This window comes from Cytobacillus solani (assembly GCF_001420595.1).
GTDB lineage: Bacteria > Bacillota > Bacilli > Bacillales > Cytobacillaceae > Cytobacillus > Cytobacillus solani.
On the sequence record NZ_LJIX01000003.1, the window covers coordinates 61,205 to 291,890 of the forward strand.

General features: G+C 37.9%; 213 protein-coding genes, 22 tRNA genes, 7 rRNA genes, 3 pseudogenes and 6 other annotated features (1 of these 251 only partly in view). Of the genes and pseudogenes, 199 read left to right on the forward strand and 46 right to left on the reverse strand.

Translation table 11 applies throughout. The features are described 5' to 3' along the window. Positions 1–86 precede the first annotated feature (86 nt). The 69 genes from rrf (AN957_RS00305) (at position 87) to AN957_RS00640 (ending at position 54,440) form a co-directional block, all read left to right on the forward strand. Positions 87–203: ribosomal RNA gene (rrf, locus tag AN957_RS00305) — 5S ribosomal RNA — on the forward strand. A gap of 181 nt (positions 204–384) precedes the next feature. Further along, on the forward strand, positions 385–846 hold the full coding sequence (locus AN957_RS00310; RefSeq protein ID WP_056681711.1) for a CtsR family transcriptional regulator: 462 nt from the start codon (positions 385–387) through the stop codon (positions 844–846). Positions 847–871: 25 nt separating this feature from the next. Further along, complete coding sequence (gene mcsA, locus AN957_RS00315; RefSeq protein WP_056681714.1) at positions 872–1,420, forward strand: protein-arginine kinase activator protein McsA; 549 nt, start codon at positions 872–874, stop codon at positions 1,418–1,420. 1 nt (position 1,421) lies between these two features. Continuing rightward, positions 1,422–2,489 (forward strand): protein-arginine kinase McsB, encoded by a 1,068-nt coding sequence (gene mcsB / locus AN957_RS00320; RefSeq protein ID WP_056681715.1) that lies wholly within the window; start codon positions 1,422–1,424, stop codon positions 2,487–2,489. A 16-nt stretch (positions 2,490–2,505) separates the two neighbouring features. Then, a complete protein-coding gene (clpC, locus tag AN957_RS00325; RefSeq protein WP_056681720.1) occupies positions 2,506–4,956 on the forward strand; it encodes an ATP-dependent protease ATP-binding subunit ClpC in 2,451 nt (816 codons plus the stop codon). A gap of 156 nt (positions 4,957–5,112) precedes the next feature. After that, entirely contained in the window at positions 5,113–6,492 is a 1,380-nt protein-coding gene (gene radA, locus AN957_RS00330; protein WP_053478289.1) for a DNA repair protein RadA, read from the forward strand. A 3-nt stretch (positions 6,493–6,495) separates the two neighbouring features. Then, positions 6,496–7,569, forward strand: coding sequence for a DNA integrity scanning diadenylate cyclase DisA (gene disA / locus AN957_RS00335; protein ID WP_053478288.1), 1,074 nt, complete (start codon positions 6,496–6,498; stop codon positions 7,567–7,569). Between the two features lie 214 nt (positions 7,570–7,783). Beyond that, positions 7,784–8,866, forward strand: coding sequence for a PIN/TRAM domain-containing protein (locus AN957_RS00340; protein ID WP_053478287.1), 1,083 nt, complete (start codon positions 7,784–7,786; stop codon positions 8,864–8,866). A 21-nt stretch (positions 8,867–8,887) separates the two neighbouring features. Next, the gene (gene ispD / locus AN957_RS00345; RefSeq protein WP_056681723.1) at positions 8,888–9,577 is read left to right on the forward strand and encodes a 2-C-methyl-D-erythritol 4-phosphate cytidylyltransferase; all 690 of its coding nucleotides are present in this window, start codon (positions 8,888–8,890) and stop codon (positions 9,575–9,577) included. Between the two features lie 25 nt (positions 9,578–9,602). Beyond that, positions 9,603–10,082, forward strand: coding sequence for a 2-C-methyl-D-erythritol 2,4-cyclodiphosphate synthase (gene ispF / locus AN957_RS00350; RefSeq protein ID WP_056681726.1), 480 nt, complete (start codon positions 9,603–9,605; stop codon positions 10,080–10,082). 99 nt (positions 10,083–10,181) lie between these two features. Beyond that, positions 10,182–11,639 (forward strand): glutamate--tRNA ligase, encoded by a 1,458-nt coding sequence (gene gltX, locus AN957_RS00355; RefSeq protein ID WP_056681729.1) that lies wholly within the window; start codon positions 10,182–10,184, stop codon positions 11,637–11,639. A gap of 42 nt (positions 11,640–11,681) precedes the next feature. Beyond that, positions 11,682–11,937 (forward strand) — a binding site (T-box leader). Between the two features lie 307 nt (positions 11,938–12,244). Beyond that, positions 12,245–12,913 carry a serine O-acetyltransferase gene (gene cysE / locus AN957_RS00360; protein WP_053478283.1) on the forward strand — a complete coding sequence of 223 codons (669 nt, stop codon included), beginning with the start codon at positions 12,245–12,247 and terminating at the stop codon, positions 12,911–12,913. Beyond that, positions 12,894–14,297 (forward strand): cysteine--tRNA ligase, encoded by a 1,404-nt coding sequence (gene cysS / locus AN957_RS00365; protein WP_056681730.1) that lies wholly within the window; start codon positions 12,894–12,896, stop codon positions 14,295–14,297. Before cysE ends, cysS begins: the two co-directional genes overlap by 20 nt. Positions 14,298–14,300: 3 nt before the next feature. Continuing rightward, positions 14,301–14,723, forward strand: coding sequence for a Mini-ribonuclease 3 (locus AN957_RS00370; RefSeq protein ID WP_053478281.1), 423 nt, complete (start codon positions 14,301–14,303; stop codon positions 14,721–14,723). Further along, on the forward strand, positions 14,723–15,466 hold the full coding sequence (gene rlmB, locus AN957_RS00375) for a 23S rRNA (guanosine(2251)-2'-O)-methyltransferase RlmB (RefSeq protein ID WP_053478280.1): 744 nt from the start codon (positions 14,723–14,725) through the stop codon (positions 15,464–15,466). Before AN957_RS00370 ends, rlmB begins: the two co-directional genes overlap by 1 nt. A 2-nt stretch (positions 15,467–15,468) precedes the next feature. Beyond that, positions 15,469–15,978 (forward strand): NYN domain-containing protein, encoded by a 510-nt coding sequence (locus tag AN957_RS00380; RefSeq protein WP_053478279.1) that lies wholly within the window; start codon positions 15,469–15,471, stop codon positions 15,976–15,978. 70 nt (positions 15,979–16,048) lie between these two features. Then, positions 16,049–16,705, forward strand: a complete 657-nt coding sequence (gene sigH / locus AN957_RS00385; RefSeq protein ID WP_172797594.1) for an RNA polymerase sporulation sigma factor SigH — start codon at positions 16,049–16,051, stop codon at positions 16,703–16,705. Positions 16,706–16,816: 111 nt separating this feature from the next. Beyond that, complete coding sequence (gene rpmG, locus AN957_RS26540) at positions 16,817–16,960, forward strand: 50S ribosomal protein L33 (RefSeq protein WP_053478278.1); 144 nt, start codon at positions 16,817–16,819, stop codon at positions 16,958–16,960. Between the two features lie 53 nt (positions 16,961–17,013). Then, a complete protein-coding gene (secE, locus tag AN957_RS00390; protein WP_053478277.1) occupies positions 17,014–17,196 on the forward strand; it encodes a preprotein translocase subunit SecE in 183 nt (60 codons plus the stop codon). Between the two features lie 147 nt (positions 17,197–17,343). Then, positions 17,344–17,877, forward strand: coding sequence for a transcription termination/antitermination protein NusG (nusG, locus tag AN957_RS00395; RefSeq protein ID WP_053478276.1), 534 nt, complete (start codon positions 17,344–17,346; stop codon positions 17,875–17,877). Between the two features lie 242 nt (positions 17,878–18,119). Then, positions 18,120–18,545 (forward strand): 50S ribosomal protein L11, encoded by a 426-nt coding sequence (rplK, locus tag AN957_RS00400; protein ID WP_009336545.1) that lies wholly within the window; start codon positions 18,120–18,122, stop codon positions 18,543–18,545. Between the two features lie 157 nt (positions 18,546–18,702). Further along, positions 18,703–19,401: a 50S ribosomal protein L1 gene (gene rplA / locus AN957_RS00405; protein WP_056681733.1), complete on the forward strand. Its 699-nt coding sequence runs from the start codon at positions 18,703–18,705 to the stop codon at positions 19,399–19,401. Between the two features lie 50 nt (positions 19,402–19,451). Beyond that, positions 19,452–19,594, forward strand: a sequence feature (ribosomal protein L10 leader region). A gap of 32 nt (positions 19,595–19,626) precedes the next feature. Next, entirely contained in the window at positions 19,627–20,127 is a 501-nt protein-coding gene (gene rplJ, locus AN957_RS00410) for a 50S ribosomal protein L10 (protein WP_053478274.1), read from the forward strand. 57 nt (positions 20,128–20,184) lie between these two features. Next, positions 20,185–20,547 carry a 50S ribosomal protein L7/L12 gene (gene rplL, locus AN957_RS00415; RefSeq protein ID WP_053478273.1) on the forward strand — a complete coding sequence of 121 codons (363 nt, stop codon included), beginning with the start codon at positions 20,185–20,187 and terminating at the stop codon, positions 20,545–20,547. 133 nt (positions 20,548–20,680) lie between these two features. Further along, positions 20,681–21,283 carry a class I SAM-dependent methyltransferase gene (locus AN957_RS00420; protein WP_053478272.1) on the forward strand — a complete coding sequence of 201 codons (603 nt, stop codon included), beginning with the start codon at positions 20,681–20,683 and terminating at the stop codon, positions 21,281–21,283. A 357-nt stretch (positions 21,284–21,640) separates the two neighbouring features. Next, on the forward strand, positions 21,641–25,201 hold the full coding sequence (rpoB, locus tag AN957_RS00425) for a DNA-directed RNA polymerase subunit beta (RefSeq protein ID WP_056681734.1): 3,561 nt from the start codon (positions 21,641–21,643) through the stop codon (positions 25,199–25,201). A gap of 152 nt (positions 25,202–25,353) precedes the next feature. Next, positions 25,354–28,953 carry a DNA-directed RNA polymerase subunit beta' gene (rpoC, locus tag AN957_RS00430; protein ID WP_053478270.1) on the forward strand — a complete coding sequence of 1,200 codons (3,600 nt, stop codon included), beginning with the start codon at positions 25,354–25,356 and terminating at the stop codon, positions 28,951–28,953. Positions 28,954–29,109: 156 nt separating this feature from the next. After that, positions 29,110–29,358 carry a 50S ribosomal protein L7ae-like protein gene (locus tag AN957_RS00435; protein WP_053478269.1) on the forward strand — a complete coding sequence of 83 codons (249 nt, stop codon included), beginning with the start codon at positions 29,110–29,112 and terminating at the stop codon, positions 29,356–29,358. 102 nt (positions 29,359–29,460) lie between these two features. Beyond that, the gene (rpsL, locus tag AN957_RS00440) at positions 29,461–29,883 is read left to right on the forward strand and encodes a 30S ribosomal protein S12 (protein WP_053478268.1); all 423 of its coding nucleotides are present in this window, start codon (positions 29,461–29,463) and stop codon (positions 29,881–29,883) included. A 46-nt stretch (positions 29,884–29,929) separates the two neighbouring features. Continuing rightward, positions 29,930–30,400, forward strand: coding sequence for a 30S ribosomal protein S7 (gene rpsG, locus AN957_RS00445; RefSeq protein WP_009336565.1), 471 nt, complete (start codon positions 29,930–29,932; stop codon positions 30,398–30,400). Positions 30,401–30,451: 51 nt separating this feature from the next. Then, positions 30,452–32,530 (forward strand): elongation factor G, encoded by a 2,079-nt coding sequence (gene fusA, locus AN957_RS00450; protein ID WP_053478267.1) that lies wholly within the window; start codon positions 30,452–30,454, stop codon positions 32,528–32,530. A gap of 121 nt (positions 32,531–32,651) precedes the next feature. Further along, positions 32,652–33,839, forward strand: a complete 1,188-nt coding sequence (gene tuf / locus AN957_RS00455; protein ID WP_053478266.1) for an elongation factor Tu — start codon at positions 32,652–32,654, stop codon at positions 33,837–33,839. A 396-nt stretch (positions 33,840–34,235) separates the two neighbouring features. Then, the gene (rpsJ, locus tag AN957_RS00460; protein WP_009791329.1) at positions 34,236–34,544 is read left to right on the forward strand and encodes a 30S ribosomal protein S10; all 309 of its coding nucleotides are present in this window, start codon (positions 34,236–34,238) and stop codon (positions 34,542–34,544) included. 39 nt (positions 34,545–34,583) lie between these two features. After that, entirely contained in the window at positions 34,584–35,210 is a 627-nt protein-coding gene (gene rplC, locus AN957_RS00465; RefSeq protein WP_053478265.1) for a 50S ribosomal protein L3, read from the forward strand. Positions 35,211–35,237: 27 nt separating this feature from the next. Then, complete coding sequence (gene rplD, locus AN957_RS00470; protein WP_053478264.1) at positions 35,238–35,861, forward strand: 50S ribosomal protein L4; 624 nt, start codon at positions 35,238–35,240, stop codon at positions 35,859–35,861. Beyond that, positions 35,861–36,145: a 50S ribosomal protein L23 gene (gene rplW / locus AN957_RS00475; protein WP_053478263.1), complete on the forward strand. Its 285-nt coding sequence runs from the start codon at positions 35,861–35,863 to the stop codon at positions 36,143–36,145. Before rplD ends, rplW begins: the two co-directional genes overlap by 1 nt. A gap of 29 nt (positions 36,146–36,174) precedes the next feature. Beyond that, positions 36,175–37,005, forward strand: a complete 831-nt coding sequence (gene rplB, locus AN957_RS00480) for a 50S ribosomal protein L2 (protein ID WP_053478262.1) — start codon at positions 36,175–36,177, stop codon at positions 37,003–37,005. Between the two features lie 60 nt (positions 37,006–37,065). Further along, positions 37,066–37,344 carry a 30S ribosomal protein S19 gene (gene rpsS, locus AN957_RS00485; RefSeq protein ID WP_049635903.1) on the forward strand — a complete coding sequence of 93 codons (279 nt, stop codon included), beginning with the start codon at positions 37,066–37,068 and terminating at the stop codon, positions 37,342–37,344. Positions 37,345–37,362: 18 nt separating this feature from the next. Next, positions 37,363–37,704, forward strand: coding sequence for a 50S ribosomal protein L22 (gene rplV, locus AN957_RS00490; protein WP_053478261.1), 342 nt, complete (start codon positions 37,363–37,365; stop codon positions 37,702–37,704). A 3-nt stretch (positions 37,705–37,707) separates the two neighbouring features. Beyond that, positions 37,708–38,364, forward strand: coding sequence for a 30S ribosomal protein S3 (gene rpsC, locus AN957_RS00495; protein ID WP_053478260.1), 657 nt, complete (start codon positions 37,708–37,710; stop codon positions 38,362–38,364). 1 nt (position 38,365) lies between these two features. Continuing rightward, complete coding sequence (gene rplP, locus AN957_RS00500; protein WP_053478259.1) at positions 38,366–38,800, forward strand: 50S ribosomal protein L16; 435 nt, start codon at positions 38,366–38,368, stop codon at positions 38,798–38,800. Continuing rightward, positions 38,790–38,990 carry a 50S ribosomal protein L29 gene (gene rpmC / locus AN957_RS00505; protein ID WP_053478258.1) on the forward strand — a complete coding sequence of 67 codons (201 nt, stop codon included), beginning with the start codon at positions 38,790–38,792 and terminating at the stop codon, positions 38,988–38,990. The genes rplP and rpmC overlap by 11 nt, the downstream gene beginning before the upstream one ends. Before the next feature lie 21 nt (positions 38,991–39,011). Then, positions 39,012–39,275: a 30S ribosomal protein S17 gene (gene rpsQ / locus AN957_RS00510; protein ID WP_053478257.1), complete on the forward strand. Its 264-nt coding sequence runs from the start codon at positions 39,012–39,014 to the stop codon at positions 39,273–39,275. A gap of 40 nt (positions 39,276–39,315) precedes the next feature. Further along, the gene (gene rplN, locus AN957_RS00515) at positions 39,316–39,684 is read left to right on the forward strand and encodes a 50S ribosomal protein L14 (RefSeq protein ID WP_053478256.1); all 369 of its coding nucleotides are present in this window, start codon (positions 39,316–39,318) and stop codon (positions 39,682–39,684) included. Between the two features lie 35 nt (positions 39,685–39,719). Further along, complete coding sequence (gene rplX, locus AN957_RS00520) at positions 39,720–40,031, forward strand: 50S ribosomal protein L24 (RefSeq protein WP_053478255.1); 312 nt, start codon at positions 39,720–39,722, stop codon at positions 40,029–40,031. Positions 40,032–40,057: 26 nt separating this feature from the next. After that, positions 40,058–40,597 (forward strand): 50S ribosomal protein L5, encoded by a 540-nt coding sequence (gene rplE / locus AN957_RS00525; RefSeq protein WP_053478254.1) that lies wholly within the window; start codon positions 40,058–40,060, stop codon positions 40,595–40,597. Positions 40,598–40,622: 25 nt separating this feature from the next. Then, positions 40,623–40,808: a 30S ribosomal protein S14 gene (rpsN, locus tag AN957_RS00530; protein WP_009336593.1), complete on the forward strand. Its 186-nt coding sequence runs from the start codon at positions 40,623–40,625 to the stop codon at positions 40,806–40,808. A gap of 30 nt (positions 40,809–40,838) precedes the next feature. Next, the gene (rpsH, locus tag AN957_RS00535) at positions 40,839–41,237 is read left to right on the forward strand and encodes a 30S ribosomal protein S8 (RefSeq protein ID WP_053478253.1); all 399 of its coding nucleotides are present in this window, start codon (positions 40,839–40,841) and stop codon (positions 41,235–41,237) included. A 31-nt stretch (positions 41,238–41,268) separates the two neighbouring features. After that, positions 41,269–41,805, forward strand: coding sequence for a 50S ribosomal protein L6 (rplF, locus tag AN957_RS00540; protein ID WP_053478252.1), 537 nt, complete (start codon positions 41,269–41,271; stop codon positions 41,803–41,805). 32 nt (positions 41,806–41,837) lie between these two features. Then, positions 41,838–42,200, forward strand: a complete 363-nt coding sequence (gene rplR, locus AN957_RS00545) for a 50S ribosomal protein L18 (protein ID WP_053478251.1) — start codon at positions 41,838–41,840, stop codon at positions 42,198–42,200. A gap of 24 nt (positions 42,201–42,224) precedes the next feature. Beyond that, the gene (rpsE, locus tag AN957_RS00550; protein ID WP_053478250.1) at positions 42,225–42,725 is read left to right on the forward strand and encodes a 30S ribosomal protein S5; all 501 of its coding nucleotides are present in this window, start codon (positions 42,225–42,227) and stop codon (positions 42,723–42,725) included. Positions 42,726–42,738: 13 nt separating this feature from the next. Beyond that, complete coding sequence (gene rpmD / locus AN957_RS00555; protein ID WP_053478249.1) at positions 42,739–42,921, forward strand: 50S ribosomal protein L30; 183 nt, start codon at positions 42,739–42,741, stop codon at positions 42,919–42,921. Positions 42,922–42,955: 34 nt separating this feature from the next. Continuing rightward, the gene (gene rplO, locus AN957_RS00560; RefSeq protein ID WP_053478248.1) at positions 42,956–43,396 is read left to right on the forward strand and encodes a 50S ribosomal protein L15; all 441 of its coding nucleotides are present in this window, start codon (positions 42,956–42,958) and stop codon (positions 43,394–43,396) included. Beyond that, complete coding sequence (gene secY, locus AN957_RS00565; protein WP_053478247.1) at positions 43,396–44,691, forward strand: preprotein translocase subunit SecY; 1,296 nt, start codon at positions 43,396–43,398, stop codon at positions 44,689–44,691. The genes rplO and secY overlap by 1 nt, the downstream gene beginning before the upstream one ends. A 63-nt stretch (positions 44,692–44,754) precedes the next feature. After that, a complete protein-coding gene (locus AN957_RS00570; protein ID WP_053478246.1) occupies positions 44,755–45,408 on the forward strand; it encodes an adenylate kinase in 654 nt (217 codons plus the stop codon). Further along, positions 45,405–46,151, forward strand: a complete 747-nt coding sequence (gene map / locus AN957_RS00575; protein WP_053478245.1) for a type I methionyl aminopeptidase — start codon at positions 45,405–45,407, stop codon at positions 46,149–46,151. The genes AN957_RS00570 and map overlap by 4 nt, the downstream gene beginning before the upstream one ends. 173 nt (positions 46,152–46,324) lie before the next feature. Continuing rightward, complete coding sequence (gene infA, locus AN957_RS00580) at positions 46,325–46,543, forward strand: translation initiation factor IF-1 (RefSeq protein ID WP_009336604.1); 219 nt, start codon at positions 46,325–46,327, stop codon at positions 46,541–46,543. Between the two features lie 35 nt (positions 46,544–46,578). Continuing rightward, positions 46,579–46,692, forward strand: coding sequence for a 50S ribosomal protein L36 (gene rpmJ / locus AN957_RS00585; protein WP_000868344.1), 114 nt, complete (start codon positions 46,579–46,581; stop codon positions 46,690–46,692). Positions 46,693–46,714: 22 nt separating this feature from the next. Continuing rightward, entirely contained in the window at positions 46,715–47,080 is a 366-nt protein-coding gene (rpsM, locus tag AN957_RS00590) for a 30S ribosomal protein S13 (protein WP_053478244.1), read from the forward strand. 21 nt (positions 47,081–47,101) lie between these two features. After that, on the forward strand, positions 47,102–47,491 hold the full coding sequence (gene rpsK, locus AN957_RS00595) for a 30S ribosomal protein S11 (RefSeq protein WP_053478243.1): 390 nt from the start codon (positions 47,102–47,104) through the stop codon (positions 47,489–47,491). A gap of 173 nt (positions 47,492–47,664) precedes the next feature. Continuing rightward, on the forward strand, positions 47,665–48,609 hold the full coding sequence (locus tag AN957_RS00600) for a DNA-directed RNA polymerase subunit alpha (RefSeq protein WP_053478242.1): 945 nt from the start codon (positions 47,665–47,667) through the stop codon (positions 48,607–48,609). Positions 48,610–48,689: 80 nt separating this feature from the next. Beyond that, a complete protein-coding gene (gene rplQ, locus AN957_RS00605) occupies positions 48,690–49,052 on the forward strand; it encodes a 50S ribosomal protein L17 (protein ID WP_053478241.1) in 363 nt (120 codons plus the stop codon). Between the two features lie 506 nt (positions 49,053–49,558). After that, on the forward strand, positions 49,559–50,401 hold the full coding sequence (locus AN957_RS00610) for an energy-coupling factor ABC transporter ATP-binding protein (protein ID WP_056681738.1): 843 nt from the start codon (positions 49,559–49,561) through the stop codon (positions 50,399–50,401). Continuing rightward, on the forward strand, positions 50,377–51,246 hold the full coding sequence (locus tag AN957_RS00615; protein ID WP_056681740.1) for an energy-coupling factor ABC transporter ATP-binding protein: 870 nt from the start codon (positions 50,377–50,379) through the stop codon (positions 51,244–51,246). Before AN957_RS00610 ends, AN957_RS00615 begins: the two co-directional genes overlap by 25 nt. After that, on the forward strand, positions 51,243–52,040 hold the full coding sequence (locus AN957_RS00620; RefSeq protein WP_053478238.1) for an energy-coupling factor transporter transmembrane component T family protein: 798 nt from the start codon (positions 51,243–51,245) through the stop codon (positions 52,038–52,040). The genes AN957_RS00615 and AN957_RS00620 overlap by 4 nt, the downstream gene beginning before the upstream one ends. A gap of 12 nt (positions 52,041–52,052) precedes the next feature. Continuing rightward, entirely contained in the window at positions 52,053–52,790 is a 738-nt protein-coding gene (truA, locus tag AN957_RS00625) for a tRNA pseudouridine(38-40) synthase TruA (protein ID WP_053478237.1), read from the forward strand. Between the two features lie 195 nt (positions 52,791–52,985). Further along, the gene (gene rplM / locus AN957_RS00630; protein ID WP_053478236.1) at positions 52,986–53,423 is read left to right on the forward strand and encodes a 50S ribosomal protein L13; all 438 of its coding nucleotides are present in this window, start codon (positions 52,986–52,988) and stop codon (positions 53,421–53,423) included. 21 nt (positions 53,424–53,444) lie between these two features. Beyond that, positions 53,445–53,837 carry a 30S ribosomal protein S9 gene (rpsI, locus tag AN957_RS00635; RefSeq protein WP_053478235.1) on the forward strand — a complete coding sequence of 131 codons (393 nt, stop codon included), beginning with the start codon at positions 53,445–53,447 and terminating at the stop codon, positions 53,835–53,837. Between the two features lie 210 nt (positions 53,838–54,047). Then, on the forward strand, positions 54,048–54,440 hold the full coding sequence (locus AN957_RS00640; RefSeq protein WP_053478234.1) for a hypothetical protein: 393 nt from the start codon (positions 54,048–54,050) through the stop codon (positions 54,438–54,440). Between the two features lie 93 nt (positions 54,441–54,533). Here the strand turns inward: AN957_RS00640 and AN957_RS26545 are convergent, their stop codons facing one another. Further along, on the reverse strand, positions 54,534–54,632 hold the full coding sequence (locus AN957_RS26545) for a YjcZ family sporulation protein (RefSeq protein WP_075209061.1): 99 nt from the start codon (positions 54,630–54,632) through the stop codon (positions 54,534–54,536). A gap of 240 nt (positions 54,633–54,872) precedes the next feature. Between AN957_RS26545 and AN957_RS00645 the strand changes: the two genes are divergently transcribed. The 3 genes from AN957_RS00645 to AN957_RS00655 all read left to right on the forward strand — a co-directional run bounded on the left by AN957_RS00645 (position 54,873) and on the right by AN957_RS00655 (position 57,353). Beyond that, positions 54,873–55,316 (forward strand): YbaK family protein, encoded by a 444-nt coding sequence (locus tag AN957_RS00645; RefSeq protein ID WP_053478233.1) that lies wholly within the window; start codon positions 54,873–54,875, stop codon positions 55,314–55,316. A 91-nt stretch (positions 55,317–55,407) separates the two neighbouring features. Then, entirely contained in the window at positions 55,408–56,124 is a 717-nt protein-coding gene (gene cwlD / locus AN957_RS00650; protein WP_053478232.1) for an N-acetylmuramoyl-L-alanine amidase CwlD, read from the forward strand. Positions 56,125–56,294: 170 nt separating this feature from the next. Then, complete coding sequence (locus AN957_RS00655; protein ID WP_053478294.1) at positions 56,295–57,353, forward strand: Mrp/NBP35 family ATP-binding protein; 1,059 nt, start codon at positions 56,295–56,297, stop codon at positions 57,351–57,353. 44 nt (positions 57,354–57,397) lie between these two features. On the opposite strand, the gene gerD is transcribed toward AN957_RS00655, so the two are convergent. After that, positions 57,398–58,036 (reverse strand): spore germination lipoprotein GerD, encoded by a 639-nt coding sequence (gene gerD, locus AN957_RS00660; RefSeq protein WP_053478231.1) that lies wholly within the window; start codon positions 58,034–58,036, stop codon positions 57,398–57,400. A gap of 146 nt (positions 58,037–58,182) precedes the next feature. Here gerD and AN957_RS00665 point away from each other — a divergent pair, with 146 nt between their 5' ends. Continuing rightward, positions 58,183–58,821: a KinB-signaling pathway activation protein gene (locus tag AN957_RS00665; protein WP_053478230.1), complete on the forward strand. Its 639-nt coding sequence runs from the start codon at positions 58,183–58,185 to the stop codon at positions 58,819–58,821. 35 nt (positions 58,822–58,856) lie between these two features. Here the strand turns inward: AN957_RS00665 and pdaB are convergent, their stop codons facing one another. Further along, on the reverse strand, positions 58,857–59,609 hold the full coding sequence (pdaB, locus tag AN957_RS00670) for a polysaccharide deacetylase family sporulation protein PdaB (protein ID WP_053478229.1): 753 nt from the start codon (positions 59,607–59,609) through the stop codon (positions 58,857–58,859). A gap of 139 nt (positions 59,610–59,748) precedes the next feature. Here pdaB and AN957_RS00675 point away from each other — a divergent pair, with 139 nt between their 5' ends. The 19 genes from AN957_RS00675 to glmS all read left to right on the forward strand — a co-directional run bounded on the left by AN957_RS00675 (position 59,749) and on the right by glmS (position 74,808). Next, the gene (locus AN957_RS00675; protein ID WP_053478228.1) at positions 59,749–59,979 is read left to right on the forward strand and encodes a hypothetical protein; all 231 of its coding nucleotides are present in this window, start codon (positions 59,749–59,751) and stop codon (positions 59,977–59,979) included. Positions 59,980–60,217: 238 nt separating this feature from the next. After that, positions 60,218–61,768, forward strand: a 16S ribosomal RNA gene (locus AN957_RS00680). Positions 61,769–62,188: 420 nt separating this feature from the next. After that, a 23S ribosomal RNA gene (locus AN957_RS00685) occupies positions 62,189–65,121 on the forward strand. A 190-nt stretch (positions 65,122–65,311) separates the two neighbouring features. After that, positions 65,312–65,428, forward strand: a 5S ribosomal RNA gene (gene rrf, locus AN957_RS00690). The 16S, 23S and 5S rRNA genes sit together here with 8 tRNA genes alongside, the layout of an rRNA operon. Positions 65,429–65,437: 9 nt before the next feature. Then, positions 65,438–65,512, forward strand: a tRNA-Asn gene (locus tag AN957_RS00695). A gap of 37 nt (positions 65,513–65,549) precedes the next feature. Continuing rightward, positions 65,550–65,622 (forward strand) — tRNA-Thr (locus tag AN957_RS00700). A gap of 18 nt (positions 65,623–65,640) precedes the next feature. After that, positions 65,641–65,715 (forward strand) — tRNA-Glu (locus AN957_RS00705). Positions 65,716–65,720: 5 nt separating this feature from the next. Next, positions 65,721–65,796: transfer RNA gene (locus AN957_RS00710), tRNA-Val, on the forward strand. A 13-nt stretch (positions 65,797–65,809) separates the two neighbouring features. Next, positions 65,810–65,882: transfer RNA gene (locus tag AN957_RS00715), tRNA-Thr, on the forward strand. 15 nt (positions 65,883–65,897) lie between these two features. Beyond that, positions 65,898–65,981, forward strand: a tRNA-Tyr gene (locus AN957_RS00720). Positions 65,982–66,081: 100 nt separating this feature from the next. After that, positions 66,082–66,156 (forward strand) — tRNA-Gln (locus tag AN957_RS00725). A gap of 8 nt (positions 66,157–66,164) precedes the next feature. Then, positions 66,165–66,237 (forward strand) — tRNA-Lys (locus tag AN957_RS00730). A 258-nt stretch (positions 66,238–66,495) separates the two neighbouring features. Continuing rightward, positions 66,496–67,392, forward strand: a complete 897-nt coding sequence (gene rocF, locus AN957_RS00735) for an arginase (protein ID WP_053477962.1) — start codon at positions 66,496–66,498, stop codon at positions 67,390–67,392. A 218-nt stretch (positions 67,393–67,610) separates the two neighbouring features. Then, positions 67,611–68,174 (forward strand): RNA polymerase sigma factor SigW, encoded by a 564-nt coding sequence (gene sigW, locus AN957_RS00740; RefSeq protein ID WP_053477963.1) that lies wholly within the window; start codon positions 67,611–67,613, stop codon positions 68,172–68,174. A gap of 18 nt (positions 68,175–68,192) precedes the next feature. Continuing rightward, positions 68,193–68,828, forward strand: a complete 636-nt coding sequence (locus tag AN957_RS00745; RefSeq protein ID WP_053477964.1) for an anti-sigma factor family protein — start codon at positions 68,193–68,195, stop codon at positions 68,826–68,828. Positions 68,829–69,036: 208 nt separating this feature from the next. Next, positions 69,037–69,867 (forward strand): diadenylate cyclase CdaA, encoded by an 831-nt coding sequence (gene cdaA, locus AN957_RS00750; RefSeq protein WP_053477965.1) that lies wholly within the window; start codon positions 69,037–69,039, stop codon positions 69,865–69,867. Further along, a complete protein-coding gene (locus tag AN957_RS00755) occupies positions 69,860–71,134 on the forward strand; it encodes a CdaR family protein (RefSeq protein ID WP_056681743.1) in 1,275 nt (424 codons plus the stop codon). Before cdaA ends, AN957_RS00755 begins: the two co-directional genes overlap by 8 nt. 33 nt (positions 71,135–71,167) lie before the next feature. Further along, positions 71,168–72,520, forward strand: coding sequence for a phosphoglucosamine mutase (glmM, locus tag AN957_RS00760; protein WP_053477967.1), 1,353 nt, complete (start codon positions 71,168–71,170; stop codon positions 72,518–72,520). 485 nt (positions 72,521–73,005) lie between these two features. Continuing rightward, positions 73,006–74,808: a glutamine--fructose-6-phosphate transaminase (isomerizing) gene (gene glmS / locus AN957_RS00765; protein ID WP_053477968.1), complete on the forward strand. Its 1,803-nt coding sequence runs from the start codon at positions 73,006–73,008 to the stop codon at positions 74,806–74,808. Between the two features lie 253 nt (positions 74,809–75,061). Here the strand turns inward: glmS and AN957_RS00770 are convergent, their stop codons facing one another. The 6 genes from AN957_RS00770 to AN957_RS00795 all read right to left on the reverse strand — a co-directional run bounded on the left by AN957_RS00770 (position 75,062) and on the right by AN957_RS00795 (position 82,864). Beyond that, a complete protein-coding gene (locus AN957_RS00770) occupies positions 75,062–75,550 on the reverse strand; it encodes a hypothetical protein (RefSeq protein ID WP_056681746.1) in 489 nt (162 codons plus the stop codon). 222 nt (positions 75,551–75,772) lie between these two features. After that, positions 75,773–76,978 (reverse strand): ABC transporter permease, encoded by a 1,206-nt coding sequence (locus tag AN957_RS29050; protein WP_082446464.1) that lies wholly within the window; start codon positions 76,976–76,978, stop codon positions 75,773–75,775. A gap of 1,003 nt (positions 76,979–77,981) precedes the next feature. Next, on the reverse strand, positions 77,982–78,266 hold the full coding sequence (locus AN957_RS00780) for a hypothetical protein (protein ID WP_056681753.1): 285 nt from the start codon (positions 78,264–78,266) through the stop codon (positions 77,982–77,984). Between the two features lie 118 nt (positions 78,267–78,384). Then, complete coding sequence (locus AN957_RS00785; protein ID WP_056681756.1) at positions 78,385–80,757, reverse strand: AAA family ATPase; 2,373 nt, start codon at positions 80,755–80,757, stop codon at positions 78,385–78,387. Then, positions 80,750–81,466, reverse strand: a complete 717-nt coding sequence (locus tag AN957_RS00790) for an ABC-three component system middle component 1 (protein WP_056681759.1) — start codon at positions 81,464–81,466, stop codon at positions 80,750–80,752. The genes AN957_RS00785 and AN957_RS00790 overlap by 8 nt, the downstream gene beginning before the upstream one ends. Positions 81,467–81,469: 3 nt before the next feature. Next, entirely contained in the window at positions 81,470–82,864 is a 1,395-nt protein-coding gene (locus AN957_RS00795) for an ABC-three component system protein (protein ID WP_056681762.1), read from the reverse strand. Between the two features lie 362 nt (positions 82,865–83,226). On the opposite strand from AN957_RS00795, the gene AN957_RS00800 reads away from it, so the two are divergent. The 13 genes from AN957_RS00800 (at position 83,227) to AN957_RS00860 (ending at position 99,726) form a co-directional block, all read left to right on the forward strand. Then, positions 83,227–84,075, forward strand: coding sequence for a heteromeric transposase endonuclease subunit TnsA (locus tag AN957_RS00800; RefSeq protein WP_056681765.1), 849 nt, complete (start codon positions 83,227–83,229; stop codon positions 84,073–84,075). Further along, entirely contained in the window at positions 84,056–86,221 is a 2,166-nt protein-coding gene (locus AN957_RS00805; protein WP_056681768.1) for a Mu transposase C-terminal domain-containing protein, read from the forward strand. Before AN957_RS00800 ends, AN957_RS00805 begins: the two co-directional genes overlap by 20 nt. Beyond that, entirely contained in the window at positions 86,221–87,855 is a 1,635-nt protein-coding gene (locus tag AN957_RS00810; protein WP_056681771.1) for an ATP-binding protein, read from the forward strand. Before AN957_RS00805 ends, AN957_RS00810 begins: the two co-directional genes overlap by 1 nt. Positions 87,856–87,867: 12 nt before the next feature. Continuing rightward, positions 87,868–89,610, forward strand: coding sequence for a TnsD family Tn7-like transposition protein (locus AN957_RS00815; protein WP_056681774.1), 1,743 nt, complete (start codon positions 87,868–87,870; stop codon positions 89,608–89,610). A gap of 16 nt (positions 89,611–89,626) precedes the next feature. Further along, entirely contained in the window at positions 89,627–91,288 is a 1,662-nt protein-coding gene (locus AN957_RS00820; RefSeq protein WP_056681777.1) for a TnsD family Tn7-like transposition protein, read from the forward strand. Between the two features lie 224 nt (positions 91,289–91,512). Then, positions 91,513–92,319 (forward strand): restriction endonuclease, encoded by an 807-nt coding sequence (locus tag AN957_RS00825; protein WP_056681780.1) that lies wholly within the window; start codon positions 91,513–91,515, stop codon positions 92,317–92,319. 228 nt (positions 92,320–92,547) lie between these two features. Next, positions 92,548–93,360: a hypothetical protein gene (locus AN957_RS00830; protein ID WP_056681936.1), complete on the forward strand. Its 813-nt coding sequence runs from the start codon at positions 92,548–92,550 to the stop codon at positions 93,358–93,360. 57 nt (positions 93,361–93,417) lie between these two features. Beyond that, entirely contained in the window at positions 93,418–94,698 is a 1,281-nt protein-coding gene (locus AN957_RS00835; protein WP_056681782.1) for a hypothetical protein, read from the forward strand. A 388-nt stretch (positions 94,699–95,086) separates the two neighbouring features. Then, positions 95,087–95,308: a hypothetical protein gene (locus AN957_RS00840; protein ID WP_056681785.1), complete on the forward strand. Its 222-nt coding sequence runs from the start codon at positions 95,087–95,089 to the stop codon at positions 95,306–95,308. Positions 95,309–95,552: 244 nt separating this feature from the next. After that, entirely contained in the window at positions 95,553–96,314 is a 762-nt protein-coding gene (locus tag AN957_RS00845) for a class I SAM-dependent methyltransferase (RefSeq protein WP_053477972.1), read from the forward strand. Between the two features lie 404 nt (positions 96,315–96,718). Next, positions 96,719–97,555 (forward strand): alpha/beta fold hydrolase, encoded by an 837-nt coding sequence (locus AN957_RS00850; RefSeq protein ID WP_053477973.1) that lies wholly within the window; start codon positions 96,719–96,721, stop codon positions 97,553–97,555. Between the two features lie 500 nt (positions 97,556–98,055). Continuing rightward, the gene (locus AN957_RS00855; RefSeq protein ID WP_056681788.1) at positions 98,056–99,018 is read left to right on the forward strand and encodes a helix-turn-helix transcriptional regulator; all 963 of its coding nucleotides are present in this window, start codon (positions 98,056–98,058) and stop codon (positions 99,016–99,018) included. A 75-nt stretch (positions 99,019–99,093) separates the two neighbouring features. Further along, positions 99,094–99,726: a type 1 glutamine amidotransferase family protein gene (locus AN957_RS00860; protein ID WP_053477975.1), complete on the forward strand. Its 633-nt coding sequence runs from the start codon at positions 99,094–99,096 to the stop codon at positions 99,724–99,726. 335 nt (positions 99,727–100,061) lie between these two features. Here the strand turns inward: AN957_RS00860 and AN957_RS00865 are convergent, their stop codons facing one another. From AN957_RS00865 to AN957_RS29055, 6 genes are all read right to left on the reverse strand, one after another. Beyond that, positions 100,062–101,534 carry a HAMP domain-containing sensor histidine kinase gene (locus tag AN957_RS00865; protein WP_056681791.1) on the reverse strand — a complete coding sequence of 491 codons (1,473 nt, stop codon included), beginning with the start codon at positions 101,532–101,534 and terminating at the stop codon, positions 100,062–100,064. After that, positions 101,522–102,199 (reverse strand): response regulator transcription factor, encoded by a 678-nt coding sequence (locus tag AN957_RS00870; protein WP_053477977.1) that lies wholly within the window; start codon positions 102,197–102,199, stop codon positions 101,522–101,524. Before AN957_RS00870 ends, AN957_RS00865 begins: the two co-directional genes overlap by 13 nt. A 172-nt stretch (positions 102,200–102,371) precedes the next feature. Beyond that, entirely contained in the window at positions 102,372–103,154 is a 783-nt protein-coding gene (locus AN957_RS00875) for an ABC transporter permease (RefSeq protein WP_053477978.1), read from the reverse strand. Positions 103,155–103,168: 14 nt separating this feature from the next. Beyond that, positions 103,169–103,996 carry an ABC transporter permease gene (locus tag AN957_RS00880; protein WP_053477979.1) on the reverse strand — a complete coding sequence of 276 codons (828 nt, stop codon included), beginning with the start codon at positions 103,994–103,996 and terminating at the stop codon, positions 103,169–103,171. A gap of 73 nt (positions 103,997–104,069) precedes the next feature. Then, a complete protein-coding gene (locus AN957_RS00885) occupies positions 104,070–104,795 on the reverse strand; it encodes an ABC transporter ATP-binding protein (RefSeq protein ID WP_056681792.1) in 726 nt (241 codons plus the stop codon). Between the two features lie 366 nt (positions 104,796–105,161). Continuing rightward, entirely contained in the window at positions 105,162–105,311 is a 150-nt protein-coding gene (locus AN957_RS29055) for a hypothetical protein (RefSeq protein ID WP_379999449.1), read from the reverse strand. A gap of 832 nt (positions 105,312–106,143) precedes the next feature. On the opposite strand from AN957_RS29055, the gene AN957_RS00890 reads away from it, so the two are divergent. Then, positions 106,144–106,677: a dihydrofolate reductase family protein gene (locus tag AN957_RS00890; RefSeq protein ID WP_056681795.1), complete on the forward strand. Its 534-nt coding sequence runs from the start codon at positions 106,144–106,146 to the stop codon at positions 106,675–106,677. Between the two features lie 82 nt (positions 106,678–106,759). On the opposite strand, the gene AN957_RS00895 is transcribed toward AN957_RS00890, so the two are convergent. The 3 genes from AN957_RS00895 to AN957_RS00905 all read right to left on the reverse strand — a co-directional run bounded on the left by AN957_RS00895 (position 106,760) and on the right by AN957_RS00905 (position 112,829). Then, entirely contained in the window at positions 106,760–108,649 is a 1,890-nt protein-coding gene (locus AN957_RS00895) for a serine hydrolase domain-containing protein (protein WP_056681798.1), read from the reverse strand. A 735-nt stretch (positions 108,650–109,384) separates the two neighbouring features. Next, a complete protein-coding gene (locus tag AN957_RS00900; RefSeq protein ID WP_056681939.1) occupies positions 109,385–110,812 on the reverse strand; it encodes a serine hydrolase domain-containing protein in 1,428 nt (475 codons plus the stop codon). 745 nt (positions 110,813–111,557) lie between these two features. Further along, the gene (locus tag AN957_RS00905) at positions 111,558–112,829 is read right to left on the reverse strand and encodes an IS110 family RNA-guided transposase (RefSeq protein ID WP_056681801.1); all 1,272 of its coding nucleotides are present in this window, start codon (positions 112,827–112,829) and stop codon (positions 111,558–111,560) included. A 186-nt stretch (positions 112,830–113,015) separates the two neighbouring features. Here AN957_RS00905 and AN957_RS27290 point away from each other — a divergent pair. The 3 genes and pseudogenes from AN957_RS27290 (at position 113,016) to AN957_RS00925 (ending at position 117,144) form a co-directional block, all read left to right on the forward strand. Then, positions 113,016–114,143 (forward strand): annotated as a pseudogene (locus tag AN957_RS27290) (IS3 family transposase). 475 nt (positions 114,144–114,618) lie between these two features. After that, positions 114,619–114,808: a binding site (T-box leader), on the forward strand. Between the two features lie 51 nt (positions 114,809–114,859). Next, the gene (gene nhaC, locus AN957_RS00920) at positions 114,860–116,281 is read left to right on the forward strand and encodes a Na+/H+ antiporter NhaC (protein WP_056681805.1); all 1,422 of its coding nucleotides are present in this window, start codon (positions 114,860–114,862) and stop codon (positions 116,279–116,281) included. After that, positions 116,278–117,144: an MBL fold metallo-hydrolase gene (locus tag AN957_RS00925; RefSeq protein WP_053477985.1), complete on the forward strand. Its 867-nt coding sequence runs from the start codon at positions 116,278–116,280 to the stop codon at positions 117,142–117,144. The genes nhaC and AN957_RS00925 overlap by 4 nt, the downstream gene beginning before the upstream one ends. 457 nt (positions 117,145–117,601) lie before the next feature. Here AN957_RS00925 and AN957_RS00935 read toward each other — a convergent pair whose 3' ends face one another. Next, positions 117,602–117,790: a hypothetical protein gene (locus tag AN957_RS00935; protein ID WP_053477987.1), complete on the reverse strand. Its 189-nt coding sequence runs from the start codon at positions 117,788–117,790 to the stop codon at positions 117,602–117,604. Positions 117,791–118,103: 313 nt separating this feature from the next. On the opposite strand from AN957_RS00935, the gene AN957_RS00940 reads away from it, so the two are divergent. The 4 genes from AN957_RS00940 to AN957_RS00950 all read left to right on the forward strand — a co-directional run bounded on the left by AN957_RS00940 (position 118,104) and on the right by AN957_RS00950 (position 121,898). Next, a complete protein-coding gene (locus AN957_RS00940; protein ID WP_053477988.1) occupies positions 118,104–118,568 on the forward strand; it encodes an OsmC family protein in 465 nt (154 codons plus the stop codon). Positions 118,569–119,203: 635 nt separating this feature from the next. Continuing rightward, entirely contained in the window at positions 119,204–119,284 is an 81-nt protein-coding gene (locus AN957_RS28320; protein WP_231690160.1) for a hypothetical protein, read from the forward strand. 786 nt (positions 119,285–120,070) lie between these two features. Further along, positions 120,071–121,042, forward strand: coding sequence for a class II fructose-bisphosphatase (gene glpX / locus AN957_RS00945; protein ID WP_053477989.1), 972 nt, complete (start codon positions 120,071–120,073; stop codon positions 121,040–121,042). Between the two features lie 430 nt (positions 121,043–121,472). Then, complete coding sequence (locus AN957_RS00950) at positions 121,473–121,898, forward strand: SRPBCC family protein (RefSeq protein WP_172797595.1); 426 nt, start codon at positions 121,473–121,475, stop codon at positions 121,896–121,898. Positions 121,899–122,136: 238 nt separating this feature from the next. Here AN957_RS00950 and AN957_RS00955 read toward each other — a convergent pair whose 3' ends face one another. Further along, entirely contained in the window at positions 122,137–122,676 is a 540-nt protein-coding gene (locus AN957_RS00955) for a cysteine hydrolase family protein (protein ID WP_053477990.1), read from the reverse strand. Between the two features lie 147 nt (positions 122,677–122,823). Further along, positions 122,824–124,458 (reverse strand): PucR family transcriptional regulator, encoded by a 1,635-nt coding sequence (locus AN957_RS00960; protein ID WP_053477991.1) that lies wholly within the window; start codon positions 124,456–124,458, stop codon positions 122,824–122,826. A 192-nt stretch (positions 124,459–124,650) separates the two neighbouring features. On the opposite strand from AN957_RS00960, the gene allD reads away from it, so the two are divergent. The 6 genes from allD to ileS all read left to right on the forward strand — a co-directional run bounded on the left by allD (position 124,651) and on the right by ileS (position 132,753). Then, positions 124,651–125,700, forward strand: coding sequence for an ureidoglycolate dehydrogenase (gene allD / locus AN957_RS00965; RefSeq protein ID WP_053477992.1), 1,050 nt, complete (start codon positions 124,651–124,653; stop codon positions 125,698–125,700). A 150-nt stretch (positions 125,701–125,850) separates the two neighbouring features. Continuing rightward, positions 125,851–126,765, forward strand: a complete 915-nt coding sequence (locus tag AN957_RS00970; protein WP_056681811.1) for a tetratricopeptide repeat protein — start codon at positions 125,851–125,853, stop codon at positions 126,763–126,765. Positions 126,766–126,840: 75 nt separating this feature from the next. After that, a complete protein-coding gene (locus AN957_RS00975) occupies positions 126,841–127,431 on the forward strand; it encodes a hypothetical protein (protein WP_053477994.1) in 591 nt (196 codons plus the stop codon). A 76-nt stretch (positions 127,432–127,507) separates the two neighbouring features. Continuing rightward, positions 127,508–127,765 carry a hypothetical protein gene (locus AN957_RS00980; protein WP_056681815.1) on the forward strand — a complete coding sequence of 86 codons (258 nt, stop codon included), beginning with the start codon at positions 127,508–127,510 and terminating at the stop codon, positions 127,763–127,765. A gap of 331 nt (positions 127,766–128,096) precedes the next feature. Further along, on the forward strand, positions 128,097–129,173 hold the full coding sequence (locus AN957_RS00985; RefSeq protein ID WP_056681820.1) for an AI-2E family transporter: 1,077 nt from the start codon (positions 128,097–128,099) through the stop codon (positions 129,171–129,173). Positions 129,174–129,690: 517 nt separating this feature from the next. Further along, positions 129,691–132,753, forward strand: coding sequence for an isoleucine--tRNA ligase (gene ileS, locus AN957_RS00990; RefSeq protein ID WP_142109005.1), 3,063 nt, complete (start codon positions 129,691–129,693; stop codon positions 132,751–132,753). Between the two features lie 80 nt (positions 132,754–132,833). On the opposite strand, the gene AN957_RS00995 is transcribed toward ileS, so the two are convergent. Continuing rightward, positions 132,834–133,856 carry a serine hydrolase domain-containing protein gene (locus AN957_RS00995; RefSeq protein ID WP_053477998.1) on the reverse strand — a complete coding sequence of 341 codons (1,023 nt, stop codon included), beginning with the start codon at positions 133,854–133,856 and terminating at the stop codon, positions 132,834–132,836. After that, positions 133,853–134,731 (reverse strand): MerR family transcriptional regulator, encoded by an 879-nt coding sequence (locus AN957_RS01000; RefSeq protein ID WP_053477999.1) that lies wholly within the window; start codon positions 134,729–134,731, stop codon positions 133,853–133,855. The genes AN957_RS00995 and AN957_RS01000 overlap by 4 nt, the downstream gene beginning before the upstream one ends. A gap of 205 nt (positions 134,732–134,936) precedes the next feature. On the opposite strand from AN957_RS01000, the gene AN957_RS01005 reads away from it, so the two are divergent. The 4 genes from AN957_RS01005 (at position 134,937) to AN957_RS01020 (ending at position 138,009) form a co-directional block, all read left to right on the forward strand. Beyond that, entirely contained in the window at positions 134,937–135,251 is a 315-nt protein-coding gene (locus tag AN957_RS01005) for a thioredoxin family protein (RefSeq protein ID WP_053478000.1), read from the forward strand. Positions 135,252–135,328: 77 nt separating this feature from the next. Next, positions 135,329–135,940, forward strand: a complete 612-nt coding sequence (locus AN957_RS01010; protein ID WP_053478001.1) for an NAD(P)/FAD-dependent oxidoreductase — start codon at positions 135,329–135,331, stop codon at positions 135,938–135,940. 254 nt (positions 135,941–136,194) lie between these two features. Next, entirely contained in the window at positions 136,195–137,778 is a 1,584-nt protein-coding gene (locus tag AN957_RS01015) for an acetolactate synthase large subunit (protein WP_053478070.1), read from the forward strand. Between the two features lie 21 nt (positions 137,779–137,799). Beyond that, positions 137,800–138,009, forward strand: coding sequence for a hypothetical protein (locus tag AN957_RS01020; RefSeq protein ID WP_053478002.1), 210 nt, complete (start codon positions 137,800–137,802; stop codon positions 138,007–138,009). Between the two features lie 121 nt (positions 138,010–138,130). Here the strand turns inward: AN957_RS01020 and AN957_RS01025 are convergent, their stop codons facing one another. Beyond that, positions 138,131–138,712 (reverse strand): hypothetical protein, encoded by a 582-nt coding sequence (locus AN957_RS01025; protein ID WP_053478003.1) that lies wholly within the window; start codon positions 138,710–138,712, stop codon positions 138,131–138,133. A 150-nt stretch (positions 138,713–138,862) separates the two neighbouring features. On the opposite strand from AN957_RS01025, the gene AN957_RS01030 reads away from it, so the two are divergent. From AN957_RS01030 to phoU, 7 genes are all read left to right on the forward strand, one after another. After that, positions 138,863–139,468 (forward strand): TetR/AcrR family transcriptional regulator, encoded by a 606-nt coding sequence (locus tag AN957_RS01030; protein ID WP_053478004.1) that lies wholly within the window; start codon positions 138,863–138,865, stop codon positions 139,466–139,468. Between the two features lie 18 nt (positions 139,469–139,486). Next, complete coding sequence (locus AN957_RS01035; protein ID WP_053478005.1) at positions 139,487–140,506, forward strand: 2,3-butanediol dehydrogenase; 1,020 nt, start codon at positions 139,487–139,489, stop codon at positions 140,504–140,506. Between the two features lie 274 nt (positions 140,507–140,780). Further along, positions 140,781–141,626: a phosphate ABC transporter substrate-binding protein gene (locus tag AN957_RS01040; RefSeq protein ID WP_053478006.1), complete on the forward strand. Its 846-nt coding sequence runs from the start codon at positions 140,781–140,783 to the stop codon at positions 141,624–141,626. A gap of 64 nt (positions 141,627–141,690) precedes the next feature. Next, positions 141,691–142,605, forward strand: coding sequence for a phosphate ABC transporter permease subunit PstC (pstC, locus tag AN957_RS01045; RefSeq protein ID WP_053478007.1), 915 nt, complete (start codon positions 141,691–141,693; stop codon positions 142,603–142,605). Between the two features lies 1 nt (position 142,606). Beyond that, a complete protein-coding gene (pstA, locus tag AN957_RS01050; RefSeq protein WP_056681826.1) occupies positions 142,607–143,431 on the forward strand; it encodes a phosphate ABC transporter permease PstA in 825 nt (274 codons plus the stop codon). A gap of 14 nt (positions 143,432–143,445) precedes the next feature. After that, entirely contained in the window at positions 143,446–144,255 is an 810-nt protein-coding gene (gene pstB / locus AN957_RS01055) for a phosphate ABC transporter ATP-binding protein PstB (protein WP_082446467.1), read from the forward strand. An 18-nt stretch (positions 144,256–144,273) separates the two neighbouring features. Further along, positions 144,274–144,933, forward strand: coding sequence for a phosphate signaling complex protein PhoU (gene phoU, locus AN957_RS01060; protein WP_053478009.1), 660 nt, complete (start codon positions 144,274–144,276; stop codon positions 144,931–144,933). Positions 144,934–145,026: 93 nt separating this feature from the next. Here phoU and AN957_RS01065 read toward each other — a convergent pair whose 3' ends face one another. Continuing rightward, the gene (locus AN957_RS01065) at positions 145,027–145,566 is read right to left on the reverse strand and encodes a flavodoxin family protein (RefSeq protein WP_053478010.1); all 540 of its coding nucleotides are present in this window, start codon (positions 145,564–145,566) and stop codon (positions 145,027–145,029) included. A gap of 142 nt (positions 145,567–145,708) precedes the next feature. Here AN957_RS01065 and AN957_RS01070 point away from each other — a divergent pair, with 142 nt between their 5' ends. From AN957_RS01070 to AN957_RS01080, 3 genes are all read left to right on the forward strand, one after another. Further along, a complete protein-coding gene (locus AN957_RS01070; RefSeq protein ID WP_053478011.1) occupies positions 145,709–146,593 on the forward strand; it encodes a LysR family transcriptional regulator in 885 nt (294 codons plus the stop codon). 130 nt (positions 146,594–146,723) lie between these two features. Next, positions 146,724–147,161, forward strand: coding sequence for a GNAT family N-acetyltransferase (locus AN957_RS01075; RefSeq protein ID WP_053478012.1), 438 nt, complete (start codon positions 146,724–146,726; stop codon positions 147,159–147,161). A 274-nt stretch (positions 147,162–147,435) separates the two neighbouring features. Further along, positions 147,436–148,347 carry a class I SAM-dependent methyltransferase gene (locus AN957_RS01080; RefSeq protein WP_053478013.1) on the forward strand — a complete coding sequence of 304 codons (912 nt, stop codon included), beginning with the start codon at positions 147,436–147,438 and terminating at the stop codon, positions 148,345–148,347. A 71-nt stretch (positions 148,348–148,418) separates the two neighbouring features. Here the strand turns inward: AN957_RS01080 and arsC are convergent. The 3 genes and pseudogenes from arsC to AN957_RS01095 all read right to left on the reverse strand — a co-directional run bounded on the left by arsC (position 148,419) and on the right by AN957_RS01095 (position 150,513). After that, positions 148,419–148,832, reverse strand: a pseudogene (gene arsC, locus AN957_RS01085) (arsenate reductase (thioredoxin)). A 22-nt stretch (positions 148,833–148,854) separates the two neighbouring features. Continuing rightward, positions 148,855–150,153 carry an arsenic transporter gene (locus tag AN957_RS01090; protein ID WP_053478015.1) on the reverse strand — a complete coding sequence of 433 codons (1,299 nt, stop codon included), beginning with the start codon at positions 150,151–150,153 and terminating at the stop codon, positions 148,855–148,857. A gap of 18 nt (positions 150,154–150,171) precedes the next feature. Next, entirely contained in the window at positions 150,172–150,513 is a 342-nt protein-coding gene (locus AN957_RS01095; RefSeq protein WP_053478016.1) for an ArsR/SmtB family transcription factor, read from the reverse strand. Between the two features lie 325 nt (positions 150,514–150,838). Here AN957_RS01095 and AN957_RS01100 point away from each other — a divergent pair, with 325 nt between their 5' ends. The 8 genes from AN957_RS01100 to AN957_RS01135 all read left to right on the forward strand — a co-directional run bounded on the left by AN957_RS01100 (position 150,839) and on the right by AN957_RS01135 (position 158,349). Further along, on the forward strand, positions 150,839–151,387 hold the full coding sequence (locus AN957_RS01100) for a TetR/AcrR family transcriptional regulator (protein ID WP_056681829.1): 549 nt from the start codon (positions 150,839–150,841) through the stop codon (positions 151,385–151,387). A gap of 2 nt (positions 151,388–151,389) precedes the next feature. Next, entirely contained in the window at positions 151,390–151,713 is a 324-nt protein-coding gene (locus tag AN957_RS01105) for a DMT family transporter (protein ID WP_053478018.1), read from the forward strand. 17 nt (positions 151,714–151,730) lie between these two features. Continuing rightward, complete coding sequence (locus tag AN957_RS01110; RefSeq protein ID WP_053478019.1) at positions 151,731–152,078, forward strand: DMT family transporter; 348 nt, start codon at positions 151,731–151,733, stop codon at positions 152,076–152,078. Between the two features lie 44 nt (positions 152,079–152,122). Next, positions 152,123–153,265: a diguanylate cyclase gene (locus AN957_RS01115; protein ID WP_245637748.1), complete on the forward strand. Its 1,143-nt coding sequence runs from the start codon at positions 152,123–152,125 to the stop codon at positions 153,263–153,265. A 176-nt stretch (positions 153,266–153,441) separates the two neighbouring features. Further along, positions 153,442–153,676 (forward strand) — a binding site (T-box leader). A 32-nt stretch (positions 153,677–153,708) separates the two neighbouring features. Further along, positions 153,709–153,943, forward strand: a binding site (T-box leader). A gap of 226 nt (positions 153,944–154,169) precedes the next feature. Next, positions 154,170–154,405: a binding site (T-box leader), on the forward strand. Positions 154,406–154,463: 58 nt separating this feature from the next. After that, complete coding sequence (gene thrS / locus AN957_RS01120; protein WP_053478021.1) at positions 154,464–155,675, forward strand: threonine--tRNA ligase; 1,212 nt, start codon at positions 154,464–154,466, stop codon at positions 155,673–155,675. A gap of 101 nt (positions 155,676–155,776) precedes the next feature. After that, complete coding sequence (gene mutM, locus AN957_RS01125) at positions 155,777–156,580, forward strand: bifunctional DNA-formamidopyrimidine glycosylase/DNA-(apurinic or apyrimidinic site) lyase (protein WP_053478022.1); 804 nt, start codon at positions 155,777–155,779, stop codon at positions 156,578–156,580. A gap of 155 nt (positions 156,581–156,735) precedes the next feature. Continuing rightward, complete coding sequence (gene corA / locus AN957_RS01130) at positions 156,736–157,677, forward strand: magnesium/cobalt transporter CorA (protein ID WP_056681832.1); 942 nt, start codon at positions 156,736–156,738, stop codon at positions 157,675–157,677. Positions 157,678–157,845: 168 nt separating this feature from the next. Then, the gene (locus AN957_RS01135; protein ID WP_053478024.1) at positions 157,846–158,349 is read left to right on the forward strand and encodes a DinB family protein; all 504 of its coding nucleotides are present in this window, start codon (positions 157,846–157,848) and stop codon (positions 158,347–158,349) included. 62 nt (positions 158,350–158,411) lie between these two features. On the opposite strand, the gene AN957_RS01140 is transcribed toward AN957_RS01135, so the two are convergent. The 6 genes from AN957_RS01140 to AN957_RS01165 form a co-directional block, all read right to left on the reverse strand. Beyond that, positions 158,412–158,726 (reverse strand): hypothetical protein, encoded by a 315-nt coding sequence (locus AN957_RS01140; protein WP_056681835.1) that lies wholly within the window; start codon positions 158,724–158,726, stop codon positions 158,412–158,414. A 72-nt stretch (positions 158,727–158,798) separates the two neighbouring features. After that, positions 158,799–159,053 carry a hypothetical protein gene (locus tag AN957_RS01145; protein WP_056681838.1) on the reverse strand — a complete coding sequence of 85 codons (255 nt, stop codon included), beginning with the start codon at positions 159,051–159,053 and terminating at the stop codon, positions 158,799–158,801. Positions 159,054–159,147: 94 nt separating this feature from the next. Continuing rightward, positions 159,148–159,474, reverse strand: a complete 327-nt coding sequence (locus AN957_RS01150) for a hypothetical protein (RefSeq protein ID WP_056681842.1) — start codon at positions 159,472–159,474, stop codon at positions 159,148–159,150. Next, positions 159,471–160,622, reverse strand: a complete 1,152-nt coding sequence (locus AN957_RS01155) for a M14 family zinc carboxypeptidase (RefSeq protein ID WP_056681845.1) — start codon at positions 160,620–160,622, stop codon at positions 159,471–159,473. The genes AN957_RS01150 and AN957_RS01155 overlap by 4 nt, the downstream gene beginning before the upstream one ends. Before the next feature lie 331 nt (positions 160,623–160,953). After that, positions 160,954–161,658 (reverse strand): response regulator, encoded by a 705-nt coding sequence (locus AN957_RS01160; protein ID WP_056681849.1) that lies wholly within the window; start codon positions 161,656–161,658, stop codon positions 160,954–160,956. Next, positions 161,651–164,362: a sensor histidine kinase gene (locus tag AN957_RS01165; protein WP_056681852.1), complete on the reverse strand. Its 2,712-nt coding sequence runs from the start codon at positions 164,360–164,362 to the stop codon at positions 161,651–161,653. Before AN957_RS01165 ends, AN957_RS01160 begins: the two co-directional genes overlap by 8 nt. A 263-nt stretch (positions 164,363–164,625) precedes the next feature. Between AN957_RS01165 and kdpF the strand changes: the two genes are divergently transcribed. The 6 genes from kdpF to AN957_RS01190 all read left to right on the forward strand — a co-directional run bounded on the left by kdpF (position 164,626) and on the right by AN957_RS01190 (position 171,373). Continuing rightward, entirely contained in the window at positions 164,626–164,706 is an 81-nt protein-coding gene (gene kdpF, locus AN957_RS29060; RefSeq protein ID WP_075209063.1) for a K(+)-transporting ATPase subunit F, read from the forward strand. 22 nt (positions 164,707–164,728) lie between these two features. Beyond that, positions 164,729–166,423: a potassium-transporting ATPase subunit KdpA gene (gene kdpA, locus AN957_RS01170; protein WP_056681855.1), complete on the forward strand. Its 1,695-nt coding sequence runs from the start codon at positions 164,729–164,731 to the stop codon at positions 166,421–166,423. A gap of 15 nt (positions 166,424–166,438) precedes the next feature. Continuing rightward, the gene (kdpB, locus tag AN957_RS01175) at positions 166,439–168,505 is read left to right on the forward strand and encodes a potassium-transporting ATPase subunit KdpB (RefSeq protein WP_056681858.1); all 2,067 of its coding nucleotides are present in this window, start codon (positions 166,439–166,441) and stop codon (positions 168,503–168,505) included. Between the two features lie 11 nt (positions 168,506–168,516). After that, the gene (kdpC, locus tag AN957_RS01180) at positions 168,517–169,155 is read left to right on the forward strand and encodes a K(+)-transporting ATPase subunit C (RefSeq protein ID WP_056681863.1); all 639 of its coding nucleotides are present in this window, start codon (positions 168,517–168,519) and stop codon (positions 169,153–169,155) included. A gap of 160 nt (positions 169,156–169,315) precedes the next feature. Beyond that, complete coding sequence (locus AN957_RS01185; protein ID WP_245637749.1) at positions 169,316–169,990, forward strand: AlkZ-related protein; 675 nt, start codon at positions 169,316–169,318, stop codon at positions 169,988–169,990. Between the two features lie 174 nt (positions 169,991–170,164). Beyond that, positions 170,165–171,373, forward strand: a complete 1,209-nt coding sequence (locus AN957_RS01190) for an MDR family MFS transporter (protein ID WP_056681866.1) — start codon at positions 170,165–170,167, stop codon at positions 171,371–171,373. Between the two features lie 56 nt (positions 171,374–171,429). On the opposite strand, the gene AN957_RS01195 is transcribed toward AN957_RS01190, so the two are convergent. Beyond that, positions 171,430–172,710: a DUF5068 domain-containing protein gene (locus AN957_RS01195; protein WP_056681870.1), complete on the reverse strand. Its 1,281-nt coding sequence runs from the start codon at positions 172,708–172,710 to the stop codon at positions 171,430–171,432. Positions 172,711–173,107: 397 nt separating this feature from the next. Here AN957_RS01195 and AN957_RS27485 point away from each other — a divergent pair, with 397 nt between their 5' ends. Next, entirely contained in the window at positions 173,108–173,266 is a 159-nt protein-coding gene (locus AN957_RS27485; protein WP_156319156.1) for a hypothetical protein, read from the forward strand. Between the two features lie 296 nt (positions 173,267–173,562). Here AN957_RS27485 and AN957_RS01200 read toward each other — a convergent pair whose 3' ends face one another. Both AN957_RS01200 and AN957_RS01205 read right to left on the reverse strand, forming a co-directional pair. Further along, positions 173,563–174,852 carry an erythromycin esterase family protein gene (locus AN957_RS01200; RefSeq protein ID WP_056681873.1) on the reverse strand — a complete coding sequence of 430 codons (1,290 nt, stop codon included), beginning with the start codon at positions 174,850–174,852 and terminating at the stop codon, positions 173,563–173,565. A gap of 200 nt (positions 174,853–175,052) precedes the next feature. After that, a complete protein-coding gene (locus AN957_RS01205; protein ID WP_053478027.1) occupies positions 175,053–175,271 on the reverse strand; it encodes a hypothetical protein in 219 nt (72 codons plus the stop codon). 486 nt (positions 175,272–175,757) lie between these two features. Between AN957_RS01205 and AN957_RS01210 the strand changes: the two genes are divergently transcribed. From AN957_RS01210 to AN957_RS01245, 8 genes are all read left to right on the forward strand, one after another. Next, the gene (locus AN957_RS01210) at positions 175,758–176,621 is read left to right on the forward strand and encodes a DUF2167 domain-containing protein (protein WP_245637750.1); all 864 of its coding nucleotides are present in this window, start codon (positions 175,758–175,760) and stop codon (positions 176,619–176,621) included. A gap of 513 nt (positions 176,622–177,134) precedes the next feature. After that, a complete protein-coding gene (locus AN957_RS01215; RefSeq protein ID WP_056681878.1) occupies positions 177,135–178,877 on the forward strand; it encodes an ABC transporter ATP-binding protein in 1,743 nt (580 codons plus the stop codon). Further along, entirely contained in the window at positions 178,874–180,610 is a 1,737-nt protein-coding gene (locus AN957_RS01220) for an ABC transporter ATP-binding protein (protein ID WP_056681881.1), read from the forward strand. The genes AN957_RS01215 and AN957_RS01220 overlap by 4 nt, the downstream gene beginning before the upstream one ends. A 179-nt stretch (positions 180,611–180,789) precedes the next feature. Further along, complete coding sequence (locus AN957_RS01225) at positions 180,790–181,545, forward strand: SDR family NAD(P)-dependent oxidoreductase (protein ID WP_056681884.1); 756 nt, start codon at positions 180,790–180,792, stop codon at positions 181,543–181,545. A 27-nt stretch (positions 181,546–181,572) separates the two neighbouring features. Beyond that, entirely contained in the window at positions 181,573–182,019 is a 447-nt protein-coding gene (locus tag AN957_RS01230; protein ID WP_056681887.1) for a MarR family winged helix-turn-helix transcriptional regulator, read from the forward strand. Between the two features lie 17 nt (positions 182,020–182,036). After that, entirely contained in the window at positions 182,037–182,771 is a 735-nt protein-coding gene (locus AN957_RS01235) for a glucose 1-dehydrogenase (protein WP_056681890.1), read from the forward strand. Between the two features lie 146 nt (positions 182,772–182,917). Beyond that, entirely contained in the window at positions 182,918–184,099 is a 1,182-nt protein-coding gene (locus AN957_RS01240; protein ID WP_053478034.1) for an MFS transporter, read from the forward strand. A 17-nt stretch (positions 184,100–184,116) separates the two neighbouring features. Next, complete coding sequence (locus tag AN957_RS01245; protein WP_053478035.1) at positions 184,117–184,950, forward strand: MerR family transcriptional regulator; 834 nt, start codon at positions 184,117–184,119, stop codon at positions 184,948–184,950. Between the two features lie 79 nt (positions 184,951–185,029). On the opposite strand, the gene AN957_RS01250 is transcribed toward AN957_RS01245, so the two are convergent. The 5 genes from AN957_RS01250 to AN957_RS01270 all read right to left on the reverse strand — a co-directional run bounded on the left by AN957_RS01250 (position 185,030) and on the right by AN957_RS01270 (position 191,218). After that, positions 185,030–185,956: a ketopantoate reductase family protein gene (locus AN957_RS01250; RefSeq protein ID WP_056681895.1), complete on the reverse strand. Its 927-nt coding sequence runs from the start codon at positions 185,954–185,956 to the stop codon at positions 185,030–185,032. Between the two features lie 213 nt (positions 185,957–186,169). Beyond that, positions 186,170–187,621 (reverse strand): carbon starvation CstA family protein, encoded by a 1,452-nt coding sequence (locus AN957_RS01255; protein ID WP_053478037.1) that lies wholly within the window; start codon positions 187,619–187,621, stop codon positions 186,170–186,172. 158 nt (positions 187,622–187,779) lie between these two features. Then, the gene (locus tag AN957_RS01260) at positions 187,780–188,511 is read right to left on the reverse strand and encodes a LytR/AlgR family response regulator transcription factor (RefSeq protein WP_053478038.1); all 732 of its coding nucleotides are present in this window, start codon (positions 188,509–188,511) and stop codon (positions 187,780–187,782) included. Beyond that, complete coding sequence (locus AN957_RS01265) at positions 188,480–190,249, reverse strand: sensor histidine kinase (protein WP_056681898.1); 1,770 nt, start codon at positions 190,247–190,249, stop codon at positions 188,480–188,482. The genes AN957_RS01260 and AN957_RS01265 overlap by 32 nt, the downstream gene beginning before the upstream one ends. A 129-nt stretch (positions 190,250–190,378) precedes the next feature. Next, positions 190,379–191,218 (reverse strand): TetR/AcrR family transcriptional regulator, encoded by an 840-nt coding sequence (locus AN957_RS01270; RefSeq protein WP_056681902.1) that lies wholly within the window; start codon positions 191,216–191,218, stop codon positions 190,379–190,381. A 98-nt stretch (positions 191,219–191,316) separates the two neighbouring features. Between AN957_RS01270 and AN957_RS01275 the strand changes: the two genes are divergently transcribed. Further along, entirely contained in the window at positions 191,317–194,400 is a 3,084-nt protein-coding gene (locus AN957_RS01275) for an efflux RND transporter permease subunit (RefSeq protein WP_056681905.1), read from the forward strand. A gap of 196 nt (positions 194,401–194,596) precedes the next feature. Further along, positions 194,597–195,016, forward strand: coding sequence for a VOC family protein (locus AN957_RS01280; RefSeq protein WP_053478042.1), 420 nt, complete (start codon positions 194,597–194,599; stop codon positions 195,014–195,016). 466 nt (positions 195,017–195,482) lie between these two features. Here the strand turns inward: AN957_RS01280 and AN957_RS01290 are convergent, their stop codons facing one another. Continuing rightward, positions 195,483–196,391, reverse strand: a complete 909-nt coding sequence (locus tag AN957_RS01290; RefSeq protein ID WP_056681912.1) for a nuclease-related domain-containing protein — start codon at positions 196,389–196,391, stop codon at positions 195,483–195,485. Between the two features lie 157 nt (positions 196,392–196,548). Between AN957_RS01290 and AN957_RS01295 the strand changes: the two genes are divergently transcribed. The 13 genes from AN957_RS01295 to AN957_RS01355 all read left to right on the forward strand — a co-directional run bounded on the left by AN957_RS01295 (position 196,549) and on the right by AN957_RS01355 (position 210,773). Beyond that, a complete protein-coding gene (locus AN957_RS01295; protein WP_053478045.1) occupies positions 196,549–197,016 on the forward strand; it encodes a DinB family protein in 468 nt (155 codons plus the stop codon). 121 nt (positions 197,017–197,137) lie between these two features. After that, a complete protein-coding gene (locus AN957_RS01300) occupies positions 197,138–198,829 on the forward strand; it encodes a glycoside hydrolase family 13 protein (protein WP_082446468.1) in 1,692 nt (563 codons plus the stop codon). A 1-nt stretch (position 198,830) separates the two neighbouring features. Continuing rightward, positions 198,831–199,718, forward strand: a complete 888-nt coding sequence (locus AN957_RS01305) for an ROK family protein (RefSeq protein ID WP_056681914.1) — start codon at positions 198,831–198,833, stop codon at positions 199,716–199,718. A gap of 248 nt (positions 199,719–199,966) precedes the next feature. After that, on the forward strand, positions 199,967–201,268 hold the full coding sequence (locus tag AN957_RS01310) for an ABC transporter substrate-binding protein (protein WP_056681917.1): 1,302 nt from the start codon (positions 199,967–199,969) through the stop codon (positions 201,266–201,268). A 97-nt stretch (positions 201,269–201,365) separates the two neighbouring features. After that, positions 201,366–202,226, forward strand: coding sequence for a carbohydrate ABC transporter permease (locus AN957_RS01315; protein WP_053478048.1), 861 nt, complete (start codon positions 201,366–201,368; stop codon positions 202,224–202,226). After that, positions 202,226–203,041: a carbohydrate ABC transporter permease gene (locus AN957_RS01320; RefSeq protein ID WP_056681919.1), complete on the forward strand. Its 816-nt coding sequence runs from the start codon at positions 202,226–202,228 to the stop codon at positions 203,039–203,041. Before AN957_RS01315 ends, AN957_RS01320 begins: the two co-directional genes overlap by 1 nt. A gap of 25 nt (positions 203,042–203,066) precedes the next feature. Continuing rightward, the gene (locus AN957_RS01325; protein WP_053478050.1) at positions 203,067–204,101 is read left to right on the forward strand and encodes a LacI family DNA-binding transcriptional regulator; all 1,035 of its coding nucleotides are present in this window, start codon (positions 203,067–203,069) and stop codon (positions 204,099–204,101) included. Between the two features lie 25 nt (positions 204,102–204,126). Continuing rightward, positions 204,127–205,791 carry a glycoside hydrolase family 13 protein gene (locus AN957_RS01330; RefSeq protein ID WP_053478051.1) on the forward strand — a complete coding sequence of 555 codons (1,665 nt, stop codon included), beginning with the start codon at positions 204,127–204,129 and terminating at the stop codon, positions 205,789–205,791. Positions 205,792–205,958: 167 nt separating this feature from the next. Beyond that, a complete protein-coding gene (locus tag AN957_RS01335) occupies positions 205,959–206,660 on the forward strand; it encodes a response regulator transcription factor (protein ID WP_053478052.1) in 702 nt (233 codons plus the stop codon). After that, entirely contained in the window at positions 206,657–208,108 is a 1,452-nt protein-coding gene (locus AN957_RS01340) for a sensor histidine kinase (protein ID WP_053478053.1), read from the forward strand. The genes AN957_RS01335 and AN957_RS01340 overlap by 4 nt, the downstream gene beginning before the upstream one ends. Positions 208,109–208,113: 5 nt before the next feature. Further along, positions 208,114–209,193: a LolA family protein gene (locus AN957_RS01345; RefSeq protein WP_053478054.1), complete on the forward strand. Its 1,080-nt coding sequence runs from the start codon at positions 208,114–208,116 to the stop codon at positions 209,191–209,193. A gap of 128 nt (positions 209,194–209,321) precedes the next feature. Next, a complete protein-coding gene (gene def / locus AN957_RS01350) occupies positions 209,322–209,903 on the forward strand; it encodes a peptide deformylase (protein WP_056681922.1) in 582 nt (193 codons plus the stop codon). Between the two features lie 27 nt (positions 209,904–209,930). Further along, positions 209,931–210,773, forward strand: a complete 843-nt coding sequence (locus AN957_RS01355) for a pentapeptide repeat-containing protein (RefSeq protein ID WP_053478056.1) — start codon at positions 209,931–209,933, stop codon at positions 210,771–210,773. Positions 210,774–210,871: 98 nt separating this feature from the next. On the opposite strand, the gene AN957_RS01360 is transcribed toward AN957_RS01355, so the two are convergent. Beyond that, positions 210,872–212,320, reverse strand: coding sequence for an aminotransferase-like domain-containing protein (locus AN957_RS01360; RefSeq protein ID WP_053478057.1), 1,449 nt, complete (start codon positions 212,318–212,320; stop codon positions 210,872–210,874). Positions 212,321–212,449: 129 nt separating this feature from the next. Here AN957_RS01360 and AN957_RS01365 point away from each other — a divergent pair, with 129 nt between their 5' ends. The 10 genes and pseudogenes from AN957_RS01365 (at position 212,450) to AN957_RS01410 (ending at position 220,511) form a co-directional block, all read left to right on the forward strand. Continuing rightward, on the forward strand, positions 212,450–213,064 hold the full coding sequence (locus AN957_RS01365; protein ID WP_053478058.1) for a LysE/ArgO family amino acid transporter: 615 nt from the start codon (positions 212,450–212,452) through the stop codon (positions 213,062–213,064). Between the two features lie 71 nt (positions 213,065–213,135). After that, positions 213,136–213,714 (forward strand): nucleotidyltransferase family protein, encoded by a 579-nt coding sequence (locus AN957_RS01370; protein ID WP_056681925.1) that lies wholly within the window; start codon positions 213,136–213,138, stop codon positions 213,712–213,714. 3 nt (positions 213,715–213,717) lie between these two features. Further along, positions 213,718–214,731, forward strand: coding sequence for a serine hydrolase domain-containing protein (locus AN957_RS01375; RefSeq protein ID WP_053478060.1), 1,014 nt, complete (start codon positions 213,718–213,720; stop codon positions 214,729–214,731). Between the two features lie 227 nt (positions 214,732–214,958). Next, a complete protein-coding gene (locus tag AN957_RS01380) occupies positions 214,959–215,519 on the forward strand; it encodes a GNAT family N-acetyltransferase (RefSeq protein WP_053478061.1) in 561 nt (186 codons plus the stop codon). A gap of 96 nt (positions 215,520–215,615) precedes the next feature. Further along, positions 215,616–216,289, forward strand: a pseudogene (locus tag AN957_RS01385) (HAD family hydrolase). A 5-nt stretch (positions 216,290–216,294) separates the two neighbouring features. Then, on the forward strand, positions 216,295–217,506 hold the full coding sequence (locus AN957_RS01390) for a multidrug effflux MFS transporter (protein WP_053478062.1): 1,212 nt from the start codon (positions 216,295–216,297) through the stop codon (positions 217,504–217,506). 73 nt (positions 217,507–217,579) lie between these two features. After that, entirely contained in the window at positions 217,580–218,020 is a 441-nt protein-coding gene (locus tag AN957_RS01395) for a DUF6157 family protein (RefSeq protein ID WP_231690159.1), read from the forward strand. Between the two features lie 193 nt (positions 218,021–218,213). After that, a complete protein-coding gene (locus AN957_RS01400) occupies positions 218,214–219,026 on the forward strand; it encodes a TrmB family transcriptional regulator (RefSeq protein ID WP_053478064.1) in 813 nt (270 codons plus the stop codon). Between the two features lie 61 nt (positions 219,027–219,087). Continuing rightward, positions 219,088–219,975 carry a DMT family transporter gene (locus AN957_RS01405; RefSeq protein WP_056681928.1) on the forward strand — a complete coding sequence of 296 codons (888 nt, stop codon included), beginning with the start codon at positions 219,088–219,090 and terminating at the stop codon, positions 219,973–219,975. A 77-nt stretch (positions 219,976–220,052) separates the two neighbouring features. Further along, entirely contained in the window at positions 220,053–220,511 is a 459-nt protein-coding gene (locus tag AN957_RS01410; RefSeq protein WP_053478066.1) for a GNAT family N-acetyltransferase, read from the forward strand. A 51-nt stretch (positions 220,512–220,562) separates the two neighbouring features. On the opposite strand, the gene AN957_RS01415 is transcribed toward AN957_RS01410, so the two are convergent. Continuing rightward, positions 220,563–221,729 carry an MDR family MFS transporter gene (locus AN957_RS01415; protein ID WP_053478067.1) on the reverse strand — a complete coding sequence of 389 codons (1,167 nt, stop codon included), beginning with the start codon at positions 221,727–221,729 and terminating at the stop codon, positions 220,563–220,565. A 170-nt stretch (positions 221,730–221,899) separates the two neighbouring features. On the opposite strand from AN957_RS01415, the gene AN957_RS01420 reads away from it, so the two are divergent. The 18 genes from AN957_RS01420 (at position 221,900) to AN957_RS01505 (ending at position 229,709) form a co-directional block, all read left to right on the forward strand. After that, a complete protein-coding gene (locus AN957_RS01420; RefSeq protein WP_053478068.1) occupies positions 221,900–222,769 on the forward strand; it encodes a LysR family transcriptional regulator in 870 nt (289 codons plus the stop codon). 414 nt (positions 222,770–223,183) lie between these two features. Then, positions 223,184–224,734, forward strand: a 16S ribosomal RNA gene (locus tag AN957_RS01425). Between the two features lie 318 nt (positions 224,735–225,052). Further along, positions 225,053–227,985, forward strand: a 23S ribosomal RNA gene (locus tag AN957_RS01430). A 64-nt stretch (positions 227,986–228,049) separates the two neighbouring features. Beyond that, positions 228,050–228,166 (forward strand): 5S ribosomal RNA (gene rrf, locus AN957_RS01435). 43 nt (positions 228,167–228,209) lie between these two features. Further along, positions 228,210–228,284 (forward strand) — tRNA-Glu (locus AN957_RS01440). A 4-nt stretch (positions 228,285–228,288) separates the two neighbouring features. Then, positions 228,289–228,364: transfer RNA gene (locus AN957_RS01445), tRNA-Val, on the forward strand. 70 nt (positions 228,365–228,434) lie between these two features. After that, a tRNA-Ala gene (locus AN957_RS01450) sits at positions 228,435–228,510 on the forward strand. Between the two features lie 24 nt (positions 228,511–228,534). After that, positions 228,535–228,608 (forward strand) — tRNA-Met (locus AN957_RS01455). A 12-nt stretch (positions 228,609–228,620) separates the two neighbouring features. After that, positions 228,621–228,713, forward strand: a tRNA-Ser gene (locus AN957_RS01460). 164 nt (positions 228,714–228,877) lie between these two features. Then, positions 228,878–228,951: transfer RNA gene (locus tag AN957_RS01465), tRNA-Met, on the forward strand. 3 nt (positions 228,952–228,954) lie between these two features. Next, positions 228,955–229,031, forward strand: a tRNA-Asp gene (locus tag AN957_RS01470). A 13-nt stretch (positions 229,032–229,044) separates the two neighbouring features. Then, positions 229,045–229,120, forward strand: a tRNA-Phe gene (locus AN957_RS01475). A gap of 17 nt (positions 229,121–229,137) precedes the next feature. Continuing rightward, positions 229,138–229,213, forward strand: a tRNA-His gene (locus AN957_RS01480). Positions 229,214–229,285: 72 nt separating this feature from the next. Next, positions 229,286–229,360, forward strand: a tRNA-Gln gene (locus AN957_RS01485). A gap of 11 nt (positions 229,361–229,371) precedes the next feature. Then, positions 229,372–229,445 (forward strand) — tRNA-Cys (locus AN957_RS01490). Positions 229,446–229,455: 10 nt separating this feature from the next. Beyond that, positions 229,456–229,529: transfer RNA gene (locus AN957_RS01495), tRNA-Gly, on the forward strand. Positions 229,530–229,545: 16 nt separating this feature from the next. Next, positions 229,546–229,622, forward strand: a tRNA-Ile gene (locus tag AN957_RS01500). 15 nt (positions 229,623–229,637) lie between these two features. Continuing rightward, positions 229,638–229,709: transfer RNA gene (locus tag AN957_RS01505), tRNA-Asn, on the forward strand. A 528-nt stretch (positions 229,710–230,237) separates the two neighbouring features. On the opposite strand, the gene AN957_RS01510 is transcribed toward AN957_RS01505, so the two are convergent. Beyond that, a protein-coding gene (locus AN957_RS01510; protein ID WP_056681931.1) for a DinB family protein crosses the window boundary here: on the reverse strand, positions 230,238–230,686 show its 3' portion. It continues 46 nt past the right edge of the window; only the last 449 of its 495 coding nucleotides appear in the window; its start codon lies beyond the right edge, outside the window; its stop codon occupies positions 230,238–230,240.

A 230,686-nucleotide genomic window follows, 5' to 3' on the forward strand; every position in this document is an offset into this window, starting at 1 on the left:
TAGGAGCCGTAGCTGGACAAAATGATTACTCAACTTCTTCTTTAGCATTATCTAGTTTTGAGGGAACAAACCTCATCATAAATAGGTCTAGTGACGATGGCGAGAAGGCCACACCCGTTCCCATCCCGAACACGGAAGTTAAGCTTCTCAGCGCCGATGGTAGTTAGGGGCTGTCCCCTTGTGAGAGTAGGACGTCGCTAGGCAAATGAAAGAGCACCTATAAAGGTGCTCTTTTTTGTGTTCTATATTCTAATTATCAGTTCATTCATAGGTTTGAGAAATAAAAAATGGGGGAAAATTATAATACTTGTTCATTGCAACGTCATTTATACTTATGTATAATTAAAGTCAAATATAGTCAAAGTCAGATTGGGGGGAGGAGTAATGAGAAATATTTCAGATATCATTGAGAATTATTTGAAGCAGGTCTTAGAATTGAGTGAAAGAGAACTCGTTGAGATAAAACGCAGTGAAATTGCAGATAAATTCCAATGTGTACCGTCCCAGATTAATTATGTCATCAATACAAGATTTACAATTGAAAAGGGTTATGTCGTTGAAAGCAAAAGAGGCGGCGGTGGATATATTCGAATAATGAAGGTTCAATCTTATGATCATGCTCATGTAATTGAACAAATATTATCTTTAATTCAAGGCCGGTTAACACAGAATAGTGCGGAAGATGTGATATTCCGACTTGTAGAAGAGGAAATTATTACTAAGCGAGAGGCAAAAATCATGCTCAGTGTTATTGATCGATCTGTATTATATATTGATCTCCCTTATAGAGATGAACTTCGTGCAAGAATGTTAAGAGCGATGCTTACGACTTTAAAATATAAATAAAACAGCGAGCTGGAGAGGTGAAAACATGATATGCCAGGAATGTAATCAAAGACCTGCAACGCTGCACTTTACAAAAATAGTCAATGCTGAAAAGGCAGAATATCATTTATGCGAGAAATGCGCGCAGGAAAAGGGTGATATGTTCATGCTTAGCGGTGCAACTGGTTTTTCCATTAATAATTTATTAGCTGGCTTATTGAACATGGATCCTACAGTCAAAAAAAAAGAACAGGATACATTCGAAGAGGAAACTATTTTGCAATGTGATCAATGTTCTATGACTTTTCAACAATTTATTAAAATAGGAAGATTTGGCTGTGCCCATTGTTACAAAGCTTTTGAGGAACAGCTTAAGCCAATACTTAGAAGATTGCATAGCGGAAACTCCTCGCATAATGGGAAGATTCCGGCAAGAATCGGCGGAAGCCTACATTTGAAAAAGAATATTGAGGAATTAAAGTATCAGCTAAAAGAGTCTATTTCTAGGGAAGAGTTTGAAAAGGCCGCGGAAATTAGAGATGAGATACGATTGCTGGAAAGCCAATTAAATACAAATCTTGAGGGAGGGAAATAGCTTGTCTTTAGAACGGTTTATTAATCAAGCTGTCAGCTCCTGGATGAGTGCTGAAGGTCCAGATTCAGACATTATCTTAAGTTCAAGAATTAGATTAGCCCGTAATATAAGCCAATTTAAGTTTCCTATTCTTTTTTCCAATGACGAGGCCAAGTCAGTCATTCATAAGATAAAAGAAAGGGTGGATGACTCTTCTTTTACAAAGCTTGGGAATATGGAGCTATTGTTAATGGATGAACTTCAGCCGCTTCAAAAAAGAGTACTCATGGAAAAACATTTAATTAGCCCTTATTTAGCAGAAAACTCATCTTATGGTGCTTGTTTGCTCTCTGAAAATGAGGAATTAAGCATTATGATTAATGAAGAGGATCACATCCGAATACAATGCTTATTCCCGGGTTTTCAACTTTTAGAGGCATTGGAAATGGCTAATGAGATCGATGATTGGCTTGAGGAGAAGATTGATTACGCATTTGATGAAAATATCGGTTATTTAACAAGCTGTCCGACGAATGTAGGGACTGGGTTAAGGGCTTCAGTAATGATGCATCTGCCTGGACTTGTTTTAACTCAGCAAATCAATCGGATTATCCCAGCAATTAATCAATTGGGTTTAGTTGTTAGAGGGATTTATGGTGAGGGCAGCGAGGCTTTAGGAAACATCTTTCAGGTATCGAATCAGTTGACACTTGGGAAATCAGAAATAGATATAGTTGAGGATTTAAAGAGTGTAGTGAGTCAGCTCATTTCACAGGAAAGATCGGCAAGGGAAGCATTAGAGAAAACTTCAAACATACAATTAGAAGACAGAGTGTTCCGTTCTTTTGGGATTTTGTCCAATTCACGAATTATAGAATCAAAGGAAGCGGCAAGATGCTTATCAGATGTTCGTTTAGGTATTGACATGGGGTACTTAAGCGATATTTCTAAGAATATTTTAAATGAGCTTATGATTCTAACACAGCCTGGATTTCTCCAACAATATGCTGGAGGTCCATTAAGACCTCATGAGCGGGATATCCGAAGGGCTTCCTTAATAAGAGAAAGATTAAAAATGGAGAATCAATAGATAGGAGGATACTGATATGATGTTCGGTCGTTTTACAGAAAGAGCCCAGAAGGTGTTGGCTTTAGCACAAGAGGAGGCCATTCGTTTAGGTCATAATAATATTGGAACAGAGCATATTCTTCTAGGTCTTGTTCGAGAAGGGGACGGCATTGCTGCTAAAGCCCTCTATGCGCTGGGACTTGGTTCGGATAAAATTCAAAACGAAGTGGAAAATTTAATTGGCAGGGGGCAGGATACAACCCAGACGCCACATTATACACCTAGAGCTAAAAAAGTGATCGAACTTTCAATGGATGAAGCGAGGAAATTAGGCCACTCCTATGTAGGGACTGAGCATATCCTCCTTGGACTTATTCGTGAAGGTGAGGGTGTAGCTGCAAGAGTGCTTAATAACCTTGGGGTTAGTCTTAATAAAGCACGCCAGCAAGTGCTGCAGTTATTAGGAAGCAATGAATCTGGCAATCACCAGGGCGGATCATCGGCTAATGCCAATACACCTACGCTTGATGGTTTAGCAAGAGATTTAACGGCTATCGCCAAAGAAGGAAGCCTTGACCCTGTGATCGGACGCAGTAAAGAGATACAGCGTGTAATAGAAGTGTTGAGCCGCCGGACAAAGAATAACCCAGTGTTAATTGGTGAGCCTGGTGTTGGGAAGACAGCAATAGCAGAAGGGCTGGCACAGCAAATTATTAATAATGAGGTCCCAGAGACACTTCGTGATAAAAGGGTCATGACCCTTGATATGGGAACGGTTGTTGCTGGAACAAAATACCGGGGAGAATTTGAAGATCGTTTGAAAAAGGTAATGGATGAAATCAGGCAAGCAGGTAATATTATCTTATTCATTGACGAGCTGCACACATTAATTGGTGCAGGAGGAGCAGAGGGAGCAATTGATGCTTCTAATATCCTAAAACCTTCACTTGCCCGTGGCGAATTGCAATGTATTGGAGCAACAACACTTGATGAATATCGTAAATATATAGAAAAAGATGCAGCATTAGAAAGACGCTTCCAGCCAATAACGGTTGATGAGCCGACAGCTGATGAGTCTGTACAAATTTTACAGGGATTAAGAGACCGTTATGAAGCTCATCACCGTGTAACGATAACTGATGCAGCCATTGATGCGGCTGTAAAACTATCAGATCGCTATATTTCAGATCGGTTCCTTCCAGATAAGGCGATTGATCTTATCGATGAAGCAGGTTCGAAAGTGCGTCTTCGCTCTTACACGACACCGCCTAATTTAAAGGAATTAGAAGTAAAGCTTGAGGATGTTCGTAAAGAAAAGGATGCTGCTGTACAAAGCCAAGAATTTGAGAAAGCTGCCTCTTTAAGGGATACAGAACAGCGCCTTCGTGAGCAGCTGGAGGAAACAAAGAAATCTTGGAAGGAAAAACAAGGCAAAGAGAACAGTGAAGTAACTGTTGAAGATATTGCCAGCGTTGTATCTAGCTGGACGGGTATCCCTGTTTCTAAATTGGCAGAAACAGAAACACAGAAGCTTCTAAATTTAGAAGAGATCCTTCATTCAAGACTGATTGGTCAAGAAGAAGCAGTTAAAGCGATCTCCAAAGCAGTTCGCCGCGCGCGGGCTGGGTTAAAGGATCCAAAGCGTCCGATTGGCTCATTTGTTTTCCTCGGTCCAACTGGGGTCGGAAAGACAGAGCTTGCCCGTGCATTAGCTGAAGCAATGTTTGGCGATGAAGATGCAATGATCCGTATCGATATGTCTGAGTATATGGAGAAGCACTCTACTTCAAGATTGGTAGGTTCACCTCCTGGATATGTAGGATATGAAGAAGGCGGACAGTTAACTGAAAAGGTTCGCAGAAAGCCATATTCAGTTGTACTGCTAGATGAAATTGAAAAGGCACATCCAGATGTTTTCAATATTCTTTTGCAAGTATTAGAGGATGGCCGTTTGACTGATTCGAAAGGAAGAACTGTCGATTTCCGTAATACAGTTTTAATTATGACTTCCAATGTTGGAGCAGAGGCATTAAAACGCAACAAATATGTCGGATTCAACATTCAAGATGGCGAACAGGATTACAAGGATATGAAATCGAAGGTAATGGAGGAAATGAAAAAGGCGTTCCGTCCAGAGTTCGTCAATCGTATTGATGAGATCATTGTCTTCCATGCACTAGAGAGAAAGCATTTAAAGGAAATTGTTACATTAATGTCTGATCAATTGACTAAACGGTTAAAAGAGCAGGATATCGATATTGAATTAACTGATGCTGCGAAGGAGAAAATTTCTGTCGAAGGCTATGACCCTGAATATGGGGCAAGACCGCTTCGCAGAGCGATTCAAAAACATATCGAGGATCGTTTGTCAGAAGAGCTGCTTAAAGGAACGGTATTAACAGGTCAAAAGGTTGTTATTGATGTCCATGACGGAGAGTTTGTTGTAGAAACAGGGGGATCAAACCTTACGGCCACTATACAAAAATAATGAATGAGATAAAAGAAGAAGGTGCACGTGGATAATCGTGTACCTTCTTTGTAATTACTAAGTGCGAAACAGCGTATAATATAATTCTGGGTATATTTCCAATGAAGAATTAGAACATAAATGGTAAAGGTTTGATTAGAGAAGGAGAATAAGGTTATGGCCAAAAGGAAAACAAAGTTTATGTGCCAGGAATGCGGGTATGAATCACCAAAGTGGATGGGGAAATGCCCGGGCTGTGGCGAGTGGAATAAAATGATCGAAGAAGTAGAGAAGCCTGCTACCTCAAGAAGGGGAGCATTTGCCCATTCCGCAGGATCGACCATTCTCTCAAAGGCGACGCCAATAAACGCTATTGAGACGGTAAGTGAGCCAAGAATATATACAGATTTAAATGAACTTAATCGTGTACTTGGAGGAGGAGTAGTTAGAGGTTCTCTTGTGTTAATCGGCGGTGATCCTGGAATCGGTAAATCTACGCTTCTCCTGCAGGTTTCATCCCAACTTGCTAATAAAAACCACTCTGTTTTGTATATATCTGGAGAAGAATCCATGCGTCAAACGAAATTAAGAGCGGACCGTTTGGGTGTTTCTTCAGATAATTTATTAGTCTACTCGGAGACAAGTCTTGAAGAAATCAGCAGGACAATCGATCAAGTAAATCCAAGCTTTGTAATCATTGATTCAATTCAAACAATCTTTCATCCAGAGGTTACTTCAGCACCTGGAAGTGTTTCTCAAGTAAGGGAGTGCACGGCTGAGTTAATGAGAATCGGGAAGACAAAAGGAATTGCCATTTTCATAGTTGGGCATGTTACAAAGGAAGGCTCTATAGCCGGACCGAGACTATTGGAGCATATGGTTGATACTGTGCTTTATTTTGAGGGCGAACGCCACCATACATATCGTATTTTACGAGCAGTAAAAAACAGGTTTGGATCTACAAATGAAATGGGAATTTTCGAAATGAAGGAGTTTGGATTGGAAGAGGTAGAAAATCCGTCCGAAATTTTCCTAGAGGAAAGATCCCAAGGTGCAGCAGGATCAACTGTTGTTGCATCGATGGAAGGAACACGTCCAGTTCTCGTGGAGATACAGGCGCTTATTTCCCCAACAAGCTTTGGAAATCCAAGAAGAATGGCAACGGGAATTGACCATAACCGTGTGCCATTGCTAATGGCAGTACTAGAAAAAAGGGTAGGGATGCTCCTGCAGAACCAAGATGCTTATTTAAAGGTAGCTGGTGGAGTAAAGCTAGATGAGCCTGCTATCGATTTAGCTATTGCTGTCAGTATTGCATCTAGTTTTCGTGATAAGCCAACTAAACCTACGGATTGTATTATTGGAGAAGTTGGATTAACTGGTGAAGTCAGAAGGGTCTCAAGAATTGAGCAACGGGTTCAGGAAGCTGCAAAGCTTGGCTTTGAACGAGTCATTCTACCATCTAATAATCTTGGTGGCTGGAAGGGACCAAAAGGAGTAGAACTAATAGGGGTAGGTTCTGTTAGTGAAGCATTAAAAGCGACATTAGGAGGATAAAGGATGGATATGAAAAAGCTTGGTGAAAAAACGATGAGTGAAATCCTGCAGTTTATGGCTCCGGGTACGCCGATAAGAGAAGGAATTGATAATGTCCTTCGTGCAAACACTGGGGGATTAATCGTTCTTGGGAATAAAGAGAAAATGACAAATATCGTTGATGGAGGATTTCAAATAAATTCTCCATTTTCGCCAAGCTATTTATACGAGTTAGCTAAAATGGATGGGGCAATTGTTCTAAATGAGGAAGGGAATAAGATATTAATAGCAAATGCTCAACTTGCCCCAGATCCTAGCATTTCATCCACGGAAACGGGGATGCGTCATCGAACAGCTGAAAGGGTAGCGAAGCAAACAGGATCCTTGGTTATAGCTATTTCTCAGCGCAGAAATGTCATTACTCTTTATAAAGGGCATTTTCGTTATGCACTAAGGGATATTGCGGTGATTTTGTCGAAAGCAAATGTTGCTCTGCAAACACTTGAAAAATATAAGGTTGTATTAGAACAGAGCATTGCTAATTTAAGTGTGCTGGAGTTTGAAGAGCTAGTTACCTATTGTGATATCATCAATGTTTTTCATAGTATTGAAATGGTATTGAGGATTAAGACAGAATTGCTTGCTTATTTAAATGAATTGGGGATTGAAGGTAGATTAATCCGCTTGCAGATGAATGAGATTTTGCTGGATATTGAAAGGGAAGCGGAATTAATTATAAAGGACTATGCACAATCTAAGGATGTTCAAACGGGCGAATTATTTGATAAATTACAGGAACTATCTACTGGAAAAATTCTTGAGGATACCCTTATTTTGAAATTGCTAGGGTATAACGGGTATATTCACACGGACGAATATAAATGTCCGCGTGGCTATCGTATGCTTTCAAAAGTCCCGCGGCTGCCGCCAGTCATTATAGAGAATTTAATTGTTCATTTTGGCGATTTGCCTGCCATTGTTGCTGCATCTGTAGAGGAATTGGATGAAGTAGAGGGAATCGGAGAAGTAAGAGCGAGGAAAATTAAAGATGGGTTAAAATTGATAAAAAATCAGTTTTTTGCAGATCGGCAGCTATAAAGTGACTATTGAACTATAATAATCAGTATGATACAATGTCTGGTTGTTTTATTTGACACTAGATTGCGAATGGTGCTAACCTTAGGCTGTGGCATTGACTATTATCGGTTATCTTATCTTATTTTAATATAATTTAATTTCTTGAGGAAATTTCCCTTTTCTATAGGTTTCAATTTTTGGAATTTGTTAATAATGATTAAAAGGAGGTGAAGGAATGTTAAAACGTATTGTTCAAGCATGCTTCCTTATTATTGGGGTAACGCTTGGGATATTTTTGATTCCTGATTTATTAAGACTAATATCACTCGATAACATTACCATGTTAAATAATCCTTATATGTCCGCGGTGTTAGGTGCAATTATTTTTTATCTTATTTCTTTTTGGGCGGTTGATTATGTTGTTAACTTTGTAAAATGGGTAGAGGAATCGCTTGTACGGGTACCGATAACTGATATTATTTTTGGAAGCATCGGCCTAGTATTTGGGCTGATTGTTGCCTTTTTGATTGGTTATGCATTGAATGCCATCGAAGTTCCTATTTTAAATACGGTTGCACCAATTGTATTAACACTTATATTTGGTTATTTAGGGTTTCAGGTTGGATTTAAAAAACGTGATGAGCTTCTTAATTTGTTTTCTAATCGAAAGAAAAAGGCAAATGAAGAGGAGCCTGAAGCAGCTGCTAAAAACATCTTGAAAATATTAGACACAAGTGTCATTATTGATGGCAGAATTGCAGATATTTGCCAGACTGGATTTCTAGAGGGAACAATTGTTATCCCGCAGTTTGTCCTTGAAGAATTACAGCATATCGCTGATTCGTCAGATGTATTAAAGCGTAATAGAGGACGAAGAGGGTTAGACATTTTGAATCGGATTCAAAAAGAGCTTGCCATAAAAGTAGAAATTTATGAAGGTGACTTTGAAGAGATTCAAGAAGTAGACAGTAAGCTTGTCAAACTTGCGAAGATTACAAATGGTGTGGTCGTAACGAATGACTTTAACTTAAATAAAGTTTGTGAGTTCCAGGGGGTAGCCGTCTTAAATATTAATGATCTGGCTAATGCTGTGAAACCTGTTGTTCTTCCAGGAGAAGAAATGAAAGTTCAAGTCATTAAGGATGGGAAAGAGCAAAATCAAGGAATTGCCTATCTGGATGATGGAACGATGATTGTTGTTGAAGATGGCCGGGATTATATTGGCAAGCATATCGATGTCTTAGTAACAAGTGTCCTGCAAACCTCAGCTGGACGGATGATCTTTGCAAAGCCGAAACTATTAGAAAAAGCATTATAGAGAGATAGGGGTTTGTTTTACATGGCTTATCAAGTCATTATACCTGCAGCTGGTCAAGGAAAGAGAATGGAAGCAGGGAAAAATAAAATTTTGCTAGAGGTTAATGGGTTACCTGTCTTCATTCATACATTAAATGTTTTTCAGAAGGATGAATCATGTAAGGGGATATTTCTTGCGATAAATCCGGAAGAGGAGAATGCATTGAAAGCGATTCTTGCTGAAAATCATATTACGAAGGTAGTTGCTCTTGTCCCAGGAGGGAAAGAAAGACAGTATAGTATATTTAATGCATTAAAGCATGTAAAACAAGAAGGAATCGTACTTGTACATGATGCCGCACGGCCATTTATTGATAAGGAACTCATCCTTCCATTAGTGGAAGCTGCCAAGGAGAAAGGAGCTGCTATTTTAGCAGTTCCTGTAAAGGATACAATAAAAAAAGCTGCTGGAAATATCGTTGCTAAAACGGTCGAACGTACGAGCTTGTGGGCTGTTCAAACCCCGCAGGCTTTTCGTTTTTCTATTTTGATGAATGCTTATAAGAAGGCAGAGCAAGATGATTTTCTTGGAACCGATGATGCAAGTTTAGTAGAGCGCCTCGGTCAGGAAATTGTTATCGTAAAAGGAAATTATGACAATATTAAGCTAACGACCCCTGAGGACCTGTATTTTGCTGAAGCGATTCTCAGAAAAAGACAAGAGCGGTTGTAAAACTATAGATAAAGGAGCAAATCGAATGTTTCGAATTGGACAAGGCTTTGATGTACATCAATTAACTGAAGGACGCCCCCTAATTATTGGCGGAATTGAGATCCCATATGAAAAAGGCTTATTAGGCCATTCAGACGCGGATGTTTTATTGCATACAGTAGCTGATGCTTGCTTAGGTGCGATCGGAGAAGGGGACATCGGCAAGCATTTTCCAGATACTGATCCAGCATATAAAGATGCGGACTCTGCAAAATTATTAGAACACGTTTGGAAGCTTGTTAAAGAAAAAGGATATGAGCTTGTCAATGCAGATTGTACCATTATTGCTCAGAAGCCGAAAATGGCTCCCTATATTGAGCCAATGAGAGAGCGGATTGCACAATTACTAGAAACAGATAACGAAAATATTAATGTGAAGGCAACGACAACTGAGAAGCTGGGTTTTACAGGCCGAGGCGAAGGAATTGCTTCACAGGTAGCGGTGTTATTGCAAAAAAGGAAATAAAGTGAAATCTATTTTTGATTGATATAAGTCTTTATCACAGAAATTCAGGGTGCTAAAATAGATGAGTAGCTAGAAGATTATTTAGGAGGCAACAGTATTATGTCAAACGATATTCGCGTACGTTATGCCCCGAGTCCAACTGGACATTTACATATCGGTAATGCTCGTACGGCATTATTCAATTATTTATTTGCTCGTAATAAAGGCGGGAAATTTATTATCCGTATTGAAGATACAGATAAGAAGCGCAATATTGAAGGTGGAGAAGAAAGCCAGTTAAAGTATTTAAAGTGGCTTGGCATAGATTGGGATGAAAGCGTTGATACGGAAGGTGCTTTCGGTCCGTACCGCCAATCAGAACGGAATGATATTTATGAGAAATACTATAATGAGCTTCTTGATAAAGGACACGCCTATAAATGCTACTGTACCGAAGAGGAAATTGAAGCAGAGCGCGAAGCACAGGTAGAAAAAGGCGATACACCTGCATATTCCGGAAAATGCCGCCATTTAACAGTAGAGGAACGTGCAAAATTAGAAGCCGAAGGCAGACAGCCAAGTATCCGTTTCTTAGTACCAAAAGGAAAAGTGTTTACTTTTACTGATATGGTCAAAGGGAATGTTTCTTTTGAAGCGGATGGAATTGGCGACCATGTTATTGTCAAAAAGGATGGAACACCGACATATAACTTTGCAGTAACGGTAGATGATCACTTAATGGAGATCTCCCATGTTTTAAGAGGGGATGACCATATTTCCAATACGCCGAAGCAATTGATGATCTATGAAGCACTTGGGTGGGAAGCTCCAATATTCGGCCATATGACATTGATTGTGAATGAAAGCCGTAAAAAGCTAAGTAAGCGTGACGAGTCTATCATCCAATTTATTGAGCAGTATGAAGAGCTTGGCTATTTACCTGAAGCCCTTTTTAACTTTATTGCCCTGCTTGGATGGTCACCATCGGGAGAAGATGAGCTTTTCACAAAAGAAGAGTTTATTCATATCTTTGATGCGGATCGATTATCAAAATCACCAGCTCTATTCGATAAACAGAAGCTGACATGGATGAACAATCAGTATGTGAAAAAGCTAGATATCGATCGGCTTGTTTCGATTGCTTTGCCACACCTTGTGAAGGCTGGTCTGGTAAGTGAGCAAAGAACAGAAGCAGAAGAACAATGGGTGCGAGGCTTGATTGCGTTATATCAAGAAAAGATGAGTTATGGCGCTGAGATTATTGAGCTGACGGAAATTTTCTTTGCAGAAGAGACTGTATTGGATGAAGAAGCAAAAGAGGTTATTAATGAAGAACAGGTGCCTGAGGTGCTTGCTGCTTTCTTAAATGAAATTGAGCAGATGATTGACTTTAAGGCGGAAGAAATCAAAGCTGCAATGAAGGCTGTACAAAAGGCGACGGGTCATAAAGGAAAGAAACTCTTTATGCCAATACGTGTGGCAATCACGGGACAAACGCATGGGCCAGATCTTCCACAGGCAATCGAACTTTTTGGAAGGGAAAAAGTAAAAACAAGATTAATGAGTATTTTGGGTTAACATATTGCTTAAAATGTAATATAGTAATAAGTAATTTAATAAATGAAAGTGTAGAAGAGGAAAAGTAGGGATCATGATGCTTTTTAGAGAGAACCATCATCGGCTGAAAGTGGTTTAAGCCCCTCATTGTTCTGAAGTGCCCCTCTGAGTCTTGTTTCGAACATTTAAGCTGCCTGAGTGTATGTGTAAGGGCCATGCTTTTTTAAGTAGAAATGAGCGGAACTCCTTCCGTTAACAGGTTAAAGTTGAGACTAGTTAAGTCTAAACAGAGTGGAACCGCGCATAAAGCGTCTCTGTCCTATGTGACAGAGGCGCTTTTTTTATTTATTAGATAAGAGGTGTAACTTGGGAGTATGGGAATTGTCTAGCTCCAGCGCCTATCGCCTATCAAAATTCGGGTCTCCTCCCTACGATAAGTCAACATCGAATCGCTATCGCTCTTCGTGTTTCCTTTATCGAAAGGAAGAGCCCCTCCAGTGTGTACGGCGATGATCAAGGCGCTTACGCTTTTCTATTTAGGAAATATAAAATTTCCCGGGAAAATATTATTTAGATAAAACTATTTTTATAACAATTATTTTGATTCTAAAAGGAGGGGAGTCAGCATGTTTAAGAGGATGAAAGAAGATATTGAGGTTGTTTTTGAACAGGATCCTGCGGCAAGAAGCTATTTAGAAGTAATATTAACGTATTCTGGACTTCACGCTATTTGGGCACATCATATCGCTCACGCCCTATTCAAAAGAAAGCTATTCTTCTTTGCGAGAGCTATCTCGCAAATTAGTCGTTTTTTTACCGGAATTGAAATTCATCCAGGTGCTAAAATAGGCAGGCGGTTTTTTATTGACCATGGTATGGGTGTAGTGATCGGGGAGACGTGTGAGATTGGTGATAATGTCACCGTTTTTCAAGGTGTAACACTAGGAGGGACAGGGAAAGAAAAGGGCAAACGCCACCCAACAATTAAAGATAATGCCCTCATTGCAACGGGAGCAAAGGTGCTTGGATCAATAACAATTGGAGAAAATTCAAAGGTAGGGGCCGGTTCGGTTGTCTTACACGAGGTACCCCCTAATTCAACAGTTGTCGGTATTCCGGGCCGAGTGAAAGTTCAGGATGGGGTAAAAATAAGTAAAGACTTAAACCATTGTGATCTGCCTGACCCGATTGCTGACCGGTTTAAAGAGATGGAAAATGAACTAGCTGCATTAAAGAGCGAAATCGAAAGTTTAAGGAAAGAAAGGAGTCAAGTTAATGACCATTCATATTTATAATACGTTAACAAGAAAAAAAGAGCCCTTTATCCCTTTGGAAGAAGGAAAGGTAAAAATGTATGTGTGCGGACCGACCGTCTATAATTATATTCATATAGGAAATGCCCGTCCGCCAATTGTATTTGATACGGTTAGAAGATATTTTGAATATAGGGGATATGATATTAAATATATTTCCAACTTTACGGATGTAGATGATAAATTAATCCGGGCTGCAAGGGAGCTTGGGGAGGATGTTCCGACGATTGCTGAACGTTTTATCGACGCATTTTTCGAAGATGTTTCCGCACTTGGCTGCAAGCGTGCTGATGCACATCCAAGAGTAACGGAGAGTATGGACATTATTATTGAGTTTATTGAAACATTGATTGAAAAGGGATTTGCCTATGAATCTGAAGGGGATGTGTATTTCCATACTCGGAAATTTGACGGTTATGGTAAGCTATCCCATCAATCAATCGACGAGCTGCGCTCTGGTGCGCGTATTGCCGTAGGGGAAAAAAAGGATGATGCGCTTGATTTTGCTCTTTGGAAGGCCGCGAAAGAAGGCGAGATTTATTGGGATAGCCCATGGGGCAAGGGCAGACCTGGCTGGCATATTGAATGCTCTGCGATGGCTAAGAAATACTTAGGTGAAACGATTGATATTCATGCTGGTGGACAGGATTTGGCCTTCCCGCACCATGAGAATGAGATTGCGCAATCAGAAGCAGTAAATGGAAAGACATTTGCTCGTTACTGGATGCATAATGGGTATATCAATATTGATAATGAAAAAATGTCGAAATCACTTGGTAACTTCGTGCTAGTCCATGACATTATCAAAAATCATGACCCACAGGTTCTTCGATTCTTTATGCTTTCAGTCCATTACCGGAATCCGATTAATTACAGTGAAGAATTATTAGAAAGTACTAAAGCATCCTTGGAACGAATTAGAACATCTTATCAGAATTTAAAACATCGCCAAGAAGCAAGTGTGAATCTTACAGACAACAATGAAGAGTGGTTAGGAAAAATTATTGCCTTACATGAAGAATTCATTAAAGCAATGGATGATGATTTTAATACTGCAAATGGAATTTCCGTTCTTTTTGAGCTTTCTAAATTAGCTAATTATTATTTGATGGAGAAAAATACGTCTGTTCAAGTAATTGTTGCTTTTACAAAGGAATTTGAAGAGCTTTTCCACGTTCTAGGTCTTTCACTAGATTTTCCGAAAGAAGAACTATTGGATGAGGAAATTGACCGAATGATTGAACAGCGCAATCAGGCAAGGAAGGAACGAAACTTCCAACTAGCCGATGAAATTCGCGAGAAGCTGAAGGAAATGAATATCATCCTAGAAGATACACCTCAAGGGATTAGATGGAAAAGAGGCTAAACAATGCTTCAATATGATAATAAAATTGATGAAAAACAGCTAAACAGTCTCGCCCTTGCCTATATGGGCGATGCTGTCTTTGAAATATATGTACGCAGACATCTGCTTCAAAATGGAAAGGTACGGCCAAATCAGCTTCATAAGGAGGCGACCCATTATGTGTCAGCAAAAGCACAATCGCAAATTGTTCATCAATTTATTGATTCTGGGTTTCTGACGGAAGAAGAATTGGCTATTGTTAAAAGAGGAAGAAATGCAAAATCAGGTACAGTTCCAAAAAACACGGATGTCCAAACATATCGTTATAGTACGGCTTTTGAATCGCTTATAGGCAATTTATACTTATCGGATCAGCAAAAGAGGCTCGAAGAAATAATTGTGGCTGCTTTTCAAATGGTTGAGGATAAGAAAGGAGGAACAGTGTAATGAACGAAGATATCATTATGGGGAAAAACCCTGTTATTGAAGCGCTTAAATCAGGCAGAGATATTAATAAAATTTTGATCGCTGAAGGCTCCCAAGGCGGCCAAATGCAGCAGGTTATAGGTTTAGCTAAGGCGTCAAATGTATTTGTTCAATTTGTCCCGAAGAAAAAACTGGACCAAGTAGCAGAAGGAAACCATCAGGGGGTTATCGCACAAGTTGCGGCATATCAATATGCTGAAATAGACGATTTGTTTCATGCAGCTGAAAAGAAAAATGAAGCCCCATTCTTTTTACTATTGGATGAAATTGAGGATCCGCATAATTTAGGTTCAATAATGAGAACAGCTGATGCAGTAGGAGCTCACGGGATTATTATTCCCAAAAGAAGAGCTGTCGGTTTAACTGCTACAGTTGCAAAGGCATCTACGGGAGCAATTGAACATATTCCTGTTGTCCGAGTAACAAATATGGCAAGGACAATTGATGAACTAAAAGAAAAAGGTGTATGGATAGCTGGAACAGATGCAAAAGGCAGAGAGGATTACCGGCAGTTTGATGGAACATTGCCATTAGGCTTAGTGATCGGCAGTGAAGGGAAAGGAATGGGACGCCTCATTCGTGATAAATGTGACTTTCTTATCCATTTACCAATGTCAGGCCATGTAACCTCTTTAAATGCATCTGTTGCTGCAGCACTCCTCATGTATGAGGTCCACCGGAAACGACACCCTCTAGAGGGATAAAGATGAACATCCTAATTGTCGATGGCTATAATGTGATTGGTGCTTGGCCCGAGCTAAGAGCACTTAAAGACAAGGATTTATCTGCAGCTAGAGATCGCTTAATAGAGAAAATGGCAGAATACCGAGCATATTCTGGTTATCGGGTGATCGTTGTATTTGATGCCCATTTTGTGAAGGGAACAGAAAAACAGTATAAAAATCATAATGTAGAAGTAATTTTTACAAGAACAAATGAAACAGCGGATGAACGAATTGAAAAATTAGCAATCAGTCTCAATAATATAAAAACACAAATTCACGTAGCTACTTCAGATTATACGGAACAGTGGGCGATCTTTGGTCAAGGGGCATTGCGGAAATCATCAAGAGAATTATTAAATGAAATGAACAATATTGAAAATAGAATAGACAAAAAAGTGAAAAAAATACAAGAGGAAAGACCTTTCTCTAGAATACCGCTTAGCAATGAGGTATCAGAAATTTTTGAAAAATGGCGCAGAGGAAAGCGATGAGCGGTTGACGCTGGAAAAAAGCCTACTGTATAATATTTCTATCTATGTTTGTGCGGTCGGAGGGATCTGAGTGGATACTGACTTAAAGGCAATCGACGAAAGTAATTTAGAGTATTTACAGCTAGAAGACGAAGAACTGGTTTATTTAGTACATCGTGGAGAAAGTGAAGCATTAGATTATTTAATTCATAAGTATCGTAATTTCGTTCGTGCAAAAGCAAGATCCTATTTTTTGATTGGTGCAGATAAAGAAGATATTGTTCAAGAGGGAATGATTGGATTATATAAGGCGATTCGAGATTTCAAAGAGGACAAGCTTTCCTCTTTCAAAGCCTTTGCTGAACTATGTATTACTAGACAAATTATTACAGCTATCAAAACAGCTACCCGACAAAAACATATCCCGTTGAATTCCTACGTATCTTTGGACAAGCCGATTTATGACGAGGAATCGGATCGGACATTAATGGATGTCATTTCTGGTGCGAAGGTAATGGATCCTGAAGAATTAATCATTAATCAGGAGGAATTCGATCATATTGAAGTGAAAATGGCGGAGCTTCTGAGTGATTTGGAAAGAAAGGTACTTGCGCTTTATTTAGATGGTCAATCCTATCAGGAAATCTCAGAGGAACTTAACCGTCATGTTAAATCAATTGATAATGCCCTTCAGCGGGTAAAGCGAAAGCTTGAGCGATACCTGGAGGTTCGAGAAATTTCTTTGTAAACAGATCAAGTATTACATTCTACTCTTTCTTCCAGTTTTCGCTGTTATTGACATCAATTATCGTCCGTGTTAAAGTTTTAAGGACGTAGAAGTATTTAGTAGGTGGAATGAATGAGGAAAAAAGTGGCACTAGCTTGTGCTGAGTGCGGTTCTCGAAATTATTCAACGATGAATAACAAAGAAACTGACCGTTTAGAACTTAAAAAATTTTGTAAAACATGCAATAATCATACTACCCATCGCGAAACAAAATAAGGTCTATAGATAAAATTTAAAAGGATATTTCTCTTGGAGTTGGGGGTTACGACATGCAACGCATCTTGAAGTTTTTCCGTGATGTTGGCCGTGAAATGAGGAAGGTCAGCTGGCCAAAGCGTAAAGAATTGACAAGCTATACAGTGACGGTTCTTGCAACAGTCGTGTTCTTTGCTGTGTTCTTTGCTGTAGTTGATTTAGGTATTTCTGAACTGATTCGTTTAATTCTTGAATAACCCCTCTATGTCCATGGTATAATGGAGAATAACAGAGGAAACATTTGCAAAGCCCGGAAACGGGTTTTTTCATTTGGTAAAAAATACTCTACAAAAAAGCCTAAAATTTATTATTACAGGGAGGGAAGGACGAACGAGTCCCCTTGAATGGAAAAGAATTGGTATGTTGTTCATACGTACTCGGGTTATGAAAACAAAGTAAAGGCTAACTTAGAGAAACGTGTAGAATCAATGGCAATGCAAGATAAAATCTTTCGTGTGATTGTGCCAGAAGAAGAAGAAACAGATTTCAAAAATGGAAAGAAAAAGGTTGTTAAACGTAAAGTTTTCCCTGGATATGTATTAGTTGAAATCGTGATGACTGATGATTCTTGGTATGTAGTCCGCAATACGCCAGGTGTAACAGGATTTGTTGGCTCAGCTGGATCTGGCTCTAAACCAACTCCGTTATTACCAGAAGAAGTAAACGTTATTTTGAAGCGCATGGGCGTGGAAGAAAAGCGAGTAGATATCGATTTTGAACTTGGAGAAACAGTTCAAGTGAAAGAAGGTCCATTTGCGAACTTTACAGGTTCAATTGAAGATATTGATAAGGATAAGGCGAAGATTAAAGTATTAGTAAATATGTTTGGCCGTGATACTCCAGTCGAACTGGACTTTTCTCAGATTGAAAAATTATAAAAAAATAATGAGAAATCTTCAAAATATGGCATGTCTTTTTTATAACTATAAAAAGTTATCCTTGCTTATTTGAAAAAAACTTGAAATCATCTTTAAAAAGTGGTAACATTTCAAAGGTCAGTATGTCTCGGACAATGAGACCGGACAATTGCTAGAGTTCTTTATCTTTATATAAAGACTATAAGTTGAGTGGGAGGGAATATCCCTATTACCACATCACGGACTTTAAGGAGGTGTGTCTCGTGGCTAAAAAAGTAATCAAACTTGTTAAATTGCAAATTCCAGCAGGTAAAGCAAACCCTGCGCCGCCAGTTGGTCCTGCACTAGGTCAAGCCGGTGTGAATATCATGGGATTCTGTAAGGAATTTAACGCTCGTACAGCTGAACAAGCTGGTCTAATCATTCCTGTTGAAATTACGGTTTTTGAAGACCGTTCATTTACATTTATTACGAAAACTCCTCCTGCTGCAGTTCTTCTTAAGAAAGCGGCTGGAATTGAGTCTGGTTCAGGTGAACCGAACCGTAATAAAGTAGCAACAGTCAAGCGTGACAAGGTACGCGAGATTGCTGAAACAAAAATGCCTGATCTAAACGCTGCAAGTGTTGAAGCTGCAATGCGTATGGTTGAAGGTACTGCTCGCAGCATGGGTATCGTTATCGAAGACTAATCCATGTATGCTGTTCAACGGGGTTGCGTTGCTGAATTTGGTTTCACACGCAACCCTTTGTGCGTCTAACAATAGTTCATAGCGCTAACGAAGCGTTTATGCTTTTGTTACGTGGGAGGTTATTCCGTTAAAACCACAAATCAAGGAGGAAATAAAAATGGCTAAAAAAGGTAAAAAGTATTTAGAAGCTGCTAAGCTTGTAGATAGCATGAAGGCTTATCCAATTGGAGAAGCAATTGAACTTGCGAAGAAAACAAATTTCGCTAAATTCGATGCAACTGTAGAAGTGGCATTCCGTTTAGGAGTAGACCCTAAGAAAGCTGATCAGCAAATCCGTGGGGCTGTTGTGCTTCCAAACGGTACTGGTAAAACTCAGCGTGTCCTTGTTTTTGCTAAAGGCGAAAAAGCGAAGGAAGCAGAAGCTGCAGGAGCAGATTTCGTAGGTGATGCTGACTACATCAACAAAATCCAACAAGGCTGGTTTGACTTCGATGTAATCGTTGCTACACCAGATATGATGGGTGAAGTTGGTAAACTTGGACGTGTGTTAGGACCAAAAGGCTTAATGCCAAACCCTAAGACAGGCACAGTTACTTTTGATGTAACGAAGGCTGTTCAAGAAATTAAAGCTGGTAAAGTTGAATACCGTGTTGATAAAGCTGGTAACATCCACGTGCCAATCGGTAAAGTTTCATTTGAAAACGAAAAGCTTGTTGAAAACTTCAACACTATTTTCGATACAATGATGAAAGTTAAGCCTGCTGCTGCAAAAGGAACTTACATGAAGAACGTATCTGTTACTTCAACTATGGGACCTGGCGTAAAAGTAGACCCTTCAACTGTAACAGTTAAATAATAACAATTGACAAACAAATATACATTTAGTATTATGTATTTTGTTGTGAAAATAAAATAACATTTTTACCGTAGACAGCAGGCGCCTTTAAGCTTAATTTCCTGCCGAGGTATTACGATACAGTTAATTGATTTATTAACTATTGTATACTTCCTCCATGTCTGCAAAGGTGTGGAGGTTTTTTATGGACGGTTTAAATGTAGAATTTCTACAGGAGGTGTAAAGATGAGCAGTGCTATCGAACAAAAGAAACAGATCGTAGAAGAAATTGCTGATAAATTTAAAGCAAGTGTATCAACGATTGTTGTTGATTATCGTGGTCTTACTGTTGCAGAAGTAACTGAACTTCGTAAGCAACTTCGTGAAGCTGGTGTAGAATTCAAAGTATACAAGAATTCATTAACACGCCGTGCAGCTGAATCTGCTGAGCTTTCAGGCTTAAATGAAGTGTTAACAGGTCCTAATGCGGTTGCATTCAGTACTGAAGATGTAGTTGCTCCAGCAAAAATCATTAATGATTTTGCGAAAAAACATGAAGCGCTTGAAATTAAAGCGGGTGTAATTGAAGGTAATGTTGCTTCAGTTGATGAAGTGAAGGCTCTTGCAGAACTTCCATCACGCGAAGGTTTACTTTCTATGCTACTCAGCGTTCTTCAAGCACCAATCCGCAATCTTGCTCTTGCTGCAAAAGCTGTTGCAGACCAAAAAGAAGAACAAGGCGCGTAAGTTAAGGTTAGCGTTAAACTAATAGAATCAAACCAAATATAAGGAGGAAATTTTATCATGACTAAAGAACAAATCATTGAAGCAGTTAAAAATATGACTGTTTTAGAATTAAACGACTTAGTAAAAGCTATCGAAGAAGAATTTGGTGTAACTGCTGCAGCTCCTGTAGCTGTTATGGGCGGAGCTGCTGCTGGCGCTGTTGAAGAAAAAACTGATTTTGATGTAATCCTTGCTTCTGCAGGCGATCAAAAAATCAAAGTTATCAAAGTTGTACGTGAAATCACAGGTCTTGGACTTAAAGAAGCAAAAGAACTTGTTGATAACACTCCAAAAGCACTTAAAGAAGGCGCTTCTAAAGAAGAAGCTGAAGAAATCAAAGCTAAACTTGAAGAAGTTGGAGCTGGCGTTGAAGTTAAGTAATATAAATATTGAAAAGCCCGCTGTATAGCGGGCTTTTTTTGACCCGAAACAATGAAATTTCTTTTCGTGCATGAGAAGGTTGTAAACCTCTTTAGCTTTCTACAATTCTTTCTCCGACGGAGGTGACTTTATCTTGTCTGAACACTATTATTCCAAAACACAAAATGTTGAAAGTGACCCGAAATTTTGGAGCTTCACTCTCAATAACTTTTCGTTCCGGTTTAAAACAGATAATGGGGTATTCTCTAAAAAGGAAGTTGACTTTGGGTCTAGGCTTTTAATAGAAGTATTTACTGAACCGGCGATAGATGGGAATATTCTTGATGTTGGCTGTGGATATGGACCGATTGGGTTATCTGTGGCGAAACAAATGAAGGATCGACTTGTGCATATGATTGATGTAAATGAACGAGCCCTTTCGCTTGCAGGGGAGAATGCAAAATTAAATGAAATTGAAAATGTTTGCATTTATGAGAGTGATCGATTAGAGAATGTTAAGGGCAATCGGTTTGCGGCAATTTTAACAAATCCGCCAATCCGTGCTGGAAAAAAAGTTGTTCATGATATTTTTGAACAAAGTTTTGATTGTCTGCTCCCTGGTGGGGAGCTTTGGGTTGTTATTCAAAAAAAGCAAGGAGCTCCATCAGCAATTGAAAAAATGTCCGAAATATACGGAGAAGTAGAGACGGTTGCGAAGAAAAAAGGCTACTTTATTATAAAAGCAAAAAAAGATTGACTTGACTTTTTTCGTATGATAGTATTGTAAAATGCCAACATATTATATTCCGGTTAATTACTAAAATGCACAAAAGTTGTATAAAAATGGTGTTAATGGGAATGATAACAAAATAATTGTCGTAATGTGGAAATGTGGTTTTTTAGTTAAAACCCTTTTTCTTTTTGTCTAACCGAAAAGTGGCAAGTTTCCTGAAGTTAGGATGTCTAGCTCCAGTGCCTAGGGACTCGAGTCATAAGCCAATCCGACCAAAGGGTTAAAGAACAACCTTTAGGCCGTCTTGTCTTATGCTTGTCGTCCCTAAGCGAGGCACTTCCGCTTTTCTAATAATAACGCTTGATTTGAGGGGTGAATCAGTTGACAGGTCAACTAGTTCAGTATGGACGACACCGCCAACGTAGAAGTTACGCACGAATCAGTGAAGTTTTAGAATTACCAAATCTAATCGAAATCCAAACCTCTTCTTATCAATGGTTTCTTGATGAGGGTTTACGTGAAATGTTCCATGACATTTCTCCGATTGAAGACTTTACTGGTAATTTGTCGCTTGAATTTATTGATTACAGCCTTGGCGAACCAAAATATTCCGTTCCGGAATCGAAAGAAAGAGATGTTACATATTCTGCACCTTTACGTGTGAAAGTGCGTCTTGTAAACAAAGAAACAGGCGAAGTTAAAGACCAGGATGTCTTTATGGGTGACTTCCCGCTTATGACAGAAACAGGTACATTTGTGATTAATGGAGCTGAGCGTGTTATCGTTTCACAGCTTGTCCGTTCTCCAAGTGTATACTTTAGTGGAAAACTAGATAAAAACGGGAAAAAAGGCTTTACTGCAACTGTAATCCCGAACCGCGGCGCTTGGCTTGAGTATGAAACAGATGCCAAGGATGTCGTATACGTTAGAATAGATCGTACTCGGAAACTGCCCGTTACGGTTCTTTTGCGTGCACTTGGGTTCGGATCTGATCAAGAAATCATTGATTTGATTGGAGACAATGAATACATCCGTAATACGCTTGAAAAAGATAATACCGAAGGAACTGACAAGGCGTTATTAGAAATTTATGAGCGTCTTCGTCCTGGAGAGCCACCAACAGTTGAGAATGCAAAAAGCTTATTGGTTTCAAGATTCTTTGATCCAAAACGCTATGATTTGGCGAATGTTGGTAGATATAAGATTAATAAAAAACTTCATATTAAAAATAGATTATTTGGACAACGCCTTGCAGAAACACTTGTTGACCCGGAAACAGGGGAAATTATTGCAGAGAAGGGCGTTACCTTTGACCGCCGTACATTAGATCGAATCCTGCCTTATTTAGAAAAAAATATTGGCTTTAAATCGGTGAGTCTTGTAGGTGGTGTGCTGGAGGAAGATATTACACTCCAGTCGATTAAAATTTATGCACCAAATGAAGATGGGGAAAAGATCATTAATGTAATTGGCAATGCTTACGTGGAAGAGGCTGTGAAAAATATCTCTCCAGCTGATATTATTGCATCAATTAGTTATTTCTTTAACCTGCTGCATTCAGTTGGTCTTACAGATGATATTGATCACCTCGGAAATCGTCGTTTGCGTTCTGTAGGTGAATTGCTTCAGAATCAATTCCGTATTGGGCTTTCAAGAATGGAACGTGTCGTTCGTGAGAGAATGTCCATTCAGGATACAAACACAATTACTCCACAGCAGCTGATTAATATTCGTCCTGTCATTGCATCGATTAAAGAATTCTTTGGCAGTTCGCAGTTATCTCAGTTCATGGATCAAACAAACCCGCTTGCAGAGCTGACGCATAAACGCCGGCTTTCTGCTCTTGGACCAGGTGGTTTAACGCGTGAAAGAGCTGGTATGGAAGTTCGTGACGTACACTACTCCCACTATGGCCGGATGTGTCCAATCGAAACACCAGAGGGTCCGAACATTGGATTGATCAACTCTTTATCATCATTTGCAAAAGTAAATCGATTTGGCTTTATTGAGACACCTTTCCGTCGAATTGATCCTGAAACAGGCAAAGTGACTAGCCGCATTGATTATCTGACTGCAGATGAAGAGGATAATTATGTTGTAGCGCAAGCGAACGTTCGTCTTGATGATGATGGTTCATTCCTTGACGAAGAAGTTGTTGCTCGTTTCAGAGGGGAAAATACAGTTGTTGCCCGTGATCGCGTTGACTATATGGATGTATCACCTAAGCAGGTTGTATCTGCTGCGACAGCATGTATTCCTTTCTTAGAAAACGATGACTCCAACCGTGCGTTAATGGGAGCAAACATGCAACGTCAGGCTGTTCCTTTAATGCAGCCACAAGCGCCTCGTGTTGGAACTGGAATGGAATATGTTTCAGGGAAGGATTCCGGTGCTGCGGTTATTTGTAAGCACGAGGGGATTGTTGAACATGTAGAAGCCCGTGAAGTATGGGTTCGCAGAATCAACACAATCGATGGCCAAGAAGTAAAAGGTGATCTTGATAAATATAAATTGCTCAAGTTCATCCGTTCTAATCAAGGAACTTGCTATAATCAACGCCCAATCGTGGCTGTTGGCAACCGTGTAACAAAAGGTGAAATACTTGCAGATGGACCATCAATGGAGCTTGGTGAATTAGCTCTTGGACGCAATGTTTTAGTAGCCTTTATGACATGGGATGGCTATAACTACGAGGATGCAATCATCATGAGTGAGCGCCTTGTAAAAGATGATGTATATACTTCAATTCATATTGAGGAATATGAATCTGAATCACGTGATACAAAGCTTGGACCTGAAGAAATTACGCGTGATATTCCGAACGTTGGAGAAGATGCCCTGCGTAACTTGGATGAGCGTGGAATTATACGTACGGGTGCTGAAGTGAAGGATGGAGACCTCTTAGTAGGTAAAGTTACACCTAAGGGAGTAACGGAGCTAACTGCTGAGGAAAGACTTCTTCATGCAATCTTTGGTGAAAAAGCACGTGAAGTACGTGATACTTCACTACGTGTACCTCATGGCGGTGGCGGTATCGTTCTGGATGTAAAAGTCTTTAACAGAGAAGATGGGGATGAACTCCCACCTGGAGTAAACCAATTAGTTCGTGTTTATATTGTTCAAAAGCGTAAAATCTCTGAGGGAGATAAGATGGCTGGACGACATGGGAACAAAGGGGTTATCTCACGGATTTTACCGGAAGAAGATATGCCTTATATGCCGGATGGCACACCTGTTGACATCATGTTAAATCCTCTAGGGGTTCCATCTCGTATGAATATTGGGCAGGTGCTTGAGCTTCATCTGGGAATGGCTGCTAGAGCACTTGGTATTCATGTAGCTTCTCCGGTTTTTGATGGAGCGAGCGAGGAAGATGTTTGGGCGACGATTGAAGAAGCTGGAATGGCACGCGATGCGAAAACAGTTCTATATGATGGACGTTCAGGTGAACCGTTTGATAACCGTGTATCAGTTGGGGTTATGTATATGATCAAACTTGCGCACATGGTTGATGACAAACTTCATGCCCGTTCAACTGGACCATACTCACTTGTAACTCAGCAGCCGTTGGGTGGTAAAGCACAATTCGGCGGACAGCGTTTTGGTGAGATGGAGGTATGGGCATTAGAGGCTTATGGTGCTGCATATACACTACAAGAGATATTAACTGTTAAATCGGATGATGTTGTTGGACGTGTGAAAACATACGAATCCATTGTTAAGGGTGAAAATGTCCCAGAGCCGGGAGTACCGGAATCATTTAAGGTACTTATTAAAGAACTTCAAAGCTTAGGAATGGATGTAAAAATTCTTTCTGGCGATGAAGAAGAAATTGAAATGCGTGATACGGAGGATGACGAAGAAGTACAGCAAGCTGAATCTTTAGCAATTGCTCCGGAACCACAAAATATTGAACAAGAGGAAGTTGTTACAAAGGAATAACTTCTAAAAAACAGTGAATTAATCGATTTTTTTGCTCCTTCAGCCCCTGTTTACAATATGTAACGGAGGCTGAAGGGTAATATAGTTTCACCCTGTTTGCTACATATGGGCAATAAGGGAAAAGCCCGGAGATCAAAAGGGAGGTAGGCCCCTTGCTAGATGTAAACAATTTTGAGTATATGAAAATCGGTCTAGCTTCACCAGATAAGATTCGTTCATGGTCACATGGTGAAGTGAAAAAACCGGAAACAATTAATTACCGTACATTAAAACCAGAAAAAGATGGTTTGTTCTGTGAGCGCATTTTTGGTCCTACGAAGGATTGGGAATGTCATTGCGGAAAGTATAAGAGAGTTCGCTATAAAGGTGTAGTTTGTGACCGATGCGGTGTTGAAGTAACCCGTGCTAAGGTTCGTCGTGAAAGAATGGGACACATCGAGCTGGCTGCTCCGGTATCTCATATTTGGTATTTTAAAGGAATTCCAAGTCGTATGGGACTCGTTCTTGATATGTCTCCTCGTGCACTTGAAGAAGTAATTTATTTTGCCTCTTATGTAGTGACTGAGCCAGGTGATACTGCACTTGAGAAGAAACAGTTGCTTTCAGAAAAAGAATACCGTGCGTATCGTGAAAAGTACGGGAATAAATTCCAAGCATCAATGGGTGCTGAGTCCATCAAAAAACTCCTTTCTGATATTGACCTTGACAAAGAAGTCGATATCTTAAAAGAAGAATTAAGAACTGCCCAAGGACAACGAAGAACACGCGCAATTAAGCGTTTAGAAGTCCTAGAGGCATTCCGTGGGTCAGGCAATGAACCATCTTGGATGATTCTTGATGTTCTTCCGGTAATTCCTCCAGAATTGCGTCCAATGGTACAGCTTGATGGCGGCCGTTTCGCAACTTCAGACCTTAATGATCTTTACCGTCGAGTAATTAACAGAAATAATCGTTTAAAACGTTTATTAGATCTTGGTGCACCAAGCATTATCGTACAAAACGAAAAGAGAATGCTTCAGGAAGCAGTCGATGCATTAATCGATAATGGACGTCGTGGACGCCCAGTTACGGGTCCAGGTAACCGTCCGTTAAAATCTCTTTCACATATGCTAAAAGGTAAGCAAGGTCGTTTCCGTCAAAACCTTTTAGGTAAACGTGTTGACTACTCTGGCCGTTCGGTTATTGTTGTCGGACCAAATTTAAAAATGTATCAGTGTGGTCTCCCTAAAGAAATGGCATTAGAGCTATTTAAGCCATTCGTTATGAAAGAATTAGTTGAAAAGGGTCTATCACATAATATTAAATCTGCAAAACGCAAAATCGAAAGAGTGCAGCCTGAAGTATGGGACGTTCTTGAAAGTGTTATTAAAGAGCATCCGGTTCTTCTGAATCGTGCACCAACTTTACACAGACTGGGTATTCAGGCATTTGAGCCAACGATTGTTGAAGGACGCGCGATACGTCTTCATCCACTTGTGTGTACAGCATATAACGCTGACTTTGACGGTGACCAAATGGCTGTTCACGTTCCGCTTTCATCAGAAGCACAAGCAGAAGCTAGATTATTAATGCTTGCAGCTCAAAATATCTTGAACCCGAAAGATGGAAAACCGGTTGTTACTCCTTCTCAGGATATGGTTTTAGGTAACTATTACTTAACGATGGAAAGAGACGGATCAGTCGGTGAAGGGATGATTTTTAAAGATATAAATGAAGCGTTGCTTGCTTATCAAAATGGGTATGTGCATTTGCACACACGTGTAGCAGTTCACGCTGGATCTTTAAAAAATCCAACCTTTACCGAAGAGGAAAACAAAAAGTTATTAATAACAACGGTTGGGAAATTAATATTTAACGAAATTTTACCAACATCATTCCCTTATATTAATGAACCTACAAGGCAAAATCTTGAGGTGGAAACACCAAAGCAATATTTTGTTGAGCAAGGAACGGATGTTCTTTCTGTTATTCGTGAAATGCCGCTTGTAGATCCATTTAAGAAGAAAATCCTTGGGAATATTATTGCTGAAGTATTCAAGCGATATAAAATTACGGAAACATCCAAAATGCTTGACCGTATGAAAGACCTTGGATTCAAATATTCTACTAAAGCTGGGATTACAGTTGGTGTAGCTGATATCGTTGTATTAGGTGAGAAAGAAAAAATTATTCATGATGCCCAAAATAAAGTTGATAACGTTATGAAGCAATTCAGACGTGGACTTATCACTGAAGATGAGCGTTACGATCGTGTTATTTCTATTTGGAGTGCAGCGAAAGATGTAATTCAAGAAAGACTAATGAAATCACTCGATAAATCAAACCCAATCTTTATGATGAGTGACTCTGGTGCCCGTGGTAACGCCTCTAACTTTACTCAGTTAGCTGGTATGCGCGGACTTATGGCCAACCCGGCTGGACGAATTATTGAATTGCCTATCAAATCAAGTTTCCGTGAAGGATTAACGGTTTTAGAGTACTTTATTTCCACTCACGGTGCTCGTAAAGGTCTTGCAGATACCGCGTTGAAAACGGCTGACTCAGGTTACTTAACGCGTCGTCTTGTAGATGTAGCGCAAGATGTCATTGTCCGTGAAGATGATTGCGGAACTGATCGCGGCTTGAAAATTAGCTCGTTGAAGGACGGGACTGAAGTGATTGAAACGCTAGAGGAACGTCTAATCGGACGTTATGCTAGGAAATCAATCAAACATCCTGAAACGAATGAAGTGATTGTGCCAGAGAATGGTCTAATTACTGAGGATCTTGCTGAAACGGTTATCAATGCGAATATTGAAGAAGTTTGGATTCGGTCAGCGTTTACGTGTAATACACGACATGGTGTTTGTAAGAAATGTTATGGCCGCAACCTAGCAACTGGTCAAGAGGTAGAGGTAGGAGAAGCTGTAGGTATTATCGCTGCTCAATCTATCGGTGAACCGGGTACACAGTTAACAATGCGTACTTTCCATACCGGTGGGGTTGCGGGAGACGATATTACTCAAGGTTTACCGCGTATTCAAGAGATTTTTGAAGCGCGTAATCCTAAAGGTCAGGCAGTTATTACTGAAATTGAAGGTGTGGTTGTTGGTATAAACGAAGGCCGTGATCGACAGCAGGAAATCGTCGTTCAAGGTGAAGTAGAATCACGAACGTATACCGCCCCTTACACATCTCGTCTAAAAGTAGCTGTAAATGACCATGTGGAACGCGGTCAAGAACTAACAGAAGGTTCTATTGACCCGAAAGAGTTAATCAGAGTTAAAGATGTAACGGCAGTACAAGAATACTTGTTACGTGAAGTACAAAAGGTTTACCGTATGCAAGGGGTAGAAATTGGCGACAAGCACGTTGAGGTTATGGTTCGTCAAATGCTTCGTAAAGTTCGTGTAATTGATGCTGCAGAGACAGATGTACTTCCTGGTACATTATTGGATATCCATCAATTTACTGATGCGAATGAAAAAGCCCTTCTTGCAGGCAAATTACCAGCAACAGGCCGTCCTGTATTGCTCGGTATTACTAAAGCATCTCTTGAAACAGATTCATTCTTATCTGCGGCATCTTTCCAAGAAACAACAAGAGTTCTTACAGATGCAGCAATTAAAGGAAAACGTGATGAACTGTTAGGGTTAAAGGAAAATGTAATTATTGGAAAATTAGTCCCTGCTGGTACAGGTATGCAGCGATATAGACGTGCTGAACCATACACAAATGAAGAAGCAGCTGAAGATGCTGTGACAGTAGAGTAGGATTTTTCCTTTGGTGCTAGCTAGTTCAATCGGCTAGCACCAATTTTTTTCGATAAACTTGTGAATAAAAGCAGAATGATTGTTGACATAGGAAATCGAAAATGGTAATATAGCAAAGGTGCTCCTATTAACCGAATACTTTGGAGGATATCGTTCATGTCTTATGAAAAAGTATTGCAGGCAAAAAATGTCGTAATAGGAACAAAGCAAACGGTGAAAGCACTAAATCAAGGAACGGTTAGAGAAGTTGTAGTTGCAAAAGATGCAGACTATAAAGTCATAGCAAAAGTTGTAAATACAGCAGAGGAAGCGTTAGTTCCGGTTTTGTATGTTGATTCAATGAAAAAGCTTGGAAAAGCATGCGGGATAGATGTAGGTGCGGCAACTATTGCAATAATTAATTAAAAACTGTTTTTGTAGATAGATATCTGCGAAGACTTTGTTTTTTGCAACAAAATGAACCACCTGGATGTGTGGGCTTAACAAAAATGAAGGGAGGACAATTACATGCCTACTATTAACCAATTAGTGCGTAAACCTCGTCAAACGAAAGAGGACAAATCAAAATCACCAGCACTAAACAAAGGCTATAACAGCTTCAAGAAAGCACAAACTAACGTATCTTCACCACAAAAACGCGGTGTATGTACTCGTGTTGGTACAATGACACCGAAAAAACCAAACTCAGCGTTACGTAAATATGCGCGTGTTCGTTTATCTAACGGAATCGAGGTTAATGCTTACATTCCTGGTATCGGACACAACCTTCAAGAACACAGCGTTGTGTTAATCCGTGGCGGACGTGTGAAAGACTTACCGGGGGTACGTTACCACATCGTACGCGGAGCATTAGATACAGCTGGTGTTGCAAACCGTATGCAAGGACGTTCTAAGTACGGTGCGAAGAGACCAAAAGCACCTAAGAAATAATCAACTAAAATATTATTAAAAAGAATTTCCGAAAGGAGGAAATAATATGCCACGTAAAGGTCCTGTAGCAAAAAGAGACGTATTGCCGGATCCGATTTATAATTCAAAGCTTGTTAGCCGCCTTATCAACAAAATGATGATCGACGGTAAAAGAGGTAAATCACAAGCTATTTTATATTCTGCATTTGATATCATTAGCGAGCGAACTGGCAAAGAGCCGATGGAAGTATTTGATCAAGCACTTAAGAACATCATGCCAGTACTTGAAGTTAGAGCACGCCGTGTAGGTGGAGCAAACTATCAAGTACCAGTAGAGGTGCGTCCTGATCGCCGTACAACTCTTGGTCTTCGTTGGTTAGTAAACTATGCTCGTCTTCGTGGAGAAAAAACGATGGAAGAGCGTTTAGCTAACGAAATCTTAGATGCAGCTAACAACACTGGTGCATCGGTTAAGAAACGTGAAGATACACATAAAATGGCAGAAGCAAACAAAGCGTTTGCTCACTACCGCTGGTAAGATTAAAAGATTAATTAAAATAACACTCATACTAGGAAGGAGAAAGACCCAATGGCAAGAGAGTTCTCCTTGAAAAACACTCGTAATATCGGTATCATGGCTCACATTGATGCCGGTAAGACAACAACAACGGAGCGTGTACTTTATTACACTGGTAAAATCCATAAAATTGGTGAAACACATGAGGGTGCTTCACAAATGGACTGGATGGAGCAAGAGCAAGAACGTGGAATTACAATCACTTCTGCTGCAACAACTGCTCAATGGAAAGGTCACCGTGTAAACATTATTGATACACCGGGACACGTAGACTTCACAGTTGAAGTAGAACGTTCCCTTCGTGTACTTGATGGAGCTGTGGCTGTACTTGATGCTCAATCTGGTGTTGAGCCTCAAACTGAAACAGTTTGGCGTCAAGCTACAACATACGGAGTTCCGCGTGTTGTGTTCGTTAATAAAATGGACAAACTTGGAGCGGACTTCCTTTATTCATTAAAAACTCTTCATGATCGTCTGCAAGCGAATGCTGCTGCAATTCAGTTACCAATTGGAGCTGAAGATCAATTCGAAGGAATCATTGATTTAATCGAAATGAGAGCTACATTCTATGGTAATGATTTAGGAACTGACATTGAAGAGCGTGAAATCCCTGCAGAATACATGGATCAAGCTGAAGAATACCGTGAAAAATTAATTGAAGCGGTAGCTGAACTTGATGAGAATTTGATGGAAAAGTATCTTGGCGGAGAAGAAATCTCTAACGAAGAGTTAAAGGCTGCTATTCGTAAAGGTACTGTAAACGTTGAATTCTACCCAGTAATCTGTGGTTCTGCTTTCAAGAACAAAGGTGTTCAAAAAATGCTTGACGCAGTAATTGATTATCTTCCATCACCACTTGATGTACCTGCAATTAAGGGTACCCTTCCAGATAGTGATGAAGAAATTGAACGTCATTCAAGTGACGAAGAGCCATTCGCAGCTCTTGCGTTTAAAGTTATGACTGACCCTTATGTTGGTAAACTTACATTCTTCCGTGTGTATTCTGGAACATTGAACTCTGGTTCATATGTGCAAAACTCTACAAAAGGTAAGCGTGAACGTGTAGGACGTATCCTTCAAATGCACGCTAACTCTCGTGAAGAGATTTCAACAGTATATGCAGGAGATATCGCTGCAGCTGTAGGTCTTAAAGACACTACAACTGGAGATAGTCTATGTGATGAAAAGAATCTTGTTATTCTTGAATCTATGGAATTCCCAGAGCCGGTTATTCAATTATCTATCGAGCCTAAGTCAAAGGCTGACCAAGATAAGATGACTACTGCTCTTCAAAAATTACAAGAAGAAGATCCAACCTTCCGTGCGCATACTGATCAGGAAACTGGCCAGGTTATCATCGCTGGAATGGGTGAGCTTCACCTTGATATCCTTGTTGACCGTATGAAACGTGAATTCAAAGTGGAAGCTAACGTTGGTGCACCACAAGTTGCATACCGTGAAACTTTCCGCGCGTCTGCTTCAGTTGAGGGTAAATTTGCTCGTCAATCTGGTGGACGTGGACAATTCGGTCACGTTTGGATTGAGTTCTCTCCAAACGAAGAAGGAAAAGGCTTTGAATTCGAAAACGGCATCGTCGGTGGGGTTGTTCCTCGTGAATACATCCCGGCAGTTCAAGCTGGACTTGAAGATGCTCTTGATAGAGGAGTACTTGCTGGTTATCCATTAGTAGATATTAAAGCAAGATTGTTCGATGGTTCATACCATGATGTTGACTCATCAGAAATGGCGTTTAAAATAGCTGCATCTATGGCTCTTAAAAATGCTGCTTCAAAATGTAGCCCAGTCATTCTTGAACCAGTCATGCGCGTAGAAGTAATTATCCCTGAGGAATACTTAGGTGATATTATGGGTAACGTAACTTCTCGTCGTGGTCGTGTTGAAGGTATGGACGCTCGTGGTAATGCACAAGTTGTTCGTGCGATGGTTCCACTTTCTGAAATGTTTGGTTATGCAACGTCATTGCGTTCAAGCACGCAAGGTCGTGGTGTATTCTCAATGCACTTTGATCACTATGAAGAAGTGCCAAAATCGATTTCAGAAGAAATCATCAAAAAAAATAAAGGTGAATAATTGATTTTACCTAATTTATCAAGTATAACTACTAATGTAGGCTAATTTTGCTGCAAAAAGAATATTCTTTTTGCAGCTCACCAAATACTTAACTTTTATAATTTAAAGGAGGATTTTCCTAATGGCAAAAGCTAAATTCGACCGTTCAAAACCCCATGTTAACATTGGTACAATCGGACACGTTGACCATGGTAAAACTACATTAACAGCTGCAATCACTACTGTACTTGCAAAAGCAGGTGGCGGTGAAGCACGCGGTTACGATCAAATCGACAACGCTCCTGAAGAAAAAGAGCGTGGAATTACAATTTCTACGTCTCACGTTGAGTATGAAACTGCTAACCGTCACTATGCACACGTTGACTGCCCAGGACATGCTGACTACGTTAAAAACATGATCACTGGTGCTGCTCAAATGGACGGCGGTATCCTAGTAGTATCTGCTGCTGATGGCCCAATGCCACAAACTCGTGAGCACATTCTTCTTTCTCGTCAAGTAGGTGTACCTTACCTTGTTGTGTTCATGAACAAATGTGACATGGTAGACGATGAAGAACTTCTTGAATTAGTTGAAATGGAAATTCGTGATCTATTATCAGAATATGAATTCCCTGGCGATGACATTCCAGTTGTTAAAGGTTCAGCTCTTAAAGCTCTTGAAGGTGAAGCTGAATGGGAAGAGAAAATTATCGAACTTATGGCTGCTGTTGATGAGTACGTTCCAAACCCAGCTCGTGATACTGAAAAGCCATTCATGATGCCAGTTGAGGATGTATTCTCAATCACTGGTCGTGGAACTGTTGCTACTGGCCGTGTTGAGCGTGGAGTAGTTAAAGTTGGAGATGTTATCGAGATCACTGGTTTTACAGAAGAACCAAAATCTACAACAGTAACTGGTGTAGAAATGTTCCGTAAATTACTTGACTATGCAGAAGCTGGAGACAACATTGGTGCTCTGCTTCGTGGTGTTGCTCGTGAAGACATCCAACGTGGTCAAGTACTTGCAAAGCCAGGTACAATCAAGCCTCACACAAAGTTCAAAGCAGAAGTTTATGTATTATCAAAAGAAGAAGGTGGACGTCACACTCCATTCTTCACAAACTACCGTCCTCAGTTCTACTTCCGTACAACTGACGTAACTGGTATTTGTAACCTTCCTGAAGGCGTAGAAATGGTTATGCCTGGAGACAACATTGAAATGCACGTAGAGCTTATTGCTCCAATCGCTATCGAAGAAGGAACTAAGTTCTCAATTCGTGAAGGTGGACGTACAGTAGGCGCTGGCGTTGTTGCTACAATCATTGAATAATTGAACTCAAAAACCAGATGGGTGACGATCCATCTGGTTTTTTTATTGGGAAAGATTGATTTTAGTCGTGTTTCTTCTATAATAATTGCACTCAGTTTAAACAGAGAATTATAGTTGCATAGCGATTGAAAAAGCTAATTTGAAATAATTGGTTTATTCGTAGAGACTTGAAAAAGTACCATGTTGCCGCTATAATAATACAAGTGTGCAAAACAAAAAGAAATTATGTGGAGCTATTGCATTTCATTATTAATTTCTGTATAATAGACAATGTTGGTCTTTGACTGCGATGATGTGAAAGGTTGCTGACACACCCGGCCGCTTTGCCATGGCGAGTGTGTGGGAAATTTTCACTGAGAATGTCTATTTGAAAATAGGCGAAAAGGAGGGAAAATAATGGCAAAACAAAAAATTCGTATTCGTTTAAAAGCGTATGATCACAGAATCCTTGATCAATCTGCTGAAAAGATTGTTGAGACTGCAAAACGTTCTGGTGCGGCTGTTTCTGGTCCGATTCCACTACCGACTGAAAAGTCTATTTACACAATCCTTCGTGCGGTTCATAAGTATAAAGATTCTCGTGAGCAATTCGAAATGCGTACGCATAAACGTCTAATCGACATCATTAACCCAACACCACAAACAGTTGATTCGCTAATGCGTTTAGACTTACCATCTGGTGTAGATATCGAAATTAAACTTTAATGAATAAATTTAACTAACAATCTAGGAGGTGTGACTGATATGACCAAAGGAATCTTAGGAAGAAAGATTGGTATGACTCAAGTGTTTGCTGAAAACGGTGAACTTATCCCGGTAACAGTTGTTGAGGCAGCTTCTAACGTTGTTCTTCAAAAGAAATCAGTTGAAACTGATGGCTATGAAGCAATCCAAGTTGGATTTGAAGATAAACGTGAAAAGTTATCTAACAAACCTGAAAAAGGACATGTTGCAAAAGCTAACACTGCTCCTAAGCGCTTCGTTCGTGAATTACGTGGAGTGAATTTAGGAGATTATGAAGTTGGTCAAGAAGTCAAAGTTGATATTTTTGCAGCAGGTGAAACTGTTGATGTAACAGGAATCTCAAAGGGTAAAGGTTTCCAAGGTGCTATTAAGCGTCACGGACAATCTCGCGGACCAATGGCTCACGGTTCTCGTTACCACCGTCGCCCAGGTTCAATGGGTCCTGTAGCTCCAAACCGTGTATTCAAGGGTAAATTATTACCTGGACGTATGGGTGGAGATCAAGTAACTGTTCAAAACCTTGAAATTGTAAAAGTTGATGTTGAACGCAATCTTTTACTTATTAAAGGAAATGTACCAGGTGCTAAAAAAGCAATGCTAAAAATTAAAAGTGCGGTAAAAGCATAGTAATAAGTCGGAAAGGAGGAATAAAGAATGCCGAAAGTAGCATTATACAGCCAAGCTGGATCAAAGGTTGGAGAAATCGAACTTAATGAAACAGTATTTGGAATCGAGCCTAACAACCATGTATTATTTGAAGCAGTTGTTATGCAAAGAGCTTCTTTACGTCAAGGAACTCATAAAACTAAAATTCGTTCTGAAGTAGCAGGCGGTGGACGTAAGCCGTGGCGCCAAAAAGGAACAGGCCGTGCACGTCAAGGTTCTATCCGTTCTCCACAATGGCGCGGAGGTGGTACTGTATTTGGTCCTGTGCCACGCAGCTATAGCTACAAGCTTCCTAAAAAAGTTCGTCGCTTAGCTATTAAATCTGCATTATCTTCTAAAGTATTAGGTGAAAATGTATTAGTATTAGAAAACCTTGCTTTCGAAACTCCAAAAACAAAAGACTTTAAAGGTGTACTTAAAGGACTTTCTGTTGATACAAAAGCGTTAATCGTTACAGCTGACCTAGATGAAAATGTAGCACTATCTGCTCGTAACATCCCTGGTGTAACAGTTGTAACAGCTTCTGGAATCAATGTGTTGGATGTTTTAAATCATGATAAGTTAATCATGACGAAGGCAGCGGTTGAAAAAGTAGAGGAGGTGCTTGCATAATGGATGCACGCGATATCATTAAGCGCCCCGTAATCACTGAACGTTCTACTGATCTTATGGCTGAAAAGAAATATACGTTTGAGGTTGATGTTAAAGCCAATAAAACTCAAGTTAAGGATGCTGTTGAAGCAATCTTTGGCGTGAAAGTTGATAAGGTCAACATCATGAATTACAAAGGTAAATTCAAGCGTATGGGTAAATTCGGCGGCTACACAAACAAACGTCGTAAAGCAATTGTGAAATTAACAACTGATAGTCAAGAAATCGAGTTTTTCGAAGCTTAATACATTGACGAGAAAAGGAGGGAAACGAAATGGCGATTAAAAAGTATAAACCTACCACAAACGGTCGACGTAATATGACATCATCTGACTTTGCTGAAATTACTACAAGCACTCCAGAAAAGTCATTACTTGCTCCTTTACACCGTAAAGGCGGCCGTAACAACCAAGGTAAGTTAACAGTTCGTCATCAAGGTGGCGGTCATAAGCGTCAATACCGTTTAATCGATTTTAAACGTAACAAAGATGGCATTCCAGGACGCGTTGCTACAATCGAGTATGATCCAAACCGTTCAGCAAACATTGCATTAATTAACTACGTTGACGGAGAAAAGCGTTACATCCTTGCACCTAAGAATTTAGAAGTGGGCATGGAAGTAATGTCTGGACCGGAAGCAGATATTAAAGTGGGTAATGCACTACCACTTGCAAACATTCCAGTGGGTACAGTTATCCACAACATTGAATTAAAACCTGGTAAAGGTGGACAATTAGTACGTTCAGCAGGTACTTCTGCGCAGGTTCTTGGTAAAGAAGGCAAATACGTACTTGTTCGTTTGAACTCTGGTGAGGTTCGTATGATTCTTGCTACTTGCCGTGCAACTGTTGGTCAAGTGGGTAATGAACAACACGAACTTATCAACATTGGTAAAGCAGGACGTTCACGCTGGTTAGGTAAACGCCCAACTGTTCGTGGTTCTGTAATGAACCCTAACGATCACCCACACGGTGGTGGGGAAGGACGTTCACCAATCGGACGTAAATCACCAATGACTCCATGGGGTAAACCAACTCTTGGATACAAAACACGTAAGAAAAATAATAAATCAGATAAATTTATCGTGCGTCGCCGCAAAAAATAACGGGATTGAACTACGGTTCCAAAGTCGGACCGTAGAACAATCGCGAAGGGAGGTTCAATCATGGGTCGCAGCTTAAAAAAAGGACCTTTTGTTGATGAACATTTAATGACAAAGATCGAAAAGCTAAATGAAACTGAGGGCAAACAAGTTGTAAAAACTTGGTCTCGCCGTTCTACGATCTTCCCGCAATTCATCGGACACACAATTGCTGTTTACGATGGTCGTAAACATGTGCCTGTATACGTTACTGAAGACATGGTAGGCCACAAGCTTGGAGAATTTGCTCCAACTCGTGCATACAAAGGCCATGGCAATGATGATAAGAAAACAAGACGTTAATGAGAGGAGGGCATTCATATGCAAGCTAAAGCTGTTGCAAGAACAGTTCGTATTGCTCCTCGTAAAGCTCGTTTAGTCGTAGATTTAATTCGAGGTAAGCAAGTAGGTGAAGCAGTAGCGATTTTAAACTTAACGCCAAAAGCTGCTTCTCCAATCGTAGAGAAGGTTTTAAAATCTGCATTAGCCAACGCTGAGCACAACTACGAAATGGACGTTAATAATTTAGTAGTTACTCAAGCATTTGTTGACGAAGGACCAACATTAAAACGTTTCCGTCCTCGTGCACAAGGCCGTGCAAGCCAAATCAACAAACGTACTAGTCATATTACTATCGTTTTATCAGAAAAGAAGGAGGGGTAATCAGTGGGTCAAAAAGTAAATCCAGTCGGTTTGCGTATCGGAGTTATCCGTGATTGGGAATCTAAATGGTACGCAGGCAAAGACTATGCTGATCTTTTACACGAAGACCTTAAAGTACGTGAGTACATCACAAAGCGTCTAAATGATGCTTCTGTTTCTAAAGTGGAAATCGAACGTGCTGCAAATCGTCTTAATATCACTATTCACACTGCGAAGCCAGGTATGGTTATCGGTAAAGGTGGTACTGAGGTAGAAGCACTTCGTAAGGCGCTTAACTCACTTACTGGCAAACGTGTACACATCAATATTCTTGAAATCAAAAAAGCTGACATCGACGCGAAATTAGTAGCGGAAAACATTGCTCGTCAATTAGAAAACCGTGTTTCTTTCCGTCGTGCTCAAAAACAAACGATTCAACGTGCAATGCGTGCTGGTGCTAAAGGTATCAAAACAATGGTATCTGGCCGTTTAGGCGGTGCTGATATCGCACGTTCGGAAAGCTATAGCGAAGGAACAGTTCCACTTCATACTCTTCGTGCTGATATCGATTATGCTACAGCTGAAGCTGATACAACTTACGGTAAATTAGGCGTAAAAGTATGGATCTATCGTGGAGAGGTCCTTCCTACTAAGAAGAAAACTGGGGAAGGAGGCAAATAATATGTTATTGCCAAAGCGCGTAAAATATCGTCGTCAACATCGTGGAAAAATGCGCGGTCAAGCAAAGGGCGGTACTGAAGTAACATTTGGTGAATTCGGTCTACAAGCAACAGAAGCTTCTTGGATTACGAACCGTCAAATTGAATCAGCTCGTATTGCGATGACTCGTTACATGAAACGTGGCGGTAAAGTTTGGATTAAGATATTCCCGCATAAGCCATACACTGCGAAGCCTCTTGAAGTCCGAATGGGTTCCGGTAAGGGTGCTCCTGAAGGATGGGTAGCAGTTGTAAAACCTGGTAAAGTAATGTTTGAAATCGCAGGTGTTTCTGAAGAGATCGCTCGTGAAGCTTTACGTCTTGCAGCACACAAACTTCCTGTTAAGTGTAAGTTTGTAAAACGAGAAGAAATTGGTGGTGAATCAAATGAAAGCTAATGATATTCGTGACCTTACCACTGCCGAAATTGAACAAAAAGTCAAATCATTAAAAGAAGAGTTATTCAATCTTCGCTTTCAATTGGCGACAGGACAGCTTGAAAATACAGCTCGTATTCGTGAAGTACGTAAGTCGATTGCTCGTATGAAAACTGTTATTCGTGAAAGAGAAATTGGTTTTACTAAGTGATATTGAGAGGAGGTTCGCACAATGAGTGAACGCAACCAACGCAAAGTTTACACTGGGCGTGTTGTTTCAGATAAGATGGATAAGACCGTTACTGTCTTAGTTGAAACTTACAAAAAACACCCTTTATATGGTAAACGCGTTAAGTACTCTAAAAAATTCAAAGCTCATGATGAGCAAAATCTTGCAAAAACTGGCGATATCGTCCGTATTATGGAAACTCGTCCGCTTTCAGCTACAAAACGCTTCCGTCTTGTAGAAGTGGTAGAAAAAGCAGTTATTATCTAATTGTTCGGAAAAAGGCTTATTCCGAAGGGAGGTTACACTCATGATTCAACAAGAATCACGTTTGAAAGTTGCTGACAACTCTGGTGCTCGTGAAGTACTTACAATCAAAGTTCTTGGTGGCTCTGGCCGCAAAACAGCTAATATTGGTGATATTATCGTTTGTACAGTGAAACAAGCAACACCAGGTGGCGTTGTTAAAAAAGGTGATGTTGTTAAAGCAGTAGTTGTTCGTACAAAGAGCGGTGTACGCCGTAATGACGGTACTTACATTCGTTTTGATGAAAACGCATGTGTAATTATTCGTGATGACAAGGGCCCTCGTGGAACTCGTATCTTCGGACCAGTTGCTCGTGAACTACGTGACAACAACTTCATGAAAATTGTTTCTTTAGCTCCAGAAGTATTATAATACTAACTAAATTGCCTTTAAGGAGGTGCTTACTGATGCATGTGAAAAAAGGTGACAAAGTTATGATCATCTCTGGTAAAGATAAAGGCAAAACGGGCGTAATTCTTGCAGCGTTCCCTAAACAAGATCGAGTTCTTGTTGAAGGAGTAAACATTGTTAAGAAACACTCTAAGCCTTCTCAAGTGAATCCGCAGGGCGGAATCATTAACCAAGAGGCTCCTATTCATGTATCAAACGTTATGCCTGTAGACCCTAAGTCTGGTGAACCAACTCGTGTAGGCTATAAAACGGTTGATGGCAAAAAAGTACGTGTAGCAACAAAATCCGGTGAAGTTCTAGATAAATAGTTTAAAGAAGAAGGGAGGTACAATGAATGAACCGCCTAAAAGAAAAATATACAAAAGAAATTACTCCTGCTCTAATGAGCAAGTTTAACTATACATCAGTAATGCAAGTGCCTGTAATTGATAAAATCGTTATTAATATGGGTGTTGGTGATGCTGTTCAAAACTCAAAAGTACTTGATAATGCGGTGGAAGAATTAGCATTAATTACTGGACAAAAACCAGTAGTAACTCGTGCAAAAAACTCTATCGCTGGCTTCCGTCTACGTGAAGGTATGCCAATCGGTGCGAAAGTTACACTTCGTGGAGAGCGTATGTATGAGTTCTTCGACAAATTAATCTCTGTATCTCTTCCGCGTGTTCGTGACTTCCGTGGGATTTCTAAGAAGTCATTTGACGGCCGTGGAAACTATACTCTAGGTGTTAAAGAGCAATTAATCTTCCCTGAGATTGATTACGATAAAGTAAGCAAAGTTCGTGGTATGGATATCGTTATCGTAACTACAGCTAATACTGATGAAGAAGCTCGTGAACTTTTAACTCAATTCGGAATGCCATTCCAAAAGTAATCGCTAAATAGAGGGAGGCGAAAACGTGGCTAAAAAGTCAATGATTGCGAAACAAAAACGCACGCCTAAACATAAGGTACAAGAATACACACGTTGCGAACGTTGCGGACGTCCACATTCTGTATACCGTAAATTTAAGCTTTGTCGTATTTGTTTCCGTGAATTAGCATATAAAGGTCAAATTCCTGGCGTGAAAAAAGCTAGCTGGTAAAAACCCAAGTGTGGGAAGGAGGTAAAAACAATGGTCATGACAGATCCAATTGCAGACTTGCTTACTCGCATCCGTAATGCGAATATGGTTCGTCACGAAAAATTAGAAGTTCCTGCTTCTAATATTAAAAAAGAAGTTGCTGAAATCCTTAAGCGTGAAGGTTTCGTGCGTGATGTTGAGTTTATCGAAGACAATAAGCAAGGCATTATCCGCATTTTCTTAAAATACGGCTCAAACAACGAGCGTGTAATTACTGGTCTTAAACGTATCAGTAAACCAGGTCTTCGTGTATACGCAAAAGCTGACGAAGTACCACGTGTACTTAACGGCCTTGGAATCGCACTAGTTTCTACTTCTCAAGGAGTTCTTACAGATAAAGAAGCTCGCGCTAAACAAGTTGGCGGAGAAGTACTAGCATACGTTTGGTAAAAGAGTTTCTTAATGAATGGAGGTGCAATAAATGTCTCGTATAGGTAAAAAACCGATTGAAATTCCAACTGGCGTTACAATCACTAACGATAAAAACACAGTTACTGTAAAAGGACCAAAGGGTGAACTTACTCGTTCATTCCATCCTGATATGATGATTCAAGTAGAGGAGAACGTATTAACGGTTTCTCGTCCATCTGAATCAAAAGAACACCGTACAATCCATGGTACAACTCGTGCATTATTATCTAACATGGTTGAAGGTGTTTCTAAAGGCTTTGAAAAAGGTCTTGAGCTTATTGGTGTCGGTTACCGTGCTCAAAAACAAGGTAAGAAGCTTATCCTTAATGTTGGTTACTCTCATCCTGTTGAAATGGAACCTGAAGAAGGTATCGAAGTTGAAGTACCATCAAATACGAAGATTATCGTTAAAGGAATCAGCAAAGAACGTGTTGGTGCTTTAGCAGCTAATATTCGTGATGTTCGTCCTCCAGAGCCTTACAAAGGAAAAGGTATCCGTTATGAAGGCGAATATGTGCGTCGTAAAGAAGGTAAAACTGGTAAGTAATGCCGCATAAGTAAACGAAAGGAGTGACTTAAATGATTACGAAGGCTGACAAAAATGCAGTTCGTAAGAAAAGACATGGCCGTGTACGTGCTAAGCTTTCTGGAACTGAAGCTCGTCCTCGTTTAAATGTGTTCCGCTCTAATAAGCATATCTATGCTCAATTAGTTGATGATGTTAAGGGAGTTACTTTAGCAAGTGCTTCTACATTAGATAAAGAAATCAATCTAGAATCTACAGGCAACGTTGATGCAGCAGTTAAGGTCGGAGAATTAGTTGCAAAACGTGGAGTAGAAAAGGGTATTAAAACTATCGTTTTTGATCGCGGAGGATACCTTTATCATGGTCGTGTAAAAGCATTAGCTGACGCGGCTCGTGAAAATGGATTAGAATTTTAATAGATAAAGGAGGGACACAAAAAGATGCGTCGTATTGATCCAAACAAACTTGAACTTGAAGAACGCGTAGTTACAGTTAATCGTGTAGCGAAGGTTGTTAAAGGTGGACGTCGTTTCCGTTTCTCTGCTCTTGTAGTAGTGGGCGACAAAAACGGCCATGTCGGTTTTGGTACTGGTAAAGCACAAGAAGTACCTGAAGCAATTCGTAAAGCGATTGAAGATGCGAAGAAAAACTTAATCGAAGTACCAATGGTTGGAACATCCATTCCTCACCAAGTAATTGGAAACTTTGGTGCTGGTGAAGTTCTTTTAAAGCCTGCATATGAAGGTACTGGTGTTATTGCTGGTGGACCAGTTCGTGCGGTGCTTGAACTAGCTGGTGTTGGTGATATCCTTTCTAAATCTTTAGGAACAAACACACCAATCAACATGGTTCGTGCAACATTGGATGGTTTGCAACAATTAAAACGTGCTGAGGACGTAGCTAAATTACGTGGAAAATCAGTAGAAGAACTGTTAGGATAAGGAGGGAAATCAAATGGCGAATAAACTAGAAATTACCCTCACTCGCAGCGTGATTGGTCGTCCGCAAGACCAACGCGAAACAGTTAAAGCTCTTGGTTTACGCAAAATGCACCAAACAGTTGAGCATCAAGATAATCCTGCTATTCGCGGTATGATCAACAAAGTTGCTCACCTTGTTACGGTAAAAGAAAACTAAATTTCACTCTTCTACAAAATAAGGAGGTGCCAACATGAAACTTCATGAATTAAAGCCTGCAGAGGGTTCACGTCAAGAACGTAAGCGTAAGGGCCGAGGAATCGGTTCTGGTAACGGTAAAACTGCTGGTAAAGGTCATAAAGGTCAAAACGCTCGTTCAGGTGGCGGTGTTCGTCCTGGTTTTGAGGGTGGTCAAACACCTTTATTCAGACGTTTACCAAAACGTGGTTTTACGAATGTTAACCGTAAGGAATACGCAGTAGTGAACCTTGATGCACTAAACCGTTTTGAAGATGGAACTGAAGTAACACCAGTTCTTCTTGTCGAAACTGGGGTAGTAAGTAATGAAAAAGCAGGAATTAAAATTCTTGCTAAAGGCAAAGTTGAGAAAAAGCTTACAGTTAAAGCTCATAAATTCTCCTCTGCTGCGAAGGAAGCGATTGAAGCTGCCGGCGGTCAAACTGAGGTGATTTAATGTTTCAGACTATCTCCAATTTTATGCGCGTGGGTGATATAAGAAGAAAAATCATATACACCCTTTTAATGCTGGTCGTATTTCGCATCGGTACTTTCATACCAGTACCAGGTGTGAATGCCGGCCTTTTACAAGCCCAGGATGAATTAAATGCATTCGGTCTTTTAAATACTTTTGGCGGTGGTGCACTTCTTAACTTCTCGATACTTGCGATGGGAATTATGCCATATATTACGGCATCAATCATCATTCAGTTACTGCAAATGGACGTTGTGCCAAAGTTTACGGAATGGTCAAAGCAGGGAGAAGTTGGACGCCGTAAATTAGCTCAGTTTACCCGCTACTTTACTATCGTGCTTGGTTTCATCCAAGCTCTTGGTATGTCTTATGGTTTTAATAACCTTGCAAATGGTCAGTTGATTGAAAACCCTGGAATTGCTTCCTATCTTCTTATTGCAACTGTACTAACTGCTGGAACTGCATTTCTATTGTGGTTAGGGGAACAAATTACTGAAAAGGGCGTTGGAAATGGAATTTCCATTATCATTTTCGCTGGTATCGTAGCTGGTATACCGTCAATTATTAACCAGATCTATGCACAGAAGTTTGAAAATGCTGGAGAGCAAATTTTCCTTCAAATCGTTACTGTTGTATTAATTCTCCTTGCAGTTGTTGCTATTGTTGTTGGTACTATTTTCATCCAACAGGCATTAAGAAAGATTCCAATTCAGTACGCCAAGCGTGTAACAGCTGGGAGAAATCCAGTTGGTGGTCAAAACACTCACTTACCATTAAAAGTTAATGCAGCTGGGGTTATTCCAGTTATCTTTGCTATGTCATTCATCATTACGCCAAGAACTGTTGCCGGTTTCTTAGAGCAAAATGATGTCACTTTGTGGATTCAAAGAGTATTTGATTATACGACACCTGTCGGAATGATCATCTATAGTGCATTAATTATTGCTTTTACTTATTTCTATGCTTTCATTCAAGTGAATCCAGAACAAGTGGCTGATAACTTGAAGAAGCAGGGCGGTTACATTCCAGGCATTAGACCAGGGAAAAGTACGCAGGAATATTTGACTCGTGTTTTGTATCGTTTAACAATTGTAGGTGCTCTCTTCCTTACAGCCATCTCAATTTTGCCGATGTTCTTCATCAATATCGCAGGATTGCCAGATTCAGCTCAAATTGGAGGAACAGGCTTGCTCATCGTTGTTGGTGTTGCGCTAGATACGATGAAACAGCTTGAATCACAGCTTGTTAAACGTCATTATAAAGGGTTTATCAAATAATTTGGTTTTTAGGGGACATGAAAAGGTTCCCTATAAGCCAATTAGATTTAAGGGGGAATTCATATGAATTTAGTATTAATGGGGCTCCCCGGTGCCGGTAAAGGTACACAAGCCGAGAAGATTGTCGACAAGTATGGCATCCCTCATATTTCAACAGGTGATATGTTTCGTGCAGCCATTAAGGATGAAACGGAACTAGGCCTGAAAGCAAAATCTTTCATGGACAAAGGCGAGCTTGTTCCTGATGAAGTGACAATCGGTATTGTTCGTGAACGATTAAGCAAGGATGATTGTGAGAAGGGTTTCTTGCTTGATGGATTTCCAAGAACGGTTCCTCAAGCAGACGCACTTGAAAATATTCTTGCAGAATTGAATAAAAAAATTAATTTTGTCATTAATATTGATGTGGATCAAGATATTCTTATGGAGCGCTTGACTGGTCGCCGGATCTGTAAAGATTGTGGTGCCACGTATCATCTTGTATTTAATCCTCCAGCAAAAGTGGATGAATGTGATCGCTGTGGCGGGGAACTGTATCAGCGTGCGGATGATAATGAGGCTACGGTTAAGACTCGACTTGATGTGAATATCAAACAAACAAAGCCTTTGCTTGATTTTTATGAAGCAAAAGGGTATTTACGCAATATTGATGGCCAGCAGGATATCGATAAAGTATTTACTGATCTGGATCGTTTACTCGGGGGCTTGCATGAATGATTATTTGCAAAACGCCGCGTGAAATTGAGATCATGCGTGAGGCCGGCAAAATTGTAGCATTGACTCACCAAGAACTGAAAAAACATATTGCTCCTGGAATAACAACAAAAGAATTAGATCATATCGCTGATACATTTATTCGTAAAGCGAATGCAATTCCTTCGTTTAAAGGCTATAATGGCTTCTCTGGCAGCATTTGTACTTCAGTAAATAATGAACTTGTTCATGGCATACCTGGTAGTCGGGTGTTGAGAGACGGCGACATTATCAGTGTAGATATTGGTGCTAAATATAACGGTTATCATGGTGACTCTGCTTGGACTTATCCTGTAGGTACAATTGATGATGAAACGAGGCGTCTTCTTGACGTCACAGAAGAGTCATTGTTTATTGGCCTTAAGGAAGCAAAGCCAGGTGAGCGTCTATCGAACATCTCACATGCTATTCAAACATATGCGGAACAGAATGGTTTTTCCATTGTACGCGAGTATGTTGGTCATGGAGTAGGACAGAACTTACATGAGGACCCGCAAATTCCTCATTATGGTCCCCCAAACAAAGGTCCACGACTAAAACCGGGTATGGTACTTGCTGTTGAACCAATGGTGAATGCAGGAAGCCGATATGTGAAAACATTGACTGACAACTGGACAGTCGTAACAATTGACGGGAAAATGTGTGCTCATTTTGAACATACGATTACCATTACTGAAAATGGGTATGAGATACTTACAATTGTGTAATTGTTTGTATTTAAATATATCATTTCAATTTTGTTCCGTTTCTGTGCTATAATCATAAGGTTGTTAGTTTCAAATATATTTCTCGAAAAATCCGGCGTGTAATGATGGAAAACAAGCTTTGCTTTTGCAAAGATAAATGAGTTCGTATTTGAATAAAGAAAGGAGACTGTTTGATGGCGAAAGACGATGTAATTGAAATTGAAGGCACAGTGGTTGATACTTTGCCAAATGCCATGTTTAAAGTAGAATTAGAAAATGGTCATACGGTGTTGGCTCATGTTTCTGGTAAGATCCGCATGCATTTTATTCGTATTTTACCAGGAGATAAAGTTACTGTGGAGCTATCTCCATATGATTTAACTCGCGGAAGAATCACTTATCGTTTTAAATAACCATTGCACTCCGTACTATTAAGGAGGTTAGGATAATGAAAGTAAGACCATCTGTTAAACCGATCTGCGAAAAGTGCAAAGTTATCCGCAGACGTGGAAAAGTTATGGTTATCTGTGAAAACCCTAAACATAAACAAAAACAAGGTTAATAACAAGGAGGTGCGCTAATTTATGGCACGTATTGCTGGTGTAGATATTCCACGTGAAAAACGTGTAGTAATCTCATTAACTTACATCTATGGGATTGGTAAAAATACTGCTCAGAAAGTATTAGCAGAAGCTGGTGTTTCTGAAGACACTCGTGTTCGTGATTTAACAGAAGATGAGTTAAATAAAATCCGTGAAGTCATCGATAAGCTAAAGGTTGAAGGTGACCTTCGTCGTGAGGTTTCACTTAACATTAAGCGTTTAATGGAGATCGGAAGCTATCGTGGTCTACGTCATCGCCGTGGTTTACCGGTTCGCGGACAAAACACTAAAAATAACGCTCGCACACGCAAAGGTCCTCGTAAGACTGTAGCGAACAAGAAGAAATAATCGGTAAAGGAGGTACTTTAAATGGCACGCAAAACTAATACACGTAAACGTCGTGTGAAAAAGAATATTGAACAAGGTGTTGCACACATTCGTTCTACTTTTAATAACACAATTGTAACTATTACTGACGCTCATGGGAATGCACTTTCTTGGTCAAGTGCTGGTGCGCTAGGATTTAAAGGTTCACGTAAATCTACTCCTTTCGCAGCTCAAATGGCAGCAGAAACTGCAGCGAAGTCATCTATGGAACACGGAATGAAATCTCTTGAAGTAACTGTTAAGGGACCTGGTGCAGGACGTGAAGCGGCTATTCGTGCGCTACAAGCTGCTGGTCTTGAAGTAACTGCTATCAGAGACGTGACTCCAGTTCCACATAACGGATGTCGCCCACCAAAACGCCGCCGTGTTTAATTTTTCTGTATAGAATTTGTATCCTTGTCTATAATGGGATATGATGTAAATGTTTTATGTTTATACAGGATAATTATTCCAGTTGTTGTGCACAAAACGGGAACGTATACATGGGGGAATTTCGGTTAGTATGCTAACCGGGGTTTCGACGTTTTGAAGGAGGGTATATTTTCATGATCGAAATAGAAAAACCAAAAATCGAAACGGTTGAGATCAGCGATGATGCCAAGTACGGGAAGTTCGTCGTAGAGCCGCTTGAGCGTGGATATGGTACTACTTTGGGTAACTCCTTACGTCGTATCCTTTTATCCTCACTCCCAGGTGCCGCAGTCACATCGATTCAAATTGATGGGGTACTTCATGAGTTCTCAACAATTGAAGGCGTCGTAGAAGATGTAACATCTATCATTTTAAACATTAAGAAACTTGCACTAAAAATTTACTCTGATGAAGAGAAAACTCTTGAAATTGATGTAAAAGGTGAAGGCGTTGTTCATGCTGCTGACATTACCCATGATAGTGATGTAGAAATCCTTAATTCTGATTTACACATTGCGACTTTAGGTGCTAATGGTCATTTACGCATGCGTCTAACTGCAAGAAGAGGCCGTGGATATACGCCAGCTGTTCAGAACAAAAGAGAAGATCAGCCGATTGGTGTTATTCCTATCGATTCTATTTACACACCAGTTTCACGTGTGTCTTATCAGGTTGAAAATACACGTGTAGGACAAATGACTAACTATGATAAGTTAACATTCGATGTTTGGACTGATGGAAGTACAGGTCCACAAGATGCTGTTGCACTTGGTGCGAAAGTCTTAACTGAGCATTTGAATATTTTCGTTGGATTAACTGATGAAGCTCAAAATGCTGAAATCATGGTTGAAAAAGAAGAAGATCAAAAAGAAAAAGTACTTGAGATGACCATTGAAGAACTAGATCTTTCTGTTCGTTCATATAACTGTTTAAAACGTGCTGGTATCAATACCGTTCAAGAATTAGCTAATAAGACGGAAGAAGATATGATGAAGGTACGTAACTTAGGCAGAAAGTCTCTTGAGGAAGTTAAACACAAACTAGAAGAGCTTGGATTAGGCTTACGTAAAGATGATTGATTAGTTAACGTTTGTTAACCTGTCATAATTCTTGTAGCTTATCGGCTTAAGAATGACTTCAACAAAGGAGGGAAACTTTCATGGGATACAGAAAGTTAGGACGTACTAGCTCTCAACGTAAAGCTATGCTACGTGACTTAGCAACAGATTTAATCATCAATGAGCGTATTGAAACAACTGAAGCTCGTGCGAAAGAACTTCGTTCAGTTGTTGAAAAAATGATCACTCTTGGAAAACGTGGCGATTTGCATGCTCGTCGTCAAGCAGCTGCATTCGTACGTAATGAGGTAGCTAACGCTGAAACAAAGCAAGATGCAGTTCAAAAATTATTCAGCGATATCGCTTCTCGTTATGAAGAACGTCAAGGTGGATATACTCGTATTATGAAACTTGGACCTCGTCGCGGTGACGGTGCACCAATGGTAATTATCGAGTTAGTTTAATTTCTATTCGGATGAAGGGCAGGACAGTTTGTTCTTTGCCCTTTTTCTGTAATAGAACAAACTTCTGTAAGGAAGTAGCCAAAGTGAGTGTTACGATGGGCATGATTCGTTCATACACAAATTACAGGTGTATGATTTATGCATATGCATAAGCTTTCTAAGATCATGTCGCGTCTAGCTCTTCTTGCACCTTTCCGATTTATATTTGTCTTAGCGCTAAGCAGGTGGAGGCCTGTTTTTCGGGAAGGTGCGGGCTTTTTTAAATAGGATACTGTTGAATGGGCTTAAATAGGGACAGTATTGACATTTTATAAGCTCGAATAGCAGATTTGGAAATTAGCGCTTTTCTTGTTTGTAATGGTCTTTTAATATATTTTTTTGATAAATTTACTGTCTTTGCTATTGAAGCTCGCCAAAAATGGCGGGTTTTTTATTTATAAATTTGTTTTGATTGGTTAGGAGAACAGTTTAGAATAGAGAAGAGTAAGTTGAGAGGAGGAGCTGCTTTGAGTAAAGAAAAGCTAGTTCAATTAGATAATATTTCATTTCAGTATGCTTTAGAGACTGGGTTTGCACTAAGAAATGTTTCTTTTGATATATATGAGGGCGAATGGCTAGCATTAGTCGGTCATAACGGTTCTGGTAAATCAACCCTCGCTAAGCTATTAAATGGGTTACACTTTCCTCAAGAAGGTTCAATTAAGGTGAATGGGATGCTTCTTACAGAGGAATCAGTATGGGAGATAAGAAAAAAGATTGGTATGGTCTTTCAAAATCCTGATAACCAATTTGTTGGAACAACTGTAAAGGATGATGTGGCTTTTGGTTTAGAAAATAACGGAATTGTTCGAGAAGAAATGCTAGAAAGAGTCAAGTATTCGCTGGAAAAGGTAAAAATGGCTCAATTTCTTGATCAAGAGCCGCACCATCTATCCGGTGGCCAGAAGCAAAGAGTGGCTATTGCTGGTGTCATCGCACTTAGACCTTCGATTATTATTTTGGATGAAGCAACCTCGATGCTTGATCCAAGAGGTAGAGAAGAGGTTTTGGAGACGGTTAGAGAGTTAAAAGAGAACCACCATATGACAGTCATTTCGATTACGCATGATTTAGAAGAGGCAGTAAAGGCGGATCGGATCATTGTAATGAATAAAGGGGAACTTTACCGGGAAGGTAGTCCGAAAGAAATATTTCAATTGGATGAAGAACTTGTTCAACTTAGCTTGGACATTCCATTCCCAGTTAAATTGAGTAAGCTTCTAAAGGAACAAGGGGTTTCACTATCTAGGCATTTTTTATCAGAAGAAGAGTTGGTGGCAGAGTTATGGACATCTCACTACAAAAAGTAGAATACCGTTATCAGGCTAAAACCCCTTTTGAACGCCTTGCCATTAAGGATGTGTCTATTAATATTCCATCAGGAACCTTTCTAGCGATTATTGGCCATACAGGCTCCGGGAAATCAACGGTCTTGCAGCATTTGAATGCCTTATTAAAGCCAACTGCAGGTAAAGTTGTCATTGGGGATAAAGAAGTCACGGCAGATAAAAAGCAAAAAAATTTAAAGGAAGTACGGCAGAAGGTAGGTATCGTTTTTCAGTTTCCAGAGCATCAATTGTTTGAAGAAACGGTTGAAAAAGATATTTGCTTCGGACCGATGAATTTTGGCGTAACGATGGAAGAAGCGCAGAGAAGGGCAAAGGTAGCAATTAAACAAGTCGGACTTTCTGAAGAGATATTGAGCAAATCCCCGTTCGACCTATCTGGCGGTCAAATGCGCAGAGTAGCCATTGCTGGTGTGTTAGCAATGGAACCAGATGTTATCGTACTGGACGAGCCGACTGCAGGACTTGATCCACGCGGGAGAAAGGAAATTATGGATATGTTCCATGCTCTTCATATTGAGAGAAAACTATCGACTGTGCTAGTCACACATAGTATGGAGGATGCTTCTAAATACGCAGACCACATTGTTATTATGCAAAATGGGGAAGTGTATAAGAAAGGAACGCCAGAGGAAATTTTCACTTCTCCTGAAGACTTGATGCAGCTTGGGTTAGATGTGCCTGAGGTCGTACGCTTCCAGCAAAAAATCGAAGAAACCTTTCATATAAAGTTTTCGCAAACTTGTTTAACTGTGGAGATGCTAACTAAGGAAATTGCCTCTTTACTAAAGGGGGGTGGGCAGAAATGATGGAGAAGATGATTTTTGGCCGTTATGTTCCTGCTCAATCGCTGATTCACCGCATGGATCCGCGTTCAAAGCTAGTGATCATCTTTTTATTTGTTTGTATTGTTTTTATCGCAAATAATAGCCTAACATATGGATTATTAGCGATTTATACATTGGTAATGATTTCTTTATCTAAAGTGCCCTTTCGGTTTATTATATCGGGACTGAAGCCTGTACTATGGCTTGTACTTTTTACATTGCTCTTGCATTTGTTTTTAACAAAGGAAGGGGAACTCTTATTTCAAGCTGGCTGGTTCTCCATCTATGAAGAAGGTTTAAGGCAGGGGATTTTCATATCCTTACGCTTCTTCCTACTTATATTGATGACATCGATTCTTACATTAACGACGACGCCGATTGAAATAACAGATGGATTAGAGAACTTACTTCATCCGTTAAATAAAGTAAAATTTCCTGTACATGAGCTTGCTCTCATGATGTCCATTTCGCTTCGCTTTATACCGACCTTGATGCAAGAGACAGATAAGATCATGAAGGCACAAACAGCTAGAGGAGTCGACTTCTCTAGCGGGCCGATTAAAGATAGAGTGAAGGCGATTATCCCCCTATTGATCCCGCTTTTTGTCAATTCCTTTAAAAGGGCAGAAGAGCTTGCTACAGCGATGGAAGCAAGGGGCTACAGAGGCGGAGAAGGCAGGACGAAGTACAGGCAGCTTAGCTGGGGGATTAAGGATACTTCAATGCTCGTATTTCTTGGAATTTTAACAGCTTTATTAGTCCTATTTCGAACGTAATGGAGCAATGTGATGCAAAGATATAAATGTATAATTTCTTATGATGGTACACAATTTGCTGGCTATCAAGTCCAGCCAAATAAGCGGACAGTGCAAGGTGAAGTGGAGAAGGCGCTTAGAAAGCTTCATAAAGATATGGATGTCAAGGTTAGTGCTTCGGGCAGAACGGATGCTGGCGTTCATGCAAGGGGGCAGGTGATTCATTTTGACTCCCCTCTTAAGATTCCTTTGGAAAAGTGGGAGGTTGCGTTAAATACGCTGTTACCGGAAGATATCGCCATCATTCATACAGAAATGGCTGCCGATGATTTTCATGCCCGTTTTGATGCAAAAGGGAAGGAATATCGTTATTTCGTTTATCGTTCCTTGCAGCGCAGCCCATTTAAACGAAATTACGCTTATCAGTATCCATATTCTTTAGATATTAAGAAAGTTAATGAAGCTGTCCCCTTTTTGATTGGAGAACATGACTTTACAAGCTTTTGCTCAGCTAAAACAGATGTTGTTGATAAGGTACGTGAAATACGTAAGATAGAAGTGGTAGAAGAGGGAGATATGCTGATTTTCCGCTTCGTCGGAAATGGTTTTTTGTATAATATGGTTCGCATTTTAGTGGGGACGCTTCTAGGGGTGGGTGCAGGTGATATTTCTCCCGGATCCATACCAGATATACTTGAAAAAAGGGATCGTGTATATGCAGGGAAAACAGCGCCGGCACAAGGTTTGTATTTATGGGAAGTGCATTATTGAAGTGAAAATAGGTGTCATTATAAAAAAACATTAAAACAACTAAACCTGGCGTAACATTTTATTGACATTAGTCGATGAAAAGTGTATCATAGCAAAGGTATTGTTATTAAAACCACGATAAGCCCCGGAACTTATTGTGTCTAAGATAAATGAAACCAAATGAATGAATAATGGAAATTTTAGGAGGGAAAATTGATGCGTACAACGTTTATGGCGAATGCAAACAATATCGAGCGTAAATGGTACGTAGTTGATGCTGAAGGCAAAACTTTAGGTCGTCTTGCTAGTGAAGTTGCATCAATCCTACGTGGTAAACATAAACCAACTTATACACCACATGTTGATACTGGTGATCATGTAATTATTCTTAATGCTTCAAAAATCCACTTAACTGGTAAAAAGCTTACTGACAAGATTTACTACCGTCACAGCTTACACCCAGGTGGTTTAAAAACTAGAACTGCTAATGAAATGCGTACAAACTACCCTGAGAGAATGTTAGAGCTTGCTATTAAAGGCATGCTTCCAAAGAATTCTCTTGGTCGTCAAATGTTCAAGAAATTACACGTATATGCTGGCGCTGAACATAAGCACCAAGCACAACAACCTGAAGTTTACGAACTTCGTGGATAATTTTTAGGGGAGGTTATTAACTTGGCACAGGTTCAATATATTGGTACTGGTCGTCGTAAGAGCTCCGTTGCACGAGTTCGTTTAGTTCCAGGCGATGGTCAAATTATTATCAACGGTCGTGAAATTGAAGATTATATCCCATTTGCAGCATTGCGTGCAGTTGTAAATCAACCGCTTGTAGCTACTGAAACACAAGGCAGCTATAATGTACATGTAAATGTTAATGGTGGAGGATACACTGGTCAAGCTGGCGCAATTCGCCACGGTATCGCTCGTGCGTTACTTCAAGCTGATCCAGGATACCGTCCAACACTAAAAGCTGCAGGTCTATTAACTCGTGACGCTCGTATGAAAGAACGTAAAAAATACGGTCTTAAAGGCGCTCGTCGTGCACCTCAGTTCTCAAAACGTTAATATCAACTTTTCAAAGACTCTCAACCAATTTGGTTGGGGGTCTTTTTTATATAAAATTAGAATTTTCGTGAGGAGACATAGCTTTTATCTATACAACTTGCCATTGTTCAACATATGATAACCCGGACAAGCTTAAAAATAGAAAACTCGTTCAATGGATTGATACTAAGTTAAGCGTCCTTACAATTAATAAGAAAGGGGTTCATGTGAATGAGCGAAGGCGATTATAAAGAAATACTATTAAAGGAGTTAGTCAGGCAAGGAGAGGCATTAAATTTAATTATGGAACAAATGCAAGGTCGAGAAAAGGTGGGAAAAGCTCCATCACAAAATGAGGAAATATTGATTAGACTAGTCAATGAAATCTCAAGCATAAACGAATCTACACAAATACAACGTGAAAATGTAAATAAATTATTAATTGAAATGACCCAAATAAACGACAAGTTAGAAAACATTAAATCCACTAAGGAATTTCAACCATCAGAGCCAGCTAAACATCCTTTTAGTTTTCTCAATAGCTTTAATCTAGAAAAACTGTTAAAGATGGCAAAAATTGCGGGAGATCTATATGAATTAAATAAGAATAATGAAAATGAATAAAAAAAGGCTGACTTATTATATCCCCTAATAAGTCAGCCTCATTCATTTTGATGCAACTCGTATCGCTATTAGATTGATACTGCTCCTATTCCTTTAAAATACAGCGCCAATAATGATCAACAATATGAACAATATGACAATTAGCACAAAGGTGCTGCCATTTCCATTTCCATATCCTCTAGTTTCAGCCATTTGTTTTTCCTCCTTCGAATAGTTTTGAAAGAGCTCTTTCATCTATAAGGTATGAATTGAATCAAACTTTGAATAGGACAAGCATATTGATTGTATTGCGGAATTTTACTTTTTAATCAAAAAATGATTACATAAAGAATTTTTTTGAAGGATTTATACAAAATTGGCAGACAAAAGCGTCTGCATTTTTGTATGTCTCTCCTTTTGCGGTTAAAGACTATCATTAAGAGGTGGGAAGGCATGAATGTAATTACAACCTTTGCAGAAAAGAAACGTGAAAAGCAAATTAAATATGAAAAGTCCATTTTAAAGGAAATTTCTATAAAGGCATTAAAGGAAAAAGTTCAGCATCATTTTGGATCCTCAAGATTTGTATCTGGGCTTATGATGAATGCTGGGATTGAAGAAGCTTGCTATGATGTAGCGATTGAAGCGTATTTATTAGGTGCTCATTTTAGCCGATTTGGATTATATGGCGAACCTGCGGAAGACGTAAGAAATCGTTGCCGATACGAGATACAGCATTTTTCAGATACACTTTACAACTTCCTCTTATATTGGGGTCATGGGGAAGAAGGAATAATAAGTGAATCTCTCTATTACTTATGTGAGGAATATGTAAATACCTGGTGGATGGAGGGGTTTCAAAAAGGTCAAAGGAGACATAAACTCCGTCTTCATTAATTTCGCTCCTAACTACTGTGTTTCCTAGTTCTATCTCTTTACCTTGTCCCATATATTTTAATGGAGGACGAGCGGGAGGTTGACAGGGAATATGAAAAAATTAAAAGCTGCGGCATTCGCCATTGGACTTATCGTCCTATTTTTAATTTTGCAATATGATTTTTCAGAAGAGGATTCTTGGGAATCATGGCATTTGCCGTTAACTGGGAAGATTATTTTACTTGATCCAGGTCATGGTGGTCCAGATGGCGGAGCGGGGGACGAGGATGCACTTGAGAAGGAAATTGCCCTTGATGTGACACTGAAGGTGAGAGAATATCTTCAAGAACAGGGAGCGCTTGTCATTTTAACGAGAGAAGATGATCGTGACCTGGCTCCAGATGGCACAAGAGGATATAGCAGACGAAAAGTAGAGGATTTAAAGAAGCGCCTCGAACTGATTAATACGTCAGGGGCTGAGTTTTTTGCGAGCATTCATTTAAATGCGATTCCTTCTTCACGCTGGAGCGGCGCACAGACCTTCTATGCATCTCATAAAGATGAAAACGCAAGGGCGGCAAAGTTTATACAGGATGAACTAAGACGAAACTTAGAAAACACGAATCGAAAAGCAAAGAAATTAAATAATGTATATATCTTAAAAAACGCTGAAATTCCTGGCGCTTTAGTGGAAGTAGGCTTTTTATCCAATCCAGCTGAAAAAGAAAATTTGAAGAAAGAGCAATACCAGAATAAAGTAGCAGCCTCGATATATATGGGGATTCTCAGGTATTTTTCCGATGAAAAAGAATTAAAGGAAGAGGAATAAAAGATGCTAAAAGGCATCTTTTTTTGTGCTCTAAAGAAACCGATTAATTGAAAATTTATAGGAAGTACGAGTATTGGTTTTAATTTGATAAGGTGTGATAGAATTAACTGTAGCGCACTAACATTATGTTATACTTTAATGGAAACGAATTCATAAAGGCAGGTGCTAGTATGTTAACGGAACAAAATATTAGAGAAGTTTTAAGTGGAGTTCAAGAGCCATTTATACATAAAACACTAGGTGAACTCGGTGCCATTGATGAAGTGAAAATCAAGGAAGATAAAAATCATGTAAGTGTAAAGATATTAATTGCAAAAACAGGTAGTGCTGAGCAGCTACAGCTTCAAACACAAATTGTGAATTTGTTAAAGGAAGCAGGTGCAGCAACTGTTGGTATCCGGTTTAGTGAACTGCCGGAATCTGTATTAGCCCAGTATCGTCAAGCGGTGAAAGAAGAAGATAAAGGGTTGCTGTCTCCTGATAGCAAGACGACCTTTATTGCGATTGCGAGTGGAAAGGGTGGAGTTGGGAAATCTACTGTTTCGGTGAACCTTGCAGTCTCATTAGCACGATTAGGGAAAAAGGTCGGCTTGATTGATGCTGATATTTACGGATTTAGTGTGCCTGATATGATGGGGATTACGACACGCCCTGTTGTAAGAGGAGAGAAGATTATTCCGGTTGATCGTTTTGGTGTAAAAGTCATTTCTATGGGTTTCTTTGTTGAAGACAATGCTCCAATTATATGGAGAGGCCCAATGCTTGGAAAAATGCTTAATAGCTTTTTCAATGAAGTAGAATGGGGAGACATTGATTACTTATTACTTGATTTACCTCCTGGAACAGGTGATGTGGCACTGGATGTTCATACAATGCTTCCAGCTTGTAAAGAAATCGTTGTTACTACTCCACATCCAACTGCTGCATTTGTTGCTGCTCGAGCTGGTGCGATGGCCATAAAAACTGAACATGAAATTTTAGGTGTTATTGAAAACATGGCTTATTTTGAAAGTAAGCTTACGGGTGAGAAGGAATATGTCTTCGGTCAAGGCGGAGGACAGAAACTTGCTGAAGAATTAAAAACAGACGTTTTAGGTCAGCTGCCTCTTCAACAACCAGACTGGGATGAAAAGGAGTTTGCTCCTTCTGTATATCAAGAAGATCATAGGTTGGGAAAAATTTATACTGAAATTGCACAGAAAGTCGTTTATTCTCTTGAAGGCAAATAAAAAAACCTCTTTTCACTTTGTGAAAAGAGGTTTTTTTCTTGGGATTAGCTGCCGCCTTGGCCACTCTGGCCTCCACCTTGATCACCGCCTTGCTCTTTATCACTTTGCTCTCCGCTTTCTCCTCCTTTTTCACCGCTTTTTACTTCACTAGCGGCTTTTAGGAGAATTTCTTGGATTTTTGCCTTAAAGAGCGGACTCTCAAATGTTTCAGTGACAACGGTCTGCAAATGTTCACGATATTCCTTGCTTTTTAATACATTAGTGACTTCTTTTTCTAATTCAGGATCTTTTAAAACTTCTATCATCATTCCGCGGTATTCAGGATCCTTCATTAGATCCTTTAAAAGCTTTTCATTTTCTTTTTTCATGCTTTTTGCAATGCTTTCAGCAAATTTAGGATCTTCAAAGGACTTTTTCCAAAATTCTGTTCCCTTATCCGAGGTTAATGTCCTTTCGATCGTTTCTGAAACAACCGTTTGGTCCATTACAAGCTTCTGCTTCATTTTGTCATCTTCCATTAGCTCCTGTATTGCTTTTTTGCCATCATCTGTTTTTAGTATATCCACAATCATTTTCTTTGTTTGTTCATAATCCAAATTATTGCCGCCAGCTTCACCTGAGCCACAGCCTGCGAGCATCATAATTAGCATTGAAGGGACGAGTATACGGAATATTTTTAACATATAGAAGCTCCTTTCAGAGATGTCCTTAATGTTAGAATGAAGAAAATGAGCAAATATTATTCGCTTGAATTGCTTTACCTAGATTTTTTATTGCTACGTTGGTACAATCAAAAGGGATTGAATAAATGCTATGGAGGAAAAATAAGTTGACTAGCCGGAACTGGGTAAAGTTGTTTATGACAACTCTGTTAGTTGGGGGATTAACTACTGGGGTTGTAGGTTTTATTGTGCGCTGGAATGAATTTGAACCTATATTTACATCTTTCGATCTTCTTGAAATATTATCTGTTTTAATATGGTTAATTGGAGTAGGTTTTATTTTCAGTGTTCTAAGCCAAGCAGGTTTTTTTGCTTATTTAACCGTTCATCGTTTTGGACTTGGCATATTTAAATCCCATTCGTTATGGAATGCAGTTCAGGTTATTCTAATCTTGTTTGTTTTATTTGATTTGGTCTACCTTCGTTATAATACTTTTGCTGAAGAAGGAGACAGCATTTGGCCATATGTTGGAGTAGCAGCATTTATCCTTGTTGTTGGAGCGGCAGTGGCAGCAATGAAAGTTAAGATGACAAGTAAAGAAGCATTTATACCTGCTGTATTTTTTATGGTTGTTGTAACAACAATCGAGTGGGTCCCAGTTTTGCGAGTAAATGAAGAAAGCTGGGTATATCTAATGATATTTCCGTTATTAGTATGTAACGCGTACCAGTTGCTTATTCTTCAAAAGCTTAATAAAGCTTCACAAGAGCAAAGACAAAAAGTAGCAAAAAAGCCGGCCAAATAAGGACGGCTTTTTTGCTTAGTTAATATATTATTGTATTATTTGACTTCGCTTGTATTTGTTTCAGCATTCGCAATCATTTCAGAAACGGACACAAACTTTAAATTTTTGCTGTTTATCCCTTGGATGATTTGAGGCAAAGCTTTTGCTGTTTGTTTCGCAGAATCTGAGGCGTGTAATAGCAGGATATCTCCCTTTTTTGCTTGTGCCGCATTCTTGACGATGACCTCTATGCCGGGATTTGTCCAATCCTTTGAATCAAGACTCCAATGTACAACCGTATATCCGAGTCTGTCAGCTACCTTTAATGTTTTTTGATCAAAATGTCCTGTCGGTGCTCGAATTAGCTTAATATCTTTTACATTTAACTTTTTAAATGCATCTTGAGCCTTCGCAATATCCTGCCTAATTTTCTGTTCTTCAAGCTCGGTATAGTCTTCATAATTATAACCAAGTATTCCAATTTCATATCCTTCCTTAACGATTCGAGCAACAAGATCTGGGTGACGTTCTGCCCATGATCCCGCAAGGAAAAAGGTAGCAGCTTTCACATTTTCCTTTTTAAGAACATCGAGAATGGGTTCTGCCTTTTCATCGCCCCACCCGATATTAAATGTGAGTGCCAGATCTTTTTCACCTTTGTATATTGCTTTAGGCCCGTCTTTTGTTGAAAAAGCTGGCAGATGAACAATGTTTCCGACGTAAAGGAACCAGGCAGCAAAAAAAGCGGTTGTTACAACGATAACAAGCTGTTTAAACGTTTTTCCGTTAAGCACAAAAAAGAAGTTCATAATTCCTCTCACCTCGTCCAAATACTTCTTGTCTCAATCTTATGCAAGTAATTTTCAAAAATGATTTGAAAAACAAATTCATAAAAAAAATAAAATGGAAAATACTACAAAAACCAAACTGAAATAAAGGGGTTATAGGATGTTAGGAATGTTAATCAATCAAAAAGAACAAAAAGAAATAGAGTATTTAATAAAAAGAGAAATGGATGAAATATTATTTGATTTGAAGGATGAACGAATCGATCATATAGTAAAAAGAGCAATGGAAGAGAGATACAAAATATTATTTTCGTTATTCAAAAGAGTGGCTGCACCTAATGAATGCTTGAAATATATGCTAAATAGACAGAAGAGGGAACAAAAGGGATAAAACTTTCAAAAAAACTCTTTGATTTTGTTGACTTAGTTTTATTTAGCTGTTATATTAATAAACGTCGCTAATGACGTAATGAAAATAACTTAAAAAAGTTGTTGACGTCGAAAGTGAAAGGTGATATATTAATAAAGTCGCTGTAAGCAGCGGAATTGATATTGCTCTTTGAAAACTGAACGAACAAAAAACGTCAACGTTAATTCAAGTATTAAAACTTAAGAGCTAATCTTACTCTTTATTGGAGAGTTTGATCCTGGCTCAGGACGAACGCTGGCGGCGTGCCTAATACATGCAAGTCGAGCGAATCTGAGGGAGCTTGCTCCCAAAGATTAGCGGCGGACGGGTGAGTAACACGTGGGCAACCTGCCTGTAAGACTGGGATAACTTCGGGAAACCGGAGCTAATACCGGATAATCCTTTTCTACTCATGTAGAAAAGCTGAAAGATGGCTTCGGCTATCACTTACAGATGGGCCCGCGGCGCATTAGCTAGTTGGTGAGGTAACGGCTCACCAAGGCGACGATGCGTAGCCGACCTGAGAGGGTGATCGGCCACACTGGGACTGAGACACGGCCCAGACTCCTACGGGAGGCAGCAGTAGGGAATCTTCCGCAATGGACGAAAGTCTGACGGAGCAACGCCGCGTGAGTGATGAAGGTTTTCGGATCGTAAAACTCTGTTGTTAGGGAAGAACAAGTACCGTTCGAATAGGGCGGTACCTTGACGGTACCTAACCAGAAAGCCACGGCTAACTACGTGCCAGCAGCCGCGGTAATACGTAGGTGGCAAGCGTTGTCCGGAATTATTGGGCGTAAAGCGCGCGCAGGTGGTTTCTTAAGTCTGATGTGAAAGCCCCCGGCTCAACCGGGGAGGGTCATTGGAAACTGGGAGACTTGAGTGCAGAAGAGGAAAGTGGAATTCCAAGTGTAGCGGTGAAATGCGTAGAGATTTGGAGGAACACCAGTGGCGAAGGCGACTTTCTGGTCTGTAACTGACACTGAGGCGCGAAAGCGTGGGGAGCGAACAGGATTAGATACCCTGGTAGTCCACGCCGTAAACGATGAGTGCTAAGTGTTAGAGGGTTTCCGCCCTTTAGTGCTGCAGCAAACGCATTAAGCACTCCGCCTGGGGAGTACGGCCGCAAGGCTGAAACTCAAAGGAATTGACGGGGGCCCGCACAAGCGGTGGAGCATGTGGTTTAATTCGAAGCAACGCGAAGAACCTTACCAGGTCTTGACATCCTCTGACAATCCTAGAGATAGGACGTTCCCCTTCGGGGGACAGAGTGACAGGTGGTGCATGGTTGTCGTCAGCTCGTGTCGTGAGATGTTGGGTTAAGTCCCGCAACGAGCGCAACCCTTGATCTTAGTTGCCAGCATTCAGTTGGGCACTCTAAGGTGACTGCCGGTGACAAACCGGAGGAAGGTGGGGATGACGTCAAATCATCATGCCCCTTATGACCTGGGCTACACACGTGCTACAATGGATGGTACAAAGGGCTGCAAGACCGCGAGGTTTAGCCAATCCCATAAAACCATTCTCAGTTCGGATTGCAGGCTGCAACTCGCCTGCATGAAGCCGGAATCGCTAGTAATCGCGGATCAGCATGCCGCGGTGAATACGTTCCCGGGCCTTGTACACACCGCCCGTCACACCACGAGAGTTTGTAACACCCGAAGTCGGTGGGGTAACCGCAAGGAGCCAGCCGCCTAAGGTGGGACAGATGATTGGGGTGAAGTCGTAACAAGGTAGCCGTATCGGAAGGTGCGGCTGGATCACCTCCTTTCTAAGGATGAAATGAAGTCTAACTTCATTAAAAGACGTTTCATTGTTCGTTCAGTTTTGAGAGAGTAATCTCTCATATTATTTTGCTCCTGCGCCGCAGTAGTTCGAGGAAGATAAACCTCAGCTCGTCGCAAGGCAGCATGATGAATAGCTACGAAGCTTAATCACGTTGTGATTGAAATCAGTAGCCTTGTTCTTTGAAAACTAGATAATGCAATAAAGAAGATAACCGAGTAATCGCCATCTTAGTTTTTTCTCTTATATTGAGTTTTTAAAACCAAGTAAGAGTGTAAACCATGAGGGCAATGAGCAACAAGCAGATCAAGGAAGCGACCGAGCGAGCACCGGAACGTACTCAGTACGTGAGGAGCACAGCGAGAGAGCTGACGCCGAGATGCGCAGTTGATCATTGACCGAAGTAGGTTAAGTTAGAAAGGGCGCACGGTGAATGCCTAGGCACTAGGAGCCGATGAAGGACGGGACTAACACCGATATGCTTCGGGGAGCTGTAAGTAAGCTTTGATCCGGAGATTTCCGAATGGGGGAACCCTCTATCCGTAATGGGATAGAATCTTTACCTGAATACATAGGGTATTGAAGGCAGACCCGGGGAACTGAAACATCTAAGTACCCGGAGGAAGAGAAAGCAAACGCGATTCCCTGAGTAGCGGCGAGCGAAACGGGATTAGCCCAAACCAAGAGGCTTGCCTCTTGGGGTTGTAGGACACTCTACACGGAGTTACAAAGGAACGAGGTAAATGAACAGGTCTGGAAAGGCCGGCCAGAGAAGGTAAAAGCCCTGTAGTTGAAACTTCGTTCCCTCCAGAGTGGATCCTGAGTACGGCGGGACACGAGAAATCCCGTCGGAAGCAGGGAGGACCATCTCCCAAGGCTAAATACTCCCTAGTGACCGATAGTGAACCAGTACCGTGAGGGAAAGGTGAAAAGCACCCCGGAAGGGGAGTGAAAGAGATCCTGAAACCGTGTGCCTACAAGTAGTCAGAGCCCGTTTATGGGTGATGGCGTGCCTTTTGTAGAATGAACCGGCGAGTTACGATTACATGCGAGGTTAAGTTGAATAGACGGAGCCGCAGCGAAAGCGAGTCTGAATAGGGCGAATGAGTATGTGGTCGTAGACCCGAAACCAGGTGATCTACCCATGTCCAGGTTGAAGTTCAGGTAACACTGAATGGAGGACCGAACCCACGCACGTTGAAAAGTGCGGGGATGAGGTGTGGGTAGCGGAGAAATTCCAATCGAACTTGGAGATAGCTGGTTCTCTCCGAAATAGCTTTAGGGCTAGCCTCATGTAGAAAGAGTCTTGGAGGTAGAGCACTGTTTGGACTAGGGGCCCCCATCGGGTTACCGAATTCAGACAAACTCCGAATGCCAAAGACTTATCCATGGGAGTCAGACTGCGAGTGATAAGATCCGTAGTCAAGAGGGAAACAGCCCAGACCACCAGCTAAGGTCCCAAAGTATACGTTAAGTGGAAAAGGATGTGGAGTTGCTTAGACAACCAGGATGTTGGCTTAGAAGCAGCCACCATTTAAAGAGTGCGTAATAGCTCACTGGTCGAGTGACTCTGCGCCGAAAATGTACCGGGGCTAAACGTATCACCGAAGCTGTGGATGGACATCTACGATGTCCGTGGTAGGAGAGCGTTCTAAGGGCGTTGAAGCTAGACCGCAAGGACTGGTGGAGCGCTTAGAAGTGAGAATGCCGGTATGAGTAGCGAAAGATGGGTGAGAATCCCATCCACCGAATGCCTAAGGTTTCCTGAGGAAGGCTCGTCCGCTCAGGGTTAGTCGGGACCTAAGCCGAGGCTGAAAAGCGTAGGCGATGGACAACAGGTTGATATTCCTGTACCACCAAACTCCGTTTGAGCAATGGGGGGACGCAGGAGGATAGGGTAAGCGCACTGCTGGATATGTGCGTCTAAGCAGTTAGGCTGCAAGCGAGGAAAATCCCGTTTGCGTGAAGGCTGAGCTGTGACAGCGAGGGAAATATAGTACCGAAGTTCCTGATTCCACACTGCCAAGAAAAGCCTCTAGTGAGGATAAGGTGCCCGTACCGCAAACCGACACAGGTAGGCGAGGAGAGAATCCTAAGGTGAGCGAGAGAACTCTCGTTAAGGAACTCGGCAAAATGACCCCGTAACTTCGGGAGAAGGGGTGCTTTTTAGGGTGAATAGCCCTGAAAAGCCGCAGTGAATAGGCCCAGGCGACTGTTTAGCAAAAACACAGGTCTCTGCGAAGCCGCAAGGCGAAGTATAGGGGCTGACGCCTGCCCGGTGCTGGAAGGTTAAGAGGAGGGGTTAGCTTACGCGAAGCTCTGAATTGAAGCCCCAGTAAACGGCGGCCGTAACTATAACGGTCCTAAGGTAGCGAAATTCCTTGTCGGGTAAGTTCCGACCCGCACGAAAGGCGTAACGATCTGGGCACTGTCTCAACGAGAGACTCGGTGAAATTATAGTACCTGTGAAGATGCAGGTTACCCGCGACAGGACGGAAAGACCCCGTGGAGCTTTACTGTAGCCTGATATTGAATTTCGGTACAGCTTGTACAGGATAGGTAGGAGCCTTGGAAGCCGGAGCGCCAGCTTCGGTGGAGGCATCGGTGGGATACTACCCTGGCTGTATTGAAATTCTAACCCATGCCCCTGATCGGGGCAGGAGACAGTGTCAGGTGGGCAGTTTGACTGGGGCGGTCGCCTCCTAAAAAGTAACGGAGGCGCCCAAAGGTTCCCTCAGAATGGTTGGAAATCATTCGAAGAGTGTAAAGGCATAAGGGAGCTTGACTGCGAGACCTACAAGTCGAGCAGGGACGAAAGTCGGGCTTAGTGATCCGGTGGTTCCGCATGGAAGGGCCATCGCTCAACGGATAAAAGCTACCCCGGGGATAACAGGCTTATCTCCCCCAAGAGTCCACATCGACGGGGAGGTTTGGCACCTCGATGTCGGCTCATCGCATCCTGGGGCTGTAGTCGGTCCCAAGGGTTGGGCTGTTCGCCCATTAAAGCGGTACGCGAGCTGGGTTCAGAACGTCGTGAGACAGTTCGGTCCCTATCCGTCGTGGGCGCAGGAAATTTGAGAGGAGCTGTCCTTAGTACGAGAGGACCGGGATGGACGCACCGCTGGTGTACCAGTTGTTCTGCCAAGAGCATCGCTGGGTAGCTATGTGCGGAAGGGATAAGTGCTGAAAGCATCTAAGCATGAAGCCCCCCTCGAGATGAGATTTCCCATAGCGTCAAGCTAGTAAGACCCCTGAAAGATGATCAGGTTGATAGGTTTGAGGTGGAAGCGTGGTGACACGTGGAGCTGACAAATACTAATCGGTCGAGGACTTAACCAAAATGAAAGGCGAAGGCGACTGTTCAACTTCGAGAGGCGTTGGAGAGCCGACCATGCAAATCCCGCATTTGGATTTGTAGGGGCGGATCGAAACGACCGAGAAGTTAGGAGCCGTAGCTGGACAAAATGATTACTCAACTTCTTCTTTAGCATTATCTAGTTTTGAGGGAACAAACCTCATCATAAATAGGTCTAGTGACGATGGCGAGAAGGCCACACCCGTTCCCATCCCGAACACGGAAGTTAAGCTTCTCAGCGCCGATGGTAGTTAGGGGCTGTCCCCTTGTGAGAGTAGGACGTCGCTAGGCTTTAAATATTCCGCAGTAGCTCAGTGGTAGAGCTATCGGCTGTTAACCGATCGGTCGTAGGTTCGAGTCCTACCTGCGGAGCCATTTTTTCTGAAGATCTATTTGAGCAGGTAGTTTTTATGCTTCCATAGCTCAGCAGGTAGAGCACTTCCATGGTAAGGAAGAGGTCAGCGGTTCGAGCCCGCTTGGGAGCTTACCATAATCAATTATATGGCCCCTTGGTCAAGCGGTTAAGACACCGCCCTTTCACGGCGGTAACACGGGTTCGAATCCCGTAGGGGTCACCATTTTCGGAGGATTAGCTCAGCTGGGAGAGCATCTGCCTTACAAGCAGAGGGTCGGCGGTTCGATCCCGTCATCCTCCACCATTAATTTTATTTTGCCGGCCTAGCTCAATTGGTAGAGCAACTGACTTGTAATCAGTAGGTTGGGGGTTCAAGTCCTCTGGCCGGCATGTTTTATAACTTTCGGAGGGGTAGCGAAGTGGCTAAACGCGGCGGACTGTAAATCCGCTCCTTCGGGTTCGGCGGTTCGAATCCGTCCCCCTCCACCATTATTTTTAATAGCAATATTAAAAATGGACAAGAATAAACTAGTCCTTTTTATTTTTTAAGAATAATCATTGTCCTTTTTGCAAATGATATTAGAATCATTGGGCTATAGCCAAGCGGTAAGGCATCGCACTTTGACTGCGACATGCGTTGGTTCGAATCCAGCTAGCCCAGCCATTATTTTTGAGCCATTAGCTCAGTCGGTAGAGCATCTGACTTTTAATCAGAGGGTCGAAGGTTCGAGTCCTTCATGGCTCATTTATATGATGAAGAAAAGACCTTAAGGGAATGAATCCTTTTAGGTCTTTTTTCTCTTATTCATTGTAAAACGTATTACGGTCAGAAATAAATTCATGAAGCCCAGTGTAAAGGCTACATACTTAAGTGACTAACTATATTAATTTTTAGAATCTTACTCATTTTTCGTATATATATACATGCTTTTGTCGAGTTGAGTCATTTCTTTTAATATGGTTAAAATAGAGATAGATACAGGGATGAAGGGAGAATTTTTTCATGAAGAAGCTTGCCATTATTGGGATGCCTATGGATTTGGGACAAATGAGACGCGGAGTGGATATGGGGCCAAGTGCTATCCGTTACGCTGGTATAAATGAAAGGCTAAAAAATTTATTTGATGAAGTTCATGATCGAGGGGACATTGCTATTGGAAGACCCGAAGTAGAGATAGATCCAGAATCGAATCTTAGAAATTTGCATTTAATTGCTGAAAAGTCAGAAATGCTTGCTAAGGAAGTCGATCAGGTAATTGAAGCAGGTTCATTTCCATTAGTTCTTGGTGGAGATCATAGTATTGCGATTGGAACACTAGCTGGGGTAGCGAAGCATTATAATAATCTTGGTGTTATCTGGTATGATGCACATGGAGATTTAAATACGGCAGAGACATCGCCAACTGGGAATATACATGGGATGCCGCTTGCGGTAAGCCTTGGAATGGGGCATCCGTTATTAACGAATGTTGGTGGATATGCACCGAAGGTTAAGCCTGAAAATATTGTAATTATTGGCGCACGTTCATTAGATGAAGGGGAACGAGCCTTGATTAAGGAGAAGGGTATTAAGGTTTATACGATGCATGAGATTGACCGCATTGGGATGACGAAGGTTATGGAAGAAGCGATTTCCTATTTAAAGGGAAATACGGATGGTGTACATCTTTCTTTAGATTTAGATGGACTTGATCCTAATGATGCACCAGGTGTAGGAACTCCGGTACTAGGAGGCATAAGCTACCGTGAAAGCCATTTAGCAATGGAGATGCTGGCTGAATCTGAGATTATTACATCAGCTGAATTTGTAGAAGTAAATCCGATTCTCGATGATAAGAATAAAACAGCAACTGTTGCTGTAGCCTTAATGGGATCGCTATTTGGGGAAAAGTTATTATAGTATAGTTGAAAGCAAGAACATTATGTTCTTGTTTTTTTATTAGGCATTCAATTGAACTTCTATAATTAATATTCTTTTACACCAATAGGAAAAAAACCATCCAAGTAAGTAAAAATTTGTTAATATAGATATAATGAGTATTTTTTTAAAAAAAGTGAAACCTTTTCCGCTATCGATTCGTAATGTCGATTAGCCGCATGTTGAGCGGAGGTAAAAAAATGGAAGCAATCGTAAAGAAAAGGATAAAACAAGTATTAAAAGGCGATCAGGATGCTTATGCAGAAGTGGTTGAAATATATGGAGAAAAGGTATTTCAAATCTGTTACAGAATGCTAGGAAATAGGCATGAGGCGGAAGATATTGCTCAAGAGGCTTTTTTGAGGGCATACGTCAATATCCATAGCTTTAATATTAATCTAAAGTTCTCTTCGTGGCTTTATCGAATAGCAACAAATCTTTGTATCGACCGGATCAGAAAGAAGAAGCCTGATTATTATTTAGATGCAGAGGTGGCAGGTACAGACGGACTAACAATGTATTCACAAATTGCATCAGATACAAGCTTGCCTGAAGACGATGTAGAGAGCTTAGAGCTACAGGAAACCATCCAGAGGGAGATTTCTAAGCTTCCTGAAAAATACCGTACTGTTATTGTATTAAAGTATATTGAAGAGCTATCCTTAAATGAAATTAGTAAGATTTTGGATTTGCCCTTAGGTACGGTTAAGACTAGAATACACAGAGGAAGAGAAGCATTAAGAAACCAATTACGGCATGTATAATAAAAGAGGGTGAGAACTTTGAAGTGTCCAGCAGAAATGATCATTTATATGCATGAATATTTAGATGAAGAGATCTCAGCCGAAAATGAACAAGAATTAAGAGCACATCTCCAAAGCTGTAAGGAGTGTCAAACACATTTTCATGAGTTACGAAAGACCATTGCTCTTGTTCAGAGTACTTCACATATAAATGTGCCATCGGATTTTACTGCAAAGGTGATGGCTAAATTGCCTAAGGAAAAACGTAAGGTCGGTTTTCAGCGTTGGGTCAGGCATCATCCTTTATTTACGGCAGCTTCTTTATTCATCGTGCTTATGGCAGGAAGTTTATTTTCTTCATGGGAGCAGGATCATGAATTTTCAGTATCCAAGCAGCCAAATCTTATCGTCCAAAATGATACCGTCATTGTCCCTAAAGGAGAAGTTGTTAAAGGCGATGTGACTGTGAAAAATGGAAAAATCCAGATTGAGGGACAGGTTGAAGGCGATGTTACCGTCATCAATGGAGAAAAGTACCTTGCTTCTGCTGGTCAAGTGACAGGAGAAATTAAAGAAGTGAATGCGATTTTTGATTGGCTGTGGTATCACATCAAAAAGACCGCAACAGAGGTGGTTTCTATTTTTGACCAAGAAGAACCTGAAGCAGCAAAGTAAAATAGGAACACTGCATGTATGCAGTGTTCCTATTTTTTATTTCAAGTATATTCCTCATTGGAATGGGATTGCTTTCAATGATATAATATGAAAGTTACGAAATGAATAGAACTAATCGTATTTTGAACAGTCTGGCTCAAGCCCGAAGAGTTCCCTTAATAAGGGCAAGACGCATGCACTGTATTAATATATTTTTGGAGGAAGGACAATGTCGTTGTTTTCAGATTTCTCTATACTGAAATTTTTGGCTAATACTGTTGACATTCTCCTTGTATGGTTCGTCATCTATAAGCTTATTACCATTGTACGTGGGACGAAAGCTGTTCAATTAGTAAAAGGAATATTCGTTATACTCCTCGTGAAAATTATCAGCGATACCTTCCACCTGCAAACATTAGGATGGATGATGGAACAAGTACTTATTTGGGGATTTTTGGCAATTGCAATTATTTTCCAGCCCGAACTAAGAAGAGCGCTTGAACAATTAGGGCGAGGACGCCTTTTCTCAAGAAGTGGCAATCAGGAGGGCGAAGATCAGGAGAAAATGGTAGAGGCGATTGTTAAAGCTGTTGATTATATGGCAAAGCGCCGTATTGGTGCGCTTATTTCCGTAGAGCGTGAAACGGGAATGGGTGATTATATTGAAACAGGTATTCCGCTTGAATCAAAAATCTCCTCTGAATTGCTAATAAATATCTTTATCCCTAACACTCCATTACATGATGGAGCTGTTATTTTACAAAAGAATACGGTTGCTGCTGCTGCGTGCTATTTGCCTTTGTCAGAAAGCCCGTTTATTTCAAAAGAGCTTGGAACACGACATCGGGCTGCTCTTGGAATTAGTGAAGTAACAGATAGTTTAACCGTAATCGTATCAGAAGAGACCGGCAGTGTTTCGCTGACGAAAAATGGCGAGCTGCACAGGGATTTGAAATCAGAAGCATTCAAGGAATTGCTTACGAATGAACTAATCGCTAAAAATAATGTAAAACAAACTTCTTCAGGACGTTGGAACTGGAGGGTGAAGAAAAATGGATAAATTTATCGATAAACTTGTTGATACCCGCTGGTTTATGAAAATAGTTGCCTTAATCCTTGCCTTACTGCTTTTCCAATCCGTATATGATCCAATTAAAAATGTATCGAATGTAAATGTTCCAGGAGAGCAAGACACAGAGGTACTATCTGATGTTCCGGTTAAGACGTATTATGATACAGAGAACTTAATTGTCACTGGTGTACCAGATACGGTTGAACTTACAATAAAAGGACCAAAAAATGTCCTTCAGCCAGCAAAGGTACAAAGGAATTTTGAAGTGTATGTGGATTTATCTGATGCCGAAATAGGTACAGAAAGGGTACCAATCAAAATTAGGGATATTTCGGATAAATTGGATGTGACCATTGATCCGGCATATGTCAATGTCAGTATACAAGAAAAGGTTACAAAGGAATATAAAGTTGATGTTGAATTTGATCAGTCATTAGTTGAAGATGGCTATATTTCAGAAGCACCTGAGGCTGAGCCAAAGAAAGTGAAGATAACCGGTGCGAAAGATGTAATCGAAAGAATTACCTATGTAAAAGCGGCCGTAAATATTAAAGACCCGATTAAGGAAACCGTAAGAAGAGAAGCTCAAGTTCTTGTATTAGATAAGAACATGAATAAGTTAGATGTATTCATCGAACAGGAAACGGTGGATGTAATTATCCCTGTTAAAAGCTTGAGTAAGGTCGTACCAATTAAAATCGTTGAAAAGGGAAGTCCGCCAGAGAATATTTCTGTTGAATCGATTTCACTTGATGTAACCGAAGCAAAGATTTATGGCAGTCAAGAGGTGCTGGATAAAACGGAAAATGTAAGAGTGGAAGTGGATCTTAGCCAAGTGAATGGAAATACAGAAATCACTTTGCCAGTCATTATTTCGGATGAAATAAAAGAAGTCAATCCAACGACTGTTAAAACAACAATAAAGACGAGTGAAAAAAATAGTGAAACAAGTAAAAATAATGAAGAGGCAGATGAACACAAGATGTTCTCAAATCTCCCTATTCATCTAACGGGACTAGCCAGCGAATATGAGGCTTCCCTCCAGACACCAGCTAATGGGGCTAATTTAACGGTTACAGGGAAACGCGATAAGATTGCAGAGCTGCAGGCGAGTGACTTTAATGTCTTTCTGGATTTAGCTAATTTAAGTGAAGGGGACCATGAAGTAAAAATTAGTGTTAAAGGTCCGACGGATATTGATTGGAAGCTGGCGACGGAAACGGCAAAAATATCGATTACTCAAAAGGAAGTATAATCTAGAAAAACGAAAGAAGGAGCGATAATAGGTATGGGAAAATATTTCGGTACGGATGGAGTACGCGGGGTCGCAAATAGTGAATTAACCCCTGAATTGGCCTTTAAATTAGGTCGATGTGGAGGATATATTTTAACTAAGGATAAAAATCACCCGAAGGTTTTGATTGGTCGTGATACACGGATTTCAGGCCATATGCTTGAAGGGGCTTTAGTGGCAGGCTTACTATCCATTGGTGCGGAGGTTATGCGCTTAGGTGTTCTCTCGACTCCAGGTGTTGCCTATTTAACAAAGGCACTTGGTGCGGAAGCGGGAGTGATGATTTCTGCCTCCCACAACCCTGTTGCTGATAATGGGATTAAATTTTTCGGTCCAGACGGATTTAAGCTTTCAGATGAGCAGGAGCTTGAGATTGAAAGCTTAATGGATATGGAGGAAGATCAGCTGCCTAGACCAGTTGGAGGCGATCTTGGGCAAGTAAATGATTATTTTGAAGGCGGACAGAAATACCTCCAATATTTAAAGCAGACGGTGGATGAGGATTTTTCAGGCATACATATTGCTTTAGATTGCGCACATGGAGCAACATCATCACTTGCATCCCATCTATTCGCAGATTTAGATGCGGATTTATCCATGATTGGTGCTTCTCCTAACGGGTTGAATATTAATGAGGGAGTCGGTTCCACACATCCTGAAACCCTTGCCGCATTTGTGAAGGAACGGGAAGCGGATATTGGTCTGGCCTTTGATGGAGATGGAGATCGCCTGATTGCGATTGATGAGAATGGCGATATTGTCGATGGTGACCAAATTATGTACATTTGTGGAAAGTATCTGAAGGAACAAGGCCGATTGAAGCATAGTACAGTTGTTTCAACTGTTATGAGCAATCTTGGTTTCTACAAAGCACTTGAAGCAAATGAAATTGAAAGCATTCAAACCGCAGTCGGAGACAGATATGTGGTTGAAGAAATGAAGAAGAACGGCTACAATCTTGGCGGTGAGCAGTCTGGCCATATTATCTTCCTCGATTATGTAACAACAGGGGACGGACTTTTATCAGGTTTGCAGCTCGTAAATATAATGAAAATGACAAAGAAGCCATTATCTGAGCTGGCAAAGGAAATGCAAAAATTTCCACAAAAGCTTGTCAATATTCGAGTGACTGATAAACATCATGTAACAGATAATGAGAAGGTACGTGCGATTATTACTGAAGTTGAGCATGAAATGAAAGGAAACGGGCGGATATTAGTACGTCCTTCAGGAACGGAACCACTTGTGAGGGTGATGGCGGAAGCGGCAACAGAGGAGCTGTGCAATGCCTATGTTGAACGTATTGCCTCAGTTGTGAAGCAAGAAATGGGTTTAGACGAAGAATAAGATATAGAATGCATAAGGGAACGAAAAGACTCCCTTATGCATATTTTATTTAAAGGGGTGTTCAAGGAGCTCCTCTTTCGTTTTTGGTTGACTAGTTGCTGCCTATATTGTATGATTATCGTGCTTTGTAAATTTTTTTACAAAATAGTGTTTAAAAAAAAGAAAGGTGGGCAGTAGGATAATAGAATGGAATAGAAGCGCCTGGACTAATTCCGATCGGATAGAGGGGATTAGTTGACGAGGAGGAGGTTTATCGATCAATCGGCGGATGCCTCCCGGTTAAAGCAAACCGTCATCTCTTCTTTAAAGCATTAGGGTAACTTAATGGACAAAGAGTAGGGAATGCTAATTTACAAAGCAAAAAGAGTATCGTATGTTCAGGTGGAGTTGTCTGACATCATACGAATTTAAATTTAACTACAGAGATAAGGGGCAAGACTGCCCTAATTGGCTTCTTGCCCCTTCTCATCAGGAGGAAAAGAAGTATGTGCGGAATCGTAGGATATATTGGATTAAATGATACGAAGGAAATTCTACTTAGAGGTTTAGAAAAGCTTGAATATAGAGGCTATGACTCAGCAGGAATTGCTGTAATCAATGAAAAAGGCGTTCATGTTTTTAAAGAAAAAGGCCGTATAGCAGATTTACGTAATACAGTTGATTTTGATGTGCTTGCCCAGACTGGAATTGGTCACACTCGCTGGGCTACTCATGGGGTACCGAGCACGATCAACTCTCATCCTCATCAAAGTGCATCAGGCCGTTTTACGCTTGTTCATAATGGTGTCATTGAGAACTATGAAATCTTAAAGCGTGAATACCTGCAGGATGTGAACTTTACGAGCGAAACAGATACAGAGGTCATTGTTCAGCTAATTGAAGTATTTGCTGGCGAAGGGCTAAGTACTGAAGAAGCGTTCCGCAAAACGCTTCAGCTATTAAAAGGATCCTATGCACTTGCACTTTTAGATGACCAAAATGAAGAAGCAATCTTTGTTGCAAAAAACAAGAGTCCGCTTTTAGTAGGTTTGGGTGATTCCTTTAATGTAGTTGCTTCTGATGCGATGGCGATGCTGCAAGTGACAGATCAATATGTAGAGCTGATGGACAAAGAAATGGTAATCGTAACAAGAAATGCAGTGACGATTAAAAATCTTAATGGGGATGTTATTACCCGTGAGCCATATACAGCCGAACTTGATGCAAGTGATATTGAAAAAGGCACATACCCTCACTATATGCTTAAAGAAATTGATGAGCAGCCTTTAGTGATGCGCAAAATTATTCAAAAATATCAAAACGACAATGGCGAGTTAACGATTGATCAGGAGATTATTACTGCCATGAATGAGGCAGACCGCATTTACATCATTGCAGCAGGTACTTCTTATCATGCAGGTCTTGTTGGAAAGCAGTTCATTGAAAAATTGGCAAAAATCCCTGTAGAGGTACACATCTCAAGTGAATTTGGCTACAACATGCCTATGCTTTCTGAAAAACCATTGTTCATCTTTATCACACAAAGCGGGGAAACAGCTGACAGCCGTGCCGTTCTTGTTCAGGTAAAGGAAATGGGTTATAAAGCCATTACAATCACAAACGTACAAGGCTCTACGCTGTCACGTGAAGCGGATTATACTTTGCTGCTGCATGCTGGTCCTGAAATTGCCGTTGCTTCAACAAAAGCCTACACGGCACAACTAGCTGTATTAGTCATCTTAGCTGAAGTAACGGCAAAAAGCCGCGGCATGGAACCGAATTTCAATCTTGTCCGAGAGTTAGGCATTATCGCCAATGCGATGGAAGTGCTTTGTGATGAAAAGGAAGAATTCGAATCAATTGCCCGTGAGTTTCTAACAGTTACCCGCAACGCCTTCTTCATCGGACGTGGCATCGATTTCTATGTAGGCCTTGAAGGTGCACTAAAACTAAAAGAAATCTCTTATATTCAAGCGGAAGGATTTGCTGGAGGAGAGCTAAAGCATGGTACAATCGCTTTAATCGAAGAAGGCACCCCTGTTATCGCAATAGCAACACAAGAAATTGTTAATTTAGGTATTCGCGGAAATGTCAAAGAAGTCGTTGCCCGCGGCGCTAACCCGTGCATCATCTCCATGAAAGGACTGGAATTTGAAGGCGATACCTTCATCATTCCAGAAGTGCACGAACTATTAACACCTCTTGTCTCTGTTTTACCACTACAACTTATTTCTTACTATGCTGCACTGCACCGCGACTGCGATGTTGATAAGCCGAGAAACCTGGCTAAGAGTGTAACGGTGGAGTAGGCAGGAAGGGTTGCTTTGTAAAAATTGTCTCCAGACAACTCAGTCGTGACTCAGACAACTTAGTCGTGACCTAAACAACTCAGTCATGACTCAAACAATTCAGTCGTGACCTAGTGTTTATTAAAAAGTAAGATGTACTCTTGAAAATCTAAAGGAATGTCTCAATTTTGGAGACATTCCTTTTTTCTAACTTATAATATTTAATTCCTTCTTCAAATTCCTTTGTGATGATAAAATGCGATAAAATTCTTATTCAAGAATTTTGCTTAATCATTTCTTCTACGTAATTCAGGATATTGGGATAAGGGGAATTCCCTTCCAAGAATTGAGATACCACAACCAAAGGTAATATAACTATATCCCTTTTCTTGGAATAAAGAACACTATAACTCCCACGATTATAGACTCCATCAAGTTTGGATGAATAATGGTATACAGACTCAAACTCATACCAGTAAAAGTCTTGCTTTATATTATTTTTAATAACTTCTCCTATATATGCACCTATGCGATTCACAAAATTACCAAAGTACTTATTCAACAGTTCTGTACCAATTACAGTATTCATTAATCTTTTTGCATATAAATCAATATATCGAACGCTTTCAACAGTGAAATCTAAATTTCTTCTAGTAAGGTTATCTTTATCCCAGGCATCTTCAGAAACATCCTGATACATTAATTTCGCTATACCTTTTAAATCATTTTTTCTTAACTTTGTTTTGTATAAGAAACCAAACATACGTTGATAATGCTCCTTTATCAATTTTTATTTAAACTAATTATAACCCATATTTCTTTATCCATTTGTGAAATCGTTTATGCTATTAATTGGCCCTTTTCATGAAGAAAGACGCTATCCTTATTTCAGAAAAGCGCCCGATTATGGAATATTGAAGAACTTCAAAGTTACAAAATAATTCCTCAGTTATTTTGCTCAAACCCCTGTTAGTTGAATACCACGCTACTCTTTAAAGGCACTTCCTGAGATATTGACTCTCTTTGATACAAAGAAATATACAAATACATAAACAAATAAACTTCCAATTACAAGATAGTATATTTTAGCAGTAGAAGTATGAATAAACATAGCGAAATATAGAATAAAAAATTGTGCATATAGTATGACCAAGACAAACTTTAAGAAAGAATCTTTTATCTGAGATTTAGAAATAGGATAAAGTAATACACTTTGTTTAATTTCATGTTGTAAAGGAATTACTTGAAATCCAGTCATAAATAAAATTAGGAGATTAAAAATCCAACCACTTGTTGGCATAGCATAATTAACAAATATGCCAATTAAAGTTAGTCTTAAATAAAGGTAAAAGTAATCATTATATCTTATAAACAAGTGTGAGTATAAATACATGAATGTGCTGCTTTGACTAAATCGGATACACCTTTTCACAATTATAGTGAGCAAACGTCTATTCCGAAAAGAACGTTTAAGATTAGGGACATCCATGAAAATATTAATAAATTTAAAGTTTCTTAATAATGCACTTTCTTCTTCAGCTATTAGCCACTGCCAATTCAGATTTCTTTTTTTTCCTATAAAATAAATTAAATAGACGAAATTTACACTCATTAAAACAAGTTCAAAAATCCAGTCATTTTTAAACAAAAAATAACACATTAAATATATTGAAAAAAACCTATTTAACCTATGTAACACAAATTGTACATGGTTCTCTAACCTTTGTTCAGTCCACTTCATTAAAATGTTATAAGCAGCAATCCCCACTATAAAAAAAAGAAGGGGAAGATTTATATTAGTTGTGTGCAAAAATAGGGATAAAAAAACAGTTATGAAACTTACCAATTTAATAACATCAATAACAAAACTATATATAAGTGATTTAATAAAATACGACTTTAATCCCCATTCTAATGGCAACAAAAACATTATATCTGCCCTTTTAACAAATGTACGAACTTTTGTCTGTATTAAAATGTAGGTTACAAATAGTGATAAGATTACTTCAACAGATATTTGAGGAGGTATCCACTGAAGAAATAAATTAAAATAATATATAAAGACACTACTAATGATCAGAAAAAAATAAACAACATTCGCACCAATTATTGAATAGTACCTGAACATTTTTCTATAATATTCCTGAACCCTTAAACCCCATAATGTTTTTATATCCATTAGTACACCCATACTTTCATTGAATAATATTCAAATTGCACTATATGTATAATTTAATTAGCATTTCAATAATGGGATTAACCTGTTCCTTCGTTACATTGAAAATTTTAACATAAATATCCAAATTGAACACCACTTGGTATTCAATTAAATGGCCCGTTTGTTGAACAAAGGTAAAACTTATTTCTAAACTAATCCGCTCCGATTGTTTAATAAAAAAAAGCGATCCTTCATTATTGAAGAATCACCATCCGCTATATCTCTTCCAAAGTTTCCAAATTTCAAACTTATGATTTATTAATTTAATGGCAACATGTAGTTTTCGTAGCTATTAGGTCACACTTAGTTGCCTATAAAAGTACAAGGGAACAAATAATGGGTCATATTTGAGTTGTATAATATTAATTATTTTGCATCAATAATCAAAGTTTCAAGGAAATTTAGGTCACGACTTTGTTGTCTGAGAACAAAAATTGTGTCTAACGACAACTCAGTCGTGACTCAAACAACTTAGTCGTGACCTATACAACTCAATCATGACTTAAACAATTCAGTTGTGACCTAGAAACCTGTATTTTTATAAACAAGGTTTTTGATATTTAAAAAAGTAAGTTATTTCTCTAAATAAAAAAACAAGGAATGTCCCTTTCATACGGGATATTCCTTGTTAATTTTTAATCTAATTCCCAACTTATGCTGTTTTGAAATAAAGTTTGATCGATAGCACCTTACAAACCTGTTTTTATGGTAAATGTGAAAATTCCAAAAAAAGATTGATCAAAATGGATTCTTCTTCAACAGCCTTAGGTTGATTTTTATAAAAAATTTTAATCATTTTCTACCTAAGTTGTTCTACAATCGCGCCAATTGGTAAATATGGATTCTCTACTGAATAGTATCGTTGTACTGTGCAACAAATGGAACTGTTATTTCCCTTGGTAATTATTGTTTCATCTCACAAGTAGACCCTTTAGGGGGATTTATGAGGTTTTTAATAGTAGATTACATAAATTGACTAACTCCATCTATTCGCTAATTGTTTTATTTTTTCGTTCCCCAGCATATTGGATTGGTAGGATTTCCACTCACTTTTTTTTAGCGTTATTTCTTCCTGAAATCCTCTAACTTCAAGTAGTATCACAAAATCTTCATTCGAAGGATCAATATAGTAGTACCATTCAGGTTTAATGATTCCTTTTCCATTAATGTCATCTTTTTCAGCCTCGTTAATCATTCGGATATATGAGTCAACAGCTCCTCTTACAGCATCTATTAACAGGTTATCTTCACCTATCCGCACAACCTCACCTCATCATTTTTTTAATCCATCAAACACTAGCGTTTTTATTATTTATGTTTTAAAAAAGGTATGAATTCTACTTTTAAAATATTCGTAGATTTCATACCTTTTTAAAATATTATTTATTTAGTTTTTCTTTTACGTTTACATTAGCTGCTCTAAGACCAAATTTAGAAAATTTGTATCTCATGTATAGTGAAATTTTATCCTCATGAGTTGATAGAATGATTTGTTTATCACGAAAATCATTTCGAAGTAACTCTACAAAAGAAGCCATATTTATTTCATCCAACGTCTGAGCTGGGTCGTCTATTAGAATCGTGTTTAATCCACTTTGATTATAAACTTTGTTTAGAGCTAAAGTGAGAGAAAGCACGGTAGCTGATAGTTGACCTGAACTAAAGGAATGGACGATATCATGGTCAGTTTCTTCAGGAGGTACAAAATTGATGGCTTTCACTTCAGTATCTTCGTCACTATCGTTTTTCTCTTCTTTAATAAATACACCAATGCCTCGTTGGTGATTCTGTATAATTTTCCCGCTGTAAATATAAAACGGAATTTCTAAATCATTGATCATTTTTCCTCTATGCTGGTTTATTTTTTTATTGTAAACAGCAATGATATCATCTAGATTTTGACATAATGATTTTACTTTTTCCTGTCTGGCAGTAAGTTTTTGTACTTCTATAAAAAACTGGTTCGACTGCTCATAGAAAGTATGTTCAATATAAAGCTTCTTATGTTCTATATCTTCGACTTTAATTTCATCAACCAATTTAGAATCCGAATTAAAAACGTTAACGAAAATTTCTTGTAATGATTTGTAATTGTCCATTGTAAATTGTTTTGTGGTTTGGATTCGGGATTCTAAGTCTGAAATAAACTTTTCAGTTCTTTCCTCTAGATCGCTAACAAATTCTTTTTCCTTATTAAAATATTGCTCAGGATTAATGCCAATATCCTCTAAGAACACTTTTGCTTTATTAACATCTATACCTAGATTTCTATAATGTTGTAGTTGAAGGAAGAAGTCATCTTTTATTCTAGAATCATCTGAAATATAGCTTTTTAATTGATCTATCATATTCTGAAGAGTTGTGTTATACATTTGATTAATTTCTTTAACTACTTTATTTGAATTGCTATCTAAATCTTGTTGTAACTCCATTGTCTTTTGTTCCAATTGTTTCTCTAATTCTTTAAAGGATTTCCAATCCTGTCCACAGTATGGGCAGTGTTGATTTATAATAGAGTCCGGTTTCATATTAACAAGACTGTAAAATTGACTTTTTAAACTCTCTCGCGCACTTAGAAGGTTTTTTACAGCATTCGAAAAGTTATTTGTATTATTATTAAGCGATTTAATAAGATCAATTTTTTCTATTAGTGAATATTTATCAGTCTGCAGATTTAAAGTTTCAAAAATAATATCCCAGTTAATATAACTTGTGAGGATATTTCTCTCTTCAAGGACCTTTAAGTAATTTTTCAAACTGTTTTTTGTTTCATTCTCTTTCTTAAAAGTCTCAATTTCCTCGTTAAAAAAACCAAGTACGATTAGTGCAGATAATCTTTCTTTGTTTGCAATAATTTGTGATATGTAATTATTTTTCGTTTGTTTATTGAAATCTTCAAAATGCTTTTTAAACTGTATGATTTGGTTTAGTTCCGATATGTAAGTGTCTTTTTTATATTTATCCAAATTATCGAGTCTTTTGCTGTCCCAAGGCTTCTTATTTGTAAAAGGTAACAATTTTATGTATTCCACTTGTTTTAACGTTCGAACATTATCTGATTCTTTTTCAGTTACAAATCCTTTAAATGTTTGAATTTCTTTTTCGATTTCCCTTAGCTTATTTCTTAGCACTCTTCTAGCAGTCTCTAGTTTATCTTTTTGCTGATATTCTTCATGTATATTGAATAGTTTACTGATGACTTCAATTCTTTCTTTCTCATTTTTTTTAAATAAATGACTCGAATCTTCTTGCTCTACATAATGATACAAACTATATCTGTCAATAAAATCATTCACTTTAAAAACCTTTTCAAGTTCAAGTTTTTCGGTAATGGTCTTGTCTGTCATATCATCATCAATTGTTTTTAATTCATGAAGCTCATAGTTAAATTCAAAAGGTTTTTTACCTGTTGGTCTAAGTTTAGTTGGATCAATTCTTCTGCCAAATACCCTTATTTCACTCCAACCCTCTCCAACAGCTTTTAGTTCAATTTTTACTACAACAGGTTTTTCTTGATTTTTTGCGAATAAATAATCCTTATATCCTCTTGCTGTAACAGCTACTTTGTATTTTTGAATTCGTTTTATTTGCCCTGTTAAAACAAGTTCAATACTGTCAAAAATGGTTGTTTTCCCAAATCCATTTGGACCATCTAACACCGTGATGTCTTGATCTTCAAATGAAATTACTGCTTTATCGATGGTTTTGAAATTTTCAATATAAAGTCGATTAATATATAACTTGCTATTCACCTTCTTCCACCACCTCTAGCTTTTCAAGTAATAATTCTAGATTCATTTCATCTTTTGATTCAAAAGATATAATTTTATCTCTTATTTCTAGTTGATATACGGTCAATTCATTTTCTATTTCATTTTCTAGGTTGGAGAGTTTTAAAGTGTCTATTTCCATGGTTAAAAAATGAAGTTTAATAAAACACTTTGAAATTAGGTCGTAGATTAAGCATGCCTCTTTATTAGATGGGCTTTTGAACTCTGAAAACATTTCCTTGTTTTGTATTATTTGTTGAAATACATTTGTAAAACTATCTTCATTTTTAATTTGCTTTTCAACCAATGAAAACTGTTCTTTTGTGTAAGATAATACATATTTTTTAAAATCGTAAGGATCTTCTTCTAAGTCATACACAAATGTGTTCAATTTATTCTCTAATTGAACTGAGTCTTCTTGAAGGAGAATCAGTAATGAAAGATTTTTATCAATGCCTTGTTCATGATTTGTTTCAACAATGTATTCAAAGTACTTATCTACAACCTTTTGCAAAATTGATTCAACAATTTTAACCTCTTTTAATTCTATTACTAAGAAAAAGTCAAATCTGTCTTCTTTTGTAACTTTTGCAAAGAATGACAAATGCTCGATATTCGATTCAAATTCAGGCTGTATTTCTTCTACAATATAACCTGCTTCATGAAATAGTTTTTTTATTATTTCTATCATCAGTTACCTCCCTGAAACCGTGGCTTTACTAACAAAATGAATTTGTTTTGGTAATGTGATTTTTTCTTTTTTTCGATCCCCTTCGGTTCTCTCAGCCTCAGAATCAATCAAATCTTCAGAACGTTTCCCCCCGTAAACCCCATCTAACAATTCAGTTAAGTAGAATTTATTATCGAATAGTAAGTCAAAAAGATTTTTATCATCTTTTAAATTCTTGACGATATCCCTTCCAACTATATCAGGATTATTGCGGTCAATAAGAGTTAATAAATAATCATCATTATCTTTAAGAGTAAAGATATTTTTTACAGTTTTCCCATGTATCATTTTGTGAGTTAAATCAAACAAGCAATAAAATAACATCCTACGGACACCAGACTCATTTAAGAGCTTCCTATATGTGTTTAAATCAAGTGATTCAGTAGAGATGTTCTTTATTTCAGGGGACAACCTGCGGCATAATAAAATAAAATCAACAGCTGGCAGCTTCTCTAACAGTTCCCATTGATTGGACCATATATTTTTAACAGTCTCAAACCTTTCATTATCTAATTGATTGTCTTCACAATATTGTTCAAAAAGAGAATATAGTTCTTTCAGTAAAAAATTACTTAAGGTCTCAGCAGTACAGCCAAATACATGTTGATCATAAATAATCTCATAAAGATCAATTAACTTTAGACAATATGTCGTATCTGATCCATCGTGAATTTCAGAAATCTTTTGATTAATTCTTTTTAAGAGGTTCAAATAGGCATATGAATACTGTTCTTTTGTTTTATAGGTATAGTTTTCATGATGATTAGTATAAAAATGTTCCAGTTCTAGCTCAATATTATCTTTAACGTCTCCAAGTGGGATTGATTTTTGTGCAGGAATATACCCGCTTACATCATCATTGCGTTTAAAAATATCCAATTTCTCATCAAAAAGTTGCTGCTCGAATAACTTTTCTTTTGTATTTTCGTAAAGTTCTTTTTTATTTTCACTAATGCTTGAAGGGTTATAACTTTTTAGATTACTAATTAAATCTTCTTTTTTAAAATCCTCAACTTCACACGCTGTATGTAATGAAATTTCAATAACAGAGGGGAACTCTATTGCCTTTGCAAAAAGTTGAAGAATAGCTTCGGTATATCCTGAGATTTTTTCCTTATTTTGAAGTGATTTTACTTGATGAAGTGATTTTAATTCTCCGTTATAAAATATTGAAAAATCCTCGTGCTTTTCTATCTCTATTTCATATTTTTTTATTTCCTCAATATTATTCCCGATTTTATTTAGTAGGCATAGCGCTGAATAGATTGTAATATTCCCTTGATATGTAAATCCGCTCCAAGAGGAAGTTGCATCACCTCTTTGGATTAGATCTTTTAAGTTGGCATTAATATGAGTCAACTTTACTCTCCCCCCTCATTATCTTTTTCACTAATACTACGCTGGCACCTTAAATTATTTTTACTTTACTTAAATTTCGAAAAAATCTTTTTACCCTTCTATTTTACTATAATTAGACTATTTTCCAACTATTTTCCTATAAATAATTACCTACCTAATGATAAGAAAAAACTGTTATTTTCAAAGTCAACAGCGTTTTCTTATTTATGGAAAAACTTATTATTAATTTATCTTTTTAAATGTGATGGTTTATTGTTTATGAAGTGTATTAAACTCTTTAAATCCGTTACTATGATATGTTGTAAAATCTGGATTTTTTTGTTATAAGATAGGGGTAAGTGTAAAATATTGGAGGTGAAGATATGGCAAGAAGTCGTTACACTTGGACTGAGGAAAAAATTGCGAAATATTATAAAGAAGGAAGAGGAACTGGTGAGTTAAATAACTATCTTCCTTGGCTAACTATACATGATGTTCCGAGTAATGGCAGATCTCACCGCCCCAAAGGTTGGAAAACAAAAAGAAAGCATCAATTACTATCGGATTTAGAGCTCTCATTTTTTTATTATTTAGAATGGAGCAATAAAGTAGTTGATATTAGAGAACAATTTCCTATTGACCGCGAGGATACCTTAGATATTTCCTCACAGAAAAATATCCCTCACCCTTTTGAAGAAAGTACTCAAACTCCTATTGTGATGACCACAGATTTTTTGGCAACTTGTCGAGCTGGTAATGAAATATTCTTTATAGCACGCTCAATTAAACCTAGTGAAGAACTTGAAGATCCTAGGGTATGTGAAAAGCTTGAAATAGAGAGGCAGTATTGGGAGGATAAGGGCGTAGAATGGGCTATTATTGACGAAAAAGTAATGCCTAAACAGTTTTTTAAAAATTTAAAATATATTCACGAGTATTACGACCTTGTAAGTAAAGATGAAGAGGAGATGAGTTTGCACTTCCTTGATTTTCTAATAAATCAATCAAAAAAACATTCTGAGAGAAAATTAATCGATTGTTGTAAGGATTTTGATTCACTTTATAACCTAGATGATGGCTCTAGTATATATTACATAAGGCACTTATATGCGCGTCAATATATTGTTCCCGTTGATATGGATAAACCCATTCAACCTCACAAAATCAACTTAAACGGAATGTCTTTTACAAAAGGAGGATTTAATAATCAATATGGAAGTTCTATCAGTTAACGAGCTTATAGTAGATCTTGATACTGAAAAAACTTACAGAATTTTATGGATTGATGAGGGCTACATTATCTCCTATGTAATCGACATTAATGATAAAAAAGCACTGCCTTTTATTATGACCATTAAGGAAATAGAAGAAAGAGCAAAAAATGGTGACTTTACAATCAGAATTGACAGAGGGATTGTTTTAAATCGAACTCCTACAATTAATGATATAGAACATAGAGATAGAACCTGGAGTTACATTAAACCTATTGTTGATTTAAAACCTGCAATCTACCAAAAGGAACATAGAAATCTAATTATTAAAAAGGCGATGTCTGAACATAACATTGGATCACATAATACATTACTTAAAAATTTAAGAAAGTATTGGCAAAGAGGAATGGTAATCGATTGTCTTTTTCCAGATTATGCTTTCCCCGAAATAAATGACAACATTAGTAATATTAACCCTAATCTAGAGAACAAAGAAAAAATCAAAAAGAAAACAGGAAGACCTAAAAAGAATGGTAAAGGCGGAATTGTAATTACAGAAGAAATTAAGATGCAATTTGAAAAATCTATAAAGAAATATTACTTAAACCAGAGGAAGCCTTCCTTAAATTATGCTTTTAAAAAGATGACAGCAGACTACTATACTAAATTGAAGTATTACGATGATGATGGAAACGAAAAGAGAATTCTCCAGCCGGAAGAAAAAAGGCCGACCCTTCGACAGTATCAATATTGGTTCAAAAATGAATTTGAAAATGATAAGGTGACGATCGCAAGAGAAGGCCGATATAAGTATGAGCAAAATTTTAGGGCCGTTTTAGGTTCTTCCACCGCAGAAACTGAAGGGCCAGGAGACATCTTCCAAATAGATGCTACACCAAGCAATGTATATTTAGTTAACCGATTTAATCCAAATTGGATAGTTGGTAGACCTACAACGTACTTCATCGTTGATGTTTACACCCATTTAATAACAGGACTTTACGTAGGGCTAGAAAATGCCTCTTGGAAAGCAATGATGAATGCAATGGTTAATACTTGTATGGATAAAGTAGAGTATTGTAAAAAATTTGGTATTAATATTTCTCCCGAGATGTGGCCATCTAGCCATTTGCCTAGCAATTTTATTGGGGATAGAGGGGAACTGGCTAGTCACGGAGTAGACCATTTAATTGAAGGATTGGGTCCACGAATTAGTAATACCCCACCCTACCGTCCAGATTGGAAGGGCATTGTTGAAAAATTATTTGACACTTCTCAGGAAAAAATTAAGCCCTTTTTACCAGGATATGTGCATAAAGACTATGGCGAAAGAGGTGCAAAAGATTATCGCTTAGAAGCAAGTTTGACAATTGAGGACTATACAAAAGTTTTAATTAATTTCATCCTGTTCTATAACCATAACTTTTATATGGACGAATATATCAGAAGTGAGGAACAAATAAGAGATAATGTTCAACCCATTCCAATTAAATTATGGGAATGGGGTGTAAAAAATGCTGCAGGTAAATTAAAGAAGCACAAAATTGATGAAGTGATGTTCTATTTACTTCCTAGGGCTACTGCTACAATAACCGAAAAAGGTATTAAATATAAAAGAATGTTATATACACATCCAAGAGCTTTAAAAGAAGGATGGTTTTCAAGAGCTAGGCAAAAAGGCAGCTGGAAGGTAGATTTCTCATATGATCCAAGAAATATGGATATTATCTATTTGCATACAAAAGATGACGAACTTTTCATACCATGTACCTTGTTAGAACATCACAATAGGTATATGAATAAAACAATTGAAGAAATTGAGCAACTTTTAGAGTTTGAATCTGAGGATCATAGGAATTTCGAACATACCCAATTAGAAAATGAATTAAATTTCTACTCCAATATAGAAAATGTAGTGGAAGCGGCTAATAAGAATAAAAAAGAAAAATTGGACTCTTCCTTAAGTAAATCTGAACGAACCAAAAACATAAAAAAACACAGGAAGGAAGAACAATTTGAAAGGAGAAATGATGAAACACTAAAACCACATTACAGTGAGGGAAATATCGTTGAAGATTCCAAAAAGGATAATCTAATAAATATAGATGATAGTACGTTAAAAGTATCTATAAAACAGTTGTATGTAAATCGAGGGCGGAAAAAATAATGGAAAAATTAATCAAGTTAGACAATGATGATTATGCTATTATTGCACAATATAGGGAACAAGAAGTTGTTGATTATAGAAATAACCCATTAATAGAAGCACTGCCCCCTATTCTTTCTACAGAGGACGCTTTTCAGCAACTAGAATATCTTCCTGAATACAATGAGAAAGAAGTAAATTTGTCGGCACATCATCGATTTCATTCACTAATTCGATTAACAAGATTTTACCAGCCTACGGAAAAAACTTTGGAACTTGAAGCGAAATTTTCAAGGCTAATTAGAGGCGGCTATGTTTATCGAAACCCTAATAGCAAAACTCATGCGGAAACTCTTATTGAACTCCATAGAAGACTAGAAAATAATGAGCCATTAGGTCTTCCCCCTAACATCAGTAAGACTGCATCGAGTTTAAGTATGATTGGTTTTTCAGGGATGGGGAAATCTTCTACTATAGAAAGAGTGTTATCTCTTTATCCTAAAGCTATTGTACATCAATATCCATTGAATATAGTGCAACTTCCTTGGATAAAACTTAATTGTCCTAATGATGGATCACCTAAAACACTGTGTTTAGATTTTTTTATTAAAATTGATGAGATTCTAGGAACTACATATTTTAAGGATTACGGAAAGAAAGGTGATTCATTAAGTTTTCTAATTATTAGGGTTGGGCAATTAGCAAGGGCACTTTGCTTGGGTGTATTAATTATTGATGAGATTCAGCATTTGTTAACAGCAAAAGATGAGGTATCATCAAGCATGATGAATTTTTTAGTAACACTGGTAAATGAAATTGGTATTCCTATCATGTTGATTGGAACAACAAAAGCAAAGGAGTTATTACAAATTAATTTCAGACAAGCAAGAAGAGCCGGTGGTCATGGGGAGATAATATGGGAACAAATGAAAAATGATGACAACTGGGAAGTATTAATGACAAGTATGTGGGAATATCAATGGGCCAAAAAGAGAGCACAATTATCAAAAGAATGGTTAGATGCCCTTCATGATGAAAGCCAAGGCATTGTTGATATTGCTGTAAAATTGTTTTTATTGGCTCAATCTTATGCAATTGAAACAGGAACCGAAGAAATATCACCCAAAATGCTTAATATTGTAAGTAATAAATACCTAGTTATGGTCCAGGATATGCTTAAAGTATTACGTTCGGGTAAACCTGAACAAATAGCTAAATATGATGATATAACTCCATTTGATATAGAAGACTTTTTATCAAGCAGGAAACCTATGATCAATATGAGAGATAAAATAACTGAACAGAAAGAAAAGTTAGCTGAAAAAAGAATGCAAAAAGAACTTTCAGTTTTAGAAAAGGTAATTCTAACTCTTATTAATTTGGATGTAAGTGAAAAATTAGCCGAAAGCGTTGCAAAGAGAGTTATAAATGGAAATACAGGTATTAGCTCTAAAGAAGCAGTACAAAAAGCTTTAACAATTATTAGTCAAATAAATGAATCTAGGAAAGCCAATCCTTCCAAAAATAATAAAAGGACAACGAATATTATTTTTAAAATAGTTGATAATGGGAGAAAGGAAAAAAAGAGTGCTCATAACTCCCTTTTAGAAAAAGGTTTAATAATTGCACCATTTTCTGACGATAAACTATTTTAAATGAGGATATTTATGCTAGGATGGTTTCCGAAAATTCATGATGATGAATTATTATATAGTCTTTTTGCAAGATATTATAAACAAAGTCCAAATATTAGTATAAGAGATGCTTTGTTTGATCTTTTCAATGATACAAGAGCAATACTTACTCCTGATTTTCCAACAAATTTGGAGACTTTTGCAAAGAAAGTACAAATATTTGGGTATGATAATTTGGAGTACTTAGTATTTAAACATACTCCATTTAATTATTATACGAATTTCCTTGAAGAATTACAGAAAGAAGCCGTTTTTAATGAAATAAAAAATCATCAAAGCCAAAATGTCCACATGTTAATGGGTATAGTTGCAAGCACAGTAAAAGAAACCACATTTTTTAAGTTCTGTCCTACTTGTTTACAAAACGACTTAAAAACGTACGGGGAATCTTTTTGGAGAGTAACTCATCAACTACCCAGTGTATTTTTTTGTCCAGAACATAATACCTTATTGCATAATAGTGCTGCCTATTATAGAAACAAAAATGCAGCTTTAGTTATTCCAGATAATTTTAATTGCATTACTAATTCATTTAGCAGAACTATTAAAGAATCGCTATCGGAAAATGAATTGGATATTTTATTTGAAATTTCGCTTGAGAGTAAAAAACTACTATCCCAGAAGTTGACTTATGATATCTCAAATCTAAGCATTTACTATAAGGAGTTACTCAAAGAAAAAGGGTTTATTTCTCTAAATGGGATGGTTAGTCAAAGAGATTTGTTCCAAAGTTTTGTTTCGTTCTACGGAGAAAAAATACTAAGAATTTTGCAATCTATTCCTACTTCTGAAGAAGGATCTTGCTGGTTAAGAAATATTACGAGAAAGCATAGAAAATCTTTTCACCCAATTAGACATATTCTTTTTTTAATTTTCCTTGGGAAAAAGATTTGTAATATTGATTCAAATATTGAGAGTGTTGGACCTTTTGGAAAGGGCCCTTTTCCTTGTCTTAATTCGGCAGCTGATCATTATAAAAAATTTGTTGTTACTGACTTAGCTGTAAAAAAATGTACGGATACTGGAAAACCATTAGGTGTTTTTACTTGTTCATGTGGTTTTCAATATTCTAGGCTAGGTCCAGATCTTGAGGAAACAGATCAATTCACTTTCAGGTATGTTCGAAATTACGGTGAAACATGGAAGCGAAAAGTAGTAGAGTATATTGAACATAATAAACTAAGTTTTAGTAAAACAGCTCAACTGCTAAATGTAGACGTTGGTACTGTAATTAAGTACTATAATTTAGAAAAACTAGGGAAATTTAAATCACCTTCTGAATCTAATGCTATTTTATTAAAGGAAAAATATTGTAATGAATGGCAAACTACCAAAGAAGCAAATCCAAATCACTCAAAAACAGAACTCCGAAAGTTAAATCCCAAAGTGTATACATGGTTATATAGAAATGACAAGGAATGGTTAAATAAGAATTCTCCTCTTTCAAATAAGAATAAAGTGTGTAATATTAGAGTTGATTGGAATCAAAGAGACGAAGAAGTTTTGAAACTAATTAAAGCCTTTTTGAAGACAATTGATAAGAATGCCAAGCCCGTCCGAATTAGTAAAAGGTATATAGCAGTTTCTATTGGCAAGCTTAGTTGGATAGAGAAGCATCTTGAAAAATTACCACTTACTAGACAATTTATTGAATCAATAGTTGAATCCTCATTAGATTATCGAGAAAGACTTAGCGAATGGAAAAAATTCATTTAGAGTTAGTGGTGATAAAATGTTTTTCTATTTTCCCATGATACAGAAAGATGAGCTCCTGTTTAGTGTATTTGCTAGATATCATGCTAGGAGTTTAAATAAAAAAGAAAAAAAGACCTTAAAAGAATTGGGCCAATCAAGTATCGATCCGATAATTACTAATAAAATTCAGAGCTTCTTAGAAAAACTAAAATATTTTCTAGTACCAGATATAGAATATTTTTTAATAAATCATACAATCTTTGAATATTATAAATGCTTTTTATCCTCCAGAGATGAAGAAAATTTATATAATTATATGGTTTATGGAGAGTGTGACAGATTATCATTATTTAGGAATTTATCAGTATCCACAAATCTAAAATATTGTTCTGGATGTATTAAAAAAGACCTCGAAGAAATTGGAGAAATTTACTGGAGAGTTCATCATCAGTACCCAACAGTAGCCATTTGTCCAACTCACCATATTCCTCTTGAATTAGTTACCTTACGAACGTGGGAAACTGATTTTGAAACAGTAAACAATATCCATAAGACAGAATCTAAAAAAAGAAGTTTATCAAAAAAGACATTCTTTCATGCAACCAAATTCCTTCAGCAGAGTTTTTATCTGATTGATAATCAGTTACAACTATATGATAAAACAAAGTCCCATGTATATTATCTTCTATTTTTAGAAAGAGGATTCGTATTACCATCTGGAAATGTAGATGTTGTAAAACTTGAGAAAAGGATAATACATTATTTTGGAATTGAATTTTTACGACTAATCAATTTTAATTTAGATATATTTGAAGAAATTAAACAAACCCCCCTTTCCTTTCACTATGATACGAGTCCTGTTGAAAAGTTTGTCTTTATTAATTTTTTGTTTGATTCTCTAACGGAATTTATTGAATATGGATATAAACTGCCTAATGGCGAAGCTACTCCTTTTAAATGCCTAAATCCTTTTTGTAAATACTATAATCAACCTAAAATAAATTATATTCAGGTCTTTTTTGATGAAGATCTTTATAAAGTTAGTATTCGTTTTCGCTGTGATGAATGTTTTGAGGAGTATGAAAAAATCTTTAGAACTAAGGATTGGTCTATGATTGAAACTAGAATGGACTATTCGGAAAAATGGAATGAAGGTTTAATGAAGAAAGTTTATGAAGAGGGCTTGGACATTGAAAAAATTGCTTTCTTAACTAATTTAAATACTTTAGAAATTGAAGGGAAATTACTTAAAAAGAATAAATATAAGTCTGTAGATGAGGGTATCGCATGGAAAATGAAAGAAGAATGGACTCGATTAATAAATGCTAATATTTATCAATCTATTTCTGAAATAAAGCAACTAAATTTTCCTTTATATGCTTACATGGAACGTAACGATCAAATTTGGTCAAATATACCAGGGGAATTAAAATCTAAAATGATAATTAACAGGGGTAATACTAATGATGTTTTATGGAGAAAGAGGGACAAAAAGGTTCTCCTTTACTTTAAAGATATAGTCCATAAAGGAATAATTAGGGGTAAGGTAAAAGTTTATTATTGGATCTCTTATGCAATTGATGAACTGGATTTACGTAGTGAATTATGTTACTTACCAATGACAAGAAAATATATTGAAAAGCATAAATTATTTTTAGATAAACTGAATAAAAACAGATGGAATTTTCAGGTTCTATAATATTTGTTGGGGTATCAACATAACTGCACAAAAAAAAGCACGTATTCTCTTATTCTTTTATACTTGAATTGTCGAGAAACAAGTAAACGAAAGGCGATACATATATGAACTTTAACATGAATATTCCAGGAGTAAATGGTGTAATGGTTGAGAAGATAGAGGTAGAAATATTTTTCTGCTTAATTGAGTAAGCCTGAAAAATAACAATTAAAGGAGTGAAATAGGTGCTTATATCTTCCTCCATTTGTAGACATATGGACGGCCAATATTTTGAAGACTTCATTGCAGAAATTTATTATCTTCTAGGTTACGATTACCAAAAAACAAATTACACAGGGGACCAAGGATTAGATTTGATTCTTTATAAAGAAAGTAATAATGGAACCCGAGAAAAATTAGGGGTACAGTGCAAAAGATACAAGAATAATGTTAGTAATAAAGCTATTCAAGAAGCATTTTCAGGAAGTCATTATTATGAATGTAATAAAGCCATAGTTATCACCCCTTCTACTTTTACGAAAAGCGCTAAAGAACTTGCGCATAAACTAGGTGTTCTATTAGTTGACGGACATGAACTAGATCAGATATTACTTTCATTGCAAGACTACTTATTAAATAATTTTTTTAAACATGGAAAATTAACAGAAATACTAATTAATACCTCTATTGAGCTTGCTAGAAACTATGAAATTGAAAAATCTATTCAGATATTAACCCACCTAAAATCATATATATCTTTAATGAATTATAACCAAGCGAAATCAATATTTAATAATTTAGGGTTAAGTCTAAGTTGGAACAATGAAAAAATGAAGGCAATTAAAGTATATTTAGAAGGACTAAAATTCCTAGAAAACATATCAACTGAAGATAAATTCCTTATTATTAATAATTGTCTTGTCGCTTATCGCGATTGTAATTTAAAAGAAGATGCTCTTCAATTCATAAATAAAATAAATATCGGTGAACTATCGCCTTCTAGCCAAGAAACCTTAAAGACGAGGAAACAGGAAATCCTCTCCATCATTTAGTATTGTAAAACTATTACACGTAATACTAGTTACTATATAAATCTATCAAATATTTTTTCATTTATAATTCATTATATCTTTGGGGGATTGCCCATGAAATTTTGTTATGAGTGCGGCACAAAATTATTAGTTGTAGCGAGATTTTAGGTCATGACTGAGTTGACTGGCAACAGTGTTTTTTAAACTAAGTTGTTCGCCAAAATTTAAATAAATATGGAGGTATACATGTTGAAATTCATTGAACAACATCCAGACTATGAATTATATAATACCGATGGATATTATATAAAAGAAATTCCTCGCGAACTTATTGAACCGCTAAAGGGGTTATTAATAGGACAAGCTGAATCTGCTTCTGATCTTAAGAGGTTCTGCGCAATCATTGCAAAGTATATTCCAACTAGTCCATCAACTAATTGGGGCTGGGACTGGGTTATAGGAGATTTAGATGATTTAATATGGCAGCTATTTAATAAAAAAAGATTTTCAAAATTTATGGACTGCCTTGCAGAATTAGCTTCAGAGACGGGTGAATTGGACGATATCAATGATATTCTAGGTGACGTGAATATAGGATACTTCCTCGAAAGAGTGCCATATGAAGGGTTAATATGGCAGTTGAAAAACCCAATTGACCATTATGCAGAATCTATAAATGATTCACTTGAGGAGTTACCTAGTATCTTTGAAAGTACTAGGGAGCATTTAGAACAAGCAAAACTTCAACTAGCTCGTAGTGATAAATCTTCTCGGGCACGAAAAGACGCCTTACGGGATTGCATATCAGCTTTAGAAGCGTTGTTGAGGCAAATTTCAGGAGAAAATGATTTTAGAGCTTCAGTTCAAAGACTTATTTCCGATGATTGGGGTCCAAAAGCTGTACTTAGAGATGCTACATCAATTTGGACACATATTCATGAACAAAAACCTGATGTGCGTCATGGAAATCCAGAACTGATAGATTTACCCATTGAAGAAACTATCTACTGGATTGATAGAATCAATTCTTTAGTAAAGTACATATACATGAAAGCAGAGTGAGTGGAGGGTATCCCCTCCCTCACTTGTATTTGTGCACTATATAAATAGGAGGTTATTATGCGATTACATATTGAAACGTGGGTATCGGAGAAACAATTTTCTATGGAAGTAAATACCCTGTTTGAAGAGTCAGCTAAATGTTACAAAGCATCAGCTTATCGGGCAGCCCTTCTCTTTTCATTTCTTGCATTTCAAACAATAATCAAAGAAAGAGTTTTAAAAGCTACTAAACCTGATCACATAAATGAACATCAATGGAATGCTATCCATAACAATCTAAGAAATGATGATAATTGGGATGCAGAAGTGATTGAATGTATAAAAAAGAGTGATCCAAATAAAAAGATTTTTGATATTAGTGAGGATTTGCGGCAACAGTCATTATATTGGAAGAATAGAAGGAATGATTGTGCACATTCCAAACGTAATATTATTACAGATGTTCACGTTGAATCATTCTGGTATTTTATTAAAGCTAATCTAAATCAATTTGTATTACCAGGTAGCCAAAGTTCCTTAATAAATAAAATTAAAATTCATTTTGACACAAATTATACCCCTGAAGATAAACCTTTTGACTATCTAATACAAGAATGTTTACAAATTATAGACCAATCAAATGTTGCTAATTTTATTAAATTCTTATTTGAAATGTTTGAGGAAGAAAACCCCTTTGGTTTTTTTTCAGAGGACAGAGAGCTGGAGTTTATAGAATCACTTATTTTTGCTGATCAAATTATTGCAAGTGAACTAACTGAAAAAATTTCACAAGACGAAGAATTTTACCTAACTTTCATTGATGACCGGCCGAGTAGAATTCAATATTTTCTACATTATGAAGAAATTATCCGAAAAACATGGAGAGTTCTTATGTTTAAAGATTCCAAGGTTTCTCTCTCATTACTTGCATCAATGCTTCGTTATGACGTTATTCCGTCTGATACACGGAATGAGATATATTTAAGAACAGTAAATAAAGGTTTTGATTTAAATGTAGGTGCAGCTGATTGGGATACTTTAACTACTAATGGTTTTATCGAACAACTAAAACAAGCAGTCTTTGTTGATTATAGAGAACAAGGAAGGCTCCTTAATAATTTTGAATGGGCTAACAAAAAAGTAAGGATAGCGTTATATTACTTGAAAAATTTCGAAATAGATGAAGTTATAGTTAGAAGTATAGCTAATACTTTTTTTGCTCATCCCTATCCTTTTAAAGCCCGAGATGCGATAAGGAATTTTTTTAGGGAAAATACTGAAATTAAAGAACAATTTATTAAAATAGCTGAAGAAGAACAGATAATTTTACCGGACTCTTTAGGGTTTGAGGAAGAATAATTAAGAATGATTGTTCCTGATCATTGTTCTATTGCATGTGATTTGTTGTTTTGTGACCACTTATTCCTGATCTGGAAATATTATTTGCAGCATATCACTTGTAGTTAGGTCACACTTAGTTGTCTAAAAAAATGTTGATTTTGAAAAAGCAGGTCATGACTAAGTTGTGAAACTAAAATTTTAATTAAAGTAATAATCAGTATTTAGTGAGATTTCAGGTCACGACTGAGTTGTCCCGCAACAAATTGTTCACAAATAATAAAGTTGTTTAAAAAATATTAAAGTCGTTTAAAAAATAATAAAGTTGTTTAAATATGGAAGTTTAACATTCGTTTGCTTATAATTAAAATAAGCGAACGAATGTTTTTTTTATTTTGGGGGAGAGATTTTGAATACTATCGATTATAAGTTTTATTTGAATTATACAGACTATGATTCAATTACCGAAAGAAGGCAAGCAGCACTTCAAACATATCAAACAACAAAAGAAGATTTAATTCGCTGTGCTTATACTGTTGGACTTTCAGCGAATTTAGTTAAATTACTACCTGATGAAATAAAACTTCATAGAGGTACGTGTAGATTTGAAATAAAGTCATACCGTTTATAAAAAAGACGTACCATTTTAAAGAAAGTTATACCGTTTGAAATAAAGTTGCACCATTTATAGAAAAGCAATCGTTTTGGAAATATTTGCAATATTTAACTCCAAAGAGTATACTACTACTATATTTTATAGAAAGCGAGTGATTCATTATGATAGTCAGTTCTTTCCATACATCTAACAAATTTGAGGTGCGGAAGGATTAATAATCCAAATAAGTTCTTCCGCATATAAAATCGGAGGAATTGAATTGTTTAGTTATTATAGTAGTCTAAGTACGGAGCTTTATGATTTTACAAAACCTGTTGGCCATTCAGTACGTGGTGACATTGAATATTATCTAGAAAGATTAAGAGGTACTAAGGGGAAGATACTTGAAGCAGCAGTGGGTTCAGGTCGTTTTTTAATTCCTTTACTTGAGAATGGTTATACTGTTGACGGCATTGACTATTCACCCCAAATGTTAACTTCTTGCCGTGAACGTTGTAGAGAAAGGGGATTAAATCCTAATTTATATGAAGGTAACCTTTGTAATTTTTCATTACCTTCAAAATATGAAGCGATTGTCATACCTACAGGTTCTTTTTGTTTAATTGAGACATTGGAGAACGCTAAAGAAACTCTAAAATGTTTTTATAGTCATCTGATTACTGGGGGACGAGTAATAATCGACCTTGAAATACCAAATGGTTGGCGTACAGGAGAAATCTCAACTTCAACTTTTTCTTTATCTGAAGAGGAAGGTATTTTATTAGAAAACAAATCCGTTGAAATTAATTGGATTTCTCAATATACCTTATCTCACTTGAAATATGAAAAATGGAGAAAAGGTAAGTTAGTGGACACAGAATTACAAAAGTTTAAAATGCGTTGGTATGGACTTGAGGAATTCAAATTCATATTAGAAAGTATTGGTTTTTCTGAAATAACTTGCTCTGCTGAATATAATTACAAGAAACGACCGTTAAAAGAAACTCAACTGATTACATTTGAGGCTGTACGAAAAAAATAGTTGAGATGGTTAATATTTATTAAATATTACGGCATCGTGAATGCCTTCGAAAGAGTTGAGTGTGGATTTTACTTAGTTCTTTTATCTTAATAAACTAAGGGGAGCTTTAGTTTATTAAGAAATTATTAAACTTTTTTATAAAAATTCTAGCTGTACTCAAAACTGTAGAACCCATTTTGATCATTCTATTTTTCAAAATGGGTTCTTTTTATTTAACGTAAAAATAGTGTTTATGAGCTATTTTAAACCAAACTTTATTTCAAACCAACATTACATTCATAAGAAAATAGTAAAAATATCTTTTTTCCATTCGATATAATCTTAACTTCCATGGATGGATAGAGAAGGAATATATAGGTTTTAAAAGAATATTTAGTAATAGCTAAAAATATGGAGCTGATATTTTGAAAAGATATTTCGTCAATCATGGAGAAATGAAAGTATTTATTACGGAATGGGGTAATAAAGAAAAGCCAATTATATTTTGTCTCCATGGACTTAGTGGGACTGCCCTTACATTTATTGAAATTGCTGAAAAGTTAAAAGACGAATATAGATTTATTTCGATAGATGCACCAGGACATGGACAAACAACGTCATTCAAATCGCCAGACGAATACGAAATGCCTAATTTTATATCATGGTTAAATGAACTATTTAAAATTATTAACATTGATCAATTTTACTTCTTATCTCACTCTTGGGGAAGTTTTGTATCTTTATTTTACTTAGTGAACTATCCTGAAAAAATAAAAGGGACCATTCTTATTGATGGTGGTTACCAAACAAAAAGACTTAAAGGTCAAACGATGGATGAAGATGCTGCAAGTTATGAAAAAGCATTTAATGAGTATGTTTTTGTTAATTGGGACGAATTCATCAATACTGAAAAGAAAGCTTATAAAAGATGGTCTCCTTTATTAGAAATTGCAGCAAAGGACCGTGCAGTAGAAAAGGATGGTATGATTTATTTAAATATAAAAGGCACAACAGCTAATAGTATAGTCAAAGCAATGCACAAACACGAAACTGAGGATATATACCAGTATCTTCCACCGTCAATTATATTATTAAGAGCTACGCTCCCTAATAGCTGGAATGGGTATAGAGAAAAGGTAGTTAGAACATTTATAGAAAAAACAAACGGGCTAGTAAAAGAAATTCCCAATGCTACTCACATGTTGCACTGGGATTCCCCCGAAATAGTTGTCGAAGAAATAAAAACAAATTGGTTAAATTAATAGAACTTAGAAGTTGATATGACGATAAGCCGGATTGCAATGATTTATTTTGTAATGGAATCGGACAATAATTACTTTGAAGATTATAATTACACAATTGAATAGAAGTTAAAAACACAGGGTAGTTAAAAATCCTGTGTTTCTTTTCAATCAAGTTCGTGAAGAAATACACTTATACTTAGAGGGAGTTAGTGAAAATAGAAATTACTGTTTTCAGGTCGAGAATAATCTAATTTAAGTTATTCAATTAAACCAGCTAATAGATGCTCATTTGTTATTCAGTTAAAGGGCCAGATTGTTGAATAACGCGGTTGATGAGTTATACTAAAAATCGGAAATAGATTGTAAAGAATTATACTTAAACTAACAAGACAGAATAGTTTAATTCAAGGAAATAAGTTAAATTTTAATGATAAATACTGTAAAATTTACTTATTACCAATTAAGGAAAAAATAAACTTATAAGATAGATAATAAATTCCATATAGAGGTGGATTCATATGCCTAAAATTGACAATATACTGGCAATTCTATGGATGCTTAGTTCAGGTGAAAAAATTACTGCAAAACAAATTTCAGAAAAGTTAGAGATGAATATAAGGACTGTGTATCGTTATATTGATACACTTTCAACAAGTGGTGTACCTATAATTTCAGACACAGGACATAACGGTGGATACACTTTATTGAACAATTTTATTGAAGCTCCTCTTTTTTTTGATTTTGAGGAGCAAACCTCACTATTTCACGCTGCTGTTTTTGCAGAAGAAGCCGGATATTATGGAGGTGAAGCACTAAATAGGGCTATTTCAAAGCTAAGCAAATATTCAAATCAAGAGCAGGAAACAAAGATAAACCAACATTTAACCAGTCTTGAAGTAATAAGTCGATTAAGTTCCCTCTCTATGGAACCTTTCTTGAAGGAGTTGGAGCAGGCCGTAGCTGATGGATACTCTACAAAAATTCTGTACCATAAAAGTGGCGAAGAGCAATCAAAGTATAGATTGGTTGATCCGTACAGAATTATTTATTGGAATAATAAGTGGTATGTGATTGGATTTTGTCATCTTAGGAATGATATTCGTAGTTTTAGAGTAGATCGAATTGAAAGTCTAATGCTAACCGAAAATAAGTTTAACCGGCCAGAAAATTTTTCAGCACGTGACTTTTTTATGAAAAACCTCCTTCCAAATATAGAAGATAAGGAAGGGATTATTCCTTTGGTTATTAATGGAAACGCAAGGGCGTTGGGTGATATTTGCCAACATTGGTTTTTAGGACATTATTTACAAGAACGGACATCAAATCAAGCAGTATTTCTTCTTGAAAAAAATATGATACATACATATGTACCTTATTTACTTTTACCGTACGGTAAATCTATTCAAGTTATTGAGCCAATAAGTCTTAAGAAAAGACTTATTGAAGTTCTGTCGGAATTAATAAAATTTCATCAAGTATGATAACTTCCCTGACGTTAGCTGTCAGGGAAGTTATATTATAATAGGCTATATCAATTGTAATTGGAGTGTTAATGGATGCAAAGAAAAAAAGTTTATCTTTATGTATTTAATACAATGTCAGACTGGGAATATGGATATTTAATTGCTGAACTAAACTCAGGAAGATTTTTCAAAAAAGATTTAGCACCTTTAAAAGTAGTTACAGTAGGAGTTAATAAAGAAATTATTACTACGATGGGAGGTCTGAGCATAAAACCAGATATTTCCCTTGATGAATGTACTCTTGAGAGTAAAGATCTTTTAGTTTTACCTGGAGGGAATACTTGGAGAGAAGATATTCATCAACCTATCTTGAAAAAAACTGGCGAAGCTTTAAAGCTTGGGACTATTGTTGCTGCAATTTGTGGTGCAACTGAGGGACTAGCGAATATTGGATATCTAGATTCTAGAAAGCATACAAGCAATAACTTAGAGTACATTAAAATGGTCTGTCCTAATTATAAAGGCGAAGAATTTCATGAGATGGGACCTGTGGTATCTGGTGAGGATTTGGTCACTGCATCAGGAGTAGCTCCTCTGGAATTTGCGATGGAAGTACTGAAAAAATTAGATGTATTTGCACCAGATACATTACATTCATGGTATAACCTAAATAAGACTCATAAACCTGAATACTTCTTCCAGTTAATGAATTCAATAAATAGATGAGCGAAAAAAATTAACTTAGCAGTTTTAAATTAATTAAAATAATTACCATGCTTTAGACGATGTCAAAGCATGGTTTTTGTATATAACTTAAAAATGTTTATGGAAGTAAAAAACTTACAAAGCACACCCTGACGTTGTTATTAATAGAACTGGTAACTAAATCTCTTTTTAATCTTATTGAACAACGGTGGGCTTTTTTTCTTTAGTAATAATGATGGAACGATCTTCAAGAATCGGGCGCGTTTGTTTAACAAAATAGGTAGAAAAAAAGAATCCTTTTTAATTAAAGTGATTGATCAAAATGGATTCTTTTTATTCGTTGTAAAATAGCCCATCTAAAAATATGAGGGAGATTGTATTTTAGTTTTATTCATTAAAGACGGCAAGAAAATCTCGATACTTGCACCGCCCGAACAATTGTTATAGGCTTTAATCTTTCCATTGTGTTTTTCTACAATAAGTTTACAAATGTAGAGACCAAGCCCGGAGCTACTGGTAGACTTAACCCCTTCATCTCCTTTATAATCTTTATTGAATATGTATTCAAGGTCCTTCTCATTAAACCCGGTTCCGGTGTCGGAAATTTTAAAACATATGCCATCTCCTTCTTTCTTTACTTCAAATTTTATTTCCCCATTATTAGTAAATTTAATGGAATTTGATATAATATTTTCAAATACTTCATTCATTCTTAGGGGATCAAAGCTGAATGTATCTTCTTTGTGAATAGATGATACGATTTCAAAAGCGATATTTTTCTTTGAACAAATTTGATCAAAGTTATCTTTTATTACCTTTGTAAACTTACATAAAGATACATCTTGAATAAACAATGAAAAGTTGGTTCTTTCTAAGTCCCAAATCTCGTTTAACTGATTAATCATTACCCGTATCCTATCAGCGTTAGTAACTACAACATCCATAGATTCTTTCTTTTGAGCACTCGTTAAATTTTGTCCATAATTAGATATTAATTCTAAATGGCCATTAAGAATGGTTACGGGCGTTTTAATATTATGTGTTAAAGAGAGAATCATGTCTTTACGTTGTTCTTCCATTGTCCATTGTTTTTTTAATGACTCTTGAAGAGTTTCTCTCATCTCTTCAAACGATTTTAGTACTTGTCCTATTTCATTGTTGTAGGAGGTATTGATTACAAAATCTAATCGACCTTGTTTAATTGTTTCACTAGCATTAATTAATTCTTTTAAAGGCTTATTAATGCTCCTAGCCAACAATAAAGAAAAGATAAATGCCGTAATAAAAGGGCAAAGTATCAATATAGGGATAAATACAAAAAGATTAAAAAAAGCTGAATAGCTTGTTTTATTAATCATTTTATTAATGAGCTTTGAGTTTAGAAACAACGTATCTTTATACTCTAAAATAAAGGCCCCATCTATACTTTTACTATGTAATGGTATATAAGAAATTATACGGTTTTCGTCTGTTGCTACATTAACCTCCTCTGTAGGACGATTTTGTATAATATTAGATAGTTCAGTAGGTATGGAATTAGACGAGGAGGTGTAAGGTATATTATCGTCGGTTATAAAAAGCCAATAATCAAAATCGTCTGGTATCCTGCGTTTCAGTTCCTTTTGGTAGTTCTGATCCAAGGCATTCTCAGTATTTAATTTAACATAATCCTTTATTTCGTTGACTTGTTTGAGATCTTCAAATAAGAAAATACAAATTGAGACAATTATGATACTTAGGAAAGCAGCTATTAAAGCACTTAATATGAAAAACAAAAGAAACTGCGTTTTTAATTTTAAATTTCTATTTAGGTATTTCAATCTTCCCATTTATATCCGACCCCCCATACTGTTTTTATATAACAGTTATCAAAGGATGTATTCGTGGAAATTTTAGAACGAATTCTTCTGATATGCTCAGTGATAGTAGTAATATCACTATCGCTCGTATATCCCCATATTAATTCGAATATTTTCTCTTTGGAAAACACTTGCCCTGGATGAGTAGATAGAAGTTCTATAATTTCATATTCCTTTTTAGTAACGTCAATTAGTTGTTCGTTTATCTTAATACTCTTCGCTGAAATATCAACTTCGACTTCCCCTGATTTAATGAATGTTCTCTCATATTTTCGATCTAATTGATTGATATGTACTTTTACTCTGAGTATTAGTTCTTTCAAAGAAAAAGGTTTGACGATATAATCAACCCCTCCTACTAGGAAACCCTTAACCCTTTCTTGCTCAAGACCTTTTGCTGTTAAAAAAATAACCGGGCAAGAGTTAACTTGTTTTATCTTTTCACAAACTGTGAAACCATCTATGTCAGGAAGTCCAACATCTAATAATATGATATCAAACTCTTTCTTTATTTTTCGTAAAGCTTCTTTTCCGTTCAAAGCGTAGTCTACAATATATCCCTCTACTTCTAGAGCAGGTTTTAAAAACGAAATGATCTCTTCGTTATCATCTACAATAAGTATTTGTTCCCCCAATTTAATATTTCCTCCCTTTTCTATTTACGGATGGGACATCTTAATTAATAAAAGGATCTGGTTTGATTTTCCCAAGCTTACTTTACATCAATGCCTGATTGATTATTCTAAAAAAGCGCGTTTGCCATTATGAACGCGCTGAGGGTTTATAAAGTGGTTGAGATAAGGCACTCTATGCAATACTACCAATTCTTTTATTCCACATCCATAAAGCTACGCCAAATATTGAAAAGGAAACTAGTATAAATATTAACATATTTAAAAGTTCATATGTTCCTCCTAAAATAGAGTAAGCAACATCCGGTGTATTAAATAGAATATTTTGTAAAGGTAGGGATATATACATACCACCAATCATTAATGTTATGCTTCCAAAGAAGGCTATTATTGTTTTTTTGAAAGCAATACTTAAAAATGAAATTATAGAGAGAACAGCTAGATGCACTATTAAAATAATTAAATAGAATTTTAAATTATAAACCATAGAATCAAAAGGGTTTAGGTTTTCATTGATATTGTAATAACTTGTAAATTTCACATGAGGCAGGAATAGGTTTCCTATCAGGAAGTTAATAAGAAATACGCACAAGAGCATACTGAAATATGTCAGCATTAAAACAATCCACTTGCCAACTAAAAGTTTCCACTTTTTAAACGGCCTAAGTAGAATCATTTTGTACCCGCCAGAATCAATTTCGGAACTTAAAGATTCGCTAAAAAATAATGGTAAAATAATAAAAAGAAATAAAAAGTTATATTCGAGCATTTGAGTTACTGGGTAATTAAGATTGTTTAATGAGTAATTTACTCCATTAACTATATAATAGTCTATACCCCATCGTTGTTGAAAAAAGTAGAAGATCAATACCGGAAATAAACCAGTAATTAGGAATATAATCTTTGTGCTTTTTTTAGAGAATATTCTCCCGAATTCTGATAAAATAATTCTCAACATAAAATAGTCCTCCTTTATTCTAAATAATTTTTATTTGTAAAAGCTAAATATGATAAAGATTTGAAAATTAAATAAATGATAATCATGCTATACAAAAAAACATCTGTAAATCCAGCAGCAAAATATGCTGCTCCTTTTGCTTGGACAAACACAAGAGATATTGAATTATATTTTAGTACCATCGGGTCACTAATTGGATAGTCTTTTAATAAGAAAGATACGTAAGAAATATAAATAAAATTAAGAAATACAAATCCCAAACTTAGCCCTAAAACACCGGCTACTGATTTGCATTTAATTGATAAAACTTCAATAATACTTCCAAAAGTTAAAAGACTCAAATATGCTAAAAAGTAGTATCTAATGGAAAAAAATACGACATCACTTATGGTGTATAGTCCTTCTTTAAAATACAAAGGTGAAGAACTTGTTTTAGGAAGAATTATTAAAGCAATAAGTAAAGAAATTATAAGGTGAATTAAAATTGTTAAAAGGATATTAAGATTCATTACTAAGGATTTTGCTATATATAATTTTCGTATCGAAATCCCTCTCATGAATGTCATTCTTAAATTACCTTTTCTATATTCTTCATGGAAGCTTAAAATACAAAACGTTATTATAATTGCATTAAAGGCGGTTAAAAGCATTTCTTGTAAACTAGTTATGTGAAAGTTAAGACTTGAACTGAATACAATATCTGTCATTTCTGCTGCTTTGTTAGATTGTAATGCGAATTTCAGTGATAAAAAATTAACTATAAGTATTGCAATAAGACAAACAATGTTTATCTTTTTAAACCAGAACTTTTCAAATTCATATATAATTAATGATTTAAACATTAAAACCTTCCTTTGTTTCATATTTATTAAAGGTTTCCGGGACTTTTCAATTTATTGTTCGATAAAAGGGGAATTATTCCATAAAGTCTAAAAAAACTTCTTCCAAGTCTTTTTCTTTATCAATTACTAAGCTATTAACATCCCCAATCCATTTAATACACCCTTCTTTAATAAATATATATTTATTACAAATCTTTTGAAGCTCATCAAGAAGGTGACTAGAGATAAAAAAGGTAATATCAAATTCTTTTGCAAGACTGAGTATTAATTCACGTAATTCTTTCATGCCAATGGGGTCAAGCCCATTAGAAGGTTCGTCTAAAATAACAATGGACGGATTGTTAAGTAGCGACTGTGCAATACCTAGTCTTTGTTTCATTCCTAAAGAGTAATTTTTTACCAGATCGTTGCCCCTGTCTTTTAGTCCAACAAGTTCTAATACTTCTTCAACCTTTTTTAACTGTTCTTTACGGTCCATTCCAATATTTAATCTAGCAAGATTTCTAAGATTTTTTCTTCCAGTTATATATTCAAAAAATACTGGGACTTCTATTATTGCTCCAACTTCAAACAGCGCTTTTTCTCTATCCCTTTGGACATTAATCCCATTTATAAAAATTTCTCCTTCACTGGGCTTTATTAGTCCAGTGGCCATTTTCATAAGTGTAGTTTTACCGGCTCCATTTGGACCAATAAATCCACATATATCTCCTTTCATAACATTAAAAGTCATATTTTGAATAACCTTTCGTTTGTTTAAAGTTTTACTTACATTTTGAACTTCTATCATGCTCTTCATTTTAAATCCCTCTTTTTCTTAAAAGATTAAATCCCTCGTATAACTATAAAAACATATAGTTATCAACTTTTTAACAACTATGATAAAAATCTTTTAAACGATGTACTTAAAATGGTTTTTCTCCCATTTTAGGAAAGTATGCTCATTGATTTACCAGATTGGTCGGTTTCAAAACAAAATAGTAAAATGATCTTCGGTTAATATCGAAATTACCTTATCGTTGTAATCGCAAATTGGATAGTACCGTTGCTTTGACTTTTGGAGTAATCTTATAAGTATCATTGTTGTCTAGTAAGAAGTACTTTCTGTTCCATTTCTCCCGTAAGATTGGGAAAAAACATAAACAAGCATAGAGAATAATAACCTTTATACCTTTATCCCATAAAAATGAGATGTACAATACGCTCTGCCGCCAGCATCCTTTATTTGTTTAAAAGTTGCGTATTCACCAGGTTCTAATAGCATTGTATTTATCCCTCTATACGGCTTTTGAGTCAACCAATTAACTGCATTCACATTAATCTCCAAGGGATCACTCCGGCTTCTAATTTTTCAATAATCTTCTGAGTAACGATTTCATATACGTTCATTTTTTTGCTCTTTTTTCTCTAAAATTTGTTGTTTTTTGAATGCTTTTTTTCTCTTTTTTTATTTTTTCTCCTTCTATTTGCATTCCGAATAGCAGGAGTTCCCAAAGGGGATTATTTTGCCCGATTGACTCGTTTCTTAGCTTGGAATCGGTTGGGTTCGGGGTCCCGACCGATTGGAAGCTTAGAAACGCTGCGTGATGATACGATCCGGAATGCAAATGGGCGAAAAGGAGAAAACAAATAAAAAAAACGGTGGGAACCGGCTATCCTTTTTTGCTCTTAGATTTTTGTCTTTATTCTTTTGAGGATTTTCGGCTCGTTCGGTATGGCCGTAAGGTAAATGGAACAGGAACTTACCAGGTGTAGCTATTCCTACAGCTGGTTGTTATCGGGGCATTTAATACCGAAGCGACACTTACAGCATCCTGGATAGCGTTATTTGCTGTCCTGGATGCTGTTGTGCTGCCGCCCGAATAATGAGGTTGTGTTTTGAAAGGGCCTTAAAGCTCCTTCGCTATCTAAGAAGTAAGTGTCAGAGATAATAAAGTTGTTTAATTTACAATAAAGTCATTTAAAAAATAATTATGTTGTTAAAAGATGTAAGTCACTCTATTCCACAAAAGAATAACTCTTTATAGAAAAGTGGAGATTGTGAAGAGCTGTACTTAAGCTAACGTCGCAGGTTAGTTGAATAAGGAAAAATTGTTGTTATACTATATAAGAACGTATGTTCAGTAATTATTTACAGGGGGATATTTATGAGTGAAAAACGTGATTTGGTACTGTTTATTGCTATGAGTTTAGATGGTTACATAGCTACGAAAGATGAGTCTTTAGAATGGTTATTTAATGTTGAAGGTGAAGGTGATAATGGATATTCAGATTTTTATGAGACAGTGGACACAGTTTTAATAGGCAAAAAAACTTATGATTGGATGACAAGACACGTACCAGGGGAATTCCCATATAAAAATAAAAAATGTTATGTTTTTACAAGGTCTTCAATTGAAGATACTGAAGATGTCAAATTTATTAATGATGATATAGTTCGTTTTACAAATAAATTGAAAAATCAAGAAGGAAGAAACATTTGGCTTGTTGGTGGAGGAGAATTGTTACAATCTTTTGTGGAAAAAAAATTAGTTGATGAAATTATTTTAACAGTTGCCCCAACTATAATTGGAAAAGGAATTCCGTTATTTAAAGAGGGGGATTATCAATTAGACCTTACATTGAAAGGAACCAAAAAATACAATCAATTTGTAGAACTACATTATGGAGTTAAACATTAAAAATATGTTGTTTACGTGGGAACATAAGCATCCTCATCGTATTTATTGAAAAACCGGACAAACACTGCCCGGTTTTGATAGATTAAATTAAGTAGAAATTGAGAAGAAATAAGTTGAAAATAAAACAAACGAAAAGCAAAAGTAATTGCGTTATTTTACCAAATATCTTACTGTTTTTAAAATGTTTAAAGATGAAATAGGCACAAACTACAGTCATTATAGGGAATAACCAATTTATCCACACATGAATACGCATTTGCGATAATGGTTGAAATGGATCGGACGTAAAACGACTAAATAGGATGATGCTGTTTACTATTACTAAGAGTCCCGCACCAGATAATAATGGCGTAGCCCAATGCAAGTTTCCTTTCTCTTTCTTCTTTAATTTCCTTACTCCCCATCTAACGGCGAAAACGATTGTATAGAGGATAAACGTTATTACACTAATCAAAATGATCGCTAGGTTTATGTCCACACGCTCCTTTAGTTTTACAGGCAGGTAATCACTGATTACTCCATGTGACATCTTTATCACATTCCCTTTATCATCCAAGTCAAAAGCGATTCGACTTGTATCTATGCCTGATTTATCTAATAAAGTGAGTGTATCATCAGCACGTTCATAGAGCAGTGGGCTTGTTTCAATATAGTGAATTGGCTCAGGTGCCATCGTCGATATAAAGTTGATCCCTCCTTGAGGATTTTGTTGAATAGTGACATCACTATTGCTCACAATCGGTAAAAGCTTTAAAAAGTTGGTGTACAGTCCCCTTGCCATTCGATAAGTGCCTTGAACAACCTCGTCATTCTCACTATTTTCCCCATGTTCAATAGATTCATTTTTTCCTATTAATTTATCAACTAAATCAACTCTTAATCCTGTCATCTCATTCGCCACATTCATTAGTAGCACATATCCAAACTTTTCTTCCGGAACAAGAGTCAGTTGTGAGGTATACCCAATGACATTCCCACCATGTTCAAGTAACCGATACTCCCCACTATATCGCTCCCAAAATCCATGAGCATTTCCTGGTAAAAGCTCATGAACTTGATATGTTTGTTCATGCATTTTTTCCAAAGTGCTCATATGCTCGAATAATGAAGTGTTCTCCGAACCAAGCTGTGCGATCATAAATTGAGCCATGTCCGCTGCCGTGGTATTTAAAGAACCTGCTGGAGTATCATTTACAAATGCCCAATCAACAGTCTCAAAGTGATCACCATTTTTTCGATAGCTTTTCCCTTTAAAATCAGCGATTTTAGGAATCTCAAGATAGTTTGTTGCAAAGGTTGAATGCGGCATTCCAAGCCTTTCAATAATATTTTCCTGCATATAATCGGCATAACCCTTTCCTGACACACGTTCCACAATTAACCCTGCCAACGAGGTACTATAGTTTGAATAAGCTGTAACTGTGCCTGGTTTAAATACTTGCTTTGGTTGATAATATTCCGATGATAAAAATTTTTCTAGTGGAATCACTTTTTCTGGATCAGTCGTTAACAGCTGATCTGCTTTATCCTCGAATCCAGCTGTATGGTTCATTAAATCCATCATAGTCACTTTATCTGGAAATGTGAGGTTAAGGTAGTTTTCAGGTAAGTATTCGCGAATATCTGTTTTTAAATCTAACTTACCCTGCTCCACTAGCTGCATAACAGCACTCCATGTATATAGCTTAGATACCGATCCGGCTTCAAAGACCGTTTTCTCCGGATCGACCGCTAGCTTTTGCTCTATATCAGCCAATCCGTACCCCTTTAATAATAGGACTTCACCATCTTTTACTATAGCTAGGGCTGCACCAGGAATTTCCGTTCCAATATACTTCTCCATTATATGATCAACTGTCTCCTCAACTTGATCCACCTTTAAGCCTGAGGGAAGCTGTTTCATTTCGGCAAAAGTTGTAAGTGGGAAAAGAAACAACCCCACTATGAAAAACATACTTTTAATTTTTTTCAATCCATACTCCTCCTTTTAGTTACAAGCCTTTCTTATTGGCCATAGATAAGACGTACCCTTCTTTGAAATCGTTCATATTAATTGTCATGAAGTACAGGATCATTACTGCGCGTTAGTTAGACCGTGAATCATAATCGGTGTTTACAACCATTTCTTCCTTCTGAAACTGGTGAAAAGCACACAATGATTCATCATCCCAGCGCACTAGACGTATAAAACGAAATGTTACTGTATTTTTGAATCATGCGTTAAAGGATTTGAAAGTAGATTAATTAGAAATGTTTTTTTATCAATTAGAAGGGTTTTGAAAAAAATAAAAGAAAAAAGAGAGTGGAGGTGACCTTGTTATTCGAAAGCTGATGGATGAGGGCTTATCTTAAACATTATCAAAATGAAATTAAATTCAATACTGAGCATAGGAATGAATCGATTTAGGTCTTATTCCATTATAGGGCCATTTAATGGAATAAGACTTTAAACAAAACTGGATATTGTGCAGAAATAATAAAGATGTTTAATTTACAATAAAGTCATTTAGAAATAATATAGTTGTTTAAAAATCCTTATTCCACGAACAGAGCAGGTTAGTGGAAGCAATAGTAATTAGGTTTGACTGAGAAAATTGTCGATGAAATTAAAAAAGACACCGAAGTGTCTTATGTTTTTCAAATTAAGCATACCGATAAATTGAAATTTAATTACTTAACATTATGCTTATCTTGGGAGCGAGGTATTCTATCGGTGAGTGTATACAAACCATGTAATGCTTGCTGTTAATAATGCTGACGAAATCAAAGCTGTAAGAACGCTATATGTTTGCCAAATAAGTATCGTTGACCAATCGAAAGCACAGCACAGTATACCCTGGGCAATCGTAGCGAGCAGGAAAATAACTGTTACGATTATTCTCTTTTTTGTCATTGGCTGCCGCTCATTCGTTTTCCTTCTGCGTAATCCTAAGAGAATTAGCAAAACGGCCAATAGGCAAAGAATAATTGTGATAGACGACAAAATGATATCCAAAAGCTGTGTGCCGCTTATTTCATATGACTGAGTTAGATTGCCGTCTAATATATCTTTAACTTTTAGTACCAGGTTTATATTGGTATTTGCGCTGTTGCTCAGCAAGCAGATGGCTGTTCTTTCATTTAGCAGTATGGCTACTTGGGTTCTGAAATTTGGATTGCCCCCAGTGTGTTCTATAATCGTTTGGTCGGCGTTTACCGACCAGCCTGCCGCATAATACATATCGTTGACAGCCGAAACAGACATATCACCCCTATGTGATTTTTCGATAACCGTGTGAAATATTTCGGGTATGTCCTGCACGATACCCATCTGTATGCCCATCCAACGCGCCATATCTTTTGTATTAGAAATGATGTAGGCTGCTGGTTTATTCCCAGCATAATCCGGAGCTTTAAATGGAGTTGTCATAAAAAAGGAAGAACGGTAGCCCTGTGCCAACTGTCCAGTGGCTTGAGCATCTTCTTTATAAACATACGTCTGGTGAAGACCTAACGGCTGAAATACCTGTTCCCTCATAAAATCTTCATAGCTTTGTCGCGAGACAATCTCAATAACCAAACCCAATACGTCATAATTAACGGTTCCATAGTTATACTGTTCACCGGGAGGGAACGCCAATTCAGCATCTATGAGCATTTCCACAGTCTTTTGCAACATATCCGGTGTATTGCCTTGTGGAATATTTTGAGTATGCCTAATATTTGTTAGACCACTGGTATGGTGAAGAAAGTTATTTAGTGTAAGACTTTGCATATCAACAGGTTTCCCTTGATACTTTAAAGTAAACCAAGGTAAATATTTTTGGACAGGGTCAGTCATTGAGAGCAGCCCTTGCTCTTCCAACAGCATAATACCCATACCGGTAAAAGCTTTACTGACCGAGGCTAACTCATAGAGTGTATTTTCACTTGCAGACAACCCCTTTTCACGGTCTGCATACCCTGAAGAAAAGTAGAACACTTCATCATCAGCAAGTATTGAGATTGACATTCCCGGTACACCTGATATACGACGGGCATCATCTAGCAACGCTTGTATTGCCGCAGATTTCGAATCTGATAGCGCATAACTTTGTGTTGCCAATCCTGAGAATAATATAAATATCATTAATATAAAAACAATAATCTTTTTCATAAACTCTCCTTTTTGAAAAATTATAAGAGAATCATATAAATAATCTACTTTTACAACTACTAAACTAAATATTAATTTATCTTTCAATTCACCTATATAATATCAAGTAATTGTGAAGAGTTACTCTTAAACGAAAAGATACGTTAGTTCAATAAGAAGTAAACAACTTTATTATTCATTTTTTAAGTAATATATAAACAGATGGAAGTAATTTGAAACTACTTTAAAGAGCCTTGCTACGTAGAATGTAGTAAGGCTCTTAGCTTTTATTAATCAATATTCAATAACTTTATTATCATTATACAGATATTTATGTGAGATTGTGAAGAAATGTACTTAAACTCCCTCAGATAGATTCTGTTTTCTCTCAAATGCTCGCTTATTCGCAGGATTTCAAACCACTTTGTAAGAACAATAACGGATGATTGAAATAATTATAGATATTTGGGCTACATGAATGCATGCGGGAATAGAGGAGTAGAACAAATACCCCACTTATTTCCAGTATACTGCACGCTTACTCCACGCCGCCCCTGGAGGCTATCCCTCCCATGTCTCAACGGGTCTAAGCCCTTTCATTCCTTCGTCATGCCTATCCAAGGGGTGGAGGCCGGTTTTGCTAACGGAATGGGTCGCAATGCCCTTTTGTTTAAGTATTCCAGTACTCCGTGCTTTCTTTGAGATCCTACGAATAAGCCAATATTCAACAATTTTTATTAGTCGTGTTCAACTGAAGATAATTGGGTTATGCTGCTGGTATTAATGGGTATACTTTTTCTGGACAATAAGACTCGTTTCGCCGGGCCACTCCAACTAATAATCTTGCCAACTTACCAATAAGTTTCATTATTGACTTCATTTTCTTCATCTTTTTAACCTCAACATTATAAGAGTGAAGAGCTTTAAACTCAGGATTATTTGCCACAAGACTAAGTGTTGCTAGAAATAAATATCGCCTTAAACGAGACCTTCCTCGTTTAGAAATTACAATTTGTCCTTTCCATTTACCTGAGCTAGCCTCTACTAGATGTAGACCTGCATGACGTAATAGAGAATTACCATGTGCGAACTTACTGAGGTCGCCAGTTTCACCTAAAATGCCACCTAGGGTTACTTCAGTTAATCCTTTAATACCAAGTAATTTATCTGAAAAAGTAATGTTTTTAAGTACTTCACTTACTTCTTTTTCGACTGTTTCAAGTTGGATTGTGGCGAGATCAAATTCGTCGAGTAACATTTTTAGGTGTAGTTTATAAGCATCGTAGGCTTGAGTGGTACCTACAGAATTCTTAGATAGCTTAATCAATAATTGAGCTTTCTTCAAGCCAGGTTGTCGTTTCATTAATGATTTCCATCCATTTACTATATCTTTGACATCTAAGGAACGCAGTTCCTTTGGTGTTGGAAATAAGCGAAGAGTCGTAATGGCTCCTTTTCCTTTTACATCTTTAAAAACCTCCCGAAATTCAGGGAATACAACATCTACCCATCGGTTAATTTGATTCGCAGAGCTCACAAGACGTTTAACAATAACGTCTCGATTTGACATTAGTACTCTAAGTTCCTCAAATGCTTCCGAAGTTGGGCGAATAAAGGAGTAGTATCCATTCTTGACCATATCCGCAATCACAAGGGCATCCTTCTTATCACTTTTGGATTGGGTGTTATCACGATTTTCTTTGTTCCTTTTAACAAGATGAGGATTTACAGTTACTACATCCACACCTTGATCGTATAGCCATTTAGATAAGTTTAACCAGTAATGTCCAGTCGGTTCCATACCAACTATTTCGGTACTATAACCTTTTGAAATTTTTAACCTATTAATCCACTGAAATAAACTGTCGAACCCTTCTTCATTATTTTCAAAAGTAAGGGGTTCACCAATCACTATTCCACGAAAATTCACAGCTCGGGCAACATGCGTTTTTTGTGCAATATCTACCCCAACAACGAGATGTTTATCTGAAATTCTTTCTATTAGTTGATTTTGTTTGTCTTGCATTTTAAACTTCATATTAGAGCTTCCTCCTTAGAATGTGAGTTTTAGAGTGGTGTCTATACTCATATCTTACTGAGGGGCTCTATTTTTTTCAAAGTTGATAATTAACGTTCTACAGGAATGCTAATGGAGCTAGTATAGAAGTATGGACACATTTTAGTTAAGTCCTTATCCTAGAAATTAAGAGAGGACGTGTCCGTTATGAAACAAAAACGTTACAATCAAGAATTCAAAGAAACGATTGTTGAACTTTATCGTGCTGGTACTCCCGTCAACCAGCTTGCTAGCGAATATGGTGTCTCAGAAGTAACTATTTATAAATGGATTAAAGTGCATTCTCCTATTGGGGGAAATGAGTCATTAACACCCGCTGAAATCGCAGCTATTCAAAAAGAAAATTTACGTTTAAAACAAGAGGTAGAAATATTAAAAAAGGCTATGACCATATTCGCGAAAAAGTAATGGATCAAGAAATTATCGAACATATCAATGAAGAAAAGGCACACTATCCTGTTCAAACCATGTGTCGTGTATTAAAGTTGCCTAAAAGTACTTATTATCAAGCTGCCCATAAAATGCCTTCGGCCTATCAAATAGAAAATGAGGAAATAACCAAACGTATCCGAGAAATCCATAAAGCAAGTAAGGGTCGTTATGGAGCTCCTAAAATTCATTACTTATTGCGTAAAGAAGGATTTCAGGTGAGCATCAAACGTGTACAACGCTTAATGAAACAGGCTGGAGTTCGTTCTATTATTGTTAAAAAATATCGTCCTTCATCATTTCAAGGTCATATAGAAGAACGTGAAAACAGATTAGAGCAGGATTTTCAAACAACCTCTATTAATGAGAAATGGGTAGCTGATATATATTCACACACATAAAGATGGCTGGTGTTACTTAGCTTCAGTGCTAGACCTTCATTCTAAGAAAATCGTAGGATATAACTTTGCCCGACAAATGACGGTTGAATTGGTTACACAAGCACTAGACAATGCCATTCAAAATCAAGACCCTAATGAAGGGGTTATTTTGCATACGGATTTAGGCACACAATATACGAGTGAAGCATTCCAAAAGCAGTTAAAGCAACATGGATTCATTCAATCGTTTAGTCGAAAAGGTTGTCCGTATGACAATGCATGTATGGAATCATTTCATGCAACATTGAAAAAAGAAGAGGTTTATAGGAACCGATATCTGGACTTTGAAACTGCAAAAGTAGCCTTATTTACTTACATTGAAAGCTGGTACAACCGAAAGCGAATTCATGGCGCAATAAACTATTTAACACCAGATGAAGAAGAAACATTATGCCGAGCAGCATAAGGAATGGGACTTAACTTTTTTATGTCCAAGATATTGACTTAGATCCAACAAATAACTATTCACTAAAAGATGTTTATCACTTTATTCTTCGAGATTTTTATTCAGATCGTTATAAAGAAAATGGTAAGATGCAGTACCGCATTTGGGAAGCTAATCGTATCCTTTTTTAACCCCGTCCTAAATTTAGAACGGGGTTATGCTTGTTTGGCTTATTAAACTATATAACTTTATTATCTTTTTACACGCGCATGCCAATTTATTTCCAGAATATGATTGGGATGGGAGATCCATCAAATATCACCGAGCCCAAATTCGGGATTATATGGGATTCAGAGAATGTACTCTCAAAGATCTGAAACAACTTTTAATTTTACATTTCTAAATAATATTGTGTTTTTTATTGAAAAAATCATTGACTAATGAAGAATCTTCTTCTAATATATCTTTATACTTAATTACACAAAAGCACAAAAGCATAAAAGCGTTGAACTATTACAGTAGCTAATACAATTCTTGAAAGCAGAGACCTGATGGCGGTGAAAATCAGGCAAGAAGTATAGTGAATTACAATTAGGGAGCTGAATTTCCGGTTTCGGCCGTTATCTAAACAAGAGAACAGAGTAATCTGTTAACTAGGGTGGTACCACGGAGCTTCCGTCCCTTTTTTGGGATGGGGCTTTTTTTATTTTTTAATCATTTAGAAGGAGAATCATAAGATGAAAAAAGAAATTACTATGGGGATTGCAATCCTTCCTATACTAGCTTTAATCATTTCTGCAGCTTTATCAATATTCGTTTGGAAAGCAGGTATGCATATTCCATTAATGATCGGGGTAATTATGGCAGCAATCGTTGCGAAGAGTTCAGGCTGGAGCTGGGATGAGGTTCAGAAAATGATGGTTAATGGAGTTGCCAGAGCATTACCTGCAGTGTTTATTTTACTTATTATTGGCATGATAGTCGGTTCATGGATTGCAAGCGGCGTAATACCAACGATCATATACTATGGACTGTCCATTATTAAGCCAGAAATATTTGTCCCTATTGTAGCCCTTGTAACTGGCATTGTTTCTGTTACATTAGGAAGCTCTTTCACTTCTATTGCTACAATTGGACTTGCTTTCATGGTGATTGGAGAAGGACTTGGCTTTGCTCCGGGACTTGTTGCAGGTGCCGTGATTTCAGGGGCCTATTTTGGAGATAAATTGTCCCCCGTTTCTGACACAACGAATATCGCTCCTGCAATGGCTGAAACAGATTTATTTAGTCACATTAAGCACATGCTTTGGGATACTCTGCCTGCATTTTTCTTATCAATCCTTATGTATTGGATTGTCAGTAATTCCCCGGCTGCTAGCGATGGTGCAGATACGAACGTAATTGATACAATCAAGACCGGTCTGGACAATGTTTTTTTGATTCATCCTCTTTTATTGCTTATGCCGGTGCTAACCATCTTTTTAATGATTATTCGTACTCCTGCAATTCCTGCATTAATGGGCGTTAGCCTACTTGGTGGAGTACTTGCCATATTTGTCCAGGGATCTTCTGTATCAGATATTATTCAAGTAATGACAAGTGGGTATTCCGTTGAATCAGGTGCAGATGCATTAGATTCATTGCTAAATCGTGGCGGAATAATGTCCATGTTGGGTACAATTGCTTTATTAATCATTGCTACCGCTCTTGGAGGTATTTTAGAAGAGACAGGATCATTCGAAGAATTAACACGGAAAATGATGCGAAGGGTAAAAACAACGGGGACCTTAATCAGTTCAACCATTCTATCTACATTTGTTGTAGCATTTGCAAGTGGCGCACAATTTTTGGCGATCATTTTACCGGCGAGAACATTCGTAAAAAAATATAAGGATATGGGTATAGATACTAAAAACCTTTCACGTTGTGTTGAAGCAGCCGGTACAGTTGGTATAAACATTGTACCATGGGGAGTTCCTGCTGTATTTGCGACTAGCATTCTGGATGTTAGCCCAGGTCAATTTATTCCGTATGCTTTCTTTGTTTTCCTTGTTCCGCTTATTAATATCATATTCGGCTTTACTGGATGGACGATTTCAAAGAAGAATTATCATGAAGATGAGAAGCTATTGAAAGATAAAGGGGAAATTTCACTATGAATGACGTGATTTTAAATGTATTGGGGACAGCACAAGATGCTGGACTTCCACATCCGAATTGCTTTTGCAAAAACTGTTCTGAGGCGATCAACAATCCGAAGTTTAGGCGTCTTGCTGCCTCATTGGCTATTGTTCTTCCTCATGAGGGAAGATGGCATTTAATAGATGCGTCACCTGATTTAAAAGAACAAATGACTAAGCTTCAATTAAAATACAATATGCAAGGACAGCTTATGGATAGTATCTTTTTAACCCATGCCCATTTAGGTCATTACCCGGGGTTGCTTTTTTTAGGTCGTGAAGCAATTGGTGCTGCTGGTGTACCGGTGTTTGCAGGTGGAAAAATGAAACAATTATTAGAAAACCATGCACCTTGGAACCAATTAACTTATCTAAAGTATATCAATGTGTTAGAACTGAGCAATGTACAAACCCTTCGCATTTCTCAGCTTGTAAAGATTAAACCAATTGAAGTTCCACATAGAAATGAATTCTCTGAAACCTTTGCCTTTGAAATTGAAGGACCAAATAAAAAAGTCCTTTACATTCCAGATATCGATCGCTGGGATGAATGGGGCCAGGACATTTACAACGCATGCAGTGAAGTTGACGTTTGTTTACTTGATGGAACATTCTATTCAACAAAGGATCTTGAAAAAATTGGCCGTGATTTCAGAGAAATCCCCCACCCTCTCATGACAGAAACAATGGATAAGCTTCAAAATTTAGTAGGCCAGAAAGAGATTTATTTTACCCATCTAAATCATTCGAACCCTGCCATTGACTCGAATCGGCAAATAAGAAAGCTAATTGAAGAAAGAGGATTTCATATTGCTGAGGATGGTATGGAATTTAGATTGTGATTATCATAGTGGACTACGTATTGAATGATAACCTTGCCAACTATATTTTCTCTGGGGGCAGGTATAAATAAAAAGGTAACCAGATGGCTGCCTTTTTGTTTTTTTACTTATATTTAGGGGTAGCGTCAGGAAAGTGCGGTAACTTAACTAGTTATAGTGGATGACTTTACAGTATTCAATGTAAAGTTATCCGTCTTTTTGTTTCTTTAAATCCTAGTTAACTATATTGATTTTTATAGTATTTATAGTAAACCAAGAAAGCTAATGCCTGTGTTATGCTACCTGTAATACCTAACGAACCTAATAATATTGTCCATTTATACGGCGATAAAACTCCGAATAATGTAAGCCCACTTGCTTTTTTACAAGCATTATCCATCGTAGCATACATTTTATTAATCATCATGTTCACCACATTAGAAAACTACATACGAGAAAACCCAATTAGATATAGCCCCTAAAAATCTAAAATGGATATACAAACCCAACCACCAATTTTTTTCTCTTTAGTTTGTTGTTGCTTTTTCAACAATAATAACAGTCCCACAGCAAGCAAAATAGCACAGATTATAATATTTGAGATGATTGATATTGGCGCTGTACTTTTCAAAAACTCGATAATGTTTCTAAATACATCACTCATCATTTTTACTTTCCTCCATTCAATTTTTCACAGCATTTTCGTTTGAAGATTCGTTGCAATCGCTATCTTGAGTATGTACGCGCTAAGATTTTGTGTTTTCATCAAGGGCATTTTCTGATAAATTAAATCCCGTTCAGCTTCCATCACTCGGACAATAAGCTGAACAGGTCGTTTTCGATTTTGTTTTCTATAAACACATATTGCTCAATGTTTCACAATGTGTCTACAGACAATTTATTTGAAAAGACTTATATTATATGTGTAAATAGAAATTATTTGGAAATAAAATTACATCAAATGGAAGGATGAATGAACTATGCCTAAGACAACTTTTCAAGCGACTGCTCATTTGCAACAGGGGGTTCAGGTTAAAGCTAAATCTCGTAATTTCGAGATTATTATTGATGAGCCAAAGGAATTAGGTGGAACTGACACTGGAATGAATCCTGTTGAATTAACTTTAGCTGCATTAGGTGCTTGCCAAGCAATTGTTGCTCGAGTGTATGCTAGAAAGTTCAAAATAGAATTTGATGATCTATGGATTGATGTAGAAGGGGACCTTGACACAGATGGCTTTTTGAATAAATCTGATGTACGCCGCGGTTATTCTGATATTCGTTTTAATATACATATTGCGACTGATGCACCTAGAGAAAAAGTGGAAGAGTTTGTAGCGTTTATTGAAAAGACATGCCCAGTTGGAGACACCATCGCAAACCCAGTGAATCTAAAATTAAATGAGATTATTTTAGAACCATGCAAAACTGGTGCAGTGAAATAACTTTATTAAAACAAATAAATTTTCTCTTTCACACTTATATAAAGGAACCATCAGAATTAATTGTAGAGATTTTAATGTAAAATGGATTTAGAAGAAATCGAAACAGTAATATGCCGAATAATATACAAAATGTAATAAAAAATATTCGAAGCCGATCAGCAAGAAATGCCAAACGCAACTGCTTTAACTGAATTCTCAAAGGAATTAGTACCTGAGAATAACCCCTTAACAAATAAAATATAGTACATAGAATACATTTAAACAAAGTGACAACCATTGATTTATTAATGATTGTCACTTTGTAGTTAAGATAACCGCATATTTACAACGGTAAGAAAATGTTAGTGAATTATCCGGCCTTCAAAACGAAAACCGGATTCCATTTAAACTTTATAATAAATACCAAGATAAAACTTTTCTTTTTATCTTTAGGGTCTTTTTTAAGCAATACCATAAAATTTTAAAAATTATTAATCCCAATTCCTATGTTTATTTATCTCTCTCTTTTTTCTAAACGCATTTTCTAAATCAATATCGAGCTTGGTTGCACCGACGCTGATACTGGGCCTAACACAAAGTGCAATAATTTCGTTGATTATTGTAAGAAGGCTTCACAAGTAGTAGAGTGTCACCGAATTAGCGGGGAATACAATTATTTGATTAAAGTAGTAGTTGAATCAACAAAGGAACTTGAATTATTTAAAATGATAGTATGAAGTATGGCGATTCCACTACATTGATTTCCTTATCATCACCTATTGAAAACAAGCCATTGATACCAAATTTAAGTGTTGAATATTAATAATGTAATTTTAAAATAAAGTTTAACCGTTTATAAGAAGATTGATCAAAATACCAGTTATTTATGGAAGGCGGCTATCAAATCAAGATTTTGTGATTGTTTTGATCAATCTTTATTTTAAAAACAAGTGAACGCATCATAGTCCAAATTAAGTTTTGAACAATCTTTTTTTCAAAAACAAAAATAACCCATGTTGATAAAACAGCGTTTGTAGCATGTTTCTTATCAAACTTTATTATAAAGCTACAAAAAATTCTAACTTAGTCTGTAAACCACCAACTCAAATAAATTTTAAAAGAAACTGATTAGCGATAAAAATCTAATCAGTTTCTTTTTTATATTTGGCAATTAAGAAATGCGATAATTTGTTAAAGAACTTCCTACTAATTAATCATGTTTAATTACAAACATGCCTTATTTATTAATGTGCTATTTATTAATGACAATATTTTATTTCAAATAATTTCTATCATTGTTCATCTGCATATTGATGTACTCATCTTTGAGATTCCAGCTTAAAACCAGAAAATACCTGCAACTACAAAAGTCTACTCATACTTTATCTTTACATAAACCTATTTTTAATCACATTCATTATGTATGAATGAGATAATCATATTAATCTATAGTGTAGCACTATAATCGGAATGTGTTATACTAATTACTGTTGTATGAAAACTTAATTTTTGGAGGGTTTATTTTGAAACGTGAACTCGCATTGGAAGTTGTACGTGTTACTGAAGGAGCAGCTTTAGCTGCCGCAAGTTGGCTGGGGAGAGGCGATAAAATAAGTGCTGACGGTGCTGCTACTAATGCTATGAGAAAGATTTTTGATTCAGTAAATATGCAAGGTAAAGTGGTCATTGGTGAAGGAGAAATGGATGAAGCACCAATGTTATATATAGGAGAAGAACTTGGTACAGGTAATGGACCGCAAGTAGATATCGCCGTAGATCCTATTGAAGGAACTAATATTGTTGCAAAAGGGTATTCAAATGCAATTACGGTTCTAGCCATCGCTGACCAAGGGACTCTGCTTCACGCTCCAGATATGTATATGGAAAAATTAGCAGTGGGCCCTGCTGCTGCAGGAAAAGTAAACATCAACGATTCAATTGAGAAAACGATAGACATTGTGGCAGAGGCAAATAAAAAGAGAGTGCAAGATTTAACAATTATGATTCTTGAAAGAGATCGACATCAAGACTTAATTAACCGTATTCGTGCAAAAGGGGCAAGGGTGAAATTATTTTCTGATAATGATATCAGTGCTGCAATTGCTACTGCATTGCCAGACACTGGTGTTGATTTATTTGTAGGGAGTGGCGGCGCACCTGAAGGCGTCATTGCCGCAGCTGGACTAAAATGCTTAGGTGGAGAATTGCAAGGAAGATTACTACCTGAAAATGATGATGAAATCTTACGTTGTAAACAAATGGGTATAGACAATCCAGATAAAGTTTTAATGTTAAATGATCTTGTATCAGGGGATGATGCTATTTTTGCAGCTACAGGTGTAACATCAGGAGATATATTAAAAGAAGTGCGCTATTTAGGAGACAACTTAGTTGAAACAGATTCTATTGTCATGCGTGCAAAAACTAAGACCATTCGTTTTATTAAAACCATTCATCATCTTGAGCATAAGCCCTATGTCCAACAAGAAAATTAACAATTTTAACCACAAAGCCTGTTTTATTTTAACAGGCTTTTGTAATTAGTCTATAATACGAACCTGGCGGCTATAGTTATTTTAACAAGATGGATGGAGCATTCGTCCATGGAGGATTAGTGCAGTTTTATATTAAAATATTCTTGTCTTGTTAAGACGTGTTTTAACTAGTGATCAGATAAAATTTAATTCTTCTAATGTGTAATTTGTGAAACGATACCATGTTGTTTATAACAGTATAATAAGATGTTCTTAAAAGGAAATCGACATTTTTGATATACTAGTTCTCACATATATAGAAACAAAATATCGAATTATTTTTTAACTATTTTTAATAGTTAAATTTATTGGGAATGCTTATAATATATTTAGGCACCTCATGTGGACAGATTACAGGAAAGTTTTTGTATTTATAGAGGAGGGAAATCAAATGCAAACATTTAAAACAGTTACAGTAGAAACAACAGTTCAAGCACCATTAGAAAAGGTGTGGAAGTATTGGACAGAGCCAAATCATATAAAAATATGGAATAATGCTTCAGATGATTGGCACACACCTTTTGCTGAAAATGATCTAAGAGCAGGAGGAAAATTTGTTTCAAGAATGGAAGCCAAAGATGGCAGTGCTGGTTTCGATTTTGGCGGAATCTATGATGAAGTAAAATTACATGAGGTTATTGCTTATACTATGGGTGATGGAAGAAAAGTAAAAATCACTTTTAAAGGTCAAGAATACGGAACCGAAGTAATTGAAGCTTTTGATGCGGAAACTTCACAACCGATTGAGTTTCAACAACAAGGATGGCAGGCGATTTTAAATAATTTTAAAAAATATGTTGAGCAAACAAACAAATAAAAAGCTGCTCCAGTTATTATTTTTATAAGTCATTAAAATCAGCTAGTGGCATATCTGTGGAAATATAATAACCACAGATATTGCCATTTTTTATATTCCTCTATTGTACTATCCTATTCCTTTAATTGAAGAAAAAATAGGTTGCCGCCGCAGCCCAGAATTTCTTGAAGAAGTGCACCTGTTATTGCAAAATTGTATCTTTATATTTTTTATTAAAGTAGTAGCAATACAAACGGTATTAATTTAAACTAATCTGCCCATATGAAAACTGAATCTCTTTTGTTTCCTTAAGGGTAGCAAAAGCATTACCCAACACTTCATTGTGATGATCAATAATTTGTTTAGCACTTAAGGTATTGGAATTCCATGTCCGATGAGCGTCTTTGACAAGTGTGATAGTATAGCCGAGACTAAATGCACGGCGACTCGTAGTATCTACGCAATACTCGGTTTGATTTCCTGCAATAACAAGATTTTCGATTTGTTCTTTTTTAAGTTTTTCATGAAGCTCGGTTTCGTGAAAAGAGTCGGGTGTGTGTTTTTGGATTACAGCTTCTCCTTCATTTGGAGAAATTGAAGAATGAATCTCCCACTCAGGAGTTCCACGTTTGAATTCTTCATCATTATGTTGAACAAAAAAAACAGGGACGTTAGCAGTACGTGCCTTATTAATTAAATCCTGAAGATTTTTGAGAAGCTGTTCTCCGTCGTATATCGGGTTGGACTCATCAAACATGGCATTTTGAATGTCTATAATCAACAAAGCCGTCTTTTGCATTTTCTTAACCTCCCAGTACAGATGTATTAGAGAATTCTACATGATTGATAAAAAACCTCCTAATTATTTTGACATCGCCTCTTTTACATAACCTACTTCGGGTACAATGAAAATGCGATTTTTTTGGTTATGTTCTCGTCTGTCTTCTTATTTCGTATACATCGTTCTCATCATTAAAGCCATGCGAAGGTGGAGGGAGTTTTCTGAGTCATGGACAGAGTAGCCTAAAATGTCCTCACATTTGGCAATGCGGTATTTTACTGTGTTGCGATGGACAAACAGCTTCTTAGCTGTTTTTGAAATTTCACAATGATGATCGAGGTAAACTATTAATGTATGTAGCAAATCATCCTCATCCTTTGATTTAGGATAGGAGAGAGAACGCAATGTATTTTCATAGAATTTTTTAATATTTTGTTCAGGGAGTAGATGCATTAATTCCTTTAATTGCTTTGTTTCATAAAAGTGAATAAAGTGATATTGAAATAGATCAAAACCGTTTTCCCATGCTTCAACAGCCTCGTTATAGGTAATGGCTATATCGATAACCTCTTTTACGAGACTTCCTGCACCAAAGGAAAGAGAAACCTTAACGTTTTCCATAACTTCCTGCTGAAATTTCTCAAGTCTATCTTTAATCAAGCTTTTAACAGGCTCATTCGTATTAAGTGGGAATTGCAGCAAAATAACGAAATAGGCATCTTTGAGAAAGACAATCGGATTAGCTTCTGTTTGACAGAAAGATATGTTTAAGTATTCGTTCAAATAGTCGTAAATTCTGTTCATCATATCTGCACTTTTCTCTTTATCAATCGTGCAGACGATGCAAATATATTTTTGATGATCAAGTAAGCCGTGCTGCTTTCCTCGATGAATCATTTCCTGTTTCGTTGTAATATTGCCATCAACTAGCGACCCGAAAAAGTTATTCTCTAACATCCGGCTATTTTCTTTAATCGCTTCATTTTTTAATAAAGTAAAGGATATGACCGTAGATGCCTGTTCGATCGCTAATTGTGAGGAAGGATACGGTAGCCTGTCATAGTTGAAAATTAGGAGTAGAAATGGATATAGACGAGTTGTTTTGACAGGGAAAATATTGATCGGCATTTTTATTTCCAATGCATGAGGGTTTTGAATAAAAAACTTATTTTTTTCTCTGTAATGATCTATATCGCTTTTAATAATAGAACTGACTTCCTCCTTCACATTTTTCATCGTATTTTGTTCGAAATGATGAGAATAAGAAATAATATCGCCAATTGGATTAAGCAGCAGAACAGGGCACTTTAATAAGGTTCCGAGGTTTTCAATGAGTGTTTGTAATTTATAGCCCTTCATCATCATATTCGTAAATTTCTTATGTACGTGAATAGCGTAAAATAACTCTTCAATCTTGTTGTCCCATAGAAATCCCAAAAGCTGATGGGAGACAGTTCCTAAAGTTAAAGATTCTGGAATTCGAATGATTGGGAAATCTAAGGCATTTGCCAGCTTGATCACTTCGTCTGGAATATTATCGATAAAGCGTTTCAGTTTAATGGCCATCCCAGCGCATGGTCGCTCATTGATTTCTGAAATAAACTTGCTGAGTGTACGAGGATCTTCCTGAAAAGCATAGCCAGTCGTTAATAACAAAGAATTCTCGGCCATAAAGTGAAAGACATCAGGTGTTTCTGATATTTCGATTGTATCGACTCTTCGTTTTAATCCAGCATGCCCCGCGATGATTTCCGCCTCTTGAAAAACATCAACAATAAATAAATCCTCTAGCTTTTTCATAGGGGTTCCTCTCAATCTATCAAATTTAATCTAATTTAATTGTATAGTCACTAAGGATAAAAAGAAACGAACTTTTGTTTAAATTGAACAAAATAGAATAGTTATTTTGTCTAATTGTAATAATGACGATCATCGTTTTAAACCCTAAAATTTTTATAGAAGTCATTTAAAAAAAGGGGTTTTATTAAAACGATGAAAGTAATGAGACAAGAACTGGAAAATTTAATCACAACAAAGCTTCACCGTGCTGGATTAACAGAAAAACATGCAGGAGTAGTAGCAGATGTGCTAGTCCATGCAGATGCAAGAGGTGTTCACTCCCATGGAGCTATGCGTGTAGAATACTATGCTGAAAGAATTTCAAAGGGAGGAACAAACACAAATCCAAACTTTACCATCGAAAAAACAGGACCATGTTCTGCTGTTTTCGATGGTGACAATGGGGCTGGGCATGTCGCTGCGAAACAGGCAATGGAAGAAGCCATTCAAATGGCGAAGGAAAATGGCATTGCTGTTGTAGGGGTTAGAAGAATTGGCCATAGCGGCTCTCTTTCTTATTACGTTGAAATGGCTGCTAATGAAGATCTAATCGGACTTTCCGTCTGTCAGTCAGATCCAATGGTTGTTCCTTATGGCGGAGCAGAACCGTATTATGGTACAAATCCGATTGCTTTTTCAGCACCTGGAAATAATGGAGAGAATATCATTTTTGATATGGCGACAACCGTGCAGGCATGGGGGAAAGTACTGCATGCCCGTTCAAAAAATGCTCCGATTGAAGAAGGCTGGGCCGTCGATAAAAATGGCAAGCCGACGACAGATCCATTTAAAGTAAATGCTTTATTGCCGATAGCAGGGCCAAAAGGCTACGGGTTAATGATGATGGTTGATATTTTATCGGGGGTTCTTCTAGGCTTGCCATTTGGAAATAAGGTGACATCCATGTATCATGACTTGACTGAGGACCGAAATCTAGGTCAGCTTCATATCGTGATCAATCCAGCATTTTTTACGAGCTTACCTAAATTTAAAGAAAATATCATCAGAACGATGTCTGATTTAACAAATGTTAAACCTGCCCCAGGCTTTGATCAAGTATTTTATCCTGGGCAAATTAATACAATTTGTGAAATAGAAAGTAAGAAAAATGGAATAGAAATTGTTGATGAGGTTTACCAATATCTTATTTCTGATGTCATTCATAATAATAGCTTTGATCATAAAGACCCATTTGCAAAATAAACTGGAGTCTATGTATGAAATGAAGATAAAGGCGGTGGAGCATAGTTTCCATCGCCTTTAAGTAAATTTTAAAATCTTTATAGTTTTAGGAAACGAGCGGAGATGATAGCATAATAATAAAGCATACTTTTTTATAGTGAGGGACTTCCATTGAATCTTAACCAAAAAGCGATTGAATTGCTAGAAGAAAATAAATATGATGAATCATTAATACTATTTAAAGAAGCAGTAGGACGATCAAGAGATATACAATCTCTTAATAATCTTGCATGGATTTATTGTAATGAGGAAGATAATGATATCAATGCTCTTCCTTTATTAGAAGAAATATTAAGGATGAATCCCAAATCTCATTTTCCTTATAATTTGTTAGGGGAGATTTATTGTAGACAAGTAAAGTGGGAATCCGCAAAAGACATATTGGAAAAGGCAATTTCCATCCAGCCTTCAAAACCGGCTTACAATAATTTAGCGGTGGCTAATTATCATCTCGGACACATAGAAGAGGCTTCAAAATATTTTCTTTTAGGTTCAGAACCCTCTGATTTGGCCATGTATAGCCATATAAGATGTTTGATTGAATTAGATAATAAAAGTGAAGCAAAATGTAAACTTGATGCATTTTCTGAGGATGACAATGAATTTGTTGGAGAAGTTGAGGTTGCAGATTTATATGTAGAGTTGGGGTGTTACGAAGAGGCAATAACATGGTTTAAAAAAGGATGGAATAATTACGCAAAACAACCGAAATGGATTAGTCGATATATTTATTCCTTGCTGAAAATGTATAATCCTATTCTAGCTAAAGAACTGCTGAGCGAAGGAATAAATGAAAAGATAATAGATATTAAAGAAGCATATGAAGAAGAATGTGATGAAGATTGGTCAGAAAAGGATAAACAAGTCTATATTAAAGAGTTGCTTAATGACAAAAAAGAATATGAACAAATGTTTGAAAAAATCACATCTGGCTATATTCCGACTATGGAGTTCGATACAACTATCCAAACAGCCTGTTATCTTTTTGGCTGTAATCGTCATAACCATCCTGAATATCATGGATAAAACACAATAAAGGTTTTTGGTAATTATTTGAGCTCACAATCTTGGTCAACTATTTTCAAGAGAGGGGTTTCGTGAATGTTTTCTAATGAACAATTACAAGATTTGATTGAAGGGAAAGTCGTAGGGAACAAATTCCCTTATGATACAAAAAATGAGCAAGAAATTGAAGCGTATATCCGACGGTTATTTCATCGAATAAACCGTATTCCTAATCTAGTATGTGAAGCAGAGTGGAATCATTTTGGCAGTGGCTACGCCTCCTTTATTGAACTTTTTTGTTATCAAAAGGGAGATGTTATAGTCGTTGAAGAGAAATACGGCCGTAGAGAGATAAAGACGGAAGGGATTATTATTGATATTTGTCGTTTAGCACCTGTAGCTCTCATGGGTGAAGATGACAGATATAAAACAATTCGTTTCGAAACGAATGAAGTAGTTGGTGGGGCATATGGTTCTTTACTTGGTGGCCCCAATTTATTTAATTTAAGCGAGAAATTCCAAAAAATTGCAGTGCAATTGAAACAAGCCTTAATAGAGTTTAATTATGAACTGTTAGAAGCAGAAAAATTGAATCAGCCTTTGTCTTTTCAAACGGAAATTCCAACGATTTATCGTGAACCTGGAGAATATTTAGTCTTGGATGCTATTTTTTATTGGGAGGATTAATTTCATTATTTTATTAAGGTCCCATATTCCTCTCATTAAAATAGGTTAGTACATGAATAAAAAGTGGAGGTCGATGATGGATAGGTTATTACAAGAAATCGTAAATTGGCTCAAAATGATAGATAAACAGATTGTTATTGGCATTTCAGGACATGGGGCTGCTGGTAAAACAACCTTTACCGATATAAATTATTTAAGGCAATCTCATGAAGAACGCCGGATTCAGTATGAATTGTTTATGCATCCGTACAGCCAGCACTTTGATATTATTATCAAAAACTCTAATAAGGCAATAAGTGTAGAAAAAAACACAATAGAATTTATAAGTACATAATTATAAGTTCTAATAATGTTAGAAAGCCAAACTTCGTCTCTGAGAAATTTGGCTTTGATATCATCTAAGTTAGCCTAACACTGCAATATTCTTATGAGCCAGGCATCGTATAGATTACACTGATTCTGTATTTGCCACCCGGCTCAGCTGCAAGCCAGATGGCACCTATTTACAGCCTGCTGTATAGTTTATAAATCATGGATAGGTGCAAGAAAAACAGGACATTTAATATTATTTTCAACATAATATGATTGGAATTTTAGCCATTTAATTGTAATATTCAAGAGAGGGAAATATTTGCAGTATTAGGAAGTGAGAATGGGATATGTCGATGTTAGAAAAAAGATGGTTTAAAAGTATGATTGCTATCATCTTATTTTTAATCATTGTGTTTTTATTAAATAAAAATCAATTTATCTTAACACCAATTGTTGTGTTGCTTAAAACAATCTTTTTACCGTTTGTTGTTGCTGGCATTTTGTTTTATTTGTGCCGGCCATTAGTGAATTGGCTAGAAAAGAAGAAAGTACCGAGATGGATCGCCATTTTAGTTGCCTATGTTGCCATCATCTTGATTATTTTTGGAATTATAAGATTGGTTGGACCGGTCATCAATGACCAATTAGAACGATTTGTAGATAATTTGCCAGCTATGGTTTCCACCGTAATGGATGGGGTTAAATATGTTCAGGAAAATCGATCTACTTTTCCAGACTTCGTTCAAGAAGCATTTCTCAAGGCGAGTACAGAGTTAGAAACGAGACTGGAATCCAATGCAGGGAATATTGCGAATGGAATTCTTGGTGTTTTCGGATGGATTGGCGGTTTTATTAATACAATCTTCTATCTTGTCCTTGTTCCATTTATTTTATTTTATATGTTAAAGGATAGTCATCGTTTTGCACCGAGTGTGGCTGTTTTATTCCCACAGTCTAAAAGGGACCATGTGAAAAATATATTAAAAGAAATGGACAAGACCATTTCAACCTATATTCAAGGTCAAATGCTTGTCAGTATTATTGTCGGTGTACTTTTGTATATTGGCTACTTAATTATTGGTCTGAACTATTCACTTGTTTTAGCGATGTTCGGAATGTTTACTAACGTCATTCCGTTTTTAGGGCCATATATTGCAGTTGTTCCCGCATTCCTAGTAGCGTTATTTCAGGATCCTGTAATGGCTCTTTATGTAGCGATTATTATGTTAGTTGCTCAACAAATTGAAGGAAATATCGTTTCTCCGAATATTATGGGGAAAACGCTAAAAATCCATCCATTAACTATCATTGTATTGATATTATCAGCTGGAAACTTTATGGGGATTATCGGGATTATTTTTGTCATCCCAGCTTATTCCATTGCAAAGGTGCTTGTAGTGAATATCGTAAAGATTTTTAAGGAAGAATAACAATATATAGCAGTACGTTCAAAAGGGTATAGAAGTTAGTGAAGAAGTCATCAATGATTTGATGGCTTTTTTTCTTGAATTCTCTCTTCTTCAGCAAGCATATTCATATATAATGAAAAATAAAAGTCATTTGTTAAAGCGTAAAAATAGTTTGACTTTTAAAATATTGTTAGTTAAGATTAAGGATAATTTAATAATTAATTTGATGACGAGAAAGAGTAATTATGTTTATCTTATCTACAGAGAGTTGATGAAGTGCTGAAAGTCAACGTTAAGACCATAATGAAAATCCTCTCCGAGAAGCAAGGTTGAAAGAAATTTTAAACTTTGACGGCATTCTACCGATACCCAGGACACGTATGATAGTACGTAGTGTAATTAATTCAAAAAACCGCTACTATGGTTTTTTTTATTTTTTAAGGCAGATTATATATTTAGATATATAAACTCGATTCTACGTATGTAGGGTCGAGTTTTTTTATTTTAATAGGGGGTGCGAATGTTGAAGGAATCCAGTATGGAAAGGGAACTAAGAGTTCGGAAAAAGTGGGAAAAGGATCGAACGTTCGAGCGTTCGATAGCTAACCGAGAGGGAAGAGAGACATATGTTTTCTATGAAGGGCCGCCAACAGCAAATGGTTTGCCACATGCTGGTCATGCTCTTGGGAGAACGATTAAGGATTTTGTGGCAAGATACAAAACTATGTCAGGCTATCAGGTTTTAAGAAAAGCGGGTTGGGATACACATGGCTTACCGGTGGAATTAGAGGTTGAAAAACAGTTAAATATTCGTGGGAAAGATCAAATCGAAGAATATGGTATTGAAAAGTTTATTCAAAAATGTAAAGATAGTGTCTTTGAATATGAAAATGAATGGAAGCAATTTACTACAGCTCTTGGCTATTGGGTGGACATGGAAGACCCTTATATAACGTTAAACAACGAATATATTGAATCTGTCTGGAATATCTTATCCTCCATACATGAAAAAGGCTATTTATATAGAGGCCATCGGGTTGTTCCTTATTGTCCTCATTGTGAGACTTCACTTAGCTCTCATGAAGTTGCACAAGGATATAAGGATGTTTCTGATCTATCCGTTACAGCAAAATTTCGCTTAAAGGGAAGAACAGACGAATATCTTTTAGGATGGACAACGACACCGTGGACATTGCCGGGTAATATTGCGGTTGCTGTTAATCCAAATATAAACTATGTAAGAGTTAGACAAGGGTTAGATATATTAGTTCTTGCAGAATCTTTGGCTCCTGCTGTTATGAAGGGGAAATATGAGATCCTAGATGTGATGAAAGGGAAAGACTTAGTTGGACTCTCCTATGAGCCGCCTTTTAATTATGCTACTGTATCAAATGGCCATAAAATTCTTGGTGCAGATTTTGTTACGGATACAAGTGGAACAGGTATCGTGCATATCGCACCAGCACATGGAGAAGACGATTACAAGGCCATTCAGGATAATCAATTTGATTATGTAAATGTAGTTGATTCTAAAGGTCGCTATAAGGAATATGTGACTCCACTTGCAGGACAATTTGTCAAAGATTGTGATATAGAAATTATAAAAATGCTATCAAAGCAAAATTTGTTATTTGATAAGAAAAAATATGAACATAGCTATCCCCACTGTTGGCGATGTGACAGTCCGCTTCTTTATTATGCCATGAAGGGTTGGTTTATTAAGACAACAGCAGTGAAAGAGAAAATACAATTAAATAACCAAAAAGTTCAATGGTTCCCTTCTCATATGAAAGAGGGAAGGTTTGGGAACTTTTTAGATAACATGGTTGACTGGAATATTGGCAGAAACAGATATTGGGGAACCCCGTTAAACGTTTGGATTTGTAAAGAATGCGGGAAAGAAAAAGCCCCTAATTCAATTAAAGAATTAAGAGAGCTTTCAGCGGGTGAAGTGCCAGAAACCATAGAGTTGCACAAACCCTATGTAGATAAGGTGCAATTAACTTGCTCTTGCGGTGGTACGATGAATCGAACTAGTGAAGTGATTGATGTATGGTTCGATAGCGGCTCAATGCCATTTGCTCAATATCATTATCCGTTTGAAAATAACGGTACCTTTAAGAAGCAATTTCCCGCTGATGTCGTTATTGAGGGGGTTGACCAAACACGAGGGTGGTTTTACAGCTTATTAGCAGTTTCTACTTTGTTTACGGGACAATCACCTTATAAGCGTGTCCTTTCTTTAGGTCATATTTTAGATGAGAATGGACAAAAGATGTCAAAAAGTAAGGGAAATGCACTTAATCCAACTGAGTTAATTAATGAGTTTGGTGCGGATTCGCTAAGATGGGCTTTGTTAGCTGACAGCTCTCCATGGAATAATAAGCGATTTTCTAAAAAGACGGTCAGTCATGCTAAGTCCAAAGTTATAGATACACTTTTGAATGTTTATTCTTTTTACTCGATGTATGCAGAAATTGACCAATTTAATCCAGAAAGGGACTTGGGTGGGACGAGAACAACTCTTGATAAGTGGATTCTATCCCGGTTGAATACTGTTATAAGGGAAGTTACACGAAGTTTAGAAGAATATGATATAACCAAAGGGGCTAGATCGATTTCATTATTTGTTGATGAACTTAGTAACTGGTATATAAGACGTTCCAGACAACGCTTTTGGAGCAGTGGCATGACCGATGATAAGAAGTCAGCATTTACCACCTTATTTATTGTGTTAAAGAATCTGTCACAGCTTATGGCTCCTTATATTCCTTTTGTTACGGAGGATATTTACTCCAACTTAGTGAAAGATAGTGTGCATGTATCGGATTATCCTAAACCAGATGAAACACTAATTAATGAACATCTAGAAAAAGAAATGGATGCCGTCTTACAAATAATAGAACTAACAAGATCCGTTAGAAATACAGCGGGAATAAAAACAAAACAGCCATTAGCCAAGTTGATGGTAATTCCGACGGATGCATCTATTCTATCTGAGCTGCAAAAGTATTCGTTTATTATAAAAGAAGAAATGAATATAAAAGAAGTAGAGTTTAAGAAAGATTATCAAGATTTGCTGCAGCTTGATCTTAAGATGAATTTTTCTGCAGTTGGACCAAAGTTGGGAAAATCCGTGGGTGAAGTGAAAAATAAACTTGATAAATTAGTTCCAGAAGAAATAGCAAAATTTATTGCAAAAAGAGAAATGCAATTATCATTATTTTCGGGTGAAACAATAACTCTTACAATGGATGACGTGCTTATTGAGAAAAAGGGAAGAGATGGTTATGAGTTATCAGAAGGAAGTAAATTCTTAATCTTATTAGATACAACATTAACACGAGGATTAAAAGAAGAAGGGCTAGTAAGGGAATTTGTTCGGTCTGTTCAAACTTATCGAAAGGAATTGAACCTGCCAGTTGATTTACGAGCAGACCTTTATATTCAGGCTGATCCATGGCTTGAAAAAATATTGAACGAATATGATGAATTAGTGCAAAGGAATCTTATATTGAATGAAATCCATTTTGAAAGTAAACCAGCTATGAAAAGTTTCAAGGTGGAAGGAAATGAAATTAAATTGTACATTCAGTCATAAAGCAGACCCCTGTTTAACACAGGGGTTCCCAATTTTAAATGTTACTACTTTCATTTTGCCCGACATAGTGGCAATGAGATTTAGTCAATTATTGCAGGGATAATATGTTCTTTTATCAGCGTCCACCGATCACGAGCATTTACCATGAATTCTGATGCAATGGCTACAACTAGGTCTTTCTCTGGTATGCAGCAAATAACATTCCCTCCATCACCTAGTGCTGAGTATGCTAACAGCTCATTTTCATTAAGTAACCACCATAGATAACCGTAATGATTGGAGTTCATCGCTGTTGATTCGAGGATCCACTTCTTGGAGATTATCTGTGTATTGTCCCAAATGCCATGGTTTAGATATAGTAAACCAAAACGTGCCATATCTCGGGGATTTAGTGTAAGTCCCCATCCTCCTGTAGAGATGCCGTTTGGGTCTTTAACCCATCCCTGTACATTTTTTCCGAATAAATCATCAAACCCAAATGCCGCCATTTTATAATCAGGAATTTCCCTCATACCTAGTGGTTTAAATAAATGTTCGTTGGCAAATTCCCGGGCATTTATTCCAGTGCTGCGAGTGATGATGGCTGAAAGCAAGTGTGCCCCCGCAGTCGAATACTTGAATGTTCCAATACTCCCCTTTTGCCCCAGCATATCCAGCGTATAGTTTACCCAGTCTGGCTGTATACACATCTTATCCAGCGGTTCGTGCCAGTCCTCAAATGGATATGGAGCTGTCATCGTAAGAAGATGGCGTATAGTGATTTCTCGATTTACTGTTTCAGCACCTTCGGGAAAATACTCAGGGAAGAAATCTAATACCATTTGGTCTACATTTTTTATATATCCTGTATCTATGGCAATCCCGATAAGAGCAGATAGGATACTTTTCGTTACAGATGCCACATGGTGCACATTATCAGATCCATAGCCATTATAATAGCTTTCATAAACTATCGCTCCATTTTTTACGACCACAATCCCGTTCATATTGCTGTACTCAGTTGTTATTATAGAATCTAGCTTTGAAAGCTTTTCAGCATCCATTTCCAATGCTTCTGGGGCGGCGATCCGCCATTCTGTCGTTGGCAAATAGTTTCTTTTCATTTAGTATGCCTCCCATTAGAAGTTAGTTTTGGCAAATGGTGTTTAGCCTGCTGCTTTTTCTTAACAGGAAAATAAACCTCGGTAATAAAATCTTCAGGAACATTAGCTTGATAGGGGTCAGTCATATATACTTCATATGGAGATTTCACTAATTCATATCCTTCATTTTCAGCCCATTCCCACAGCTTGGCATATACCGATGTTAATTCTGAATAGGAGCCCTTTAAAACAGTTTTTGCACAAAGGCTTCCAGGCAAATCTCTCGTTCCCTTTATAATTTCCTCTATTGGAATCGCAAACTCTGTATCATTGCCTGCAGGATTGTATTCTGGGCTGTGATAAATTGTCATTGGGGTGCCAAGTAAGGTAAGCATTTCAGCAGCTATCTTTTCATATAGCCTGCTAAAATACTTGCCATATCCTGCAGCATAGTCGTCACTACTCATCATCTGGCGTATATAAAGAAGGTTCATTGGTTGGGTTTCAACAAGCTGTACTTCTAAATAGTCAAGGTGTGACATAATAGATTTCCCCTTCTTTAAATTTAAAATATCGTAACTTATTTGATTTAGGGTATATTCAAAGGCATTTAGTCTTTCCTGTATCTCCCTTTTTTTGCGAGTAAGGGCAGAATAAAGTTTCTCTTCTGATTGATCTTCTTCCATTTCTAAAGTGGCTTTGATTTCTTCAAGAGAAAAATGAAAAGATTTCAGGCGATTAATCAATAACATCTTTTTTAGCTGGCTGATGGAATAAAACCTATAACCATTTTCGGGATTAATCTCATCAGGGGTAATTAAACCAATTTCATCATAATATCGAAGTGTTTTTGTAGATACTTTGCATATCTTTGAGAATTCGCCAATCGATAGCAAGTGTCCACCTCCCATTTCCCAATTTTTTTGACTGGAGTTTATATATCAATACGCTGTTCCATTCATTTATACACGTTTCCCTAAGGGTAAAGTCAACTATGTATTTAATAAATATAAGTAAATGTCTATTGATTACTATACGGGGGTATAGTAATATAAATTTATGATAAACGATTCATAATTCGAAAGGAGAAGAAATATCGCGATGTTAAAAGAAATGAATTTAAACGAATTTGAAAAGCAAATCATAGATATGAAAAAGCCTATGGTTTTAAAATTTACAGCAGAGTGGTGTTCTGGATGCAGGCAGCTGGCTCCTATTGTTGAGAACGTAGAAAGACAATTAGGTGATGAGATGGCGTTCTATGATGTAGATGTTGATAAGTCGCTTGACTTAGCCCAAAAATTCGGGGTTATGAGCGTTCCAACTCTTATCCTTATTAAAAATGGGGAAGAAGCAGATCGCGTGACGGCACCAGCAGGGAATGAAGAAGCAATCATCGAATTTCTGAATCGCTAATACAGGAGGTTTTCATATACCTAACGGGTGTACAATTAAAAGTTAGATTAAATTGAAGAGTGGGAGATGGAATAAGTATGATGGCGAAATTGGCTATTAATGGGGGGATAGCGTTTGGCTCGAAGCTAAATGCCAAGCAATTATCGGTCATAGCAAAATACATGCAGGAAGAGGATGAAATCGAATTAACAACCTTTCAACAATTATATATTGAAGTTCCAGAGAGTGAGCTTGAAGTTATTAAAAAGGAATTTAATGCAGTGGGATTATCCTGTTATCCAGTTGGAAACTTTGTAAAGAGCTTAAGAACATGTAATTTTTGTAAGGGTTCAGAAGAAGAGGGAATGCCTGTAGCTATAGAATTAAATAAATTAATAGCTGGAAGACCCGTTCCATTTACTCTGCGCCCGGCCTATACAGGATGTCCGATTGGCTGTGGTGAACCGTTAATCAATGACATAGGTGTAATGAAAGTAAGAGACAAATATGACTTGTATATTGGCGGCAAATCAAAGGGAGCGGATGCTAGAGCAGGTACGTTAATTTTGGGAAAGCTCACACCTGAGGAACTATATGAAGCTGTTACTGCGATCATCGATATTTATTCGCAGCACGGTAAAAAAAGAGAGCCTTTTGCAAAATTCATTGATCGTTATGGTTTTGAGAATGTCTATAATCAAATTGTTTAGTTGATAACAATCAGTCTAATATTTATGAAGCACAAAGGAAAGGGGCTAAAGAGGGTCCCTTTCTTTTGTTTTATCAACTTCAATCGTCCAGAAAATTTTCTCCCTGGTATACGGGTAGCCATATCCATCATAACTGGGAACAAATATAACGAAAAAACAAGGTGTAGTTACATATAATGATTCCTGGAATAATAGGCAAAGCTATAATAAAACAACTTATTTTTGTAAGTGAAAAGTCTATTTGGGAGGATCATATGAAAGCGACAGATATTCTTGTTCAATGTTTAGAAAATGAGGGTGTGGAATATATTTTTGGAATAATGGGAAAAGAAACACTGGATCTAGTTGATTCGCTTTCTAGATCAAAGCAAATTCAGTTTGTGAATACGAGGCATGAGCAAGGGGCGGCCTTTATGGCAGATGTTTATGCGAGGCTGTCTCATAAAGCAGGTGTGTGTACGTCTACATTGGGGCCGGGGGCAACCAATTTATTAACCGGGATTGCCAGTGCCACTCTTGATTTTTCACCCGTTGTGGCGATTATCGGTCAGGTTGGATTTGAACGACAGCATAAGGAATCCCATCAATATTTGGATTTGGTTAAAATATTCGAGCCTGCAGTGAAGTGGAGCATTCAAATCAAGGATTCTCTAACGCTCGCAGAGATCGTACATAAAGCCTTTCGAACGGCAAAAATGGAAAAACCAGGTGCTGTTATCGTGGAATTACCGGAAAATTTAGCGGCTCAAGAGATTTCTAATGATGCGATAACTATTACACCGACACCAACATTCATGTCCGTGGACGAGGAGATTATCGCTGCAATTGCCAAAATCAATAATAGCCAAAGGCCGTTTATCATCATTGGAAACGGGGTTATTAGAGCGGAGGCGGTAACAGAGGTACAGACATTCATTAATTTTCTTCAAGCGCCAGTTATCCATAGCATGAAAGCAAAAGGAATTCTTCCGAAAGATCATCCGTTCAATTATTTTACGTTTGGCTTTAGCCAGCAGGATGAGGTGTTGCTGGGAATCGAAATGGCTGACCTGCTTATCGTTATTGGCTATGATTTTGTGGAGCGTCTCCCTAAGGAGTGGAATAAAAAGAAGGTACCGGTTATTCATATAAATGCTGTTTCGGCTGAACCGGATGAATATTATCCTCTTCAAAGCGAGCTCGTTGGAGATTTAAAGCGGGTAATGCAAGCGTTGATTGAGCTTGAAATTAATCCTAAGCCATGGGAGCCATCTGGAAATTTGCGAGAGCAAATAAAACAGGTCTTCCATTTGAATGGTGGGGCAGATTCTTCTTTATCGATTACATCGATCTTACATGCTATTGAAAAGCGTACCTGCGAAAATACGATTGTCTTATCGGATGTCGGCTCTCATAAAAATTCTATAGCCCAAACCTATCAGCCAAAGAAGCCAAATAAGGTTATCATATCAAACGGCTTAGCTTCAATGGGGATAGCTATTCCTGGTGCTATTGGGGCAAAATTGGCATGTCCAGCTGATCCGGTAATTTGTATAACTGGTGATGGCGGTGCATTAATGAACTTTGCAGAAATTGAAACAGCAGTAAGACTTGGTTTGGTGTTTGTGATGATTGTCCTTAATGATTCGAAGCTGAAACTTGAAGAACAAATGATGCTGAAAAAATTGGGCAATAATCATGGTACTGCTTTTGGAAACCCTGATTTTGTGCAGCTTGCCAAAAGTTTTGGCATAAGAGGAGAGCGGCCAGTTTCTATTCAAGAATTTGAAGAAATACTTGATAAGGCATTAGCGCAAAATGAACTAACTTTGATTGAGATTAAATTAGAGAATGAGTAAAGGTTCTTTAGTGGAATTCATGTGGACATCCAACGGGAATTGCTTATTATCGAGGGGAAAATATATGTTGCCGACCGAGGCTCGATTACGATGATACAGGAGGATGGGACGATAAAGGTTATTGTGGCAGGTCTGCAAAGTTATGTGGATATCATAATAATCGTGTTGTTTTCGTGCCAGGAACAACAACGAATTCGGCTGTTGTCTGGAAGGACAATAGCCGGCGACTAAAGGATCATCTCTTTTTTCATCTCGTTGGAATTCCAATGAAAGAGTTCTAACAGGTGCCTTTTCTCCATTTAGTGTCTCATCCTACCCAAGTGAGCATGTGAGGGGATTAGTATTAGAGCAATTACTTGAGACGGGTGTCATCTGGGAGGTTGCGAAAATATAATTCTCTGATTCTTTTTATGAGTCTAGTGCATAAAACAACCCAGATCCAGCTATAAAAAGCAGAGAAAATAAAAATCAAGCCTATCATGGCAATGTTAAATGGACGGGAGAAGGCAGGCCCTAACACAGGGAATTTTACACCATATAATAAAATGCAGATTCCAAGCACTAAGCCTGCCGATCCGCTCAAAATATGACTTGATTTTTTTTGAAATAGATTAAAGGAAATTCCAATAAATAGACCCAACAGGCCTGTTGTAAATGGAAAAATAATCAGCTCGGCAGGCTGTAATATCAAAAGTAATAGAGCTGTTGAAACATAGGAAGCAAGACCAAGCGGAATTGAGAAAATCGTGCATAGCATGATGGGGGCGCTAGCCAAAGGGCTAATTAAATAACCAACTCCTGGTAAAAACCCTCCTGCTGATTGAAAAATGGCCCCGATGCTGCTCAAAATAGAAATAAGTACAATCCTTTTCGCCTTGGGCCACTTCCCAAATTCTATTTGTATTTGATGAATATCCTTTTTAATTATGTTCATTGCAATTCCTCCCTTGCTATTCACTATATGCAAGGAATGGTTGTTTATCTTATACTGCGGCCATTACTTATTCATTGACATATAAAACCATAAGCGTATACTTAAAATTGAACAGATGTTCAAAACGTTTGTTTAAAATTGATAAAGGGGATGAGTCAATTCAAACAAACAAGAGGGAATGAAAAAAATAAAGAGGTTAAAGATCAAATCCTTTCTGCAGCTAAATTATTGTTTGCAGAAAAAGGATATGAAGGGACAACCGTTAGACAGATTTGTCAGGAAGCAGATGTTTCCTTAGCCCTAGTGTCCTATCATTTTGGAGGAAAAGAAAATGTTTTCTTTTACCTATTTGAACCGATCAGGAAGCTATTTATGAATATGAAATATGATTTATCTGATCCTCTAGGTGCACTTAGGGGCTTTTGTAAACAGTTTATTATTTTTAGAAATGAAGAACATGAATTAATTAGAATTTTACAGCAAGAGTTAGTGATGAATAGTCCGAGATTAGAAATGCTGACAGATGTCTTTCTCCCATCTTGGGAGCAGCTTCGAGTGATTTTACAAGAGTGTCAGGATAAAAAAGCAATTGGTTTTCCATCGGTCGATGCAGCGCTTAATTTTATAATGGGGACACTAATGCAATCTCACAACAATGCATTTTTGAACCGGACTCAATCGGAATTGTCTTCAGAACAGGTAGCAGATCTAGCTGTAAGCTTTATCATCAATGGGCTTCAAGCAACTCAAGAGTAAGAGAAGAGGTTAGGGAAAATGAAAGCAGCAAAAATATATGGACCAAGAGATATTCGAGTAGAAGAAGCAGACATGCCTGTCCTTGAAAAAGGAATGGTAAAGGTAAAGGTGGAGTATGCCGGTATTTGTGGGAGTGATATGCATGAGTATTTAGCGGGTGCTTATCCAATACGTACTCAGCCTGTTTTAGGCCATGAGTTTTCGGGTGTAGTTGTGGACGTTGGAGAAGGAGTAACAAATGCAGTAGTAGGCGATCGTGTAGCCGTTGAACCTCTCCTTCCTTGTGGAAAATGTGATAATTGCCAAAGAGGTTTTGTTAATTTGTGTACTGCTCGACAAGGGTATGGATATACAGTATCAGGCGGATTTGCTCAATTTGCAGTGGTGAAGCAGGAGAATATTTTCCATCTGCCTGAAACTATGAGTTTAGAGCTTGGTGCCCTTGTTGAGCCAACAGCCGTTGCTGTTCATGCGGTCCGTCAAAGCCAATTAAAGCTAGGGGATTCTGCTGCCATATTTGGTGCTGGTCCAATCGGATTATTGTTATTACAAGCTGTCAAAGCAGCAGGAGCCAGTGAAATTTTTGTAGTAGAAGTATCAGAGGAACGTCGTCAAAAAGCATTAGAACTTGGCGCTGCACATGTGATTAATCCAATTGATACAGATGCAGCTGCGTTTATCCGTGAAAAAACAAATGGAGGAGTAAATGTGGCCTATGATGCTGCAGGTGTTCAGGCAACATTTACAAGTGGGGTTGGCTCTGTACGTCCAGGCGGAGAATTCAAGGTTGTAAGTGTTTGGGAAAAGCCAGTTAATTTTGATCCTAATATGATTGTAAGGACAGAAGCGAAGATTAGTGGATCATACGCATATGTTCGCTTATTCCCTGAAGTCATCCGTCTGCTTGCAAGTGGTGTGATTGATGGTAAGGTAGTTATAACAAGTAAGATTGCACTAGATGATATTGTAGAAAAGGGATTTGAATTGCTAACAAAAGATCGCAGCCAATGTAAAATTTTAGTGAATATGAATCTATAAATATTTAACAAAAATCTGATTATATCAGGTTTTTTATATGAACAGGCTGAGATTTTTTAAAGATCTCAGCTTTTTCGATAGTAGGGAAGAAAAAATATGCTTCGAAACTAAATTCTGGTCCCCTTTTACATAAATACCATAATTTATTTACACCTCATTTATAAAATTTACAAACTCTTTACAAACCGTTAATAAAACATTTACTAAGCAAGCTTATTATAGATGACAGAAGGGAACAGAGTCGTTGCCAATCGATTATCTTGGAGGCTTAGATATGACGTTTATTAGAAAAACAACAATCGGATTATTGGTGTTATTTTTAGCCGCTGTATTATCAGCATGTGGCGAAACTACTGGAAATGGCACTGGATCGTCGAACGGCAGTAAAGAAATAGTATCTATTTCGGGATCTACATCGGTAGGACCTTTAGCAGAAAAACTAGCTGAAAAATTTAAAGACAATAATGAGAATATTAATATAGAAGTTAATCAGATTGGTTCATCTGCCGGTATTACAAATGCAACAAGCGGTGTATCAGAGATCGGTATGTCATCGCGTGATTTGAAAGAAGAAGAAAAGGCAAATGGTTTGAAGGAGACAATCATCGCTTACGATGGAATTGTAGTAGTCACTCATCCAAGCAATAAAGTGAATAATCTAACGTTAGAGCAAGTGAAGCAAATATTTACGGGGGAAGTGACAAACTGGAACCAGCTTGGTGGAGAGGATATGGAAATTGTTGTTGTATCTCGAGAGGACGGCTCAGGCTCTCGTGATGCATTCCAAGAAATAGTTGGGTATAGTTCCGGTGAATTAATAAGAAATGCCATTATTGCAAGCGGCAACGGGAATATTAAAACAACTGTCGCTACAAACAAGCATGCAGTAGGTTTTATATCGTTCGAATATATTGATGACACTATATCAACTATACAAATTGATGGAGTAAAGGCCACAGCGGAAAATGTACTGCAACAAAAATATAGCTTGTCACGGCCATTCTTATTTGTCCACAAGGAAGACAACATAACTGAAGCAGGGAAACAATTTATTGATTTTATTTTAAGTTCAGATGGACAAGCGATTGTATCAGAAGCTGGAGCTATACCAGTAAAATAATTAACTTTTACTGATAGCTCCACATAAAATACTATCTGTAAAAGCAACCGTGGGGGAATGCAACATGCCAAGCATATCTAATGAAAAGCAATCCATAACTATCAAAAAATCGAATAGAAGGAAATATATGCTAGAGAAGTTATCAGCAAGAATATTTCTGTTCTGTGCACTTCTTTCAGTAGTCAGTTTATTATTGATCGTCGGATTTGTATTTTACAAAGGCTCACATCCATTTGTGGCAGAAGGTTATAGCTTTTTTGACTTTATCTTTGGAATGGATTGGGTGCCAAGTGAAGATAAATTTGGTATTTTCCCAATGATCGTCGCTTCTTTATTCGCCACAATAGGTGCGCTAATCATTGGCGTTCCAGTAGGTTTATTTACAGCTATATTCTTAGCTGAAATTGCACCGAAAAGAGTAGCAAAAATTATTTCTCCTGCAGTGCAATTGCTGGCAGGCATCCCTTCCGTATTATATGGTGTTTTCGGACTTGCCATCATTGTCCCTTTTTTGCAAAACAATTTAGGGTTAGTAAAAGGGCAAAGCTTATTGGCGGTCATCCTTGTTTTAGCAATCATGATGCTGCCAACGGTTGTTACTGTAGCTGAAACGGCCATTCGTGCTGTACCAAAAATGTATCGTGAAGGTTCCTTGGCATTAGGGGCTTCTCAAATTGGAACTATTTTTAAAGTAGTTGTGCCAGCAGCTAAGTCAGGAATTATGGCAGCGGTTGTACTAGGTTTAGGGAGAGCAATTGGAGAAACGATGGCCGTTATTTTGGTCGCGGGAAATAGCCTTATTCTGCCAACAAGCTTAACTGACAGTGTTCGCCCGTTGACGACGAATATCGCGCTGGAAATGGGCTATGCATTTGGTACACATCAAGAAATGTTATTTGCAACCGGAATTGTTTTATTCTCCTTTATCTTATTGTTGAATTTTGTATTAGCAAAAATTAGTTCGAAGGGTGGAAATTAAGTTGAGAAAGTTTAAGGATCATCTGCTGCTTGGACTTCTTTGGGCTTCTGCTTTCTTGACCGTAGCCGTACTCGTTATTATTGTTGGATATATTTTTTACAAAGGATTTAGATTAATTGACTTCAATTTTATTTTCGGTGATTACTCACCAGTAGGGCATGGCGGCATATGGCCGATGATCGTTACAACCCTTTATACAATTTTTATTTCATTAATAATAGCTACTCCAATCGGGATATTGGCAGCTGTATATTTACAGGAATATGCAAAACAAGGCCGATTGGTTAGGCTAATCCGTTATGCAACGGAAAGCTTAACAGGAATTCCATCTATTATTTACGGACTATTCGGTGCAGTATTCTTTGTGACAACGCTAAAATTCGGGATGTCAATCATCGCTGCTTCGTTAACATTGACGATCATCGTATTGCCAGTCATTATCCGAACAACAGAGGAAGCATTAAAAACAGTGCCGCTCTCTTATCGTGAAGGATCTCTTGCTTTAGGGACAACGAAGCTTCAAACACTATATAAAGTCATTTTGCCAAGTGCGATGCCAGGTATTCTTTCTGGGATTATTCTTTCAATCGGGCGAATTGTTGGTGAATCCGCAGCGATTTTTTTAACAGCAGGGACGGTAGCCGCAATGCCAGAAGGGATTTTTTCATCGGCAAGAACATTAACGGTCCATTCCTTTTTAGTAACTCAAGAGTCAGGTGACATTGAACTTGCAGCTGCGGTTGGAATCGTATTAATTGTAATCATTTTGATTCTGAATTTCTCGGCTACATTTATATCCAAAAAGTTAAACAAAGCTGACTATTAAGAGGGGTGTAATGAATGGGGACAACAGTGATTGAACGCAATGAAGAAGTAAGGAATTCGAAGCAAACAAATGAAACAGCTAAAATTAATGTAAAAGACTTAGACTTATTCTATGGTGATAAACAGGCACTTTATAAAGTATCATTAGATATTCATGAAAAAGAAGTAACAGCCTTAATCGGTCCATCTGGCTGCGGAAAATCAACTTTTTTACGATCGTTAAACCGTATGAATGATTTAATTGATGGAGTGAAAATTACAGGGGATATAGTGATTGATAACGAAAATATATACGAAACAAATGATGTCATCAAGCTGCGGACAAAGGTAGGGATGGTATTTCAGAAGCCCAATCTATTCCCAATGAGTATTTATGATAATGTCGCATATGGTCCGCGAATGCAGGGGATAAAAAGCAAAAAAGAATTAAATAAAATTGTTGAAGAGAGCTTGCGTGGTGCAGCAATCTGGGATGAAGTGAAAGATCGTTTGAAGACATCAGCGCTCGGACTATCAGGCGGGCAGCAGCAGCGTGTTTGTATTGCACGTGCCATTGCGATGAAACCAGAGATTATTTTAATGGACGAACCTACTTCTGCATTAGATCCAATATCAACGTTAAAAGTAGAAGAGTTAATTGCCAACATGAAAAAGGATTATACAATCGTAATTGTTACTCATAATATGCAGCAGGCAGCACGAGTCTCGGACAAAACAGCCTTTTTCTTAAATGGAGAAATTATTGAATATGACGAAACAAATAATATCTTTTCCATGCCGAAGGATCAAAGAACGGAAGATTATGTAACTGGCCGATTCGGTTAAATATAGGAGTGAGAATAAATGGTTGTTCGTGAAAACTATGAGAATAAACTGCAGGAATTAAAAGATAAAATAATAGAGATGAACCGGCTCACGGTTTCTTCGTTTGAAAAGGCTTTTACTGCTTTCAAAACGCAAGATATTGAATTGGCATTAAAAGTAATCGAAGAAGATACGGCCATTGATAATTTGGAAGCGGAAATTAATCAATTTGTCGTGTGGCTCATGGTAAAAGAGCAGCCTGTTGCTAGAGATTTACGAGGAATTATTGGTGCCTTAAAAATCTCTTCAGATATTGAGCGAATTGCAGATTTTGCTGTAAATATTGCAAAATCTACGATAAAAATTGGAAATTCCAAATCGCTATTAAGCATGACAAATATTGAAGAAATGAAGGAAATATCGATTATCATGCTGCAAAAGGCAGTACAGGCATTTTTAGATGAAAACATGATGCTTGCAAAAGAAGTAGCCAGTTTAGATGACCAAGTGGATGAGTATTATGGTGAGACATATAAGCGGATCACTAGCTACTTAAGCGAGCATCCAGAGGAAACAAATCAGTTAGTTCAATTATTATTTATTAATCGTTATCTTGAACGAACAGCTGATCATATCACGAATATTGCGGAGAGTGCAGCATATTTGATTAAAGGGCGTATATATGATTTAAATTCTTAATAAAATTGGAGACTTAATAGCATGTTCAAGTAAAGGAATGCCCCTAGGGGATATTCCTTTACTATTATCTTTTTAAATCCCTAATTCTTGGTCTTATTTTAGCTTTTTCTGAAGCTGTTCAGCTTTGAATAATGCTTCAATGTCTTGATTAATCTCCTCAGGCTTGTTTCCATTTCCAATAATATATCCCGCAAAATCAATTCCAACGAAATCAAAAATGTATTTAAATTGCTGAATCATCGGCAGTCCTTTAATAGATGGATCGTCTCCTCCAACAGCAATGACATATGCCTTTTTTTCAGCCATTTTCCTTTTGAAATCAGGATAGTTAGGGTCTCTTAATGTTTGAGACCATCGATCAATGAAGTTTTTCATTATTCCTGACATGCTATACCAATAAATGGGGGTTGAGAATATTAAAATCTCGTGCGGGAGAATACGATCGATAATGGAATTATAATCATCATTTCTGTCCTGAAAGCCTTCTGGTGAATGCCGCATGTCAATAATCGGGTGGATTTGGTAATCCTTCAAGTAAATTATTTCCGCATTTTTTCCCTGGATGGCATGGTTTGTCAGTATTTCAGTATTTCCATTAGGTCGGGTTCCTCCGTCTAAAACGGTAACTGTCATTGTAAAATACTCCTTTTCTCGAAATGAATTTGTATACTAATTGTTCCTTGATTAGCTCTATCTTATAATGATTGTATAAATCGATAAAGATGATTATTTTGATTAATTAAATCGAAAAAAACGATTATAAAAGGCGGTTCACATGGAGATTAAACAATTAATTACTTTTAGTCATGCCGCAGAAAATTTGAATTTTACGCAGACGGCTAAACTTTTGAATTTTGCACAATCAAGTGTAACAGCACAAATAAAAGCCCTTGAAGACGAAATTGGCAAACCTTTATTTGAACGTCTAGGAAAACGATTAATATTAACAGAGGCTGGACACATGTTTAAGCAATATGCTGAAAAGATGATTCGGTTAAGTGAAGAAGCCATACTGGCTGCAAATGGAGAGGAAGAACCAACAGGTACTTTAACAATAGGGGCCCAGGAAAGCCAGTGCACCTATCGATTACCATTAATTCTTAAAGAATTCAAGGATGCATTTCCAAAAGTTAAGCTCATTTTTAAACCGGCACATTCGGATGAGATGGCGAGAAAACAGCTTATGGAAGGGGCATTAGATATTGCTTTTATTATGGATAAGGTTAGACCAGAGGGTTCTTTGAGAGTAGAGGAACTTATCAAAGAGGAATTGAAGCTGGTTGTCGCACTCAACCATCCTAATTCCATTCTCTCACTAGAAGATCTTAAGTATGAAACGCTGTTACTGACAGAAACGGGATGTTCTTATAGAATAATGCTTGAAGACTCGCTTAAATCCGCGGGTGTATATCCATTAGATAAAATAGAATTTGTCAGTATTGAGGCAATCAAGCAATGTGTCATTGCGGGACTAGGTGTGGCACTATTACCCGAGATGGTCGTAGAAAAAGATATTAAGGAGGGAAGAATGAAGGGATTTTCGTGGAAGACTTTCGATTCACCGCTTTATACTCAAATAGCTTGGCATAAAGATAAATTGATGACACCTCCGTTAGAGGCATTTATTCGTTTAACTCGGAAGATATACTTATCTGAATGACTTGTGTGATAAAGCTGTCAATTTTTTGTAAATAGTACGGAAAACTAATGAATATGATGCTTGGTTTTAGAAAAAGGCCTTTGGATAATATGTTAAACTTAGTAAAAGGATATTGAAGGGACTATGATAAATGGATATTAGAAAACCTACTAAGTTGGAACTTAATGAAATTATTACACTTTCACCACAAGCCGTATTTGATGGCACTTTGGGTGAAATAAAACCGTCAAATGAGAAAATTAAACAGCTTGTAGAGCCACTTTTGGAAAAGGGCAGCTCTTATTTAATTGCAACAGAAAACAATACATTAATGGGATGGATCCTCATAGGAACAAGCAAGGACCAATTCACTGATAAAAAATATGGGTTTATTTATGAATTATATGTTTTAGAAAAATTTAGAGGGAATGGGATTTCTATAAAGTTAATGAATAAGGGAATTGACCATTTAAAAAAAGAAGGGCATTCAGAAGTCCGGTTAAGTGCATTTGCAGGCAATCATGCCATTAAGCTGTATGAGAAATTAGGATTTAACATAAGAACAGTCTCTATGAGTTTGCAGGTATAAGTATATTCAAAATTAATAAACCGATTTATTTACAATGAAAAGGGGGAAACGGCATGCTGAGGGATAAGAATTTTAAGGATTAATAGAACGAGTGCAGACAAAGGAAAACATAAACGATGAAATACATTCTGTACCTTTATATGAATTCTTTAAATAAGGGCAATAAATTTGACAAATTTTTTTATTTATGCTATAATTTACAATTAATATTTTCGGTTATATAATAAGATTCTCCTGGCCAGGGGAATCTTATTTTTTTATGGGGGACGATTGTGTGAAAAAAAATGAATCAGTTACGTCATTAGTTTCAGCATTTGGTCGAGCATACCATAGCCAATTTGATACACCCAAGATTTTTGATGATTTTATAGCCAAGGAACTAATAACTAAAAATGAGTTAATAGATATTCAAAAGAACATGGTCCAAGGGATACAATTTTTCAATAAAGAGATTGCTGAAAGGTTTAAAAATAATTCGGATGAAGTGTTAAAATGGATTACACAAGTACAGCTTTCACCGACACCATTGGCACGGGCTGCATATTGTGAGTCCGTATTATTAAATGAAGTAGAGTTAGGAGTTAAACAATATGTGATCTTAGGAGCTGGTTTGGATACATTTTCTTTCCGCTATCCTGAATTAACTAGCAGTCTAAATATTTTTGAGGTTGATCATCCAATTACACAAAAGTCTAAGAAGAAAAGAATAGCTGATGCGCACCTAGAAATACCGAACAACCTGCATTTTGTTCCTATGGACTTTACTAAGGAATTCACTAATACAGCATTGACAAAAGCTGGATTTAAGCAAGAAAAGACCTTTTTTAGCCTTTTGGGTGTCACTTACTATTTAACGAAACCAGAAATCAAGGATTTGCTTGAAGATCTATTTGATCAAATGCCTTCGGGCAGTTCCATAGTATTTGACTATGCAGATGAGAATTTATTTCACGAATCGGGGTTATCCAATCGAGTGAAAAATACAGTAGCCATGGCAGCTGTTGGCGGGGAACCGATGAAATCCTGTTTCGCCTATGGTGAAATGGAAAGCCTTTTAGAAGATGTAGGGCTACTCATATATGAGCATCTAACTCCAATTGAGATTGATGATCGTTATTTTCGCAACCGAGAAGATTATCTATCTGCCTTTGAAACGATTCATTATATACATGCTGTAAAGAAATAATTGATTGTTACATTAAATCCCAACTTTTTGATCAAAGTTGGGATTTTCTTTCTTATCATCTTATTTCTTGCCTATTGCAGCTGGCTAAAATGTTTTAATTTATCGCCAATTTCATCACGCACACGCTGAAAGAAAGCCCATTTTTCTTCATCTGTTCCTTCTGCTTTTGCCGGGTCATCAAATCCCCAATGCTCTCTTTTTACATGTGGTGGTGTAACCGGGCATTTGTCTGCTGCGTCTCCACATAAAGTAACGACCAAGTCGGCTTGATTTAGAATAGCAGGATCAATTATATCTGAGGTTTGCTTAGAAATATCAATACCTGCTTCCTTCATGGCCTTGACTGCATTTGGGTTTAATCCATGCGCTTCAATTCCAGCACTGTATACATTCTACTCGCCGTTTAAATAATTCTTTGCCCATCCTTCTGCCATTTGGCTTCTGCAAGAGTTTCCTGTACATAAAAAGTAGATTGTTTTCTTCATGAATTTTCTCCTCCTTTTATGCTTAATGAATGATTAACAACCATATATATAACCCAACTAAAGTAATAAACAAGGTTGGAATAGTTAACACAATGCCTGTTTTAAAATAAGTCCCCCAAGAGATTTTGACTCCTTTTTGCGAAAGGACGTGAAGCCATAATAAAGTTGCGAGAGAACCTATTGGTGTAATTTTAGGACCTAAATCTGACCCGATTACATTCGCATAAATAAGTGCTTCTCGTATGATCCCAGTTGTTTGAGTGTCCGCAATTGCAAGTGCGTCAATCATAACTGTAGGCAAATTATTCATGATCGAAGAGAGAATGGCAGCAATAAATCCCATTCCTACTGTTGCAGCAAATAAACCTTGATCAGCTGTTGCTTGAATAAGATCGGCTAACACATCAGTAAGCCCTTCATTTCTTAATCCATAAACAACCACGTACATACCAATTGAGAAAAATACAATGGCCCAAGGAGCTCCCTTAATAACTGTACGTGTATTCACAGCATGACTTCTTCTAGCCATGAAAAGGAAAAAAATCGCCACGATGCTAGCAATAATTGATACTGGAATCCTAGTAAATTCACTAGCAAAATATCCAAGAAGCAGTATGCCTAATACACCCCATGATAATTTGAACATTTTTTTGTCTCGAATGGCGTGGGCGGGCTGCTTCAGTTGGGACATATTATAATTCTTCGGAATGCTTTTACGGAAAAATAGAAAAAGCACAAGAATGCTTGCAGCTAATGAAAAGAAGTTTGGAATGATCATTCTTGAAGCAAACTCAGCAAACCCAATTCCAAAAAAGTCAGCAGATACGATATTCACTAAATTACTTACGATTAAGGGAAGTGATGTAGTATCTGCAATGAATCCACTTGCAATAATGAATGGGAATACCATTTTCTCATTAAACTTTAGATTACGAACCATGGCTAATACAATGGGTGTCAAAATGAGCGCGGCGCCATCATTCGCGAACAATGCAGCTACTATTGCGCCAAGTAAGGACACATAGACAAACATGAGAATCCCGTTTCCTCTTGCTGCTCTAGCCATATGTAGTGCTGCCCACTCGAAAAATCCAATTTCGTCAAGAATTAAGGAAATAATGATAATGGCAATAAACGTTAAGGTTGCGTTCCATACGATTGATGTCACATCGATCACATCATTAAAGTCTACAACTCCAACTAGAAGTGCTAAGAGAGCACCTCCACATGCAGACCAGCCGATGCCTAAACCTTTTGGCTGCCAAATGACTAAAGTCAATGTAGCTAAAAAGATTATAATGGCTAAAATAATTGAAATCATGTAGAATCCTCCATGCTGTTAGTCACAAGAAATACGTTTCCCTTGTGCCTCTAACTCTTTTAATTTAGATAGTTGATTTGGCAAATGACTGATTACATTACGGACAAAGTCATAATAAGTGTGTGAAGGATTTAAAGAGTAAAATACCCATTGGCCTTTTCTTGATTCCTTTACTAGGCCACTGTCTTTTAATTTTCTTAAATGCTGGCTTACAGCAGGTTGGGTCATTTGAAAAAGGGCTACAAATTCACATACACAGCACTCGTGATCAGCGAGAATTTTTATCATGGTTAAACGAGTTTTGTCTCCTAAAAGCTTGAGGATATTGGCTGCTGTTTCGATATCTAACTCATGTTTCAATGGTAAACCTCCAATCAATCATCATATAAATTTGAATAGCTAAGCTTATATTATTATATAAGCATATTCTTATATAAACAACTGTTAAATTACTCTTTATTTATTTTTTCTGCAGATTCTGCCTTACTAACAAGATAAAATTTTTTATCTTGTTAAATTCATTTGAGGATACATAAATTAGATTACGAAAATAAGTAATCGCCTCACTCCATTTGAATGTGTAGATACAATGTTTTATTAAGTGGTGTTAGTTTGACGAAAAAACCGTCCAGACGGTACAATAAGGATAAGGAATAGTTTAAATATATGTAAGGAGAGGAGCTAAATGGATTCAAAAGCCAATGAAAAACGCGAATTAATTTTGAGAACAGCAACGCAAATTGTTCTTGACAGTGGCTTTCATTCTTTGACATTGGATGCAGTGGCGAAACGAGCAGGAATAAGCAAAGGTGGGTTGTTATATCATTATCCAAATAAAGATTTATTGATAAAGGGGATAGCGATATACATCTTTGATGAGTTTTGTCATAATTTTAAAAGCTTCGCTGAAAAGGATCCTATTGAGAAAGGGAAGTGGTCTCGCGCTTTAATCGAAGCATCAAAATTTGACCTGGAGCATAATGCGGAGCTAAACGTGGGTATTTCAGCTGCTGCTTTATTAAATTCAGGTGTTGTTCAAAATATATCTGAAAGCTATCAATCTATTTTAACCAAGTTAGAAGATGATGGGATCAATCGAGTTACCGCCATGATCATTCGCTTAGTGTTAGATGGACTATATTACTCGCAATTGTTAAATGTAGCTCAAGTAGAAAAGGAGATGCAGGAGGCGGTATTCCAACAATTAGTAAAGATGACAATCAAGGAGGAATAAGGATGAGTGCTTTTGTCCTTTTATTAATTGCCATTGTAAGCGAAGTATTTGGGAGTTCCATGCTTAAAGTTTCAAATGGGTTTAAGAGAATTTTTCCTTCTTTAGGAATCGTAATCGGATACGGGATTGCCTTCTATGCTTTATCTATATCGTTAAAAACTTTGTCACTTGGAGTTGCCTATGCGATTTGGGCAGGATTAGGAACGGCGCTTACAGCGGTAGTAGGATTTACAATCTACAAAGAAAAGTTTAGCAGCAAAAAGCTAATAGGTTTGCTTTTAATCATCGGTGGAGTCATTCTATTGAATGTTGGAGGAGCTCATTAATATGGAGGGACACAAGTATGAAGGGATATGCCTTTTTATCTATTTCTATAATCGGAGAAATATTTGCAACTTCAATGCTTAAAATGTCAGAAGGGTTTACAGTTTTATTCCCTTCAGTTGGAGTTATTATAGGTTATGCACTTTCGTTTTATTGTTTATCATTGTGCCTTAAGACGATTCCATTAAGTTTGGCCTATGCGATATGGTCAGGTGTTGGAACCGCTTTAACCGCTCTAATTGGTGTATTAGTATGGGGTGAACTATTTAACATGCTTAAATTGTCGGGCATCATCCTGATTATTGGCGGAGTTGTTCTTTTAAATTTATCAGATAAGCCAGAAACAGCAAAAGAACTGTCAAACTGATAGTTCTTTTTTTATTAAGTTTTTACGGTTTGAATGAGTAGGGAATGGAAGGAAATAATGATTTTCATTGGCTTGAAAGTATGCTATCTTTCTTTTTGGTGATAAAAATGATGATTAAAGACCTTTTTACGAATTTGGCTATTCTCGTATCAGTTTTGTTTTTCTATTCTCAAGTATCAAATAAGTATCCGCTGCAAACTAAATCTACGCTTAAAATAAAGATTTTAATAGGTGTATTAGGCGGCGTTTTAAGTAATACTCTTATGCAATATAGTATCACCGTCGATAATACAATGGTGGATCTCAGGCATATTCCGACTATTCTATTAGCCTACTATGGTGGAGCAATACCTGCATTGATTTCCATGATTATGACGCTTGTAGGAAGGTTTCTAATTTCAGCGAGTGTATCTTCTTATCTTGCGATACTTATTAGTGTGTCGGGGACTTTGTTTGCATTATTTTTTTCAAAACAAAATTATTCTAAAAAAGTAAAAATCCTTGCGATAGTAACCTTTAATAATTTGGTGTTCTCCATTGTATTTAGTTATCTTGTAAGTAGCCTTATCATTGTTTTGAAGGTTTTGCCTATTTATTGGATCGTTTCATATTTATCAGCCTATTTATCATTTTATGTACTAGCCTATATAAGAAAAAGCCAAAAACTATTTAATAAATACCAAACAGAATCTACCACAGATGGATTAACAGGATTAAACAATGTGAGGAAATTTGAAGAAGTGTTTGAACACTTAATCAAAGATTTACAAACAAATGAACAGAAACTAGCTCTTCTATTTATTGATATAGACTTTTTTAAAAAGGTAAATGATACGTACGGGCATTCAGAGGGCGATGTGGTTCTGAGGGAATTAGGATTAAGACTTCAGCAAAGTACTAGAACCTTTGATATAGTAAGCCGAAATGGCGGAGAAGAATTTACAGTTCTCCTTTTAGATTGCCCATTAAATCGAGCAAATGAATTAGCGGAACGTATCAGAAAGAATGTTGAGGACACACCTTTTACATTGCATTCAGGGAAAGAAATCGACCTTACTATTTCAGTTGGAGTAGCATGCTATCAAGAAACGACAAAAGACCCAACTATGCTAATAGAGGATGCAGATAAAGCTTTATATCAAGCAAAACAATCTGGAAGAAATAGAGTCTGCAATTACGGGCAATAGGTATTTACTTGATAAAAAGAACCTTAACAAAAGCTGTCAGCCTGACAGCCATGCGGGATTACAGTGTAAAATTATACTAGAAAAGTTAAAGTGTAATGTATACAATGTTTTTTTAAAATCCGCTTGACATTTTTAAATATCTGTAATACAGTTATTTGCAATAATAATACGATCTGTTATTAGCTATGAAAAGGACATGAACTATTTTTGAATTTCTTTCCAGAGAACAGGGTCATTGGCTGGAAGCCCTGAAGAAAAGGAAATGGTTTACCGCCTTGGAGCAATTATGGGGAACTGGTTTGAAACCAAATTAACTATAATCGGTAAATCCGTTATCTTTTTGAGCATAAAGCACATTCATCATGTGCCTTATGGAATTAGGGTGGCACCACGACCGCACTCGTCCCTTTTATTGGGATGGGTGCGTTTTTTTTAATCAAATAGTTATCGCGTTGAAAAGGACATGAATTATTTTTAACTTTCTTATCAGAGAACAGGGTCATTGGCTGGAAACCCTGAAGAAAAGGAAATAGTTTACCGCCTTGGAGCAATTATGGGGAACTGGTTTGAAACCAAATTAACTATAATCGGTAAATCCGTTATCTTTTTGAGCATAAAGCACATTCATCATGTGCCTTATGGAATTAGGGTGGCACCACGACCGCACTCGTCCCTTTTGTTGGGATGGGTGCGTTTTTTTTTATAGTATCAGAATTTTTAACTTTGGAGTTAGAGAATTGTCTAGCTCCAGCGCCTATCGCCTATCAAACTTCAGGTCCCCTCCCTACGATAAGTCAACATCGGTTCGCACTCGCTCACCGTGTTTCCTTTATCTCAGTCGTGACCCTTCCAGTTTGTACGGCGATGATCAAGGCGCTTGCGCTTTTCTAGATAAAATCAAATAGTTATCGCGTTGAAAAGGACATGAATTATTTTTAATTTTCTTACCAGAGAACAGGGTCATTGGCTGGAAGCCCTGAAGAAAAGGGAATAGTTTACCGCCTTGGAGCAATTATGGGGAACTGGTTTAAAACCAAATTAACTATAATCGGTAAATCCGTTATCTTTTTGAGCATAAAGCACATTTCATCATGTGCCTTATGGAATTAGGGTGGCACCACGACCGCACTCGTCCCTTTTATAGGGATGGGTGCGTTTTTTTATTTATAAAGATTTTAAAAATTAGGGGGACTTTAAGATGTCTAATCAAATCGAAGCAGAAAAAAGAAATCATCGAAAGTTAGGTCAAGAGTTAGAGCTTTTTACTTCAATGGAAGAGTCACCAGGGATGCCTTTCTTCCTGCCAAAAGGAATGGTCATTCGTAATGAGCTTGAAAACCTTTGGAGAGAGAAGCACCAAAAGGCAGGCTATCAGGAAATTAAAACACCTATTATGATGAAACAGGAAATTTGGGAGCAGTCAGGTCATTGGCAGCACTACAAGGATAATATGTATTTCTCTCATGTGGATGAACAAAGTTATGCGATTAAACCAATGAGCTGTCCCGGAGCGATTTTAATTTTTAACAATAAACGAAGAAGTTACCGTGAATTGCCGATTCGCTTTGCTGAACTTGGGTTAGTCCACCGCCATGAACTGTCAGGCTCTATTAATGGACTGCTAAGGGTGCGTTCCTTTACACAAGACGATGCCCATTTATTTGTCCGGGTAGACCAAATTGAATCCGAAATAGATAAGGTATTATCCTTGATTGATGAATTCTATGCTCATTTTGGTTTTGAGTATAAGGTAGAGCTTTCAACTCGGCCTGACGAATACATGGGTTCAAAAGAAATTTGGGATGAAGCTGAATTCGCATTAGAGTCTGTTTTAAAAAGCAAAGGGATGCCATACCAAATCAATCCTGGAGATGGAGCTTTTTATGGACCAAAAATTGACTTTCATATTTTGGATTCACTCGGACGAAGCTGGCAATGCGGAACAGTTCAGCTTGACTTCCAAATGCCAGAAAAGTTTGGCTGCTCATATGTAGGTGAAGATGGGAAGCTTCATTGCCCTGTAATGATTCATCGGGCGATTTATGGCTCAGTTGAGCGGTTCATGGCAATCTTAATTGAACATTTTGCTGGTGATTTTCCGCTATGGCTGGCACCTGTTCAGGCAAAAATAATAGCTATTTCAGATTCCCATATTGATTATGCTTCTGAAGTTAAATCACAATTAGAATCTGCGGGAATACGAGTGGAATTGGATTCGAGGTCTGAGAAGATGGGACTTAAGATAAGAGAAGCGGAAAAGCAAAAGATTCCTTATATGCTAATCATCGGTGATCAAGAGGCAAGGGATAGGTCTGTGGCGATAAGAAAGCGAAAGGAAGGAAATCTTGGCGTCATGAGTGTTCAGGCTGTGATTGAGCATTTCAGTGAGGAAATAAACGCAAACAATTAAAGGAAGTTCGACAAGAAAAGTTGAAAAATAGCTGTTGCCAGAATAGGGGTATAGGTATGGCGGAATAATACGATGAAAGATGTTTATGTAGGAGTGAAATCATGCCGGAACTACCCGAAATGGAGACGTATAAATTGTTGCTGCGACCATTGATTGGCGGTCAAACAATTACGGAGGTCACGATAAACCGGGAAAAATCAATTAATGTACCAGTTGAGCAATTTACTTCTCTTGTTTTAAATCAGAAAATAAAAGGCATTGAAAGAAGAGCGAAATATCTAGTTTTCCAGCTGCAAAATGACTCAAATTTACTTTTGCATTTAATGCTTGGTGGCCGAATGTTTTTTGGAAAGGAAGAAGACCGTCCAGATCGAACGGTACAGGTACAATTATCCTTTGGAAATTATCACCTTTACTTTATTGGTCTCCGTTTAGGGTATTTACATCTTTTATCACATGAAATGGTACAGCAGGAATATCAACAAATTGGGCCTGAGCCGCTTGATCAAAATTTTTCTCTCCATGCTTTTCATACCATCATGAAAGACAAAAGAGGGGGTTTGAAAACAACACTGCTGAATCAAGAGGTCATTGCTGGCATCGGGAATCGCTATTCGGATGAAATTCTTTGGCATGCACAGCTTCTGCCAGAAAGAAAAATAAATGAACTAGATCCTGATGATCTTGCTCGCCTATACGAATCAATCCAGCATATTCTTCAGCTCGGGATTCAACAAGGCGGTTATATGGAGGAGCCCCTTTTTAAGGGAGATGGCAAAACAGGAGGCTATGAAATGTATGTCCATAGCCGTGAAGGGGAAAATTGCAGACGGTGTCATTCACCGATTGCAATGAAAGAAATTTCCTCGCGTAAAACGTACTTCTGTCAAAACTGCCAGCATTAAAATGAAAAGAATAAAAATTATCCCAAACAGCACTGTGATTCGTTTGAAATGAACTACAGTGCTTTTTCTTTTAAGACTTCTTTCGATTAATATTTTTTGTAATGATTGCAAAAGCTTAGTGTGTATTGACGAAAAATAAAGAAGGTATCTAATACATGATTCGGATTTTTGCTGTTACTGTCGATTTAAAACTGATAAAAGATATACCAATGGATCGCTTAACTGATCAAAATATAAAATGGTATTGGGTAGATTTTGATTCTCCTGCTGAAGAGGAAGTGAAGCTTCTTAAAACACATTTTAATTTCCATCCACTTGCGATAGAAGACTGCTTGCACTTTTTACAGCGTCCTAAACTTGACCATTACGAGGGCTATGATTTCTTTGTTTTGCATACATTAAACCAATCTTCACTAATGCCTGAAGAAGTGGATGTATTTGTAGGACATAATTTCATTGTAACTTTTCATCTTACATCCTCAGTTGAAATTGAATTCATTCAACAAAGAATAATAGAAGATAAAGCTGTTATAAGTAAAGGTGCAAAATATATTTACTATTTAATAATGGATAAAATTGTAGATGAATTTTTCCCAAGTGTTTATCAAATGGAAGATGAATTAAATGAAATCGAAGCAAAAGATGCAAACCAAAATTTAATTGAGGAAGTTTATGAAATCAGGAAAAAACTGCTTAGATTGCGCAGAACCATTTTACCTATGCGAGAATTACTTTATAGGATTTTAAACTCTGAGAACTTAATCATTCCTAAAGAAGAACGGATTTATTTTATGGATATATACGACCATTTGCTGAAGCTTTCTGAAATGATTGAGTCCAATCGGGAAATGACAGCAGATATTCGGGATAGTTATCTTTCCATTAATTCTGATCGAATGAATACGATTATGAAGACGCTTACTGTGATGACATCTGTTTTTGTCCCTTTAACCTTTATCGCAAGCATTTATGGAATGAACTTTGAATATATGCCGGAACTCTCCTGGCATTTTGGATACTTCGGTGTATTAACAGTAATGCTTGTGGTTGGCTCTACTATGTTAATCGGATTATGGATTAAAGGCTGGTTTAAATAAAATATATGGTGGGACGAGGGGACAGGACCCTTGTCCCATTTTTGTTTTAAATAGGAATCAAGTGTGTTTTTCAAAGCTATGTGAAAAGGAATTAATGAATATGTGTAGAATAAAGATTTTTGTAGTAAATAATTTCAAAGAAATATAGCAGCTGGGAGGAATAGGGAAATGAAAGATAACAGAGCCAAGAAAATGTACGATTACCATGTTTGGGCTAACCAGAAAGTATTCCAGCATTTGAAGCAATTGCCTGAGGGGATTTATAAAGAGAGGATCAATAGTGTGTTCTCATCGATTTCAGAGGTAATGGTCCACCTGTATGCAACAGATGTCACGTGGCTGGAGACGATGAAGGGAAGCAGTTATCAGGATACAGTTACAGCGGTTAACCGCCGAAAGCAAGAGGCATCTGAAGTATCTATCGCCGAACTTGAAGGTCTTTATCATTCGCTTTCAGAAGAATATTATCATTTTTTTGCAGAGCAGCAGGATGGAGAGCAAATCATTATTACTGAGCACCCTCGATTTGGACGTACGGAATTCGTACTTGCCGATCTTATTCACCATGTAGTCAATCATGGCACCTACCACCGCGGAAACATATCAGCCATGCTGCATCAGCAAGGTGAACGAGGAATTCCAACGGACTATGTATATTATCTTTTTAAGTGATGGGACGAGAGCCTCGTCCCACATTTCGGACATCAAAGAAGGTTAATCTTCGTAACCATTAATTATTTTTTATCATATATCGAGGCTAAGAAAAAGCAGTTTGCGAGCAAACGAAAGCTATGCTGGGTATGGGCACGGAATGTAAGGTCGTTTGCAAATAATGTAAATGGCTGCTCATTGTAGATTGTTGTAAAGGCAAGAGTTTTTCCTTTTGCTTTTCCGTGTCCAGGCCAAAGACCAGCAATAAAGAAGTCATCATCATCTGCAACCTTTGCCAGCACCTCTGCATCCTCTGGTACTGCTGTAATCCAGGAGCCTGTTCTAACGTAAAGAGACTCTTTCGCACCGTATCCCGATGTATATATCCCCTTTTCCATATAGCGTGAAGCAAACCTTCATACCAGAGCTCAGTCACATCGAAATCAAAGCCTGGAAGAAGCCCTGCTTCCTTAACGGTTAGGAGAGACCATCCACCTGTACCAACATACTTCTTTACCAACCAAGTTCTCCTTCGTTACTTTTCCTGCGTCATCAAAGATAATATCAGCTTTATCTATATCAACAACCGGGAATCCAAGCTCCTTAACGACAAACTTGCTTTCAGCTGAACCGAGTACAGCGATTTTGGGCTGCTTCAGCACTGCCGTCTGGAGGGAAGCTGGTGCTGGAGTAGTATCAAGTGAATAATCTTTGGCATATGTCAAAAGTCTTTTGTTTGAACAAGGAAATATCCCCTTTGAATAATCCCGGCATCTTTTAGGACAAGCTTGACTTCTTTACCATTCTTAAGCAACTGGTTCACAGCCTTGATCGCATCATTATTTGAATTTGAAACAACATAAGAATCGATATTTGCTTGAATTGACGTATTCGGCCGATCTCTTCACCCTTCGAATTAACAAACCATTTATCGACTTTGCGATTGTCCTCTCCGTCAACACTTCGTTTAAAAAGTGTCAACTGCTTTTTAAAGAGCTCGTCTTTGTGTTTTACGACAAAGTCTGTTGCACCGAGTCCTACATGAACAGCTGCATTAAGTGAATCCTGGCTTAATGTCGGTACTTCGACTATATGCCCAAGACTGCCTTGAAGCATTGCGATCATCGGCATATAGGACGGGTTCATGTCATCCCAGCCAATCCCGTAATCAAGCATCGGAATTGTATAAGATTCAATCTTTGAGTTGGCCACACCAGCCGGCCCATCGCATGAGCCTGTTCAATCATACTTTCAATCAGCAGGTCATATTCAAAGTTAGGATTATGCGGTGGTGTTGAAGGTTCAATTATAAAGTCTTCTATATATCCATGTAATTCAATAAATGACAACGGTGTCCATTTTGCAAACTCTTGATTAACAGCCACCGTTTCCACTTGTGTTTGGTAGGCATTATCACGGATTAAATCAAACCCTTCAGCGTTTGCGCGAGTATTTGCAGCACGACCATCCGGATTATGAGTAAAGTTAAAAAGAATAATAACATTATTAAGTACTTCTTTTATATTTAATGTTACATTCTGCTTGTTGTTATATTCATCTGTTGTCTTGAATGTCACTTCATCCTCAAGGGCAAATTTTTTTAACAATTCTACTTGAGCATCAATACCTTCAACCTCATCTGGATGAATGTTGTTAAACCAGATTGGAACTTGATAATCACCTATTGTGCCATTTTCAAGTTTCTTTAATAGTTCTGCAGGATTTTCAAGAGCTGTTGGCAGTGTTTCATCTAAATACTTATCTACTGCAGTTTCATCTTTCGCCAAAATCACAAAATGAAGATCGCGTCCTTCAGAGGATTTCCCAATCGTCTTATACGCTAGGTAGCGATCATCGCCCGCTTTAGAGATCACATCATCAATGGTTGGCTTTATCTCTTCATACTTCAGAAATTCATCATATACATTCAATTTCAATGTCGCTGCTGCAGCCTTCTGTGATTGCAGATCCTTTACCTCTAGCTTGTATTTCCCTATCAGTTTAGGATAAAGCACACGAATCGTTCTTGGTGATAAATCTGTCGTCCCATAAGGCAGACCAAATTTAATTTCTGCCTTAATAATAGTAGAATTTCCAGAATAGGCAGGCTCTTTAACAAATGAAATATACGAATCTCCGCTGTACTCGTTAGCTTTAACATTCCATTGCTTCCACTTGGAAAAGGATTTTCCTCCAAATGTCCACTCTAGCTTATTGAGATTTACTCTCCTGCCAAAATCAACCTGTACTTTTATCGTACGTTCCTCTGTGATGGAAAGGAGCGGCTGGTCCACTTTAACTCTACTTCAGCATTTGTCTTAACCTCATCTTGATTGGCATGAGCAAACCCAGCTGATAGATCCATCATTATGATCAATACAACTGTGACTAATAATAAAAAAAACGTTTCATCAAATCTCTCCTCTCTAAAATTAAATATTTTGAAAAAAACCAACTCCTCTTTCTATGTTTATTTAAACAGAGAGTAGGGAGTTGTTTTTTTAGTTTTCCTTATAGATATCTTAAGATTATCTTATGATTTTATTTGTAGCGCAGGATAGTTCTACATATTCCTATTGCATATACAAGGTACCCGGAGAGGAACCTTGTCCCTCTTGTTTCTTCTTATTCTTCTTCCCCATGGCGCAGCATTCGGTAACCAACACGAATGTGTGTCTGGATATATTTCGGGTTTGCTGGATCTTCTTCAATCTTTTTACGGAGTGTCGCCATAAAAACACGCAGGCTAGGGACATCTGACTGCAGTACTGTTTGCCATACTTCCTTTAATAAAAAATTATGAGTCAGCACCTTGCCGACATGTTTGGATAAAACGACTAACAGCTTATATTCAATCGGAGTCAAATGCACTTCCTTCCCATGCACAAAGACAGTATTTGCTAAATAATCAATTTGTAAATCGCCATTGACGAATATAGGCTGAGCCTGATCCAAGCTTTGTTCGCTTGTATTTCGCCTTAATGCTACTCGAATACGAGCAAGCAGTTCTTCTACGCTAAACGGCTTTGTCACGTAATCATCGGCACCAGCATCAAGGGCATTGATTTTATCATATTCTTCACCTCGTGCACTTACGACGATAATGGGGGTTTGCGACCAGCTACGGATTTTTTGAATGATATGGACGCCGTCTATATCGGGCAGTCCTAAATCGAGAATGATGACATCGGGTCTCATTGAAAGGGTCTTTTGAAGAGCGCTCCCGCCATCGTGTACAATGTCATATTCGTAATGCTGAGTAGATAAAGTCATTCTAATTAAGTGACCGATAGCAACATCATCTTCTACCACAAGGATTCGTTTATTCATTGATATTTACAGCTCCTTTTTTAAGCGGAAAAATAAATATGGTACCAATCGGTTTATTATCCGTAACAGTCAGTTCACTTCCGTGTAATTTTAAGATTGTTTGGCATAATGATAAACCAAGCCCAAGACCACGGCGGCTGTCGCTTCGCTGTACTTTCCCTGTTGTAAAAGGCTCAAATAATCTTGCTTTTAATGAATCTTCAATGCCTGGTCCATTATCTATGATGCTAAAATGTACATTGTCACCGACTTCCTTCGCGTTCAGGGTTATTTCGCTGCCTGCAGGTGTATAAGTCAATGCGTTATCGATGATATTGATGATGACCTGAATCATGAGTCGTGCATCCATCAAGGCAAATAACAATTCTGGCTCAATATGATAAGAAATTTTGTGTGTATTGTTCAAATGAACGCTGTGCAGAAGTGCTTCCTGAAAAATATCTTCTATAAGTTCAGGCTGCATCTCAATAGCGAAATGTCCATCCTCAAGCCTTGAAACAGCAAGCAAATTTTCTACCATTTGTACGAGCCATTTTGAGTTATTATAAATATCTTGGTAAAGCTGATTTTTCTCTCTATCATTTATCAGCTTGCCACTCGTTAACAAAATATCCGCATTCCCAGAAATACTAGTAAGCGGTGTTCTTAAATCATGAGATATAGCCCGCAAAAGATTTGCTCGCATTTGTTCCAGCTCTGCCTCTCGAGCAACTTCTTCATTTCTTTTCTGTAAATACCATTTATCAATGGCAAATGAAAAGTCATTAATGATGGCGTGCAAAATATGACGTTCAAATGCGGGCAATGGCCATTCTTTTGATAGAGCAATTCCGATTACTCCCTTCACATTGCCGCCTGACACAACAGGTAAATAATAGGCTTGTGCCGCTGGAAAGATATCTGTTGACATACCTGCTACATGCGTATTACTTGCAGCCCAGATCACCACTCCACGCTCACTGGCACTTTCAAATGCGGCAGCTATTTCTTTGTTTTCTATGTCAGTCATGCTATCTGTTTTGAAAAAAGCAGATTTTATGATCAGGTTATTGTTGATCTCAAAAAAACATACTGGCTTTTCTACTAGTTTAATAATTTGTGCCATTCCTTCATTGATAATTTCTTCAATGGATTTTGCGTGTTGTAATTTACGGTTTGTTTCGAGCAGCACTTCCATGCGGTAAGATTTACGAACGGCAGCGGATGCTTGTTCTTTCACTTTCCTCGTTAGGCTGCTTGTAATAAACCCGGAAAGGAACATAATGATAAATGTCATTGGGTAGTCCTGATGGTAAGCTTCGAATGAAAATCGCGGTTCGGTAAATAAAAAGTTATAGGTAAGCACAGCGATCAGCGAGCTAATCATACTCATGATCCATCCAGTTGTCCATGTTGCAAGAATTAAAACACCTAATATATATATTGTAATAATATTTGATTCTTTCAGACCGTAGGCAAAGAAAAACAGTCCAATAAGCGATGCCAAACCAAAAACTGCTAACATTTTAAATAAGTCCATCCACTCAAATTTAATTTGAGGTCTTACTCCCAAAAAACGAATCGATTCGTTTTCCTCATCCGGTACAATATGAATGGCTAAGTTTGGGACAAAGTCATTGAGCCTATCACTTATTTTTGAATGAGGAACCCCCCATTTCTTTTTCAGTGCCGTTCTTCCGATTACTAACTTTGTCACACCGCTAATTTTTGCGTAATTTGCAATTGCCGCTGCAATGTCGTCTTCTTGAACGATCACTACATGTCCACCGAGCTGCTCAGTTAGTTTTATATGCTGCTGCAGTCGCTGGGCATTTGCTTTATTGCTATCATTCCAATCATTTTTTTGTACATAAAGTGCTGTGAATTTCCCATGTAAAGCCTGGGAAAGTCTTGCGGCTGTTCTAATCACTTTTGCATTTGTGGGAGATGAGCTGATGCCTACTAATATATGCTCCTCAACATGAATGCATGGATCAGATGACTTACTCTGCTGAGTCTTTTGATGATAAATGGTATCAGCCGTCCGCCTTAGTGCAATTTCGCGCAGGGCGACTAAATTCTGTTTTCGGAAAAAGAAGTTCAATGCTTTTTCCGCTTGTGTGGGATGATAAATTTTCCCTTCTTTTAACCGTTGAATTAAATCATCTGGTTCAATATCGACAAGTTTTATTTGCGCAGCATGATCAATCATATAATCTGGTATATGCTCACGTACTTTTACTCCTGTTATTTCTTCTATCAAATCGTGAAGGCTTTCAATATGTTGGATGTTGACGGTTGTGTATACATGAATACCCTTTGCAAGTAATTCCTCCACGTCACCAAATCGTTTTAAATGGCGCATTGTTGGTACATTTGTGTGGGCCAGCTCATCAATCAATACAAGTTCCGGCTTCCGTTTAATGACAGCATCAATATCCAGTTCTTCAAATACCTTTCCTTTATAAGTTATTTCTCTAGTTGGTATTCGTTCAAGTCCTACTAGCAAAGCGGTAGTTTCGGGACGGGGATGCCGTTCTACATAACCTACCACGACGTCGGTACCGAGGTTTTTTGCCAGCTGAGCAGCTTCAAGCATGGCGTATGTTTTTCCTACTCCAGCAGCGTATCCAAGAAATATCTTTAGTTTGCCTGTTATTCCATCTGTATCATCTTGTTTGATTCTTGCTAATAATTCCTCTGGAATTGGACGTGTATCTTCCATCCCCTTCACCTCTCTTTCATTATAGCTCCTATACACATTAAGAAAGTGTAAAGATTTTTACCTTAATGTCTTCTTAATATAAAATGCGTTTTTCTAACACTACATTAATTTGAACTTCATTATGATGAAACCATTCATTAGAAGAGAGGATGATTCAATTGATGGATGTTTTCATGATTGGTTTGCTGGCTGTAAGCTTTGCTAGTCTTTATGGACTGACCATATGGTGCTACAAACAAGTGAATAATTAAGGGGGAATAGGGATGTGGATAGTTTTAGGGATTATTATTTTCCTGCTGTTTGGTTATTTAGGGCATGCATTACTCTACCCAGAAAACTATTAATTGCCTTTAGGAGGTTAGGAATATGTGGCAAATTGCCATTATTTTAGTCATTTATGTACCGCTTGTCATTTTAGCCGGTCATTACCTGTATCATGTGACGATGCAGCAAAAGACCTGGCTCGATCCGGTATTAAACCGAGTCGATCATGTTATCTACAAACTGAGCGGCATCAAGCAAGTGAACATGACCGGTAAACAATATGTGCTGGCATTGATTCTTACCAATGCCTTTATGGTATTCATTGGATACGTTTTATTGCGTGTTCAATCTGCTTTGTTTTTGAACCCGAATGACGTTGGAAATATGGAAGCGACGCTTTCATTCAATACAATCATTTCTTTTATGACAAATACAAATCTTCAGCATTATAGTGGGGAATCAGGCTTAAGTTATATGTCCCAAATGCTTGTTATTACATTCATGATGTTTACTTCAGCAGCAACAGGTTATGCGGCGTGTATGGCGTTTTGCAGACGTTTAGTGGCCAAAACTGATACACTAGGTAATTTTTTTGTTGATTTTGTACGAGTAATTACTCGTGTATTAATGCCTATTTCTATCATCGTTTCAATTATTCTAGTATCTCAAGGTTCACCGCAAACCTTCAGCGCGAATAAGACTGTTCAGACAATCGAAGGCAAGATGCAGGATATCGCTCTTGGGCCTATCGCATCACTTGAATCGATTAAGCATGTTGGAACAAATGGCGGGGGCTTTAATGGGGCAAATTCAACAACTCCATTTGAAAATCCAACAGTTCTTACGAATATCGTAGAGTTGCTATCCATGATGCTGCTGCCAGGAGCTTGTGTCGTTGCCTTTAGCCTAATGGTTGCCCATCGCCGTAAGAAAATGTTATTTGGCAAACAGGGTTTCGTCATTTTTGCAGCAATGAGTGTTCTGTTTTTAATTGGATTAGTTACTTGTTATGTGGCAGAGCAAGCGGGGAACCCAATTATTAGTGAACTTGGGATCACACAGGATCTTGGCAGTATGGAAGGGAAGGAAATGCGCTTTGGTGTCGCACAATCAGCTTTATTCACTGTTGCGACAACAGCCTTCACGACGGGGTCTGTTAATAATATGCATGATACCTTAACTCCAATCGGTGGACTTGTGCCGATGTTCAATATGATGTTGAACGTTGTATTTGGTGGGAAGGGGGTTGGATTGATGAACATGATGATGTACGTGCTTCTAACAATTTTCATAGCCTGTCTGATGATTGGTCGGACTCCCCAGTTTTTAGGAAAGAAAATTGAGGAAAAAGAAATGAAGCTAATCGCACTTTGCATATTGATCCACCCTGCAATTATTCTTTTATTCTCAGCGCTTGCTGTCGCAACAACAGCCGGGGTGGCTGGGATCACAAATCCGGGCGCACATGGATTATCACAGGTTCTGTATGAGTTTGCCTCTTCATCGGCTAACAACGGTTCAGGATTTGAAGGATTAGCTGATAACTCAACATTTTGGAACGTAACGACTGGACTAGCGATGTTCTTTGGCCGCTATCTATCTATTATAATCCAATTAGCTATTGCCTCTCTCCTTGCAAAAAAAATGTGGCACAGCGATTCGGTAGGAACATTGAAAACAGATAATGCCATGTTTGCATTCTTGCTTGTCGGAATTGTCCTGATGATTGGCGCCTTAACATTTTTACCTGCGCTGGCACTTGGTCCAATTACTGAGCATTTACAAATACATTTTTGACGAGGTGAGAAGTTAATGGAGACTGCTTCAAAAAAAAGTTTTTTAACGAGTGAAATGATTAAAAGTGCTATTTTAGGAGCCTTTAAGAAATTTAATCCAATATATATGGTAAAAAATCCTGTTATGTTCGTTGTGGAAATTGGGTTTATCTTTGTTCTTTTGTTAACCATTTTTCCAGCGATGTTAGATGCAGATGCAAGTGGGGATGATCGCATTTATAATGCCATCGTTGCCTTTGTTCTATTTATCACTATCTTATTTGCTAACTTTGCTGAGTCGATTGCGGAGGGCCGTGGAAAAGCACAGGTTCAAACATTAAAGAAAACAAAAACAGTGACTGGGGCGTGTGTCCTTCTTCCTGACGGCTCTGAAGTAATGAAGCAAGCATATGAGCTAAAAAGAGGAGATATTGTTTTGGTGCAGGCTGGGGAAACCATCCCAAATGACGGAGAAGTAATTGAAGGGATTGCGACAGTGGATGAATCGGCCATTACGGGTGAATCAGCTCCTGTTGTAAAGGAACGCGGTGGAGACTTTGCATCTGTTACAGGCGGTACGACAGTAACAAGTGATTGGCTGAAAATCGAAATTACATCACTACCTGGTGAATCGTTCTTAGACAAAATGATTACTCTTATCGAAGGAGCGAGACGTAAAAAAACACCAAATGAAATTGCGTTAAACACATTATTAGTTAGCCTAACCATTATTTTTTTACTTGTTGTTGTTACTCTTTATCCGATGACGACTTATTTAAATGTGCATATTCCGGTGGCGACATTAATTGCGCTTACTGTTTGTCTAATCCCAACGACCATTGGCGGACTATTATCTGCAATTGGGATTGCCGGGATGGATCGTGTCACACAGTTTAATGTCATTGCCATGTCAGGGAGGGCTGTCGAGGCATGCGGTGATGTGGATACATTGATATTGGATAAAACAGGTACGATCACGTATGGAAACCGTATGGCAACTGAATTTACTCCTGTGGAAGGAGTAGCTGAAAAAGAGCTGATACGAGCTGCATGGCTTAGCTCGCTGACGGATGATACACCTGAGGGGAAATCCATTTTATCACTAGCATGCAAACTAAAAGTGGACACTGCGGATGAGGGAATGATTAGAGATTCAAGTGTGCACATTCCATTCACCGCACAGACACGAATGAGCGGACTTGATATGCAAGATGGTACAAAAATTCGCAAAGGTGCTTACGATACGATAAGAAAAGAAAGCATTGCTGCAGGTCATGTAATTCCTAAAGATTTAGAACAACTAGTTCACCAAGTATCATCTGTAGGAGGGACGCCACTAGTTGTGGTGAAGAATCATCAGATTCTAGGCGTAATCTATTTGAAAGATGTTGTGAAATCTGGTTTAAAAGAACGTTTTGATCAGCTTCGTGCAATGGGAATTAAAACAATTATGTGCACGGGGGATAATCCGCTTACAGCTGCATCCATCGCTAAGGAATCAGGAGTGGATAGCTTTATTGCAGAAAGCAAGCCGGAAGACAAGATAAAGGTAATTAAGGATGAGCAAGCCCTTGGAAGAATAGTGGCAATGACTGGTGACGGTACAAATGATGCACCTGCACTTGCTCAGGCAAATGTAGGACTCGCAATGAACTCAGGGACAAATGCGGCAAAGGAAGCTGCCAATATGGTAGATTTGGATTCAAACCCAACAAAAATTATCGAAGTAGTGGAAATCGGCAAGCAATTGCTCATGACCCGTGGTGCACTTACGACATTTAGTATTGCAAATGATTTAGCCAAATACTTTGCGATTATTCCGGCTATGTTGATGGCAGCGGTACCAGAGATGAGTTCACTAAACGTGATGATGCTGAATTCGCCAACAAGCGCTATTATTTCTGCACTGATTTTTAATGCGGTTATTATCCCTTTCCTAATCCCGATTGCTATAAAGGGTGTTAAATATAAGCCGATGAGTGCATCTAAATTATTAAATAGGAACTTACTAGTTTATGGGCTAGGCGGCATTATCGCACCATTTATCGGGATTAAAATAATTGATTTACTTGTTAGCCCAATTTTACAAATGATCGGTCTATAGGGGGAAAGGTTATGAAGGGATTATTTGAAAATGCAAAGCAAGGATTGTTGGTCACGTTAGCAATGTTCGTTTTATGTGGTTTGATTTACCCATTCGCAATCACTGGGGTTGCTCAGGCGTTTTTTGCCCATGAGGCAAATGGCAGTTTAATAGAGATAGATGGTGAAACGGTTGGCTCCGAAAAATTGGGTCAGGCTTTTACAGCACCTGAGTATTTCTGGGGGCGTGTATCTGCAGTGAATTATAACGTCTATACAAAAGAGGACGTTTTGCCAAATCAAAATGGGGAAACAGCCTATAGTGGTGTCAGCTCTGGCACCTTCAATTATGCCCCATCCAACCCGGAGCTGGAGAAACGAATAGAAGCTGATATTGAGACATTTTTAAAAGCAAATCCATCAGTTAATCGAGAAGAGATTCCTGCAGATTTAATGACCGCCTCTGGTTCAGGTTTAGATCCGCATATTAGTGTAGATGCAGCACGAATTCAAATTGATCGTGTGGCAAAAGCAAGTGGTATTTCAGCTGCGGAGGTGAAGGAAATAATAAAGGCAAATACAGAAAACCGTGTATTAGGCATATTTGGAGAAGATAAGGTAAACGTCCTTGCTGCAAACTTGGATATATATAATAAAATGAAGGAGAAATGACAGGGAAAAAGAAACTGATTAGTGTGGGACGGAGGGACAGGAACCTCGTCCCATTTTTATTTAGTTATATTTTTGGGACAGCCTATGTCTCGTAAAGAAGGGAATTTTGACAGGTTTATCGAAGATATGAGGAAAAGATTTATATAAAGGAGCTATGCTGATGGATTATAAAGTGAAAACATATGAGGAAGCTGTAAAAGTAGTTGAAGAGGTTGGATTGCTGCCTCTGGCCCCTTTGATACCTGATTTTCCATCCTTGAATAGCATTACTTTGGAAGAAGCCTGGCATTCTGGGACAGAATTCGATCCTTGGAATTGGAGGACGAAGTTTTCTGCAGAAGGGGTAGCTGGGTACGGGAAATTTATGAAGAAAAAATCAATACTTGTATCCCGACAGTTACTCCCTTATGTGAAAAAGGTGCTTGGCTATAATGATTCGGTTGAAGAACGTTATTACAATGGGAATGTATCAAAAGAAGCGCTGCATTTGTTCAGGATTATTAGTCTTGAAGAAGGGATCGATACAAGAACATTGAGGACGAAAGCAGATATGCGGGAGAAAGAAAAAAAGAAGATATTTGAAAATGCATTAGTAGAATTGCAAGGAACAATGGATATAGTTATTTCAGGCATTCAGGAAAAAACGGATGAGAATGGGGAAAAGAATGGCTGGAGCAGCACTTCTTTTGAAACGTATGATTCTTGGGCAAAAAGAAATCAGATAGAATTAATTGAAATTAATAGAGAAGAAGCCATAGACTATCTTCTGACACACTTTAAAAATATATGTACGAATGAAACCTCTGTAAAAAAACTCGAAAAAATTCTTGTGTGATATAGTAAACAACAATTTATCATGAAAGTCTCTTTTATAAACCATTTAATTACAAAAAAATGTTTAAAAGGAACACGCCTTCGATTATAATCAACATAATCGAACGTGTGTTTTTTTGTGGCAATTTTTTTGCAAATTGATGGACAGTTTCTATAAGAAAGGGATACGTACATAATGAAAAAGACAAAATCTTTCCATATCCTTGTTTGGGTTATCCTTGGGGGCACGGTTTTTACAAGAATAGCCAGTTTTATGGCTATTCCATTTTTGGCTTTATATTTGCATAATACGCAGGATGTTCATCCGGTATTAATCGGAATTACGGTAGGAGTCGCACCACTTGTTGCGACAATTGGCGGTTTTATTGGCGGGTATTTGACCGATCGATTTGGCCGAAAAAAGGTTATCCTTACGACGATTTTTGTTTGGAGCTTTGTCTTTATTGGTTTTGGATTAGCCAAAAGTATTTACCTATTTATTTTCCTGAACGCTTTAAATGGGTTATGCCGCTCCTTTTTTGAGCCGTCGACACAAGCGTTAATGATTGATTTCACTGAACCTAATCAGCGCAAAAGGATGTTTACACTTCGTTATACAGCCATTAATATTGCAGGTGTAATCGGGCCGTTGCTAGGGGCTTACATTGCTACTGTTTCAACGCAGAGCATCCCATTTTTTATTACAGGTTTTATGTATTGTGTTTATGGTGTTTTTCTCTTCATTATTTTAAATCGCTATACGATGCGGCAGGTTATAAGCAAGTCACCGGTTCATATTTTTCAAATGCTAAAAATTGTGACCTCTAATCGTGCACTTGTTTTCTTTATTTTAGGGGCGATCTTTATTAATATTGGGTATTCTCAATTGGACTCTACTATTCCACAATTTTTAGAAATAAATTTCGAAAATGGGGTTTATTTATATTCAGTCATAATTGCATTAAACGCTGCGATTGTCATTCTGCTGCAATTTCCAATTAGTCTTTGGAGTGAAAAAATATCAGCTGTCAATGCAATGACCATTGGGATTCTCTTTTTTGTTGCCGGTTATATTCTTTTTATTTTTGGAACAAATCTCCCTATGCTTATTGTGGCTATCGCTGTCGTAACATTAGGGGAAATTTTTACGTTTCCTTCTATGAATATTCTAATTGATCAAATTGCGCCAGATGATCAAAAGGGAACTTACTTAGGGGCAGCTCAGTTTAGAAATGTCGGCAGCTTCGTCGGTCCTATCATAGGCGGTTGGCTATTAACGTTTGGAAGCGGAGCCTATTTATTTGGCACAATGGCCCTTATTGTATTACTTAGTGTTTTCTTTTATCGGGCAGGAGATCGTTTTGCCGGGTCTTCTAAAGAAGTACAGAGATGTGAGGCGCTATAGAATAAATAAAAAGCCTTTCCTCGATTAAAAACGAGGAAAGGCTTATGAAGATCAAATTATTTTAGAGTAAATGTAACCTTTTTCCCTTTTGAAAGATCTTTTGCTTCTTTATCTCTCATTGGTCCTACTTCAACTTCAAATGATTTATCTTTCCAAATTTTATCATACATTTCTTTTTCTAATACATAGATTTGCAGCAGCTCACCTTTAGCTCCAGGTGCAATTACATCACTATATTTATAATTTAGTAACATGCCTTCGTTAAGCATATATTGTGTTCCGTCATTAACCGTTAGTTTAGAGCTGATTGAACTTTGGGCAATCTCTGAAGCACCTTTATTATCAATATTAAACTTTACAGTTAATAGAACAACCCCATTATTGAACGCTTCAAATCGCGGTGCTTCCACTTCGTTTGGTACAAATTCAGTGAATTGATACCCATCCAAAGTAACAGTCGCATCACCAAGAGGTTCACTTTTACCAATTCCATTTTTCTCTTCGATCATTGTTTTCGTGCCCATATCATCAATGGTTGCCTTATCTTGATAAAAGCTCTTATTACCTTCTACTTTTTTCTCGCCGCTTTCATTCAGTGACAGTGTGAATTGTCCTTCTTTTCCGAATGAAGAAGAAAAATCATCTTTTACAGCTAGTGGAGCAGGGACCTCTATGGCTGCAGTTGATAAATTAAGTACTTGTTTTAAATGATCATCACCAAATGGGTACGTATAATAGCCGGAAATAGTTTCTCCAGATTTAATTAAGTATCCGTTGGAAGGAGCTAGTTTTGTTGGCAGCTGTTCCTCTTCAGGCAAAAGATCTCTATAATTATTATATGCCTTCGAAGCACCTGTAAAATTCAGATAAAACGCAGGCATATAATAAGCATCTTTATCTGTTTCGTTCTTCACAGTATATTTGGCAATAATGACGCCACCATTTGTTTGATCATTAAACGGAATCATAAAATCTGTATGAAAGTCTTTTAATTCAACAAGTTTATATGCATCTAATGAGACAGAAACCCCTTCCATCTCGTGCTTTTGCGGAGTGTCATTTTCATAAAGGATCTTAGTCGTTCCTTCTGTTTCTTTTTCCATGTAACTAATTAATTCCGAAAAGTCGCTGGAACCTTCATTTTCTTTTGTATCGGCTTCTTCTGTTTCTTTTTCTGTATCTTCATTTTTTTCTTTCTTATCCGCTTCTGCTGCAGCTGTTTCTTTAGAACCTTCTGATTCCTTCTCCTTAGATGCTTGCTTATCTCCACTACACCCGGCTAAAACGAATGCAGCTACTAGCATAGCAATGAGCAAGGTAACTAGTTTTTTTGGCATAAATCTAAACAACCTCCAAATAAAAATTATTCTCTAATCCTACTATAATATGGTAATTGAACAAGGGTAAAAAGGTCTAATAGTGGCAAAATATACCTAATGTTACGGGATGAGAAATTTGATCAATTTGTACTAAAAAATGGTAGTTTAACATAGTGATTTTAGTCATGCAGATAATTGAAGTGAGAAAAGACTTATATGATTATATGACATTAGATGGGAATTTTTACTATTTTCTTGAACTTCTATGCAATCCTTAAGAAATAATATATATTATGATTATTTTGTATGACAATTTACGCTAAATCATTCTAAATAACGATAAGGATATCCAACCAATGAAAAAGCAAACTTTAAAGGTATTTATAATCAAACTGTGCAGGTACTTGGCCGACCGATGGAAATTGAAACAAATATGCAAAGCCGCGAAGTTTCTATTGTTCTGCCTTTAAAAGACAGCTTGCCTACGGATGCCAAGGAACGAGAAAAAATCCTTGATAATCTTGCCATCTTTAATATAGCGATGGTACAAAGGAAGTTTTACGAGGAAAAGTAATTCTATATAAGAACAATGGTGAATTAGTTGTATGGGAAAAAATCAACAAAACAAAAAAACTCCCGCGTATTTTGAAAAAGGGAGAAAAATACCGAGTGTATCGTTATGTACCCGGTATGTATGATCTAGGTAATGGGAAATACGTAGTTCAAAACGAACAAATCCTATTTCAATCTTTGAAATAGACCGGAAATTGGCAGGGAATAATATTAAAACAACCAGCTGCTGTTTTTTTACAGTAACTGGTTGTTTTTCTACTTTATTCTAGAATGGCTGATTCCCTTTCCATTTGCATCCTATTGCTGATTCTCTGCTGGGACACGGTTTCTGTCTCTCTGTCCCGCAAGTGGATGAAGTGCATTCGTGTTATTGATATAAATAAACGCATCGTATCGTTCGGACATTTTTGAGGGTACGTAATTTCCTAAATGCTCGTCTAGAGGGTTGTATACGACGCCGATGGCACGATGTCGGATGGGATGATTGAATACATGCCTATTTTCATTATTAAATAGTAATATTTTATTTTTAGTATTGGCCCTGTGCATAAGGTCTTCCCAGCTGTCAGCTTGGGCTGGAGGGGTGATCATTTGTTTGAAGTTATTGCCCCATTTGTCAGCAGCTATGACTGAACCGCGATGTGTACCAAATCCAATAATAAAGAGATTTTCTTCTTCTTCTTGTTCCCTCAATAATTGTCCGACGTTCACGATTCCCTCATCTGCCATGTCTGTTGCTCTAGCATCGCCAACATGGGTGTTATGCTCCCAGATAATTCCCTTTGCCTGATTCCCGAAGAACATCATAATTCTGTTCAATGTTTCAACCATATGGCGGTCGCGGATATTCCATGATTCATTATCGTTTGTTATCATTGTCCGATAGTAATTTTCTGCATTTGCCGTAATAAGTGCATTGACCTCAAGGTTTAATCCACTTTCTTCATTATCCAAATAGATATTCCTTTTTAAAGATATATCTGTTAACAGTTTTATGACTTCATCATGACAGTCAGCTGAATAGAAAGCTGCAGATATACCATATTTTTCGGGTTGACGATTGAATGGCTCAAAGCAGGCAATTGTTTTTCTTGCTGCCACAATATCAGGTGAGTTTGTTTCTTCTAAATAGTTCACTATTTCATCTAATGACTCCCAAAGGCTGTAGACATCAATCCCGTAAAACCCAACTTTTCTCTCAAGAGGCTGTCTTTGATTATAGGCTTTTACCCATTCTATAAATTCAACCATTTCCTCGTTGGCCCACATCCAGGTTGGCCAGCGGTTAAATGCCTGTAATACATCTCGGGCATGGTTGCTTTTCAGATCCCAGCCTTTAATATATTCATTGACTTTCTGACAAACCGGCCAATCACCTTCAACTGCTAAAAAGGTAAAACCTTTTTCCAGAATTAGTCTTTTTGAAAGTTCTGCTCGAATGTTATAAAATTCTGAGGTCCCATGTGAGGATTCACCAAGTAAAACAAACTTCTCGTTATTCATTCCTTTTATTAGTACATCTAGATCCCGAAGATCATTGAGTGGGTGTGCAAAGCTTTGAATAGCTTGAATGAACTTTTTCTCCAATTCTATCCCTCAATATCGTTTGCTTATTAATCTAAAGATTAAGGGATATTGTTTCCAGGTTCTTGTGTTCTCATACACTTTCTGATTAATGAAATCATTAGGGGACAGGTACCCTGTCCCCAACTTTAAAGCGAATATACAGTATAAATTTACTTGTCTTTGTTGACTAGAAAATAAAAAATAGAATTTTTATCTCCCGATTATCTTTTCTTCTTTTTTGTGTTGTCTATAGTAGGTTTGTTTTTACTGACTGTTTCTAGAAGAACTTGTACATGGTAGTTTCTCTCATCTGAACTAGTAACGCTTGAAACCTTCCCCTTACGTCCTTTAATGGTTAGGTTTTCACCAACAGATGGGACATTATTGAGCAATTGGCTTAATAAAAGATTTTTGTTTTCAAAAAAATTTACTGTAAACATTTTCGTCTCCCCTATTTCATATAAAATGTGATACTCTACTCTCTAAAAAATATGTGATGAACGATAGATAAAGACCAAAATTATATATAGAAAATTTTTTCTTAAACTTTCTACTATTTATAAAAAGAAGGGTCTAAAGATCTAGTTCTTTAGGATTGTTTGTAGGGGTAAAAACAATGCTGTAAGTATGTTGTGGGTACAAATAAATTGAAATCTATAAAAATCTTAGCTTACAAAAATAGTTCGATTTACTAAGGTTTACATAGTGTTTATGTGAACGAAGATCCTTTAAAACTTTACTAATATGAGTAATTAGTATGATTTTCAGAAAAAGAAAAATTCATAGCCTTAATCAATTGTAAAAATCATGCAATTATACCCATTTTATTGTAATAATAGTATGATAAAATCATAAATGGGTAATTTTGGTATAGGATTTTTGTTTTAATTTATTTATGTATGAGAGATTGGGAGGAAAATTTTATAATGAAACGATTGGTATTAATGTTGTTTGTACTATGCATGATGTTTAGTACAACAGTGGCAGCAGAAGAAGATTATAATTGGATTGAGGGGGGACAACCCGTTGATCTTGGTGGAATTGCCACAGTTGATCTTGACCCAGAATTCATCTTTCTTGATGCAGAAAATACGAAGAAAATGAGTATGGATTACGGGGATCCAGTTTCAGGTCTTGAAGTGGGCAGCATCTTTCCAACAGATGAGAATGCAACATGGGCAGTCTTTTTTGACTATGAGGAGTCTGGTCACATTAAAGATGCTGAAAAAGAGAAAATAGATGCAAAAGCACTATTAAAGAGTTATAAGGAAGGTACTGAAGAAGCAAATAAGGAACGCCAGCCAGGCGACCGTTTTTATGTAACGGGCTGGGATATTAAGCCTTTCTATGAGGAAAAAACGCATAATCTGACTTGGTCAATGTTACTTGAAGACGAAAACAAGGAAACATTTTTAAATTATAATACAAGAATCCTAACAAGAGAGGGAAACATCTCAGTTATTCTTGTAACTGATCCACAAAACAGAGAAGCGGATAAAAAGCTGCTTGATGAAAAAATACTTTCAAAGTTCAAAGTGAATGATGGAAAAAAATATGAAGATTTTGATAAGTCTACTGATAAAGTAGCAGATTACGGTTTAACTGGACTGATTCTAGGTGGTGCAGGTCTAGCTGTAGCTAAAAAGGCAGGGATCCTAGCTGTTATTCTTGCATTTGGGAAAAAATTTGGCATAATTGCGGTAGCTGGAATTGCAGCTTTATTTGGTTTCATTCGAAAAAAGAAAAGGAATAACCAATCAACTGGTTCAGATGATTCCTTAAATCAATAAATAATCTAGAATTAAAATAGTTTTATCGGAAAAACCTCTTAGGCTTCTATTCACCTAAGAGGTTTTTTCTGCTTTTGGCATTAATGGTGCTGCGTTATAACCGCTAAAAAATGGCTGATACAAATTTCGTGTTATCTGACTGTTGACAATTATTAGATAAAAATGGTAATCTTCAAGAACACTAAATAATTTTTACAAAGGAGGAATGGACAATGCGAGATCTTAGAACACGCTTCATAGTTATTAATTTCATACATTGTCCTTGCCTCTTTTCTGTATAAGTGCGAATTCCATTATACGATAAAAAGGTATAGGTACACTCCTATGCCTTTTCTAGAGATGCATGCTCTTTCTAGGGTATGCATCTTTTTGTTGATGGAATTTTTTAGTGGAATAATGAAAAGGAGTCGAGGACGATGTGGAACAGAGTAAGATGTTTGATTTTTAATAGTGAGTTGCTGGATAGCGGGTAGCGGTTGTACAACAGCTCAAGAAGGGAAGAGGGTATGATACATGTTTGATGTTTTAGGGAAGCTAGGCTGGTTTTTTAGACAGTATTGGAAGCAGTATACTATTGCGATTATCTTATTATTGATTGCCACTCTGTTAGAAGTGGTTCCGCCATACTTACTTGGATCCATTATCGACATAATAACAGCTGGAGAAATGACAAAAGCGGTATTAGGTCAATATATATTAATTTTCGCTGCAATTATTGTCTTTGGCTATTTTTTGAATTTCTTTTGGCAATATCGATTATTTGAAGGTGCGCTTAATCTTGAAAAATTAATGCGCCGTAAATTAATGCGGCAATTTTTGAAAATGACGCCGACTTTTTATGAGAAAAATCGGACCGGTGACTTAATGGCACGTGCGACCAATGATTTGAATGCCGTCTCTTTAACAGCGGGATTCGGAATCATGACATTAATGGATTCTACGTTATTTTTAGGTTCGATTATATTTGCGATGGGCTTTATGATTTCATGGAAATTAACGTTTTTTGCGATGCTGCCTGTACCGATCATGGCTGTGCTAATTCAGTATTTAGGGAAGCTTGTACATGAACGATATATGAAGGCGCAGGATGCATTTGGTGAACTGAATGATAGTGTCCTAGAGTCTGTTGCTGGCGTGCGCGTGATTCGTGCATATGTCCAAGAGAATAAAGATGAAAAGAACTTTGCAGATATGAGTGAGGAAGTATACAGGAAGAATATGCATACAGCGAAAATTAATGCGTTATTTGGTCCGATAACCAAAATCGGAACAGGCATTAGCTTTGTTGTAGCGCTTGGTTATGGTGCATTTCTCGTGTCAAATGGGGAAATGACTGTCGGCCAGCTTGTAACTTTTAATGTCTATTTAGGGCTAGCTGTATGGCCGATTTTTGCCATTGGAGAGTTAATTAATGTTATGCAGCAGGGGAATGCTTCACTAGACCGTGTGCAGGAAACACTTAATTATAAAGCAGATGTACAAAACACGAATGACCCTGTTGCAATAAAGTCACCGAGTACGATTGGGTTTGATGACTTGATGTTTCAATACCCGACGAGCCAGGTGAAGAACTTACAGCAAATCTCCTTATCATTGAAAAAGGGTGAAACACTTGGGATTGTAGGAAAAACGGGTGCAGGAAAAACAACCTTTCTAAGACAGCTGCTGCGTGAGTATCCAATTGATGAAGGGAAATTAAATATTGGCGGTATCGATATAGCATCCCAAACAAAGGAGCAGATTCTTGATTGGATTGGTTATGTTCCGCAAGATCATGTGCTGTTCTCACGTACGATACGAGAAAATATTTTATTTGGAAAAGATGATGCAACGGAAACTGATTTGAAGAAAGCCATTCATCTTGCCTATTTTGAAAAGGATTTGGAAAATTTACCGATGGGGCTTGAAACACTTGTCGGTGAAAAGGGTGTCTCCTTATCGGGGGGACAGAAGCAGCGGGTGTCGATTGCTCGTGCACTCATCAAAGATCCTGAAATATTAATCCTAGATGATTCGCTATCAGCAGTTGATGCAAAGACGGAAACGAGGATTATCCAAAACATACAGAATGAACGAAGTGGGAAGACGACAATTATTACCACCCACCGTTTATCTGGTGTGCAGCATGCAGACAAAATTATCGTACTCGATGAGGGACAGATTATAGAACAAGGAACGCATGAAGAGCTGCTCAGACAAAATGGCTGGTATAAGGAACAATTTGACCGTCAACAGCTAGAAGGAGGCGTGTCATGAGTACGAGTAAACGATTAACGAAGTATGCTATGTACTATAAGGGACCCATTTTTCTTGGGTTATTTTTCTTAACGGTTGCTGTTTTTACCGAGCTTGCAGGTCCTTTTATTGCTAAATATATTATTGATGAACATATGACTATTGGGAAAATTGAAATGGAGCCAATTGCCTGGCTGCTTTGTTTATATTTAATCTTAGCTATTGCAACAGCGGTTTTGCGTTATTTTATGTATATTTATTTACAAATCGGTGCTAATCGGGTAGTACAAAAGCTTCGCAAGGATGTATTTGGGCATATTCAAACATTACCTATTCAATATTTTGACCATCTGCCAGCTGGAAAAATTGTTGCACGTATCACAAACGATACAGAAGCAGTAAGGAATTTATATGTGCAGGTGCTTTCTAACTTTGCAACAAGCTTCATTTCTATTGCAGGTGTATATATCGCACTGTTTATTTTAAATTGGAAAATGGCAATGATCGCCTTGGTCATGATTCCGATTGTATATCTATGGATGATTTTGTATCGAAAATTTGCATCGCAATATAATGAAGTGATTCGTACAAAAATTGCCGATATTAATGCAATGATTAATGAATCCATTCAAGGGATGACAATCATTCAAGCCTTTCGCCGTGAAAAGCAAATGACGAATGAATTCGATGAGATGAATGAGGAACATTATGCTTATGGGAGAAAACTATTGTTCTTGGATTCGGCCACCTCATTTAACCTTGTAAATACATTACGACTTATTATGTTTACAATATTTATCATCTATTTCGGGACGCAATCGTTAACGGCCGTTGAGTTGGTGTCTGCTGGAACGCTTTACGCATTCGTTGATTATTTAACAAAATTATTTAATCCGATTACGAATGTGGTTAATCAGTTCTCACAGCTTGAACGCTCACTCGTTGCTGGAAAGCGTGTATTTGAAGTATTAGATATAACTGGAGAAAAGGTTTCACAAGAAACAATGCCAAGATATGCAGGAAATGTTGTGTTTGAAGATGTTTCATTTGCCTATAAAGACGAAGAATATGTTTTAAAGCATTTATCTTTTGAAGCGAAGCGCGGGGAAACAGTCGCACTTGTTGGTCATACAGGGTCTGGAAAAAGTTCGATTATGAACCTGCTATTTCGCTTCTATGATCCATCGAAAGGAAAAATTTATATTGATGGTGCAGATGTAACGGCTATGCCAAGACAAACGATACGCCAGCATATGGGGATTGTTTTACAGGATCCATATCTATTTACAGGTACGATTGCCTCGAATGTAAGTTTGAATGATCCGAGAATTACACGGGAAAAGGTCGAAGAGGCATTGAAAGCAGTAGGAGCGGAACGAGTGCTTGGCCATCTTGAAAAAGGCATTGACGAACCTGTTATTGAAAAAGGCAGCACGCTATCATCCGGTCAGCGTCAGCTTATTTCATTTGCACGCGCGCTTGCCTTCGACCCGGCAATATTAATATTGGATGAAGCTACATCCAATATCGACACAGAAACAGAGGAAATTATTCAGCATGCAATGGATGTGTTAAAGAAAGGCCGTACAACATTTATCATTGCACACCGCCTCTCAACCATCAAAAATGCCGACCGCATTCTTGTATTAGACCGCGGCATTATTAAAGAACAAGGCACCCATGACGAGCTGCTCGCCCAAGGCGGCATCTATAATCAGATGTACCAGATGCAAGCAAAATCACTTCAGGTTTAGGAGAAGGGACAGTATTCTGTCCCTTCTTTTTGTATTGAGACAAGTGGACCTGTCCGCATCTGTCCCGTCTGAGCAGATGGCACAAAGTACCTATATTCTTTTGAGGGATAATACTTTTAATTAAAATAGTTTAGTGCTAAACTATATTTGTAGATGATTTTTAAAAGGGGATGCTTTGGATGGGCAAATTACAAGATAAGGTCATTATTATTACTGGCGGTGCAGGCGGCATCGGCATTGGGATGGCGAAAGCAATGGTAAAAGAAGGGGCAATCGTAACAATTGTAGACTTAAATGAAGAGGCCGGAAAAGCAATGGAAAAGGAATTACACGCTATTTCTCCAAAATCAATGTTTCTTCAAGCGAACTTAATGGATCGCGAAAATCTTGGTCAAATTATTAAAAGAGTTGTTGAAAAATATGGTAAATTAGATGTGTTAGTAAATAATGCACATGCTTCAAAACAAGTAACGATTGAAGAAACCACGCAAGCTGATTTAGATTTATCATTTGGTACAGGGTTTTATCCAACATTCTATTTAATGCAAGCGGCACTTCCTTACTTAAAGGAAACAAAAGGAAATGTGATTAACTTTGCATCTGGTGCTGGAATTGCTGGACACGAAACTCAAGGTGCTTATGCTGCTGCGAAAGAAGCTATTCGTGGAATTTCACGTGTAGCAGCAAATGAATGGGGACGATTTGGTATTAATGTAAATATCATTAGCCCGCTTGCCTACTCACCAGGTGTACAAGCATGGTCAGAAGCACAGCCTGAATATTATGAAGCAGTTAGAAGCAAAATTCCAATGGGACGTTTCGGCGATGTAGAAAATGATATTGGGCGAGTTGCGGTATTCTTAGCCTCAGAGGATTCACAATACATTACTGGCCAAACAATTATGGTTGATGGCGGCTCATTAATGCTTCATTAAAATTCTCGGCTTTTTAGGAGGAATTTTTTGAATCAAACAAATATTTTCAAACTTATTCAAGCGATTGAACAAATGAATAACGACAACATCATGAGATTTACGAAGGCATTTCCTTATCCGATTGGTATTTCACCCATTTTAGTGCTGTATGAATTGCGGACAAAGGGACCTCAGAAGCAGGTAGAATTAGCGGAAACGGTTGGCTATACAAAAGGAGCCATGACAAATATTGCGACAAAGCTTGTTAACCTAGGTCTTGCTGAAAGAATGTATAACGAAAATGACCGTCGTACCATTCAATTAAAGATGACTGCTGCTGGGGAGCAAGCATTGACTGAAGCGCAGAAAATTGGCAAAGATGTTTTTACACAGCTCTTTGAAGTGTTGAGTGAAGAAGAAATTAATCAATATTTAAAGATTCAAGAGAAGCTAGTAAAGAGTATTCATGATAGAAAAAAATCAAATGTAAAATAAAATATTGGAGGATGAACATGAGCAGATTAAATGGCAAAGTTGCGATTATTACAGGTGGAGCACGTGGAATGGGAGCTTCTCATGTACGCTTATTTATAAAAGAAGGCGCAAAAGTAATGATCGCTGATATTCTTGAACAAGAAGGACAAGCATTAGCAAATGAACTAGGAGAAAATGCGAAATTCATTAAGTTGGATGTTACTAAAGGAGCAAATTGGGAAGAGGTTGTTTCAGAAACTGAAAAAGTTTTTGGTCCTGTTAATGTATTAGTCAATAATGCAGGCATTAGTATGAATAAATCAATTGAAGAAACATCAGAAGAGGATTACAGAAGAATTCTTGATATTAATCAGGTTTCTGTATTTCTTGGCATGAAGTCAGTTATCCCTTCAATGAAAAAAGGCAATGGCGGTTCGATAGTAAATATTTCATCCATTAACGGCCTTGTTGGTGGCGCGATCGGATATACAGATACAAAATTTGCAGTAAGAGGAATGACAAAAGCAGCTGCGCTCGGATTATCACAATACGGTATTCGTGTAAATTCCGTTCACCCGGGAGTGATTGAAACGCCAATGATCGTACAAGAAGATTCAAAAGAGGCAATTAAGGAATTTGCGAAATATATTCCAACAGGAAGAGTGGCTAAGCCTGAAGAGGTTTCTAATCTTGTTTTATTCCTGTCCTCAGATGAATCTAGCTACAGCACAGGTTCTGAGTTTGTAGTTGACGGTGGATTAACTGCACAATAAGAAACATTAAAATGGGGATCCTATTAAATGGGAGCTCCATTTTTTTATGTTTTGCAAGGCGTAGACACAAAATAATTGACTCTATAGTTACTATAGGGTTTATATTGTAACTTATACGTTTTGCATAGAAAGTGAGAAGGAAAGAGATGAAAAATCAAAATACAACATTAGCTATTTTATTGATGAATTTATTTATTGCTTTTTTAGGAATTGGACTTGTCATTCCAGTTATGCCGACAATTATGAATGAGCTGCATTTATCAGGTTCTGTGGTTGGGTATATGGTTGCAGCGTTTGCTGTTACACAATTACTAGTATCCCCGCTTGCAGGTCGCTGGGCCGACATGTTTGGGCGTAAAAAAATGATTATTCTTGGTCTATTATTCTTTAGTGCTTCGGAATTGTTATTTGGATTAGGGAAAACGGTAGAAGTGCTCTTTATTTCTCGGATGCTTGGCGGGGTAAGTGCAGCGTTTATTATGCCTGCGGTAACCGCATTTATTGCTGATATTACAACAGTCGAAACGCGCCCGAAAGCATTAGGCTATATGTCAGCCGCCATTTCAACGGGTTTTATCATTGGGCCGGGAGTGGGGGGCTTTTTAGCTGAAATCGGCTCGCGTATTCCGTTTTTTTCAGCAGCAGTACTTGCGTTAGTTGCCGCTATATTATCAATCATTACGCTTCGTGAACCAGAAAGAAATCATGAAGAGGAAATGGAGGAGCAGAAGTCGGGGATTAAACGAATTTTGTCACCGATGTATTTTATTGCCTTTATGATCATTTTAATCTCGGCATTTGGCCTAGCCTCATTTGAATCGTTATTTTCCCTATTTGTTGATCATAAATTTGGCTTTACACCAAAGGATATTGCGATTGCGATTACAGGAGGAGCGATTATTGGAGCAATTGCACAAGTTGCTTTATTTGACCGGTTAACCTTGTACTTTGGTGAAATCCGTTTGATTCGCTACTGTCTTATTTTTTCAGCAATCCTTGTATTGGTTATGACTGTAGCTAGCTCCTATTTAAGCATTTTATTGGTTACCTTTTTTATTTTTGTTGGCTTTGACCTTATGCGGCCAGCTGTTACTTCATATTTGTCAAAAGTTGCAGGGAACGAGCAAGGATTCGTTGGCGGGATGAACTCTATGTTTACAAGTATCGGAAATGTGTTTGGCCCTATTGTCGGTGGAATCCTATTTGATGTAGATTTAAATTATCCGTTTTATTTTTCTGCAGTCTTTTTGGTGATTGGTGTTGTTCTTTCAGTTGTTTGGAAACAGCCGGTACAAATGAAGAAGGGAAGACCTCAAGAAATAGGATAGAAAAAGGAAATGATGGGATGGAAGAAACTTTATATACAATTGGAGAGGTAGCAAAACTGGCAAATGTCTCGATTCAGACACTTCGATATTACGACCAAATTGGTTTATTTAAGCCTGCTTACGTCGATCCGGAAACAAATTATCGATATTATAAAGATTTACAGCTATACCACTTAGATTTAATTAAGTCGCTTAAATATATTGGGACATCGTTAGAGGATATTAAGAAGGTTCAGCAGTTAAAAAGGGAAGAGTTATTGCAGTTTATGAATGAACAGGAGGAGATTATTGAGGCTCAGCTTGCTCGTTTAAGAGAGATTCAACAAAATGTTGTGCATGCAAAAAAACGTATTCAAAAACAGTTAAACTATCCTGCTTTTGGTGAAGTGGTTATTCGGCAAGAGGAAGAAATGCGCATCATACAAGCAGCTGCCAAAAATTTAACCCCCTTAGACCTTTTAAACGCATCGTATAGTGAATTGAAACGAATTGTTGAGGCGGAAGAAGGGGTGATTAATAATAGCTATGGGGCTATTATATCTCATCAGCCATATTCACATATTGACGAAATTACCTATACGAAAATTTTTACGCCAATCTTAACAGATAAACGAATCTCCACGATTTCTACTGAGATAGAGGTATCGAAAATACCAGCTGCCCGCTACGCTTGTATTTACTATATTTTCTCACCAGAAGTATACTTTCCAAACTTAAAAAAACTAATGGATTATGTAACCGATCATAATTTCCGAGCAGTGGGAGATATTTATGAATTATTTACTTCCAGTAATTATTCTCCAAACGAACATGAATATATCGTTGAAATGAAAATCCGTATTGCTGATTAATTGGGATGAGGGGACAGGTACCTCATCCTAATTCTGTTTAAAATGCTTAATTAATTACTTGATTTAATGCTTATCCTGCCTATTTTAAGGAGAAGAGACCAGCTCCATATACTGCTAAATTTGCATATATTGCCAAGAGTACAGGGGATTCAATTCCCTTTTCTTTTGCATGCTGAAGAAGGTATCCGAAGAAGTGGTCGGCTTCAGTTGGCTGTTGTTTCTCCATGTCTCTTTGCAGAGAAGATTTCATTCCATAGCTAAGTCCCATTATTCTCTTTAGCTGTATTTCTTTAATGTGGACATCAATGGGGGCATCGATTTCCCTCATAATCGCCGCTGTTTCATTTAGGAGCTTTTCAATCGTTTTCAGGCCATGCTCCCGCTCAAGAATCGGTCCAATTGGCGAGCGGAATAAGGAAGTAATACCGGCAACAGTTGTGATAAATAAATATTTATGCCACATCTCCTGTTCGATATTTTCAGAAAGAGTAAAGGTCGCTTTAGCTCCGGAAAAAGAATCCCGAAGTTTAAGAATCCGTTTTGTCTTTTCTCCTGATCGTTCACCAAAAACTAACTCATGAACAGGGCTTGTTTGAAGGATTTTTCCACTGTTATCAAGTGTGGATTCGATAAAACATAAGCCTCCAAGGACGCGCTCTTCTCCAAATTCACTGACTAATTTATCAAGATGTGCATAGCCATTCAGAAGGGGCAGGATCATTGTGTTTTCATTTACATAGGAATGAAAGCTCTCCATTGAACCTTTAAGCTGATAAGCTTTTGTAGAAACAAGAATAACATCAAACGGGTCTGTGTTATCTCCGCTCAAAATAGTTTTTGGCTTCAGTTTCAAATCGCCATAAATACTTTCAATCAATAGCCCATTCTGGTCAAGCTGTTGCTTTCTTTTTTCTCTAACTAGAAAGGTTACGTCCTCTCCTTTTTCTATCAGACGGCCGCCGAAATATCCTCCAATGGCTCCTGCTCCAACGACTAAAATTCTCATTCTGAATGCCTCCTATTTCAATTTAAAAGTGCACGTGGAAACGTGCACTTTTAGTATTTGACTATACTAAAATAACTGTTAATGAGACTTCCGTAATGACAATGACTATAATTGTGATTTTGATAAAAAAAGGAAGAGAATCATTTCCTTTGAAATTCACATTCTCTTCTTGTTCATTTACCGTCTTTCGATAATTAGGGTTGCAGCAGCCCATTAGGCTGCCTTTTTCCAGTTAGAAACATCATCTTCGAGCGGAAGGGCAAGTGCTCGGTTCTTTTTAGCAGTATGGAAGAATAAGGCGACTAGGATGACAGTGCCAATGGCAGAACCAATCCATGAAGTAGTCATCGGCAGACGGAAACCGATTTGAGCATTTAATATATAGGCTAAAACCATGACTAGCATAAAGGTTCCAGGTATGAGGGAAACCCAGTAATTTTTCTTAGCGATATATAGGTACATAGCTCCAACGAATAAAGCAATAACGGCTGTCGATTGGTTGGCCCAGCTGAAATATCTCCATAGAATATTAAAGTCTATCTGCGTTAAGGCTAGTGAAATAACAAATAAGGGAACAGCAATCCATAAACGGCTTGAAAATTTCCTTTGTGCAAAATTGAGATAATCAGCGATAATCATACGTGCACTTCGGAAAGCGGTATCTCCAGAAGTAATTGGCAAGACAACAACGCCAAGAACGGCAAGTGTTCCACCAATACCTCCAAGCATCATCTTAGATACTTCACTCACGATCAGGCCTGGTCCGCCAGCTGCCAATAGGTCATTCAGTCCGTTATAGCCATCGAATAGGCTCATAGCTGCTGCTGCCCAAATCATAGCAATAATCCCTTCGGCAATCATCATGCCATAGAAAATTTTACGGCCTTGGTTTTCATTTTGTGTAGTTCGGGAGATAATGGGTGTTTGTGTAGCGTGGAAGCCTGAAAGGGCGCCACAAGTGATTGTAAAGAATAGTAACGGAAAAATAGGTGCATTGGCAGGATGGAAGTTACTTAAAGAAATTTCCGGAATATTAGCGCCTGTAACGAGTAATCCGATAAATACACCAACAGCGCTAATTAATAATAATGCGCCGAAATATGGATAAAGGCGACCGATAATTTTATCAATTGGCAAAAGTGTAGCTAAAATGTAGTAAATGAAAATGGCTCCGACAATAAGAAATAAGGCTACTTTGCCATCCATTAGAACGTAAAGAAGATCTGCAGGAGTGGTAACAAAAACAGTTCCAACTAATAATAGAAGCAGAAGGGCAAATGCGTTAACAACATGCTTCATCGCTTTCCCTAGAAATTTGGTCGCAAGTTCAGGCAGATGCGCACCACGGTTACGAATGGAAATCATTCCAGTTAAATAATCATGAACAGCCCCAGCAAAAATACAGCCGACGACAATCCAGATAAAAGCTACCGGTCCATAAAGTGCGCCCATGATTGGACCGAAGATAGGCCCAGTACCAGCGATATTAAGCAGCTGGATCAATGAATTCTTCTTTGTACTCATTGGAATGTAGTCGACGCCATCAGCTTGGGTAAGGGCTGGTGTTGGGCGTGCTGCTTTCACGCCAAACATTTTTTCAACATATTTTCCATAAGTAAAATAACCAATAATTAAGAGTGCGATACAGCCCAGAAATGTAAACATAAAAAACCTCCTTAGGAAAATTTGAATACGTTTACATAAAGTATAAAAGAGCTAGTTTCATATGTGGCCATTTTGGGTCTAAAATGCAAAAATGACAGATTAAAAGGCAGTTAAAGCAGATTAAGATGCAAGTAGTAGTCTGTATTATCTGACAACTTCTATATTTCCAAACGAGCTCTTAATGCCTTCACATAGTTTCGGCTGACGGATAGCATTTCCTTCCGATTCTCCATTTCTAGTTGATAGGCTCCGTTAAACCATGGGGTAAGCCGAGTAACGTATTCTAGATTTACAAGATAGCTTTTGTGAATCCGGAAAAAGGAGAATGGGTTTAGACGGCTTTCTAGCTCTTTAAGTGATATTTTTGTTTCATAGCTGCCAGATTTAGCAATGATTCTAGACACCTTATCATCCCTATACATATAGATAATATCTTTTGGTTCAATATAAATGATTTCTCCATCTTCTTCGATGGCAAGTTTTCCAGCAGTTTTAACTGTTTCATGTTTGGCTTTAGAGAGTAATTGTTTTTCAATTCGTTGGACTGTTTGCCTGACCATTTCTTCGTCATACGGCTTAAGTAAGTAATCGGTTGCCTCATAACGAAATGCTTCCGCAGCAAACTGCGGATAAGCAGTTGCGAAAATGATTAAAGGAACTTTTTTTAATGCCATTAGCGATTTAGCCACCTCCATCCCATTCATTTTGGGCATCTCAACATCGAGAAACACGACATGAGGCTGAAGGTGGACTGCCTTCATAATAGCAGCTTCCCCAGATTCAGCTTCATCAACTACCTGTATCGAAGAAAAAGCCTTTAGTAAATGTTTTAGTTCATCCCTGCTGTACCGTTCATCATCAGCTATTAACACTTTGATTGTATTCTTCATTTATAACTTCCTCCGCTCGTGGAATGGCAAAGCCTATTGTAGAGCCCTTACCAAACTCACTTTTAATGGAAAGAGCCGAATTAGTTCCAAACATCATTGTCAGTCTTCGATTCACATTATAAAGTGCGAGTCCTGAGCCTGATTCAGACTGAATCGTTTCTTTACCAATTCTTTTTACTTTTTCTTCGTTTATTCCCTGCCCGTTATCGATTACCTTTACGTATGTCATTGCCTGTTGTTTTTTAATAGAAACCTTAATGATGCAATCGTGATCCCTGTCCTTAATTCCGTGCTTAATCGCATTTTCTACTATTGGCTGTAACGTCAATGGAGGGATTTTTTCTAGAAGAGCCTCTTCATCAATTTCATAAAAGACTCTCAGTTTATCAACAAAGCGTGTTTCTTCTATAGATAAGTATGCCTTCGTGTGCTTAAGCTCTTGTTCTAGAGTAGTCAGGCTGACGGTTGTTGTTGTTAAATTTTGCCTTAAAAAGTGGGAAAGGGAAACGAGAAGCTTTCGAGCTTTATCAGGATCAATTCGAATTAAGGAAACAATGATATTTAAGGAATTAAATAAAAAGTGAGGACTGATCTGTGCTTGCAATGCTTTAATCTCGGCTTCCTTCGCCAGCTGATAGGCCTTGTCTGCCTCTGAAATTTCAAGCTGGTTACTAAGAAGTTCACTAAGACCGGAAATCAGCTCAATAGCTAGGCTACTTACTTCTTTATTATTGCTGAAATAAAATTTAAGTGTACCGATGGTTTCGCCGCGCTGTTTTAATGGGGCAATGACAGCTGCACCAAGCGGACAACTTGCTACCCGGCAATGGATCGTTTGATCGTTGGCTACAATCAGCTTGCCGTTTTGAATGACGTCTCTTGTTATCTGAGTCTGAATCGGGCTATTTGGTTTGTGATGATCATCGCCCACACCTACATGTGCGAGAATATCAGTCAAATTGGTCAGAGCAACAGCTTTTGTTTGGATTTCGGTGTGCAGGATTGTACAGACAGCAAGAGCAGTGTCGGTATTAAGCCCTTTGCGCAAATAGACAAGCGTTTGATCAGCAATCCGCAGTGCTAATTGCGCCTGCGAAGCCCCTGCCTTTTCTTCTTCGTTCATCACATTTTTAATGATAAGCAGAAAAAGTGCAGATCCTAACCCATTGGCGATGATCATAGGGAGTCCGATAATTTCAACTAAGGTAAGAGCTTTATCAAATGGTCGGGCAATGAGTAGTATAATAAGCATCTGTATACTTTCTGCCAAGGCTCCTATAAAAAAGGCAGTGGATAGCTTGACATACTTATTTTTCCAATGGAAAAATCCTGCGAGGATGCCTGAAATAATCGTGGCTGATCCACAAGCAATGCCAGTAAATCCACCTAAAGTAAAGCGATGAATTCCCGCGATTAATCCAGCTCCAATCCCAACTTTGTAGCCGCCAAACAGTCCAGAGAGGACAACACCAATGACTCTTGAATTAGCAAGTGCCTCATCCGCCGAAAGTTCGATTGCCCACCGGTTAAAAACATGTGTATCGGTATTTAAGGAAAGTCCTGAATAGGTGCCAATGATGCCGAAAAAGCCAAAAAATAGTATAGCTGTATATTGCTGGTGCCGATTTAACTTCTCCCCGTAGATCATATCTCGGAAAAACTGAAACCGCGTTAAGATAAATGCAATAGTCACGATAATTCCAAGCCGTTCAAGCATCGTTAGCAGCAGTTCAAACATGCGAATTCTCCTTTTGGAAGATACCGTTTTATAATACCTCCTATTTTACTAGAATATTGAATGTTTAGAAATATCTAAAATATAAACAAAATAAGAAAGGCAGAATGCAAGGTAAGCATTCTGCCTTTCTTATTTTTCAAGCTCATAATATCTAAAGAGTAAATAAGACACCCATTTACAATGAGGATGATTTCGAATATTCTCAAGCAGGCCTTTTACAATAGCAGGACTTAAAGTTGGTTCCAACAGGTGCTGCTTTAATAGAATTAAAGATTCTTTTTCAATTGGCTCCTCTATTTCTTTTAATATTTGTTCAATCATTTCAATGATCTGCTCCATTGTTATCTCTTCTTTTATTGGGTGCTTTAGCATTTGGAAATCTTCAGGTGTAATAAATGGAACGGTTGTATGACTTGCCAGAAGGTTTGTTTTTTCTACAAGTGATTGGCAGAGCAAGTCTCTATTCAATGGGGCATTATTAAATAAAAACAATCCGGAATAACTGTTCATTAGCCCTTTGATGCAATAAATTAAATCATATTTTGTATGCTTTACCTTTTCACCGTATAAACGCTCAATCAATGATAAGATAATGCCTTCCATTAATCGGTCGTAATAATGAATTTTCACAATAAGTTCTTCATTGAATGATTTTGTCTGTTCTTTAATGAAGATTTTGGCGAAGTCGGAATGCTTATGAAAAGAATCGAATGTTGAGTAGTAAAAGGTATATAAAAGCTCTTCATCATTCTTTGTATTGTTGACCGTGTAGTCAATATCGGCGATAATCTCCATCATAAAATGGTCAATTAAATCGATGATCAGTTCGTCCTTTGACTTGAATGATAGGTAAAAAGCCCCTTTTGAAATGCCGCAATAATCTGTTATTTGTTGAATGGGAGTAGCTTCAATTCCTTGCTGAGCAAAGAGTTCCAGTGCTTTCTCCATAATTAATTGTTTTTTAATCATCTATATAATCGCTCCTAGGCCTATTTGTTGACAAATGACTTATTAGTCATTATTATAAAAAAATGAGCTTGATAAGTCAATTAAGGGTAGGTGTAAAAGTGAAAGGGTTAGTCAATTTTGTCCTGAAGAATAAACTAGCAGTATGGTTGCTTACAATAATTATTACTGTATCTGGTATTTATTCAGGTACACAAATGAAAACGGAGACGATTCCAGATATTTCGATTCCATACTTAATGGTAATGGGTGTTTACCCTGGAGCAACTCCTGAACAAGTGATGAATGAAGTATCCATGCCTTTGGAGAAAGCGGTAGAAAACCTTGAAGATGTGAAAGCTGTTTATTCTAATTCATATTCGAACATGGCAAATATTCAGGTCGAATATGATTACGGAATCGATATGGATGAAGCGAAACGTGCATTAGAATCTGCGATCGATGCAGTGACTTTACCAGAGGATGCACAGAAGCCGACCATTACAGCCATAAGCATGAACATGATGCCAGTTGTTGCATTGAGCGTGAGCAGTAAGAAAGAGGATATTGTTGAACTGACTTCAACAGTAGAGGAAATTTTACTTCCTAAAATCGAGAAAATCGATGGAGTTGCCTCTGCAACAATTACTGGTCAGCATATCGAAGAGGTTCAGCTTACTTATAATGAAGCAAAAATGGCTGAACTTGGTTTAACAGAAGATAAAGTAAAAGAAATGATTCAAGCAAGTGACTTGGCTGTTTCATTAGGGCTTTACGAATTTGAAGAAGGTGAACAGGCTGTAGCAATTGATGGAAAGTTCATGACAGCGGATGAATTAAAGGAAATGCTTATTCCTGTGACACCATCTGCCACACAGCCATCTCCATTTGTGAAGCTTAGCGATATTGCTACTATTGAAGTAGTAGGTAAAGTACAATCTGTTTCACGTACGAATGGTGAAAATGCGATTGCGATTCAAATTGTTAAAGGGCAGCAAGCAAACACAGTTGATGTTGTAAACAGTGTAAAGGATTTAATTAAAGATGAAGAGAAAAAGATCGATGGTCTTGTAGTTGATGTATCGCTTGACCAAGGGAAACCGATTGAAGATTCCGTTTCAACGATGGTTGAAAAAGCATTATTTGGCGGGTTAATTGCTGTATTGATTATCCTTCTATTCTTGCGTGACTTTAAATCTACTATTATTTCGATTATATCCATTCCAGTCTCCATTTTTATGGCTTTATTGCTATTAAATTGGCTGGATATTACGCTAAACATTATGACACTTGGTGCGATTACTGTGGCGATCGGCCGTGTAATTGATGACTCCATCGTAGTAGTAGAAAATATTTATCGTCGTCTCCATTTAAAGGGAGAGAAGTTAACAGGTCGTGCGCTTGTACGTGAAGCGACGATTGAAATGTTCAAACCAATTCTATCATCCACATTAGTAACAGTTGCGGTATTCGCTCCGCTTATCTTCGTTGGCGGGATGGTCGGCGAACTGTTTATGCCATTCGCATTAACAATGACGTTTGCGCTTGGTGCTTCATTAATTGTGGCTATTACAGTTGTACCTGCGTTATCTCACTTCTTATTTAAGAAGAAGCTATATAGTGAAAAGACGGAAGGCAGTCATAAAGAGGCCGGTAAATTAGCTAAATGGTACAAAGGAGTTCTAAATTGGACATTGAACCATAAAGTAATAACGTCCATTATTTCCATTGTATTATTAGCAGGCAGCTTGGCATTAACACCATTAATTGGCTTTAGCTTTATGGGCAGTGAAGAGGAAAAAGTGATGTACTTAACGTACACACCAGAAACAGGAGAATTAAAGGAAGACACATTAGCCAATGTGGCAGTTGTTGAGGAAGAGATGTTAAAGCGTGATGACATTGATATCGTTCAAGTTTCTGTAACTGAGAGTGGTGATGAGATGTCGGCAATGATGGGTGGAGGAGCAGGCGGTGCATTAATGTATCTTATCTTTGACCCTGAAATGGAAGACTTCCCAGAAGTTCGCGAAGATATTGAAGATTATGTGTTCAATATTGGCCAAACTGGTGAATGGAAGAGCCAGAACTTCTCGTCTATGTCGATGTCAACAAATGAAGTGAGCTATACCTTCTATAGTGAAGATTTAGATAAACTAAATAATGCTGTAAAAATGGTAGAAGATGTCATGAAGGAAACGGAAGGCTTAGAAGATGTTTCCTCAAGTGCAGAAGATGCTTATGTTGAGTATACATTTAAAGTAGAACAAGATGAGTTACTGCAGTATGGGTTAACAACTGGTCAAATTGTCATGATGTTAAACCCAAATAAAACGCAAGATGTATTAACAACGGTTGAAAAAGACGGAGATACATTAGAAGTCATCGTTCAGCAAGAACAAACAAAACAGCCAAAATCAGTCGATGATATTTTAGCAACAGAAGTACCAACAGCACTTGGCACGACGATGCCGCTTTCTAAACTAGTAACAGTTGAGAAGGGGACAACGTTAAATACTCTTGCGCGCAGTAAAGGGGAATACTATGCAAGTGTTTCTGGAACAATCATTGGTGATGATATTTCCAAAGCAACATCTAAAGTAGATAAAGCGATAGATAAATTAGATTTACCTAAAGGTGTAACTGTTGGCGTTGCCGGTGTGCAAGCCGACATGACTGAAACATTTACACAGCTTGGTGTAGCGATGATTGCGGCAGTCGCAATTGTATACTTCATCCTTGTTGTTACATTCGGTGAAGGTGTGGCACCATTCTCGATTCTATTCTCGTTGCCGTTTGCAGTTATTGGTTCATTTGTTGGTTTATTAATTGCGGGTGAAACGATCTCTGTATCTGTCATGATGGGTCTGCTAATGTTAATAGGTATTGTTGTAACAAATGCGATCGTACTTGTAGACCGTATTATTCACATGGAACGTGATGGAATGACCATGCGTGAAGCCATACTCGAAGCGGGTGCAACACGTCTGCGTCCAATCCTAATGACAGCAATCGCAACAATCGGTGCTTTAATCCCATTAGCACTCGGAACAGGCGGAGGCGGTCTCATTTCAAAAGGTCTTGGAATTACAGTAATCGGCGGATTAACAAGTTCAACGCTATTAACATTAATCGTTGTACCAATCGTCTATGAAGTGTTATCTAAGATATTTAAGAAAAACCGTAAAGACATTCAGGAAAACTAGTCGGGATTAGGGGCGAATCCATCCTCCCATCGAACAAAAAACCTGCAAGGCGAAAATAGCCTTGCAGGTTTTTTTAATAACAGCGGGTTAATATATCATAAATATTCGGAATTTTGTGTAATGATATTTTACAGGCTTATCCTCTTTGAGTTATATTATGAATGAAAGAATAGAATTCTAAAATGGGGTGAGTCAAATGGGATTGCAAGCAAGGCAGCTATATCTAAATTTGCCGGTGAAAGATCTAAATAAATCTGTTGAATTTTTTACACAAATAGGATTTGAATTTAATGCTCAATTTACCGATGAAAATGCAACATGCATGGTAATCAACGAGAATACATTTGTGATGCTATTGGTAGAAGACTTTTTCAAGACTTTTACGAAGAAGGGTATTTCCGATACTGCAAAAAGTACAGAAGTAATCGTAGCAATATCCGCTGATAGCAGAGAACAAGTAGATGAGATTGTAAACAAGGCATTAGCAGCTGGCGGAAAGCATTCGAATGAACCAACGGACCATGGATTTATGTATGGGTGGAGCTTTCAGGATCTTGATGGCCATCTCTGGGAGGTTTCCTATATGGATGAAAGTGCGTTTGGTCAAGAGGGTTAAAATAATGATCCTGAATAGGAATCCATGTTGAACAAATACGTTCAACATGGATTTTTTTAATTTTTTTTGGCTTATTTGTTCCCGAAAACTAGTAGAAAGGCAGAAAAGCGAACTCAACAAGCGTTATTGGTTCCCGAAAACTACCAGAAAGATAGAAAAGCGAACCCAACAAGCCTTATTGATTCCCGAAAACTAGCAGAAAGGCAGAAAAGCGAACTCAACAAGTCTCATTGGTTCCCGAAAACTAGTAGAAAGGCAGAAAAGCGAACTCAACAAGCGTTATTGGTTCCCGAAAACTAGTAGAAAGGCAGAAAAGCGAACTCAACAAGCGTTATTGATTCCTAAAAACTAGCAGAAAGATAGAAAAGCGAACCCAACAAGCCTTATTGATTCCCGAAAACTAGCAGAAAGATAGAAAAGTGTACTCAATGTGAGCTATGTTCAAAAATGATCTTCAGTAATCTATTTATTCATAATAAGACCACTGACCATATCCGATTGTTTTATAATGCTCCTTTAATATTCTCCATATTATTTTTTTAGACTTTATCAACTGACACCAATCATAAACAGTATTGGTCGTAACCTTTGTATCTGGAAAAAGCAGCTTGAATTCCTTCACGCTTCGAACGACAGCCGTCTGTATATTTTCCTTATGCCCGCATTGATCACAGACTACTTTTCTTTCACTAACAATGAGAAGGAATGATTGGCAAGCCGCACAAGTTATCCCTTTCCGCAGCTGACCATAATGATATGTGGGTAGCCGGGTGTAAGGTGATTCCGGGATATGAGCTTTTATTAATAGGTCGGCTAGTTTGCGGTGCAAGCTATTGAGGTTTGATGGTTTCATATTTAAGTTTTTTATAAAGTAATTTAATTGTGGAGGGAAGATCATTTTCTCATCTTGGGGTGCTTTGTATAAGAAGAATTCGGGGTTAACAAAGGTAAGGTAACCTTTTATAGAAAGGTTGAATCCGTGCTTTTGAAAAAATTGGCGAAGCAGTGTCTCAATGCGATTCAATTGATGCAGTGGATTCGTAATTTCTTTTCCAGTAGAACAAATATAGAAATTCTTATCTTGGTAATAGTAATTGCCTTCATAATTTTTTACTTCGAAGGGGATAACCGTATCTTGCGTAATAAGTAAAGAATCAATTTGAAAGGTTGTATTGTTGCATTCAAGCAGCAAGTCATTCAATATCAAACAATTATGATCGAGACTACCTATCAATGAGTCAAACTTCACCTCTCCTTCATATCCTTTCTTCAAGTTCAAGTAATACAGTTGTTCATTCGCTTTTAGATTCATTCTGGCATCTAATGATCTGAGAATTAGTAATTCAGCCGATTTACTTCTAGCTTTAATAAACATATTCCACTTCCTTTCCATCCTGTTATGTTCATTCTATAAAAAATAGAACGAGAAACTTATGGAAAATTCATGAACTTTGTCAGCATCTTTCATTTAAGTATTAGATGAGTTTCGTATAGAATAAAATTGTATTAACAAAAATAAGGAGGCTGTTAAAATGAGTGAGTTATTATTTAAAAATATGGAATTAACACGGGGGTTCTTTTTGAAAAGTATTGCTGGCTTAAATGAAGAGATTGTAGATGTTCAGCCTGAAGGTTTTAACAATACAATCAAATGGCATATTGGTCATGTGTTAACTTCAGCAGAGCAATTTATGTTTGGATATCCTAAAAAAACAACAAGCATCCCTGCGAATTATATGGAGCTATTTGCAACTGGTACAAAACCTTCAGATTGGCAGGGTGAAGTTCCTTCTGTTTCTGAACTGACAGCACAGTTAAAAGATCAATTAATGCGCATGAAAGAGATCCCAGCTGAACGTTTTAGTGAAAAATTGCCCACACCATTTTTGGGTCAGGAAACGTTCGGTGAGATTAGTAACTTTTCGTTGTTTCACGAATCCATTCATTTAGGACAAATCCAGGCAATGAAACGTGTAATAGAAGCAGCTAAAACGAAATAAATTAGAAGAGGAGAGCAGAGTGAAAATGGCCGCTCTCCTTTCCTAATAATGCAAACGCTTGCATAAATGTTATGGAAATATTAAAATAATTCCATCGAAATATTGTAGGTGGTGGAGGGATTTGACCAAGTCAATAGATCCGTGGTGGAAACGCAGTGTAGTGTATCAAATTTATCCGCGAAGCTTTATGGATTCAAATGGAGATGGAATTGGTGACTTGCAGGGGATTATTTCAAAATTAGATTATTTGCAAAAGCTAGGGATAGATGTCATTTGGCTGAGTCCCATCTATGATTCACCGAATGATGACAATGGCTATGATATTCGGAATTACCAGGCGATCATGAAAGAATTTGGTACAATGGCTGATTTTGAACAATTGATTAAAGAAGCAAAACACCGAAACATTCGAATTGTGATGGATTTAGTTGTGAATCACACATCTGATGAACATGCTTGGTTCGTTGAATCGCGTTCATCCATAAATTCAGCCTATCGGGATTATTACATATGGCGTACAGGGAATGAACACAATCCTCCGAACAATTGGGGTTCTGTTTTTTCTGGGTCTGCTTGGGAAAAGGATGAAAATACGAATGCGTATTATTTGCATTTATTCTCTAAAAAACAGCCTGATTTGAACTGGGAGCATGAGCCCCTTCGAAATGAAATTTATGACACCATGACCTTTTGGCTGGATAAAGGAATTGGCGGATTTCGCATGGACGTGATCAACTTTATTTCGAAAGACCTGCAATTTCCTAATGGAGCAATTCCTCCTAATCAAAAGTATGGAGATGGAAGCCCGTTTTATATGAATGGACCAAGGATTCACACGTATTTACGAGAAATGAATGAAAGGGTATTACGCCATTATGATGTGTTAACAGTAGGGGAAATGCCAGGAGCAACGACTGAGGATGCGCAAATCTATACAAATCCGGAGAATCAGGAAGTGAATATGGTATTCACGTTTGAACATATGAATCTCGACAGCGGTCCTTTTGAAAAATGGGATGTTCGGCCGTTAGTGTTAAAAGAATTAAAGCGAAACTTTGAGAAATGGCAGAATAAGCTGCATCGTGTTGGGTGGAATAGTCTGTATTGGAATAATCATGATCAGCCGCGAATTGTCTCAAGGTTTGGGGATGACCAGATGTATCGGGAGGAATCAGCGAAAATGCTGGCCATTTGTCTGCATATGCTTCAAGGGACTCCATATATTTATCAAGGAGAAGAGCTAGGCATGACTAATGTGCAGTTTGATGCGATTGATGATTATCGGGATATTGAAACGCTCAATATGTATAAAGAGAAACGGGAACTGGGAATCCCTCATGAAAAAATCATGGCAAGTATTTATGCGAAAGGACGGGATAATGCACGTACTCCTATGCAATGGACGGCAGATGGGGGATTTACAGATGGGGTTCCATGGATCCGGATGAATCCGAATACATATGGAATAAATGCAGAGGAAGCCATTGCCGATCGATCCTCTATTTTTTATACGTATCAAAAACTGATTCGTTTGAGAAAAGAGCTTGACATCATAACTTATGGAAATTTTCAATTGTTATTGCCAGACCATCCATATTTATTTGTATATAAAAGGCAAACAAAGGAGGAAGAATGGCTCGTTGTAGCCAATTTTTCTAAACAGATGGAGCAGATAACCTGTGAGGAATGTAATGTTCCACATTGGAAAGGGAATCTTATCATAGCAAACTATGATACTCTTAAAATAGAAAAAGAAATAATAAACCTTCGCCCTTATGAGGCGTTTGTGCTTGCTTATGAAAGGAGGCAGTAAGGTGGGGAAAATAGCCGGTATTGATATTGGAGGAACAAAAATCCGTTTTGGTATTGTAAGTGAGTTAGGCGAAGTATTGGCAGATTGGACGATTCCTACAAAGATTCCTCTATATCCGTATTTAGAAGAACAGATTCTTAGAATAAAAAAGGAATTTCCTGATCTTACAGGAATAGGTATTGGTACAAGAGGAATGGTCGACGCTGAGACAGGTATCATCACTTTTGAAAAAGAGCTAGAAGGATGGCAAGGGACTGCGGTTAAATCCCAGTTGGAAACGGCAACGGGTCTGAGGGTTGAAGTCAATAATGATGCGAACTGTGCAGCTCTTGCGGAAGTTCAATTAGGAGCAGCAAAGGGTTTCCGAAGGGTTGCTTGTTTGACGGTTGGAACAGGACTCGGAGGCGGATTCGTTTTCGATGGGCGCATAATGAATGGGTCCAACGGAGGTGCCGGAGAAGTTGGCCATATGATCTTATATCCAAATGGTTTGCTTTGCGGTTGTGGCAGAAAAGGCTGCAGTGAACAATATGTATCTGGCACGGCATTGAGAAGGCTAATTCGCGAGGAGAATGTAATCGATCCCGAAACAGGTGATCTTGCGATACCGCAAAATCTTTTCCGGTTAGCAGTGGATGGAGTAGCAAGTGCAATCTCGGTTCGCGAACGCTTTCTTTCTGATTTTGCTATTGTTGTTTCCAGCCTTCAGGCAGTACTGGACATGGAATGTGTCGTAATCGGCGGAGGGGTATCAGATTCGGCGGATGATTGGTGGGATCTCCTGCTTGAGAGAGTAGAACCATTAAAGCTTAAACCATTCGAGATGAGGCGGGCTGTTTTTGGCAATGAAGCAGGAATGCTTGGTGCAGCAATGCTTATTATCGATTAATTTAACAAGAAGGATAGAAAAATTCATTCAAGAAATACTGTGCGAACGAGATAGCGAATTTATTTTAGTGTACAGAGAGCCCTAACGAGAAAAAACAGAATTTTAAATAAATTAGTTGTGATAGCCTAGACGATGTGATAGGATAATTTTAAATCTACAATGCGCAAACGCTTTCATTAGCTTTGCTCTTCTTTTTGCTCATTTGCGCAAACGTTTTCACAAGATAATAAATTTTGGGGGAGAGAAAAATGAAAAGGAAATGGCGAGCAGGAATATTAGCAGCTTCAATTGGTTTAGCTGGGTTTTTGACAGGCTGCAGTTCAGACGAAGCAGGCAAATCGGATAATAATTCGAAAAATGAACAAGTAGCATTAGATATTTTTCAATTTAAAGTAGAATTTAAAGACCAATTCGAGGCAGTTGCAAAAGCGTACGAAGAAGAAAATGAGAATGTGAAAATTAATATTACGACTGTAGGCGGAGGAGAAGATTATGGTGCAGCACTTCGTTCGAAGTTTGCTTCCGGCAATGAGCCAGCTATATATAATATCGGAGGACCGCAGGATGTAGAAGATTGGAAGGATAAATTAGCAGACTTATCCGATTCAGCAGCAGCCGATGCAGCACTAGATGGGACGCTTGATGGGGTCACAGTAGATGGTAAAGTGCTAGGACTTCCGTATAATCAGGAAGGCTACGGATTTATATATAACAAAAATCTATTCGAAAAAGCTGGAATCGATCCTTCGACGATTGTTGACTTTGCTTCTTTAGAGGCAGCGGTTAAGGAACTGGACAGCAAAAAAGGCGAATTAGGTCTTGAAGCGGTATTTGCTCTGCCAGGGAAAGAAACATGGGTAACTGGATTGCATTTATCCAATACGTTTATTGCTCCAGAGTTCGATAGTAATGTATTAAAAGCTTTTGAGTCAAAAAATATTGAATTTCAATATGGGGATGCGTTCCAAAAGGTCCTCGATCTGCAGAATGACTTTTCAGTGCAGCCGACTGTTAGCCTTGATTATTCAAAACAAGTAGAAGAGTTATTCTCCTTACAAAAAGTGGCGATTATTCAACAAGGAAACTGGGTGTATGGGTCCATTGCAGGTATTGATGAGGAATTTGCTAGTAATGGAATTGGATTATTGCCGATTCCGGTAGAAGGGTACAAAGGGGATCATATTCCAGTAGGGATTCCAATGTATTGGGGAGTAAATAGCAATGCAGATGAAGCTGTTGTTAAAGAGGCGAAGAAATTCTTGGATTGGCTTTACACTTCAGATACAGGGAAAGAAACAGTGTTAAATGATTTCAAATTTATACCTGCGTACAACGGCTATGATTCTTCGAAAATATCAGATCCGCTTTCAAAAGCTGTTTATGAATATGCAGAAAAGGGCAAAACGATTGGCTGGACATTCATGGGATATCCAACTGGATGGGGACAGGATGAATTAGGTGTTGAGATTCAGAAATACTTAAGTGATGAAGGAAGCTGGGAAGATGTGATCAATGCTACGAAGAAGGCGTGGGAGTCTTCGCGTCAGTAATTATCCATGTAAATGAGAAACAAAGTAGCCTTCGCGCTACTTTGTTTTGTGAGATTGAGAAATGTAAAGAATCTTTTATTTACGAAGAGGTGAACAAATGCGTAAACGAGATCTATCCTATTGGCTATTTTTAATGCCGGTGCTAGCTGCGTTACTGCTAGTTGTCATCGCCCCTTTATTGCTTGGGATTTATTATTCATTCACAGATTGGAATGGCATTCAGACGAAGGGATTTATAGGTTTTGATAATTATATCGCATTGTTCCAAGACGAGCGTTTCGTGGATTCACTTTGGTTCACGGTAAAATTTTCAATCGTTTCTGTGATTCTAATTAATCTAATAGGTTTATCACTTGCATTAATCGTTACAGCAAAATTAAAAACAAATAAAGCATTGAGGACCATTTTCTTTATGCCTAATTTAATTGGCGGACTTATTCTCGGATTCATTTGGCAGTTTATTTTTACTAAGGCATTTGCAGGCTTTGGTTCTATTGTCGGAATTGAAAGCTTACAAGGCTGGCTTTCAACGCCAGGAACTGGGTTCTGGGGACTTGTTATATTGATGAGCTGGCAAATGTCCGGGTATATTATGGTGATTTATATTGCTTATTTAGAGGGTATTTCGAAAGAGTTAATTGAAGCAGCTGAAATAGATGGTGCTAATGCTCTCCAGCGTTTCCGCCATGTTGTGTTTCCGTTAGTTGCTCCAGCGTTTACGGTAAGTATGTTTTTAACCTTGTCGAATACGTTTAAGCTTTATGATCAAAACCTCTCTTTAACAGGTGGGGGCCCATATAATTCAACACAAATGGTAGCGATGGAGATTTTTAACACAGCATTCGGCCGTTATGATATGGCCTATGCACAGGCGAAAGCGGTTATCTTTTTCTTAATTGTTGCAGTTATTGCTTTACTGCAAGTCTATCTTTCTAAGAAACGTGAGGTGGAAATGTAGTGCGGAAAAAGCATTTAGTTCCTCTAGAGACAGCTGGGATATTTTTAGCGCTTATTTGGCTGGCGCCCTTCTATTTAATGATCGTAAACTCGCTGAAAACTAAACGGGAAATTTTTGAGGATACATTGAAGCCGCCTAGTACTGTTACATTTGAAAACTATGTGCAGGCATTTTCAGAATTGGATTTTTTAAGAACCTTCACCAACTCGGTTTTGATTACCGTGCTTAGCGTGGTCATTATTGTTATTTTTTCATCGATGGCAGCATATGCCCTTTCACGTGTAAAGAGCCGTCTAAGTACAATTATCTTCTTTGTATTTGTGGCTGCGATGCTTATCCCATTCCAATCTGTCATGATTCCGCTTGTGACAATCTTTGGGAAGTTTGAAATGCTCAATCGCGGCGGATTGATATTTATGTATTTGGGGTTTGGTGCAAGTTTATCGATCTTTTTATATCATGGCGCCCTATCTTCTATTCCCAAATCATTAGATGAGGCTGCCACAATTGATGGAGCGAACAAATTTCAAGTTTTTTGGTACATTATTTTCCCAATGCTAAAGCCGATAACAGTGACTGTTGCCATTTTGAATACGATTTGGATATGGAATGATTACTTGCTTCCATCGCTTGTTATTAACCAGAAAGGGATGGAGACAATTCCGTTAAAGATGTTCTTTTTCTTTGGAGAGTATACAAAGCAGTGGCATCTAGCATTGGCTGGGTTAACATTGGCGATCATCCCAGTCATTATCCTGTATTTTTTTGCCCAAAAAGAAATAATAAAAGGTGTGTCAGAGGGAGCCGTAAAGTAAAATGTAAAAAAAGGAGGGTGTTCGAATGACTGTGACAATCATAGATGTAGCGAGAGAAGCCAATGTTTCCCCGTCTACCGTTTCACGTGTAATTGCAGATAGCCCAAGAATTAGTGAACAAACAAAGCGTAAAGTAAGAGAGGTAATGGAGCGTTTAGCGTATCATCCAAACTTTCAAGCGAGGAACTTAGCTGCAAAAAGCACGAAAACAATTGGCGTAATCATGGCGCACTCTACTTCACTGGCATTCCAAAATCCTTTTTTTCCTGAAGTCATTCGTGGGATTTGCACAAGTGCTCATTCAAGCCAATATGGAATTTATTTATCTACAGGCGGTACAGAGGAAGAGATTTATCAAGAAGTTGTGTCAATGGTGCAAGGAAGGAAGGTAGATGGAATTATTCTGCTTTACTCTCGTGTGAATGATCGGACAATGAACTATTTAAAGCGTTCGGGCTTTCCGTTTACAATGGTAGGCCGTCCATATCAATACGAGGATGAAATTACATATATTGATAATGATAATAGACAAATAGCACATGAGGTTGTGGATTATCTATTTAGTTTAGGGCACGAACAGATTGCTTTTATTGGAGGGAATCTCGATTATGTCGTTTCATCTGACCGTTTGGAAGGATACCGTCAAGCTCTAATGGAGGCAGGTCTTTCATATTCAGATGCATATTTTATCCATGATGATGTATTTAAATCACAAGGAAAAGGCTCTGTTCATGACTTAATGAAGCTAGATGCTCCACCGACTGCTATCGTTGCACATGATGATTTGGTTGCATATGAGATCATACGTTATTTAGAAGAGCTTTCCATTCAAGTCCCTAAGGATATCTCTATCGTGAGTTTTAATAACCATGCACTGTCAGCATATGTGAAGCCACCTTTAACATCTGTTGATATTTCAATTTTTGAACTAGGCTTTGAAGCAGCAAACTTTTTATTAGAAATGGTAAGTAATCCTGAGGTGGCAGTGAGGTCCCATTTTGTGTCAACTGCTTTAATTGAAAGAGAATCTTGTAAAAGAATGAACGGATTGGTTGAATAAACAACAACAGATAAAGAGGGATAATATGGAGAAAATTTGGTGGAAGGAAGTAGTTGCTTATCAGGTGTATCCACGAAGCTTTCAAGATTCGAATGATGATGGAATTGGAGATTTGCAAGGACTTCTTTCTAGATTAGATTACATTCAGGATTTAGGAATCGATGTCATTTGGATCTGCCCCATGTATCAGTCACCGAATGATGATAATGGATACGATATTAGTAATTATCAAGAAATCATGGAAGAGTTCGGCACAATGGCAGATTTCAATCTGCTCCTAAAAGAAGTACATCAGCGCGGTATGAAGATAATAATTGATTTAGTCATTAATCATACAAGCGATGAACATTCTTGGTTTATTGAATCCAGGTCTTCGAAAAGTTCCGAAAAGCGTGACTGGTATATTTGGAGAGATGGGGTCGACGGGAAAGAGCCGAATAACTGGGGAAGTATTTTTAATGGATCTGCTTGGGAATTTGATCAAGAAACGGAGCAATACTACTTACACTTATTTTCGAAGAAGCAGCCTGACTTGAATTGGGAGAATAAGAATGTAAGAGATGCTTTATATGAAATGATCAATTGGTGGTTAGATAAAGGGATTGATGGATTCCGAGTAGATGCAATCAGTCATATTAAAAAAGATACAACATTTTCGGATATGCCAAATTCAGATCAGCTTCCTTATGTTCCTGCATGGGAGAAGTATATGAATGTCCCGGGAATCATGACCTACCTTGAAGAATTAAAACAAGAAACTTTTGCGAAGTATGACATTATGACTGTTGGAGAGGCAAATGGTGTTGGTACAGAGGATATTCATGAATGGGTGGATTGGGCAGATGGAAAATTCAATTTGATTTTTCAGTTTGAACATTTAAGTCTATGGGATGCTGAAACGAAGAAAAAGCTCAACATTCCGGAGCTAAAACGTGTTTTAACAAGGTGGCAGAAAGCATTAGAAGGAAGCGGATGGAATGCGTTATTTATAGAAAATCATGATCAGGCACGCTGTGTATCTACTTGGGGAAATGACGGTGAATACTGGAGGGAAAGTGCGACGTCACTTGCGACGATGTACTTCTTTATGCAGGGAACGCCATTCATTTATCAAGGACAGGAATTGGGTATGACCAATGTGAACTACAAAACCATAGAGGAATATAATGATGTTGCTACAAAGAATTTATATACGCACCGAATAGAACAAGGAGAATCCTCTGTGCAAGTGATGGACATCATCAGGAGAACAAGCCGAGATAATTCACGAACGCCTATGCAGTGGTCTGCTGAAGAAAATGCCGGATTTACAAAAGGTATCCCATGGCTCAAAGTAAATCCGAACTATACTAAAATTAATGTAAATACCCAGAAAAAAGACCCGCACTCTATATTGAATTATTATAAAAAGATGATTCACTTACGTAAATCAAATGAGATATTTGTGTATGGTGCATATGATTTAGTGTTAGAAGAACATCCATCGCTTTACGCTTATACTCGTACATTAGGTCAAGAGAAGGTGCTTGTTTTGTGTAATCTATCGGAAAAGCAGGTGTCTGTTGAACCAGTGGAAGGGATTACCTATAAAAGGCCATATCTAATGCTGGCAAATCTTGAAATAGAGGATCATGCGGAGACAGCTGCTATCAAGCTTGCTCCATATGAGGCGAGAATTTATAAAGTGTAAAGGAATAAATAAAAATAAATATTGTTTTTCACCCCGTCCTAAAATAGAACGGGGTATTTATATTGAATGTAAAAGATGCCAATTTCTACTATGATAAAAGTAAAGTAATTATAAAGTTTTAAATCCTATCATTTTTTCATGCTATCTTTGTTTTGGGAGGAAATCAGATGGAAGCAAACATTTTACTAGTAGAAGATGATACCGAAATCGCACGTATTATTCGTGATACGCTAATAACAGCAGGACATAAAGTGACGTGGGCTACAACGGGACTAGAGGGGTTAAATGACTTTCAGTCAGGTTCGTATGATTTGATGCTAGTCGATTTAATGCTTCCTGAAATGGATGGATTTGCATTATGCCGCAATGTACGCTGGAAAAGTGACATACCGATTATCATTATTAGTGCGCGTAAAGATGATGTCGATAAAATTGAGGGGTTAGGACTCGGAGCGGATGACTATATGTCCAAGCCGTTTAGTTTAGCAGAATTAAAGGCACGCATTGATTCTCATTTGAGACGCTGGTTCCGTTATAACCGTATAGAAGAAGAGAGACATGAACTTCTTTATGATCGAGGCTTAACAATCAATTATAGTTTACAATGTGTATTTTTATTTGGGGAAGAGCTCCCATTAACAAATAAAGAATTTGAGCTGCTATGTTTGCTAGCTGAAAATGGCAACCGCATATTTTCTAAGCATGAGATCTATGAACACGTATGGCAGCAGGCAGATATAGAAGGATTACATACTGTTACAGTCCATATTAAATCTCTTCGGGAAAAACTAAAGGACCCAGTTAAATCTCCGCATTTTATTCAAACCATCTGGGGGAAAGGATATCGCTTTATTGGTGTGCCGTCGTGAAAATAAAAACTTGGCTGCTTGTTTCCTATCTAATCGTTATGATCCTCCCGCTAGTTGCAGCATACGTCCTGTTTCTTTGGATTAATGCTTATCATCAAGAAAAAAATGTAGAAGAGTATTTTGAGAAATGGGTTGAGCTCCAAAAAATAATAGAGGTAATAGATACACCAGAAATGTTCCAGCTCGGCAGATCATATGAAGAACTTAATAAGTTAACAGGAGCGCATATAGAGATCAATCTATATTTAAAGGAGGGCTTTTTATTATATACGTCCAATCCAATAAAAACACAGATTGATACAATTGCCAGCACCGATAAACTTTATAAAAACTTATATGAATTTGAAAAAGATTACTATGCGTATACCTATCGATCGCCAGTTCTACAAGGGAAAGATATTATTGGCATCTATGAGGTCAGATTAGCACGTAACGAGTGGGTGAAGGGCGTTTCTGATCGAACCTGGCTGGTTATTGGCATCTTTGTCCTATTCTTTGTTGCTATTCTCACTATTGTTGCATTTCTTGTCAATCGTAAATTAAATAAGCCGCTTCGATTGTTGATGAAACAAATGAAAGCCTTCGCGGAAAAAAATGAAGTTTCACCTATTTATGAAGTGAATGATGAAATTGGTGAGCTCGCAAAAAGTTTTGATGAAATGCGCCTTCAAATTATTACTGCTAAACAAAAGCTTATAGAGGAGCAGGGTGAAAAAGAATATATGATAGCAAGTATTTCTCACGACTTAAAAACACCGCTCACATCTATTCGAACCTATGCGGAAGCACTAGTTGGGAAGATTCCTAACGAGGAGAAGATCAATGAATATAGTAAAGTGATTGTCGATAAATCGAACTATATGAAACATATGCTAGATGATTTATTGATGTACACACTCCTTCAAACCCCAACGTATGAAATGGAGCTTGTAGAAGTTGATGGAGAAGAATTTTTTGACATGCTTATCTCAGATTATGAGCCGCTTTGCATGGAAAAGGGGATTACACTTGAATTGCTTTCTACAGTAGAAGAATTTTACCTTGTCAATCCTAAGCAAATGCTTCGAGTAATGGATAATTTAATGAGTAATGCGATTAAGCATTCGGATTCCAAGGATCATATATTGCTAGCTGCGATCCATTCGAATCACCTTCCCCTTTCTATCATGCCATTTGTTAAACCGCTATTAACAAAACAAGAAGGTATGTATTTGATCGTTCAGAATAGCGGTGAGGGCATTGAACAAACAGAGCTAGAAAAAGTCTTTAAGCCTCTTTATCAGGTCGATTCCGCTCGTACAAAAAATAGAGGTTCAGGTACAGGTCTTGGGTTAAGTATCACAAAACAAATTATTGAGAAGCATGGCGGTACAGTAGAAATAGCGTCAGAGAAACAAGTTGGTACATGTGTGATTTGCTGGCTTCCTTCAATAAATAAAGGAGAATGAAGAGGATGGAATTTTTAAAATCATTAAAGGTAATTAGCGCAGCAGCTGTTATGTCTATTAGTTTAGTAGCTTGTTCGGCGGAGGGTAATGAATTTTCTCCGGAGCAAGTAGTACAAAAGGCGTTGGCAGATAATGCGAAAATGCCCGCATACTATGGTGAATCTGTCATGAAGTTTAATGATGAAACTGGAAATATTGAATTAAAGGAATGGGTTTCTGAAGACGGAAAACGTCGAACAGAAGCGGTAATGCCGGACACAGGGGAAAAATCAATTACAGTGAATGATGGCAATAAGCTGACTTCATATGAAGCAGCCACGAATACTGCATTTGTCATTGAGGTGACAGAAGATACACCAATGCATCAGTCCCCGAAAGAGCAGGCAGAGATTCTTTTGGATGCCATTAAAGACACGCATTCTATTACACTAGTTGGTGAAGAAAAAATGATTGGACGGGATGTGTTTCATCTAAAAGCGGAAGTGAAGGATGAAAGCACATTGTACGGTAATCAAGAAATTTGGGTGGATAAAGAACATTGGCTGGTTCTAAAAAGCATTTCGACAAGTGGTGATATTCAAGTCTCTGTTGAATATAAGGAAATCGAATTTAACCCGACATTTGAGAAATCGTTATTCACGTTGAAATTGCCTGAAGATGTTGAGATAAAGGATGTTTCAGCTATGATCGAAGAACAGCCGGTGGATTCTTTAGAAGATGCCGCGGAAATAATGGAGAAACCCTTCCTGTATGTACCAGAAGAAGACGGCATTGCAATTGAACAAATGACGGTTATGTCAGGTGGAAGTGATATCAACCCGGAATTAACGTTAACTTATTTTAAAGACAATCTTCCATATTTCTCATTGAATGTATTCGCAATTGACGAGGAAAATAAAGAATTTGATGGCGAAGGAATGAACATCCGCGGATTAAAAGGGGATAAAACAGATATAAAAGGCTTTCGACTGCTAAACTGGGCTGAGGATGGTTTCGGATACAGTGTAATACTGTCACATCCAGAATTAACATTTGAACAGATGATTAAAATAATTGAAGAGATGGAATATTTGAAGGGGAAATAAAGCTACTATTTTAGGCAGTTGTAAAAATGAGCACCAAGCTGAAGGATAAAAAAGATGTCCAATATACTGGACATCTTTTTCATTCCTATTATATGTTTTAAATAAGAAAGTTAATGAGGTGTTCATATATGAGTAAATTTCATTCAGATTACATGATTACAATGAAAGATATAGTCCAAGAAGGAACGGATGTATTACGAGTAAAAACGCAAGAAGTAAACATTCCGCTCTTAGAAGAAGATAAAGAAGCTTTACTATGCATGCTTCAATATTTGAAAAACAGCCAGACCCCATCTATCTCAAAGAAATATAAATTACGCCCAGGGTCAGGGTTATCCGCTAACCAAATTGGTCTTGATAAGCGAATGTTTGCTGCGCTTTTTTTGGATGAAAGAAATGAAGACGCCGAGTATATGATGATTAACCCAAGAATTGTTAGCCATTCAGTAAATATGATTTATCTGCCTGAAGGGGAAGGGTGCCTCTCGGTGGATCGGGAAGTGATTGGGTATGTACCAAGATATGAACGAATTAGAGTAAAAGCATATGATATAAATGGACAAGAAGTTGAATACAAATTGAAAGGCTATGGTTCAATCGTTATTCAGCATGAGATGGATCATTTAAACGGCATCATGTTTTATGATCGTATAAATAAAGAAAATCCATTTAAATTACCAGAAAATGTAGAAATACGCAGCTTGTATTAATGCATGAGAGGGAGTGTACGTGCTTTTATGAAAAAGAATACAATTCCTGATGAGTTACGTTCAGACTGTAAAAATTGTTTCGGTTTGTGCTGTGTTGCTCTCCCTTATGCGAAATCTGCTGATTTTGCTTTTAATAAGGATGGGGGAACTCCATGTCCTAACCTACAAGCAGATTTTCGCTGCGGAATTCATAATCATCTCAGGGAGAAAGGATTTCGAGGCTGTGTTTCCTATGAGTGCTTTGGTGCCGGACAGAAGGTATCGCAAGTGACTTATCTTGGAAAAGACTGGCGTGATCATCCAGCCTTAACTAAGGAAATGTTTGATGTTTTACCGCGTATGCAGCAGCTTCATGAAATGCTTTATTACTTAAATGAAGCCCTTTGTCAGGAGGAAGCCGAATCAATATATATAGATTTGCGGGCTGCTATAGAAGAAACAGAATCTCTGACAAACCTGCATTCTGAATCTATCTTAAGCCTCGACATACCGGCTCACAGGATGAAAGTGAATGAATTACTTCTTCGAACAAGTGAACTAGTGCGAGCTAAAATCACTTTAAAGAAAAGTCAAAAGAAGTACAGCAAAATAGGCAGGGGAAGTGACCTGATCGCAGCAAAATTAAGAAAGGCTGACCTTAGAGGTGCCAATTTAAGGGGAGCTTTGTTAATCGCAGCAGACTTAAGAGGAGCAGATATGAGAGAGGCTGACTTAATTGGAGCTGACTTTAGGGACGCTGATTTAAGAGGAGCTAATCTCACAGGAAGTCTTTTTCTTACTCAAGCTCAAGTGAATGCGGCTAGGGGAGATGTTTATACGAAATTGCCATCTGCTTTAAGGATCCCAGAACATTGGTTAGAAGTGGGGTAATCACACAAAGGGCGTATTTTGAGATCATGTTTCAAAATACGCCTATTATAATATTTGGCAGTTGAAGCCGAATAAACTCTGACTTTGAATTTTAAACATTAACTCAAACAAATGAGATCATGAATAATCTCTGCCAGCCGAATGAGCCCTTTTTCGAATTGCTCCATTGGAGCATATGAATAAGACAAGCGTAAATGGTGCTGGTTACTTCGATCATATACATTTCCTGGGTTTAGTAGTATTCCTTCTTTTAAGGCTTTTCTAAACAATAGATGAATGGAAATTTGTTTATTGATAGAAAGCCAAATATAAAAGCCTCCTTTAGGCACATTCCAAGTGGCAATATCTTTAAAATATGTATTTAGAAGATTTATAGTAAAATCTCTCCGTACGAGTAATTCAGCTCGTATCTCCGCTAAATGGTCATTGTAAAGCCCGCTTGACAGCCACTCAGCAACCGCAAATTGGGATAAAGAGCTTGATCCATAATCTGTTTGCATTTTTATATCTGATAAACGATCAATGACAGGCTCCGGACCAACGATCCAGCCAATTCTCAAACCTGGTCCAAGAGTCTTAGACATGCTCCCTATGTATAAAATTTGCCCCTGCTCATCCATTGATTTTAATGGATGAGGTGGCGGATTTTCGAACCATAGGTCTCCATATACATCATCTTCAATAATGGGGATTCCTTCTTTCATACATACATTTAGGAGCTCCATGCGTCTATTTAAAGACATGACTATCCCTGTTGGATTGTGGAATGTAGGGATTGAATAAAGTAACGCTCCATTATGCTGCCTTTTTAGACGTCCGATTGATTGAGATTGAATCCCTTCTTGATCCATGGGAATACCAAATAAATTCATTCCTGCTGATTGGAAGACATGGACTGAATTTAGATAGGAAGGTGTTTCAAGCAGGATAGTGGAGCCACGGTGCAATAAGCCGACGGAGACCAAGTGTAACGCTTGAAGTCCGCCAGATACAATCATAATGGAAGATGGGGAGGCGTTAATCCCTTTAGATTTGATATATCCACTTATTATTTCGCGTAAGTACAGACTTCCCTTTGGTTCCGAGTACCCTAAAGAAAGCGAAGGGGTTCTGTGGAATATTTGTTTCATTTTTTGTGCAGGCAAAAGTTCAGGAGAAAGCTCTCCTGTACCAAGTCGAATGATGGCGGGGTCTGTTTCTGCCGCATTAATGTCTTGGATGATTTGCGTATTTGGATGATAAGCACCTGATTTTACATAGCTGATCCAATCAGGCGGTGGTGTGGCAGCAAGTAAACTCCATGTGTTATTGACAACTAATGTGCCTTTTCCTACTTTAGCCTCGATTAATCCATCCGCAGAAAGCTCTCCTAATGCATAAACGATCGTACTGCGATTTACTTGGAATTTTTGTGCTAGGTCACGTTGAGGTGGGATTTTCGTTCCGACCGACCATTCACCATTGATTATTTTCCTTTTTAAATATTCGTATATTTGGTGATGAAGGGGAATTGAAGATGATCTATTTAGTTTCCATTCATCCGACATACAATCACACTTTCTAATTTTTATACCATTATAAACTGATTGGTTGGAAATAAACACAACCAATTGGTTGGAGATTGTGCCATTTAATTTTTATACAATGGGAGCATGAAGAAAGTGGGGGATGTATACATGTTAGAAGCAATTCTTCATGGGTTCATTTTAGCATTTGGGTTAATCTTGCCATTGGGTGTGCAGAATGTATTTGTTTTTAATCAAGGTGCGGTTCAGTCTCAGTTTCGAAGAGTGCTGCCAGTCATTATGACTGCCTCTATTTGCGATACGCTATTAATTTCCCTGGCTGTTTTAGGGGTGTCGGTTGTTGTTCTTGAATACATTTGGTTAAAAGTCATTCTTCTCACTGCGGGTTTTTTGTTTTTAATCTATATGGGGTTTGTTACTTGGAGAAGTAAACCGGAGAGTAATGAACAGACTACGATTGTTTCGTTCACCCCGAAAAAGCAAATGGTATTTGCCATGTCAGTCTCACTGCTGAATCCACATGCTATTCTAGATACAATCGGTGTAATAGGGACGAGTTCATTAAAGTATGCAGGAAATGAAAAGGCGGCATTTGCTGTCGTGTGCATCTTTGTTTCCTGGGCATGGTTTATGGGGTTAGGCGTTGCTGGAAGAATCACAGGGAAGATGGACAAATCAGGTAGATTGCTAATGGTATTAAATAAAGTATCGGCAATCGTCATGTGGGGAACAGCTGTTTATATTGGGTGTTCGCTTATTATATGAATCTCGTTAAAAGGAATTTTATAAGAATAGACGAAATAGTTATATATCCCTTTTAAAAAGGAGTTTTCCAGATGCTTAAAAGTAAAGAAGATATAATTGCAATAATTAAAGAAGATCAATGGATGATGGAGCTTTTACGGAATGCAAAAGAATTGAATTTACCTGATTGGTGGATTTGTGCGGGGGTTGTTAGATCGAAAATTTGGGATGTGCTTCACGGGTTTAGTGAGAGAACGAGAATACCAGATGTAGATGTTATCTACTTTGATCAGACGAATCTGGATGAATCAGAGGAAAAAAGGCTTGAAAAAGAGCTTCATTCACGTCTGCCGGCTATTCCTTGGTCGGTAAAGAACCAAGCGAGAATGCATGTTATTAATCATTTTCCTCCGTATCTTTCTTCTGTTGATGCGATTTCAAAATTTCCTGAAACAGTTACCGCACTAGGAGTTAAGCTTGATGATGGCGACAATCTGATTTTGACTGCACCTTGTGGAATTAGGGATGTATTAAATATGGAGGTAAAACCTACCCCTTTTTTCAAAGAAACGAAAGAACTTACGTTAATTTACGAGGAGCGGTTGAAGAAAAAGGACTGGAGCTCTGTTTGGAATAAGGTAACAGTCATCCATATAGTAGGAGGTACATGACGATTGAAGCTGAAAAAGAAATTAAATAACCAATTCCAGTCTGTTGAATTACATGTTAGAAATACATCTAACATGGTAGATTGCTCTGGTGCGAGTGTAATGGTTATTCACAATGACCAAATTGCTTCGGAAGCATATTGGGGAAAGCACTCAAAAGCTCCTGATGCACGTCCGGTTCAAGAAGACTCCCAATTTCATGTAGCGTCTGTCCGAAAAAGTTATATCGGTTTTGCAGCTGCATACGCGATATATAATGGTTACATTCAATCAATTGATGATGAAGCAGTGAAATATCTGCCTGCAGTACATACTGAAGTTTTTGGTAATACAACGATTAGGCACTTGCTAACGCATACCCATGGATTAGATAGATTTGAGGGGAATAACATTCGTGAATTTCCGCCAGGGCAGAGCTGGGCATATCGAGAAATAAGCATAGAAATATTGACGCAAATAATCCACTGTTCCACAGGTAAATCAATTGCTGAAATCTTAAAAGAACAGGTTTTCAATCCTTTAGCATTTAATGAAACAGGCTGGCATGATGACCATAGTGAGAAATTAGCGGAAGTGATCAGAGACCCAGATAACAAGTTTTGGTCTACTGACAAAGGGACGGATGGAAATAAGAAAAACATGTATGTATCCACAAGAGAGCTTGCTTATTGGGGATATCTTCATTTAAAGCAGGGGTGTATTGATGGAAAACAAGTCGTGGCAAAGGAGATCATTCGGCTGGCTACCTCTCTGCAAAGTCCCGAATTAATAAATATGGATCTTCCCCAAAACGGCTTTTTATGGTTTGTGAAGAATCTGCCTGCAAAGAAGACGGAAATAGGGGAACTTGTGCCTGAGGGTTCTTTTCAAATACTTGGATATACAAGTGTAGCGTTATTAGTGATTCCTAAACACAATATCATTGCTGTTCGCATGTTTAATAGCTTTGGTTCCCCTCCTGGATACGATTATTTAGCAGATATTCGTGCATTTGGGGATACTGTAATGAAGTGCATATAAAAAATTATTGAGTACCATCATAATTTATCTGCGAAATTAGCCCATTTATCTACGAAATTTAAGATATATCTACGAAAGTGACTCATATATCTACGAAATTAAGGATATATCGATTTTTCGACAAAATTACCGCAATCCATTTTAAATATTTATGATTTTTCATGAAATTGCTTGTGCGATCGGAGTGAATTCGTTATAACTATATAAAACGCTAAAGGATGAGGGCTATGAATCCATTATTATATGACTTTCCTGAGGAGTTTGAAACAGAAAGACTAATCATACGAATGCCGAGACCAGGAGATGGAAAGGTGGTATATGATTCTATTAAAGCTTCAATCACTGAGCTGAAGCCATGGATGCCGTTTGCTCAGAAGGAACAGTCGGAAACAGATGTAGAAATTAATATTAGAGAGTCATATATTAACTTTTTAAAGAGAGATGACTTGAGGTTGCTTGTTTTCTTAAAGGAAACAGGAGAATTTATTGCTTCCTCTGGATTACATAGAATCAATTGGTCGATTCCGAAATTTGAAATAGGCTATTGGATTGATACAAGACATAGCGGTAAAGGATATATGACAGAGGCGGTTCAAGGCATTACAGACTTTGCGGTAAACGAGCTAAAGGCTCGAAGAATAGAAATACGCTGTGAATCAACAAACATAAAAAGCCGCGCAATTCCGGAAAGATTGGGCTTTGTATTGGAAGGTATCCTAAGGAACGAAGGATTATCTGCTGAAACGAATGAACTAAGAGATACTTGTGTATATGCCAAAATAATTTAAATGGTGGAAATATAAGGCTGTCGAAAGGCGGTCTTATTTCGTTTCTATCAAAATGCTACGAAGTTAATTTACTATAATATGAATAAGGAGCGCAAAGTGATTAAAGCGGTTTTATTTGATTTAGATGGTACGTTATTAAATCGAGATGCATCGTTAAAAATTTTTTAGATGAACAATACAAGCGGCTATATCAATATTTAGGACATATTCCAATAGAGAAGTATACTTCTAGGTTTATAGAATTAGAACAGAGAGGATATGTTGGAAAGAATAAGGTTTATCAGCAATTGATCGGTAAATTTAATATTAGCGGAATATCCCAGGAGATCTTACATCAGGACTGTATAAATGAATTTAGCAGCTGCTGTGTTCCTTTTCCTAATCTCATAAACATATTAGAAAGTTTAAAGGAAAGATCCATCCGCTTAGGGATCATTACGAATGGACAAGGAAAATTTCAAATGGATAATATTAAGGTTTTAGGGATTGAAAACTATTTTGATGCCATTCTAATTTCTGAATGGGAAGGAATAAAAAAGCCGAATCCAGAAATATTTAAGAGGGCATTAAGTAAATTGGATGCGGCAGCCTATGAAAGTATGTACGTGGGTGACCACCCAGAAAATGATGTGCTGAGCTCTAAAAATATAGGACTGTCAGCGGTATGGAAAAAGGACATATACTGGGGGCATGCTGAAGCAGATTTCATTATTAATGATTTAATGGAACTGCTCAAAATTGTTGAATCCCAAGAAGGAAGGACTTATTAGTAATTATGAATTCTCTACAACAAATTCATGTAAAGAAACCATTAGCGAAAGTATGGATGGTCCTTATATTGGGCTCCTTGACAGCCTTTGGTCCACTATCTTTAGATATGTATTTGCCATCCTTGCCGATAGTGGCGGATGACTTGCAGACAACTGCTTCTCTTGCACAGTTGAGTTTAACCTTTTGTTTATTAGGTCTGGCACTAGGACAATTATTTTTTGGACCGTTAAGTGATATACAGGGGAGGCGGAAACCGCTTGTACTGACATTAATCATTTATTCGGTCTCGTCTGTTTTATGTGCGTTCAGTCCAAATGTATGGGTCCTTATTTTGCTCCGTTTTATTCAAGGTCTGACAGGAGCAGCAGGAATTGTCATTGCTCGGGCAACCGCACGAGATCAATATACGGGCAAAGATTTAACGAAGTTTGTTTCACTCTTAGCCCTTGTCAACGGTGCGGCGCCGATTCTTGCACCTATTTCGGGTGGGGTTATTTTACAGTTTGCTAGTTGGCAAACCGTATTTATTATTCTAGGAATTATCGGATTAGTGATGTTTCTTGTTGTTGCTCTTTTCCTGCCAGAAACCTTGCCTGAAGAGAAAAGGTCAGAAAGTGGTATGCTGGCTACACTAAAGACGTTCCGCAATCTTGTTAAGGATCGCCTGTTTATGGGATTTGCGCTGACGCAAGCATTTATATCAACAAGCATGTTTGCGTATATTGCGGGTTCCCCTTTTGTCCTGCAAAACCTTTACAATGTAACGCCGCAGCAATTTAGTTTATTATTTGCGCTGAATGGAATAGGAATTATTGCCTCGGCTCAAATAACTGGGCGCTTAGCTAATACCATTAATGAAGTAAAACTATTAATGGGCGGGATTGTTCTTGCAGCTGCAGGAAGTATAGTTTTGCTTTTCGTTACCTTTTTACATCTTTCTTTATTTGCTATGGCAATTGCATTATTTCTAGTTGTGGCAAGTGTTGGGATTGTATCGACAACCTCCTTTTCATTAGCCATGCAAAGTCAAGGAAGGTCTGCTGGAAGTGCTTCTGCACTCCTTGGTTTATTGCCGTTTATAGGGGGAGCCATTGTTTCTCCGTTAGTAGGTATTGCTGGTGAACAAAGCGCAGTTCCAATGACAATTATTATTGCGATTTTTAATCTAGGTGCTTTGCTTTTATATAGTATTCTTTTGCAAAAGCGAAACAAATAGCCATTTGCAATATTAAATGTTAGTAGAATAGGGAAAAAGAATATAGTATTTCTGTGAGAAAGGAGGGAAGATGTTGAAAAAGAAGGATATCAATTATTATCAGACATTTATTACCGTTGCGCCAGATTGCCTGGCAATGGAAGGAATTGTGCCTCCTCTTCGAAAGGGAGGTGCAACCAAATCCCGGATTGAATATGATCTTCTCTCAAGCCATCCATATACATACACTCAGGAGGGTCTAATTTTTGAGGTATATATACGCCATAAATTGATTCCAGAGGAAGAGCTGCGGGCAAGAGGAACTCAGATTAGAGAAGAGCTATTTCAAAAATCCCAGGCTTGTTTAAGAGCCTCGATGCTTCCAAAAAAATACGGATGGGGGCTTCATTTTGATCGTGCGGGGAAGATTGCTCTCTACGGTCTTGAATCTTCAGATTATCAAAAGTATCTTTTGAACGAAGGCAATGAACTAAAACTACTGCCCGCTATGCGAAACAGCCGTTTACGGTCCTAAGACTAACAACATCATTATCGATTCCAGAGGAAAAATCGAGAACGGGCATTGTCATGCTCGTTTTATTATTTGTCTAAGGGACATTACTTGTCATTGTTTTTGTATAAATCAGTCTATTAAGATTTATCTATAGACTTTTTATTATAATTCGATTATAGTTGTTAGTAATATAACTACTATCGTGGAGGGGCATATGGAGGATAAAGCTATTATAGAATTGCAAAAACATGGTTTTTCAAAGTATGAATGCAAAGCATACATAGGTTTATTGAAATCACCCGCTGTTACCGGTTATGAATTAAGCAAGCGTTCTGGCGTTCCAAGATCCATGATTTATGAAGTACTGGGGAAACTCCTTGATAAAGGAGCAATTCAAACAGTTCCTTCCGATCCTATTGTTTACAAACCGGTTGAGCCGAAACAGCTGCTTTCTCGTCTAAAAGAAGAGATGAATACATCATTAGAATGGCTGGAAACGTCGCTAACTATGTTTGAAAGTGACCAGAAAGTGGATGTGGTGACAAGGATTGTCCATTATGAGCATATTGTTCAAGAAATGATTTCTATGATTCGCCTCTCGAAAAAGGAGATTTGGCTATCCGTATGGTCACCGATTGTGAAAGAGATTGAAATGGCTATTCGGGAGAAGGAGGGATCCATCCCGATATTTACAGTTTTATTTGGAGCTGAAGAAAAGTCGCTAGGTCATACTTATCATCACAACTATATGGCACCAGATATTGTTAGCAAACGAATGGGTGGATATTTGACGATTGTCATTCGGGATGAAGAAGAAGCGCTAATTGCGAAATTTAGCGACAGAGGTTCTGAATGGGCTGTAAAGTCAACGGATCCTGCCCTTGTCCTTATTGCAACTGAATATATTCGGCACGATATTATGGTAGAAGAAACTATTAATATGCTCGGCCCCGGTAAGCTAGAAGCGCTTTGGAAAAGTCGAGAAGACTTAATTCAAGTAATGACGGGAAAAAACAGCTTAGAATAAGCTGTTTTTTTATCAAAATAATATAGTTGTTATTGTAATAACTACTTAAGGAGGAAGCAATATGTATCCAAAACTTAAATTTGCGCTCTCAATGGCTATATTCGGTTCTATTGGTTTATTTTCAATAAAAACCGGACTTCCCTCCATTGAATTGGTTTTCGTCCGCTGCGTTTGTGCAAGTATACTTCTGGGAATAATCTGGGGATTCCATTCGTTAAAAACAAAAAATCAGAAAAAGACGGTTATTCCTCGCCGGGAGTATATACTTGCGCTGCTTTGTGGTGTTTTTCTTGTCATAAACTGGGTCTTTTTCTTTCGTTCAATCGAGGTCATGCCTATTACTGTGGCGGTTTCCATCTATCATTTAGCGCCAGTCATTGTACTTCTTCTAGGCACTTTCATCTTTAAAGAAAAAATAACCGGATTAGGAATGTTGTTTTTCTTTATCTGCTTTTTAGGTACCTTGTTGGTTGGAGGAATTCACCAACAATCATCTATTGCTGATTTCCTATCAAATGGGGTTCTTTGGGCATTTGCAGCAGCATTATTCTATGCGTTTACTTCCATCACGGGTAAGGGGATCCAAACCCTTAGTCCACTGGCGACAACAGTTATTCAAACAACATTGGGGATTATTTTATTGTTTCCATTAGTAGATTGGTCAAACTTTCTTCATCTTACCTTTGAAAATTGGTTTTATATACTTGTTACAGGGTTCATTCATACTGGATTTGTCTTTTACTTATTTTTCAGCGGCTTACGTGAGCTAAAGGCGCAAACGATTGCTATTTTGGTATTTATTGATCCGATTGTTGCTATTTTATTAGATGTGCTTATTTTGAATTACCGCCCTGATATTTTCCAATTAGTAGGAATTTTTCTAGTGTTTGCGGGGATTAGTTATTCGCCCAAAAAGGCTAAAAATATAGAAAAAGTAGCTGCTGGATAGCAGGAGTATTTCGATGGAAAAGCTAATATAGATAAAGTAACTTAACAGTCTAGGAAAAAAGAAAGTGAGATGGAATTATGTCTCTTCACATCCGTGAAGTAACAGCAGACAATTGGCGTTTAGTGGCTGGTTTATCAGTATCTGAACAACAAACTCAATTTATTGAAAGTAATGCTTACTCCTTAGCGGAATCAAAATTCGAAAACAATGGGGTTTCTGTGGGGCTGTATGATGGTGAAATACTTGTTGGGTATGCCATGTATGGATGGCCATCAGAAGTAAATCAAAGTGCTTGGCTTGATCGTTTCATGATTGATTACCGATATCAAGGCAATGGGTATGCTAAACAATTTTTGCCTCTTTTACTTGAATATATTCAGCAGCAATATGCTTGTCAAAAGATTTATTTAAGTCTTCATCCCGACAATGAACCTGCTCAAAGATTATATGAATCGTTTGGATTTTATTTAAATGGTGAAGTAGATGACAGTGGACCTGTTTTCGGCGTTGTTATGGAATTAAGGGTTAATAAATAACAGGAGGCGAATAGTACTGAGTGCTGTTCGTCTCCTGTTGTTTATATTTTATTATCTGCTTACCTCATTTAATGAAACGTATTTACTCCTCCTCCATTGCAGCACGTGTATACATAATGCTGAGAAAATGCCTGCTAATGCTCCGATCATCCAGTTGACTTGCGGCATATGCTCAAACAGCCATCCGCCGGCACCTTGGCTAATGCCTCCACCGATAGCCATCGCAAGTAATGAAAAACCAAAATAGCTGGCTGAAAACTGAGGAGGTGCTATATCCGCTGTGTATTCATAAGAGGTTGGTTCCACGAGCATGATTCCAACGGCATATGTGCAAAAACCTATCCAAAATAGTAGGAAGTTATCAGATAATCCGACTAATAATATTCCTGCTCCCATAATGCTCATTCCTATTTTAATAACTGATAATCTCTGAAATCTCTTTGTCCATTTTTGCAGCGGATATTGAAAGAAAACGACGATGATTCCATACACAATAAATAGACTTGAGACATATGATGAATGGTTAAATACCTTTGCAGCATGTAATGGAATCGTTAAATATAATTGCATAAACATGAACCAAAACCCGATCATGCTAATCGTAAAAAAGATAAATAAACGATCTGACTTAACTTTTTTCCAAGAATCCGCAAATGATTGCTTTGGGACAGCTACCTTTTCATTCGGAAGAATTAGAAAGGTAAGGATGCCGCTGATGATAAAAATACCTCCACAAACGAGAGAAGAGTAGAAAAAGTCAAGCTGCAATAAGATTCCGCCCAATATACCAGCACATATGATCCCTGAGTGACGTACGATTTTATCAAGAGAAAAAATGTCGCCTCGCTTTTTAGAGGGAGTAAAGATTGTTAGTGCAGCTTTGCTTGTTGGTTCAAATAATGAACCTCCTATCCCTGTAATAATAGCTGCAGTAATTAATTCAAATGGGGTAGTGCAAAAGGCGAACAACAGGAATCCAGCCCCACGCAAGATCATCCCGATACTAATCATCAGCCGGTAATCAAAGCGATCGCCGAGTATTCCTGAGAGAAAGGATGTACCTTGCTGTGTTAATTGGCGGAGCATAAGGACAACCCCGGCGATTCCGGCGGAAAGGGCTAAGTTTCCTGTAATATAGGCAGATAAAAATGGAATAAAGGCAAAAAAACTTACGTTCATAAGAAACGAGTTAACTAATAATAATCGAATGGCTTTCATCTGGTTCCCACCTTTGTTTGACTAATTTAGAAATAAATGAATGAATAGCTATATTAAATTACAAAGTCAGCGATGCTCTTTAATACAAAGTGTATCAACGGCTTTGCTATTTGTATAACGAATAATTACAATGGTATTAATTATAAAATCGAATCGTTAGGATGAGGGAAATGGAAATTCAACAACTTCGTGCTTTTTTGTCTGTCGCACAGACAAAAAACTTTACTAAATCTGCTGATTTAATGTATGTGTCGCAATCAACTATAACGATGAGAATTAAAGCGTTGGAACATTCCCTTGGCAAAATGTTGTTTGAAAGGGATAATCGCCAGGTTCATCTGACTGCTGCTGGAAAGGAATTATTGGATTATGCTAAAAGAATTGTCGAACTTGTTGATGAAGGGTCAAGAAAGCTGAACTTGGAGGAAAAATTTGATAGCTCGCTAGTCGTAGGGAGTCTACATTCATTATGGGATTATTTGCTCTTCCCTATTATGAAAGACTTTCAAATAAAACATCCCAAAACGGCTCTTCGTTTTATAACAGGTCATTCGTGGGATATCGTGCAGCATATCCTTGATGGTGTCATTGATTTTGGCGTCGTCTATATTCCTCCATCCCATCCGGAAATAGAGGTAGTGAACTTTAAAAGTGAGGAAATTAAGTTGGTTGCCAGAGCGGATAATCCTTTTACCGAGGAAATTGATTTAAGTACTTTAACGGCATTGCCTTATATTCATATGGAGTGGGGACCAGGTTATAAATTATGGTTTGAAGAATGCGTCGGTAAGCAAGTATTTGCTTTACAAGTTGATCATGCCTCATTATATATCCATTATTTGCAAAATGATAATTTTATCGGACTGCTGCCATCTGCTATTGCTGACACACTCATCCAAGAAGGGGAGCTTACAGAGCTTCGCTATCGATCAAAAGTAAAAGCACCTTTCATTCAAAGCTATATCATTTATCCTAAACGCAAGTATGAAGCAGTAAAGCATTTGTTAGATTACATGATGCAAGCTGCGGATAGAATGTAAAATAATTTAGGCAAAAGTAAATGGCTTAGAGGATGAAATCCATTTGTGCAGTATAAATTGTAAGAAGTAGTAGTGTCGTTAATTTTTGTGAGTGATCAATATTGAAAAAAGATTTTTCTATTTTGCTATTGATTTTTAAGAGAAATGATTGTAATATAATATATCTCAGCTGAAAGATCAGATGAATGATATAAATTTTCATTTATTTAATTTTTTAGTTGTTGACAAAAGTCGGTTTAATTTGATAAGATGTAAATCTGTTGTTGTCACAGAAATTATTTCAAAAAAGTAATTGACAACATTTCGACAGTATGATATAATAAAATTCTGTCACAAAATAGTTCTTTGAAAACTAAACAAAGCAAAACGTCAACGTAAATTCAAGTTTTAAAACTTAAGAGCTAATCTTACTCTTTATTGGAGAGTTTGATCCTGGCTCAGGACGAACGCTGGCGGCGTGCCTAATACATGCAAGTCGAGCGAATCTGAGGGAGCTTGCTCCCAAAGGTTAGCGGCGGACGGGTGAGTAACACGTGGGCAACCTGCCTGTAAGACTGGGATAACTTCGGGAAACCGGAGCTAATACCGGATAATCCTTTTCTACTCATGTAGAAAAGCTGAAAGATGGCTTCGGCTATCACTTACAGATGGGCCCGCGGCGCATTAGCTTGTTGGTGAGGTAACGGCTCACCAAGGCGACGATGCGTAGCCGACCTGAGAGGGTGATCGGCCACACTGGGACTGAGACACGGCCCAGACTCCTACGGGAGGCAGCAGTAGGGAATCTTCCGCAATGGACGAAAGTCTGACGGAGCAACGCCGCGTGAGTGATGAAGGTTTTCGGATCGTAAAACTCTGTTGTTAGGGAAGAACAAGTACCGTTCGAATAGGGCGGTACCTTGACGGTACCTAACCAGAAAGCCACGGCTAACTACGTGCCAGCAGCCGCGGTAATACGTAGGTGGCAAGCGTTGTCCGGAATTATTGGGCGTAAAGCGCGCGCAGGTGGTTTCTTAAGTCTGATGTGAAAGCCCCCGGCTCAACCGGGGAGGGTCATTGGAAACTGGGAGACTTGAGTGCAGAAGAGGAAAGTGGAATTCCAAGTGTAGCGGTGAAATGCGTAGAGATTTGGAGGAACACCAGTGGCGAAGGCGACTTTCTGGTCTGTAACTGACACTGAGGCGCGAAAGCGTGGGGAGCGAACAGGATTAGATACCCTGGTAGTCCACGCCGTAAACGATGAGTGCTAAGTGTTAGAGGGTTTCCGCCCTTTAGTGCTGCAGCAAACGCATTAAGCACTCCGCCTGGGGAGTACGGCCGCAAGGCTGAAACTCAAAGGAATTGACGGGGGCCCGCACAAGCGGTGGAGCATGTGGTTTAATTCGAAGCAACGCGAAGAACCTTACCAGGTCTTGACATCCTCTGACAATCCTAGAGATAGGACGTTCCCCTTCGGGGGACAGAGTGACAGGTGGTGCATGGTTGTCGTCAGCTCGTGTCGTGAGATGTTGGGTTAAGTCCCGCAACGAGCGCAACCCTTGATCTTAGTTGCCAGCATTCAGTTGGGCACTCTAAGGTGACTGCCGGTGACAAACCGGAGGAAGGTGGGGATGACGTCAAATCATCATGCCCCTTATGACCTGGGCTACACACGTGCTACAATGGATGGTACAAAGGGCTGCAAGACCGCGAGGTTTAGCCAATCCCATAAAACCATTCTCAGTTCGGATTGCAGGCTGCAACTCGCCTGCATGAAGCCGGAATCGCTAGTAATCGCGGATCAGCATGCCGCGGTGAATACGTTCCCGGGCCTTGTACACACCGCCCGTCACACCACGAGAGTTTGTAACACCCGAAGTCGGTGGGGTAACCGCAAGGAGCCAGCCGCCTAAGGTGGGACAGATGATTGGGGTGAAGTCGTAACAAGGTAGCCGTATCGGAAGGTGCGGCTGGATCACCTCCTTTCTAAGGATGAAATGAAGTCTAACTTCATTAAAAGACGTTTCATTGTTCGTTCAGTTTTGAGAGAGTAATTTTCTCTCGAAACTTTTTTGTTCTTTGAAAACTAGATAATGTAATAAAGAAGAATAACCGAGTAATCGCCATCTTAGTTTTTTCTCTTATATTGAGTTTTTAAAACCAAGTAAGAGTGTAAACCATGAGGGCAATGAGCAACAAGCAGATCAAGGAAGCGACCGAGCGAGCACCGGAACGTACTCAGTACGTGAGGAGCACAGCGAGAGAGCTGACGCCGAGATGCGCAGTTGATCATTGACCGAAGTAGGTTAAGTTAGAAAGGGCGCACGGTGAATGCCTAGGCACTAGGAGCCGATGAAGGACGGGACTAACACCGATATGCTTCGGGGAGCTGTAAGTAAGCTTTGATCCGGAGATTTCCGAATGGGGGAACCCTCTATCCGTAATGGGATAGAATCTTTACCTGAATACATAGGGTATTGAAGGCAGACCCGGGGAACTGAAACATCTAAGTACCCGGAGGAAGAGAAAGCAAACGCGATTCCCTGAGTAGCGGCGAGCGAAACGGGATTAGCCCAAACCAAGAGGCTTGCCTCTTGGGGTTGTAGGACACTCTACACGGAGTTACAAAGGAACGAGGTAAATGAACAGGTCTGGAAAGGCCGGCCAGAGAAGGTAAAAGCCCTGTAGTTGAAACTTCGTTCCCTCCAGAGTGGATCCTGAGTACGGCGGGACACGAGAAATCCCGTCGGAAGCAGGGAGGACCATCTCCCAAGGCTAAATACTCCCTAGTGACCGATAGTGAACCAGTACCGTGAGGGAAAGGTGAAAAGCACCCCGGAAGGGGAGTGAAAGAGATCCTGAAACCGTGTGCCTACAAGTAGTCAGAGCCCGTTTATGGGTGATGGCGTGCCTTTTGTAGAATGAACCGGCGAGTTACGATTACATGCGAGGTTAAGTTGAATAGACGGAGCCGCAGCGAAAGCGAGTCTGAATAGGGCGAATGAGTATGTGGTCGTAGACCCGAAACCAGGTGATCTACCCATGTCCAGGTTGAAGTTCAGGTAACACTGAATGGAGGACCGAACCCACGCACGTTGAAAAGTGCGGGGATGAGGTGTGGGTAGCGGAGAAATTCCAATCGAACTTGGAGATAGCTGGTTCTCTCCGAAATAGCTTTAGGGCTAGCCTCATGTAGAAAGAGTCTTGGAGGTAGAGCACTGTTTGGACTAGGGGCCCCCATCGGGTTACCGAATTCAGACAAACTCCGAATGCCAAAGACTTATCCATGGGAGTCAGACTGCGAGTGATAAGATCCGTAGTCAAGAGGGAAACAGCCCAGACCACCAGCTAAGGTCCCAAAGTATACGTTAAGTGGAAAAGGATGTGGAGTTGCTTAGACAACCAGGATGTTGGCTTAGAAGCAGCCACCATTTAAAGAGTGCGTAATAGCTCACTGGTCGAGTGACTCTGCGCCGAAAATGTACCGGGGCTAAACGTATCACCGAAGCTGTGGATGGACATCTACGATGTCCGTGGTAGGAGAGCGTTCTAAGGGCGTTGAAGCTAGACCGCAAGGACTGGTGGAGCGCTTAGAAGTGAGAATGCCGGTATGAGTAGCGAAAGATGGGTGAGAATCCCATCCACCGAATGCCTAAGGTTTCCTGAGGAAGGCTCGTCCGCTCAGGGTTAGTCGGGACCTAAGCCGAGGCTGAAAAGCGTAGGCGATGGACAACAGGTTGATATTCCTGTACCACCAAACTCCGTTTGAGCAATGGGGGGACGCAGGAGGATAGGGTAAGCGCACTGCTGGATATGTGCGTCTAAGCAGTTAGGCTGCAAGCGAGGAAAATCCCGTTTGCGTGAAGGCTGAGCTGTGACAGCGAGGGAAATATAGTACCGAAGTTCCTGATTCCACACTGCCAAGAAAAGCCTCTAGTGAGGATAAGGTGCCCGTACCGCAAACCGACACAGGTAGGCGAGGAGAGAATCCTAAGGTGAGCGAGAGAACTCTCGTTAAGGAACTCGGCAAAATGACCCCGTAACTTCGGGAGAAGGGGTGCTTTTTAGGGTGAATAGCCCTGAAAAGCCGCAGTGAATAGGCCCAGGCGACTGTTTAGCAAAAACACAGGTCTCTGCGAAGCCGCAAGGCGAAGTATAGGGGCTGACGCCTGCCCGGTGCTGGAAGGTTAAGAGGAGGGGTTAGCTTACGCGAAGCTCTGAATTGAAGCCCCAGTAAACGGCGGCCGTAACTATAACGGTCCTAAGGTAGCGAAATTCCTTGTCGGGTAAGTTCCGACCCGCACGAAAGGCGTAACGATCTGGGCACTGTCTCAACGAGAGACTCGGTGAAATTATAGTACCTGTGAAGATGCAGGTTACCCGCGACAGGACGGAAAGACCCCGTGGAGCTTTACTGTAGCCTGATATTGAATTTCGGTACAGCTTGTACAGGATAGGTAGGAGCCTTGGAAGCCGGAGCGCCAGCTTCGGTGGAGGCATCGGTGGGATACTACCCTGGCTGTATTGAAATTCTAACCCATGCCCCTGATCGGGGCAGGAGACAGTGTCAGGTGGGCAGTTTGACTGGGGCGGTCGCCTCCTAAAAAGTAACGGAGGCGCCCAAAGGTTCCCTCAGAATGGTTGGAAATCATTCGAAGAGTGTAAAGGCATAAGGGAGCTTGACTGCGAGACCTACAAGTCGAGCAGGGACGAAAGTCGGGCTTAGTGATCCGGTGGTTCCGCATGGAAGGGCCATCGCTCAACGGATAAAAGCTACCCCGGGGATAACAGGCTTATCTCCCCCAAGAGTCCACATCGACGGGGAGGTTTGGCACCTCGATGTCGGCTCATCGCATCCTGGGGCTGTAGTCGGTCCCAAGGGTTGGGCTGTTCGCCCATTAAAGCGGTACGCGAGCTGGGTTCAGAACGTCGTGAGACAGTTCGGTCCCTATCCGTCGTGGGCGCAGGAAATTTGAGAGGAGCTGTCCTTAGTACGAGAGGACCGGGATGGACGCACCGCTGGTGTACCAGTTGTTCTGCCAAGAGCATCGCTGGGTAGCTATGTGCGGAAGGGATAAGTGCTGAAAGCATCTAAGCATGAAGCCCCCCTCGAGATGAGATTTCCCATAGCGTCAAGCTAGTAAGACCCCTGAAAGATGATCAGGTTGATAGGTTTGAGGTGGAAGCGTGGTGACACGTGGAGCTGACAAATACTAATCGGTCGAGGACTTAACCAAAATGAAATACATGATGTCTGTCTGTTATCTAGTTTTGAAGGAATAATCCTTTAACTAAAAATAGTCTGGTGGCGATAGCGAGAAGGTCACACCCGTTCCCATCCCGAACACGGCAGTTAAGCTTCTCAGCGCCAATGGTAGTTAGGGGCTGTCCCCTTGTGAGAGTAGGACGCCGCCAGGCTAGGCCCTAATGTTGGGCTATTTTTTTCGTCTAATTTAATATGGGCCCCTTGGTCAAGCGGTTAAGACACCGCCCTTTCACGGCGGTAACACGGGTTCGAATCCCGTAGGGGTCACCATTTTGGAGGATTAGCTCAGCTGGGAGAGCATCTGCCTTACAAGCAGAGGGTCGGCGGTTCGATCCCGTCATCCTCCACCATAATTTTTATACCGGTATTTCCCAATTGAATGCCGATAGTTCGCGTATTTTGTTTTTCTTTTTATTTTATGGGGCCTTAGCTCAGCTGGGAGAGCGCCTGCCTTGCACGCAGGAGGTCAGCGGTTCGATCCCGCTAGGCTCCACCATATAGATTATTAACATAATATTTTGGCGGCGTAGCTCAGCTGGCTAGAGCGTACGGTTCATACCCGTGAGGTCGGGGGTTCGATCCCCTCTGCCGCTACTTATTTAATATGGAGGAATACCCAAGTCCGGCTGAAGGGATCGGTCTTGAAAACCGACAGGCGGGTCAAACCGCGCAGGGGTTCGAATCCCCTTTCCTCCTCCATTTAATTTAATATTACTATCGCGGGGTGGAGCACGATCGAAAACGCTTCGAAGGAATTACTTCAGCGCACCGATTGAGCTGCTGCTTGAATAATCTTCCCGAAATCGGGGCGGTTATTTTAACTGTAAGATAATTGCATAATTAAAAATTTATAATATTACTATCGCGGGGTGGAGCAGTTCGGTAGCTCGTCGGGCTCATAACCCGAAGGTCGCAGGTTCAAATCCTGTCCCCGCAATATGGTCCGGTAGTTCAGTTGGTTAGAATGCCTGCCTGTCACGCAGGAGGTCGCGGGTTCGAGTCCCGTCCGGACCGCCATTTTTTTGTATTTGGCTCAGTAGCTCAGTCGGTAGAGCAAAGGACTGAAAATCCTTGTGTCGGCGGTTCGATTCCGTCCTGAGCCACCATTTTCATTCTAAATATGGCGGTTGTGGCGAAGTGGTTAACGCATCGGATTGTGGTTCCGACATTCGTGGGTTCGATTCCCATCAGCCGCCCCATTTGTGTAATTTATGTAGAATTGGTTAGATCATGTAGTTTTTTCAATGATGTAATTGATGATGAAATTTCAATGGGCTATAGCCAAGCGGTAAGGCATCGCACTTTGACTGCGACATGCGTTGGTTCGAATCCAGCTAGCCCAGCCATTATTTTTTAAGGCGGCATAGCCAAGTGGTAAGGCAGAGGTCTGCAAAACCTTTATCACCGGTTCAAATCCGGTTGCTGCCTCCAATTTTAATATGCGGGTGTAGTTTAGTGGTAAAACCACAGCCTTCCAAGCTGTTGTCGAGGGTTCGATTCCCTTCACCCGCTCCATTATTTATAATATAATGGGCCTATAGCTCAGCTGGTTAGAGCGCACGCCTGATAAGCGTGAGGTCGATGGTTCGAGTCCATTTAGGCCCACCATAAATGATTTATTATTCCGCAGTAGCTCAGTGGTAGAGCTATCGGCTGTTAACCGATCGGTCGTAGGTTCGAGTCCTACCTGCGGAGTCAATTTTATATTTGAAGAAGCACAGTGTCGTAGAGCTATGCGGTTTTGGACGAAAAATATTTATACTATTTATAAGGATTAACTAACATGTCTTTTTGGAAAGTTAGTAATCCTTTGTTGTTTATTCTAGAAAAGTATACAGATATGGTTTAACAGTCTGGATCTCTATTTTTGATTATCAATGTTCTAATATATGCTATATTTTTCATAGGTTATATATGGAGAAATTGCAATAGCAGGGGATATATAAATGGAGGCATTTCAATAATCCCGTTTTTATTATTGTTTATTTTGGTGTTCTTGGTTTAGTAATTTGGTTTGCAGCTACCTTTATTTAAGCCCAAAAAGAAAGAAATATAATTCTCAAATGAATTTCTAATAAGCTCGGCGGTCTTACTATTGATAAAAAGGAATAGGATTAATGTTTTTTGAAAAAGTATCATTAATAATTGCATAGGAATATTGAATAATTAATGCCCAATTTCACAGAGTTTTATTGCGAAATTGGGCTTTTTGTTTATTATCAATTAGTCATTACTAATATTTTTAGCATCCCAGCTTTGTTGTAGCTTTCGAATATAAATGATTTGACCAATATGATAGGCATTATGGGTAGTTACATTCCCAAGTACCTCCCACCATTTCACTTTTTCAGGGAATCCGTATACATCACTTTCTACTTTTTCAGCTGTTAGAAGATCCTGCCACTGTAAAAGGATAAGCAGTAAGCGTTCTTTTAGGTTCTGAAAACTTTGATTATCCGGGATAATGAAGCTTTCATTATTATTATCTAATGGCGAAACAGCTTTGACATTTGATTCTTTGTATCTCGTTTGCCATGTTTCATTCCAATAAAGTAAATGCTGTACAATTTCAGCGATACTATGACAATCCTTGTTAGGCTTCCAAAAAGCTTCTTTTTCTGTTAAATGTTCAACTGAGTCAGTAAATGGAAGATACCAGCTAGGATCATTTG

What these genes read in the sequence shown, in the direction of transcription:
- AN957_RS00310 (WP_056681711.1), top strand. Translation starts at nt 385, where the DNA reads ATGAGAAATATTTCAGATATCATTGAGAATTATTTGAAGCAGGTCTTA.
- mcsA (WP_056681714.1), top strand. Translation starts at nt 872, where the DNA reads ATGATATGCCAGGAATGTAATCAAAGACCTGCAACGCTGCACTTTACA.
- clpC (WP_056681720.1), top strand. Translation starts at nt 2,506, where the DNA reads ATGATGTTCGGTCGTTTTACAGAAAGAGCCCAGAAGGTGTTGGCTTTA.
- radA (WP_053478289.1), top strand. Translation starts at nt 5,113, where the DNA reads ATGGCCAAAAGGAAAACAAAGTTTATGTGCCAGGAATGCGGGTATGAA.
- disA (WP_053478288.1), top strand. Translation starts at nt 6,496, where the DNA reads ATGGATATGAAAAAGCTTGGTGAAAAAACGATGAGTGAAATCCTGCAG.
- AN957_RS00340 (WP_053478287.1), top strand. Translation starts at nt 7,784, where the DNA reads ATGTTAAAACGTATTGTTCAAGCATGCTTCCTTATTATTGGGGTAACG.
- ispD (WP_056681723.1), top strand. Translation starts at nt 8,888, where the DNA reads ATGGCTTATCAAGTCATTATACCTGCAGCTGGTCAAGGAAAGAGAATG.
- ispF (WP_056681726.1), top strand. Translation starts at nt 9,603, where the DNA reads ATGTTTCGAATTGGACAAGGCTTTGATGTACATCAATTAACTGAAGGA.
- gltX (WP_056681729.1), top strand. Translation starts at nt 10,182, where the DNA reads ATGTCAAACGATATTCGCGTACGTTATGCCCCGAGTCCAACTGGACAT.
- cysE (WP_053478283.1), top strand. Translation starts at nt 12,245, where the DNA reads ATGTTTAAGAGGATGAAAGAAGATATTGAGGTTGTTTTTGAACAGGAT.
- cysS (WP_056681730.1), top strand. Translation starts at nt 12,894, where the DNA reads ATGACCATTCATATTTATAATACGTTAACAAGAAAAAAAGAGCCCTTT.
- AN957_RS00370 (WP_053478281.1), top strand. Translation starts at nt 14,301, where the DNA reads ATGCTTCAATATGATAATAAAATTGATGAAAAACAGCTAAACAGTCTC.
- rlmB (WP_053478280.1), top strand. Translation starts at nt 14,723, where the DNA reads ATGAACGAAGATATCATTATGGGGAAAAACCCTGTTATTGAAGCGCTT.
- AN957_RS00380 (WP_053478279.1), top strand. Translation starts at nt 15,469, where the DNA reads ATGAACATCCTAATTGTCGATGGCTATAATGTGATTGGTGCTTGGCCC.
- rpmG (WP_053478278.1), top strand. Translation starts at nt 16,817, where the DNA reads ATGAGGAAAAAAGTGGCACTAGCTTGTGCTGAGTGCGGTTCTCGAAAT.
- secE (WP_053478277.1), top strand. Translation starts at nt 17,014, where the DNA reads ATGCAACGCATCTTGAAGTTTTTCCGTGATGTTGGCCGTGAAATGAGG.
- nusG (WP_053478276.1), top strand. Translation starts at nt 17,344, where the DNA reads ATGGAAAAGAATTGGTATGTTGTTCATACGTACTCGGGTTATGAAAAC.
- rplA (WP_056681733.1), top strand. Translation starts at nt 18,703, where the DNA reads ATGGCTAAAAAAGGTAAAAAGTATTTAGAAGCTGCTAAGCTTGTAGAT.
- rplJ (WP_053478274.1), top strand. Translation starts at nt 19,627, where the DNA reads ATGAGCAGTGCTATCGAACAAAAGAAACAGATCGTAGAAGAAATTGCT.
- rplL (WP_053478273.1), top strand. Translation starts at nt 20,185, where the DNA reads ATGACTAAAGAACAAATCATTGAAGCAGTTAAAAATATGACTGTTTTA.
- AN957_RS00435 (WP_053478269.1), top strand. Translation starts at nt 29,110, where the DNA reads ATGTCTTATGAAAAAGTATTGCAGGCAAAAAATGTCGTAATAGGAACA.
- rpsL (WP_053478268.1), top strand. Translation starts at nt 29,461, where the DNA reads ATGCCTACTATTAACCAATTAGTGCGTAAACCTCGTCAAACGAAAGAG.
- rpsG (WP_009336565.1), top strand. Translation starts at nt 29,930, where the DNA reads ATGCCACGTAAAGGTCCTGTAGCAAAAAGAGACGTATTGCCGGATCCG.
- fusA (WP_053478267.1), top strand. Translation starts at nt 30,452, where the DNA reads ATGGCAAGAGAGTTCTCCTTGAAAAACACTCGTAATATCGGTATCATG.
- tuf (WP_053478266.1), top strand. Translation starts at nt 32,652, where the DNA reads ATGGCAAAAGCTAAATTCGACCGTTCAAAACCCCATGTTAACATTGGT.
- rpsJ (WP_009791329.1), top strand. Translation starts at nt 34,236, where the DNA reads ATGGCAAAACAAAAAATTCGTATTCGTTTAAAAGCGTATGATCACAGA.
- rplC (WP_053478265.1), top strand. Translation starts at nt 34,584, where the DNA reads ATGACCAAAGGAATCTTAGGAAGAAAGATTGGTATGACTCAAGTGTTT.
- rplD (WP_053478264.1), top strand. Translation starts at nt 35,238, where the DNA reads ATGCCGAAAGTAGCATTATACAGCCAAGCTGGATCAAAGGTTGGAGAA.
- rplW (WP_053478263.1), top strand. Translation starts at nt 35,861, where the DNA reads ATGGATGCACGCGATATCATTAAGCGCCCCGTAATCACTGAACGTTCT.
- rplB (WP_053478262.1), top strand. Translation starts at nt 36,175, where the DNA reads ATGGCGATTAAAAAGTATAAACCTACCACAAACGGTCGACGTAATATG.
- rpsS (WP_049635903.1), top strand. Translation starts at nt 37,066, where the DNA reads ATGGGTCGCAGCTTAAAAAAAGGACCTTTTGTTGATGAACATTTAATG.
- rplV (WP_053478261.1), top strand. Translation starts at nt 37,363, where the DNA reads ATGCAAGCTAAAGCTGTTGCAAGAACAGTTCGTATTGCTCCTCGTAAA.
- rplP (WP_053478259.1), top strand. Translation starts at nt 38,366, where the DNA reads ATGTTATTGCCAAAGCGCGTAAAATATCGTCGTCAACATCGTGGAAAA.
- rpmC (WP_053478258.1), top strand. Translation starts at nt 38,790, where the DNA reads ATGAAAGCTAATGATATTCGTGACCTTACCACTGCCGAAATTGAACAA.
- rpsQ (WP_053478257.1), top strand. Translation starts at nt 39,012, where the DNA reads ATGAGTGAACGCAACCAACGCAAAGTTTACACTGGGCGTGTTGTTTCA.
- rplN (WP_053478256.1), top strand. Translation starts at nt 39,316, where the DNA reads ATGATTCAACAAGAATCACGTTTGAAAGTTGCTGACAACTCTGGTGCT.
- rplX (WP_053478255.1), top strand. Translation starts at nt 39,720, where the DNA reads ATGCATGTGAAAAAAGGTGACAAAGTTATGATCATCTCTGGTAAAGAT.
- rplE (WP_053478254.1), top strand. Translation starts at nt 40,058, where the DNA reads ATGAACCGCCTAAAAGAAAAATATACAAAAGAAATTACTCCTGCTCTA.
- rpsH (WP_053478253.1), top strand. Translation starts at nt 40,839, where the DNA reads ATGGTCATGACAGATCCAATTGCAGACTTGCTTACTCGCATCCGTAAT.
- rplF (WP_053478252.1), top strand. Translation starts at nt 41,269, where the DNA reads ATGTCTCGTATAGGTAAAAAACCGATTGAAATTCCAACTGGCGTTACA.
- rplR (WP_053478251.1), top strand. Translation starts at nt 41,838, where the DNA reads ATGATTACGAAGGCTGACAAAAATGCAGTTCGTAAGAAAAGACATGGC.
- rpsE (WP_053478250.1), top strand. Translation starts at nt 42,225, where the DNA reads ATGCGTCGTATTGATCCAAACAAACTTGAACTTGAAGAACGCGTAGTT.
- rpmD (WP_053478249.1), top strand. Translation starts at nt 42,739, where the DNA reads ATGGCGAATAAACTAGAAATTACCCTCACTCGCAGCGTGATTGGTCGT.
- rplO (WP_053478248.1), top strand. Translation starts at nt 42,956, where the DNA reads ATGAAACTTCATGAATTAAAGCCTGCAGAGGGTTCACGTCAAGAACGT.
- secY (WP_053478247.1), top strand. Translation starts at nt 43,396, where the DNA reads ATGTTTCAGACTATCTCCAATTTTATGCGCGTGGGTGATATAAGAAGA.
- AN957_RS00570 (WP_053478246.1), top strand. Translation starts at nt 44,755, where the DNA reads ATGAATTTAGTATTAATGGGGCTCCCCGGTGCCGGTAAAGGTACACAA.
- map (WP_053478245.1), top strand. Translation starts at nt 45,405, where the DNA reads ATGATTATTTGCAAAACGCCGCGTGAAATTGAGATCATGCGTGAGGCC.
- infA (WP_009336604.1), top strand. Translation starts at nt 46,325, where the DNA reads ATGGCGAAAGACGATGTAATTGAAATTGAAGGCACAGTGGTTGATACT.
- rpmJ (WP_000868344.1), top strand. Translation starts at nt 46,579, where the DNA reads ATGAAAGTAAGACCATCTGTTAAACCGATCTGCGAAAAGTGCAAAGTT.
- rpsM (WP_053478244.1), top strand. Translation starts at nt 46,715, where the DNA reads ATGGCACGTATTGCTGGTGTAGATATTCCACGTGAAAAACGTGTAGTA.
- rpsK (WP_053478243.1), top strand. Translation starts at nt 47,102, where the DNA reads ATGGCACGCAAAACTAATACACGTAAACGTCGTGTGAAAAAGAATATT.
- AN957_RS00600 (WP_053478242.1), top strand. Translation starts at nt 47,665, where the DNA reads ATGATCGAAATAGAAAAACCAAAAATCGAAACGGTTGAGATCAGCGAT.
- rplQ (WP_053478241.1), top strand. Translation starts at nt 48,690, where the DNA reads ATGGGATACAGAAAGTTAGGACGTACTAGCTCTCAACGTAAAGCTATG.
- AN957_RS00615 (WP_056681740.1), top strand. Translation starts at nt 50,377, where the DNA reads ATGGACATCTCACTACAAAAAGTAGAATACCGTTATCAGGCTAAAACC.
- AN957_RS00620 (WP_053478238.1), top strand. Translation starts at nt 51,243, where the DNA reads ATGATGGAGAAGATGATTTTTGGCCGTTATGTTCCTGCTCAATCGCTG.
- truA (WP_053478237.1), top strand. Translation starts at nt 52,053, where the DNA reads ATGCAAAGATATAAATGTATAATTTCTTATGATGGTACACAATTTGCT.
- rplM (WP_053478236.1), top strand. Translation starts at nt 52,986, where the DNA reads ATGCGTACAACGTTTATGGCGAATGCAAACAATATCGAGCGTAAATGG.
- AN957_RS00640 (WP_053478234.1), top strand. Translation starts at nt 54,048, where the DNA reads ATGAGCGAAGGCGATTATAAAGAAATACTATTAAAGGAGTTAGTCAGG.
- AN957_RS26545 (WP_075209061.1), bottom strand. Translation starts at nt 54,632, where the DNA reads ATGGCTGAAACTAGAGGATATGGAAATGGAAATGGCAGCACCTTTGTG.
- AN957_RS00645 (WP_053478233.1), top strand. Translation starts at nt 54,873, where the DNA reads ATGAATGTAATTACAACCTTTGCAGAAAAGAAACGTGAAAAGCAAATT.
- cwlD (WP_053478232.1), top strand. Translation starts at nt 55,408, where the DNA reads ATGAAAAAATTAAAAGCTGCGGCATTCGCCATTGGACTTATCGTCCTA.
- AN957_RS00655 (WP_053478294.1), top strand. Translation starts at nt 56,295, where the DNA reads ATGTTAACGGAACAAAATATTAGAGAAGTTTTAAGTGGAGTTCAAGAG.
- gerD (WP_053478231.1), bottom strand. Translation starts at nt 58,036, where the DNA reads ATGTTAAAAATATTCCGTATACTCGTCCCTTCAATGCTAATTATGATG.
- pdaB (WP_053478229.1), bottom strand. Translation starts at nt 59,609, where the DNA reads ATGAACTTCTTTTTTGTGCTTAACGGAAAAACGTTTAAACAGCTTGTT.
- AN957_RS00675 (WP_053478228.1), top strand. Translation starts at nt 59,749, where the DNA reads ATGTTAGGAATGTTAATCAATCAAAAAGAACAAAAAGAAATAGAGTAT.
- rocF (WP_053477962.1), top strand. Translation starts at nt 66,496, where the DNA reads ATGAAGAAGCTTGCCATTATTGGGATGCCTATGGATTTGGGACAAATG.
- sigW (WP_053477963.1), top strand. Translation starts at nt 67,611, where the DNA reads ATGGAAGCAATCGTAAAGAAAAGGATAAAACAAGTATTAAAAGGCGAT.
- cdaA (WP_053477965.1), top strand. Translation starts at nt 69,037, where the DNA reads ATGTCGTTGTTTTCAGATTTCTCTATACTGAAATTTTTGGCTAATACT.
- AN957_RS00755 (WP_056681743.1), top strand. Translation starts at nt 69,860, where the DNA reads ATGGATAAATTTATCGATAAACTTGTTGATACCCGCTGGTTTATGAAA.
- glmM (WP_053477967.1), top strand. Translation starts at nt 71,168, where the DNA reads ATGGGAAAATATTTCGGTACGGATGGAGTACGCGGGGTCGCAAATAGT.
- glmS (WP_053477968.1), top strand. Translation starts at nt 73,006, where the DNA reads ATGTGCGGAATCGTAGGATATATTGGATTAAATGATACGAAGGAAATT.
- AN957_RS00770 (WP_056681746.1), bottom strand. Translation starts at nt 75,550, where the DNA reads ATGTTTGGTTTCTTATACAAAACAAAGTTAAGAAAAAATGATTTAAAA.
- AN957_RS29050 (WP_082446464.1), bottom strand. Translation starts at nt 76,978, where the DNA reads ATGGGTGTACTAATGGATATAAAAACATTATGGGGTTTAAGGGTTCAG.
- AN957_RS00790 (WP_056681759.1), bottom strand. Translation starts at nt 81,466, where the DNA reads ATGATAGAAATAATAAAAAAACTATTTCATGAAGCAGGTTATATTGTA.
- AN957_RS00800 (WP_056681765.1), top strand. Translation starts at nt 83,227, where the DNA reads ATGGCAAGAAGTCGTTACACTTGGACTGAGGAAAAAATTGCGAAATAT.
- AN957_RS00805 (WP_056681768.1), top strand. Translation starts at nt 84,056, where the DNA reads ATGGAAGTTCTATCAGTTAACGAGCTTATAGTAGATCTTGATACTGAA.
- AN957_RS00810 (WP_056681771.1), top strand. Translation starts at nt 86,221, where the DNA reads ATGGAAAAATTAATCAAGTTAGACAATGATGATTATGCTATTATTGCA.
- AN957_RS00815 (WP_056681774.1), top strand. Translation starts at nt 87,868, where the DNA reads ATGCTAGGATGGTTTCCGAAAATTCATGATGATGAATTATTATATAGT.
- AN957_RS00820 (WP_056681777.1), top strand. Translation starts at nt 89,627, where the DNA reads ATGTTTTTCTATTTTCCCATGATACAGAAAGATGAGCTCCTGTTTAGT.
- AN957_RS00835 (WP_056681782.1), top strand. Translation starts at nt 93,418, where the DNA reads ATGCGATTACATATTGAAACGTGGGTATCGGAGAAACAATTTTCTATG.
- AN957_RS00855 (WP_056681788.1), top strand. Translation starts at nt 98,056, where the DNA reads ATGCCTAAAATTGACAATATACTGGCAATTCTATGGATGCTTAGTTCA.
- AN957_RS00860 (WP_053477975.1), top strand. Translation starts at nt 99,094, where the DNA reads ATGCAAAGAAAAAAAGTTTATCTTTATGTATTTAATACAATGTCAGAC.
- AN957_RS00865 (WP_056681791.1), bottom strand. Translation starts at nt 101,534, where the DNA reads ATGGGAAGATTGAAATACCTAAATAGAAATTTAAAATTAAAAACGCAG.
- AN957_RS00875 (WP_053477978.1), bottom strand. Translation starts at nt 103,154, where the DNA reads ATGTTGAGAATTATTTTATCAGAATTCGGGAGAATATTCTCTAAAAAA.
- AN957_RS00880 (WP_053477979.1), bottom strand. Translation starts at nt 103,996, where the DNA reads ATGTTTAAATCATTAATTATATATGAATTTGAAAAGTTCTGGTTTAAA.
- AN957_RS00885 (WP_056681792.1), bottom strand. Translation starts at nt 104,795, where the DNA reads ATGAAGAGCATGATAGAAGTTCAAAATGTAAGTAAAACTTTAAACAAA.
- AN957_RS00890 (WP_056681795.1), top strand. Translation starts at nt 106,144, where the DNA reads ATGAGTGAAAAACGTGATTTGGTACTGTTTATTGCTATGAGTTTAGAT.
- AN957_RS00900 (WP_056681939.1), bottom strand. Translation starts at nt 110,812, where the DNA reads ATGAAAAAGATTATTGTTTTTATATTAATGATATTTATATTATTCTCA.
- AN957_RS00905 (WP_056681801.1), bottom strand. Translation starts at nt 112,829, where the DNA reads ATGAAGTTTAAAATGCAAGACAAACAAAATCAACTAATAGAAAGAATT.
- nhaC (WP_056681805.1), top strand. Translation starts at nt 114,860, where the DNA reads ATGAAAAAAGAAATTACTATGGGGATTGCAATCCTTCCTATACTAGCT.
- AN957_RS00925 (WP_053477985.1), top strand. Translation starts at nt 116,278, where the DNA reads ATGAATGACGTGATTTTAAATGTATTGGGGACAGCACAAGATGCTGGA.
- AN957_RS00935 (WP_053477987.1), bottom strand. Translation starts at nt 117,790, where the DNA reads ATGATGAGTGATGTATTTAGAAACATTATCGAGTTTTTGAAAAGTACA.
- AN957_RS00940 (WP_053477988.1), top strand. Translation starts at nt 118,104, where the DNA reads ATGCCTAAGACAACTTTTCAAGCGACTGCTCATTTGCAACAGGGGGTT.
- AN957_RS00950 (WP_172797595.1), top strand. Translation starts at nt 121,473, where the DNA reads ATGCAAACATTTAAAACAGTTACAGTAGAAACAACAGTTCAAGCACCA.
- AN957_RS00955 (WP_053477990.1), bottom strand. Translation starts at nt 122,676, where the DNA reads ATGCAAAAGACGGCTTTGTTGATTATAGACATTCAAAATGCCATGTTT.
- AN957_RS00960 (WP_053477991.1), bottom strand. Translation starts at nt 124,458, where the DNA reads ATGAAAAAGCTAGAGGATTTATTTATTGTTGATGTTTTTCAAGAGGCG.
- allD (WP_053477992.1), top strand. Translation starts at nt 124,651, where the DNA reads ATGAAAGTAATGAGACAAGAACTGGAAAATTTAATCACAACAAAGCTT.
- AN957_RS00975 (WP_053477994.1), top strand. Translation starts at nt 126,841, where the DNA reads ATGTTTTCTAATGAACAATTACAAGATTTGATTGAAGGGAAAGTCGTA.
- AN957_RS00980 (WP_056681815.1), top strand. Translation starts at nt 127,508, where the DNA reads ATGGATAGGTTATTACAAGAAATCGTAAATTGGCTCAAAATGATAGAT.
- AN957_RS00985 (WP_056681820.1), top strand. Translation starts at nt 128,097, where the DNA reads ATGTTAGAAAAAAGATGGTTTAAAAGTATGATTGCTATCATCTTATTT.
- ileS (WP_142109005.1), top strand. Translation starts at nt 129,691, where the DNA reads ATGGAAAGGGAACTAAGAGTTCGGAAAAAGTGGGAAAAGGATCGAACG.
- AN957_RS00995 (WP_053477998.1), bottom strand. Translation starts at nt 133,856, where the DNA reads ATGAAAAGAAACTATTTGCCAACGACAGAATGGCGGATCGCCGCCCCA.
- AN957_RS01005 (WP_053478000.1), top strand. Translation starts at nt 134,937, where the DNA reads ATGTTAAAAGAAATGAATTTAAACGAATTTGAAAAGCAAATCATAGAT.
- AN957_RS01010 (WP_053478001.1), top strand. Translation starts at nt 135,329, where the DNA reads ATGATGGCGAAATTGGCTATTAATGGGGGGATAGCGTTTGGCTCGAAG.
- AN957_RS01015 (WP_053478070.1), top strand. Translation starts at nt 136,195, where the DNA reads ATGAAAGCGACAGATATTCTTGTTCAATGTTTAGAAAATGAGGGTGTG.
- AN957_RS01025 (WP_053478003.1), bottom strand. Translation starts at nt 138,712, where the DNA reads ATGAACATAATTAAAAAGGATATTCATCAAATACAAATAGAATTTGGG.
- AN957_RS01030 (WP_053478004.1), top strand. Translation starts at nt 138,863, where the DNA reads ATGAGTCAATTCAAACAAACAAGAGGGAATGAAAAAAATAAAGAGGTT.
- AN957_RS01035 (WP_053478005.1), top strand. Translation starts at nt 139,487, where the DNA reads ATGAAAGCAGCAAAAATATATGGACCAAGAGATATTCGAGTAGAAGAA.
- AN957_RS01040 (WP_053478006.1), top strand. Translation starts at nt 140,781, where the DNA reads ATGACGTTTATTAGAAAAACAACAATCGGATTATTGGTGTTATTTTTA.
- pstC (WP_053478007.1), top strand. Translation starts at nt 141,691, where the DNA reads ATGCCAAGCATATCTAATGAAAAGCAATCCATAACTATCAAAAAATCG.
- pstB (WP_082446467.1), top strand. Translation starts at nt 143,446, where the DNA reads ATGGGGACAACAGTGATTGAACGCAATGAAGAAGTAAGGAATTCGAAG.
- phoU (WP_053478009.1), top strand. Translation starts at nt 144,274, where the DNA reads ATGGTTGTTCGTGAAAACTATGAGAATAAACTGCAGGAATTAAAAGAT.
- AN957_RS01065 (WP_053478010.1), bottom strand. Translation starts at nt 145,566, where the DNA reads ATGACAGTTACCGTTTTAGACGGAGGAACCCGACCTAATGGAAATACT.
- AN957_RS01070 (WP_053478011.1), top strand. Translation starts at nt 145,709, where the DNA reads ATGGAGATTAAACAATTAATTACTTTTAGTCATGCCGCAGAAAATTTG.
- AN957_RS01075 (WP_053478012.1), top strand. Translation starts at nt 146,724, where the DNA reads ATGGATATTAGAAAACCTACTAAGTTGGAACTTAATGAAATTATTACA.
- AN957_RS01090 (WP_053478015.1), bottom strand. Translation starts at nt 150,153, where the DNA reads ATGATTTCAATTATTTTAGCCATTATAATCTTTTTAGCTACATTGACT.
- AN957_RS01100 (WP_056681829.1), top strand. Translation starts at nt 150,839, where the DNA reads ATGGATTCAAAAGCCAATGAAAAACGCGAATTAATTTTGAGAACAGCA.
- AN957_RS01105 (WP_053478018.1), top strand. Translation starts at nt 151,390, where the DNA reads ATGAGTGCTTTTGTCCTTTTATTAATTGCCATTGTAAGCGAAGTATTT.
- AN957_RS01110 (WP_053478019.1), top strand. Translation starts at nt 151,731, where the DNA reads ATGAAGGGATATGCCTTTTTATCTATTTCTATAATCGGAGAAATATTT.
- AN957_RS01115 (WP_245637748.1), top strand. Translation starts at nt 152,123, where the DNA reads ATGGAAGGAAATAATGATTTTCATTGGCTTGAAAGTATGCTATCTTTC.
- thrS (WP_053478021.1), top strand. Translation starts at nt 154,464, where the DNA reads ATGTCTAATCAAATCGAAGCAGAAAAAAGAAATCATCGAAAGTTAGGT.
- mutM (WP_053478022.1), top strand. Translation starts at nt 155,777, where the DNA reads ATGCCGGAACTACCCGAAATGGAGACGTATAAATTGTTGCTGCGACCA.
- corA (WP_056681832.1), top strand. Translation starts at nt 156,736, where the DNA reads ATGATTCGGATTTTTGCTGTTACTGTCGATTTAAAACTGATAAAAGAT.
- AN957_RS01135 (WP_053478024.1), top strand. Translation starts at nt 157,846, where the DNA reads ATGAAAGATAACAGAGCCAAGAAAATGTACGATTACCATGTTTGGGCT.
- AN957_RS01140 (WP_056681835.1), bottom strand. Translation starts at nt 158,726, where the DNA reads ATGGAAAAGGGGATATATACATCGGGATACGGTGCGAAAGAGTCTCTT.
- AN957_RS01150 (WP_056681842.1), bottom strand. Translation starts at nt 159,474, where the DNA reads ATGAACCCGTCCTATATGCCGATGATCGCAATGCTTCAAGGCAGTCTT.
- AN957_RS01160 (WP_056681849.1), bottom strand. Translation starts at nt 161,658, where the DNA reads ATGAATAAACGAATCCTTGTGGTAGAAGATGATGTTGCTATCGGTCAC.
- AN957_RS01165 (WP_056681852.1), bottom strand. Translation starts at nt 164,362, where the DNA reads ATGGAAGATACACGTCCAATTCCAGAGGAATTATTAGCAAGAATCAAA.
- kdpF (WP_075209063.1), top strand. Translation starts at nt 164,626, where the DNA reads ATGTGGATAGTTTTAGGGATTATTATTTTCCTGCTGTTTGGTTATTTA.
- kdpA (WP_056681855.1), top strand. Translation starts at nt 164,729, where the DNA reads ATGTGGCAAATTGCCATTATTTTAGTCATTTATGTACCGCTTGTCATT.
- kdpB (WP_056681858.1), top strand. Translation starts at nt 166,439, where the DNA reads ATGGAGACTGCTTCAAAAAAAAGTTTTTTAACGAGTGAAATGATTAAA.
- kdpC (WP_056681863.1), top strand. Translation starts at nt 168,517, where the DNA reads ATGAAGGGATTATTTGAAAATGCAAAGCAAGGATTGTTGGTCACGTTA.
- AN957_RS01185 (WP_245637749.1), top strand. Translation starts at nt 169,316, where the DNA reads ATGGATTATAAAGTGAAAACATATGAGGAAGCTGTAAAAGTAGTTGAA.
- AN957_RS01190 (WP_056681866.1), top strand. Translation starts at nt 170,165, where the DNA reads ATGAAAAAGACAAAATCTTTCCATATCCTTGTTTGGGTTATCCTTGGG.
- AN957_RS01195 (WP_056681870.1), bottom strand. Translation starts at nt 172,710, where the DNA reads ATGCCAAAAAAACTAGTTACCTTGCTCATTGCTATGCTAGTAGCTGCA.
- AN957_RS27485 (WP_156319156.1), top strand. Translation starts at nt 173,108, where the DNA reads ATGGAAATTGAAACAAATATGCAAAGCCGCGAAGTTTCTATTGTTCTG.
- AN957_RS01205 (WP_053478027.1), bottom strand. Translation starts at nt 175,271, where the DNA reads ATGTTTACAGTAAATTTTTTTGAAAACAAAAATCTTTTATTAAGCCAA.
- AN957_RS01210 (WP_245637750.1), top strand. Translation starts at nt 175,758, where the DNA reads ATGAAACGATTGGTATTAATGTTGTTTGTACTATGCATGATGTTTAGT.
- AN957_RS01215 (WP_056681878.1), top strand. Translation starts at nt 177,135, where the DNA reads ATGTTTGATGTTTTAGGGAAGCTAGGCTGGTTTTTTAGACAGTATTGG.
- AN957_RS01220 (WP_056681881.1), top strand. Translation starts at nt 178,874, where the DNA reads ATGAGTACGAGTAAACGATTAACGAAGTATGCTATGTACTATAAGGGA.
- AN957_RS01225 (WP_056681884.1), top strand. Translation starts at nt 180,790, where the DNA reads ATGGGCAAATTACAAGATAAGGTCATTATTATTACTGGCGGTGCAGGC.
- AN957_RS01235 (WP_056681890.1), top strand. Translation starts at nt 182,037, where the DNA reads ATGAGCAGATTAAATGGCAAAGTTGCGATTATTACAGGTGGAGCACGT.
- AN957_RS01240 (WP_053478034.1), top strand. Translation starts at nt 182,918, where the DNA reads ATGAAAAATCAAAATACAACATTAGCTATTTTATTGATGAATTTATTT.
- AN957_RS01245 (WP_053478035.1), top strand. Translation starts at nt 184,117, where the DNA reads ATGGAAGAAACTTTATATACAATTGGAGAGGTAGCAAAACTGGCAAAT.
- AN957_RS01250 (WP_056681895.1), bottom strand. Translation starts at nt 185,956, where the DNA reads ATGAGAATTTTAGTCGTTGGAGCAGGAGCCATTGGAGGATATTTCGGC.
- AN957_RS01255 (WP_053478037.1), bottom strand. Translation starts at nt 187,621, where the DNA reads ATGTTTACATTTCTGGGCTGTATCGCACTCTTAATTATTGGTTATTTT.
- AN957_RS01260 (WP_053478038.1), bottom strand. Translation starts at nt 188,511, where the DNA reads ATGAAGAATACAATCAAAGTGTTAATAGCTGATGATGAACGGTACAGC.
- AN957_RS01265 (WP_056681898.1), bottom strand. Translation starts at nt 190,249, where the DNA reads ATGTTTGAACTGCTGCTAACGATGCTTGAACGGCTTGGAATTATCGTG.
- AN957_RS01270 (WP_056681902.1), bottom strand. Translation starts at nt 191,218, where the DNA reads ATGATTAAAAAACAATTAATTATGGAGAAAGCACTGGAACTCTTTGCT.
- AN957_RS01280 (WP_053478042.1), top strand. Translation starts at nt 194,597, where the DNA reads ATGGGATTGCAAGCAAGGCAGCTATATCTAAATTTGCCGGTGAAAGAT.
- AN957_RS01290 (WP_056681912.1), bottom strand. Translation starts at nt 196,391, where the DNA reads ATGTTTATTAAAGCTAGAAGTAAATCGGCTGAATTACTAATTCTCAGA.
- AN957_RS01295 (WP_053478045.1), top strand. Translation starts at nt 196,549, where the DNA reads ATGAGTGAGTTATTATTTAAAAATATGGAATTAACACGGGGGTTCTTT.
- AN957_RS01310 (WP_056681917.1), top strand. Translation starts at nt 199,967, where the DNA reads ATGAAAAGGAAATGGCGAGCAGGAATATTAGCAGCTTCAATTGGTTTA.
- AN957_RS01315 (WP_053478048.1), top strand. Translation starts at nt 201,366, where the DNA reads ATGCGTAAACGAGATCTATCCTATTGGCTATTTTTAATGCCGGTGCTA.
- AN957_RS01325 (WP_053478050.1), top strand. Translation starts at nt 203,067, where the DNA reads ATGACTGTGACAATCATAGATGTAGCGAGAGAAGCCAATGTTTCCCCG.
- AN957_RS01330 (WP_053478051.1), top strand. Translation starts at nt 204,127, where the DNA reads ATGGAGAAAATTTGGTGGAAGGAAGTAGTTGCTTATCAGGTGTATCCA.
- AN957_RS01335 (WP_053478052.1), top strand. Translation starts at nt 205,959, where the DNA reads ATGGAAGCAAACATTTTACTAGTAGAAGATGATACCGAAATCGCACGT.
- AN957_RS01345 (WP_053478054.1), top strand. Translation starts at nt 208,114, where the DNA reads ATGGAATTTTTAAAATCATTAAAGGTAATTAGCGCAGCAGCTGTTATG.
- def (WP_056681922.1), top strand. Translation starts at nt 209,322, where the DNA reads ATGAGTAAATTTCATTCAGATTACATGATTACAATGAAAGATATAGTC.
- AN957_RS01355 (WP_053478056.1), top strand. Translation starts at nt 209,931, where the DNA reads ATGAAAAAGAATACAATTCCTGATGAGTTACGTTCAGACTGTAAAAAT.
- AN957_RS01360 (WP_053478057.1), bottom strand. Translation starts at nt 212,320, where the DNA reads ATGTCGGATGAATGGAAACTAAATAGATCATCTTCAATTCCCCTTCAT.
- AN957_RS01365 (WP_053478058.1), top strand. Translation starts at nt 212,450, where the DNA reads ATGTTAGAAGCAATTCTTCATGGGTTCATTTTAGCATTTGGGTTAATC.
- AN957_RS01370 (WP_056681925.1), top strand. Translation starts at nt 213,136, where the DNA reads ATGCTTAAAAGTAAAGAAGATATAATTGCAATAATTAAAGAAGATCAA.
- AN957_RS01380 (WP_053478061.1), top strand. Translation starts at nt 214,959, where the DNA reads ATGAATCCATTATTATATGACTTTCCTGAGGAGTTTGAAACAGAAAGA.
- AN957_RS01390 (WP_053478062.1), top strand. Translation starts at nt 216,295, where the DNA reads ATGAATTCTCTACAACAAATTCATGTAAAGAAACCATTAGCGAAAGTA.
- AN957_RS01400 (WP_053478064.1), top strand. Translation starts at nt 218,214, where the DNA reads ATGGAGGATAAAGCTATTATAGAATTGCAAAAACATGGTTTTTCAAAG.
- AN957_RS01405 (WP_056681928.1), top strand. Translation starts at nt 219,088, where the DNA reads ATGTATCCAAAACTTAAATTTGCGCTCTCAATGGCTATATTCGGTTCT.
- AN957_RS01410 (WP_053478066.1), top strand. Translation starts at nt 220,053, where the DNA reads ATGTCTCTTCACATCCGTGAAGTAACAGCAGACAATTGGCGTTTAGTG.
- AN957_RS01415 (WP_053478067.1), bottom strand. Translation starts at nt 221,729, where the DNA reads ATGAAAGCCATTCGATTATTATTAGTTAACTCGTTTCTTATGAACGTA.
- AN957_RS01420 (WP_053478068.1), top strand. Translation starts at nt 221,900, where the DNA reads ATGGAAATTCAACAACTTCGTGCTTTTTTGTCTGTCGCACAGACAAAA.